Genomic DNA, 213,106 nt, shown 5'->3' with positions numbered 1-213,106 from the left:
ACTACTGGATCTGGAAGATGGACGAGCATGGCAGTGCCGAATGGCAGAAGAGCTTTGGCGGAGGTGCAAGCGATTTGCTGCAAAGCATCAAGACCACGCATGATGGCGGCTTCCTCTTGGCAGGTACCTCGAACAGTCCCAAGGGCTACCAGAAGGCCGTTGAGGGCCACGGAGGCAACGACTACTGGGTGATCAAGCTCAATGCCAAGGGCGACCAGATGTGGCAGAAGTGCTTCGGGGGCATCGGGCAGGACGATTTGCAGATGGTGGTGGTGACCAGGGATGGGGGCTACTTGCTTGCCGGTACCTCGAATTCATCCACCCCGTCCGCGGCGGCGGACACTTCCAAAGGAGGGGAATCCAATATTGGATTTAAAAAGGAAAAGACAAGGGGGAATACCGATTACTGGATCATCAAGATCGATGCCGATGGGAATGAGCAGTGGCAGAAGACCTACGGAGGCCAATATGCCGACCAGCTGCGTGATGTGGAACAGACCAAGGATGGCGGCTTTATCGTGGCGGGCTATTCCAACAGTCCTGCCTCGGGGGAAAAACTTCAAGAAAACTTCGGACAGGGGGGCGACTTCTGGATACTGAAATTGGATGACAAGGGCAATATCGAGTGGCAACAGGCCATTGGCGGTGCACATGACGACCAGCCCTACGCCATCCGCCAGACGGCCGACCTTGGCTATATGGTGGCGGGAAGCTCCAACAGCCAGACCCGTACCTCGAAGAAGGGAACCGACCTCTGGGTGGTGAAGCTCGGGGAGACGGGCGAGACGCTCTGGGAAGAGGCCTACGACATCGGCTCGGTGGATATCCTCACTTCCCTGATCGAGAACCAGGACGGCAGCTTGCTGATTGGGGCCTACAGCCCGATCTCCTCCGGTGACGAGCAAGGCAAGGAAGGGCTCAACGACTATATGGCAATCAAGATCTCGGAAAAGGGCGAGGAAATCTGGCGGAAATCCATTGGCAGCGAGGGCGAGGATATACTGCGAAAAGTGGTCATGTCCCGCGACGGCGGCTACCTGATGGCCGGTACCTCGAATCCCGAGTTCAAGGGCTTTGCCCACAGGAGGCAGCAGAAGAAAAAGGGACTGGCAGAAGGATTGAATCCCTTGGACAGCAGCCAGCAACTTGCCGGAGCACAGAAAGCACAACAGGAGTTGGACAATATGGTCAACGAAACAGCCTCACAGGCCAATGAGGCCGTTGCAGGGCAATTGAACTCGGCAACCAAGGGCATCAATGACGCCTTGGGCAACACTAACGACTCGGGCTTCAAGCTTGGGGCAAACTCACCGACAGGCAACCTGCTGAACCCTACCAACTCAGGCGGAGGCAGTGGCGGCAGCCAGGGAGGTGCAGTGCCGATGGAAAACTTGGGGCCAAAGCCGGGAGCGAAAATCTCAAGGGACAAGAAGCAGAACTATGGCGGGAAGGACTTCTGGGTGGTGAAGATCAAGGACAAGGAGAAGCCGCTGAAGGAGAAAACTAAGATCGAGGCCATCCCCAACCCCGTTATCAGCTATACGAACGTGATCGTGGGCTTTGACTTCGACACGGGCACGGCACGCCTGTATGACATAGGGGGTCGCGAGCTGCAGAAGTTCGAGATCGAGAGCCGGACGGTTCCGGTAAACCTCTCGGGGTATCCTGTTGGGGTGTATATCGTGAATATCCAGACCAACAAGGGGGAGGGAAGCGTGAAGATAATCAAGAATGACAATTAAGACAAATAGACGACAGATGAATATAAGGACTACATTTTATAGCATTGCACTGCTTGTTGCAGGAATTTCAAGCCAACAGGTTACAGGACAGGAAGTGCCAAAGGTAATACCGCCTTCGCCTGAGGCGGCCACCATCCTGCAGCATTCTCCTGTGAATGTTTCGCTTTACACGGGAACGCCTAACATATCGGTGCCGTTCCATACCATCTCGCATGGCGGTGTCGAGGTGCCTATCTCGCTGTCTTACAGTACAGATGGGATCAGGGTAAACAGTATCGCATCGCGGACAGGTATGGGATGGTCGCTCAGTTCTGGGGGGCTCATAACAAGGACTATCAACAAGTTGCCGGATGATGTTACCAATGGCTATATGAATACCACCACTAATAGCAATATTAACCAACGCTATACGATACTGCATCTTATGGGATTAGATCCTTTATGCACCGGATTTGACACCTGCCAAAACTATCATATAAGTTTTGAGACCGGGGAAGGTGCTAGGAGGGACTATGAGGCAGACACCTTCAATTTCAGCTTCCTTGGCTATTCGGGACAGTTCTATTACAACCAGCAGGAACAGGAATTCAACCAGGCACCCTTGAGCAGACTTAAGATATTGACTGTTAAGGGATCTGATAAAAAGATCATAGGTTTTATTATCACTGATGAGAATGGGGTGAAGTATTATTTTGGCGAGCCCTACAATTCGCCGGAACATCCATATCGTCTGGGAGCCCGTGAATTGGTCACTACCACAAAATCGAGATCGGTGACCTATGACGGGATCACTCAGTCGCCCGCCAACGATACCAATGGGGCGGCTAACGTATTCCAGTCGTGGATGCTGATGGACATCGTCTTCCCAACATCGAAGGAGACGGTGAAATTCTATTATTCCATGGAGAACGGCGTGAAGACCCATACCCTGATCGATGAGGAGTTTATAAAATGTGATGCTGGCGACAGTGAACGTAATATCAGTTACCTAGTAAGGGAATTTAACCAGCCATCAATTGATAGCATCATTTTTCCAAGCGGAAGGATACTGTTTGAAAGCCAGCCCTATGAGCGGCTTGACCTTCTGAATTCTCATGCCCTTAAATCCATGATCTTGCTTGACAAGGATCAGAATTTTGTAAAGAAGATGGTATTGCATACCTCTCAGCTGACCAGTGCAGATAACAATACTTATTTTTATGATTTCGGGGAAGGCAAGTACCGCCTGATGCTTGACTCGGTCACAGAGGAAGACCTCTCGGGTACTATAAAAGGTCGTTACGGATTCGAATATAACAATCCGCAGGCCCTGCCGAATCGATTTTCAAGGGCTATTGACTATTTCGGCTACTACAACGGGAAATTTTTGAATACTTCCCTCATACCCGTTACCTATGTTGACAGGCGGAATGCCTATTTCGGATATGCTGACAGGACGATTGATCCAGCCTATACCCAGATCGGCGTGCTTACCAAGGTTACCTATCCCACTGGAGGGTTTGACAGTTTTATCTGGGAGAACAATGATATCGGACGGTTTGGTGGAATTGGGGACAGCTATACCGATCATCTTGCAAAGGGGCACACAAAGCTGGAATCCGCAGACTACGCCACTAATTTTGCCAATAACAAGTTTACGAAAATTTTTACTGTTGGCCCAAACGTCAGGGGAAAGGCTTATTTTAATGTGTTCCAGATGACAGGATGCACGGGACCGAATCTCAATCAGGTTAGTTGCGATTTTACGATAACGGTTGAATCAACTGACACCAATTCGGGCTTTGTTGCACTAAATATTTTTCAGTCCGAGTTTCACCATGACCTGCCTTCTGGCGAGTATAGGATAACCGCCACGCCAAAGGGAATCTGGGTACCGCCCACACAGGTAAATGATCCCACTGCAAAAGCATTCCAGTTCTTTATTGACTGGAAATATGATGAAACCCCGGATGAACTTTTGTATTCAGGGCTGCGTATCCAAAAGATTGAGAGCCATGACAAGCTAGGCAGTCTTGCTTTTTCAAAGACTTATCAATATAAGGGATTTGTCAATGGGATTTCCAGTGGCAGCACACCCAATATGTACGATTGTCTTTTTAAATCTTATCTCTATGCAAAGGGTAGCACTTTCAGCACTTCACAGGGCATGAGGGGCATCAAGCTCTCGGGAGTAAGCCAGGCACCACTGATTTCTACCCATGGCAGCCTGGTAGGCTATGAAAATGTCACGGAACTGTTCAATGAAGGACAGCAGGGACGCAAGGAGTATACCTACAGTTATACTGACAATTATAACAGCCAGCTGCAGCTTGAACCACGGGACTATTATAGCAATATCCATATTCCAAACAACTTCCGCAATTATGTATATTGCGACTGGCTCCGGGGCAACTTGAAGAAGGTTGAGACCTATAGCCAAGACAGCAAGCTTTCTAAGTTGGAGAATACTTATGAAGCATATGGTACAAAGCCAATTGAGGATTTTGGATTGCAGGTATATAAGTTCCCTGCCGAACCCTTCGGCAATGATGGATTTTTATCTCCATTGGGTGTAAGCTGGTATTCGGCAGTAACGGAGTACCACCGACTGGTCCAGACCAAGGAAATCCATTATTTTGAGGCCAATGAGGTGAATTCTATAACGGATTATACCTATAATTCATTATCGCAACTTTCCCAGGAACGCAGTTATGACAATGGACAGCTGGATGTAAGGAAAAACTATTACTATCCGTCGGACCCTTCGATGTCATCCAAACCCTATGCCTTGGAACTGAAGGAGCAGAATAGAATTGGGACACCACTGGAGATTATTACCTCAGATGCGATTGGAGAGCTGTCCAGGCAGGAAACCGTCTACAAAGATTGGGATCCGGGTTTGGGATTGCACATCTCTCCCGAAATCATCATGGCCAGCAAAGGAGGAGCCACTTTAGACCCGCGTGTCAAATACAATGCGATGGACATCACAACCGGCAATCCATTGGAAGTACAGCAGGAAGGTGGCATGAAGATCAGCTATCTCTGGGGCTACAGCAAGACCCTTCCCATCGCCAAGATCGAGAATGCCACCAATGCGGAGATCAAGACTGCCTTGGGAGTAACGGACCTTACCTTGGTGAATGAAGCAAACCTGACAGCGATCAATAACCTTAGAACCTCACTCCCGAACGCCATGGTCACGACCTATACCTACACGCCTTTGGTAGGGGTCACCACCATCACCGACCCCAAGGGTGACAAGGTTACCTATCACTATGACAACTTCAACCGCCTGAAGCTTGTCAAGGATAAGGATGGCAAAATACTGAGCGAGAACCAATACCATTACAGAACACAAAACTAGGAAGCATGAGAAAGCTATTATATACCCTATTGCTTCTGCCTGTGATGGCAATGTCGCAAAGCACGAACCAGAACTATGTGAAGAGCGTGACCTACAAGCAGGAAACGGCTACCGCCCTTCCTGCAAGCCCTACCGCTTCACAGGCGGCAGTGAATGTCACCTACTTTGACGGCCTTGGAAGGCCGATGCAGCAGGTTGCCCACAAGCAATCGGGAACGGGAACGGATATTGTGACCCCGATTGTCTATGACAACTTTGGCAGGCAGACCCACGACTACCTTCCCTATGCCGCACAGACGGCCACCATGGCCTATGATGCAGCGGCAGTAGCCAACGTATCGGCCTTTTACAATACGACAGCCTATGAGAATACCACAAACCCCTACAGCCAGAAGCGATTGGAGGCCTCGCCACTTGGCAGGGTGCTTGAGCAGGGAGCCCCGGGAGCGGACTGGATGGTAAACCCTACAAGCGACCTTGACCATACCATCAAGTTTGACTACAAGACCAACGGGGCCAACCAAGTACGGCTGCTAAAGGCCAATTCCACTTGGAATGGGAACGCTACGAGTCCGGTTTACAATATTGCTATTGTCAACAGCGGTTACTATCCTGTAAACACGCTCTGCAGGACCATAACCAAGGATGAGAATTGGGTACCGGGTTCTTCCAACCATACCACCGAGGAATTCAAGAACAAGCAGGGACAGGTGGTGCTCAAGCGGACCTACAATGCAGGCCAGCTGCATGACACCTACTATGTGTATGACCAATTTGGCAACCTCACTTATGTACTGCCACCCTTAGCGAATGGAAGTACGACTTCAGCAGTACTGACCGGACTTTGCTACCAGTACAAATATGATTCCCGCAACCGCCTCGTGGAAAAGAAGCTTCCGGGAAAGCAATGGGAGTTCATCATCTATGACAAGCTGGATCGCGTGGTGGCAACCGGTCCTGCCAATTCACCCTTTAGCGACATCACGGCTCCGGGCTGGCTGATCACCAAGTATGACGCCTTTAACCGACCGATACTCACGGCCTGGAAACAGGCAACTGTGACCAGCATCACAAGAAATACGCTCCAGGGGATATATAACGGGGCTACCGCCACTACGATTAGCGAAATGAGAACCACAGGTACGGCGACATCCGTTGGCGGGGTTGGATTCCGATATACCAATGTTGCCGAACCCACGACGGGCTACCATATCCTGACCCTCAATTACTATGGTACGTATGACTTTACGACCCTGACGGAATGGGTTCCCTCGGCATTGCCTACCAATGTCCTTGGCCAGAGTGTCTATTATAACAGGACGGTGAAGCCAAAGGGGCTTGCCACCGGAGGCTGGGTGCGAGTCTTGGAACGAAGCAATGATTACAGGTGTGAACGTTCCTATATGCTCTATGACAGGAAGGCCCGTATGGTGATGAGCCAAAAGGTGAATCATCTGGGAGGTTACACCACAGCACTTACGCAATATGACTTTGAAGGAAAGGTCCTGCAAACCCAGACCTTGCATAAGCGATTGGCAAGCACTCCCCAGGAGTTGGTTGTAAACGACTATTATACCTATACTGACCAAGGCAGGTTGCTGGAGCACCGCCACAAGATTAATGGTGGTGCCGAGGAGCTTATCGCCAAGAACGAATATGACGCACTGGGACAGCTCAAGAACAAGAAAGTGGGTGGCCTTGCCAGTACTGCAACAGGCCTCCAGAAGCTTGACTACACCTACAACATTAGAGGCTGGCTCAAGGGCATCAACAACACGCAAAGCCTTGCCGAAAGTGGCTTGCCAACGGATCTTTTTGCCTTCAGGATTGGCTATAACGATGTGGAAGGCATCAGCACGCCCCTGTATAACGGCAACATAGGGGAAACGTATTGGAAGACACATCCCGAGAACGTGTTGCGGAAATACAGCTACGAGTATGACGATCTGAACCGATTGACCGATGCCTATTACCAGAAGCCGGGACTTGCACCCTCACAGACCTATGCCTATGACGAGTACCTTAGCTATGACAAGAACGGCAACATACTGAGCATGGACCGCAATGGCTATCTGGACAGCAATGTGGCTCCCTACCTCATTGACAAGCTGAATTACAGCTATGGACTAAATTCCAACCGATTGGATTATGTTATGGACCAGTCCAACAGCCTTGACGGTTTCAGGGATGGGCAGCATGCCGATCCTTCGAGGCCAGATTACAGCTATGACCTGAACGGCAACATGACCCAGGACTGGAACAAGGGCATCTCTGAGATTACCTACAACCATTTGAATCTTCCCACACGGATTGTCTTCAATTATGATGTGAACAGGAAAATTGACTATCTTTACAATGCCCTCGGGGCGAAGCTCAAAAAGCTGGTGGATGACAAGACGGTGACGCCCAATGCCTATCAGGAGACGCATTATCTGGACGGTTTTCAGTATGTTGGCAATGATTTGCAGTTTTTCCCGACGGCAGAGGGGTATGTGAGTGTGAGGGAAAGCATTTATAATTATGTCTATAACTATGTGGACCATCTGGGCAACATCAGGCTGAGCTATACCCGTGAAGGCAGCGTGACAAAGGTGCTTGAGGAAAACCATTACTACCCTTTTGGGATGAAGCACAGCTATAATGCCGAGATCAGGGAATGGGGATTGGACAGGGACACTGGCGAGGTGTATGCTATCGTGGAGGAGGTTGACAGGAGTAATTATCAGTATAAGTACCAAGGACAGGAGCGTCAAGACGAACTATCATTGAACTGGGACAGCTTTAAGTGGAGAAATTATGATTATGCTATTGGTAGGTTTATGAGCTTAGACCCATTAGCAGAAGATTATAGTTTTCAGTCACCATATACATTTTGTGAAAACAAGCCAATTGCATATAGGGAATTGGAAGGCTTAGAAGGGGTATTAGCAATATTTTATCATGGAGGTCCTACTGGAGGTGGCCAACCAACAACTGTAACAGATGCGGGTACTACAGGAGATTATTTTGTCAACACTCAGGCAACTGCTGGTCAGAATGGACAAGATTTTGCTGGTACTATTATAGCTCCTGGATGGACTTCTTCTTCTGGTGTTGAATCTGGAATGGATTTTTTTAATGCAAATTATCAAGATGGAGATTCAGTAATTATTTATGGATATAGCTATGGAGTTGATGTTGCTGTCGAGTTAACAGAAGCACTTAAAGCTCAAAATTGTAATGTTGAATTACTTGTCACTGTAGATGGTTCTGACGGTCCCTTAATGAATTCTACAGTTAATACTGCTATTCCAAGTAACGTAAAAAAGAATGTGAATGTTTATCAAACTGAAGATTCAGGTGCCTCAAGTTCATCTCGTTCAACGGGTTCGTCTTCTGGGGCTACCAGTAGTAGTAGCGGAAGTAATAGTAGTGGAAGCAGTAATAAAAGTAAAAGCGGAACAAGTAATTCCCCAGGGTCTAATGGTGGGCCTAATACAGCAGTAAACTCAAAGAAAACGACAGTTATTAATAACAATGTTACCGCCCCAGGAACTAATCATGCAAATATTCAAGAAAAAGCAAAACAAATAATCCAACCCGAATTAAATAGGGCTGCTGCAAATTAAAAATCATGAAAAATTTTAAATATTATTTAATTCTCTTAGCATTTAGTTTAATGTCATGTTATGAAGATATTAATGATGTAAGTATTACGGGCTTAATTACAGATAGTGTAACGAAGAAACCGCTTGAAAATGTGAAAGTATCGATTGTTTGTTGGAGATATGGCAATACACCTGATGGAAGTTATACTGGTCAAGATTCTGTAACCGTAATTACCAATAAGGAAGGAGAGTATAGCCACAACTTCAATAAGGGAGCTTTTATTGAGGTAAAAACATCTATATCAGGTTATCAAAGCAGACATGAATCCACTGATGTTACAACTAAAAGTAACATTATGGATTTAAAATTGAAAAGAAACGACAAATAAATATGATACCAAACAGTTGAAGATTTAAAAGGAACAATGGTACCTCACAAGCATAATCGTAAAGATTAAATTAGATGTAGAAGTTAAAAAGACAGCCTTAGTGCTGTCTTTTTTGGCGATAAACTTTATAATCTGAAATTATTTAATCGTTTTACGGAAAACCGTAAATAAGGGAATTGGTAAAGCATTAGATTTGTTTTGGTGCTGAATAAAGAGAGACTTTATTGAGCAACCATTAACCAATTAATATAAGTATTATGGAAACAATTCAAGCAATTAAACCTGGTCCAAAACCAAAAAAAGAAGACGGAACTCCAGACAAAAGACCCAGAGTTAATCCTCCTAACAAGGAAAAGCATCCCGATTTAAAGCCTCACAAGCATAAACCTAAAGATTAAGCTATATCTGTAAGTTTCAGACAAAGAATGACTACTTTAGTATTTTAAAATAACAAAATAAATTCATAACTATGAGCGTATATCAACTAACAATTTTAAACAAGGATGAAGTACATATCCCAGCAATAGAAAAATTCGCAGATAAATATGAAGCTGTCTATCCTCAGCCAATAGAAACTAAAGATGGAACGGTCTTCGAATTTGAATTTCCAACTAATGAGCATCTGAAAAAATTTAAAGAAGCTCTTGATGGCTTAAATCCAAAACTATTTTCAATATAGCAGTTTATATGAACTTCCAACTCCTAATTCCTTTATTAATAACTGCAATAGTCACAATGGCAGGATGGTATATTGTACATCTATTCGCTACAAAGCGTGATAGGAAAAACAAGCAAAAAGAATTAAGAATAAACTATCTTATCGAAGCGTGGAGAAAATTAGAATATGCTTCGAATAGAAAAGACGTAAATGCGGTAGAGTATGTAGAAAAGCCAATTGCAGATATACAATTATTTGGGACTAAGAAGCAAATTGAACTGGCAATAAAAATAGCCAATGAATTAGCCGAAACAAGAGGAACCAATTTAATTGAACTACTAACTGAATTGAGGCAAGATTTAAGACGAGAATTGAATTTAGAAAAGATTGATACTCCAATTAAAGTGTTTAGAGATGGCTTGCCACCATTGAGTTAGTTTAAGAAACAAACATTAATTTGATTTTATCATTCTATGACAGATTTATCAGTTCTCACGACATCAATTTTAGCATTAGTATCAGCTGGTATTGGAGGATACACATCTTATTTTTTCGCATCTAAATCAAAGAAGAGTGATGCAAAACAAGTTACGAAGGAGACCAGATACAAGGCAATAATACTTATGTGTTATGCATTGGTTAACTATGAGAAAGAAAAAACAATGCTTGTTATAAACCGACCAGATATAAATTCTATTGAAAGATTAAAGAATGAAATCCATGTGGAATTTATAAATATGTCATTGTATGCATCAGATAATGTAATTATATCTATGAAACATTTTCTAATTAAGCAAGATACAGAAACATTAAATACTTTAGCTATAGCAATGCGTAAAGATTTATATGGAATCAGAACGAGTTTAAATTCAAAACATTTTAGTTTTGATGTTTAGTTTTCCAAACCCATCTAACCCCAACGAGAAGCATTACCACCAACCCCACAACCATCTGCAAAACCGCCCCGATTAATCCGAATACAATCCCAACGTTTGGAGCTGGAGCAGTACGCATCTGATGGTTTTGCATTCCTGTCATCAGTTTTGATGTGATAAGGTCGTATTTGAGGTTGGTGCTGGCTGAATTATCGCTTGGAAAGAAGCCTTGAAATTCTTTGTTATTGCTCATGTTTATTGGTGTTTTCGGTATATAAATATAGGGAAAATACATGGTTGCAAGGTGTTTTTAAGTCTTGCAACACCCTTGACGGTAAACGACTTTTTTACCTATACCGACCAAGGCAGGTTGCTGGAACACCGCCATAAGATTAACACCCGACCAGAGGAGCTTATCGCCCGGAACGACTATGACGCATTGGGTCAGCTCATGAACAAGCGTGTTGGAGGTTTAGCTACCGGACAAGGCTTGCAGAAGGTAGATTTTACCTACAACATCCGGGGGTGGCTTAAGGGCATCAATGATCTTACGAATTTGACACAGGGCAATACAGACCCTTCCAATCCGAAAGACTTATTTGCCTTTAAGCTGAATTACAACACGGTTGACTATAGTGTTCAGGGAGCTGTAGCACCCCTTTATAACGGCAATATTTCCGAAACCTTCTGGCGAACGGGAAGTGACAACACGGTAAGGAAATACGGCTATGTGTATGACGATCTGAACAGGCTTACGGAGGCGATCTATCAGAAACCCAATTCGGTAAATCCTGAAGCTGGCGTCACCAATGCCTACAACGAAGAGATGAGCTATGATAAAAATGGGAATATCCTTACTCTGGTGCGAAGGGGCTACAGGGACGATCATGCCGGTAACAACTATATTATCGACAACCTGAATTACTTATATGACAAGGATACAAACGTATTGAGAAGGGTTGATGATGTGAGTAACAGTCTGGATGGTTTTTTGGATGGCAACAAGAACAAGCAGCAGTGGCCAACACATGAGGACTATGATTATCTCTATGATGCACATGGCAACATGACGGCTGACCTGAACAAGGATATCCAAGCCATTACCTATAATCATTTGAATCTGCCCACCAAAATTGACTTCAAGGTGTCGGCCGGGGAAAAATTTATTTCCTATCTTTACAATGCTGTGGGGCAGAAAGTGAGGAAGCTTGTCTTGAACCAGTCGCCCGATGGCGCACCACAAAATGTTGTGACGGATTATCTGGACGGTTATCAGTATGTTGATGCCAGTTTGCAGTTTTTTCCAACGGCCGAGGGTTATGTTAGGGTTTCTGGCGGCACTATTTTCAATTATGTGTATCATTATACGGATCATTTGGGTAATATCAGGCTTAGCTATACCAAGGAGGGCACTACTGTATCCCTACTGGAGGAGAACCACTATTATCCCTTTGGGATGAAGCATAGTTATAACAGCGACATACGGGACTGGGGAGTTTCTCCTGAGACGGGTGAAATTTATGCTGTTTTAGAGGAGGTTCGTCGCGGTGCTTATCAGTATAAGTACAATGGGAAGGAGTATCAAGACGAGCTATCACTGAACTGGTACGACTATGGAGCAAGGAATTATGACCCTGCAATTGGTAGGTGGATGAATATTGACCCGTTGGCGGAGAAGTATAAAAGGTGGACGCCTTATAATTATGCAATGGATAATCCTGTCAAATTCATTGACCCTGATGGTAAAAGGATAAAAATAGGTAAAAACAATTATTCATATGTTGAAACAGAGATTATGATGCTATAAAAAATGATTTTGAAAGACAAACTTATCAGGCATTGGATTTTCTTTACGCATCTAAAGCAATGGAAATTACAATCGGAGAAGGAGAAAATGCCAAGACAGTAAATGTTTTAGATGAATTAATAAATGATAAAAAAACTATTAAAATTAAAGAAGGAAAAGATAATACATACAGTTTTAAAAAAAATATATTGACTTTTAATCCATCCAAAGGAATTGCATTTTTTAAAGATGCAAATAAACCCTACAACCAAGATTCAAATGGCAAAACAGTTGCAGATTATGGAAAAAATTCTCCCGCATCAGTATTATCACATGAACTAATTCATGGTTATAATGATTTCTTTGATAAAGGCCTTTCAAAGAGGCTAAATGATTTTTCTACGAGAGGACAGATAAAAGACCCTTATGGCAGGGATTTTAGTTTTGCCAACGCTGAAGAAAAATTTACAACGACATTAGCAAATCAAGTAAATGAACATTTACAAGAAGACCAAAGAACAAATTATGCTATAATTCCCTATCCTGTAAAAGGAGTCACAACCACTGAACCTATAACACCAATTCCCCTTGAATAATGAAAAAGTCAATTTTTATTTTATTAATGGTTACAATGATATCATGTAGAAGTAATTATAAAATTCTTGTTTCTCATCCCAGCGTTGCTGATGGTGAAATTCATGGATACAATCTTGAAAATTTTTTTGAAAATAAAAAAGAAATTAAAAATGCAAAGGTCAAAGATTTTGAACTTCTGTCAAAAGAAATAAATCTAATTAAAGATAGTTTGAGCAAATGCACACCATTGCCATATTCAGGAGAAAATTTTGGAATTTATAAATATGTATTTGTAGTATCGACTGATACATTATATTCCACATCAACTTTTGAAGGATGGAGATATGGAGATAAAGTTTGTAAATATGAAAAATTTTCTCCAATACTTATAGAGCAAGTATTAAAATCATCAAATTAATAAATAATATATGAGTTTCAGAATAGCCTACCAGTATAAGTACAACGGCAAGGAGTACCAAGACGAGCTGGGGCTTAACTTTTACGACTACGGGTCAAGGAATTATGACCCAACCATTGGGAGGTGGATGAATATTGACCCGCTGGCAGAAAATTCAAGACGTTGGACACCTTATAATTATGCTTATAATAATCCAATCTATTTTGTTGACCCTGATGGAATGCAGGCGTATGACTGGAAGGATAAAAATGGTAAAGTTGTTGAAGGAGATGCTCTAAAAGACGTTAAGGTATATATTTTTCATGATAATGATTTTAGTGAACAAGCAATGATACAGTATGACGATGCTGTGAAAAAATATGGAGAAGGAGCTGTTGTTTTAAGTAATACAGGAACAACTGAAGGGTTTGCAGAAGATTGGGGTAATATGGATGGTATGCCTTCAGAAATAATAATTTCTACACATGGTAAGAATCAATCTATTAATGTTAATACTGAGACAAATGAGCAGTTTACAGCAACAGGTAATGGTAAAACAAATATTAGTGGTGCAGAAGCACCGAATATACAAGACTTACCTAAACCAAAAGCAACTTTAACCGCAACTACTTTACAGCTGAATACATGCCATTCAGCAGATGCCGTAAAAGAGGCTCATGGAGACCAGGGGTAGTTTAAAAGGCACAGGTAAACCTATCGCACAAGTTTTCTCAGAGACCTTCAACTTTAAAAATGTGAGAGGCACAGCGGGGTCGGTTAATTATAATTCTTTTTGGACTAACGGAACTATGCCCAGTGCAAGTAATTATATGCGAGCAGATCCTGAAAATGGTGTATGGATGAATTATTTTAAACCAAAACCTTTAAACTCAATTCCTAGAAAATAAGACATTATGAAAAGAAAAGCAATGTATATCTTAATTGTAATGGTTTTTACACTATTAGGTTACTTATTTTTTAATAAGAAGCATATTGAACATGAATTATTATTTAAAATTCCAAATTCTGATAATAAATTCTATCCAAACGCTTATGAATTTTTTCATTCAAAAGAGAGCCTAACTCGGTACTTCAATAGAAATGACAAAACAAGAGAATATCAAAAAACTTGTCAAAATATAGATTTTGATTTTGACAAAAATAGCTATGTGATTGTTTATCGAAAAAAAGTAAAAAAGATGTATCATAGTTACAAAACATCTTTGATTAATGACATATCTCCATCTTATTCTAAACCGAAAGATAAAACTGTAATAATTATTGAATATGATAAAGATAGTGATGAAGGGGTTTTTATATATAAAATAGAAAAAAACTCAAATTTTAGAGGATTCTATGGAGTATAAATTGAGGGTAATGTCTCAGATTAGGTGTTTTTGAAAAGCATCACTCTAACTCCTTGAAAAACAATGTATATTTTGAGATTCCAAACCAATTACAGGTGACCCAACAGGTCACCTCTTCTATTTTTGAGGTCGGATAAGGCCTAAAAATGCTTTTCTTGTATCTTAATGTATCAAAATTAGGTCATGGAAATAAAATGTAATTTTTGTAATGGTAAATGCATAAGGAATGGATTTCAAAATAATGGGAAACAACGTTATAAATGTTGTATCTGTCAAAAGCGGCAACAGTCTTGCTATGGGTACAATGCTTATAAGTCAGACCTCAACCAGAACATTATCCAATTAACCAAGGAAGGCTTGGGAATAAGGAGTACTGCAAGGGTACTAAAAATTTCGACTACCACATTGCTTAAAAGGATTGTGTCAATTGCCAAGAGCATTCAACAGCCCATTATCAGTAAGGGAAAAACCTATGAGGTTGACGAAATGTGCACCTATATCAGAAACAAGCGAAATTTTATCTGGCTCGTCTATGCCTTGGAAAAGGATTCTAAAAAAGTTGTGAGTCTTAATGTAGGAAAGCGAGCCAATAAAACGCTAAACTGTGTTTTGGAAACTTTAAAATTATCAGAAGCAAAAAAAATATTTACCGACAGGTTGAAAAATTACAGGTATCTTATAGAGGAAAAATTGCATACTGTGAAACGTTTCGGCACGAATCATATCGAAAGGAAGAATCTGACATTGTGAACGCACATCAAAAGATTGAATAGGAGGACTATATGCTTCAGCAAAAGCTTAGTGCTTTTGATTTCAGTATTGAAGATTTATTTTTGGATTTGATATTTTCTGGGAAAGTATATTCTATTGGCTCGCCAAAAGTTTTGTATACCGGAAATTAAATACTCCGAAAAAAAAGTGTAAGCAACCAGAACTTTCTCCAAAACGTCTTTATAGCATTTGATATGCAAGATTCTGTAATTTCAAATCCTTCTCTCTTTCCGCCTATCAATCTCCAAAACTTCGTACCTTTGGCGCTTTGAAAATAGCATTGAAATGATTGAAATAGGAAAATACAACACGCTTACCATATTAAGAGATACCAAAGTGGGCTTGTTTTTGGGCAATGAAGAAAAAGACCCTGAAGGTATCCATGACATACTTTTGCCCAACAAATATGTTCCGCACGATTTTAGGATTGGTGACGAACTTACTGTTTTTGTGTATCTTGACCATGAGGAGCGTCCGGTTGCTACAACTTTAGAACCTTATATTTTATTGAATGAGTTTGCACTCCTGCGTGTGAATTATACCAATCAAGTCGGTGCGTTTATGGATTGGGGAATGGAGAAGGATATCTTGGTTCCGTTTAAGGAGCAAGCACGCCCGATGGAAAAGGGAAAGCGTTATTTGGTGTATCTGTATATGGATGAAAAAACCAATCGTTTGGTGGCTTCTAGCAAGACCAATCAGTTTTTAAGCAATGAAAACCTGACGGTTGAAAGAGGCGAGGAAGTTGATCTAATTGTATCACATATTACCGAAATTGGCATCAATGTGATCATCAACGAGCAACATAAAGGGTTGTTGTATAAGGATGAGGTATATGATGATTCCATCAGAACGGGAGACCGAATGAGGGGGTATATCAAAACGATCCGCCCTGATAACAAGATTGATGTTTCGATTGAAAAAATTGGTTACGAAAGGATAGAACCTAATGCAGAAAAGATATTGAACGAGCTTCGGGCCAGCCGAGGTTTTCTTCGTTTAAACGATAACAGTCATCCAGAAGATATCAAGACCGTGCTTCAAATGAGTAAGAAGACTTTTAAGAAAGCAATTGGCGCTTTGTATAAAGACAAATTGATCGAGATTAAAGACGATGGTATTTATTTGGTGAAAGAATAAGAAAGGAAAAGTAATTTTTTTACTACATTTACCTGATAAATATATGATATGAAATATTTTTACGTTTTAGTGACTTTTCTTTTTGTCCAAACTACATTTGCTCAAGAATTTACAACCGAAAAATCTACCTTTAGTGGACAAGTAGGTTTTTTTGGGGCATGGATCAATAATGAATCACGACTTTCCAATCAGCTTACCTTAAAATCAGAAATAGGTTTTGATGCTTTTACGCGACGATATGGCGATGGAATTAGTTTCGATGCATTTGCACCCGTAATCACGGTTGAACCCCGATGGTATTATAATCTCGAAAAAAGAGGAAATAAAGGAAGAAATGTTCACAATAATGGTGGAAATTTTTTGGCTTTGACCCTGAGTTATCATCCGGATTGGTTTGTTATTACGGGACTTGAAGGAGATGTTTATATTCCGCATCAGCTTGCTATTGTCCCGAAATGGGGAATAAAAAGAAACTTTGGAAAGAGTGATTTCAATTATGAAGTAGGGGTTGGACTGGGTTATAATTTTATGTTTTTAAAACAATATGGTTATAGTGAAAATAATGGTGATGTGCTTTTGGATTTACATCTAAGGATTGGTTATACTTTCAAATCTTCGAGAACTAAACAATAAATTCTAACGCTTCTAATTGGAAGCGTTTTTTTATGGCTTTTATTTAACGTTATACATCAAAACTATTCTATACATTTGTATATACAAGTATAGTACATTTGGAACGAAAAGATTTTATAAAAACTATAATAGGAGGAGTCACTATGGCATCATTGCATCCATTTTATAATTGGACCGAAAGTTTGAAGGAGGAAGATGAAAAGCATCCGGTTTTGTTTATCGGTCACGGTTCGCCGATGAACGGAATTGAAGACAACGAGTTTTCGCAAACGTGGGCAACATTCGGGAAGGAGATTCCAAAACCGAAAGCAGTATTGGTTATTTCGGCACATTGGTTGACAAAGGGAACCCATATCACGGCTATGCCCAATCCGAAAACGATCCATGATTTTGGTGGATTTCCGCAGGCACTTTTTGACGTGCACTATCCTGCTCCAGGAAGTCCGGATTTGGCGGAAGCTACTTCAAAATTAATAACTTCTACAGATGTAGGCTTAGACCACGATTGGGGTTTGGATCACGGCACTTGGACGGTTGTAAGACACATGTATCCCAATGCTGACATCCCGGTATTGCAGTTGAGTATTGATTATGGCAAGCCTCCACAGTATCATTTTGATTTGGCAAAACAATTGAAAGCCTTGCGGAAAAAAGGCGTACTTATTATTGGTTCGGGAAATATGGTGCACAACCTCAGGATGATTGCTTGGGACAAGATGCAGGAAGCGAACTATGGTTTTGACTGGGCCATTGAGATGAATTCCATTTTCAAGGAAAAGATAGGGAATAGTGATTTCAAAGCCTTGATTGACTATGAGAAATTAGGTAGTGCAGCGAAATTGGCCATTCCAACACCGGACCATTATTATCCTTTGCTTTATGCTATGGCTTTGCAGGATTCTCAAGATGCTATTAGCTTCTTTAACGATAAGATGGTGGGAGGTTCCTTGAATATGACTTCTGTGAAATGGGGATAAAAAAAACGACAAGTTTTTGTACTTGCCGTTTTGAATTCTTATTTATGGAGCTATTATATGCCTAATTTTTTCTTTGTCTTTTTGTCCAATGCATTTTTATGAACCAAAACCGAAATCGCTTTCAATTTCATATACGGAACACTCATGTATACGTAACCGCCATTTCCATTATCAGTTCCCCAAGAATTTTTTACTTTGTAGTAAACATTTCCTTTTTGATCCTTTAGTTTTCCAACGATGTGCATCAAATGATCATCGGTAGTGTTGAAATTTTCAAATTCCTGCTGACGGAATTCCTGCGTAATTTCTTTTTCCTTTTTGATTTCGGTTAAAATAGCTTTGTTATCGGCTTCGTTTTCTGGAATGACAGCAATACCAGATTTAGGCGAAAAGGTACGTTCGCTCACATCAGCATCTAGAGCCAAAGTATAGCCCTTTTCTAAAGCATTATCTATATTTAGGATAAATTCATCCAAAGGAAGGTTATAGAAACTTCCGTTTGCAAAGTTGTCCGGAATGTCCAGAATAAATTCCTTGTAAAAAGGTTCGTGTGAGAAAGAAGAAATGGTTACATACTCCTCAAGATTCAATTTTGTCATTTCCAAGAAACTTTTCGGAGTATATTTTTTACCTTCATACGTAAATTCCGAAATATCAGCTCCCATGTGCTTGTCTAAAATATCCGAAACTTCTGTCTTCCATTTTGGATCTAATTTTTTTGAAAGATCGGCATAAGGTTTCAATACAGCTTCCAATTCTTCCACCATTTTGGAGTGATTCAGAATAGTTGCATTTCCAACCAAACCAGAGTAAGCATCTGCAGGAACAATCCCAAATTTCATGGCGCTATTGATTACGTCATGGTTCAATCCGCCTTCACCAAATTGTGCTTTTCCTTGACGCATGACGTAGTTCCATGCCTTTTTTGGATAGGTATGTCGAACGTTGTACATCTCCGATAAATCGATTTGCTTTCCGGAAGTGCGGATGATTTCGGCCTCTAGAAATGAAGTGGATGAAAAACTCCAGCAAGTTCCCGTTTGACCTTGTGAAATTACGGGTGTGGCCTCAATATCTTTAATGGTTTGGAATTCATAGTTTTGTGAATAGGCTGAAAAAGCGATTGTTAAAAGAGCAATGCTCAAGAAATTTCTTTTCATTTTATTTGTTTTTATTAAGGGGTAAAAGTATTATTTTTACGCTAAAATAAAATAAAAATGGCTACTATAGACTGGAAAACTGTTAAAGATTTTGAAGACATCACCTATAAGAAGTGCAATGGCGTTGCCAGAATTGCCTTTAATCGTCCGAATGTGCGAAATGCATTCCGCCCAAAAACCACTTCTGAATTGTATCAGGCTTTTTATGATGCACAAGAGGACACTTCAATTGGAGTAGTGCTGCTTTCTGCCGAAGGACCTTCTACCAAAGATGGCGTTTACTCTTTTTGCAGTGGAGGTGATCAAAATGCACGTGGTCATCAAGGCTATGTTGGAGAAGATGGGCAACACCGTTTGAATATCTTAGAAGTGCAACGATTGATTCGCTTTATGCCAAAAGTAGTGATTGCTGTAGTTCCAGGTTGGGCTGTTGGCGGCGGACACAGTTTGCATGTAGTTTGCGATTTGACCTTAGCCAGTAAGGAACATGCTATTTTCAAGCAAACCGATGCCGATGTAACCAGTTTTGATGGGGGTTATGGTTCGGCTTATTTAGCCAAAATGGTTGGGCAGAAAAAAGCGCGTGAGATTTTCTTTTTAGGAAGAAATTATTCTGCACAAGATGCAATGGATATGGGAATGGTGAATGCCGTGATTCCACACCATGAACTGGAAGATACTGCCTATCAATGGGCTCAAGAAATTTTAGAGAAATCGCCAACCTCAATAAAAATGCTAAAATTCGCTATGAATTTGACAGATGATGGAATGGTTGGCCAGCAAGTTTTTGCAGGAGAGGCCACTCGCTTGGCGTATATGACAGAAGAAGCAAAAGAAGGAAGGAATGCGTTTTTAGAGAAAAGAAAGCCTAATTTTGGAGAGAACAAGTGGATTCCTTGATTTAGTATTCAGTGATCAGTGATCAGTGGTCAGTGTTCAGTGATCAGTATTTGGTGATCAGTTTACAGTCACTGATAACTCACAACTCATAACTCATAACTCTAACTAATAACTCATAACTCTTGGAAAATTTTACGAATACAACCATCGATACTACACAGCTTCCAAGATTTGAGGAAGTTCAATTTTCTAAATTGCATCCTGATTATTGGAAAGTGATGCTGATTAATACAGCGATCACGTTCCTTATTTTAGGAGTTGCAATTGGTTTTGTTTTTTATTTCAATGAAGGAATTAGAGATTTTGCAGTCTATTTCGGAGTAGGTTTTGGGATTTTAGTTGGTTTGACGATAGTCTTTTCAAGGATCGGTTTCCAAAAAAGGGGTTTTGCTTTCAGGGAACATGATGTGCTTTTTCAAAGCGGAGTGATTGCTACCAAAACCATTGTAATTCCTTATAACAGAGTACAACACGTAGCGTTGCACGAAGGTTTGGTTTCGAGATATTTTGGTTTGGCAAAAGTAGAAATTTTCACAGCCGGAGGAAGCTCAAGTGATATCGAAATTCCTGGGATCGAAAAGGAACAGGCCGAAAACATCAAACAATTATTGATGGGGAAAATCCAAAAGCAATTATGATAAAAGCAGATTTCAGCCAACCGCAAAGGCAGTCCAAAGTTGGCGTATTGGTGATGTTTTTTTATACGCTTCAAAAATCGTTGAGGGCTTTATGGCCTATGCTTGTGATTTGGGTTTTCAAGTTTGATGAAGTCAACAAACTTTATCTTGCCTTTGGAACCGTTGCTGTTATTGTGCTTGTTGGTTTTGTGTCCTATCTAAAATACCTCAATTTCACCTTTTTCCTAGATGAGGAAAATCAAGAGTTCATTGTTACAGAAGGGATTTTAAACAAATCCAAAACGACTATACAGCTCAATAAAATCCAACAGGTAAACATCAATCAATCGTTGATTCAAAAGTTTGTTGGTGTCTATGCCTTGGATGTTGATACCGCTGGAAGTAGTAAAAAAGAGGGTTCTATCAAGGCTATTTCGCACGAATTGGCTTTAGAATTAAAGACAAGATTACTTGAAAACGAAGGAAAATTAATTGATACAGATTCGGAAACAGCACAATCAGCTTTAGCAGAAGCTCATCCAGAGGAACATCCTTTTATCAAGATCAGTTTTATCACCTTATTGAAAGTAGGTATAACTTCCAATTACCTCAGAAGTTTTGGTTTGTTGATCCTTTTTGTCAGTACGATTTATGAAAATATAAGTAATTTTACAGAAGGGGATGTTCTTGAAGAGCAAAGTTTGGAACATTATATTGATGGAACTTCCATTTTTAAAGGTATTTTGATGCTCGTTGCCTTTCTTTTTTTGATTGTACTCATCATTAATTTGGTGAGAGTTGTTTTCAAATATTTCGATTATAAAATTGCCAAGCAAAAAGGTTCCTTATTGCTTTCGTATGGGTTGCTGAATACAAAAAGTACCATTATCAAGCCCGAAAAGGTGCAAATAACCACTATTACGCGAAATTATTTCCAAAAGAAGATGGATATCTTGGAGATAAAAATCAAGCAAGCTACAAGTGGCGAACCAGAAGAAAAAAAATCTGCTATAGAAATTCCAGGTTGTTCGGAGACTGAACGGGATCAGATCTTAAAATTATTGTTTAAATCGATCCCCGAAAAAGGAGTGCAATTGCAGCCTAATTTTCGCAAGCTTGTTTTTTCAATATTCACAACAATAATGATACCTTTGTCACTGTATTTTGCATTTGCAAATTGGATTGAACCCCAAGCATTCGAATTCATATACCTAGTTCCGGTTTATATTGTTTTTATTGGTTTGGTATTGTATTTTGGCTTTCGAAATTACCGACTTTTTATCAGTGATAATTTCATCATCAAGCAAAGCGGAGCCTGGGATGTTGACCATGAAATCATCGAACCCATGAAAATACAAGCCATAACAACGTCACAGTTGTTTTGGCACAAGAAAGCCGACATTGGGTCGATAATTTTGCATACAGCAGGAGGAAATGTTGCCTTTCAATTGGGCGATTTTACTCGAATTAAACGTTATGTGAACCTTTGGTTATACGAAATAGAAACGTCCGATAGCAATTGGATGTAGATTTTAGAGAAAAGAATAAAGAGAAAAGAAAGATTGTATTTTACAACCTTTAAACCTTAAACTCATAAACAAATTAAAATGAGACATTGGATTGAAGCAGCAAGAGTAAGAACGTTACCACTTTCGGTATCAGGCATCATCGTTGGAAGTATGTATGCATTGGCCTATCCCACCGATAATGTCCTGACGCCAACCGAAGTATTCAACTGGCAATTGTTTGGTTTTGCCATCTTGACAACGCTTGGATTGCAAATCCTTTCCAACTTTGCCAACGATTATGGCGACGGAATCAAAGGAACAGACAATGAAGACAGGGTAGGGCCAAAACGCGCCATTCAAAGTGGAGTTATTTCGCCTCAAGCGATGAAACGAGCGATGATCATAACATCTATTTTGACATTCATTTCTGCTGTTTTATTGATTTATTTTGCTTTTGGGAAAGATCATATCCTGTATTCTGTTATTTTTCTAATCTTGGGAATTCTAGCCATTACTTCCGCAATTCGCTACACCGTTGGGAATACCGCCTATGGCTACAATGGCTATGGCGACCTGTTCGTATTTATATTTTTCGGTCTAGTAAGCACTTTAGGTGTTAATTTCCTCTATTCAAAACAAGTGGATTGGGAATTGTGTCTTCCGGCAATCGCTATCGGATTTTTAAGCGTTGGTGTTCTAAACCTAAACAACATGCGTGATGAGGAGTCCGACCGAAAATCAGGAAAAAACACCATCGTCGTAAAAATTGGTGGAGCCGCTGCCAAAAAATACCATTTCTTTTTGGTTATTTCAGCAATGCTATTGGTCTTGGCGTTTGCTGTTTATGTAGATTTTGTAAAGGATATTGAGCCTGAAAAATTAAATTTTGATACCTATTTCTTTTTGGTCATTTATTTCCCGCTTACGAGTCATTTGATTAGGGTTTATAAAAACAAGAATCCAAAACTCCTAGATCCGGAGCTAAAAAAATTAGCAATATCAACCTTTTTACTTTCTATTTTGCTATCGTTGAGTTTGATTTATCTCCTGTCAGATTTAGTTGTGAATGCTTAGAATAATAACGCTTAAAGACTTAAAAACATGAAAATTACTTTTTACGGACACGCCTCTCTCGGAATTGAAGTTGGTGGAAAAAAAATCATAGTAGATCCTTATATTTCCCCAAATCCAAAAGCTTCCCACATTGATGTCGATTCACTTGAAGCCGATTTTATCTTGCTGACACATGCACATGGCGACCACATTGCCGATGTAGAAACCATTGCACAGCGAACCAACGCCACCATCGTTTCCAATGCAGAAATCGCAGGCTATTATGAAAAGAAAGGCTTCACTACACACCCGATGAACCACGGCGGAAGCTGGGATTTCGATTTCGGAAACGTAAAATACGTAAACGCTATCCACTCAAGTTCGTTTCCCGACGGAACTTATGGCGGAAATCCAGGTGGATTTGTCATCGAAGGCGAACGAAAAAATATCTATATCGCTGGCGACACCGCCCTAACCTTCGATATGCAACTCATTCCATTAAGAACCAAGCTCGATTTGGCTATTTTCCCAATCGGAGATAATTTTACTATGAATGTCGATGATGCTATTTTGGCTTCAGATTTTGTAGAATGTGATAAAGTTCTAGGCTATCATTTCGATACCTTCGGATACATCGAAATCAACCACGAAGAAGCCATTAAAAAATTCTTCGATGTTGGAAAAGACCTGATGTTGCTCGAAATTGGTGCTTCAATCGATTTATAATGGGAGCGAAAGGTTTAGGCGTTTTTGGAATCCATTTTCCCGCTGGAGCCACTCGCTTTGCAACAGCTCTTACGGCAGTTGCAAGAGCTCAAACAATGGCACCATCGGGGCTAGATTTAAATCCATTTTCCAGACCTGACAGGTTTTCGAAACCTTCAGGTCTAAAAATAATCCACTATGATTAAAAAAGCAATATTCCTTTTTTTAGTTGTCACTACAATCCAAACGGTTTTTGCACAGCAAGACGGCTTTTGGGATAAGAATCGTGCCACAACCAAGGAAATAAACCTTGGAGCCGGAGACCGAATCGTTGTCAAAACCGAAGATTTCCCAAAAGGAACTACAGAAGTCGTTTACCGAATTACCACTCTCGACGACAATCAGCAATTGGCCGGAAGCTTGGTTTCGTTGCTAAAATCCATTCCCGATCCTTCGGGAATCAGTCAAGGTTCGGCTGGAGCAGTTTTTATAGTTTCCAAGATTTCAGGCGATGACAAATGCAAATATGCTATTTTTTCGAGTAACGAATTGGCAACAGCCTATAAAGAATCAGGAAAAGCAGACAAGGCATGTTTTGCACAAAACACACCCGTAAACAAGGATGCAAAATTACTTTCCTTAGAAAAATCAGCCTGTCTGAAAGCTAATACAAGTACTATGTTTTTCGCCTTTGAAAGCGATAACTGGCTGATGAAGCAAAAAATCGTATTAGAAGTTGTGCCTTGGGTCGATTATAAGTTAAGCAAAGGCTGGAGTCCAGAAAACCGAAAATCCATTATTGATTTGTGCAAAACCTCCAATTTAGCCCAATTGATGATCAATTCGGATGATTTTTGTGTTTGTATCTTGGATAAAATGCAAGCCAAATATAAATTCCAAGAATACCAAAAATTATTGGCTTCAGAAAAATCAAAAGCGTTCAAGGATTTTGGAGCCGAATGTTTAAGCAAGAATCCCGTAAACGAAGCGATTCATAATGGTATCAGATTGGATGCTTTCCAGCACTTTAAAAACAAACGCTATGACGAAGCCATCCGACTTTTACATGCTGGAATCATTGATAACGGAAACGCAAAAGTGATGGATTATAATGCTTTGGGAACCTATTATTTGTATTCAAAACAATTCGGAAAAGCTATAAAATACCTGAAAGAGGGTGAGAAGCTTGATGATTCAGAATTGCAAATACAGCTCAATCTAGCCCATGCTTATTTGCTCAACGGAGAATATTCGGAAGCAAAACTGATCCATAAAAAATACCAGAATCAAAATATTTCAGCCCTAATTGATTGGAAAATCCAGACAGTTCGTGATTTTGAAGACCTCAAGAAAGCAGGTTTCAAATCGAATGATTTTGAGAGGATTTTGAAATTGTTTAATGATTAATTCCATAAAAATGAAAAACAACAATCTATCTGAATTAAGCAACGAAAAACTAATAAAGAGAAGGGATTTATTCAAAGGCTTCTTAATTGGAATAGGTATTGTCTGGTTGTTTATGATTGCCTTTGTAATCTATATTTATTCGACGAAGGATACATCCAATTTTTCATTTGTTGTATTTCTCCCAATATTTATCTTACCGGTAACGTTGACTCCTTTGTTGATCAACGTCGGCTTGCTTAATAAGGAAGCAAAGTCTCGAAATTTAAAATAAGTTTAAGCTTTGTGAACTTTGTGCATTCTTCGTGTACTTTGTGTTTAAGTTCTCTCCAAATCCTAATTTCTAAACCTACTTGAAAGCAACCTACCATAAATACCTGCTCAACTTCAAAAAACCTTCAGGCACTTCAAGAGGTGTATTGACGGAAAAAGAAACCTGGTTTATCATCTTGGAACAAGACGGTAAAAAAGGAATAGGAGAGTGTGGAATTTTAAGGACCCTAAGCATTGACGACAGACCTGATTATGAAGCCAAATTACGATGGACGTGCCAGAATATCCATCTAGGAGAAAAAGCTCTTTGGGAAGCTTTAATTGAGTTTCCTTCGATTCAATTTGGTGTAGAAATGGCGTTCCAATCATTAGCAAGTGAAACCCCTTTTTTACTCTTTCCTTCGGAGTTTACCAAAACGCAGAAAAGCATCCCGATTAATGGACTTGTTTGGATGGGAGAGCCTTCGTTTATGAAGGAACAAATCGAGGAAAAACTGGCACAAGGTTTCAACTGTATCAAACTTAAAATTGGTGCGATAGATTTTGAAAAAGAACTCGCTTTATTGCGGTTTATACGGGAAAATTACGACGCAAAAACTATAGAAATCAGAGTAGATGCAAACGGCGGATTTACTTCTGATGAAGCTTTAGATAAAATAAATCAATTATCTGAATTTGAAATACATAGTATAGAGCAACCGATACAAAAAAAACGTACTGACAGGATGTCAGAGCTATGTAAAAATACTCCAATTCCTATTGCTTTAGATGAAGAACTTATTGGCGTGTTTTCATACGAAGAAAAAGAAGCTTTATTGCGGAAAATACAACCCCAATATATCATTTTAAAGCCCAGTTTGATAGGTGGTTTTCGAGGTTCAAAAGAGTGGATTTCTTTAGCAGAAAAATACAATATTGGTTGGTGGATTACCTCTGCTTTGGAGAGTAATATTGGCTTGAATGCAATTGCGCAATGGACGTTTTTACAGCAAAATCCAATGCCACAGGGTTTAGGAACGGGAGGACTTTATACCAATAATTTTGATTGTCCTTTGGTGGTTTTAGAAGGACAATTGTGGTATGATTCAAACTTACATTGGAGTTTTAATTTATAGCTACTACAGCATAAGGTCCATATGAAGTTTTCCGTCATAGAAAAGTAGCGCTATACATTGTAGTATAAGCAAAAGTTGCGTTATTAAAAGAATATAGAAAAGAATAATTCTCCAGCAAAATCCCCAAAACGTATATAGTTTTCTTGTTGCATCATAATAGGACCAAATTGGGAAGAACGGAATAAGAAAGAAAGAGATGGTTTCTAGATATCCAAAAGAGATTTTTAAATCTAAATGATTTAGAAAATCTGTAAGAAAATAAAAAACACTTATCAAAAGCATGCCCAATAGGGACATTCCACTAATAATCATATGTTGTGCAAAATTTAGTCGTAATCGTTTAAAGATTAGCATTGCATTTATTGATAAGAGCGGAACGATACTGAACAATGCTATTTTAGAAAAATTCGCGAGAAAATCACCAACATCTTCGGCTCTGTTTGGGTCTATAAAATCTTGATTGATTTTTTGTCTATAATGCAGCAATACCACATCGATGGCAATTATGAGTAATGCTAAATAAAACACATTGTAATAACGAATACGCTTTCCTTTGATATAGTCCAAGGCTGCTTGTCCAGGTCTTTTGAAAACTTCTTTTATGGTAAACAGGATGCCTTTTTCCAGATGCCAAACACCATGCAACACGTCATGCATTATAAAATGCTTGAATGTTATTGGGTGTGTGTCGGTTTTTTGACCACAATTTGAACAAAAGTTATTATCTATGGGAGAGTTGCAGTTTAGGCAGTAGTTATGTTTCATAAAATTTATTCAAAAACTAAAGTTAATAAAAACAGGAAAAATGCTACTTCTAGTAATAGCAAAATATCGAAAATAAATACTCGCCAGATTAGGTTTGATGGTTTGTAAATGGATTTGAAAGGTTTATAATAGCCAAAGCTAATGTATAAGAATAAAATAAACGGAGTGGATAGGTCAATAATTTTCGCGATTGTAGAAAAGTTTTCTAAAAAATCAATAAAAGAAAGTAATAAGCTGAATAGGGAAATAAGTATCACACCTAAAAAAATCATTCCTGAAAGTATGAAATGTTCGCTGATGTTTAATTTTTTTCTTCGAAAGAGCATATAGCTGGTCACAGCGAATAAAGGAATAAGTGCAAGAATTAAGATTTTGCTGTAATCTGTTAAAAAAGAATATTTTTCGATGTCATTATGGGCTTGGTATATTTCAGGATGATATAATAATTGGAGTTTTTCATAATAATTGGCCAAAATAAGCTGAAGACCGACTAGTATAACTATCAAATAAAACACATTATAATATTTTACTCTTTTGCCGCTTATGTAATCTAAGGCTGCTTCTCCAGGTCGTGTTAGTGCTTCTTTAATGGTAAATAGAATTCCTTTGTCAACGTGCCAAACTCCATGTAAAATATCATGAATTAAAAAATGCTTAAAATTTATCCGATGAGTATCTGTTTTTTGTCCACAATTGGAGCAATAGTTTTTTTCAACAGCTTCATTGCAATTCAAGCAGACAAGATTTTTCATAAAGCTTAACTTTTTTAGTTTTGCTAAAATAGAAAAAGGGACTCATTTTATGAAATATTTTCTTAAATTTTTAAATAGCTGTAGGTAGTTATTGAGTTTGGTTTATATTTGTTTTATTACTATATAATTTTATATGAAGAATTTTTTTTAGCAATTGTTTTTTTTAGTTTTGGAGCAAAAGCACAAACCATTAAAGCCATTTATTCGGAAAAAGAAATTATTAGTAATGACAGGCTAAATTCCATGCCGGAAGATATTAAGAAAGCAAAACTAGCAGAAATGAAGCATTGTAAATTGTTTATTTTGCAATATTCTGCAGGTATTAGTTTCTATGAAAGGGAGCCAAATTCAAAGGAATTTATTTATGAAAAAACTACTCTTGATGAAAATGGATCAGGTCTAAGTCAAATTAAAATTCATAAAAAGCATCATCCCTTTTTTTATTATAAAGAACTGGATAACAATCTGATGTTTTTTAAAATGAATAATTCCGAAATTGATTTTAATGGCAAAGACAAATTAATACCTTGGAACTGGGAAATTTCAGAAGAAACTAAAATAATTGCTGGTTACAAATGCAAGAAAGCAATTTCAAAAGCATACAATTCAGAATTCACTGCATGGTTTACAGAGGAAATTCCAGTGAATGCAGGACCTGATAGGTTTGATGGGGTGCCTGGTTTGATTTTGTATGCAACAAGTTTAGGACAGGAGTACTTACTTCAAAAAGTTGAAATTCTTGATCAAAATAGTGTAATAGCATTGCCTGAAATGAAAGCTAAAACGGTGACTTTTTTAGAAATGGCTGATATTGTAACTAAGAAATTTTCAGAAGATATGAAAGACAGTCAAATGGAAGCCTACTAAATAGACGTTTTTATATAAAAAAGCTTCCATTTACTGAAAGCCTTTTCTCAACTATTTAAAAATAATAATTTATTTTTTATTTTCCACCTCTTTCCGCATTAGCAAAACTTCATTACAAGGCGAAACTCCATTGCTTATTCCTTAAAGGTTTAGAAGGTTCTATAGAATTAAAAACGATTGCCAAGGGATATTTTCACTGCAATCAGATGCTACAAGATTTATAAGCGAGGACTTTATACCAATAATTTTGATTGTCCTTTGGAGGTTTTAGAGGGGCAATTGTGGTATCAAAATAAAGAAGAGTGGGATTTCGATTTTGAAATTCTTGACATTAAGAATTAAGCTATTTCAACTTTTAGTCCTAAATAATCGGCATACGTTTTTGCCTGATTCATTATCAATTGTGATGTTTCGTTATTAAAAGTATTGATTGGATTGATTTCTATTTTTACCGTTTCTTTTTTTATACTGCGTTTCCAAGTTCCTTCAATTTTACCATTGAGTGCAATTACGGGATTGAATATTCCATTTTTTGTAAAAGCCAATGGCTGATGTTCTAACGCAATCGAAGCGGTTCTGTCTTTGTAACTTATTAGAAATTCATCAAATGCAGGTAGTAAGTGCATGAGGACTTCTTCATCTTTATTTGAAATTGAAACCTCGTAAAACCAATATGTTTTGTCTTCAATTTGAAAAGTAGCTAATTCGGGCTTGATTGATTCTAATGCCAGTCTGGAGTTTGTAAGTGAAAGTCCAGACCACCAAGAAAAATCCTGAATTGTTGCAGGTCCGTGGCTTTTGAAATATTTGCTGGCCAATTTAGCTAAAGCCTCTTCCTTACTGATTTTGTTATTTTTAGGTTTAACTCTTTCCTCTAATAACGCATAAGTAAACTTTTTACCACGCATTTTTCCGTTGCAAACGATCCCTTCAAGTTCGGCATTCATCATGATGATTACGGGACTTATATTATTTACACTACCGGTTTTTATATCTAATTCCAGCATTATTTCTTCCCTTGTGAGATGATTGTTGCCTGATAATAATTTTTGTAGTTTTTTATTATAAGCATTCAAGGAGTCTTCAAGCCCCATTTTTACAGCCGCACTTGTTACTAATCTTTTTAGGCTTGGAGCTGTTAGTTCTAGCATCCAGTGAATGTCTTCAGCTGCTACGAAATGCCAGGTTGGTCGTAAGATATGGGTGCGAATTATTTTGCCTTCATTGATAGCGTCTTCAATGTCTTTTTCAGTTTTTTCAGTTCGAAGTCCGATGGCCCATTTTGCCATAGCATAATCTTGAGCTTGGATGGCGCCAAAGTGACTCACTAAACCTTCTGGGGTAGTAACTTCGGTATTGGTCAATTGTTGGTTTTTAAGCCGATGATTTCTGATAAATAAAAAATCCATATAATAGATCAATTAGATTAATCCTTGCAAAACACTATTCCTAATGAGCTGTGCCGTGTTTTTACAGTCTGACTTATTCAATATATTGTTCCGGTGCTTTTTTACGGTTTCGACACTTATAAATAATTTTTGAGCAATTTCATTGGTATTAAGACCATCTCCTATATGTTTTATAATGTCAATTTCCCTTCTCGAAAATTGATTTACATTCTTAATATTGCAATCAACTTCAAGATTCATATAGGAAGGTTCATCTTCTAATCCAATTAAAGAGAATTTATAGGTATTCTGATTTGTAAGATGATCGATTTGAGTATGGATGTTCAAACATTTTCCATAACCACCATTGCTATCAAGAGTAAGCATTAAGGCTTGGTGGTTGATAAGGCCATATTCACCGTTTTTTAATCTTCCACGAAGATTGTAGCATTTTTTATATTTCAGAATTTTTTCTCTGCTGACATTGTTGTAAAAATAATCTGCCGCAAATGCTTCGGCTTTTCGAGTGAAATCAATATCATCAGGATGGATGGCCTCCAAAACATCTTGAAATGTAACCGTTTCAGGATCAAACCCATGCACTTCTGTAATACCAGGACTGATATGTGACAACGACATGTCATAAAAATCAATCACATAATAATAAAATGGGCCAGTACTAATAATAGAATTAGTAAGATTGTCGAATGTAATTCGTGGTAACTCTGTGTTTTCAATGCCTTTATTCTGTGTTTCAAGCCAGACACTTTGCAGTTTTTGTAATTCAGAATTCATAAGTAGGGGTTTGCAACTCTAAAAATAATTAATAGCTGTGTCAAAACCAAATTAACTTTATGCTCCTTATAGATTTTAATTTCTTGGTTTTGCTGAAATAGAAAAAGGCTTCCATGTTCTGAAAGCCTTCTCTTACAATATCTAAAATGATCTATTTTTTATTCTCTACCCATTTTCTAGCATTCACAAAAGCTTCGTGCCAAGGAGAAACTTCATCATTTCTGCCTTCTGGATAATTCGCCCAGTTCCATTGGAAAGTCGAACGCTCAATGTGTGGCATCATTGCTAAATGTCTTCCTGTTTTATCACACATCATGGCAATGTTGAAGAAAGAACCATTTGGGTTAGCTGGATAATTTTCATAACCGTATTTTCCAACCACATTGTATTTATCTTCCGTGTATGGCAAGTCGAATTTTCCTTCTCCATGCGAAATCCAAACCCCTAAAGTACTTCCCGCCAAAGTGTTTAGCATCACCGAATTATTTTCCTGAATGGTTACCGAAGTAAAACCACTTTCGTGTTTATGCGAATCATTATGTCTTAATTTTCCATGCACTTCATGCTCCGGATTGATTAGTTCCAATTCCATAAACAATTGAGCTCCGTTGCAAATTCCAACAGATAAAGTATCTTCTCTTTTGAAGAAGTTATCCAAAGCCGTTTTTGCTTTTTCATTGTATAAAAACGCTCCAGCCCAACCTTTTGCAGATCCCAAAACATCTGAGTTAGAGAAACCTCCAACCGCTCCGATGAACTGAATGTCTTCTAAAGTTTCACGGCCTGAAATCAAATCGGTCATGTGGACATCTTTTACATCAAAACCTGCCAAATACATTGCATTTGCCATTTCTCGCTCTGAATTACTTCCTTTTTCACGGATAATTGCTGCTTTTGGTCTTGGCTTAGAAAAATCAATTTCTGGTTTTTTTCCTGTAAAATGAGTTGGGAATGTAAATTGCAAAGGTTGGTTTTTGAAATTATCAAAACGCTCCTTAGCTTTCAATTCGCCTGATTGTTTTCGGTCTAATAAATACGAAGTCTTGTACCAAGTATCTCTAGCTTCTGCTACATTAATTGAAAGATTTTGGTCTCCGTTTTTAATCGTAACAGTAGTTCCTTCTTTTACTTTTCCGATGTTGAAGAATGCTACCTTATTTTCATTCAAAATCGTTTCTACCGAAGCATCTGCTTGGAAAACAATTCCGATATTTTCTGAAAATAATACTTTTATAGTGTCGCTTTCGCTTAATGAACTTAGATCGTAATCAGCAGCCAAATTCACATCTGCAAAACACATTTCCAATAAAGTCGTAACTAAACCACCACTTCCGATGTCATGTCCGGCTTGGATTTTTTCGGCCTTAATCAAATCTTGAACTACGTTGAAAGCGGTCTTGAAATTCGCAGCGTTTTTAATCGTTGGAACTTCATTTCCAATCTTATTCAAAACCTGTGCAAAAGACGAACCTCCTAATTTGAAACCATCTTCAGAAAGGTTGATATAATAAATGTTTCCGCCATTTTTCTTCAAAACGGGTTCAACAACTTTTTGAATATCAGTACAATTTCCACCTGCAGAAATAATCACCGTTCCAGGAGCAATTACGTCTCCATCAGGATATTTCTGTTTCATCGAAAGCGAATCTTTTCCGGTCGGAATGTTGATTCCCAATTCAATAGCAAAGTCAGAACAGCCTTGAACTGCTTCATACAAACGAGCGTCTTCACCTTCATTTTTGCAAGCCCACATCCAATTGGCCGAAAGCGAAATACCTTTTAAACCGTCTTTAATTGGAGCCCAAATAATGTTCGACAATGATTCTGCAATCGCAGTTCGGCTTCCAGCAGCAGGATCAATCAAAGAAGCAATAGGCGAGTGGCCAACCGTTGTGGCAACACCTTCTTTTCCTAAATAATCCAACGCCATCACACCCACATTGTTCAAAGGCAATTGCAAAGGACCAGCACATTGTTGTTTGGCAACCTTTCCGCCAACACAACGGTCAACTTTATTCGTCAACCAGTCTTTACAAGCCACAGCTTCCAATTGCAATACTTGATCAAGATAACTTTTGAAGTTTTCTTGAGTATAGTCTAAATCTGTATATTTTCTGTCAATTGTTGTATCAGTCATCACGACTTTTGGAGAACTTCCAAACATATCTTCCAAGGCAAAATCCATCGGCTTTGCACCAGTCGTTTTGGATTCAAAAGTAAAACGGTGGTTTCCGGTCACATCACCAACTTGGTACATTGGCGAACGTTCGCGATCAGCAATTTTCTGTAACGTTTCGATATCTTTTTGCCCGATTACCAATCCCATTCTTTCTTGAGATTCGTTTCCGATGATTTCCTTTGCAGAAAGCGTTGGATCACCCACAGGTAATTTATCCAAATCAATCAAACCGCCCGTTTCTTCCACCAATTCTGAAAGACAGTTCAAATGTCCACCAGCACCGTGATCGTGAATCGAAACAATCGGATTTTCGTCGCTTTCCACCAATCCACGGATGGCATTTGCAGCACGTTTTTGCATCTCAGGGTTTGAACGCTGAATGGCATTCAACTCAATTCCAGAACTGAAAGCACCGGTATCTGCCGAAGAAACCGCAGCACCACCCATTCCGATTCTATAATTTTCTCCACCTAAAATAACTACTTTGTCACCAACTTTTGGTTCCTGTTTGATGGCTTGGCTTTCTTTCCCGTAGCCAATTCCACCAGCAAGCATGATTACTTTATCAAAGCCTAATTTTCGAGCATCTTCTTCATGTTCGAAAGTCAAAACCGAACCTGTAATCAAAGGCTGACCGAATTTATTTCCGAAATCAGAAGCTCCGTTTGAAGCCTTGATCAAAATATCCATAGGTGTTTGGTACAACCATTTTCTTTCGTTCATAGCATCTTCCCAAGGACGATTTTCTTCCAAACGAGAATAGGAAGTCATATAAACCGCAGTTCCTGCCAATGGCAATGAACCTTGTCCACCCGCCAAACGGTCACGGATTTCTCCACCCGAACCTGTCGCAGCTCCATTGAAAGGCTCTACAGTTGTTGGGAAGTTATGGGTTTCCGCTTTAAGCGAAATAACCGAGTCAAAATCTTTAGTTTCGTAAAAATCAGGCTTGTCAGCCGATTTTGGTGCAAATTGCTGCACTCTAGGACCCTTTACAAAAGCTACGTTATCTTTATAAGCCGAAACAATATCGTTCGGATTTTCAGAAGAAGTCTTCTTGATTAACTTGAATAGGGAAGACGGTTTTTCTTCGCCATCAATTACGAAAGTTCCGTTGAAAATCTTGTGACGGCAGTGTTCTGAATTTACTTGGGAGAATCCAAAAACTTCAGAATCCGTTAGTTTTCTGCCTAATTTTGTTGACAGATTATCCAAATATTCTACTTCTTCTTGGCTTAAAGCCAAACCTTCTTTTGAATTGAAAGCAGCAATGTTTTCAATTTCAAGAATCGGTTCCGGTTGAATATTTATGGTATAAATTTCTTGGTTCAATTCGGCATATTTCTGCGAAAGCATCGGATCAAAATCAGCGAAAGCTTCGTTTACTTTTTGAAATTCTTCAATCCTGATGATGCCTTCAATACCCATATTTTGAGTAATTTCAACAGCATTTGTACTCCAAGGCGTAATCATTGCAGCACGAGGACCAACAAAAAAATCCGCTAGCACGGATTTTTCTATTTTATGTGTGTTGCCAAAAAGCCAGTTTAATTTTGAGATGTTTTCAGCCGAAAGTTCTCCCGAAACATCGGGACTGGTTTGAACTGCAAAAACCGTATTGGTTTGGTTTCCGAAGAAATGAATCATTGTGTGTAGTTATTGTGTTGTGTGTGCAAAATTAGTTTAAAAAACTGCAATTTGCAAAGCAATAAAATAAAGATTTTAATTGGTTTTCAACATAAAAAAACCGCCAAAAAATGGCGGTCTGATTATGATTATAGTTTATAAATTACTTTTTTCGTTTTGAAAGGATTTCCATTGACTTGAATTCTTTTCCATTAGCAACGTCAAACATTTCCATTTTTTGGTTATCGTTGTCGATATAAGTAATGATTTCCTTGATTTGTTTTTCCTTTTTGGTAACTGGGTCTACCATAGTTCCGGTGAAAGTTAAGGTTTTAGAAGCTTCATCATATTTTCCTTTGCTTACCATCATTCCGGTTCCCATATTGTCTATCCAAGTTGAGATAAATTCTTCTTTTGCATTATCATACGCCACGGTACCTTTTCCTTCAAATGGCATTCCCATCATATCTCCTGTGTAGTTTGCTTCTTGGTATTTGCCTCCTAAAATCATCTTGTAGGTTGCAACAGCTGTAGATTTCATTGGTTCTGGACTGTCTGGCGACCAGAAAGTCATTTCGGCATTCCAAGTTCCGTTATCTTTTGCTAGCATTTCGTGAGCTTTTGACGGCGTCATGTAGGCTTCCCAAGCTTTGGCAACTGTCGCTGAATCAGGTTTTGGTGCTTCTGGAGTTTCAGGTGATCCTACAACTACGGTGTCAGTTTTGTCTGTTGTAACATCCACTTTTACTGTTTCTTTGCAAGAGGAAAATGCTACTAAGAGAGCTCCCAAATAAAGGTAATTTGTTTTCATAATTTATAGTTTTGATTGATTATTTGCTATAAAATTAAGAATTGTTTAGGTATAATAAATGATTTGTATTAAATAAATTTATTCTTCAGAAAAAATCGTGGCGTTATAGGCTCCGATATCAGAAGGATTTTCTCTTGAATTTCCTAGAATATCGTTTGCAAAAATACCAGTTGAAAAATTAAAATTGGCAGCATCCTTTGCAGCAGAATCATCCCCAATCATTAGCTGATTTTTTTCAGTATTAAAAAAATCAGGTTTGAATTCGCTTGAATTTCGTGCAATCAAATTATTGATATAATGAAGTCCATCCTCAAATTGATATAACGGACTATTTATTAATTCTTGATTTCCAGCTTTGTCGAATTTAATCAAACAATGATCAAACTTAAATTCAAATGGTTCCGATTCATCTTCATTGATTGAAAGCTGACGGCTATTGGAACCATAAATAATACAATTGTTAAAATTTGCTGCCGTTAAAGGTAAAGCTTCGGATTCATTATTAGCATTAAGAACAAAATTGCTCAACAAAACCGAAACATGGCTCGAAGTGGAACGTTCATTATTGATAGTGCAATGCGTGAAATTATAGTTGCCTCCCAAGATACAAGCCAAACTGGCAATCCCTCTCGAATTTGAGTTGATGACCATATTAAAGGCATCAATCTTGGCATGTTGGGCTAGAATTCCGTAGGCAGCTGAATTGTAAATTTTGGTATTACTAATTTGCATAGGGTTTTCGAAATTGTTTACAACCAACATCCCTACTAGGGCATTTTTAATTGTGAGATGGTTGATGGTGTGGTTTTTACTTCCCTCTTGGAAATAAACCGTAGCCCATTGCCCTGGAAAATCGGCAAAACCAGGTTCAAGACGATCTCCTTCAAAGATCACTTCGTTTTCTAATGCATCGGTTGTAGATGGAGCTCCGTTTACATTTAATGTTCCGCCTTCTTGCACAATTATGCCAGAATCGGCATGGAAATGAATTCTTGCACCAGGATTTACGGTCAAGGTCTTGTTTTCTGGAACGGTTGCAAAACCATACACCACATAGGGTTTGTCGTTGCCCCAAACATATTCGTTGCCGTTTTTGGGATGATTTTCTTCCAGCAATCGGCCTAAAACTCGGGTAACCTCTCCATTTTCATCCAGACCATATTCAATGGAGTCATAAATGCCATTTTCCCGATTAGGATAAATAAAATAGGCATCTTGAATCAAGGTCACGAGCTCAACTTTTTGCTGTTTGGTTCCTGCATCAAATAAAATCTGGTCAGTATAGAGAAAATCGGCTGGATTAGTATCCGTGATTTCGGCAGTAGTTTCGATAAAGATGTAGAGGCTGTCCTTTGCCAGAAGTTCTACATTATTGAATTTTTTATTGTTGTTGCCTGTCATTCCGTCAACAGTCATACGGTATTTTGAGTTTTCGCCTTTTGCAAATTCAATTGTTGGGATTTTGATGTCCTTGTCGCTTTTATTGTAAACCATCAAGGTATAGGTGCTGGATCCAATATTGGTAAAAACGGTATCAAGGTAAACGGTATCTTTTGAAAAGCCCAAACCTCCGTTGCTGGTTTCAAAGTCGAAATCGTTTCGGCAAGAAGTTAGGGAAACTACTATTCCTATGAAAAGGATAAAAATGGAATTACGCATTTTGGTTGAATTTTGGTAAAAATAGTAAAAATGTCCTTAGCCACGAATTCTCGAATTTATTTATTTTTAGTGATATGAATCTGTGGCGGGATTTTCTTTATAACGCATGAAAACCGAAATACTGATTTTAGAAAAAGGATTTATTTTGAAACTACTGGTTCCAATGGCGAAGCTAGCCCCGATAGTAATGGAAAGCTCCAGTTGTCCCGTTGTTCGGGACAGCTGGACTTGGAATGGATAGCGGGATTAGCTCTTAAAAAAGAAAGCAGTTCGTAAATTATGGTTATTTTTGCAGTAAAATTTTATAAAAATGGATTTTGATAAGGATAGAATACTGAATTTGTGTCGCAATTTTTCAAAAAACACGCTGATGCAAACTTTGGAAATTGAATATATTGATGCTGGAGTAGATTTTCTGGTAGCGAAAATGCCTGTAAATCCTAATGTTCATCAGCCAATGGGATTGCTTCATGGTGGAGCTTCGGTGGCTTTGGCAGAAAGTGTTGGGAGTGCTGCTTCGATGTTGTATATCAATTCTGAGAAGCAGGAAGTTCGGGGAATTGAGATTTCGGCCAATCATTTGAAAAGCAAAAGAAACGGAATTGTATATGGGACGGCAAGAATTGTGCACAAGGGGAGAAGCATTCATTTGTGGGAAATCAGGATTACGGATGAAAATGACAATCTGATTTCACTTTGCAAATTGACCAATATGATTTTGCCAAAACGTAATGCAAATGATTGATTTTTTGAATTTTGCAAAACAACATTTCGAGAAAAAACTGCCTTTTGTGCTTTTTTCCAAACCAAATCAGGTCAAGGTTGTAGGACTTTTTCAAGAGAGCGACGAATTGTATTTTGCTCAAAATTTTGAAGAGTCGGGTTTTGTTTTTGCTTCTTTTGATGGAAATAGGCAGATATTGATTCCTGAAAATCAATCGGAAATTAAGATTGCAGATTTTGTTTTTGAAGAAAATAATTCAAATAATTACCCTGTTTTAGAGAATGAGAAAGGGAAAGAAGCATTTGAAAACTTGGTTCAAAAAGGAATTGATGCGATTGAAAACGGAACTTTTCAAAAGGTTGTCTTGTCTCGAAAAGAAATTGTAACAGTTGAAAATCTAGATTTTGCAGTTATTTTTGAAAGATTGTTGCAAACCTATCCGACAGCTTTTAAATACTGCTGGTTTCATCCGGAAGTAGGAATGTGGATTGGGGCAACACCTGAACAATTGCTAAAAGCGGATGGCTTGAAAATCAACACGGTTGCATTGGCAGGAACTCAAAGAGTTGAGGAAAACAAGGAAGTAATTTGGGGCGAAAAGGAAATAGAAGAACAAAAGTTTGTGACCGATTTTATAGTGGATAGTTTAAAAGATATTACATCTGAATTATCAATTTCTGAACCTTATACTTTGAAAGCTGGAACTATTCTTCATATTAAAACCGATATCGAAGCGGTATTAAAACCTGAAAATAATTTAGAGAAAGTGTTATCGATTTTGCATCCTACACCTGCTGTGTGTGGTTTACCAAAAGTTATTTCCCGAGGTTTTATTTTGGAAAATGAAGGATATGATAGGGGATTTTATTCGGGTTTTTTAGGTGAATTGAATAGGGATTTTGCAACTAACGAAAACAAGTCGGATTTGTTTGTGAATTTGAGATGCATGCAAGTCAAGGAAAACGAAGCACATTTATATATTGGTTGTGGTGTAACGAAAGACAGTATTCCTGAAAAAGAATATATTGAAACGGTCAATAAAGCAGTAACAATGATGAGGATTTTAGATCCGATTTAAAAATATAAGTATATGAAATTAGATATTTTAGCTTTCGGGGCTCATCCGGACGATGTAGAATTGGGTTGTGGGGGAACATTGGCGAAGGAAATTAGTCTTGGAAAGAAAGTAGGTATTATCGATTTGACACGTGGAGAACTGGGAACTCGTGGTTCGGCTGAAATTAGGGATAAAGAGGCTAGTGATGCCGCCAAGATTCTTGGAGTTGCAGTTAGAGAAAATTTAAGAATGCGTGACGGTTTTTTTCAAAATGATGAAGAGCATCAGTTGGAAATCATCAAGATGATTCGAAAATATAGACCTGAAATAGTGTTGTGCAATGCCGTTGACGATCGACATATTGACCATGCAAAAGGAAGTAAATTAGTTTCAGATGCTTGTTTTTTATCAGGTTTACGAAGAATTGAAACTGCATTCGATGGAGAAAATCAAGAGGCTTGGCGACCAAAATTGGTGTATCATTACATTCAATGGAAAAATATCGAACCTGATTTTGTGGTTGATATTTCGGGTTTTATCGACCAAAAAATTGATTCCATTATGGCATACGATTCTCAATTTTATAACCCCGATACTAAGGAACCAACCACACCAATCGCGACAAAAAACTTCCTCGACAGCCTTCATTATCGTGCTCAAGACCTCGGTAGATTGATAGGAACGGATTATGGTGAAGGTTTTACTGTAGAAAGATATTTGGCAGTCAATAGTTTAGGAGATTTGATATAATTTTTTTAAATTTTTATTTGCAGTAATCAAGATTTGCTGTATATTTGCACTCGTTAAACAAATGGTGGTTGTAGCTCAGCTGGTTAGAGCATCGGTTTGTGGTGCCGAGGGTCGCCGGTTCGAACCCGGTCATCCACCCTTAATTAAAAAGCTTCAGAGAAATCTGGAGCTTTTTTTGTTAGTAGAACTTCCTTAACGAAAACATAAATACCGTTCCATTTCGGATTTAAATTTCTAAATTAGATAAAAAAAAGTTATGGGACAGCAAGTTTTTATTGGCAGTGAAATCTCCTTCAAATCGTTGAGGGATTATGTTTTTGTTCATAAATTGGAAAAAGGGGATACAATCGCAATCCATCCTCAAAATTATGAAGGGATTTTGGAGGAAATTAAAAACTCCGAAGAACCGATTGATATTCCAATCAATGTATTTGGAATCTTACTTGTAAAAGATACAACGGATACTGTAGAATTTGGAAAGATTGAGATTATAAAGAATGAACCTCTTCAATAATAATCAACAAAAAAGCTCTGAATTTCAGAGCTTTTTTAGTTATTTGTTCCAAAGTTTGACTTTTTCTAGAAATTTCGATTGCTGATCTATAAATACATTATGAGAACAATCTTCAAGATAAAATAAATTATTTTCCCCAATTATGCCTTGCAGATCGGTTACTTGCTTTTCTGAAAAAAGTCCATCTTCCATTCCATACAATCCGTAAATCGGAATTTTTTTAGATTTCAGATTTTTTACATTTTCGGTCAAGTCGATAGTGGTGTACTTTTCATTATTTGCAAAGCCTTGTGGAGCTTCAATTGTCATTTTTGAAGCTAATTTGGCATCAGGATTTTTCAGGAATTCGGCATAGATAGCTTTTGCTTCATCTGTTCGCTTTTTCGGACTATAAAAACCATTTTGCATAGCATGAGCAAAACAATACGAAGCATATTGCATTGTGGAGGGATCCATGTTTTCGAGCATTGAAATATAATTCAAACTCACTTTGTCCTCTTTCTCTTCATAGATCTTTTTTGATCTTGATATAATGTTTTTAAAAGCTTCTTGAAGTGAAACTGGTGCTCCAACCAAAATGATGTTTTTTACTTTTGTTGGATTCTTTTCAGCATATAATGTTGCCAGAATTCCGCCGAAGCTATGACCAATCAACGAAATTTTTTTGATTTTATATTTTTCGAGGATAGCATCGATGTCCGAAAAAGATTCTTCAAAAGTAAAATTTGCTTTCACATCTGCCGATCTTCCTTCGCCACGACGGTCATAAACAAGGACAAAAAAACCTTGATCAGCCAGTTTTTGAGCAGTTGTAATTTCAAAAGCTGCCGAATTATAACCAGGACCTCCGTGTAGAAAAAGAATCGGAGTTCCTTTTTCCGTACCATACTGTTTTACATACAATTCCTGCCCAAAAAATGTGGTAGTGAAAAACAGTAAAAAAAGTAAAGCTATTTTTTTCATGTTCTTATTTTCCATCTTTATCAACAACCGGTCTGTTTTCTCTGTTTGCCAATTCCCAAGCGGTTACAAAAGCGAGTTGAGCTCTTTTCGCTAAAGCATCATATTCAATTTTTTCAGGTTCATCGCTTTCTTTATGATAATCTGCATGGACACCATTAAAATAAAAGATTGATGGAATTCCTTTTTTTGCAAAATTATAATGATCGGAACGGTAATAGAAGCGGTTCGGGTCATTCAAATCGTTGTATCTGTAATCCAAATCCAGGTTTACATATTTTTTATTCGCTTCTTCGTTGATATTATGCAAATCAGTCGAAAGTCGATCCGAACCAATAACATACACATAGTTATTGGTGTTTTTATGATCATCGTCACGACGTCCAATCATATCGATGTTGATATCGGCAATCGTATTTTCTATTGGAAATAGAGGATTGTCAGAGTAGTAGCGTGAACCGTGCAAACCGTGTTCTTCTCCGGTAACATGAAGGAAAAGGATAGAACGTTTTGGTCCAAAACCATCTTTCTTGGCTTGCATAAAAGCTTGAGCAATTTCCAGTAAGGCAACAGTTCCTGAACCATCATCATCTGCACCGTTATATACTTCGCCGTTTTTCATCCCAACGTGATCATAATGTGCCGAAATTACCAATATTTCTTCGGGTTTTTCACTTCCTTCAATAAAAGCCCAGATGTTTTCAGAATCATTCAGTTTCGGACTGAAACCTCTTGACATATATTCCGAAGGTACTTTTTGGTAAAATCCATCCGCTTTTTTTGGATGGGAAATATTGTTTTTCTTGTATTCGCCAATCAGGTATTTCCCAGCATTTTTTTGACCATCGCTTCCTGTGTTTCTTCCTTCCATTTCATCCGAAGCTACAATAAACAAATGTTTTTTTAACTCTTCGGCAGTGATGGTTTTCATGTATTTTGCAACATCGACTTTAGAATAATCGGGTTTTTGTGCAATGATTTCCGAGCTTTTACAGGAAAGAAAGAGAAAGGTCAAACAAAGAATAAGAATTTTTTTCATAGTTGTTTTTGAGCTTTTAATGAATATTGATAAAGGTATAAACGGCAAAAAAAGTTAATAATAGCGATATAAAAAAGGCATTGATAAAAAATAATATTGTCCCTTTTAGAACTGATTTTCGTCGGCTACAGCCATAAAAGCGATGATGGGCCGGAAAGAAATAATAAAATGCCCAAACAAATCCTATAAAATGCATAATTCCTGATAGAACATTAACTATTATGTTTTCACCAAAGGCATATAATAGAAGGTCAACCAATGTTAGAATAAGATAAGTGATGAGAAGAAAAGAAAAATAGTGTAATGTAAAAATACCATGGTCAAAGTAATACCACTTTTTTTTGCTGTGAAACAGCCATAAAAAGAAGGCAAAAATTGGCATATAAATAAATAAAACTTTTGGAAAATTGTGAATAAATGATTCTTTGAATTTTTCTTCTAACTCATTTGGAGAATTGTTTTCTAATACATGCAATGATTTTTTCAAAGTTTCATGAATAAATTCAGGCATCTTTTCTTCTTCGGGAGTATAAGCTTGAGAAGAATCTAATGCTTTTAAATCCTTATACATGTTCATGTTTTTAAAATTCAAAGTATCAAGAGATGCTTTGATATCTTGATTGTTTTCTCCCTTTAGTTGAACAGGACCATTCTCTAGCTCTATGTCTGGTGCAAGAGATAGGGTTAAGAAAGTGGCAAAACTGATAAAGATATACAAACGAACAGGTGCCAAATAGGACATCCTTTTCCCTGAAAGATATTCCTTGGTTAACGAAGCTGGCTTTAGAATTAAATTTCGGATGGTTTTCCAAAAGGAATTTTCATAATGTGTCAGATCTTCGAAGAAATGAACAAACAGATGATGAAACGTTTTTCGAGTATCGATATTTTCCTGACCACAGTTGGGGCAGAAGCGATGTTCGACAACGTGATTGCAATTCAGGCAGGTTTTATCTACTCTAACGTGACCATGTCCCATAAAAAAACAATTTAATTTCTAAGTTTTGGGTGTACTAACAATGAATTGTTAAAACTAACAAAAAAAGAGAAACTAAATTGAATTTTGCAGCTTAATTTTAAAATTTATTCAAGCACTTCCTGCAAAAATAAAAGTAAATGTTGCCAAGAACGTTTATCAGCTTTTTCATTATAAGCTACACCTTTCGATTTATCGTTTCCAGCACTTCTTTCAGTAAAAGCATGAACCGCATCAGCATAATAAATCATTTGCCAATCGGCTTTTCCATCGCGCATTTCGGTTTGGAAAGCATCGATGTCTTTTTGCGGAACAAAGAAATCATCGGCTCCATGCAAAACCAAAACTTTTGGTTGCAAGATGTTATTGAATCGTCCAGCTTCTTTACCCAAACCACCATGAAATGAAACACCAGCTTTTATATTCATATTGGCACGAACGGCTTCCAAGGCTCCTGTTCCTCCAAAACAGTATCCAATGACCACGATATTGTTAGCATTGGCTCCAGCCTTAATCAATTGTTGTAGTGCCAATTGAATTCTTTTTTGATAATCCTTATAATTCTTCTTATAAAATCCCGATTTTTCACCAGCTTCTTTGGCATCTTTTGGATAATTTCCTTCGCCATAAATATCTGCAACGAATGCATAATAACCAAGTTTAGAAAGATTTTGAGCCACTTCTTTAGAATGATCGTCAATTCCTTTCCAAGCAGGAAGTACTAAAACGCCAGGTTTGGATTTCATACTTTTCTCAGGAGCGATTGCAAAGCCATTCAGTTTTTGCTCACCATCTGTATAAGAAACCGCTTTTAGCTGTGCATTTCCAATCATTGTAAGCATTAAAACCATTATTGAAAGTTTGTTTTTCATAAATTTAAAATGTAGGGGTTTATACAAATATCGTTCAAAATTCTAATAAAAAAGCAGGGTTTGATACAATTATGCACCAGAACCCTGCTTTAATCACCAACCTTTGTAACTATCGCGATTGTAACTCGTGTTTACCTTCCTTGATTTCTTCCACCATTTTCTTGTTGAAAGCGGGAAGATCATCAGGAGTTCGGCTGGTTACTAATCCGTTATCTACTACAACTTCTTCGTTTGTCCAAACAGCTCCGGCATTGAGCAAATCTTTTTTGATAGATGAAAACGAGGTTACGTTTCTTCCCTCTAGAACTTCTGCATCAACCAGAATTTGTGGTCCGTGGCAAATTGCTGCAACCGGTTTGTTTTCGCTAAAGAAATCCTTCACAAAAGAAACTGCTTTTTCATCTCTTCTCAACTGATCAGGATTGATCACGCCACCAGGTAAAACCAAAGCGTTGTAGTCTTTTGAAGAAACCTCATCCAAAGTATAATTTACTTCAAATTCATCACTCCAATTTCCGTCTTTCCAGCCTTTGATTGTTCCGCTTTTTAGACTCACAATGTCGGCTGTCCAACCTTGTTGTTCTAAAAAATCTTTTGGCGATTTCAATTCGCTTTCTTCAAATCCGTTTGTGGCTAAAATTGCAATTCTCTTTTTCATAATAAAGTTTTTTAATTTGTATTAATTTGATTTATATAAAATTACAACTTGCTTAATGCTTTGATATATAAAGCGATACTAATATTATCATAATGTTTGTTAATCAAAAAAGGGTAAAATAGAGATTTTATATTTTTTAAGATGAATGCTATAACATATTGGAACATGAGAGAACTAATTTTGAAACAACCCCTAAAAATTAGTATCATGATACAACAAATCCCAGATTTACCCATCAATATGGTTGGTTTTAGAGCTTTGGGTGAAGTAACGAAGGAAGATTTCGAAATTGTTAAAACCAAAGTTGCTGAAACGGTCCAAAGAACAGGAAAACTCAACTACCTTTTATATCTACACAGCTCTCCTTCGGATTTCACCATTGGAGCTTGGTTGCAAGATGCTTTGTTGGGAATTCAAAATTTAACGAAGTGGAATCGAGCATCCATTATCTCTGATTCTGAAACAGTAGATAATTTCACTACCATTTTCAGCAAAGTGATGCCAGGAGAATTTAAGGTGTTCCCAAAAGCTGAATATGACCTTGCAGTAGATTGGACATCAGAAAAAATTGATTTAGAATAAAGAATAATAATAAAAAATAAAAAAAGCTATGAGTGATTTAAAGAATTTAACCAATGAGAAAGCGGTTGCAAAATTGAAAAAATTGGCCGAAGCCAGTAGGATTTGTATGTTTTGTACTGATTTGAACCACACACCTTTTTCAACCCGACCGATGAGTGTTCAGGAAGTTGATGAAATGGGAAATTTGTGGTTTTTGAGTTCTGCAGATAGTAACAAGAACTTCGAAATTCGCCAGGATGAGTCGGTTCAGTTACTTTTCTCTAATGTTTCGGATTCGGAATATTTGAGTGTGTATGGAAAAGCATTTATCTATAAAGATAAAACCACAATTGAGGACAAGTGGAGTCCATTGGCGAAAGCCTGGTTTACAGAAGGAAAAGATGACCCGAACTTGACTGTTTTGAGAGTACAACCTGAATTTGTATATTATTGGGATACCAAAAATGGAAAGATGGTCTCGATGTTAAAAATTGCTGCTGGAGCGATTATAGGCAAAACGATGGATGATGGAGTAGAAGGAAAGTTATCTGTTTAAAATTTTTAGACTTACGTCAAAAGGCTCTCATATTTGGGAGTCTTTTTTATGCCAAAATAGAAATTAGCTATTTCATTTTAAAAATAAAAAGTACATTTACGTAGTGTATAAAATAAAAAAGAGGTCTCACTATAAGTAAGACCTCTCCATTTACTAAAACAAAAAAAACAAACCTATGAAAAAGGTTTTAAGTTTAAAAGAAAGAATTTTTAATTCTAACTTAGTTGTTTTTGCCTTAAGTAACTAACCTTTAATTTTTTTATTCTTTTGTACTTTTAGTACATTATAAAGGTACAAAATTTAGTGATTGCAAATCAATTTTATTTTTGTAATTAACTGATTTTTAACTTCTTAAAAATTTAATTATTAATTTATATGATGAAAAAAAAACAAAATTACGCGAATCATATTCGATTTTATCCAGCTCATCATTTTGTGTTTTATCCCTTGGCAACACTGCTTTTGGTTAGCAGTATTACGTTTATATTTTTAAAAGAAGATAAATTGCTTTGGAGTTTTATTTCGGTACTGATTGCTTTGATTATTTGGGTGAGTTTCATGCTGAGGCAACATTATGCCTTGATTTTACAAAACAGAATCATCCGTTTGGAGATGCGTTACCGTTACTTTGTGTTGACTAATCAGCGATTTGAATTAATTGAACATAAATTGCGCGACAGCCAGATTTTTGCCCTCCGATTTGCTTCCGACGATGAATTGCCAAGTTTGGTCAAAAAGACATTGGAAGGGAATCTATCGAGCAGAAGAATTAAAAAAAGTATAGTGAACTGGATTCCAGATCATCATAGAGTTTAATCCTATAATTGAAAAAGGTGTATCCGATTCAAGAAAATGAATGATATTCCGTTTGAACATTTAGGAGAATTAAAGATAAAAAATACAGTTCAAAAATGGATTGAAACCTATGAAAAGCGCTTAAGAATAATTATTTGAAGTAAATCTTGAAAGTAGAACCTTCTTTTAGAGTGCTATCGACAGTAATATTTCCTCCCATTGCATCAATTTGATTTTTGGTAATAAAAAGTCCCATTCCTTTGGCATCGGGATTATTATGGAAGGTTTTATACATCCCAAAAAGCTTGTGACTGTTTTTTTGCATGTCGATTCCCAATCCATTATCTTCAATTTCGAGCACGGTCTTGTTGTTTTCGACATAGCTACGGATGTTGATGAAGGAGTCTTTTTCTGGATCGCTATAGCGAATGGCGTTCGAGATACAATTGATCAAAATGTTTTCGAGATAGGCAGGATTATACATGATTATTGTTCCTTTCTCTACATGGCAATTGACGGTTATGCTTCTGAGTTCGATTTCATGGGATAAATCATGAAGTGTCTTGTCAATGTATTTTCTTAAATCCAGAGGCTCGATATTTAGATTGATACTGGTTTGAATATTCACCACTTCATTCAAATTGTGCATGGTTTCATTTAATGATTCGGATACTGAACCAAGCAAAGGGATCAATTCCTGTAATTCTTTTTCGCTTTCGGCATCCTTAATCAAATTAGATAATGATTGCAAATTGCTGGTATGCGAGCGAAGATTGTGTGAAATGATATAGGAAAAATTAAGCAAACGCTTGTTTTGTTCTGTTACTAGCGAGAAGGATTTGTTCAATTCGATTTCTATATCTTTACTTTGCGTAATATCAATCATGATACCTCTCAGGTTTACCGAACCGTCATTTTCTATTACTACATTGACAATATCCCGAAGCCATACAATCCGTCCATCTTTTGCAATCATGCGGTATTCAAAATCATGCTGCTTGAGTTGTGCCGTTTGACTAGAGCAAAAATCAACTGTCCATTCGCGATCCTCAGGATGGATGTGATCGATCCAAAAATTCGGACTTTCCATCCATTCTTCGACAGTATAGCCTAGTATGCTCTCTAATTTTTTACTGATAAAACTGAACTTGAAAGTTGCAGCATCACATTCCCATACAATTCCATCGATTGTATTGATAAGGGATTCTATTCTCTTTTGGGAAGCAAGAATCATTTTTTGTGAAGCCTTCCTTTCTGTAATATCTTCAGTCGAGATAATAACACGTTCTAAGTTGTCTTTATATTCTTTGATGATGTTCCAAGTCATTGCAATATTTTTGCTTTTGCCGTTAGGAAAATTAATTTTGCCTTCAATCTTTCCCTTTTGTTGCTTTTGAGTGACTCCTATTAAAATTGCACGTATTGCTTGAAAGGTTCCAGCTTTTATAATGGCAGGGAAATTTGCAACTAGTTCCTCCTTGCTTGAGGCATTGTGCAGTATGAGGCATTCGTTATTGACATTTATGATTTTTATCAAGGCAATACATTCATCAACAATGTCCGGATTGTTCTTTAAGAATGTTTCGACAGTGGATCGATCTTTTCCCATCAAGCCTAAGCTTTCCAAATAATTTTTCACATCCGATAAATCTTCCTCCCATAAAGCAATTGGAGAATCATCAAAAAGACTACGGTATTCTTCCTCACTTTTTTTAATAGTTTCCTCGGCTTTTTTAGTAGATGTGATATCTTCTATAACAGAAATAACAGTTTTAGGAGCTTCACCCTCAATCCAAAGCGGAGAAATAGTAACCCGAGCCCAAACGATATGTCCATCGGCATGGATATACCTTTTTTGGGCAACAATTTTCTTTATTTTCCCATCCACTAGCTGCTTGAGCATTCTCAGGGTTTCAGGCAAATCCTCAGGATGGGTAATGGTCTTGAAATTTTTATTTTTTATTTCTTGGGCTGTATAGCCAAAAATTTTGCAGTATTGTTCGTTAACCTCTATATAATCGTTCGTAATAAAATTGATTTTGGCTATACCAACAGCAGCTTGGTTGAAAATAGTTTGATAACGTGTTTCACTTTTGATTAATTTTCTTTGTTGCTTTCGCGCCAATGTCAATAATTCCGAAGGTTTTTTGAGCAGTAGCCCAATCGTTATGGCTAATAAGGTACTTAGTGCCAAACATAAAATAAAGAGTGGCAATAATGCTACATATAGATAATCGTCATTCTTACTGATCAAATAAATTTTCCAATCTCCGTCTGGGAACGACACTTCACTAAAATGTTTGTTAGAGAAGTCTTCTTTGTTTGGAAGAAAAAATTCCTCTTTTTTAGTATTGGGATTGACCTTCCCAAATTGAAAATAAAATTTTGAAGAATCAATTTCGTTAACTCCCGCATTTTCAAGTAGAGTGTCAAATTTGATAACTACTGCCGAGAATCCCCATAATTTATCTTTAAGATAGATAGGATACCTGCCCACGATGCCCATGTCTCCTTGCCTTAGAGGGAAAGGTCCTGCAAAATACATATCATTTAGGGTTATCGATTTCTGGAGTTCTTCCTGCAAATTTGGATTGCTATACACATCATAGTTCAAGGCTTCTTCATTTCCTTTCAAGGGATAAATATATTTTATCACGCCATCAGGAACGAGCTGAACCGCACTAATTTGAGGATTAGAAGCTACAATTTGTGCCGCAACCTTTTCAAAGTTTTCCACTTCTCCGTGATGGTTGAGGGTCATAGCTAAAGTTAGTGTACTGGTATAGCTAGCCTTTAGCGTTTGCTCTATGTTTTTATGAACGCCTTGGACAATGCCATACATTTCCCGTTCGTGGTTCCTATGACTTACCTCGTAGCGTAAGGTAATAACGAAGTAGGAAATAATAAGACACAAACAAAAGACCAGATAGCTCGTTCTTTTGGGCTTCTTGATCAACCAGTTAATAATATTGGTCCATTTTTTTTGTAAGTTCATCTTAGAGTTGGGGTAACAAAGATAGCAATAAAGGTAGCTTTTTTATTTTGCAAAAAATATACACTATGCAATAATTCTGATAATTTATAATAGATATTTATAATTTTGATAGTACTTTTAGCCTAAATAATGCAAATCATCATCTATTAAATGGATATTTATCATATTGTTGGGTATTGTTTAGCGGTACTGGTCGGAATTTCTTTAGGACTCATAGGAAGCGGAGGTTCCATCCTTTCTGTTCCTATATTGGTTTATATCATGGCGGTAAATCCCATACTTGCAACGGCCTATTCCTTGTTTATTGTAGGTTTTTCGGCACTTGTTGGAGGGATCAAAAAAGCCATCAACAACGAAGTAGATTTTAAAACGGTTGCCATTTTTGGAATTCCCTCCATCGTGGCTGTTTTTCTAACGCGAAGCTATTTGGTTCCCAATATTCCAGAAACACTCTTCACCATTGGTAGTTTCGAACTTACCAAACCTATTGCTATAATGGTGCTATTTGCCATTGTTATGATCATGGCAGCTTTAAAAATGATGCAAAATAATATGGAGGAGATGGAGGAAGGTGTCACCATCAAAAATAGATTTTTAAAAATTGTTCTTCAAGGTTTGATCATTGGTGTTGTGGCAGGAACCGTTGGAGCAGGAGGAGGTTTCTTGATCATTCCTGCCTTGGTCTTGCTCGTGAGAATGCCTATGAAAATAGCCATTGGTACTTCGTTGTTTGTCGTTGCTTTACAATCTCTTATTGGTTTTGCAGGCGATCTCGTGCATACAACTGCAATGGATTGGAACTTGCTTGTGCTTTTCACCCTTTGCTCCGTGATAGGAATATTTATCGGCACCTACCTCTCCAAAAAAATCTCTGGCGACACACTCAAAGTGGGCTTTGGATGGTTTGTCTTGGCAATGGGGGTTTATATTATTATCAAGGAGTTGTTTTTGAATCAGTAAATAGCAGTTGTATTTTTTTCGTGTAAACACGCTATAAAATAGTCCTACTCCTGAACTTGCCAAATGCCTGTAATCCTTTTTTCAAATTATCCTTATAATCCTGTTGGACGGAACCACTCCAACCAATTCTTGTCAATTTTGTTTTTAATGATATAATTTTTCGAGCCCTCAACACGAGAGTTTACTTTTGTCAAGTCCTTTAGGTTTATGGTATCGTTTACTTCAATTTTGTATTCTTTTGGAAAGTATAGATAACCCTTGCTGAAGGTTAACCAAGTTTCATTTTCAAATAGGATATATTCTTTTTCGTTTGAATAGCGATTAAGTCCTAAAGCTAAAAAAACCGTTATTAGTTCTTCTGCTTCTTTATTGGATATACTAAGGTGTTTTGCAATTGCTTCTAGTTTTTTTGAAGTCTCGATGGTTTTCTCTTTCTTGCCAATCCAATTTTCATCAAAAGAAAAACTTTTGTTATTCATCTCTAAAGAAAGATGTTTTTTTCCAATGACATTGATTTTAAAGTTTTCCAAACCGATGCTATCCGCCTTTGCAATCCATTCCTTAGTCAAATCAAGTTGTAGAGGCCTGTGGATGTTTTCTTTTGTTTGATTCACATATAGCCACATGTTTTCTTGTTCGCTGAAATACGTTGATGGAGTAGTACAGCTGCAAAAAAATAGAAGAAGGAGAATGGTTTTCTTCACGGTTTTGGTTTTAATGGGGTAACGTTCCCTTGTTACAAGAGGTTTGGGATTAAAAATGCGTAATCTTTCGGATTTGCCAAATCTTCCCAAGTACAAGACCATTTTTAAATTAAGCCAATTGCCCAAATCTCTTATAACAAGTGTTGGCGGTTCGGTTTTTTATATTCTGATTTTTACTTTTTCAAATTCGCCATTTTTATTTTCTTTCCATTGATTTTCGCCAACTAAATAAAAATGATTTTTTTCTTTTACAATTCTGTTTTCAAAATTCCTGTTTTCAGAAATAAATCCTTTGGTTTTTGCAATTTCTTTCCATTTTCCATTTTTGAATGTCCAAACATAAATGTTATTCCACCAACCTTCATTTGTTCTAGAAAAAATAATTATTTCATTTCCTTTGTCATTATCCAAATCTTCAGTTTTCATTATAACGAGACCTAAACTTTGGTCAAAACTGATTTCGGGAATATTTTTAGAAAAAGTAACATTTATTGAACAATTTTTTCTCCCGCATTCAATTTCGTTCGTTTCCAAGTTTCGTTTTAGAGATATAAAAGCTGTATCGTTTATTTTGTCATTATTTACGTCTCCAATGAAGAATTTTTTATTTTCAGTTTCAGTTGTTTTAGAAATATTTTCTGTATTCTCTATCTTCTCAATTACATTGTTTTTATTCTCGTTTTTAAAAACCTTCTTAATTGATAATCCAAGCAAGATTGACAAGATAATTATTCCGCCAAATATGAATTGAAGTTTTTTACTCATTTATTATTTTATTGCCATTTTCTGTTCTGCTAAACTGACCACCAACTTGTGTATATCCGCTACTCGGTAGCGACTATACACCCAAAATTGGGTAGATTGCTGCTACTCAGTAGCCTATTCTCATCAAATGTAATGATTATTAATAATCTTGCAAATCATCAAACATAACTTTTAGTTGAGGTATAGTTTACAAAATCAAAACATTTTAAAAACACCAACAAATAATTTTCACTGCTATTTTTATGCAAAAAAAAATAGTAGGTTCTGTTAATTTAAACCAAAAGAGATGTTGGCTTATTAAGGGAAATTAGACCTCCCTTATTTTTACCCCACAAAAAAACCGGCTGATTAGACCGGTTTTTTTATACTATTATTTCTTTTTGGCAGCTTCCCTTTCTTTTTGGGCTTTCTCTCTTTCTTTTTTTGCTTCTGCTCGATATTTTTCGGCCTCTGCTCTTTCTTTATCACGTTGGCCTCTCGCTTCTTCGCGTTCCTTCATGGCTTCCTCACGTGCTTTCATGGCTTCCCCGCGTTCCTTTTGCATATCGGCTCGAACCTCTTGTTGTACTTGTCGGGTAAACTCCTGCATTTGCTTTTCAAATACTTTCATCTTCTCTTCAAATGCTTTCATCTCTTTGTCAAATTGCTGCATTCCCTTGTCAAATTCTTCTGTATCGGGTTGCATAGCATCTATCTTCTCTGCATATTCTTCTATTTCCTTCTCCCATTTCTTCATTTCAATAGAACCCATCTTGGCTTCATATTTTTTCATTTGCTCTTCAAACTTTGCCCAAGCCTTTTTGTTACTTTCCGATTGTGGTTCGTTTGGAGGCGTTGGAGGTGTTGGAAAATCGGGTGGTGTCGGAGGCGTTGGATAATTAGGAACCGCTGGTGGTGCTGGTGGTGTTGGTGGATTTGGTGGTGTAATATCATCATTATCGGTATAATAAGAAGCAACCGCTATATCATCTGCTTCTACAACCACAGCTTCACCATCTTCTGTTTGTCCATGAAGCACAGCTCTAGCCGTATTGGCTTCTCCAAAAACAAGCAGTTCTTTGCCATCAGAGTCATTATACTTCAGGATAGTAAAGCTTGCAATAGGATTAGTTCCAGAAACCTGATAAACTCCCTTGTTATCATCATTCCCTTTCGATTCTATCACTGCTTTAAGCGAAATGATTTCACCATTCTTGTTGCGTTTTACTTTGGAGAACTTTAGCGTTGTATTGTGTTCTTCTTTAAATAAGGTTTCCAATTCTTTTAGCTCGGCATCCGTAGTCTTGGCTGTAACTTCTTTTCTGATTGTAGTGGAAGTTGAATGTGATACTATCTCACTTTTCTTTTCCTGTGCCACAACTTTCACTTGAAATTGCCACATGAATACTGCCAAAGCAGGAACGATGATGGCATACTTCCAGGAGTTCCACCTTTTTGATTGATTTTTGTTTAACATAACGATTCGTTTTTTGATTAATGATTGAAAAAAATGATTACTGATGGCAACACAACTCTCGTGTGTTGTTATTTTTAAAAGCGTAAACTGATACGCCTTCTTGTCGGATATGTTTTTAAAAGCATCACTGTCGGCTATAAATTCCAAGTTCTGGACAATGGCTTTTTTATAGAACCAAACAAACGGATTCCACCAAAAGGCGATACAAAATAGACGTGCGATTAAAACGTCTATGGTATGGTTTTGGGAACAGTGCACTTTTTCGTGTTCCAATATGTTTTGCATTTCCACCTCGCTATAGAGTTCAGGATTATAGACGATATAATTAAAATAGGAGAAAGGAGCGATGTTTTCCTTTACATTCACAAACTTGTAGTCTTCCTGTTGGTGGATTTGCTTTCCTTTCAGCACCTTTTTCAGGGCATAGAAGTCTAGGGCAAATTTTACCAACAATGCCAATATCCCAATTCCATAAATGGCAAGCGTCACCCAGAACCAGTCTATTTCAAAATTTTTTTCGGGAGCTATTGTCGCTACAGCTACCGCTTCGGCTGGTGCAGGTTGCCCTTCATAGCCAACTGCTGGAGCCGAAACCACCACTGGTGCAGGGTCAATCCAAACGGTTTTTTTAAAAGTAACCACAGGTAAAACAACTGAAATAACTAACCCAAATAGTAAGAACCATCGGTTACTTTTAAAAAAAGTTTCTTTTCTAAGCAGAAGATAATAGGCTGTGAGGAACAAAAAGATCAATAGTCCAGCCTTGATGAAATAGATGAATATTGGCTCCATAATATTATTTTTTTTGTTCGACCATGTCTAGAATTTCCCTCAATTCATCGGCAGAAATTTTTTCTTCCTTAGCAAAAAAGGATACCATATTCTTATACGAGCTATTAAAATAGTTATCAATTGCCGTGTTCATAAACTTCTTTCTGTAGTCTTCCTTCTTCACGATAGGATAGTATTGGTGGGTGTTCCCAAAGGCATTGTGGGAAACAAAACCTTTCTCTTCCAAGTTCCTGATGATGGTGGAGAGGGTGTTATAATGAGGTTGTTCCTCCGTGATTTCTGCCATAACTTCTTTTACGAATGCTTTTTCGAGCTTCCATAAAATGTGCATGATTTCTTCTTCCTTGTTGGTTAACTTTTGCATAGTTGTATAATTTGAAACAAATATACAACTACTTTTTTAGTTATGCAACTATAAAAATAGTTAATTAACGAAAAATTTAGTTTTTGTCTTTATATTATGCTAGATTCATCTAAAGCATTCGCCGCGAATTACACGAATCTCCACAAAATTATTTCCTGAAAATTCGTGTGATTCGTGGCGGAAAATTTTCTGTAAAGCTTGTGAAATATAGGAATCTAAATGTTTTACTTTGATTTTAGTCGTTCTTCTTTTAATAGTTTTTGCAGATAAAAGCAACAAAGAACGGCTGTAGCACCTAAACTTCCCATAAAGATCCAGTTGTCGGTATAGCTGTAACGATCGATAATTTCCATTCCAATTTTTGAACTTCCGATATGAGCCAGACTAAAACTCATCGTAAAAAAACCCATATATCGGCCTTCATGACCTTTTGGAGCTCTGCTCAAGGCAAATGAATTAGAGAACGGAAAAATAAAAATTTCACCAAACGTCATCAAAATCATACTGATGACTAAAACACCAACCCATGCATTCATTAATAATACTACAAAACTGAACATCATCATCAAAGAACCCCAAAGGATTAATTTGATCTTATTGATATTGTTTCTTTCGAAGATACTAACCAATGGCATTTCTAAAAAGAAAATTAGTAGGCCGTTCATGGTCATCAATAATCCCGTTTGAAACTCCGTGAGGCCATACATATCATTGTGATAGAGTGGGAGTGTGGTGAAGATCTGGAAGAAAATCATGGCAGTGGCAAAACTTACAAAGAGGAAAATCCAGAATATTCGGTCATGAAAAACAGAAGTGACCACAACAGCTTCTTGCTGTTCGCTTTCGGGAAATACCGGTTTTTTCTTTTCTTTTACCAGCATGGCAAAAATTAAAATTGCTGTAATACAAGAAGTACCATCCACCCAAAACAATCCTTGGTAACCGATTCCCATGATAATCAATCCGCCAAGAGCCGGTCCTGCAGCGAAACCAAGATTAACCGCGAGTCGGACTAAAGTGAAGGCTCTGGCTCTATTTTCGGGTTTTGCATAAGTGCCAAGCGAAACAAACATTGCCGGACGAAACATATCGGCAATGGTCATGATCGCAAACATCCCGATACATAATCCCCAGAACGAGGTGATGAATTGAATAGTAAAAAACAGTAAGCCACTGGTAAATAAACTAAAAACCATGATTTTGTAGAAGCCTATCTTGTCAGATAATTTTCCGCCAAGCCATGAACCCAGCATCGAACCTAGTCCGAAACACACCATGATCCATCCCACCTGACTCAAGGAGAAATTCAAATCTTCCTTTAGGTATTTGGACAAAAACGGCAAGACCATCGTTCCTGCACGATTGATAAAGGTGATGATGGTCAAGATCCAGATTTCTCTCGAAAATCCTCTAAAATTGTTGATGTAACGGTTAAAACCAGCTTGAAGCATTTGATTGTGATATATAAATGTGCAGTTGCTACAAAGTTCTTAAAAAACTCTTTTTGAACGGCAATCCATCCGTTATAATTTTATTATTTTTACAAAAAATATTTTCTATGCGAATCTTCCTTAAATGCTTACTTCTTTTTGTGGTCCCGATGGCTTTTGGACAAGATAAATTCGACCCCTCTTCGGTTGAAGCTTTCCAGAACGAGATGAACACATCCTTTGCTACTACCGGAAAATCACCGTTGATGGAAGAGGATCGAAAGGTATTCAAATCGCTTGATTTTTTTCCGATAGAAGAAAAATTTGCTGTAGTAGCGACTTTTATAAAATCAAAAAAACAGAAGTCTTTTGAAATGAAAACCACTACCGATAGAAAGCCGTTGTATGTAAAGTATGGCGAATTGCATTTTGAGATAGACGGAAAACCATTTAAGCTAGATGTGTTCAAGAATTTGGATTTATCCAAAAAGAAAGGTTACAAGGACTATCTGTTTTTGCCTTTCTCCGATTTGACATCAGGAAAGGAGAGCTATATAGGTGGAAGGTATATTGACATGCGAATTCCAAAAGGCGATAAGGTATTGATTGATTTCAACAAGGCTTACAATCCTTATTGTGCCTATAATCCAGAATATTCGTGCCCGATTGTTCCGCTTCAAAATGATTTGATGATCGAAATAAAGGCAGGTGTGAAAAAATTCCACGATTGATGCACTATTTCAACCTTCATACCCATCATTTCACAAAGGACGAAGAGGTTTTGGAATTGGTGAATCAATATCCAAAACAGTTTGACGCAACACTTCCTTGTTTTTCCATTGGGATTCATCCCTGGTATATTAAGGAAGAAGATGTAGCCGAAGAGTTGAAGATTATGGAAGAAAAAATCCAACTTCCAAATTGTCTGGCAATTGGAGAATGTGGTCTGGACAAGCGAATTGATATCCCGATGGAACTGCAAGTTGAGGTATTCGAAAAACAAATGGCTTTAGCCAAAAAGTATAAAATGCCAGTGGTATTGCATTGTGTAGCGGCATTCCAGGAGTTGATTCAAATCAAAAAAAGATTAAAAATAAACGTTCCGATGATTATCCACGGATTTTCGAAGAACGAACAATTGGCAAAACAACTTTTAGACAATGGGTTTTATATTTCGTTTGGAAAGTATTTAATACAGAACCCTGAATTGGAAGAAGTATTTAAAAGTATTCCGAAAGACCGCTTTTTTCTGGAAACCGATACCATTGAAAAAAGCATCAAGAGCGTCTATGAATTGGCGGCAAAATATAAAAATATAACTTCGGAAGAAGTACAAAATAGCATCAAACAAAATTTTAATATCGTTTTTAAAAATGGCAGAATGGACTGAAAGAGCCGAACTTTTATTTAAAGAAGAAGGCTTGAATAAATTGAAAAATGCAAATGTATTGATTGTAGGACTTGGAGGAGTAGGCTCTTTTGCAGCCGAATTCATCACGCGAGCTGGTGTTGGAAAAATGACAATCGTGGATGGTGATGTGGTGGATATAACCAATATTAACCGTCAGTTACCTGCCTTGCATTCTACAGTGGGAATGCCAAAAATTGATGTAGTTGGAGATCGTTTAATGGACATCAACCCTGAACTGCAATTGACAACAATCAAGGAATTCCTTTCTCCAGAAAGGGCTTTTGAGATTGTTTCGGATGAATTTGACTATGTGATGGATTGTATTGACAGCGTGACGCCAAAATTCAATCTTATTGTGGGGGCCAAACGTAAGAAGGTGAAAATTATCAGTTGCATGGGAGCCGGAGGAAAAATGGAAGCTTCGAAGGTGAAGGTTGATGACATCAGCAATACGAAAAGCTGTTTCTTGGCAAGAGTCATCAGAAAACGCTTGAAAGAAGTGAAAATTGATAAAGGCGTGAAAGTAGTGTATTCAACAGAAATTCAGGACGAATCAAGCCTAAAAACCACTGACGGGAAGAACTTCAAGAAATCTTTTTATGGAACAAATAGCTATATGCCTGGACTTTTCGGGCTTTATGCAGCCGAAACTGTGATCAGGCATCTGCTGAACAAGGAATAAATGATTTGTTGTTTTCTAAAAGAGTTAGAATAATTTATAAATAAAATAATGCCAATAAGCCCGAGATATGTCGGGCTTTTTTGTTGTTTCAATGTTAAGATTATACATCAAAATGATATTTTAGTACAACTTTGAAACTGCATATTTGATAACTTTACAAAAATGTATTTTATAAATTATGCAATTCTCAAAAAAACCGATTTTATTCCTTTTACTGCTTGTTCCTTTCTTTTCTTTTTCTCAGATAAAAGATACTGATAGTCAATTTTATAAGGTTCAAGGGAGGATAGAAAAAACAACTAATAATGCCATTGTATTGATCGGTTCAGCTTCGTCAGTAACGTTTCATTTTTCTGGAAAATCGTGCACAATTTCACTTCAATCAAAAAACGAATATGGTCATCACGCTTATGTTTCCATTGAGTTGGATGGAAAATATAAGGGAAGAATTCGTGTAGAAAAAGAGATGAAGGATTTTCAAGTAAAGGCTACTTCGGGTAAAAAGCATACGCTGAAAATCTTCAAGGCAACAGAAGCTTCAACAGGTGGAGTTCTCTTCAATGGGACAACGGCAAAGCTTCTTCCAACATCAGTAAAAGAAAAGAAAAAGATAGAATTCATAGGCAATTCCATCACATGCGGAATGGGTGCTGATGTAATTGAAATTCCGTGTGGACAAGGCGAATGGTTTGACCAGCACAATGCTTATATAGCGTATGGACCTGTTCTTTCTCGAAATCTGGATGTAGATTTCCAATTGAGTTCCGTTTCCGGAATGGGAATGTATCGAAATTGGAACGATGAGACCGAACCCGTAATGCCAAATGTCTATGAAAATTTATATTTGAATAATGATGCATCAAAACCTTACAATTTCGATTTCAAACCTGATATCATAAGTATCGCTTTGGGAACGAATGATTTTTCTGAAGGAGACGGAACAAAAGAGAGGCAGCCTTTCAACGCTGATAAATTTGTTTCAAGTTATGTAAGTTTTCTGAAAATGCTTTACAAGCATCATCCCGATGTGCAGATTGTTGTGGTAAACAGCCCAATGGTAAATGGCGAAAGGGACAAAATTTTCACAGATTGTCTAGAGAAAATAAAAGATTCGTTTAAGAATAAAAAATACAAGCCCATCCAGATTTTCAAATTTACAGCCGTAACACCACATGGTTGCACTTCGCATCCTGATGCCGAAGATCATAAAATCATGGCCTCACAATATGAACCGTTCCTGAAAGAATTGCTCAAATAATGCTTTAATTTTTTAATGGTTCAAAACAATGAAAAAGTATATTTTATTATTTTTTATAGCCACCAATCTCGCATCGGCTAACGTTGTGCTTCCCAATATCTTTTCGGATAATATGGTATTGCAACGAAATTCTGAAGTGAAAATATGGGGTTGGGGAAGTCCAAAAGAGGAAATTACGATCTTCACAAGTTGGGACAATAAGGAATATAAAACCACGCCAGATAACGAAGCCAACTGGAATCTGATGCTCAAAACTCCAGAAGCTGGTGGACCATTTGAAATCATTATAAAAGGCTATAATCAAATCATCTTAAAGAACATATTAATTGGCGAAGTCTGGCTTTGTTCCGGTCAATCCAATATGGAAATGAACGCTTCGTGGGGAATAACAAATGGCGAAGAGGAAATAAAATTAGCAAGCCATCCCAACATCCGTTTCTTTAGTATTCCAAAATTAACTTCAACAACATCACAGGACAATATTCCTGCAAATTGGGAACAATGCACGCCCGAAACGATGCAATATTTCAGTGCCGTGGCCTATTTTTTTGCCCTTCATTTGCAAGATGATTTAAAAAATGTGCCAATTGGTCTCATTAATTCGTCGTGGGGAGGAACGCCAGCCGAAATCTGGATTCCTGAGGCAACTATAAAAAACAACAGCGAACTGACTGCATCTGCTAGTAAATTAAGTACTACCGAATATGGACCAAATTTACCCGGACGTGCCTTCAACGCGATGATCCATCCTTTGACAAACTTTAAAATTGCCGGAACAATTTGGTACCAAGGCGAAAGTAATGTTGGTGCTCAAAACTATGAGAAAACCCTTTCCTCACTCATCACATCTTGGCGTGAAAAATGGAATCAGGATTTCCCGTTCTATTTTGTCCAAATTGCTCCTTATCAATATGGCGAGGATCATTTTGAAGGAGTTAAAATTCAAAATGCACAACGAAAAACCTTGCAGCTGGTTCAAAATACTGGAATGGCCTCGACTTCTGATATTTCTACAACGGATGATATTCATCCGAAGGATAAAAAGTCGGTAGGGAATCGCTTGGCAGAAATCGCCCTGAAAAAGCATTATAAAACCCGAAATACCATTGCCGAAGGGCCACTTTATCAAGATATCGAAATCAAGAGAAACACCATTTCCATCACATTCGAAAACGCCGATGGATTGCATTTCAAAAACAAAAGATCAACACTTTTTGAAGTGGCAGGAACCGATAATATTTTCCATCCCGCCGAAGCCAAGATTAAAAATAATAGAATAGAAGTCACATCAAAATTTGTAAAAGAGCCAAAAAAGGTAAGATTTGCTTGGAAAAACACGGCACAATCGGATGTGTTTAATAGTGCCAACCTTCCTGCTTCGGCTTTTATAAGCGATACTAACTGAAAATAGCAACCCTTCGTTCCAACTCATACGATATGAAAAACAAAAGAACAATCATAGCAGGGATTTTTTCCCTTTTTACCATCCTAACAATGAATGCACAAAACAAAGCCCATCTCGACAAGAAGAAACCCATCGAAGAACGCATCAGCCTTTTGATGAAGGAAATGACTTTGGAAGAAAAAGTCGGACAAATGAATCAATACAACGGTTTTTGGGATGTTACAGGTCCAGCTCCAAAAGGGGGAAGTGCCGAATTGAAATACGAACATCTTCGCAAAGGATGGGTAGGCTCGATGCTGACGGTTCGTGGTGTGAAGGAAGTTCGCTCCGTACAAAAGATAGCTGTTGAGGAAACACGTCTAGGGATTCCGCTCATTATCGGTTTTGATGTGATTCATGGTTATAAGACCTTGAGTCCGATTCCATTGGCAGAAGCGGCAAGTTGGGATTTGGAAGCCATCAAAAAATCGGCACAAATAGCTGCTGATGAGGCTTCGGCTTCTGGAATCAACTGGACATTTGGTCCGAATATGGATATTTCCAGAGATGCAAGATGGGGAAGGGTGATGGAAGGAGCTGGAGAAGATCCATATCTAGGAAGCAAGGTTGCTGTAGCTAGGGTCAAAGGTTTTCAAGGCAATTTATCGGATAATAACACTATTGCAGCTTGTGCCAAACATTTTGCAGCCTATGGTTTTGCAGAAGCAGGATTGGATTATAACACGGTTGACATCAGTAATTCTACACTTTACAATACGGTTTTACCACCGTTCAAGGCGGCATCGGAAGCAGGAGTCCGAACGATGATGAATTCTTTCAATATATTGAATGGCGTTCCGGCTACGGGAAATAGTTTCTTGCAACGGGACATCTTAAAAGGAAAATGGAACTTCAAGGGATTTGTGATTTCCGATTGGGCTTCGGTTCGAGAAATGATCACACACGGTTTTGCCAAAGACGGTGCTGAAGCTGCCTTGAAAGCCATTCAGGCAGGTTCAGACATGGATATGGAATCACATATTTATGTGGCTGAATTGGTAAAATTGGTCAACGATAAAAAAGTAGATGTCGCTCTTGTGGATGATGCTGTGAGAAGAATCCTTCGTGTGAAATTTGAATTGGGACTGTTTGATGATCCCTACAAATATTGCGATGAAAAACGCGAGAAGGCTACAATCGGAAACAAGGCCAATAATGATGGCGTTTTGGATATGGCCAAGAAATCAATCGTCTTATTAAAGAATGAAAATAACGTACTTCCGTTAAAGAAAACCGGGCAGAAAATTGCCCTTATTGGGTCTTTGGCAAACGACAAGACCAGTCCGCTTGGAAGCTGGAGAATTGCTTCGGATGACAACACTGCCGTTTCGGTTTTAGAAGGAATGCAACAATACAAAGGCAACCAGCTTCAATATGAAAAAGGGACTGAACTTACGATAGGAAAAACAACTTTTGTGGACGAATTGGTTTTCAATACAACCGATACATCAGGTTTTGAAGCTGCTAAAAAAGTAGCTGCAAATGCAGATGTGGTAGTGATGGTTTTGGGCGAACATGGTTTCCAGAGTGGAGAAGGACGAAGCAGAACCAACCTTGATTTGCCAGGAAACCAACAAGAATTATTGGAAGAAATTTATAAAGTAAACAAGAATATTGTTCTGGTTTTAAACAACGGACGACCATTGGCTTTGCCTTGGGCTGCAGAACATATTCCTGCAATCGTTGAAGCTTGGCAGTTGGGAACTCAAACCGGGAACGCCGTAGCTCAAATTTTGTATGGTGATTACAACCCGAGTGGAAAATTGCCAATGTCATTTCCTAGAAATGTAGGTCAATGTCCGATTTATTATAACCATTTCAGTACAGGAAGACCGATAGATAGTGATAAAAATGTTTTTTGGTCGCATTATTCAGATGTGGAGAAAACACCATTGTTTCCGTTTGGACATGGATTGAGCTATACGACTTTTGGTTATAAGAATCTAAAAATAGACAAGCAAGATCCATCCAAAGGCGAAACGGTAAAAGTTTCGGTTGAGGTGACTAATACAGGGAATTTGGACGGAAAAGAAGTGGTTCAGCTTTATATTAGAGATGTCACTGCAAGCCTTTCTAGACCCGTAAAAGAATTAAAAGGTTTTGAATTGGTAACGTTGAAGAAAGGCGAAACCAAAACCATCACATTCAATTTGACCGATGCTGAACTTGGATTTTATAACAACAATGGAGACTATTTAGTAGAGCCAGGGAAGTTCAAAATATTCGTAGGGACCAATTCAGATGAGGTTTTGGAAACGGAGTTTGAGTTGAAATAAAGAATAGAAGATTTTTAAAATAGTTTAGTTAGCTTTTCGAGTTTTTGTGAAAAGAAGGCTGTTTGATTAAGTTCAGATGGCCTTTTTTAATTTGAATCCTCCAATCGAAAAGGGATGCTTTTTATTAATATTTTGAAAATTTAGTTTTTGAAGTGAGTTCCTGCTAGTATTTCCTCAGTCCGTCTGTATTGTGTTTTAGTCTTGTCTTTATTTTTAGTACTTCATACCAAATTACAGCCACAAAACCAATAGCGATGAAGACAAGCAATTGCAAGACAGTAAGTTTTTCAAATTCAAAGAAGGTTGTCAATGGAGGTATAGAAAGTAATAATGCTGTAATGAAAATGGTGATGGCAATAATGAGCAAAACCATATTGTTTTTATACCTCAATGTAGTTAAGATTGAATAGTAAAAAGAACGGTTTACAAGCGTCAGTATTATATTAGCGGTAATTAGAACGATGAATACAGCAGTTCGTGTATGTGCTTCATCAAATCCTTGGTAAACGGAATATTGGTAGGCAAAAAGCGTTCCTGCCGTAATGACCAATCCCTGTATGACGCTTGTAGTCAGTTCTTTCCAACTGAAAAAAGTAGTGGTAAAAGGTCGTGGTTTTTGATGCATGGTATTTTTTTCCATTGGTTCATTTTCAAAAATAATGGAGCAGGTTGGCCCCATTATCAATTCTAAAAAAATGATGTGTACGGGTGAAAGTATATTCGGATAAATCCAGCCCAATGCCAATGGTATAAATACGGTGAGGATTATCGGGATGTGAATGGATATGATATATTGAATGGCTTTTTTCAAGTTGGTATAAATTTTTCTGCCAGTGGCGATGGCCTCCACCATTTTTGACAAATCATCTTCTACTAATATCAGTGAGGCTGCCTGTTTGGCAATTTCAGTTCCTTTCTTTCCCATTGCAATACCAATGTGTGCTGCTTTTAAAGCTGGTCCGTCATTTACACCATCGCCTGTCATGGCTACAATTTGTTTTTGTTCTTTCAGGGCAGTGATTATTCTTAGCTTGGCTTCGGGAAACATTCGGGTAAAAATATTGGTTTCCATTACTTTTTCCTGTAGCTCTTCATCCGATAATCCCATTAGTTCATCTCCTGTCAAACTACGTTCAAATCCTTTGAAGCCTATTTGTTTTGCAATAGCCGTGGTGGTAGCTGCGTTATCTCCTGTAATTATTTTAACCTCAATTCCTGCCTTGTAAAAGTGATTTAAAACGGCTTCGATATTCTTTTTTGGCGGATCATAAAAGGCAACTATTCCTTTAAATATAAATTGAAGTTCCTGTTGTGTTGCTGGATAATCAGTACCTTTAAAATCACTTTGCCCAACACCTAATACCCTGTAACCTTCATTGGTTATGCTTTGAATGGCTTTTTCAATTTGCTGTCTTTCTTCTTTAGATAAGTTGCAAACATTCATCAATGCTTCGGGTGCTCCTTTGGCAGCTATAATTCTTTGATCTGCCTGATTGGTTTCAAAAATATGCGTCATCATGGGTGGCTTACCGGCTAATGGATATTCGTGAATTAATTTGAAATGGGGTCTTTCGTCTATCTCATATAAAGTGCTATATGCCTTATGCAATGCTATTTCCATTGGGTCAAATGGAATAGGTTCGCTCGCCCACATGGCTATTTCTATCAATGCTTTTTCCTCCTCATTGGCTTCATCAGGATGAACGATCCTTTTCGAGGCCAACGAAAATACTTTTGCCAAACTCATTTTATTCTCGGTGATTGTTCCGGTTTTGTCGGTGCAAATTACCGTTGCAGCCCCTAAGGTTTCCACTGTTTTCATTTGCTTGACCACAATGCCCATTTTCATCAAGCGCCATGCACCAATGGCCATAAACGTAGCAAATGCCATCGGGATTTCCTCAGGCAAAATGCTCATTGCCAAGGTAAGTGCCTTGAGCAAGCTGTCTACTAAATCACGGGAACTAAAATAATTGATCCCCCAAACCAATACAAAAACGAATGTCCCAAAAACCACTAGCTTTTTTACAAAATTGCTTATCTGTAGTTCCAAAGGTGTTTTTTCTTCCTTAATGGCTTCCAAGCTTTTACCAATTTTCCCCAGCTTGGTTTCATTGCCAATAGCCGTGATTGTAACAATGGCTAGTCCACTTGCAACAGTTGTACCTTTGTAAATAAAATGATCCGTTGCAGATTTGTCTTTAAATACAGGAAGAGATTCCCCTGTGAGAATTGATTCGTCTACCGAAAAATCATTCGAATGAACAATCCTGCCATCGGCTGTAATAGATGTTCCTTCTTCTACAATCAAACTATCGCCAATTACTAAATCTTCGGTTTTTATTTCCTCTGTCCTGCCATTTCTAATTACTTTGCAATCGGGTTGTGTAAAATTTTTAAGTTTTTGCAAAGCGTTACGGCTTCTTGATTCTTGAAACAACGAAATTATAGACACAATAATGATAGCAGCTAAAAGAAATAGGCCATCACCTAATTTTCCACTTACAAAATAAATGAGTGCCGCCACTAACAATAGCAAAATCATTGGCTCCTTTGCCAGACTTTTTAGAGCATCTAGAACAGTATTTTCTTGCTTGTAGTGTAGGGTGTTTTGTCCAAATTTTTGCCTTGCAACAATAACCTGTTCCTTTGTCAGACCTTTTATGTTGAAATTATTTTCCGGCATTGTCAACGATAGTTTTAGTACTGGGCGATGTGTTTTTGGATTACAGCTAACAGTTTGGACTTTAGATTAGTTGTTGTGGAGTTCGAGGTTGTTATTTTCTGTTAAAGGTAAAAAATCTTGAGAGACGTGAACGTGAATTTATTACAAAATTCGCAATCTTGCCAAACGCTTGTTAGTAGCAGGCATAATTATAAATTGGAATTGTTTTTTATTCTTTCAATTGATTCAGCTGTAAAATAAACATAATAGACTTCGTTTGAAATCAGATCAAATCTCTCAATCATAATTTCAGGTGATAATACAACACCAGTTACAATTCGGTTTTTTTTATCAGTAATTTTGAAATTTTTGCCATGTGAGGGTAAGCTTACTAATGAAATAGCAGTAACTATTCCGTCAAATATTTCATAACATTTTTTTCCGTTATGTAATTTGTCAACTAGCTTTTTCTTAAAATTTCCCTCGACAGAGAAGCCGTTTATTTTAAAGTTATTCACCATGTGTAAGTGTAGGATTTTGTTCATCCCAAAGTTTATGTAGATTAATTTGAGTACTTTCTTTTTTAACGAAATACATTAATTCTTTCATAATATTAGATGGAATTGGTTTTCCTTTTGATTCAAGAAGATTTCCTTTGAAATCAAATTTTGTAAATACTTTATCTGACTTGTTATCAAAATGAAAGTGCTTTTTACCGTTTATTAAATGGTCATTTGAATACACATTAAATTTATAACCATATTTTAATTTCCATTCGGAGACTTGCTGAAATTCTTCGTATCGAATTCCTTTTTCTATTTCTTCGTGAGTTAAATTTCCTTTAATGATTTGAGTTAGCAAATCATCAAATATTAACTCTATTGTTTTTACAGTTTCTCGAATGTAGAGCGCGATTGTCTTTCCTGTATTGGTACCAGTATAAGAATTACCAACTTTTTGAAAATCTAATTTTTCCAAAATAAATTTCATAGGATTAGATCCACTTTCTTCTGTTGTAGCGAATAAATTTTCTCTACCGAAACTAGAAATTAGTTGACGACTAATTTCTTTTCCTAGACCTTTACCTCGAATTTCGGGATGGTCTATTACATACAAGTATCCAAGTTCATAATTGTAAAATGATTTTAATTCTGAAACTTTCGCTTTATCAAATGGAGTTTTATAAACTTGTTTAATTGCTCCAATACCAAATAATTGATTGTTATATTTAGCAAAACACAGTAAATAGCATCCTTTAATTTTATCAATGGAAGGATTTACAATTTGATTTTGTTCTATCAGTAATTTCAAAAAACTTTCTAACTCTTTAGTTGAAAAATTAATTGGTTTGTCTGTTGTAATTTCAATCATCATTTAGATTATTTTCCGGCTGGTTGGAAATGCTTACTACTAACTTTCCGCGGATTCGCGACAGTTGCGATACCAGCGAACGAATTATTTTCTGTTAAAGATAAATGTTTTTCGTGAACACGTAAAAATAAAAACCAGCAATTGCGCGAAACCGCTGTTACCAGTAGTGTGGCTGCCAATATTAATCAAAATATGAAATCAATCCTTTTTCGGCTTCAATTTCATTAAATGATAAATAGCTTCTTTTTAGCTTAACTATTTTAAACCAATGATTACTTAATGAAATAATTAAAAGTGTTTTGTTATGCTGATATATAATTACGCTACCTTTTTTAATAAAATTATTTCCAAAATTTTCTAATATTTGTTTTTGTGTAAATGATAAAATGTTAGCCTTTCCTAGATCACTGTCTCTTGAATCTGATGATAATTGAATAAAAATTTCCGAGGATTCCATATATTCTCCAACTTCTTTTCCGCGTTTGAATGTAGTTATTCTAGGTCCATGTTCACCGAAGCCTGGAAAGAAAAAATAAGAATAATAAAAACCGTTATAATTAGGTTTAAAAAGATATTTGTTTGAGTTTCCACCACCACTATTTGATTTTTGAAGTTTCAGTTTTTTGAATTCTTGTAAATCTAATGGTTTTTCCAGTAGATTTTTTAATTGGTCTGTATTAGCCTTGGTTTGATTCCATTTTAGATTATCTGGAAGAGATTCTAAAATCTTGTCTTGAGCTTGTAAATTAGTAAAACAAAAAAGAATGAATATTTTAAAAATTTGTTCTTTCATTTTATATAAGTGAATTTGAGCAGGGTTTCGCCACATTACTTGTAACTTATGTATACACGCTACTAAATAACGCCAATAGACCCAAAATAAGGTAGATTGTCGCTACTAAGTAGCGTATTTTTCAAATAGAATTAAATAAGTTAAACTTACAAATCTTCAACTCCCCCGAATCTCTTTCGCATCAAGTTGATTAATAGATTGTTAATTCATCTTCAAATATATCAAAATAAATCCCTCCCCAACTAGGGGAAACCCTATTTCTTGAACACAAAGCTAAAGAAGTTGCAGGGCTAGAAAATACGGTTTTCCGTAAATCCATCAAATAATTCCAATATAGTTAGTTTGTGGCGTCAAAACAACGAGTGGGGAAAGTTTTGTTGTGGTAGAGTGTGTCTAAATATTGACAATTATTATTAGCTATGTAGTGTAGGTAGAAACAAGGTAAGCTTCCATCTTTAAAAAATTAAAACGTGTTTTGGGGTATAAGATCTAATTCCTTGTCAATTAGAGGCTGGTCAGCAATGACAAGACTCAACGAAACGGTGACACGACCCAACGAAACGATGGCAAGACTCAACGAAACGGTGACACGAGTCAACGAAAAGGTGGCAAATATCAACGAAAAGGTGGCAAGTAGTAACGAAAAGATTACACGACCCAAAGAAACGATAGCACAACCCAAAGGAAGTGTGACACGAACCAAAGGAAGCGTGGCAGGTATCAACAGGGAGGTGGAACGAACCAAAGAAGAGGAGGAACGAGGCAAATGTCATTAAATTAAGGGATTTTTGATTGAAGATGAACAATCGTTAATCAAAAATCTGCCATCAAGCTCCGCTGTGGTTTCGGGAGCTTGGCTTTTCAAAAACAGTGCTTCGAAAGAACTTCCCCTATTCAAAAAAAAAAACAGCCCCGAAATCCGAAGCTGTTCTATGAAAATCTGTTATTGGGCTGTAGCAAGTTATTTAAGCTTGCTGTTGAATTCCTTGATGAGTTTTAAAGTGCTGGTGTCTTCGGAGAAAACCGTGTTCAAGCCTTGTGGTTCCTGTGGAGGATCGGCTGTAAAGGCGTCGCCGGCATTCCATTTTCCGGTTTTGTTTACTGCTTTTCCTTCACCACCAAACCCCCAGAAGTTAACACCTGCCAAGGCTTCCTTGTTGCTATGGCTTTCTGCAAGTCGGGTAAAAAACGAGGCATAAAAAGCGTTTCGGCTTTCAACCGAAGCATCAGGAAGAAGCCCTTCGTGGGTTCTTGGCAATCCAAATTCCTCAATAACGATTGGTCGGTTCATCTTTTGTGCAAGGGCAATGTGCTCGTCCATATATTTTCGGGCATTGGTCAAGGCAACTTGCAAAGTCGCTTTTTCATCTTCGGCCTTGAACCAGCCCCAGTTTTTAGGCCAGATGTGCATCGTGAGGTAATCGATGTTTTTATTTTGATGGGTTCTTTCAAAAGTAGCCAAGTCATCGTTTGAGCCTGCTTTTCCTTCAGAACCGGTCGAGATCAAGTGGTTTTTATCCAAAGCATCAATGAGGTTTACAACCTTGTTGAGCCAATCCGTAAAGGCTTTTTCATTTTCTTTTGTAAAAACCCTTGGCTCATTGGCTACTTGCCAAGCCATAATTGCAGGGTCTTCAGTATATTTTTTCTTTGAGTAGGCATTTTTTCTCCCCAAAATAAACCTGATATGGTTTTCAAAAGCTGTCTTGCAGGGTTCACATTCGTGGAATTTTCTGGTATATTCCATGAATTGAGGCCAAGTATTTCCTTTCAAGTTCGGATTCGGAATCACACCTTTTCCGTTCCATTCCAAGTATTGCGACATACCGCCCGACCATTCCCAGTTGTTGTTGAGGTACAAAACGGCATACATGTTTCGTTTTCCCATTTCTGACATAAAGAAATCCAGTCCGTCCAACAAGGCCTCGTCATATTTTCCCTGAGCTGTTTGAAGAGCAGGAGTAACGGTGTAATCGTAGGTTCCCCCTTCGGCACCGACCAAAACTCTTAAATTGTCGATTCCGTTGGCTTTCATCAAATCGAGTTCACGAACCAGCCTTTCTCGATCGCCATATTTTTCAGAACCCAGCAAGGCGCCATACCAATAATTGGCGCCAACATAGGAATACGGTTTTCCGTCTTTGATGAATTGAGTGCCTTTTACGGTAATCAAGGATTGTTTTTGGGCACTGCATGAAATCATAGAAAAACAAGAAAGAGCTACTAATAAGGTTGAAATTTTCTTCATAATTATTGAGGTAATTGGTACATATTGGGTAAGGTGTTGAGAAGCGTTGCTTTTGGCTTGCTGGCAAAGCTAGTAAAATCGGAGGCATTGGAAGTTGATGGTGTTGGAACATAATAGCCGTCGTTATTGTTGTTCCAGAACATCACAAAGGCAACTTCTACTTCATTTGCCGTAAGGGAATGGTATAAATATGTAGAAAACCAATTTGTGATAGGCAAATTGGATGCTGTCACGCGGTATCCGGTTTCGGTCAAGGCGGCAATTTTTACTTTGGCTTTCGCCAAATCTGAAACGATTTTTAGTTTTGCATTTGCCCTGTCAGAACCTGCCTGGCCTTGATTGTCGAAATCGCCATAGTTGTCCATCCCGATCACATCTACATAGTCATCACCTGGATAACGGCTCAAGAAGTTGGTAGAAGTGGTATAGGAATTATCTGGTGCAAAAGCATATAAAATGTTGTGGATGCCTTTGGTATTCTTCAAATAATCGACTGTAAATCGGAACGCTGTTTTGTACTCGTCGGGCGAACAAAAATTAGCTCCCCACCAAAACCAGTTGCCATCAAATTCATGAAAAGGGCGAAAGATAACGGGGATAAGCTTTCCGTTGTTGTCTTTTAGATTCCCAACAACTTCTGCCACTTTATCTAATTTCAATTTGAACCACTGGTGGTTTTCTCCACCCGGCAAGATACTTTTAAAGGCCGTTGCTTTTTCATCGGCAGTCATGTCATCGGTATAAAAAGTTTCTTCGTTGTAAGGTTCTCTCAAATGCCACGAAAAAATGTTAATCATGCCTTTGCTGTAGGCTTCCTTCACATCATCGGTAATAATCACTTCTTGTTGATGAAACCAATTGCTTGCTTCGCCATTATTGTTTTTATCGGTAATGAACATAAAGTCAGACCCCAAAAGGGCAGGGTCGTGACCGGTTGTTTTTTTAATATCGGAATCGCCAGAAATATCATTATAAAAACTATTGAAGGCATCCTGTTGTCCGATTGCAAATTTGGTCTTGGACATTTTTTTTAGGTTGTAGAAAAGTGCCACCGTTTCGGCAGTTGCGTTTTCATCTACCATAAAAGTAGCTGTATTTTCTTTGGTGAGAATCTCCTCTTCGACTGGATTTGTTATGGGGCCGGTGTTGGTTTGTTTATCATCACTTGACGAACAATTTGCCATGAAGAAGGCAAGGCAAATCGAGGCTATGTTACAGGAGATCTTTTTCATAGTATTTTAAGTTGCAGTGTATTCAGAAACGAATACAAAAAATTAATCGGCTATACGTTTCATGACTTCCATGCAAGCCCTTCCGTTATGGTAAGGACATTTCCAGAAACCGGCAAAATCCTTTTCCATCTTAGAATAATCGGCATTCACACCCCAAAACCATTCGCCATTTTCGTGGTCGATAAGGTGTTTCTTAGTGAATTCCCAGTTTGCAATAGCCGTGTCGAGATAGGATTCATCTCCGGTTATCTGCCAAGCATTTACAAAGCCAATGAGCAATTCGGCTTGAGGCCACCAATGTTTTTCGGCTATCATTTGATTAGTATGAGGGTCGAATTCATACCATAGACCGCCATCCTTGTCAAGGCCTTCTCTGGTAACATCCGTCATTTGGATGGCGTGTTGCTTATACTTTTCAATCAGATTTTCATCTCCTGTGATTTCAGTACATTGCAACAGCAACCAAGCCGCTTCAATGTCATGACCGTATGAAATTACATCTGGTTTTTCGATCCAATTTTCATCGAAGAAAAGTCTCAAATGCCCAGTTTCGGTATTGATGAAATGTTGGTCAATGGTTTCCAATAGTTCCACGATGGTTTTGCGTAAAGTTTCATCTTTCCAAACCTTATACAGATTCGCATAGGCTTCAACGATATGCAGATGCGTGTTCATCGTTTTCTTTTCATTGGCATCCTTGTCGCTAAGGCGTAAATCTTCAATAGGTTGCCAATCACGTGTAAAAGCTTCGAAATAACCTTTTTTTATGGGGTCATAACTGTACTCTTCTATTTTCTTATACAGATTGATGGCAATTTCTAATGCTTTTTTATCTTTAGAAATGGCATAATATTCCGTCATTCCATAGATTACAAAAGCAATGGCGTAGATTTGATTTTTGGTTTCCTTGGGAGAACCGTCGGCATTCAAACTCCAAAAGATGCCGCCGTTTTCCGGGTCATAAAAATGTTCTGCGAGATAATCAAAAGCTCTTTTGGCAGTATTGAAAAACTCCTCGTGATCTTCTACCTGATAAGCGGCAGAAAACGTCCAAAGGATTCGTGCATTTAGCACCGAACCCTTTTCGGATTCATAGTTCTTTTGATTATTGAAATCAATCTGACCCACAAATCCGCCCTGTTTTACATCATACGAAGTATTGATCCAATAGGATAGAATATTGTGAAGCCCGATTTTGACTTCTTGCTTAAATGCAATGGCTTTGGCTGGCGTTGACATGTATTTTAGGTATTAAAGTTGCTTGTTTTTTTCAACTTGATTGATAATTGTATGGACAGATCCGGCAGAAGTAAAAGTATCTTGTGGAGTATTCATTACATAATCAATCAATTTATCTACTGAAGAAACAGCCACATGCATTCTGGTATCGGAAGAGGCATAATAGATGAAAACCGTTCCGTCTTCGTCTTCGATCCATCCGTTGGTGAACAACACATTTGATACATCGCCCACTCTTTCCTCATTTTCAGGAGCCAAAAAGTGTCCAGCTGGAACGTGAGTTACTTTTGCAATATCATGCAAATCAGTCATGAACATATAGCAGGTATAACGCAATCCAGCAGCAGTATTTCGAACCCCGTGTGCCAAATGCAACCAACCTTTTTCAGTTTTGATTGGGGCAGGACCTAGTCCGTTTTTCAATTCATAGATTGTATGATACACTTTTCCGAAGATGATTTTCTCGTCGTTCACAACAGGATTATTCATGTCGTCGATATAACCAAGGCCAATTCCGCCTCCGTTTCCTACATCGATAAATCCATCCTGAGGACGCGTGTAAAGGGCATATTTTCCGTTAACGAATTCCGGATGCAAGACTACATTTCGTTGTTGTCCTGTATTCGAAATCAAATCAGGCAATCGTTCCCAGTTGATTAAATCTTTGGTTCTCACGATTCCGGCATTGGCAATAGCCGAACTCGTATCGCCTTTTGGTGCTTTTGGATCTTTTCTTTCGGTACAGAAAATACCGTAAATCCAACCGTCTTCGTGCTGTACCAAACGCATGTCGTACACATTTGTATCAGGTTCTTCGGTTTGAGGAATCACGCAGGGTTTTTCCCAGAATTTGAAATTATCAACTCCGTTTGGACTTTCTGCAATGGCAAAAAATGATTTCCTGTCGACACCTTCCACGCGAACGGCAAGTATGTATTTTCCGTTCCATTTCATCGCTCCGGCATTGAATGCAGCATTGATACCGATGCGTTCCTGAAGAAACGGATTTGTTTTTTCATTAAAATCAAAACGCCATTCCAGCGGAGTATGAGAAGCTGTCACGACTGGATTAGTGTAACGTTCATAAATTCCATTTCCGGCTACAGGCTGAGGTTGATTTTTTTGCTCGATCAAAAGTTGATGTTCTTTCTCAAGTGCATTTTTTCTTTCTAGAAATACTGATGTCATTTGTATAGTCGTCATAAAGTGTAAGTTCTAATCGGGTATTAATTCGTTACGTTTCTTTTATTTTCAAGGTCTTGTTCGATGGTTTGCAGTTTTTCTTCGGTCAACGGATAAAAAAGGATGAATACTACCGAAACTACTGCCGCAATTGCCGGAAGTATGCTGAGCATCATGGTGATTCCGTTTTGGGTAATAGCGTTTTGTTCAACATTGGCTTGGAAACCATAATAGCCCAAAAGCCATCCCGTTGCAGCACCACCAATGGTCCATCCTAATTTTTGGGACATTGATGAAGCAGAGAATACCAATCCGGTTGCTCTTCGGCCTTGTTTCCATTCTGAATAATCGGCACTATCGGCATACATCGACCAGATGAGTGGGAAAATACATCCCGCACAAATACTGATCAATACTTGGAACAACATGATCAAAAGGACATCTTCTTTTCCGAAGAAATAAAAGATTATGCTCAAGATCGCTGCCATTGCCATTGCTCCAAAAAAGGTGTTCTTTTTTCCTATTCTGTTAGCAATTGGAGTGGCGATGATGACTCCGATGATATTGGCAGCCTGACCCAAAACCAAATAAATGGAAGTTGGCGTCATGGCAAAATTTTCTCCGAAGAGGTTGAAACTATAGTTTGCAGCACTGCTTACATAATATTTAAAATAATAAACGGCAGCACCATCACGGATTGAGTTGAAAATTAAGGCACCAACTCCGGCACCCAATAAAATCCACCACGGTTTGTTTTTCCAAAGGTCGTTCAAGTCTTCCTTCAGGTTTGATTTTTCATCCGCAATTGGTTTTACTCTTTCTTTGGTAAGCCAGAAGCAACCCCAGAAAAAAGCTGTGGTGATGATTCCGAATACGATAATAGTATAGAACCATCCTTCTTTTGAATTCAAGCTTCCGCCAAAGTATAAAACCAAAGGCTCCAACAACCACAAGGCCAACAAGCTTCCGCCAAAGGCAAAAACCATACGGTAGGAGGAAAGGGTTGTTCTTTCTTTTCGGTCGGAAGACATTACGCCAAGAAGCGAAGCATAAGGAACGTTGATCAAGGAATAGACCATCATCATCAACGAATAGGTAATATAAGCATAGATGATTTTTCCTTTTTCATCAAAATCAGGTGTATAAAAAGTGAGAACACCAATTACGGCAAAGGGTATGGCCACCCAGAACAAGTATGGTCTGAACTTTCCCCATTTGGTTCGGGTTCTGTCGGCAATAATCCCTACGATGGGGTCAAAACAGGAATCCCAAATGCGGGTTATCAGAAACATGGTTCCTACAACGGCTGGAGCCAACCCGAATACATCGGTATAGAAAAACATCAGGTACATACTGAATATTTTCCAGAACATTGAGGAGGCGGCATCTCCCAGTCCGTAGCCTGCTTTTTCTTTCCAGCTGATTTTTTCTTGCATGCGATTTTGGTTTTATGTTGGTTTTTGGGTTGGTTTATTTTTTATACGGTTTTTCCTTTGCAACGTCTTTTTCGAAAAGGATCTTATCAAGATTGTAAAAATCTACAAAATCTTTTGAGGACAGATGCCCTTGATAAGGAGCATAATAATGCATTTTTGGAGGGTTCATCCATTCGTTCCAGCCGTGATTCCGCCAAACTAATACATAGGAAATTTTATAATCTCCCATGGCTTTCATTAAGGTATCCGTCCACCATTTGGAGTAAGGGATTTGCTCGTATCCTGTTTCGGCGAAAGCCATAATCTTGTTTTGCTCTTTTGCCACTTGATCCATAATACCGAATTGTTTCTGACAATCTTCAACAAATGCATTGCTGGTTTGAGGATCGTCATATTGGTATTTGTCGAAGCTTAGTACATCGGCATAATCACTTCCTGGATAATATTCCAGAAACTCTTCCTTTGATTTAAAATCGGCAGTATTGTACACATAAATCAAGTTATGCACTCCTTTTTCTTGGAAATAATTCAAAGTAAATTTCCAAAGGGAAGTGAATTCCTCTGGCGTTCCGTTGTTCTTGCACCACCAGAACCAGTTTCCTGTAAGTTCGTGATAAGGACGGTAAAGGATTGGAATTGCCTTTCCTTTTTCATCTTTTAAAGAAAGCAAAAAAGTAACGGCTTCGTCCAGCCATAACTTGTATTTTTCATGACTCACACCTCCAGGCAAAGCCGAAGCGATTGATTTGGGAGTGGTATCCCATGAATCCTTGTCGTTCAAGGGGTTATTAATGTGCCAACTGATAGTGTTGATACCGCCACGGTTGTGGGTTTCTTTTATGAATTGACGCATCTTGTCGAAAGAAACGCCATCAATGTTTTTTGGAGATTTTTTTTCCAATCCGCCAATGTCCCAGCCATAAACTGCGGGATAATCTCCAGCAACATCTTTCACGTCGCTTCTACCTTCTTCGTATTTCCAGTTTACACCATAAGCCAAATCGTCCTGATGACCGAACATTATGCCATTGTTGGCTAATTTTATCAGGTTCTGGTAGAGGATCTTAGTTTCGGGTGTTGCATTTTTATCAGCAAGTTTCACTTCTTTTTGAGAGATTTGGGCTTTGGAAGAACACGAGATGCCAATGAAGGCATATATACAAAGGAAAAGGATGTTTTTTTGCATGAAATTATTTTGGATTTGTGAAGCTAATTTAAAACTAAAAAAGCAGTATATGAGATGATTGTGATAAAGAAAAAATGATTTTTTTGCAATTATTTTTTATCAATATTTAAATATTAGATGTTTTAAAAAAGATTAATGTTTATTCTAAATATTATTTTTGAGAATTCGATAATTCCATATTTCAAAGATAATTCGATGTCTATCTTTGAATTAATATTATTTTATCAATTATATATCATATTATTGCAACAAAAATATAGTAATGAGCAATCTTAAAAATTTTTATAGAGAAATAGCTCCGCTTTCTTCGGGAGACAGTTTTTTAGTTTTTGATAGGATCAAGGATAGTTTTGATTTTCCAGTGCATTATCATCCTGAATTTGAGATCAATTTTATCCTCAATGGAAAAGGAGTAAAAAGGGTTGTAGGCGATAATATAGAAGAGATTGATGATGTAGAGCTTGTACTTGTCGGACCTAACTTGTATCATGGATGGGAATTGAATAAATGTACAAGCAAGCAAATTCATGAGATCACAATTCAGTTTCATAATGATTTGTTTCATGATTCGCTGTTGTCAAGAAGAATCATGACACCTATAAAAGACATGTTCAATAGGTCGATACACGGTATTTTATTTTCAAAGAAAATTGCACAGGAATTGACTCCAAGACTGGTGAAGATTTCCAAACTAGACGGAATGGATTATTTCTTGGAAATTACTTCGATCTTATATGATTTGGCCAATTCCAGAAACCAAAGATTACTCTCCACTTTTACCGTAGATTACGATACTTTTGATGATTATGACAAGATGAAACTTGTTTATGAGTATGTACAGAAGAACTTTTCTGAAAAAATAACATTAGATGATGTATCGAATGTAGCAAGCATGAGTAGTATTTCCTTCAATAGATTTATCAAAAAGCGTACAGGAAAGACTTTTGTTAATTATTTGAACGATATCCGAATTGGATATGCCGCCAGATGGTTGGTAGAGAAAGATTTGAGCATTTCTGAGATCGCTTTCAAGTCAGGATTCAATAATATCGCCAATTTCAACCGCAACTTCAAGACAATCAAAAAATGTACTCCCAGCGAATATAGAGAAGATTTTTCGGGCTTGAAAAGAATCCTATAATCTTTTTTTAAAATTTTAATTTTTAGGACAATAGCTCCCGAAATCGTTATAATAACTTTGGATTTCGAAATAAATAATTTCTATTATCGCAATTATTGCCGTTATAATTTAAAGATAGTTAAATTATATAGGTGCATTATTGTATAATTCTAATACGCAATCGATATAAAGTAAAAATATTATCATTAAATGATATAATACTATTAATTTGATGTTATCGTGTGTTATAGATTTGTTAAATATAAATCATAGCTCAACTCAAACTTCAAAAACTACTGATTTGTATGTAAAAGAATTAACTAACTTTTATTTAACTAACCATTATTATGAAAAAATTATTGTTTCATGTACTTCATTGGAAAGTCGGGCAGCGTTCGGTTCCGTTGATGTTGTTTTTATTACTGTGTAGTAATATTATTTTTGCTCAAACACGGGTTGAAGGTGTTGTTTCCGATGCTAACGGATTGACGCTTCCGGGAGTTACCGTTTCGGTTGTTGGCGGACAGAATGTTGTTACTACAAATCTTGATGGAGTTTACAGCATTGACGCTCCATCAAACGGGACACTTTCTTTTAGTTTTATTGGATTTACCTCTCAAAATTTAGCAATAAATGGTAAAACAAAGCTAAATGTAGTGATGAAGGAAAATGTTGAGGATTTGAATGAGGTTGTTGTTATTGGATATGGAACTCAGAAGAAAGGTGATGTTAATGGTGCTGTTTCTTCTGTTAAGGCAAAGGACATTGAAAATTTAAAGCAGGTAAATATTGACCAAATGTTGCAAGGAAAAGCAGCAGGAGTTTCGGTAACCAATAACTCAGGACAGCCAGGGGGTGCAGCCTCTATTAGGGTTAGAGGAACTACCTCTATTTCTGGTACAAACGAGCCTCTCTATATCATTGATGGCTTGCCTATTTCTGGAGATGCGACAAGTATAGCAACCAGTGGAAGGCCAATTTCAGGCAATGATTTTTCTACAAGCGGAGGTGCTGGAAATAATGCAGTAAATCCCTTGTCGATGATTAATCCGAATGATGTTGAGTCAATCGATATATTGAAAGATGCTTCTGCGACAGCTATTTATGGATCTCGTGGAGCAAATGGTGTAATTATCATTACCACAAAATCTGGAAAAAAAGGAACAGGAAAAATAAGCTACGAAGGTTTTACATCTGTGCAATCTATTACAAACAAGTTGGATGTAATGAATTTGCAACAATATGCTCAAAATAAAAATGAATTGGCAACACTTTATGGAGCTGAGCCAAGACCTGAGTTTGCACATCCAGAACTTTTAGGTAAGGGTACAAACTGGCAGGACGAGGTTTATAGAACAGCTATTGCAAAAAGCCATCAAATATCTTTTTCGGGGGGTAAGGATGCTACGAACTATTATATATCGGGAGGATTTTTAGACCAGCAAGGAACTTTGTTAGGATCGGGTTATAAGCGATATACGATGAGGGTGAACCTTGATTCAAAAGTTAAAGATTGGTTGAAAGTAGGGACTAATATGGGAACGGGTATAACTAATGAAACACTTACAATTAACCAAAGTTTTTCGGGTTTAATCAGCAATACATTATTACAATCACCAGATATTCCTGTTAGAAATATCGACGGTTCATTTGCAGGACCAAACGACACTTCTCAAAATGTAACTTATTTTAATCCAGTTGCCGAAGCTTTATCAAAGGATAACAAGTTGGTTCGTAAAAACTTCTTCGGGAATGTTTATGCAGAAGCTACTTTATTCGATGGATTGAAGTATAGGCTGGAATTGGGAGCTAATACAGAATTTTCAGAGCACACACAATTCACACCAACCTACAAATGGGGAGTTCAAGAAAATATCATTTCACTTTTGAATGAAAGAAGACAGAATTGGTATTCTACAAACGTAAAAAACTTACTGACTTACGACAAGACTATCGGGAAACACCATTTTACTGTATTGGCAGGCCAAGAAGCGAATGACAGCCATTGGGAAGGAGTTATTGCATCGGGAAGTAATTTTCAAACCAATACTATATATGGATTGAATTTAGCGGATCCAGACAGTTATGTGGTAGATAGTTACAAAGGAAGTCAAGCACTTTTCTCTGTCTTTGGTCGTTTGATTTATGATTTTGACAATAAATATAGCATAACTGCTTCCTATCGTGGAGATCAATCTTCAAAATTTGACCAAGTAACCGATAAACAGTGGGGTTATTTTCCTTCCGCAGCAATTTCTTGGAAATTGTCTAGTGAGAGCTTCATGGAAAATACTCGTAAATACATCGATAACATTAAATTTAGAATTGGATATGGGGAAACGGGTAACCAACAAATCCCTAACAATAAATATTCAGCAATGCTAAATCAACAAAATTCAGGTTTAGGCACGGGATTTTTAGTTTCTAATATTCCAAATCCTGATTTAACTTGGGAGTCTATGCAACAAACGAATTTAGGTTTGGATTTTACAGTATTGGACTCAAGATTAGGAGCTAGTTTTGATTTTTACAATAAAACATCAAAAGATTTCTTATTCCTTGTGCCATTACCTTTATACCTAACAGGTGGAGGGTATCAATATGGAGGAATTGATGCACCTTGGTCTAATTTAGGTGAAATGGAAAACAAAGGTGTGGATGTAACATTGACCTATACCACAAAAGGAAACAGAGATTTTTCATGGAATTCAACTTTAGTTGTTTCGCATTATAAAAATAAGTTAGTATCCATTCAGGATGGTCTTCCGTTAATTCAATCTGTGAATGCGAATGGTTATCAGTCTGTTGACGTTACCAACACTTTAGTTGGAAATCCTATTGGAATGTTCTACGGATATATTACAGAAGGAATTTTTAATGATTTAGACGCCTTAAATGCAGCACCACTTCAATTCGGACAAACTGTTGGAACAGCTCCTGGTCAGACCTATCTTGGAGATGTTAGATACAAGGATGTTAATGGAGATGGAGAAGTAAACCAAGATGATAAAACATTTATTGGAAATCCTCATCCCGATTTCACTTTTGGATTTACAAATAATTTTAAATACAAAAACTTTGATTTATCAATATTTCTTCAAGGTTCTTATGGTAATGATGTAATGAATCTAACTAGAAGAAGCGGTACATCAAATGCTTCCTTGTTTCAAAATCAATTAGTTGAGGCTATGAATTATTGGACTCCTGATAATACAGATACAAATATACCAAGACCAATTGGGGCAGATAATAATACCAATTTATTGATTTCAGACCGTTATGTAGAAGATGGATCTTATTTGAGAATTCAAAACCTGACGCTAGGATACAATCTGCCGGCCGATCTAATTTCAAAAATTAAAATGTCGAGAGTAAGAGTTTATGGAAGCGTACAGAACCTGTATACATTTACTGATTATTCTGGATATGATCCTGAAATAGGTTCTTTCAATCAAAGCCCACTTTTATCAGGCATTGATAACGGAAGATATCCTTCACCAAGAACGTTTGCTTTTGGAGTTAACTTAGAATTTTAAAAAAAAAATATACAATGAAAAGATTTTCAAGCTTATATAAATTTTTGAGCATAGCAACGTTAGTTTTTGCTTTTAGCTCATGCGATGATGACTTTACAAACCGTCCTCCAGAAGATGGAGTTAGTTTAGATGCCTATTATTCCACTAACGCACAAGTTGAATCAGCAACAAATGGAATGTACAGTAGAACATGGTTTCAATTTGGGAATAAATTTTTCTGGGCTGTATCCGAAGTTGGTTCTGGAAATATGTACACAGGATCTTCAGATGTTAGTGCAATGCGAAATTTTTCCTTAAACGGAAGTGATAACGAATTAATTAATGGTTGGAGCTCACTGTGGGCTAATGTGGCACAAGCCAATGCAATCATTAATTTTCTAGAGCAAAGGGTAGGTCCTTCTGTTGATCCGGCAGTTTTAAATAATGTGATCGGAGAAGCCTATTTTATGAGAGCAACGGCCTACTTTTACCTGGTTAGACTTTGGGGACCTGTACCAATTATAGAAAATAATTTAGATCACGTAGGTAAGCCAGCTATCAATACCAATAATATTGAAGACATCTATACCTTCATAGAAATGGACTACAAGGCTGCAATGGAAAGATTAAATGCCAAAACCAGAACAGCAAACTATATGCTAAACGGGAGAGTTTCTAAAGGTTCAGCAACGGCAATGCTTGCAAAAGTATATTTGTATAAAAAGGATTATGTGAATGCTAGGTTGATGGCCGAAGAGGTAATCAATAGTGGTGAGTTCAAACTTTTAGGTGGTGCTGAATTGCCAAGTAAATCTTTTGGAGATTTATTTACCTATGCCAATAACAACAACGAGGAGTCCATATTTGCAATTCAATGGAAAGGTGATGGAAATTATGGCTCTGCAAACAATTCAAACACACAGTTTGGAATCAGTACAGCCGATGTTTCTACTTCAAATGTTACTTATGGAGGTGTTTTTGCTCCAGCCCAAGAAATTAAAACATTATATGGAACAGGGGATGTTAGAAGAAAAGAAACCATTATGTTGCCTGGGGACGAATATCCAAACGTAAAAATAAAATCAGGAGCAACATTAGTAGTTCCTTCCGAAGATCAAATTGGAGGTCAAGGTGCAGGTGCTGCAATAAAAAAATATTGTATAGGTGTAGTGAATGGTAGCACTACAGGACCTGTAGATGAATGGGGTATGATGGATAATAATACTTATATAATGCGGTATGCGGAGCTATTATTGATTCATGCAGAAGCAGTTTTAGCTGGAGGGTCAAGCACTTCAGATGCAGCAGCTTTGACATCAATCAATGCTGTCCGAAACCGAGCAGGATTAGCAAATCTAACAAGTATAACTTTTGATGATATCTTTTTAGAAAGAAGAAAAGAATTATGTTTTGAAGGCGACTTCTGGTTTGAATTAGGAAGAATGCCAAGAGCTCAAGCTATAGCAATCATGGCTGCTCAAAATAGAGGTAACAAAGATTTTGCTGAGTTTTATACTCCAGAAGAAAAAGATTTCTTTTTGCCTTATCCAGATATTGATGTTGCAAGAAATCCTCTTTTATTGCAACCTCCAGTACCTTATACTTTTGATTAATTTAAAATATTTATTAAAATGAAAAATTTAAACAGCAATTGGATTAAGAGTATATTCATACTATTAATAGCAATATTTTCACTGGCATCTTGCAGTAGTGACAATGATAGCAATTCTTCAACAGTACCAGTGATTGAGAGTGTTACAACAACAACAGATGAAGATGGTAATCCTTCAGCCTTAGAGCCTATAACGGTTGGTTATGCTGATAATATGTATATCATTAGAGGTAAGGGGCTTGCAACGGTTCAAAAAATCTACTTTAATGATTATGATACCTATTTCAACCCTGTTCTTGTTACAGATACAGAAATTTTCGTTGTAATAAACAGAAATACACCTTATGCAGATGCTTCTGATCAGTTGAAAGTTGTAACCAAAAAAGGAACTGCAATTTTCGATTTTGTTGTAGCACCTCCAGCTCCAGGAATGCATAGTTTTAATCCAATCAATGCTGCTGACGGACAAGAGATTACAATTTATGGCTCTTTCTTCTTGGATCCAATTGTTGAGGTTGGAGGAGTTGAAGCGGTTATTGTATCTAGTACGTTAACCGAAATCAAAGCAATCTTGCCAGCAGGTTCTCAGTATAAAAATGTTTCAGTAACAACAATTTCAGGAACAGTACTTTATGGAACAGCGGTTGGGACAGCAATTTTTGATGACGTTTTTTACAGTCCTTGGGGAATACCAGATTGGAACAATCACGAGTATATCACAGATGGAACCAAGTCTAACCAAGGATTAGTTTTCATCAAAAAAGCAATGGACGGATGGGGTAATATCCAAGGAGAATGGGCTTGGGATGATCAACTTTCAAGTTACACTGGAATTAAATTTGCAGTTAGATCTGATGCTCCAGGAAAATTAAAGCTTGTTTTCAATGGTGCTTGGGATGGACCAGGTGTAGATGGAAGAATTTTTGAGACTACAACAGAATGGAAAGAAATTAGCTTTACTTGGGAACAATTAGGAAACCCAGCGGCACTTCAAAATATTTCTTTTCAAGAATTTTCTGGAAATGCAAACGTTTATTATTTTGATAACATAACCTACACCGTAGATTAAACTTAGAGTTTGTTTTAGTTAGTTTAGATTCCAGAACCCTGATTTTTCAGGGTTCTTTTTATATTTAAAATATGAAAAAAAACATTTACACCCTTTTAGTCCTTGCCATTTCCTTTTTTGCAACCGCACAAGGAAATGTCTATCAGCAAGAAACAGGAAAATTCAAAGGCCTAGCCAATACGCCACCAATGGGTTGGAACAGTTGGAACACCTTTGAAACCCATATCGATGAAAAACTCGTTAAAGAAACTGCCGATATCATGGTCGCTTCCGGAATGGCAGCTGCAGGATACAACTACATCGTCTTAGACGACGGTTGGATGACACGCGAGCGTGATAAGGACGGAAACCTAGTTCCAGATCCTATAAAATTTCCAAGCGGAATGAAAGCCCTTATCGAGTATGTCCATTCAAAAGGATTAAAATTCGGATTATACAATTGTGCAGGAACCAAAACCTGTGCAGGATATCCAGGAACACGAGGCTACGAATACCAAGATGCTCGTTTTTATGCAAGCTTGAACATCGATTTCCTAAAATACGACTGGTGCAACACCCAAGGAATTACCGCCAAAGAAGCCTACACTACAATGAGCAACGCCTTGAAAACTGCAGGAAAACCAATCGTTTTCAGCCTTTGCGAATGGGGCGACAACCAGCCTTGGGAATGGGGCGAACCAATCGGAAACCTCTGGAGAGTTTCGGGCGACATCTATCCGTGTTTTGATTGTGAACACAAGCATCCCGAAAATTGGTCGTCCTGGGGCGTCATGAAAATCGTAGAAATGCGAAAAGACATCCGAAAATATTCAGGACCCGACCATTGGAACGATTTCGACATGCTAGAAGTAGGAAACGGAATGACCTTTGCCGAAGACAAGTCGCACTACACCATGTGGTCCATGCTAGCCTCGCCACTAATTGCAGGAAACGACTTCCGCAAGATGACCAAGGAAACCTTAAGTATTCTCACCAATAAAGAAATAATCGCCATCAATCAGGATAAATTAGGCATCCAAGCCTTCCGATATTCATCCGAAGACGGAATCGAAACTTGGGTAAAACCACTCTCAGATGGCAATTGGGCAATAACGTTCCTAAACAGGAGTGACGTCACCAAGAAAATCAACTTCGATTTCAAGAAACACATCATCAAGGATGCCGATTTCAACCTCGAAGCCAATTTCGAAAAGCAAACCTTTAAAATCAAAGACCTCTGGAAAAACAAGGAACTTGGCACAACAAAAAAAGCCTTCACAACAGAAATCGGTTCACACGATGTTGTGGTGCTAAAGCTTTCAAAATAATTAGAAGCGAAACGTTTGGGCATTTTGGGAATCCATATTCCTGCTGGATGCAATATCTTTTGTTCTGAACCCCAGAACAAAAGGATATTTGCAACCATCAGGGCTAGAAAGAATCTTTCAGTCCCGAAGCCTCTGGATTGGAAACCTTCCAAGCTACACGAAAACTGATGATAAACAAAGCATAAAAACATGAAAATAAAATTCACCTTACTACTGCTACTTTTTGCCTTAGCATCAAATGCACAATTCGTCGAAGAGCACGGACAATTAAAAGTTGTCGGAACACAACTGGTCGATCAAAATGGAGAAGCGATTTCCCTTCGAGGTGTCAGTTTCGGTTGGCACAATTGGTGGCCAAGATTCTACAATAAGGAAACTGTAAAATGGCTGCATAACGATTGGAATGCTAACGTTCTCAGAGCTGCAATGGGAGTTGACGCCGATGATAATTGCTATCTGAAGGATCCAAAAGATTCCAAAGCAAAACTAGAAGCTGTTGTTAATGCAGCCATAAAAGAAGATATCTATGTCATCATCGATTGGCACAGCCACAACATCCATCTGGAAGAAGCAAAAGCTTTTTTTGACGAGATATCCAAGAAATACGGGAAATATCCAAACATAATCTATGAAATCTTCAACGAACCGGAAAAGCAATCATGGGAAGAAGTAAAGGCTTATTCAGAGGAAATTATAACCATAATCCGCAAAAACGATCCTGATAATATCATCCTTGTAGGTTCTCCAAGTTGGGATCAGGATGTGCATCTGGCTGCAAAAGATCCCATAAAAGGTTATGAAAACCTAATGTACACCTTGCATTTTTATGCCGCAACCCACGAAAAATGGTTGCGTGACCGAGCCGATCAGGCCTTTGCTGACGGACTCCCGATTTTTGTTTCAGAATCAGCAGGAACAGAAGCCACAGGCGACGGCAAATTGGATTTAAAAGCCTGGCAGGAATACATCGACTGGATGGAATCCAAGAAATTGAGCTGGATTACGTGGTCAGTAGCCGACAAGGACGAATCATGCTCTTTTCTATTTCCATCAGCATCATCAAAAGGAAAATGGAAACCAGAAGACCTCAAAGAATCCGGAAAACAAACAAGAGAGCATTTAAGAAAGTGGAAGAAGTAATGAGTAAGCTAAATGAGCATTGTCTTATTTGACACAGAAAAGGCACAAAGTATAAAATAAAAATCCTTAAACTCCTGATATAAGTGTGTTTAAGGATTTTTTTGTGACCTCGACTGGATTCAAACCAGTAACCTTCTGAGCCGTAATCAGATGCGCTATTCAGTTGCGCCACGAGGCCTTTAATTCGGGTGCAAATATAAGGAAATATGCGTAACTTGCAAATCAAATCCACTATAAAAATAAAAAAAATGACATTAACCGATTACATCCGTGATATACAGGATTTTCCAAAACCAGGAATCAACTTTAAAGATATTACACCTTTGCTGAATGATCCAGAAGCACGGAAAGAATGTTTGCAACTGTTAGTGAAGAGTTTAGGCGATCAAAAGATCGATAAAGTAGTAGGAGTGGAGAGCCGTGGTTTTTTCTTTGGGATGCTTTTGGCACAAGAATTAAACGTTGGTTTTGTTCCGGTTCGAAAACCAAAAAAATTACCATTTTCAGTACTATCGGCTTCCTATGAATTAGAATATGGTTCCGATACACTAGAAATTCATACAGATGCCATCCAAAAAGGCGAAAAAATTCTCATTCATGATGATGTTCTGGCAACTGGCGGAACAGCAAAAGCGGTAGCAGAATTGGTAGAAAAACTAGGTGGCGAAATCGTGCAGTTCAATTTCCTGATGGAATTGTCCTTTCTAAAAGGAAGAAATAAAATCAGCCAATACGAAACATACTCGCCATTGGTCTATTAATTCAAAGCATTTTTGGTTACATAATATTTCCAGCCAATAATGGCCATTTGCCATTTCTTTGCCTTGGCGATATCCAATCCCTGCTTGGTAAAACTTGGAAGAAGAAGCTTGTTTAGTTTTGCTAAGATTTTAAACATAAGATTTGGTTTTTGGGTACAAACAAATATAAAAAATAATTGCAGGTCAATAGCCTGCAATTATCTTAATATTAACGTTGGTTTTTTCTATTTGATTCTAATCTCAAACATCTTATCCCAATTTTTACCAGTAACAAAAAAAGTCTTCGTTTTTGCGTTATAAGCAATTCCGTTCAAGACATCAACGTCAGGATGTTGCAGCACTTTCACTTTCAAATCTTTCAAATCCAAGATGGCTTCAACAGCTCCCGTTTTAGGATCTATAACAGCAATTGCATCTTTTAGATACACATTTCCATAGATTTTTCCGTCCACCCATTCCAGTTCATTTACATTCTTCACTTTTGCCGAACCAGTATAGATGTTGATGTTATCAACCTCCTTCAAAGTTTCAGGATCCAAAATCCAAATCTTCTCGCTTCCGTCCGATTGGTAAAGGTTTGTTCCATCATTCGTCAATCCCCAACCTTCCATCTGGCGGAAATATTTAAACGTTTTTTCCCTTTTCAAATTATCAGCATTATACACAAAACCCGTCATTTCTTTGTAGGTCAACTGATAGACTTTATTGTTTAAAACCGTAATTCCTTCCCCAAACATATTATTTTCCAAATCAACCTGCTTGTAAATCTTTCCAGTTTTGTAATCTGTTTTTCTAATACTCGAAACCCCTCTGATTCCTGTAGAATTTCCAGCACCATTTCCCGTACTTTCAAAAAGCGTATCACGGTAAAATTCCAAACCTTGGGTATAGGCTTTCATGTCGTGCGGAAAAATATTCACAATTTCATACGTCAATAATTTCGGCTGAATCCCCGAAACCAGTTCCACTCTCGTTTCAGTTTCCTGATGTTCACCCTCAAAATAAACCAAAGCCTTTAGGTTCTTGTAACCCAATTTTTCGGCCGACAAATCAAATGCAATACATTCAGCTCCTTTTTTAGAACCAATATTTTTGTTGTTTACATAATAGATAATACTGTCGATTTTTTTGTTTTCGGCATTCAAAATCCCCATATCAATCGACTCGCCTGGCTTATATTGCTCCTGAAGTTTCGCTCCATCGAAGCTAAAAAATTTTGTATCGGAATTTTTTGAACATTGACAACTGATCATCGCCGTTCCTAATAAAATGATTGAGAGTAAGTTATGACTTTTCATGATTAATTTTAAATTTTTGCACGATACAAACATAATGAATATCCGCTTTTAGGCTTGCAAAAATACAAAAAGATTGTATATTTGCACCGGCAAGTCCTACACGACCAGCTCCTGCAGACTCCCCCAGGGTGGGAACACAGCAAGGGTACGTGGTTGAGCGGTGCGATGTAGGTAGCTTGCCATTTTTTTTAATCTTCCCGATGTGGAGGATTTTTTTTTTTGGAGCAAATCGAAGGATTTTTTTTAAACCATGTTCCCGCTGGAGCCACTCGCTTTGCAACAGCTCTTACGGCAGTTGCAAGAGCTCAGACAATGGCACCATCGGGGCTATTCAGAATCAAAAGGCATTCTTTTAACTTTTGGGACCAATATTGTCTATAAAAGCTTCAAGTTCCAAAGCATCAAAGTTTCAAAGCAAAATCTTGATGGACCTTAATTTTTTAATGGTTCAAATTATTCAATAAATTTTTCAAATTAAAAAATCCAAAACACTAAATTTGGAAACAATTTCGAAATATCGAAAAACCCAAACAAAATGTCCAAAGTAATACTCATAACGGGAGGATCCTCCGGAATCGGAAAATCAATAGGCGAATTCCTGCACCACAAAGGTTTCATCGTTTATGGCACCAGCCGAAATCCCGAAAAAATAATCAATTCCGTATTTCCATTAGTAATATTAGATGTTAGAAATACAGAAAGTATTCAAACTGCAGTCGCCAAAATCATCCAAGTTTCAGGACGATTGGACGTGGTTATCAACAATGCAGGAGTAGGCATCACCGGACCTTTGGAAGAAATTCCAACCTCCGAAATCAAGAACAACTTCGAAACCAATTTCTTCGGACCAATAGAAGTGATGAAAGCAGTTTTGCCACAAATGCGTTCGCAAAAATCTGGACTGATAATTAATATTACCTCAATTGCAGGTTATATGGGTTTGCCTTATAGAAGTGTTTATTCGGCTTCAAAAGGAGCTTTAGAGCTCATAACCGAAGCTTTAAGAATGGAAGTGAAGTCTATGGGAATTCACATCACCAATGTAGCTCCGGGAGATTTTGCCACCAATATTGCTTCAGGACGTTTTCACGCACCACTGATTCCAGGTTCTGATTATGCGATTCCTTACGGAAATACCCTCAAAATGATGGATGAGCATGTAGATTCAGGAAGTAACCCAAACGAGATGGCCGAAGCGGTTTATAAGATCATCCAAAGTCCAAATCCAAAAGTACATTATAAGGTTGGCGTTTTTATGCAAAAATTCTCAATTGTATTAAAGCGAATCTTGCCTGATAAAGTGTATGAAAAAATGTTGATGAATCATTATAAGTTATGAAAGAAATAATTCAACCCATTATAGGAATTCTTGTTGTCGTTTTTGTTTGGTATGTATTCCGTTCAATAGCTAAAACTTTTAGCAAGATCAATGTAATCGAAGAAAATCAAGAAGATATTACTGATTTACTTAGAGAAATAAAAGAAGAGTTAAAAGAATTAAACAAAAACAATTCTGAAAAGAAATTATAAATTGTAATTTTGCAGCGGTTTTAAAATAGCCACAAAGACTCAAAAGCTCAAAGCTTTGAATTTTTAACTTAGCGACTTCGTGACTTTGTGGAAAGAAAAGAAAAAAGAAACACACAATTAAATCTATACATATGAAATTTTTTATTGACACAGCGAATTTAGCTCAAATTGAAGAAGCACAAGCATTAGGTGTTTTGGACGGTGTAACTACAAATCCATCCTTGATGGCAAAAGAAGGAATCACTGGAAAAAACAATATCTTGAAGCATTATGTTGACATTTGCAACCTTGTTGACGGAGATGTAAGTGCTGAAGTTAACGCTGTTGACTACGAAGGAATGATCAAGGAAGGTGAGGAATTAGCCGACTTGCACGATCAAATCGTTGTGAAATTGCCTTTGACAAAAGAGGGAATCATGGCTTGTAAATATTTTTCTGATAAAGGAATCAAGACAAACGTAACGTTGGTGTTCTCTGCAGGGCAAGCTTTATTGGCTGCAAAAGCTGGAGCTACTTATGTTTCTCCGTTTATTGGTCGTTTGGATGATGTTTCTACGGATGGTTTGGCTTTGATCGAAGATATCCGTTTGATTTTTGATAACTACGGTTATGAAACTGAAATTTTAGCAGCTTCTGTTCGTCATACGATGCACATTATCAACTGTGCAAAAATTGGTGCAGATGTTATCACAGGACCACTTTCTGCAATTGCTGGTTTGTTGAAACACCCTTTGACAGACATCGGATTGGCTCAATTTATTGCTGATTTCGAAAAAGGAAATAAGTAATCAGTTGGTCAGTGTTCAGTTTTGAATGTTGAGCATATAAAATACTTATAAAATAAAAGGCGATTTTCAATTTAGAAAATCGCCTTTTTTATATCATAATCCCGAAATTTGACCACTAACCACTACCTCAAATACTGCTCAAATTTAGAATCAAAAAGGTTCACGAAGGCATTATCAATATTTCCTTTAGCATCAAGAAGAATGGTTCTGTGGATTTTGTTTACTACCCATTTTTCTTTCAAATCCTCAAAATTTTCAGCTCTATATTCTTTGATTCCCGAGAATTTGTAGTTGCTAAGCAAGGTTTTCCACTTCTCTTGATTTTCATCTACACAAATTGCTACAAAATCATAATCAGGATATTTTTTTTGAATTTCCAAGATTCTTTTGTGGGAAGCTGTTAGATGTGACTCCAAGCTTTTTGTCCAGAAAAAAACCACTGTCTTCTTTTTAATAATTGAGTGAACCGATTGAACTTTTCCATCTAAATCAATTAAATTGGCATCTGGCAATGGATTTCCAGTTTTTAAGGATTGAATGGCGTTTCCAATTTTTACAATCTCATTGTGCTGATCTTTATCAGTAGATAAAGCGTGATATTTATCCAAGAACTTCTTGTTGTTTACAATATTTTGATCTTCCAATAAATAGGTGAAAGCAATATTATTCAGAACGATATTCTTGATTTTTTCATTTTTGAAAAGCGTATCGGCAATATTCAATTTTTTAATGTTGATTTCAAGTGCTTTATCCAACTCAGAAACTGTAGTAAACTCCTTGTCGGTAGCCACATTGTTCATCATATTGGAAAGATATCTTACGAAAGGAGAGAAATTTGTAAAATCGGCATTGTTGAAATCTACATTATTTCTAAAATCATAATATTCTTTAGGAAGTTTGTCATCAATATTTTCACCAGTTCGCATCTGATGCACAATTGGATAAATTTCTTTTTTGGAATAATGGAAAAAATCAAGTGAAGCTTTGGCATATTTATCAAAATCCTCACTCCATTTTAATTCTTCCTTTTTCTTTAGGTAAAAAGCTTCCTTGGACTGATAGGAAGAATTGATGTTTTGAGTAAATTTTTGTAAATCATAGTCAAAAACATCAAAGAGCGTGTTCTTGTCATCCTCATTTTTAAGATACAACTCCATTAAAAAATTATTCTTTTCTTCACCTCTTCCACAAAAAATAATTGATTCATCAAAATCTTGAGAATTGATACGAACCATAAGGCTATCATTCTTGTCAAAGTAAACATATTGATATTCAGGTTCATGCTTGAAGGAATATAAGCCTGGAGCCAACGAGTCGAATGTCTTGAAAAAAGTATTGTCTTCGTTTAAAGGAATGGTGTCAATTACTTCTGAATCTTTGCAAAAAAGCACATATCTATTGGTAGGATTCGAAACCTCTCCACCAAAATAAGCAGTGAAATTATCGTCCTTAAATTTTTTGTCGCATGAACAAAGAACAAAAACCAGTGAAAATGATAAAAGTAATCTAACGTTTAAGTTATGCATTGTAGAATGTTATGGTGAAACAAAAATATTTAGTTGGAAGTGATTTTACTGTTAATGCATAGTTAAATAAGGATTTCAACTCGTTTATATAGATTGTTTTAAAATAATTTGGTGTATTTCAAAATACTTACCAGATAACTTCCACCCCAGAACTCAGTCTGCAATTCTAAACTATTTTTCATACTTTTGCAAAACTTTTTAAAAAATACAATCAATGTTAACAGTTAATAATTTATCAGTTCAGTTTGGCAAGAGGATTTTGTTCGATGAAGTAAATACCACCTTTACACACGGTAATATTTATGGAGTGATTGGAGCCAACGGTGCTGGAAAATCTACTTTTCTAAAAATCATTTCAGGAGAAATGGACCCAACTTCGGGACATATTCATCTTGAACCAGGAAAACGTATGTCGGTTTTAAACCAAAACCACAATATGTTTGATGAACATACAGTTCTCGAAACGGTAATGATGGGAAACAAAGTCCTTTATGCCGTTAAAAAAGAAATGGACGAGCTTTATTTGGATTATACTGATGAAAATGCGGATAGAATTGGAGAGTTGCAAGTGCAATTTGAAGAAATGAACGGTTGGAATGCCGATTCTGATGCCGCTTCTTTGCTTTCGAGTTTAGGAATTTCTGAAGACAATCATTATACTTTAATGGCTGATATCGAAGGAAAACTTAAAGTTCGTGTACTTTTGGCACAAGCTCTTTTTGGAAACCCTGATTTGCTAATTATGGATGAGCCTACCAACGATTTGGATTTTGAAACTATCGCTTGGTTAGAAAATTTCTTGGCCAATTATGAAAACACGGTAATTGTTGTTTCGCATGACCGTCACTTCCTTGATGCGGTTTGTACACACATCTCGGATATCGATTTTGGAAAGATAAACCATTATTCTGGAAACTATACATTCTGGTATGAGTCTAGCCAATTGGCAGCCAAACAAAGAGCTCAACAAAACAAAAAAGCAGAGGAAAAGAAACAGGAATTGGAAGAATTTATCCGTCGTTTTAGTGCGAATGTTGCCAAATCCAAACAGGCAACTTCTCGTAAAAAAATGATCAGCAAGTTGAATATTTCCGAAATAAAGCCTTCAAGCCGTCGTTATCCTGCGATTATTTTTGATCAGGATAGGGAAGCCGGAGACCAAATTTTGAATGTGGTGAACCTGAGTGCTTCGGTAGACGGAGATTTACTTTTCAAAGGTGTGGATTTAAACATGGCCAAAGGCGATAAAATTGTTTTATTTTCTAAAGATTCACGTGCCACAACAGCTTTTTATGAAATCCTAAACGGATTGCAAGAACCAGATTCAGGAACTTTTGAGTGGGGAATTACCACAAATCAGGCCTATTTGCCAGTTGAAAACCATTCGTTTTTCGAGAATGATTATTCGCTTGTAGACTGGTTGCGTCAATGGGTGAAAACCGAAGAAGAAAGAGACGAAGTTTATGTTCGTGGTTTCCTTGGAAAGATGATTTTCTCAGGAGAAGAAGCCTTGAAAACTAGCCGTGTTTTATCTGGAGGAGAAAAAGTGCGTTGTATGTTATCAAGAATGATGATGCAAAGAGCAAACGTTTTGATGATTGATGAACCAACGAATCACTTGGATTTGGAGTCGATTACAGCTTTCAATAATTCATTGAAAAACTTCAAAGGATCGGTAATTTTTACAACTCATGATCATGAGTTTGCCCAAACCGTTGGTAATCGAGTAATTGAGCTAACGCCAAATGGTGCAATCGATCGCTACATGACTTTCGACGATTATCTTGATGATGAAAAAGTGCAGGAATTGAGAAAGAAGATGTATAATCTTTAAACGTTCTCAAGTTTTATAAAAAAATCCCGTTTCGTTTTAAAACATGAGACGGGATTTTTTGTATTGTTATTTTTTAAATCGGCTGATAACCCAAATGATAACTGCCAAGATTGCAATTACAATAAAGATACCAACTCCTACACCGAGATTAAAAATACCTTCGACCACTTCACAGCTTGTAAATGTTAGCAAAACCATCAATAGTAAGCTTATTCTAAAAATATAATTTTTCATGATTTCGAGGTTTTAGTTGTTTGTTTACAAATATCCAAAATCATAAAAAAAATATATTACGGAATTATCCTATAGTTGTATGAATATTCAATGTTTAAAAAGCTTTTCATGGTTAAAAGAGGATAAAGGGGAATAAAGGGGGTGTTTAAGACAAAAAATAAATATATTTGTTTAATAGGATTTAAATATAAAATTTATGAAAATAGGTATTTTATTATCGCAAGAGCATCGTTTACTGAGTGTTGCAGCAATTCAAGATTTGTTTGAAACCGTAAACCGATTTTATGTTGAAGATGGCAAAGCACCTTTTTTCGAAATAAATTTGGTACACAATGATCAAAAGCAATCCTATTTATATTCTGATTATAACCTCAAGCAAGCTGATGCTGAAACGTTGTATGATATTATTCTAATTCCAGCATTCAAAGACAATAAAATAGTGGATGGCTTACAAAAAAATCGAAGTTGGATTCCGTGGCTTACCCAGCAATACAAGCAAGGTGCAGCTTTGGCTAGCTTTTGCACAGGTGCTTTTTTGTTAGCCTCGACAGGTTTGCTTGACAATAAACCAGCCACAACTCATATTAATGCTAAAATGGCCTTTTCAACTGCTTTTCCAGAAGTTTTATTGGAGTCGGATGCCGTAGTTACTGAGGAAGACAACCTTTACACGAGTGGAGGTGCTACCAATACCTTCCATCTTTTGATGCGATTGGTAGAAAATTATTGCAGCCGAAAAATAGCGGTTCGAACCGCAAAAGTGTTCTCGATTGATATGGATCGGAAAAAGCAAACCTATTTTGGAACTTTCTTGCCAATAGAAAATCACGGTGATGATATTGTGAAAAAAACGCAGGACAAAATAAAAACACATTATAAGGAAGCCATCACGATCGAAGAAATTGTTACTGGAATTCCCGCTAGCCGAAGAAACCTTGTGAGAAGATTTAAATTAGTAACTGGAGTAACACCAATAGAATACCTGCAAAAAACCCGAATTGAAGCCGCTAAAAACTTGCTCGAAAATTCCCGTCAAAATATCATGGAAGTAATGCTGGAATCAGGTTATAATGATTTGAAATCCTTTAGAACTTTGTTTAAAAAAAATGTTGGCATGACACCAACTGCCTATCGCGAAAAATTTAGTGCATAGTTTTTGAATCCAATCGATTTAATTTTTGAAAATAATCCTTACTTTTACATCGCAAACAACACAGCATTATGAGTCAAAAAATATTGCTCACTTCAAAGGAAGTCAATATCATCCTTCATCGTTTGGCTTGTCAGTTAATTGAGAAACACTTAGATTTTTCGGATACAATTCTAGTTGGCATTCAACCTCGAGGCACTTTTCTTGCCGAAAGATTGAAACAACTTTTAGAAAACGAATATAAAGTCAGCAAAATCAATATCGGTTATCTGGATATCACTTTTTTTAGAGATGATTTCCGTAGAACCGAAAAGCCACTCGAAGCCAATAAAACCAAAATCGATTTCCTTGTAGAAGGCAAAAAAGTCATTTTTATTGATGATGTCTTATATACAGGAAGAAGTATCCGTTCGGCATTGACCGCGATTCAATCTTTTGGACGACCTTCAGAAATTGAACTTTTAGTCTTGATTGATAGACGTTTTAGTCGTCATTTACCTATCCAACCTGACTATCGTGGACGTCAAGTAGATGCCATCAATAACGAAAAGGTAAAAGTGAGCTGGATTGAAAATGATGGAGAAGACGGTGTTTATCTCATCACAAATTAATTACACAACAATACAACATAAACAGAATGAGTGAATTAAGTGTAAATCATTTATTAGGAATAAAATATATCAACAAAAAAGATATTGACCTTATTTTTGAAACTGCCGATCATTTCAAAGAAGTAATCAATCGTCCAATAAAAAAAGTACCTTCATTAAGGGATGTTACGATAGCCAATATATTTTTTGAAAACAGTACTAGAACAAAACTTTCGTTTGAATTGGCACAAAAACGCCTCTCGGCAGATGTCATCAGTTTTTCGGCAGCACAATCATCCGTTAAAAAAGGAGAGACATTGATTGATACAGTCAATAACATTCTTTCGATGAAAGTAGATATGGTAGTCATGCGACATTCAAATCCTGGAGCCGCTTATTTTCTATCCAAAAATGTAAAGGCAAGTATCATTAATGCTGGCGATGGAGCTCATGAACATCCAACACAAGGACTTTTGGACAGCTTTACCATCAGGGAACGTTTAGGCGAAGTAGCTGGAAAAAAAGTAGTAATCGTGGGCGATATTTTGCACTCAAGAGTAGCACTTTCAAATATTTATGCTCTGAAAATGCAAGGTGCAAAAGTAAAAGTGTGTGGGCCAAAAACCTTGATTCCTAGATATATAGAATCTTTGGGGGTTACGGTCGAGCCAAATTTAATCAAAGCCTTAGAATGGTGTGATGTAGCCAATATGTTACGTGTTCAAAATGAAAGAATGGATGTGAATTATTTTCCTTCAACAAGGGAATATGCTCAACAATATGGCGTTGACAAGGCCTTGCTCGATTCTTTGGACAAGGAAATTGTAATCATGCATCCAGGTCCCATAAACCGTGGTGTCGAAATTTCATCAGACGTTGCAGATTCTGGTCAATCAGTGATTTTGAACCAAGTCGAAAACGGAGTTGCAATTAGAATGGCTGTTATTTATCTTCTAGCTTCCAAAATTAAATAAAGTAAAACTTTGTATCTTTGTTTTGAGCAATTTTATAATCCAAGAAACATGAAAGTAGAAACCAAAGGACATACCACCACCATTAAAGATACTCAAGGCGATTTGACATGCTTTCTAATGAAGCTAACTCACGAGTTCAAGACATTCGAAAAGCACAATCTTATTGTAGATATATCTAAATACAATAACCTGAATATCAAAGATATAAAAACTTTTTCTGCATTATCCACCACTCACAAAAAAGCTAAAAAATCCTTTGTAATTGTTGCAAACGAAATCGATTTTAATGAAGTTCCTGCAAAGATGACCGTGGTTCCAACAATTCTAGAAGCACACGACATCATCGAAATGGAAGAAATCGAAAGAGATTTGGGGTTTTAGAATCTAAAATCAGCAATCTAAAATCTAAAATCCCTAAATGAACCTCACAATACTTGGCTGTTATGCCGCAACTCCTCGAACGTTTACTAATCCAACTTCGCAAGTTTTAGAAATCAAAAACCGACTTTTTCTTATTGATTGTGGCGAAGGGACTCAGGTGCAATTGCGAAAAAATAAAGTCAAGTTTTCAAAAATCAATCACATTTTTATTTCCCATCTTCATGGCGATCATTTTTTTGGATTGGTAGGTTTGGTTTCCACTTTTACACTCCTTAATCGAACTGCCGATTTGCACATTTACGGTCCAAAAGGCATCAAGGAAATCATCACTTTGCAGTTAAAATTATCCAATTCTTGGACTGGATACAACCTGTATTTCCACGAATTGACTTCAACCGAAAGCGAAATAATTTTCGAAGACGAGAAAGTAATCGTCAAAACAATACCTCTAAAACACAGAGTTTATACCAACGGTTTTTTATTCCAGGAAAAAACAGGCGATCGAAAATTAGATATGAATGCCGTTTTAAATTACAATATTGAAACCTGCTATTATCAAAAAATCAAGAATGGAAATGACATTGAGATGCAAGACGGAAGTATAATTCCAAATGAAAAACTAACTCTTGATCCTCTACCACCAAAGAGTTATGCCTTTTGTTCGGATACAATTTATGACGAAAGTATCCTTCCAATAATTGAAAACGCCGACATACTTTACCACGAATCAACCTTCTTGGAAACAGAAGCACATCTTTCGGAAAAAACAATGCATACTACGGCAAAACAAGCCGCTACAATTGCATTGAAAGCCAATGTAAAACAGCTGATAATGGGCCATTATTCCACCCGTTATGCCTCAATCGAGCTTTTCAAGCAAGAAGCCGAAACCATATTTCCAAACGTCCTGTTATCCGACGATGGAAAAACATTTGAATTTTAAAAATTAGGAGCGAAACTCGGTCTTGTATTTGAAATCCATTTTCCTGCTGGATGCAATATCTTTTGTTCCTCCCGAAGCCTCGGGACCGGAACAAAAGGATATTTGCAACCATCAGGGCTAGTTAAAAAACCTTTTTAATTTCAAAAATCTCAGTACCTTAGCGATTCAGAAATTACCCAACAATTTTGTTATGGAAGACCTAAGCAACTACAGAAGATCCTATGAAAAAAGTGAACTCACAGAAGATAATCTTCCAGAAGATCCCATAAAGTTATTCCATAAATGGTTCCATGAGGTAGATTTTGGCTCGACCGAAGAAGTCAATGCTATGACAGTTTCCACCTTTGGATTAGATGGTTATCCAAAATCGCGAGTTGTTTTGCTCAAGCGATTTACATACGAAGGATTTATTTTCTACACCAATTATAATTCTGAAAAAGGAAAAGCAATCGCCAATAACCCCAATATTTGTTTGTCTTTTTTTTGGCATTCTTTTGAAAGACAGGTTATTATAAAAGGAAAAGCCGAAAAAATTCCAGAAAATCTTTCCGACGGATATTTCGAAAGTCGTCCCGACGGAAGTAAGCTCGGAGCCATCGTTTCCAATCAAAGTGAAGTAATTCCGTCAAGAGAATCATTGGAACAAAAACTGCAACAGCTGGAAAAAGAGTTTGAAGGAAAAGAAATTCCACGTCCGGATTATTGGGGAGGTTATATCGTAAAACCAGTAGAAGTTGAATTCTGGCAAGGACGACCAAATCGATTGCACGATCGAATTCGTTATCAATTGCAAGAAGATTTTTCTTGGAAAATGGATCGACTTTCTCCATAATACCCAAGTATTTTAATTTGCAGTAAATTCTACATTCCATTTCTTTAAATTAAAGATTTGAATTAGGGGTTAATGTTCAAAGACACCTATAATTGTTTCCCAATTTGCATCTACATTTAAAAATAATTCATAAATTTAGAATTGTGTTTTAACTAATCTCGCTACAAATGAAAAACCTAATCATAGTTAGACATGCCAAATCCAGTTGGTATGCACCCGTGAACGACAAAGATCGTTCATTGGCAAAAAGAGGAATAAAGGATGCTCATTTGGTTTCGACTGAGATTGCACAATATTTGCCTAAAACATTTATAATTTGGAGTAGCACTGCAAAAAGAGCTTCGGAAACGGCTATGATTTTTACTCAAAATTTGTCATGTCCAGTGGAAAGTATCGTTTTCAAGGAGGAATTATATACTTTTGAATGCAGAGAGCTTGAAAAAATCGTAAAATCATGCAATGATAGTTATGATTGTGTTATTCTTTTCGGTCACAATGAAGCAATAACCGATTTTGTTAATAAATTTGGAGACGTTTTTATAGAAAATGTCCCCACTTCAGGTTTTGTGTCTATAAATTTTGATACAAATTCATGGGAGAATATTGATAAAGGCGAGATTAAGAAGATGGTTTTTCCTAGAGATTTAAAATAATAATGGTAGAAAATAGATATACAGACCGAGAAAAAAGTTGGCTTTCATTTAATGCAAGAGTACTTCAAGAAGCAGGAGATTCAACCGTTCCGTTGTTAGACAGGCTTCGTTTTTTAGGAATTTTTTCCAATAATCTTGATGAGTTTTTCAGAGTTCGTTTTGCTGCAATCCGAAGATTAAGTCTTGCAGGATTGTCAGGCGAAAAGGTTTTGGGCGGAATTTCGGCAGAGAAATTATTGAAGGAAATTACCGAAATCGTGATCCAGCAACAATCTGAAAGTTTGAGAACCCTTAGCATTATTGAAAAAGAGCTAGAGTCTGAAAATATCTTTATCATCAACGAAAAAGAAATTTCTAAAGAGCAGGAAAATTTTATAAAGGATTTTTTCATTCAAAAAGTAAGTCCCGCTTTGGTAACCATCATCCTTAACGATTTGGCTGAATTCCCAATTTTAAAGGATACATCAGGTTATCTTGCAGTAAAATTGGTCATGAAACCCAAAACAAAATCTTCTATTTTAGGTTTGGTCAAGCCAAAATCCGAAGTGCATTATGCTGTTATTGAAATTCCAAAAACCATCAACCGTTTTGTTGTCCTTCCTACTAATAATGAAAAGCAATACATCATTCTTTTGGATGATGTGATTCGTTATAATTTGAGCCATATCTTCAATATTTTTGATTATGAAAGTATTGAGGCACACATGATTAAGATTACTAGAGATGCCCAGCTGGAGATTGATAGCGATTTGAGTAAGAGTATGCTCGAAAAAATCGCAACCAGTGTAAAAGATCGAAGAATTGGAGAACCAGTTCGGTTTGTCTATGATCAATCGATTGGGAAGGACACCTTGAAATTTTTCCTTTCCAAAATGAGTATCGATTCAACCGATAGTATTATTCCTGGAGGAAGATACCACAATCGTCGCGATTATATGGATTTTCCAAACCTCGGACGTTATGATTTGTTGTACCAAGCTAATGTTCCTTTGCCAGTCGAAGGTTTGAGTTTGGAAGGAAGTATTTTGGAAAAAATTCGTCAAAAAGATTATTTGGTCAATGCTCCATATCAGTCTTTTTCCTATATCGTAAAATTTTTGCGTGAAGCTGCACTTGATCCAAAAGTTACGGCTATAAAAATCACTTTGTATCGTTTGGCAAAAAATTCTCAAATTGTAAGCTCACTTATAAATGCTGCCAAAAACGGTAAAAAAGTAACCGTACAAATTGAGTTGCAAGCTCGTTTTGACGAAGCGAGTAATATTTCCTATTCCGAACAAATGCAGATGGAAGGTATCGATTTGATTTTTGGAATAAAGGGATTGAAAGTGCATAGCAAGATTTGTTTGGTAGAACGGATGGAAGAAGGAAAAATTCATCGATACGGAATTATTTCTACCGGAAATTTCAATGAATCTACAGCAAAAGTCTATACCGATGTAACGCTTTTTACAAGTCATCAGCAAATTTTGAAAGATGTTTCGAAGATTTTCGATTTCTTCAATATCAATTACAGATTGCATCGTTACAAACATTTAATTGTTTCGCCACATTATACAAGGTCAAAATTTTACCGTCTAATTGACCGTGAAATTATGAATGCACATCTCGGTAAGGTGGCTTACATTAGATTGAAAATGAATAGTTTATCTGATTTTAAAATGATCAATAAATTATATGATGCAAGTCGGGCTGGAGTAAAAATCCAATTGCAAATTCGTGGAATTTGTTCGTTGATTCCGGGTGTTAAAGGAATGAGTGAAAATATAGAAGCCATTAGTATTGTTGATAATTATCTGGAACATTCCAGAGTATATATTTTTAGTAACGCTGGTGATCCAGAAGTTTACATTTCCTCGGCCGATTTCATGACCCGAAATCTAGATGGAAGAGTAGAGGTGACCTGCCCAATTTATGATAAAGGGATCAAAAAAGAATTGATGGACAACTTCAATATTGGATGGAAAGGAAATGTAAAAGCCCGACTTCATTCAGAAAAATTAGATAACAAATATAGGGTTCGGGGTCAAAATCCAATGTTTAGAGCACAAGTTGAAACCTATAATTATTATAGAGATAAACTTGAGGTGATTACCGAAAAAATATAAGGAAAATTACAATTCTACCCCAAATTTTTACCTCATACTATGATTAAAATAAAAAAATATGCAGCAATCGATATCGGTTCAAATGCGATGCGATTGCTGATTGCCAATATTGTTGAAGAAGAAGGAAAGGAAACACAGTTTAGCAAAAGTTCTTTGGTTCGTGTTCCGATACGTTTGGGTCAGGATGCCTTTACGGTTGGAGAAATTACAGAGGAAAACATCGAAAGAATGATTGATGCTATGAAAGCATTCAAACTTTTGATGAAAGTGCACAAAGTCGAAAAATATATGGCTTGTGCTACTTCCGCAATGCGAGAAGCCTACAATGGTAAAGAGGTTGTAGAAATGATCAAGAAAAAAGCGGATATTAAGATTGAAATTATTGATGGTAAAAAAGAAGCAGCCATAATTGCTTCAACAGATTTGCATTATCTCTTGAAAACCGAACAAACGTATCTTTATGTGGATGTTGGTGGAGGAAGCACAGAGTTTTCTCTTTTTTCAAACGGAAAAATGGTGGTTTCAAAATCATTCAAGATCGGAACTGTTAGATTGTTGAACAATATGGTCAGTGATATTGTGTGGCAGGAAATCGAAAAATGGATCAAGGCTAATACGGAAGAATATGAACAAGTTACCTTGATTGGTTCGGGAGGAAATATAAATAAACTCTTCAAAATGTCAGGGAAATTACAGGAAAAACCACTATCTTATATGTATCTGAATTCACAATTTGCAGCTTTAAGTGCTTTAACTTATGACCAAAGGATTTCAGAATTAGGTCTTAATGCCGATAGAGCTGATGTAATTGTTCCGGCAACAAAAATCTATCTAAATGCCATGAAATGGAGTGGAGCCAGAAACATCTATGTTCCTAAAATTGGACTGTCGGATGGTATTGTAAAAGCTTTGTACTACGGGAAGATTTAATAAAGGCTGATAGTTTAAAAACCACTAAGAAATTAAGAAAGTTAAGTCTAGAAGCTTAATGAAACTTAATTTCTTAATGGTTCTTTTTTTATCAAATATCTAAATCAAACGTTTTTCTCAATAATTCCAAGTTTGGATTCATTTCGTTCAATCTATTAAAGCGGTCTTGGGGTGTAAATGCCCGACGACTATCCATTTCTTCATTGACAATAATCTCAATCATGATATCGTGATTATGCAATTTACCGCGTAAATAACCAAGCAATTCAAATTTCTCACTTTCAAAATCGATTCTCGAACCTTCATTTGGAAGTTCGTGAATGATAGTTGTTCCTTGCAATTTAGGATCATTTACCAACAATAATGCTTCCATTATTTTTCGGCCTTTGTCGCCTAAACGTTGAGCATATTTGTTCCATTGCAAAAGCATATCCGTTTCGGTAAAAGCTTCAGTAGGCAAATGAACGGTATCTCGAATCGTTGCTTTTTGACTTTGCTCCAATTCTCTTTTGGCACGAATGCTCGATAAGGAAAGTGCCGAAACTTTAGTTCCAGGAGTTATAGGAGTTTCAATTTTTGGAGTTTCTGCAACTGTTTCAGCAGGAATTGGTACTGTAATTACTTCAGCTTCTTCTTCATCAATAGGAACTGTTGTTGGAACACTGATAAGTTCAGGAGCTTCAACAGCAATTTCTAAAACTCTTCCAAAAAAATGATGGGGTGGAATTATATATCCGTCAACTTTTTTTTTTCTCCATCAAAAGTGATAGAGGCCAGTTGCATCAGGCAAAGTTCAACCAAAAGACGTTGATTCTGACTCACTTTATATTTCAAATCACAATCATTTGCAATTTCAATTCCTTTCATCAAAAACTCTTGCGAAGCTTTTTTTGATTGTTCAAAATATAATTTCTGAGCCTGTTCGCCAGCTTCCAATAAAGTCAAAGTTGAAGGGGTTTTGGAAACCAACAAATCCCTGAAATGCGAAGCCAAACCCGAAACAAAATGATGCCCGTCAAAACCTTTCGAAAGGATTTCATTATAAGCCATTAAAACATCTGGAATTTTATTTTCCAAAAGTAAATCCGTCACGTTTACATACGTTTCATAATCCAAAACGTTCAAGTTCTCCGTAACAGCTTGACGTGTAAGGTTTTTACCCGAAAAACTAACCACTCTATCAAAAATAGACAAAGCATCACGCATCGCACCATCAGCCTTTTGGGCAATTATATGCAAAGCATCGTCTTCAAAAGTAATTCCTTGATTAGTAGCAACTTCTGCTAGATGTTCTTTGGCATCTTTAACGGTAATTCTTTTAAAATCAAAAATTTGGCAACGCGAAAGAATCGTTGGAATAATTTTATGCTTTTCGGTCGTAGCCAAAATAAAAATAGCATGTTTCGGCGGTTCTTCCAATGTCTTCAAAAAAGCATTAAAAGCAGCCGTTGACAACATATGCACCTCGTCAATGATATACACTTTATACTGACCTGTTTGTGGCGGTATACGAACTTGATCAATCAGATTTCGAATATCATCAACCGAGTTATTCGAAGCCGCATCTAGCTCAAAAACATTAAAAGCAAAATCCTCATTCGGGTCGTCATAACCAGGTTGGTTGATTTTTCGTGCCAAGATTCTCGCACAAGTCGTCTTTCCAACACCTCTCGGACCCGTAAACAATAGGGCAGAGGCCAAATGATTCGTTTCTATGGCGTTCAATAAAGTGTTCGTAATCGCCTGTTGCCCCACCACATCTTTAAATGTTTGAGGACGGTATTTTCGGGCCGATACGACGAACTGTTCCATAGAAAATTTTGAAAAGCAAATATAGGTTTAGAATATCCAAAAACCAAATTCCAAAACACAATTAGTACAGCTTCGGCTAAAGTTTTTTCAGGAACTATTTCCCGCCAATGTTCCAAGCTTTTTCAAAAGCAGCTATTTTTCTAAACAAAAAAGCAGCTTCCGCTGGTCGCTCTTTTTTGTCAAGAAAAATTAGCCGTTTTTTTCAAAAGGCTTTCCACGAATGTCGGGGTTAGCTTCGCCACATGAAACAGAGGCAAATAGTAAAAAGTAGTGTGTATTTTCAATCTTTTAGAAAAAACTAGCCTAAAACTTCAGCAATTTTCTCACTTTCCAAAAGTCGGACTAATGCTTCTTCTTCTGGATTTAAGTTATTGTTTTTGATGTTTTTTTCAACCTTATAATTATTGATTGTCCCATTTTCGTAAGTAGCAATCACTGTCGGATGAACATAATATTTCTTGCAAACCGTTCTCGTGTTTCCTAATTTTGAAGCCACCAAATCCAAGACTTCTACAATTTTTCGCTTGCATTCGGTTTGGGTTTCAAACTCACCTATTTCTTGAAAGGCAAACAAAGCCGTCACGCTTCCAGCCCAAACCCTGAAATCTTTTGCAGTAAAATCTTCTTGGGTAATTTCTTTTAAATAACTGTTGATATCACCAGAACCAACAGTATAATGTTTTCCGTCATCATCATAATATTGAAACAAATCCTGACCCGGAATCTCTTTACACTTCCGAACCAAATTTACCAGCTTCCTGCTTTGCAATTGGATTTTATGGTTGACCCCTTTTTTTCCCTTGAATTCAAAGGAAATAGAAGTTTTTTCAAATTTCACATGCTTGTCACGCAAAGTGGTCAAGCCAAAGGAACCGTATAATTTTTTATAAGCATCATTTCCAATTCGGATGTTGGTCATTTCAATAAGTTTGACTACCAATGCTACCACTTTTTCATAAGGGAGCCCTTTCCGGTTTAAATCTTTATCAACTTGTTCACGAATCAATGGCAAAGCATTTGCAAAACGTCTCAATCTGTAAAATTTTGATTGATTGCGAATTTTGTTCCAATTGGTATGATAGCGGTATTGCTTTCGGCCTTTTGCATCAATTCCTGTAACTTGCAAATGCCCATTTTCATAAGGACAAATCCAAACATTCTCCCAAGCTGGCGGGATTACGAGTTTTTTTATACGTTCTAAAACTTCTTTATTTCTAACCTTTTTTCGATTTTCATCTGTGTAAACGAAATCCTCATTTACCTTTCTTCGATAATAGCCTTTATCAAAATTGGCAGCATATCTCAAGCCAACTGCTTTCGCAGTTACTTTGGGATTGCTGCCAATTTTTTCAAGTTTTGCTTGTAAGCGGTTCATTATTTGTTTTCTTCTTGTCTTCCACGAATAAACATCTCGTTCAAGGCAATTGCAGCACTGTTTTCTGTAAAGGCCGACAAACCTGCAACGAAAATTCCTTTCTCTCCACTGCTTGAACTGATTCCGAAAACGGTTGCTTCATCACCTGGATCACTTTCGCCTTCATAACGGTAAACATGTTCTATAGTAAAGTCATCAGGACTGTTGATAATTTTATCTTCCTGAATATTAAAATCTACGGTAAAGCCTTTTTTTTCTAATTCTTCCAATGCCTTAGAAACGGTGGCATAATGATACATTTGATTTTCCATGATACTTACATTTTAGTTTGTATTTAATATAATAAAAGTACAATGCTACACTAGGAAAAGCGTTACAGGATTTGCAATCAAAGTTATAATATTAAGTTCCGTCTTTGGTTTAATAGTTGTAGCTTTGCAACCGCAGACCGCCTTATCGTCCCGGTTTTATATTGGGGAGGAAAGTCCGGACACCACAGAGTAGCATAGCGGGTAACACCCGTCGGTTCCGATTTATCGGAGTTAGGACAAGTGCAACAGAAAGTATGTACAGGTAATGCTGTAGTGAAACCAGGTAAACTCTATGCGGTGAAATTTCAAGTATATCGGCATTTAAGGATTACTCGTCCGTTGCCGAAGGGTAGAAAGATAGAGCCAATGAGTAATTATTGGCCTAGATAAATGATAAGGTATCGTCTTGTTTTTCGGAACTTGATGAGAACAGAATCCGGCTTATAGGTCTGCTTTTTTTAGTTGCTTAGTAACTAAGTTTCTAAGTTACTCAATTTAAACTCCAACCCAACATTCCGAATACTTTCAATTTTTATAGCAGAATCTTCGCTGAAATATTTTCGCAATCGGCTAATAAAAACATCCATGCTTCTTCCAGAAAAAAAGTCGTCATTTCCCCAAACGGCATTCAATATTTCTTCTCTTTTTAATAATTGATTTTTATTCTGATAGAAAAACAACACCAGAGAAGCTTCTTTTTCAGTAAGTTGTTGGGTTTTATTTTCGGATTTTAGTTCAAGGCGTTTCGTGTCAAAAATATATTTTCCGATACTAATTTCTTCAGAAACTGAAGCTGTAGCAGTATTTTTTTCGGATCTTTTCAAGATATTATTCAGCCTTAAAACCAATTCATCAGCTTCAAAGGGTTTAATGATGTAATCGTCAGCACCTAATTTTAGCCCTTTGATTTTGTCTTCTTTCAATTGTCGTGCAGTTAGAAAAACAAAAGGGATTTCTGGATTGATCTTGATGATTTTTTCAGCCAAGGTAAAACCGTCAATCTTAGGCATCATCACATCAAAAACACAAATATTGAAGGTTTCTTTTTGGAATAATTTCAATGCTTGTTCACCATCTTCCGCACAAAAAACAGTGTAATCGTAGATTTCAAGGTATTGTTTTAAAACACTTGCAAAATCAGCATCGTCTTCGGCTAGGAGTATTTTTTTCATTTTAAGAATAATTTTGTTTAATCGTCAAACATCTAAAATCTAAATTCTTAAATCTGAAATCTAAAATTGAAAGTCGCACCTTTTCCCAATTCACTTACCACATTTATATTTCCCTGATGTGCTTTTATAATCTGATCCACATAATAAAGTCCCAAACCTAAACCTTTCGCATTGTGAAGATTGCCTTGTTCTACACGGTAAAATTTATCAAATAAAAGCGAATGTTTGCCTTTTGGAATCCCAATTCCATCGTCTTGAATCCCAATAGTAAACTGATTGTTTTCTAAAGAAGTAGTTATTGTAATATTCTGGCAACCATATTTTACCGCGTTTTCCAAAACGTTTGTGATGGCGGTTGTCAAATGAAATTTATCCAAGTTCAGATTGATTTTATTGGTATCAAAATCAGTCAGAATTGCCACATTCGGATAGGCAATCTGAAAATCATCTACAATCGAATGTAAGAAATTCGGCATTGCCACTTTTTCTTTTTGCAGTTCAATTTCTTCATAACCCAAAGAGTTGGTCATCACTTGGTCAATCAAATTTTGTAATCGGTTATTTTGACGATTAATCGTACTTAAAACATTTTCATACACTTTATCATTTTCTCGAACTTCTTTTCGCTCCAAAATTTTAGTCGAAACCGAAAGCGTTGTCAAAGGCGTTTTCAATTCGTGGGTGATATTATTGATAAAATCGGTTTTGATATCGCTCATTTTTTTCTGTTTGATTAAGGCTCTGATTGCAATCACAAAAAGCGTTATCAATGTCAGAATCGAGAAAACAGCAAATACAAAAATCATCGTCATTCGTTTGAGAATAATGGTTTCCCAGTTATTAACCGAAACATATAAAGTGTCTTCCGTCAGTAATTTATAATCCGCATTCAATGATGTTCCGCTAGTAGTTCCCACATAATTCCGAACCAAAAAAGCATCGTCCAATGAAGCCAAATTCCCATACATTTTATTTTCGATAAAAGGCTTTTCAGCAAAAATAGTATCGGCTTCGGTATTGTTATAAATGACAAATTTGTCTAAAACTATAGCAAAATCTAATTCAAGATTTGGGATTTCCCTTTCAAACTCCTGCTGTAATTTCTTGGTCAGTTCAGCCTTGAAACTATTTTGTAAAATAGATTGCTTGATTTGGTTTCTTCGTTCTGGATCTAGTAAATAGCTTTCTGCCAATTCCTTATACAGCAAGTCTTTCTTATAAAAAATAGTAGAATCAATATCACTGTAATCGTTGGTAATTTTCGCAATTTTATCCTTAATTTCTCCTCTAAATTGCTCTACTTTATAGTCGTAGGTAGTCTTTACCAAATAGTACTGCATTGCCGAAAGAGCAATCAAAACAACCGCTGAAAACGCTATAAGTAAATTTATTTTCTGTTTCATTTTTAAGGAAATACAAGTCAAAAATAAAGCTTTTATTAGAAAAATAAGACATTAACCCAGCATTAACCTACGATTAACTTTCGCTCTGAATTTTTAGAAGCAAATTTGTACTGAGTTTCAATCATCATTAAATCAAAAATCAGCAATCAATAATCTAAAATCAACAATCCTTATGTTTCTAGTTTCAAAAACTTTTGCCTATTCTCAAAAAATCCCTGAAGATTTTGGCTACCGACATCTAAAATTCAAATACCAAAATGATCCTGTTGATATCATTGTCATTTCCAAACCTGGCGAAGAAAAAATAGCCAAACCGCTATTCCTTTTTTGTCAAGGAAGCCTCCCTCAACCCGTTGTGAAATACGACGAAAAAGGACTTTACGGCACATTGCCTTTCGATGAAACGCCTTTTCTTGATGACTATCATATCGTCATCATAGGAAAACCTTTTATTCCCATAATTTCAAATGTAAACAAGCTCGGAGAAAATTATGTCTATTTGAAAGATGCAGAAAAAAAGCTTCCACCAAAAGGCTACATTGAACGAAATTATCTTGATTATTATGTTTTTAGAAACAATTCCATCCTAAAACAATTATTTAAGGAAAGATGGGTGAGGACCTCAAAATTGTTAGTTGCCGGACATTCTGAAGGAAGTACTATTGCAGTAAAAATGGCTTCTATCAACAAAAAAGTAACGCATCTGATTTATTCAGCTGGAAATCCTTATGGCAGGATTATGAACATACTATCGCAAAGTCGAAGTTTTGACAATGACACCTTAAACGAAGGCAACAACACAATTGAATACTGGAAGAAAGTCGTTGAAAACCCCAACGAAATCAATCCTTCAAACGGAGATTCAAACAAAACAACCTACAGTTTTTCTCTTCCGCAGAAAGACAACTTGATGGGTTTAAAAATTCCAGTTCTAGTGACGTATGGCACAAAAGATTGGTCGGCTTCCTTTAATGATTTGTTTCAAATTGAAGCTATCCGGGAACGAAAACAAAATCTATCCTTCAAAAGTTATCTGAATTTAGAGCACAATTATTTTCCCATCACTAAAAATGGAACTGTAAATCAAGACCTCTATAATTGGGATAAAATAGCTTCGGATTGGTTGGATTGGTTAGAAGAAACTAAAAAGTAAGTTTTTCTAACATCAAAATAATTAGTGAAAAATTTGTGTAATTCGTGTCAGATTTACCCCTCATCACTATCAAAATCATCGCCAACTTCTTCACCACCATCAGAGTTCATCTCAAAAAAACTAAAAAAAGAGCCTCCATAACTCTTCTGGAACGAAAAGTTAATCAAATGTTCCATCTTGGTATATTTCGAGTGTTCAATCACCATCATTCCATCTTCCTGAAGCAATTCTTTCTCGAAAACAGTTGTAACAATTTTCTCAAAAGACTCTTGGTCTAAGCCATACGGCGGATCCGCAAAAATAATATCATAGGAAGTGTTGTTCTTTTCCAAGAATTTAAACACGTCACTTTTTATCGAAGCAATATTGAAGTCAAACTCCTGAGCAATCTGTTTGATGAATTTAATACAACCAAAATCACCATCAACAGCCGTGATATTGTCACTGCCTCGTGAAGCAAACTCAAAGCTGATGTTTCCCGTTCCGGCAAATAAATCCAGCACTTTCAATTCGCTAAAATTAAAATAATTATTCAAAACATTGAACAAAGCTTCCTTGCTCATGTCCGTCGTCGGACGAACCGGCAATCCTTTTGGCGGAGAAATTCTTCTTCCTTTATATTTACCCGAAATGATTCTCACGATTGAAATAGTATAAAATGCTTCAAATTAGCAGCAGTTGAAAACGAATTGTTTTTTTGTACATCCGACACATCCATCAAACTCACGTGTCGCACATATTTGTAGGCCATCTTAAAAAGGCTACTTTCTTCAGTAATATTCCCCAAAAGCTGAAGCTTAAAATGCTCGGGATTCAAATTCAGTTGTTCGGCAGTAAAAAGCAAGTAATAAATAAAATCAGCTTCTGTCGCATATTCAAACGAATTAAACAAGATCAGTTTTTGATTTTGAACCACAATAATTTCAAATTTTTCCGTCCCAAAATGCACAAACACCTGTTTTTCTTCCACGTTTTTCGATTTTTCCAGCAATTTGCTTACCAAAATACTGTTCACATGCTTATAATCAAAACTCTCAAATTGGTCCAGCAAATAATTGTTGATGTTCACATAAGGCACATACACATTGTGCATTTCCTGATTTGCAATCGCATCAAACGTAAAGAAATCCGTCTCAAAAACCTTCGTGTTATACTGCAAATAACTCCCTAAAAACTGCTCGTCAAACAAAGCCGTTGGCACAAACGAATTCAAGTTATTATTGTGCAACACTACTACTTCATCATATATTTTCGTTAATTCCTGATGATCCAAAAACGCCTTCCAATAATGCTCTTCCACTTTGGCCGAATTCGGAAAAACTTTAAAATCAACCTCCTTAAACAACAAAACCGAGTGATACAAAGTGTCCACCACAGCAAAACAAAATCCATTCAAAGATACCTGAAGGATCAGTTTTTTATATTTTTTTTCCGTTATGTTTGTGTTAACCGTCATTGAATTTTACTGCTGTTGGCAAACTTACAATTTTTTTAAACGACAGTAATTTTTAGGAGCAAAAACTTCGGGCATCTTTTCAACATCGTCCCGCCTTCCTTCCAAATCTTTTCTTTTTTTAAAGGAAAAAAAGAAAAGGATTTTCCCTCCAGTCGGGGCTAAATGAAATGGCTTTTTCCCTTTTTAATCTTTCTGACCAATATTGCCGAAAAAAACATAGCCAAAAATTTAACCACAGATTCCACAGATTTTTAAAACCAATCCAATAAAAATCCGTTTAATCCTTTTAATCTGTGGCAAAAAAAGTTTCAATACGTTGCGAGAAAGAAATCCAAAATCTATAAGACCAGAGCAAAACTAAGGACAAAGTAATCTGTGAAAATCTGTGCAATCTGTGTTCAAAATCCCTTAACTTTGCCCTAAAGACATTCCAATGATTTCTGCCCAATTCTACAAAATATTAAGTCAAAGTTTTCCATTCAGCCCAACCTATAAGCAGGACATTTTCTTCCAGCAAATCGCAGAATTCATCACAAACGAAAACCAAGACGACCTTTTTGTCCTAAAAGGCTATGCCGGAACCGGGAAAACCACCGTCATTTCAACCATCGTCAACAATCTGGTTGAAGTCAAAAAAAAATATGTTTTATTAGCACCAACAGGTCGTGCTGCAAAAGTAATCGCCAATTATTCCAACAAGCCGGCCTTTACCATCCATAAAAAAATATATTTTCCAAAAAAAGGAGTAGGAGGAGGCGTCACCTTCACGATGCAACAAAACAAACACAAAAATACCATCTTTATTGTCGATGAATCTTCCATGATTTCCGATTCTGATTCAGGTGATAAGATGTATGAAAACGGTTCGTTGCTCGACGATTTGATTTTTTATGTCTATACCGGACAGAATTGCAAGCTGATTTTGCTTGGCGATACGGCCCAGCTTCCACCTGTGAATATGGAGGTTTCACCAGCCCTCAACACCGATTCGCTCGGAATGAATTATGACAAGGAAATAAAGTCAATCGAATTGGACGAAGTGATGCGTCAGGAAGAAAAATCGGGAATTCTCTTTAATGCAACCGAGCTTCGGGATCTATTAAAGGACGATTTATACGATACTTTTCAGTTTAAGTTAAAAGGTTTTAAAGATATTGTTCGGCTGACGGACGGCTATGATATTCAGGATGCCATCAATTCGGCTTACAGTAATTATAGTATAGAAGACACGGCTTTTATTGTTCGTTCGAATAAAAGGGCAAACCAATACAACCAACAAATCCGCACCCGAATTCTCGACAAGGAAAGCGAATTATCAACGGGCGATTTCCTGATGGTCGTAAAAAATAATTACTTTTGGCTTAAGGAAACCGATGAGGCGGGGTTTATTGCCAACGGCGATATCATCGAGGTTTTGGAAATGTTCGGTATCATGGAACTCTACGGATTCAAATTTGCAAAAGTCAAAATCCGAATGGTTGATTATCCGAACCAAATTTCGTTTGAAACCATTCTTTTATTGGACACCATTACAAGCGAATCGCCATCATTAACTTACGAAGAATCCAACCGATTGTACCAGGAAGTGATGAAGGATTATGAAAACGAAACCACTAAGTATAAAAGGTTCCAAAAGGTAAAGGAAAATGAATTTTTCAATGCCTTGCAGGTCAAGTTTTCATATGCCATTACTTGCCACAAATCGCAAGGAGGCCAATGGAATACCGTTTTTATAGAACAGCCGTATTTGCCAGATGGCATCAACAGAGATTATGTAAGATGGTTGTACACCGCCATCACCAGAGCAAAAGATAAATTATATTTGATAGGATTTAAGGAGGAGTATTTTATTGACAATTAATTAAAATAACTCAGCAACTTAGACACTCAGTAACTCAGCAACTAAAAAATGAAAACAATAGCCGTCATACCAGCCCGATACGCCTCAACAAGATTTCCAGCAAAATTAATGCAGGAACTTGGAGGCAAAACCGTTATTTTAAGAACCTACGAAGCAACCGTTGCCACAGCATTATTCAATGACGTTTTTGTAGTAACCGACTCCGATTTGATTTACAACGAAATCATTTCAAACGGCGGAAAAGCCATCATGAGCATCAAGGAACACGAATCAGGAAGCGACCGGATTGCCGAAGCCGTCGCCGATATTGATGCAGACATCGTAGTAAATGTGCAAGGCGATGAACCTTTTACAGAAAAAGGTCCGTTGGAACAAGTACTCTACGTTTTTAGAAACGACCCCGATAAAAAAATAGATTTGGCTTCATTAATGCGTGAAATCACAAATGAAGAGGATATCAATAATCCCAACAATGTGAAAGTTGTGGTAGATCAAAATGACTTTGCGTTATATTTCTCCCGTTCTGTAATTCCTTATCCAAGAGAGAAAAATGTTGGCGTTCGTTATTTCCAACACATCGGGATTTATGCCTTCCGCAAGCAAGCCATTATGGATTTCTACAGCCTTCCAATGAAATCTCTGGAAGCATCCGAAAAACTAGAACAATTACGCTATCTGGAATTCGGAAAACGTATCAAAATGGTGGAAACTAATCACGTCAGCATCGGAATTGATACTTTTGAAGATTTAGAAAAGGCGAGGAAAATGTTGTAAAAATAATTAAACCATTAAGGTATTAAGTTTCATTAAGTGCAAGCCTTAATTTTTCTTAATACCTTAATGGTTCAAAAACTTAACTCCTTAATGTTAAAAAATTAAGCCACTTCAAAGCCTGCCAATTGCAAATTTTCATCTGCAATTTCAACCTTCTTCACAACATCCAACAACACAAAAGACTTTTCAAAGCTTTCATCAAAGTGAATGTTTCTCAAATTTTCCAAAGAAATAGTTCCAGTTATATAACCTGATTCTTGGTTCAGATAGGATTCATCAATATTTAAAAACTGTCCTTTCAAAACCACAGCATCTTTAACGGAATGTCTTAAAAACACTTTCAAATTCACATCATTCGATAAGCTCAAATCTTCCTGTTGTGCAATTTTTTTGTATTCATATTGATAATCATAACTCAAGGCCGAAATATCACTCAAAACTGCAGAAGCAGTAGGATGAGCTCCAGCACCTTTGCCTACAAAAAACTGTTCGTCGGCAAAACTCGTCTTCGTAATCACACCATTAAAAACATCATCCACATTAAACAATCGATCCTCTGAATCCACAAATTTCGGAATCACAAAAGCAGAAATTGTTCCATCTGCATTCTTAAATGCTTGGGCTACCAATTTAATTTTCAAACTTTTTTCTCGTGCATATTTCAACTCCAAACTACCAATAGAATTAATGCCGATATTCAGCAAATCATCAGGTTTTGCAATATATCCGAAAGAATGTGCCAACAAAATCAGCAATTTATATTTTGCATCAAAACCACCTGTATCCAAAATCGGGTTGCTTTCGGCAAAGCCTTTATCTTGAGCCTCTTTCAATGCCTCTTCATACGACAAATTATCCTTGAAGGTCTTGGTCAAAATATAATTTGTCGACCCATTCACAATTCCCTGAATCGATTCCAAAAGGTCATTGTCATAATATTCCTCAAGGTTTCTGATAATCGGAATACTGGCACAACAAGCCGCTTCATACAACAAAGGAACCTGATGTTCACGTTGCAATTCGAGCAATTCCTCAAAATGTTCCGCAATCATTTTCTTATTGGCTGAAACCACCGCTTTTCCGCTTTTCAAAGCACGCGTCACAATTTCATAAGCCGCTTCCGCATCATCAATCAGCTCTACGATTACATTTATTTCAGGATCATTAAAGATATCTTCTTTGTTGAAAGTAAAATTTTCAGCACTAATTTCACGCTTCTTGTCTTTATCTTTCACACAAATATTCTTGATGTTGGCCTTTAAACCAGGCGTTTTTTGCAACACCTCATACAATCCAAAACCTACACATCCAAACCCAAACAATCCTATATTTAATTTTTTTCTTGACATTTTATATTTTTTTTGAACACAGATTTCACAGATTTTCACAGATTTGAGTCCTAAATGAGGCGTTTTTGTCTTTAAATTTTGATAAAATACCACTATTTTAATCTGTGAAAATCTGTGAAATCTGTGTTTATATTATTTAATTCAACGACGAAGCAGTTTCTACATTTACCTTAACTGCATTTTCAATTGCCTGTTTCAAATCAGCTATCAAATCATCAGCATCTTCCAAGCCAACAGAAAGACGAATCAAACTATCTGTAACACCAGACTGGTATCTTTTTTCAACCGGAATCGATTTATGGGTCATTTCGCAAGGCAGACAACACAAGCTTTTCACGCCACCCAAACTTTCAGCCAGCTTGAATAATTTAGTTCCCGAAATAATTCTTGAAGCCAATTCTTTGTCATCAATTACTAAATCGAAAGTGACAACACCACCAAAATATTTCTGTTGGCTTTTTGCAATTTCATGGTTCGGATGACTTTTCAAACCAGGATAAAAAACATTCTTGATTAGTTTTTGAGTTGTTAGGAACTCAGCAACTTTCTGAGCATTTTCAGCGTGTTGCTTGATTCTCAAACTCAAAGTTTCGATTCCTCGGATCACCAACCAGCTGTCGAATGGCCCAAGTATGGCACCAGAAGCATTTTGGATAAATTTGATTTTCGCTCCTAATTCTTCCGTAGCAGTAATCACCAAACCAGCAATCAAATCGCTGTGTCCAGAGATATATTTTGTAGCACTGTGAACAATCAAATCAGCTCCATATTCAATTGGTTTTTGGGCAATTGGCGAAGCAAAAGTATTATCAACACAGAACAAAACGTTGTGTTCTTTTGCAATTTTACCAATCGCTCTCAAATCGGCAATTTTCAAAGTCGGGTTGGTTGGTGATTCAATCCAAATTAAAGCAGTCTTGTCTGAAATCGCATTGGCAACATTTTGAGCATCTGTCGCATCAACGTATTTAATGCTGATTCCGAATTTCTCATAAATGTGAGTGAATAGGCGGAAAGCACCACCATAAATATCATCAACGGCAATGATTTCATCGCCAGCTTTCAATAATTTTACAACCGCATCGATGGCTGCCAAACCGCTAGAAAAAGCATAACCATTTGTTCCGTTTTCTAATTTAGCAGCCAAATCCTCCAAGACTTTTCTCGTCGGATTGTTGCTTCTTGCGTAATCGAAACCTTTGTGAACCCCTGGTTCGTCTTGTACGAAAGTTGAAGTTTGGTAAATTGGCACCGAGATTGAACCGGTTAATTCGTCTACTGGAATGTAATTCAGGATTTGTGTTTGCTCTTGCATCTTTAAAATTTTTAATGTTTATAAATATTTTTTTGTTGATTAAAAAAAACATTCAAAACCAGATATCAGAGGAGCATAAACAAAAAATGCTCTTCCGATAAGTCAGAAGAGCATATAATATTTTGAGGTATTATAAACAATTTCTAAGCTTATCTTTCCTTGCCAATGGCAAAGGTTGAAGGTAGCACCTTAAACACAAAAGTGATCAGGTTGCTAAGACGTCATCGGGTCAATTCCCTCGGTCTTTCTGGATAAGAATAATTTTTTAAAGAACTTGAGTGCAAATTTAGAGCATAAAAATTTATAATTCCAAATAAAATTTTATTTATTTTTTAAATAATTGTTTATCAATGGTTTGTATGTGTTTTTTATCGTTGCTTTTAAATCGTTTCTTTTAAATAAGTGGTAAATTGAAATCGAAAAGTAGTTCAAAATTCCGATAACAATTCGTAAATTTGAAACTTAATGCGTCTTTTTTTACAATGTTATGAAAAAATTTCTACTATTTATTTTTCTACAGATTAGCTTTTTTTCCTTTGGACAAATTGAAGATGCGTGGGTTTTTTTTACTGATAAACCCGATGCAACTTTTTACTTAGAAAATCCATTGGAAATGTTGTCACAAAGATCCTTGGATAGAAGAGTTTTGCAAAACATTGCATTGGATGAAAAAGATGTTCCAATTGCTATTTCATACATCAACCAAGTCACAAATTCAGTTGGGATTACTGTAAAAGCAAAATCAAAATGGATGAATGCCTTGCATATTCGCGGTACAATTTCTGACATTCAAAACCTTGAAAATTTAGCATTTGTGAGTCATGTTGATTTTGCAAATAAGAGTCTCAATAATGGGAATTTAGAGCGAAGTGCCAATCAGCAACGACCAAGGAATGTTGATAAAAATCTCGAAGCTTTAGTGACTTTCGGCTACGGAACTTCAAATAATCAGATTGAAATGCTCAACGGACATCTGCTTCACGAACAGGATTTTACTGGAACAGGAAAGATAATTGCCGTGATGGATACTGGTTTTATTGGAGTTGATGCAGCAAGTCCTTTCCAGCGTTTGCAAGACAATAATCTTATTTTAGGAGGTTATGATTTTGTGAATTCAAGCACCAATTTTTATGGAGGAGGTTCACATGGAACGATGGTACTTTCTACAATGGGAGGCTATGTTGAAGATCAGTTGGTTGGAACTGCACCAGATGCACACTATTATCTTTTTATCACCGAAGATATCAATGCTGAAAATCCAGTTGAGGAATCTTTTTGGGTGGAAGCTGCCGAAATGGCGGATAGTTTGGGAGTTGATATCATCAATACTTCACTAGGTTATTTTGGCTATGACAATCCAGATTATAGCTATACGTATGATGACATGAACGGCACAACTTCGTTTATTTCCAGAGGTGCTGAAATTGCATTTTCGAGAGGAATGATTTGCGTTACTTCGGCTGGAAATTCTGGAAATACAGCTAATCCTTATATTTCAGTTCCCGCTGATGCCGAACATACTCTGGCAATTGGAGCCGTTATGCCCGACGAAACGTATGCTACTTTCAGTTCAATTGGACCTTCATTTGATGGAAGAATCAAGCCTGATGTTATGGCTCAAGGCCAAAATGCCGTTGTTTCAGATGTTTCGGGTGCGATTGTAACCGCGAGTGGAACTTCTTTTTCTGGTCCAATTACAGCCGGAATGGTATCTTGTTTGTGGCAAGCTTTGCCAGATAAAACCAACGAAGAAATCATACAATTAATAAAAGAATCTGCGAATTTATTTTCAACTCCAAATGCTCAATTTGGATATGGAATTCCGGATTTTAATTTGATTGTTCAGAATGCTTTAGGAACAGATTTATTAACTGAAAATAAATTTATTGTATATCCAAATCCTGTTGAAAATGTTTTGAATATTTCTGCTGATAAAGATTTTAAAACTGGAAAAATCTCTATTTACAATAACCTCGGGCAACTTGTTTTGGAAAAAATAATCAACAATTCTACCCTTAATTTTTCTTTAGAAAACCTTACTTCTGGCGTTTATTTTTATGAAATAGTTACTGGAGATGTTTCTCAAAAAGGTAAACTTCTTAAGCAATAAAATTTCTATTTTAGCAAAAAGTTTAAAAACACAAAAGACGATCCCATTTAGCCCCGTCCCGAAGCTTCGGGAGGAAGGGAAAAACCTTTTTTGTTCTTTCTTTAAGAACAAAAAAGTTTTGGAAGGAAAAGCGGGAAAATGGATTGAAGATAAAACCCAAGCGATTCGCTCTAAAAATAAACAATAGTATAAATGAACAAAATCACACAATTATTTAATATAAAATATCCAATTATTCAAGGCGGAATGATTTGGAACAGCGGTTATAAATTAGCAAGTGCTGTTAGTAATGCAGGCGGTTTAGGCTTGATTGGTGCGGGTTCGATGTATCCTGATGTTTTGAGAGAACACATTCAGAAGTGCAAAAAAGCAACCGATAAACCTTTCGGTGTAAACGTTCCGATGCTGTATCCGAATATCGAAGAAATCATGAATATTATCGTGGAAGAAGGCGTGAAAATCGTCTTCACTTCGGCTGGAAATCCAAAAACGTGGACGGCTTTTTTAAAGGAAAAAGGAATTACAGTGGTGCATGTCGTGAGTAGTTCAAAGTTTGCCTTGAAAGCTCAAGAAGCAGGTGTAGATGCAGTCGTGGCCGAAGGTTTTGAAGCTGGAGGACATAACGGAAGGGAAGAATCTACAACGCTTACATTGATTCCGATGGTTCGTGAAAAAATACAAATTCCGTTGATTGCAGCTGGCGGAATTGCAACTGGAAAAGCAATGTTAGCCACAATGATTCTGGGTGCTGATGGTGTTCAAGTTGGAAGCCGTTTTGCGGCATCATTTGAAAGTTCGGCTCATGATAATTTCAAGCAGACGATTGTAGATTTGGAAGAGGGTGGAACCCAAGTGACTTTGAAAGAATTGGCTCCAGTTCGATTAATCAAAAATAAATTTTATCAGGACGTTCAGGATTTATATGCAAAAGGACCTTCTGTTGAAGATTTGAAAACATTATTAGGAAGAGCTCGTGCGAAACGCGGCATGTTTGAAGGTGATTTGGTGGAAGGCGAACTCGAAATCGGACAGGTTTCAGGTCTGATTCACGAAATAAAATCAGTGAAGGATATTATTGATGATATGATTTCGGAGTTTGAAGAGGCAAAGAAAATGATGGTTACATTTTAATATTTTAAACACGAAGCCCACAAAGTTTAAAAAGCACAAAGTTCACAAAGCTAAAACTTAAATAGCCTTGTGAACTTCGTGAAAACTTGGTGAACTTAAAACTATTCGTGTCCCAAATTATAAATCTCCATAATGTCTTTCAACACATGATCGAAATCAATTTTCAAGTCGATCAGTTTTCCATAATGGATATCAAAAACCCATCCATGTACTTTTAGATTCCGGTCTTTATAAGCTTTTTGAACGGCAGCTGTTTTGATTAAATTAACGCATTGTTCCTGAACATTCAATTCTACCAAACGATTATAGCGTTGATTTTCATCTTCAATTGCATTCAATTCTTTTTTGTGCAAACGATAAACGTCACGAATATTTCGTAGCCAAGGATTCAAAATACCCAAATCTTTGGCTTCCATAGCCGCTTTTACACCTCCACAAAAATAATGTCCACATACTACAACATGGTTCACTTTTAAATGTTCTACGGCATAATTCAAAACCGACATCACATTCAAATCAATACTAATTACCATATTGGCAATATTTCGATGAACGAAAACTTCGCCCGGTTGAACTCCCATCAAATCTTCGGCAGTAACACGACTGTCCGAACATCCAATATAAAGAATTTCAGGACTTTGGCCTTTAGATAAGTCTGTAAAATAATCTGGATTTACCGCTAGTTTATTGGCAATCCAACTTTCATTGTTTTCAAAAACTTTTTCTATTTTCATATTTTTTTATTTACATTAAAATTTTATTTACGGGTGCAAGGGCAGGAGGTAAATCGGTTTCGTCAAGCATATCCCTCATGTCAATTTCAATCGTTCGGCTCATGGCTGTTATGGGAACATCGTTTGCACTTCCTTCAAAAGGATTTTCGGTGCTTTCGCCAACTCGTTCCATACTCGTGAAAACCCATGAAACCACAATACTGAAAGGGATTGTGAGCCAAACATACAAATCTCCGAGTTTCTGAAATTCATTCAGCATTCCGAACGGAACTAAAATTACAAAAAGCCATACAAAAAATAAATTTATACTGGCAAATTGTCTAGGATAGGGAAAGTTTTTGATACGTTCGCATTTTCCTTGATGTTCATACAGCTCCGAAATTTTATCGGTAATTTGTAAATATTTAAAAAGATCAATCTTGCTTTCGGTCTGTAATTCTTTTAATCTTTTTGATTGCAAAGCCAATAGTTGAGTCGCCCTATTTTTTTTGGAAAGGATATATTCACGTTCTCCTTCCGATACATATTTTTTCAATTCCTCTTCTAGTTTTGCCGTTTTTTCTTCGGTAAAATAATGCTTGCTGTATTCTTTATTGTAGCTTTTTTCCATGTTTTCCCACGATCTCGGCTCTCTTAATTGAAAACGCAAAGCTGTTAACCAGGCAAAATGACGGTACATTATTTCTTGTGTTGCTTTTTGATCATCATCAATAAAATCCCTAACCATCAATCCGAGAGATCTACTGGTGTTTACAATTCCGCCCCAAATTTGTCGAGCTTCCCAAAGCCTGTTGTAGGTTTGCGTGTTTTTGAAACCCACAATAAAAGCAGCTGCAGTCCCTATCAATGCAATTGGAAACCAAGGGATTGCTATAAACTTCAAATCGAAAACTTGGTAAAGAATTGTTGGAATTGTAGCAATTGTAATCAATTTATAAATATCATCACGTGTCCATAAAATGAACTCCTTTAAACTATATTTTCTTCCTGAATGCATGATTATTCTTTTTTTGAGGGTACGTTCGATGTGTATTTGCTAATCATAATCCCGACTAAAACCACGGAATAAAACTGTCCTGCAATACCTAAAATGGAGGTTGCTAATTTGGCAAAATGATTTGCCGGTGTAATATCGCCAAAGCCTATACTTGTTACTGTTATGCTACAAAAATAAACTATATCTAGATAGATTGTTGTAAAAGATGTGGTGTCAATTCCCTTAAATGGGTTTTGTGTAGCATAATAAATAGCTTGCATCGAAAATATTCCGATTTCAATCAAAAGCAAATAGCCACAAGCCGAAGCCGAAACGATATCCGAGTTGATATAGCTGGGTTTCAGCAAGTATTTTAAAACCTCAATAAATATAAAACTATAGAAAGCAATATGGGTGATATTGATGATTTGCATCAACAGTTCAGTAGGTTTAAAAAAAATAATCGAAATAGGCAGGAATATCACCAAGGCAAGAAGTATATTCTTAACAATCAGGTGCAGTGTTGATTTGCCCGAAAATATCCCAATACTGCATATTCCCAATATAAACATGTTTGCTGGCCATATAATATTGGCATAAAAATCAAGATCATAAAGCAAAACCGCTATAAAAAGGTGAAGCAGTAAAGCAATCAGTAAGAATTCATATTTTCTTTTATGCAGTATTGTCATCTAGCGATTATCGTTTTGGATTTATGCACTCAAAAATATATCATTTTAGGCTAAATAAAAAAAAAGACTGCCCTTTTAGAGACAGTCTATTTTTTAGGAACGAAATTCATTAAAATTTATTTTCCACTTCAGCAGCCTGAAGCATCAAATAATGCAAGTCGGTATTTTTAATAAAAGGCTTCAGAAGCTCACTCCCTGGGCCAAACATTGCCAACTCTACATAATCTGCCGAGTGGTCCATACTAATCCAACCCACAGAATTGGTTTTCTGTTGCATTTCGGCGAAAGCCTTAAAAGGTAGTTTCTTGTAGTTATATAAGCCACCTTCTTCCTTGTGCAAACCATCATAATAGCTCAAAACTGTTTTTGCATCTTCTTCATTTACAGTAGCCCCATTTGCAAATTCAATAATTTCACGCACTTGAGCAACGGTAGAAGTGGGGTGAATTTCATTCAAAAGCCATTCGTTCGTATGCTTGTATTTTTGGATAGAATCAAAATTTGTATTGGCATATTTCCCATAAATAACCCCAGGATTCGCATTACCGTGGTCGGTTGTAATGATAACGAGTGTATTTTTATCTTTTTCCGCAAAATCAATCGCCACTTTCACGGCCTCGTCAAAGGCAACTTGATCATAAATCAAACCACCAATGTCATTCGCATGAGCTGCCCAGTCTACTTTTCCGCCTTCTACCTGAAGTACAAAACCATCCTTATGGCTTTTCATCCTGTCGATGGCTTTCTGCGTCATTTCAGCCAAAGTAGGAATCGTTTCCTGTAATTTCGCATCATTATTTCGATCAATCGAATAAGGAAGCCCATCTTCATAAAAAACACCCAAAACAGGTTTGTCGTTCGAAGCATTCATCATTTCAGAGCGGTTTCTCGCTACCTGATAACCTTTTGCCTTGAAAGCAGCAAACATATCTTTTTTGTCCTTTCTAAATTCAGGAGAAAAATAATTTAAACCGCCACCCATCATAATATCAAAACCCAAATCCAGGTACATTTCGGCAATATCATCCTGACTGTTACGGCTTTTCGTACTCACGCAAAATCCCGCAGGAGTAGCATGTGTTATCGGAACCGTCGTCACACAGCCCGCCATTTTACCTGTTTTTTTAAACTTTTGCCAAATCGGTAAGTTCATTTCACCATTCGGACCAACATTCAAAGAACCATTGTTCACCCTAAAGCCACCACCCCAAGACGAACTTGCAGCAGCCGAATCCGTCACGATAGAACTCGCCGAAGCCGTGTCCATCAAAGCTCTCGAAACCTTGTTATCTTTATATAATTGCAACCAGTTAGAACCTTTTCCAGTCTTGCGGTTCAAGTATAAATCTGCCATATTCAGCGTCCCGGTACTCATCCCATCACTCACCAAAATGATGATATTTTTTGCTTTCTTGTTCTTATCTAGCGTTTCAACAACACCATTTTTTGCCGTCAAATCAAACGGATTCAAAATCGCAGTTCCAAGCGTAAATAACGATCCGTTTCTAAAAAACTTCCTTCTATCCATTTCAATTTGTTTAAGATTCCAAAGATAAAAAACAAACCGGCAACCTATATTATTTTTATGTTATTTCAGCTTGATTAGGAGGAGCGAATCGGTAGGGCATTTTCATCCCGAAGCTTCGGGACATGTTCCTGCTGGTGCAACTCGCTTTGCAACAGCTCTTACGGCAGTTGCAAGAGCTCAAATCCCGAAGCTTCGGGACACCATCAGGGCTAGATGGAATCCAGTAGCACTGTGGAAACTTTTACAATTATTGTCTGCTATGCAAAATCTTCAAAAACTTTCGAGTGTCTATATCTTATACATCCAAAACACTATTTTATACATTCTAAACAGTTATTTATACATTCCAAACAGTAGTTAGTATATTATAAATACAATATTCTACATTCAAAACAATTAATTTTATATTCTAAACAGTTCTTTATACATTCCAAACAATATTTTATACATTCAGAATAAACTTTACTACATCCTAGATCATTTTAGGCCAAATAATTTTCATTGTAAGGCCTTCCAGCTACATTTTCAAAGTTTCATGATTTAAATTGAAGTAATTAATGATAACTTGTTAGAATTGTGCCTGTGATTTCAAGCCATAAAAAAATCCAATAAAATTAATTATTGGATTTAGTCCGACAGATTCCTAAGCCTGTCTATAAACAATCTAAAATTTCGGTTGTAAAGAAGTGCCCAAAACTATACTTCTAAAGCAACCGGAATTTCAAATGGTATTTGGTTTTTAAGTATGTCATCAAATGTTTCACGTTGTCTAATCAAAACACCTTTGCCGTTTATCCACAATACTTCGGCAGGTTTCAATCGGGAATTATAGTTGGATGCCATCGAAAAGCAATAAGCTCCAGCATTTCTAAAGGCCAAGATGTCGCCTTCTTTAATCTCGGCAATTTTTCTATTATTAGCAAAAGTGTCGGTTTCACATATATAACCAACCACGGTATAAAAACGTTCCTTTCCTTTCGGGTTCGAAACATTTTCAATGTGGTGCTGAGACCCATAAAACATTGGTCGGATCAAGTGGTTAAAACCACTGTCAATTCCAGCAAAAACAGTAGAGGTAGTTTGTTTTACTACATTCACTTTTGCCAAGAAAAAACCAGCTTCGCTTACCAAAAATTTTCCTGGTTCGAAGGCAAGTGTCAATTCGCGACCATATTCTTTTGCAAAAGCATTGAATCTTTTGGAAAGTTTTTTTCCAAGTTCTTCGATATCCGTTTCAATATCGTCTTTTTTGTAAGGTACTTTAAAACCGCTTCCAAAGTCAAGGAAATCAAGCTCCTTGAAGTTTTTTGCAGCATCAAAAAGTATTTCTGCAGCATAAAGAAACACGCCAATATCTAGAATATCAGAACCGGTATGCATGTGTAAGCCATTGATGTGCATTCCAGTATTTTCCACAATTCTTAAAATATGTGGCATCTGGTGGATCGAAATTCCAAACTTACTGTCGATATGACCCACCGATATATTCGAGTTTCCTCCCGCCATTACATGCGGATTAATTCGGATACAAACTGGAACAGTGGGGTGTTTTGCACCAAAATGTTCTAAAACAGATAAGTTATCGATATTGATTTGAACGCCTAATTCGGCTACAGCCTCAAGCTCTTCAAATGATACACCATTTGGTGTATAAATAATACGATCTGGAGTAAAACCAGCATGCAATCCAAGTTGTACTTCTTGAATAGAAACGGTATCTAATCCTGAACCAATTTGTTTTAAAAGCTGCAAAATGGCAATATTAGACAATGCCTTTACTGCATAATTGATGCGAAGGCTTTCTACTTTTGCAAAAGCATCTGTTAAACGGATATATTGATTTTGAATTTTTTCGGCATCATATACATACAGAGGACTACCGAATTCTTCTGCTAATTGAACTAATTCTTTTGGGCTCATTGACTTAATTTTTTGCAAATCTATCACAGTTTAAGTCAGAAACCAAAAACCAGAACCATGATTAACAAAAAACAACAATAAGTTAAATATATAACTTATTGTTGTTTGAAAGAAACAGTAATTAACTTTGGATGAAATTTGAGTTAGTTGTAGAAAGTTAATCGGTTTCGAATGCTATTAATATTTAGGTCTTTTAGTCTGGTACAATAATTTTATAAAAATGATAATTGATACCATCAGCAATGTTTTCGTTGATGTCCATTTCATTTCCATAAAAAGAAAGACAGCCAAATTCTGCAGTTTGAATGGTAATATTTTGAGGGCAACTGGCTATGTTTTCATTATCAGCAATTGTATAAGGATAGGTTCCTGAAGGAAATCCCGATTGCAAATTCTCGTCTGTACTATTATTGACAACGGTAACGGTATTATTGGTATTGAAGGTCCAGATAATTTCATTCTCTACAAATTGATGGTTGATACCTGCAATTGTACCAGTCGTATTGACTAATGTCCAAAGTCCGATTATGGTACTTTTTTCTGTATTAACATCATCGTCAGAACATCCAGAAATAAAAAGTAGTGTAATAAAACTGATTAGAATTTTGTATTTCATCTGGTCTAAATTTTATGTTCTTAAAAATTAGATGCATAATAATTAAAAAGGTTGCTTCTATTTAGCACGAGTTTAGCCCCGATAGAAGCGGCATCCTTTTGCTCCTTTCTTTAAGGAGCAAAAGATAGAGCGGATAGCGGGAAATAGCTCCTAATAAAAAGCACAAATTCTTTTTTCTATTAGAGGATTTTAGTTATTTTTGTGGCACTTTAAAAAAGTCAAATACTTCATTATGGATATACACGAATACCAAGGAAAAGAAATATTAGCCAGTTATGGTGTAAAAGTTCAACGTGGTTATGTTGCAAACAACCCACAAGAAGCGGTTGCTGCTGCAAAACAATTGACTGCTGAAACCGGAACGGGATGGCATGTTATCAAAGCTCAAGTTCACGCAGGTGGAAGAGGAAAAGGTGGTGGTGTGAAGCTTGCCAAAAACTTGCAACAAGTTGAGGAATTAGCAGAACAAATCATCGGGATGCAGTTGATCACGCCTCAAACTTCTGCCGAAGGTAAAAAAGTACACAAGGTTTTAGTTGCTGAAGATGTTTACTATCCAGGTGAAAGTGAAACTTCTGAATTCTATATGTCAGTTTTATTGAATAGAGGAAAAGGTCGTAACATGATCATGTATTCTACTGAAGGTGGAATGGATATCGAGGAAGTTGCAGAGCACACACCTCATTTGATTTTTACTGAAGAAATTGATCCTAACGTTGGTTTGCAAGCTTTTCAAGCAAGAAGAATTGCCTTTAACTTAGGACTTTCTGGAAATGCTTTCAAAGAAATGGTTCAGTTCGTTGATGCTTTATACAAAGCGTATATCGGTTCTGATTCTTCTATGTTTGAAATCAATCCAGTTTTGAAAACTTCTGACAACAAAATTATCGCGGTTGATGCTAAAGTAAATTTAGATGACAACGCTTTATACAGACACCCAAAATTAGCTGAATACAGAGACATTCGTGAAGAAAACGCAATCGAAGTAGAAGCGAAAGCGGCAGGTTTGAACTATGTAGATCTTGATGGAACTGTAGGTTGTATGGTAAACGGTGCCGGTCTTGCAATGGCAACAATGGACTTGATTAAGTATGCAGGTTTCGAGCCAGCTAACTTCTTGGACGTTGGAGGAACTGCAGATGCTAAACGTGTGGAATTGGCTTTCAGAATCATCTTGAAAGATCCAAACGTAAAAGCAATCTTGATTAACATTTTTGGAGGAATCGTTCGTTGTGACCGTGTTGCCCAAGGTGTTATTGATGCTTATAAAAACATGGGTGACAGTATTACTGTGCCAATCATCGTTCGTTTGCAAGGAACAAATGCTGAACTTGCAAAAGAAATGATTGACAATTCTGGAATGCCGATTTTATCAGCAGTTCAATTCCAAGAAGCTGCTGACCAAGTGAAAGCTGCTTTAAATAAATAAGAGTAAAACGTATTAGTTATAGTGTTCAAATTATTTCTAGTACCTTGATTATAAAAAAATCCCAAGTGAAAGCTTGGGATTTTTTGTTTATTATCGAGAAGGATTATTATTTTTCAAGAAATGTATTAAGTATGGAAGCCATGAATTTATAACCTTCCAAATTTGGATGAACACCATCCGGACCATATTCTTTTTTCAATCCATCTTCTTCATCTTTCATCGGTGTATGATAATCTACAAAAGGAATGTTATTCGCTTTTGCATAATCTTTAATCATCTGGTTTAAGGCAATGACTTTTTCTGCGGGTTTTGTTCCTGGATTCCAATAGAAATTATTGGCTGGCAAAACCGAACAGAGAATAACTTGTATGTTATTGGCTTTAGCCAATTCAGCCATCGAAATGATATTATTCAGAATCATTTCCAAAGTAGAAGGTCCAGTATTTCCTGCAATATCATTAATTCCTGCAAGAATAACCACAGTTTTTGGCTTCAAGTTGATGACATCTGCACGAAAACGCAACAGCATTTGTGGTGTTGTTTGTCCGCCAATCCCTCTATTGATGTATGGCTTTCCAGCAAAAAAATCAGGATCATGCGTGAGCCAACCTTCAGTGATGGAATTTCCCATAAAAACTACTCGGTTTTCATTTGAAACAGATTGAAGCTTTTCATTTTCTTGAGCATAACGATTGAGGTTGGGCCAATCTTGAGCAATGGCATTTTTACCCATAAACAAAGAAAAAATTAGGATGATAAGAGCGATTGATTTTTTCATACTAAACCAATTCAAAAGTTATTTCTTGGAAGTTATTCTCTTAATTTCATTCAACAACAACGGAAAAGCAGGTTCAGCCATTCCGTGGTTATAGCCATCAAGTTCTAAAAGTTTGGTTTCCTTATGTCCAACAACTTTCATCATTCGCATCATGTAGGCATTCTCTTCATATCTTCCCAACATTTCAAGTTCCCGATCTCCCGTAATTAAAAGCAGGGGTGGAGCATCGGCTCGAACGTGAAAAAGCGGTGCAAATTCATCAATCGTTGGCTGGGTTTCCGGAATGTTTTCTTCCTGTCGGATATTGAAATGTGTGATCGTCTGTCCACTAAACGGAATCAATCCAGCAATAGCATTGGCATCAATATTATTTTTGGCAAGCCATTTTTTATCCAAGCCTACCATCATCGCCAAATATCCTCCGGCTGAATGTCCCGAAACAAAAATCTTGGAACGATTGCCGCCATATTTTTCAATATTGGCGAAAGCCCAAGCTACAGCGGCTGCAGCATCTTCGATGTATTTAGGAGATTTTATTTTGGGACTTAATCGGTAATTCACACCAATAACAGCAATTCCTTTTTTGGTCAAAGCTTCTGGAATTTCCTTTTCACCCTGTGTCAATCCGCCACCGTGAAACCAAATAACGGTTGGGAAATCTTTAGTGTTTTCAGGATAATAGAGGTCAAGGACACATCTTTCCTTCAAATACGCATCACTTTTCTGGATAGCTTCACTGTAATAGTGAATATTTTCCTGAGTCTGATATTTTATTTCTTGTGCTTTCGCTGATAAGGAAAAAGCAACAAGAAACACTATAAATACTATTTTTTTCATTTCGAATAAGAATTAAGATCTGCCTATTTCTTACCATTTTTGTATTGCACTTTCTCCACAACCTGAACCTTTGGAGCTGGTTTTTTCTCTCTTGATTTAGGGTTTGAAGCTGGTTTTTTCTTTGTAAAAGTTTTTGGAGCACCTGTTGATTTTGGCTTGTCAGATGAAAGTCGTGCTTTTACTTCGTCTCTGTTTTTATTGATGACATCCATTGCATTTTTAGGCTCTTCCTTGGTTCCTCTCAAGTGAATGATCAATCCGTTCAAGAAATTACGTAAAACTTGATCGCCACATTCCATAAAATTAGGGTGATCTTGAGCTCTGAAAAGCGCATTCAATTCTGGTTTTTCCATACGGAAATCAACCAATGCAAGGATTTCTATGATTTGTTCGTCGCGTAGTTGAAGTGCCACACGAAGCTTTTTAAAAACGTCATTATTGTTCATAAGATAATTGTATTTGAAGTTTATGTTTTATAATCAACAACATAAACCATTAAAAAAGCCAAAGATAAGCGTTTTTGAAACCTTCCCGCCATAATTTTTCATTATGTTGACCGTCTTCTATGATCACGGTCTTGTTCAAATTCAAGCAATAGCAACGGTTTCGGTCCAATAAGGTTTCCATTTTCTTTAAATCGGGAACCATATCGTCGCTTTCCTTATCGCCACATAAGAAATAAATTTTGGCATTAACCTTATCGGATTTCTCCATATACGAATAAATTTTGTCCGAAAACCAAAAGGAAGGCGAGAAGACACCTGCTTTTCCAAACACTTTCGGGTATTTCAAAACGGCATAGAAAGAAATCAATCCGCCAAGTGAACTGCCGAAAATTGCAGTATTCTTGGCTTTGGTTTTCGTCCTGTAGGTTTTGTCGATATGCGGTTTTAGAGTATTTACAATAAATTCCAAATAAGCATCACCCTTTCCGCCACCGTATTTTTCATTCGTAAAAGGCGTGAGTTCTTCCAAACGCTTGTCATTTCCATGTTCAATTCCTACCACGATTACCTGTGCTTTTAGGCTGTCCAGCGTTTCATCCACTTCCCATTCTCCTGCAAAGGATGTTTTCTTGTCAAATAAATTCTGGGCATCGTGCATGTAGATTACAGGATATTTTTTGTCTGAGGTTTGATAATCTTCGGGCAGATACAGCCATATTTTCTTTTGGGTCTGAAGTTCAGGTGCTTCGATCACGAAAGTAGAAACATTCTTGGAAAGCGTACTTTCTTGAGCATTCAGTTTTAAGGTAACGAGCAAAATAATAATCGAAAAAACCAGCAGTCGTATCATGAAGATTTTGTGTTTTGATATAAAAAGAATATTTTAGCTAAAAATAACAAATTCATGAATACCCATCAGGAAAAATTAAGTTTATTGGCCGAAATGATTGCTTTTTCCATTGTGGATGGTCGTTTGCACGAAAGGGAATACCAATTTTTATATCTCGTGGCGTGTGAACTCAAGATTGAAAAAGCCGAATTCAACGATTTGTTCCATAAGGAACTTCCAACAAATGTCATCAAATCTGAAATTCAACGCATCCAGCAATTCTACCGATTGGCTTTATTGATGCACATTGATGGTGAACTGCATGAAAAAGAAGAAATCGCGATCAAGGAAATGGCGATTAATATGGGATTGAATCCTGCTGCAACAAAGCGTGTGTTAGACTTGATTAAGTGTTCTCCAAACAGAATTATCAATCCAAAGGCATTGTTTGATGCTTTCAAGGAGCAGCATAATTAGGTTTCTAAATCTTTTCGAGGTTTTCCCTTGTCAATTCGCTTTTTGCATCACCTGTATTTAAGGTGGTTTTGGGTTCAAAAAGCATCACCGAAACTTCCTCTTCCGCAACAGGTTTATGCTCAACACCTCTTGGAACGATTATAAATTCATTTGGTTTTAGTTCTACAACCTTATCCCTAAATTCTATTTTCAGAGTCCCACTTATAACCAGAAACATTTCATCCTCCTTATCGTGCTTGTGCCAAACAAACTCACCTTTCAATTTTACAATTTTCACGTGTTGATTGTTGAGTTCCCCAATGATTCTCGGATTCCAATAATCATCAAACAGCGATAATTTTTCCTCAATTTTTATTTTTTCGATGGACATGGTTGGAGGTGTTTGTGGTTAAATTAATTTTATTATTTACATTTATTCAATATCCAGATAAAAATCAACTGTTTGTTTTTATGTTCATATCCGTAAAAATATCTGTGTTTCAATTAGTTTATTCGTCAAGCAAAAACTCAACGGGTCTGTTGAGTTTTTCGTAAGTCAGAAAACATTTATTTGCCAAGTCTATATTTGTTCCTACTACTTTCATTGAGTAACCATAAAGGCTTCCATATTCAGATTTTTTGTTGTCGTCCCACTCATAAATCTTACCGTCGACATCTATATTTGTTATTCCTTTATCCAAGATGTCTTGCCATTCAACCCTATTAGTAAGTTCGTCTATGGAATCATAAACTAAAATTTCTTTCGGATCACTATAATTATCTATGCAAAATATCATATCTGTTTTATAATTAGTAACGTTTTATCGTTACAAGTAGCTGAAAGCTTCATTTAAGCGTTGAAATTCCAATTTATTATAGTTATTACAGAACGTTTTTTTTGAAATGTCTGTCAATCTTTTTTCTGTCATAGTCAAGTATCCAGTTATTATGCTTTTTATAGATAGGTCTTAATATTTCTTTGTCAGCTGCGATAATATCCAGTCCCCTGTCGTCATACATATGAAAGATGAGTTTCTTGTCTATGTTTATAAAGTAAACTTCTTTCGCCGTATAAAAACTGTTTTGCTCAAGCCTTGGTTGTCTTGCCCCAAAATCTGTATGTCCAATTGCCGTGAGGATGTTTTTATGGTTTATTCTGTCAGGCGTTAATTTAATAATGGCAATGTTTCTTATGTCAAATTTATCTCCAGGTTCGTAAAGGCGATGTTCTTTTGAAAAGCTAACCTCATTCTTAGAAAGATTGTCGATTTGCTTAAATGTAAAGTTTGAAAATCTGATTTTTCTTCGTTTGTATTTGTAGTCTATAAAAACTAAAAACACTTGGTCAGAATTATCAAATGCAGTTTGGAAAATTGTTGAAGCTCGTCTTGCAACCTCCTCAAAATATTCGTCTGTATCAGTTTCGCCCATTTGTAAGTCAAAACGTATTCCGAAGTCCCAACTATAGAATAAAGGTTTTCTTAGTCTTAACCCTTTGAAATTGTCGTTTAAAAATTTCCTATATTCTTGTTTTGTTGTCTGCAATTTGTAGTCTTTTTGAATAATGTATAACGTGCCGCGGCTTTGCGCAGTAGCGACAAGTTAGCAAAAAATGTAATAAGAAATATTGAAGTTCAGAGTATTTTCCAAGAAAGACAAATTAGCTATTGCGCAAAACCGTTGTTATATGCCGTTTTATTCGCTCCAATTTTCAAGCTTCCCTTCTACAGTATAAAAGATTTCAAATTCAATTCTCTGTTTATATGGTTTTCCATTCCATTTTATAATATCAAACTGTAAATCTTTTGTCTGTTCGAATATTTTTTTAATGCACTTTTTATGCACTTTTTCGAATTGTTTAATTTCATTCTCATTATCTCCAAATGGGACAAAACTAATATTGTCAATTTTACCTTTATCGTTAATATTAATCCAGTATTTATCGTCACATTCACAATCTGAAAGTTTTTTCCAAGCAAGGTCTTTTATTTTACTGAAAATAGTATCAGTTATTAACTTTCGATTGTCTTCGAGCCTAGAGATTCCATTAGGCATTTTTATATAATTTTCTATTAAACTTCGATTTTTCAGTTCTCCTTTTTCAAATTCAAAAAGTTCTTCTTTCAAATAGGTTCTACTGAAAATTCCGTCCCATTTCAGTTGTTTGTCTTTGCCAACAGCAAAATATGACGAAAACCAATCAGCAAACACTTTTCCATTTTCGTATTTATTGCCAAATGTTTCCTTTAGTATGTTTTCTGATTGCAGATTGTCTTTGAATCCTGTTAGGAATAGTTTACTGTTTTCAAGTTTCCAATAAGCTTGATATCCTCGCCACAAGTTGAAAGATGCGTTGTATTCGTTATGAATTTCTAAATTTCTAAACAATTCCTTCTGTTTAAAGGAATCAAGTTTGTTTAGCGGTAAAAAGTAAATTGAAAGCGTGTCTTTTCCAACGATTAGATAATCGGGAAATTGTGGACTTGCTTTCAGATTCTGAAAACAAAATAGAAAAAATATTGTCGTTAGAAGCAGTTTCATAAAATGGCATATAACGTTTCGCCGCTTTGCGTCTGTTGCGAGCTTCGGAACTGCGTATTTTCTGCTAAGATAAGATTTCTTGCGAAAGAAAAACAGCCGTTTTGCACATATTTCGCAATAGCGCAAAACGGCTGTTATAGGCTGCCCTTCTTGTCTGTTTATTTCATTTTGTTGAACATATATCGGCTTATTTTCCATTGTTCATTTGTTTTTTGAAGAACAAATAGTTCTCTGTTTTCTTCTGCAACAGTTTTTCCGTTAGCGTGAATTAAGGTAGTGCCTTTAGAAGTTGTCCGAGCAAAAGCATAGTCGCCATTTACCACTATTTCGTCAATGTAAAATTTAATGTTCAACTGAATTTGAGAAAACACAAACTCATAAGAACCTTTAATTTGTTCTTGTCCGATTGCTGAAGGTGCATTTGAAGGCATAAATACACCATCGTTTGTATAAAGTGGCAACACTTTGGTTACGTCTGATGCGTTTAAGGCATCACGATAAGAGAAAAGTAATTTTTCAATTGCAGTTTTTTCTGTTGATTGTTCCATGTTGTTTTCTGTTGAATTGTTTGATTGATTTTTTGTTTCGTTTTGACAAGATGCTATCGCTGTCAGCAACATTGCGGAAATTATTAAATGTTTCATTTTGTTATTTTAAGAGTGGGAAACTTTGCTTTTTGCTTCGGAAAGTGTTACTGTTTTACCCAATGCTCCAAATTCGTGTAGGTCACCAAACACTTCTATTTTGATAGATTGGTCTATGCCACCAACATTGAAGGGTGCAAAACCACTGCTTGTGATAAGCTCTTCAATTTGCGAGTTGCTGTTGGTGCTGTCAGAAGCATAGAAAAGAACTTTTTTGTCAGGTTCATTGAAAGCAGAATTTAAAAGTGAACCAACACCTAAGGTTCCAAAAGCCTTAATTAGTTTAGCATTTTTAGGAATTAAATCAGATAGAATTTTTCCAGCAGATTCACTCTCTCCAATAATTTTTTTGAAGCCACCATTTCCATCTGGAGCAATAGGGTTTGATACATCTACAATTACCTTTCCGTCCAATTCTTTTGAAAAGGTTTTAAAAAAATCTTTTAAGGCATTAAAATAAATTGCAGGAATAATAACATCTGCATCTCTTATTGCATCTGCAATGTTTTTGGTGATTGCAAGATTGCCTAATTGTCCTGCTAATGCTTCTGTTTTTTCATTGTCTCTTGAGGCAAGAATTACGGAATGATTTCCTTTTACAAGATTTGTTGCAATGGCTTTACCAATGTTGCCAAGTCCAATTACTGCTACTGTTGTTTTTGAAGTATTCATATCTATTGTATTGAATTTGTTTTATGTCAAAATTGACAATACAAAGATGAGATGAAAGAATAGCCTGCACCTATAAACTGGTTTAAGAAATAGTCTTAATGTAGATTAAGAGTAATTTTATTTGACTGCTCTCTCGTTCCTGATTTTACTTAGAAATTCTGGAGTAATTCCAAGATAAGATGCGATTTGTGTATTGGGCAATCGGTTCGCAAGATTTGGATATTGCTCCAAGAAACTTTCATACCGTTCGTATGCTGTTGTGCTGAAAGTTTGAAGAAGTCGATTTTGAAGTTCAATATATTTGTCTTCAATGATTACTCGGAAGTTCCTGTCAAACTTTGGATAATTGGTGTATAAATACCAAAGGTCGCCTTTAGATATTTGAAGTATAACAGAAGGTTCAACTGCCTCAATAAACAATTTGGAAGGTCGCTCTTTGTGTAAGCTGTCAATGTCTGTAATCCAGTCGTCCTCGGCAGTAAATAGAAGGTTGTGTTCTTTGCCAGAATTGTCTACTCCATAAGTTTTAAAACAACCTTCAACAACGTAACTAAAATACTTGCAAGTGTCGTCCTCTTGTAGAATGTATTGTTTACGTTTTATTTTACGCTCCGTCAAACGACTTGTCAATGCTTCTTTCTCCTTGTCGTCCAAGGGTAGATATTTGTCAAAATGCTTGATTATATTTTCCATTTGTTACTCTATCGTTGTCGTCTGGTAGGGTTGCCTATAACTCGTTTATATCCGAAATAAACATTCACCAATCACCCTAAAAAAGGTTGTATAGGCGAATGTTTCTTTCATTTTTGTTATAATCAAATGTATCGTTTTTTTTTATAAATTATCAAATTGGCTTTCAATTTCATACATTAATTTTCACTTGAAGCTCCGAAAGAGTTTCTGACGCTCCGCCAAAGCTTCTTGGAGCTCCGCCAAGATTTCTGAGGTTCCGAAAGAGTTTCTGGAGCTCCGCCAAAGCTTCTTGGAGCTCCGCCAAGATTTCTGAGGTTCCGAAACAGTTTCTGACGCTCCGAAAAAGCTTCTTTGAGTTCCGCCACAATTTCTGAAGCTCCGAAAACACTTTCCAATGCTCCGAAAGAGTTTCCCAATATCCCCAAACAAAAAAACAGCCCCGAAACACGAAGCTGTTCTATAGAAGTTCTCATTTTTACCTATCCGAAAAGAAGGAGTGTTGATGTCAAGAATAAAAAATAGCAATAAACAATAAAAAATAGAGAAGAAACTAGGCCAGTTGTTCCTGCAATTTCTTAATCTCATCCCGCAATTTCGCAGCATGGATAAAATCCAATTCCTTTGCCGCCTTTTCCATCGATTTACGTTTCTCCCGAATCATCTTCTCGATATCGCCTTTCGCCATATAAGTAGTATCAGGTTCGGCAGCCATCATCGGAGTGTTGCCCAATTCATAATCCACTAGAGGATTTTTCGTAAAAGCACTTTCAATCTTCTTGTTCAAGGCCTGAGGCGTTATATTATATTGGGTATTGTAGTTGATTTGTTTGGTTCGGCGGTAATTGGTTTCATCAATTGTTTTTTGCATACTGTCGGTAATCTTGTCGGCATACATGATGGCTTTCCCGTTCAGGTTTCTTGCCGCACGGCCAATGGTTTGCGTAAGCGATCGGTTACTTCTCAAGAAACCTTCCTTATCGGCATCCAAAATAGCAACCAGCGAAACTTCGGGTAAATCCAAACCTTCACGGAGTAAATTCACCCCAATCAACACGTCAAAAATACCTTTTCGCAAATCCTGCATGATCTCAATTCGCTCCAAAGTATCCACTTCTGAGTGAATATAACGGCAACGAATGCCTACTTTTGTCAAGTATTTTGCCAATTCCTCCGCCATTCTTTTGGTTAGGGTGGTCACCAAAACCCGTTCGTCTATTTCAGCACGAACTTGTATTTCTTCAATCAAATCATCAATCTGGTTCAAGCTTGGCCGGATCTCGATTAATGGATCAATAAGTCCCGTCGGGCGGATGATTTGCTCCACATAAACACCATCGGTTTTCTGCAATTCATAATCAGCCGGAGTCGCCGAAACATATATTACTTGATTCTGCATCCCTTCAAATTCTTCAAAACGCAAAGGACGGTTGTCCATAGCAGCCGGTAATCTGAAACCATATTCCACCAAGTTTTCCTTTCGGGAACGGTCGCCACCAAACATGGCATGCACTTGCGAAAGCGTCACGTGGCTTTCATCCACCACCATCAGATAATCTTTTGGAAAATAATCCAACAAACAGAAAGGTCGCGTTCCTGGAAGCCTTCCGTCAAGGTAGCGGGAATAGTTCTCAATACCAGAACAATAACCCAATTCCCGAATCATTTCCAAATCGAAATTGGTCCGCTCTTCCAAACGTTTGGCTTCAAGATGTTTCCCAATTTCCTTGAAATAATCGACTTGTTTCACCAAATCCTGCTGTATTTCCCAAATCGCCCCTTGCAAAACATCAGGTGAAGTCACGAACATATTGGCTGGATAAATATTGAGCTTATTGTATTTTTCTAAAACCAAAGAAGTCTTGGCATCAAAGGCTTCAATCTCCTCAATTTCATCTCCAAAGAAATGAATCCTGAAAGGTTCATCGCCATAACTCGGAAAAACTTCTACAGTATCACCTTTAATCCTAAAAGTTCCCGGAGTAAACTCGGCTTCGGTTCGGGAATATAAACTTTGCACCAACTGATGCAAAAGTTTGGTTCTCGAAATCACTTGATCTTTTTGTATAGAAATTACATTTTTCTGAAACTCAACAGGATTTCCAATACCATATAAACAGGAAACCGAAGCTACCACCAACACATCACGACGCCCAGAAAGCAGGGAAGAAGTGGTGCTCAATCGCATTTTCTCCAACTCTTCATTGATGGAAAGATCCTTTTCTATGAAAACTCCCGTAACCGGCATGAAAGCCTCAGGCTGGTAATAATCATAGTAGGAAACAAAATATTCCACGGCGTTGTCTGGAAAAAACTGCTTGAATTCTGAATATAATTGTGCGGCAAGTGTTTTATTATGTGCCAAAACCAAAGTTGGACGTTGCACTTTTTCAATCACATTGGCAACCGTAAACGTTTTTCCAGAACCTGTAACACCAAGTAACGTCTGGAATTTTTCGCCATCGACTAAACCTTGGGCTAGTTTTTCAATGGCTTGTGGTTGGTCGCCTTTGGGTTGATAATCGGATACTATTTGGAATTTCATTTGGGGTACTATAAAAATTAAAAGAAACTTTTTGGGTTTCTACTAGTGTGTCGAATTCGAATTATAAAAATAGATGTGTCAGTTACTTTATATGAGATTCGATAAGAATAAATTTCAAAAGCTCTATAATCATGAGAATTAGGCAGTCTCATTTCGTCTATCTCATATATTTCCCATCTGCTTTTTAAAATTGTAACCGAATCCATTATTCGATCAATTACCTTATCAGCGATTGAAAAGCTTTTTGATTCTTCTAATATATAAAAATAGATGTCTTGGAGTTGTTCTAGAGCAGTTTCTGTCCAAACTATCTCTTTTTCCATAAAGCAACTTTTTCTTTGACTTCTTCGTGAGAATAGGTTTTTCCATTCTCAATATCTTCTTCCGCTTTTAAGAGGTCAAAATTATATTGTTTATATTCATTTTTTTCAGCCTCAGAAGTTTTATGGTCTAAAATAGTATTCAAAGCTTCTAAAAAAGAATTGTCATCTATTTCAGAAATTTTAGAAATTAATATCTTTTTAAGTTCGATGGTATTCATAATAAAAGATGTTTAATCAAAAATACAAAAAAAGAATTATGGATAGCGTTTATAAAACCTTAAAACTTCCAGCTTTTCAATTGTTTTTCTGATTGAAAAGTCCAAGCGACAATACGGCTCGTCTTTTGGCCTTGAGCCATTTCAATCGTTTTGATTGTGGCTACATTCACTTTTGCCAAAGCTCTGTAAACACTTGCCAAATGGGATTTTTTAGCAACCAAAGTAGTAAACCACAACACTTGCATCGGATACTTTGCACTTTCATAAATCATTTGGGTGATAAAGGCAAGTTCGCCTCCTTCACACCATAGTTCAGCATTTTGACCACCAAAGTTTAAAACTGGTTTGCTGGTTTTGGTGTTCTCCAAATTATTGATTTTCCGAATTGTTCCTTTATTCGCTTCTTCTTCTGAACTGTGAAATGGCGGATTGCAAAGCGTGAAGGCAAATTTATCTTCGGGCTGAATGATATCTTTAAAAATATAACGAGAATTCAATTGCTGTTGCAAACTAATCGCGTCTTGAAGTTTTGGGTTTTCGTCGATGATTTTGATGCAATTATCAATGGCTTTTTCGTCGATATCGGTTGCGACAAAACTCCATCCATAAGCCGAATGTCCGATTATTGGGTAAATGCAATTTGCACCAACACCTATATCCAGTCCAAAAACTGTATCGCCTTGAGGGATAATTTCATTATTATATTCAGCCAGTAAATCGGCCAAGTAATGAATATAATCAGCTCTTCCGGGAATAGGAGGACAGAGGTAATTTTTTGGAATATCCCAGTTTTGAATACCGTATTCGCTTATCAAGATAGCGTTATTCAAAGCTTTTACAGCTTCTGGATTGCTAAAATCTACGCTTTCAATATTGAATTCATTAACGAATACAAATGGTTGCAATGCAGGAGAAGCCTGTATCAGTTGGGCAAAATCATATCTAAAACGGTGTGGGTTTCTTGGATGTAATGCGGTTTTTTCGGGTGTGATTGTTGGTTTCATCGTGCTCATTTTCAGGACAAAGATACACTTTCCTTATTTCCCACACGAATTTCTCGAATTTACACGAAATATACTTCTTTGAAGCTCATAATTGATGATAATTTGTGCAATTCGTGTTTAATTTTTTTGGTATGTCGGTCTTAATTTAAGAATCTAAAAGGTTGTTTATTTTTGCATATTGTAGCAACATCATGGTTTTGGCATCTTTGATTTCTCCAGTCGAAATCATATCAAAAGCTTTTTCAAAAGCGATTTCTAGAACCTCTATATTTTCCTGCTCTTCATCCAGTCCGCCACCTTCGTTGATTTTCATTTCTTTGGAATATTCGGCAACAAAAAAATGTACGATTTCAGTTACCGAACCCGGTGACATATAGGCTTCGAAAATCTTTTTTACATCGGCAATCTTATAGCCCGTTTCCTCTTCAGTTTCCCTTTTGATGCAATCTTCGGCATTGTCCTTGTCCAAAAGTCCAGCACACGCTTCAATCAGCATCCCACTTTCATTACCATTCAAATACGTTGGCAAGCGAAATTGTCTGGTCAGGATTACATTCTTAGAATCTTTATTGTAAAGTAAAATAGTGGCACCATTTCCACGGTCATAGGCCTCACGCATTTGCGTTTCAGTTGAGCCGTCTTTTTTTTGATATTCGTAAGTGATCTTTTTAAGGACATACCAATTCTTGGATAATACTTCTGTATTGGTAATCGTGATTTTAGGATTCGTCATTTTTAGATTGAATTATAAAGGTTGATTTGAAAAACGGGAATTTTTCAATTTCAGTATGCAAAATAAAGCCTTTTGAAATTTAAATGGTTACTTTTATGTAAATATAATTCACTTCTTATGACCTCAAATCGAAGTAAAAAAAGATTCAGGAAACGCTATGTTGCCTTAAGTATTTTTATGGTTTATCTTGTTATGTGTCAGTCATGCATGAAAATGAGGATGTCTCCGAATAAAACAAAATCTTTTTTTGAAAAGGCAAAAACTAATTTTATTAGTGAGAAGTTTTCAATTTCTGAACACGATATCCATTATATTCAAACTGGTGAGAACGACAAACCTACTTTAGTTTTTATACACGGTTCGCCTGGAAGTTGGGATGCTTTCAAGGAATATTTAAAGGATTCGCTATTGCTAAAAAAGTACCGCATGATTGCCATTGACCGACCGGGTTTTGGTTATAGTAATTTCGGTCAAGCCGAAGATTTACAGACGCAATCAAAACGGATTAATGCATTTTTGAAAACGAAAGATAACAAGCAACCTGTTATTCTGATTGGACATTCGATGGGTGGGCCTGTTATTACAGAAATGACAACATTAGCTCCCGATAAGTATAAAACCCTTGTAATTATTGCTGGTTCAATTGATCCTGATGCTGAAAAGCCTGAAAATTGGAGAAAAGTGATTAAGACAAAACCTATTCGCTATTTGATTCCTGGAGCAATGCGACCTGCAAACGATGAATTATGGCTCTTGAAACAAGATTTGAAAGATTTGAAGCCGTTGCTAAAAAACATCAAATCTGAAATTTTAATCATTCATGGTACAAAAGATCAACTGGTTCCTTATAGCAATGTAGGTTTTATCCAAAAGGAATTTGTGAATGCAAAAAGTATGGATTTGATTTCAATCAAGGATGCGAACCACTTTATTCCGTGGACTCATTTTGAAACAATCAGAGATGCATTATTGAATATAAAATTAGAATAGATCGATACATTCCATCATCAACAAATCGCCTTTATCGTGGCTGATGGTTACAATTCCGTCTTTAGCGACAGCATTGCTACTTCCTGTTCTGTAGCCAATGGTTAGGGTATCATCTTTTAATGGATAGACCAGATTTTCTGAATGTATGCCCGAAACTTCGCCAACAGGAATCAAGGAAATATTAGTACTAGCTGTATACCATTTCTGAAAATTTCGTGGCAATTGAAATATTTTGGAATAATCATCAAGGATCACAATCTTGATTAAATCTTTGAATCGAACGATATTCGTAAGATTGGTTATCGTATGATCAGCTCGTCTTCCCGTTGCCCAAACTACATTTACGGCTGGAATTTTTCGCTCAATCAGATAATCAAGAGCTTTTTCTAGATCAGTTTTATTTTGGTCGGGTGTATGAACGATTTCTATCGGATATTGTAATTCTTCATATTTCTTGGTGTCAAAACCCCTATCAAAATCCCCTAAAAGCACATCCACTTTGATGTCCAGTTCGATCACTCTCTCGATAGCAGAATCAAGAACAATTACTAAGGGCGACCACTCTAACAATTGACCTAATAGTTCGGAACTGCAGGAAGCTCCATTTGCAATAATTAACGCGGGTTCTTGGTCGTCGCGAACAATGTGGTGTGAAGACATTTGATTTTTGATTTTAGAGTTCTGTCCCGAAGTTTCGGAATTATATTTCAGATTTGCCTGTAAAGATAAATAAACTTTATTGTTGTATGATTCTGATTTAGCCCGGATGGCAATGGAAAACAAAATCCTGTAATAAATTTAGTTTTGTTATCCTGCAAGAGCGACCAGAGGTCCCGAAGCTTCGGGACCTTGCGGGATTTACAAAACTTTTTATTGCAGGATTTTTTTGTAATGGACAGCCGGAATAGCTTCAGAAAATTAGCGAAGCAAAGAAAAATGTCCTTTCATTTCGCTTCCGTCTATAAAATTAGCCTTGTACCAATAATCGGTTGCAGGAAGTGGATTTCCGTTTAAGGTTCCGTCCCAGCTAGAATTTCTTTCGTCCAAATAAATAATCAATGCTCCATGACGGTCGAAAATGGCAATCTTCACTTTAGGAACCATTGAATTTCCTTCGATTTGGTAAGTATCGTTGTAGCCATCGCCATTTGGTGTAAAGAATTTTGGAAGTATAATCAAGTCGAATTTTTCAAAATCCCTTCCGCATCTGTTTCTAACATAAGCTGTTCTCACGCCACCTGTAACACCATAAAAAATATTAGAATCTTGATAATTCAGATCGTCCAAAGCATATTCATAATCTCCTGTAGTGGAAGTCAGGATGGTCACGGTTCTATGATCAATTATGATTTCTTCAATGACAGGAATTAAGGTTTCAGTTACGGTAACTGTTCGAATGCTTGAACATCCCACATTGTTTGTAACGGTTACGGTGTATGTTCCTGGGGTTGTTACGCGAATATCTTTAGTAGTTTCACCCGTGCTCCAAAGGTAATCTACATTGTCGATTTCAGCACTGATAGTTACAGAGAATCCTTCGCAAAAGGTTGCAGAACCATCTGTTACAACTGGTGCTTCACGGATGCTGAAACTTACTGCAGTTCTAGTGTCGCTTATGCAAGTAGCATTGGGTACGAACGCTTCGGCATAATAAGTTCCTTCGTTAGTTGGGGTGAAAGTAGTACTATTGGCTTGCACCAAATTCCCGCCTGTTGGAGCATCAAACCAATTTACTTGTTCGCCTGTTGCTGCTGTAACGGACAAAGCAGGGATTGGTTCGCCATCACAAATATCGGCATCGCCGTTGCTTGTTGGAGCAACTGGTTTTGGGACTACAGTTACGGTAAAAACTTCGGAAACAGTGAAGCAAAAAGGGTTGGATAAATTTGCAACGTCTTCGGCTACTTTTACTCTGAAAAATTTAGATTCAGAAATATTTGGTACATAATTTTGGGTTGTTTCGCCTACAATATCTGTCCAAATGGTATTATCTGTACTTTCTTGCCATTGAAAAACATTTAGGTTGGTTCCTTCGGAAAATACATTCAAATTAATACTAGTTGGCAATTGGTCTTCACAAGTTGTAAAAGTTGTAGCATTATCGGGTCCGGTTGCAATTACAGTGAAATCACCACAAGAGCGAAACATAATATCATCAATTGCTAAATCATTTCCGCAGCCGCCAACACCGTTATTTTTCATGACTAAAACTACAGAAGTTTGACCAGCCAAAGTAGTAAAAGTCAATCCGAATTGTTCCCAAATGGCAGATGGTGTTCCGTTAATATCTCCAGTACTTCCTGATTCTAGAAGTGTAGTTTCGGTTGCATCCCAAATTTCAAAAGTAACATTGATTGGAATTCCCGTTCCCGGACAAGCTCCCGTTGAAGCCGAGTTATAGATATTCATCAACCAAGCGGTGAATTCAAATGTAGTATTAACGCATAGTCCTGTTACGGTTCTTTTATAGAATTCTCCCGAAGTAAAACTAGCATTAACAATCAATGATTTTCCATTGGTATCACCTACGGTATGATCTTGAGAATTGTGCCAAGAAGGATTCAAGTTAATTTGGGATGATAGGGTATAATCACCATCATTGGGAGTTCCCGAAACATAATTATAAGACGTTGTTCCAGCAGGTAATTGAGGTCCAAAAGTAGTTCCGCTACCAAAATTTTCGGTAAAAATAGGCAATCCTTTACTTCCTAAACAAAATCCTAACTGACCATAGCTGATTGTACTGGTCAATATTAAAAATAAAAAAGCAACTAATCCTTTCGAGGTTTTTCTCATATAATTTATTATAACAGCTAAAGAGCAAAAAGACGACCCTAAAAGCCGTCTTTTTTTAAATATTTATTTTTAATTACCGAATTACAGTAATTTAGCTAAAGCATTATTTAATGTTTCACTAGGTCGCATTGCCTTGTCAGTCAATTTGAAATCCGGTTTGTAATAACCTCCAATTTCTTGGTGTTTTCCTTGTGAACCAATTAATTCTTCGTTGATTTTTGCTTCGTTTTCCGTCAATTCTTTTGCAATTTCAGTAAAAGTAGCTTTCAATTCTGCATCTTTATCTTGAGCAGCTAATGCTTGAGCCCAATATAGGGCAAGATAAAAATGAGAACCTCTATTGTCAATCTGGCCTACTTTTCTAGCAGGAGATTTATCAGTTTCCAAGAATTTCTCGTTTGCAGCATCCAAAGTTTCAGATAAAACCAAAGCTTTAGAATTATTCAACGATTGACCCAAATGCTCCAAAGAAACACCCAAAGCCAAGAATTCTCCTAGTGAATCCCAACGTAAGTAACCTTCTTCAATAAATTGCTCCACGTGTTTTGGTGCTGAACCACCAGCTCCGGTTTCAAACAATCCACCACCGTTCATCAACGGAACGATAGAAAGCATTTTTGCAGAAGTTCCTAATTCTAGAATAGGGAAGAGGTCGGTTAGATAATCACGCAAAACGTTTCCAGTTACCGAGATAGTATCTTTTCCGTCTTTGATTCTTTCTAAAGAAAAATTTGTTGCTGCTACGGGATTTAAGATTCTGATATCCAAACCAGTTGTATCATGGTCTTTTAAGTAAAGGTTTACTTTTTCGATCAACTGTCTGTCGTGTGCTCTATTTTCATCCAACCAGAAAACAGCTGGAGTATCAGACAATCTTGCTCTATTCACAGCCAGTTTTACCCAGTCTTGAATTGGAGCGTCTTTTACCTGACACATTCTGAAAATATCGCCTTTTTCTACTTTTTGTTCTGTAAGTACTTCATCTTTAGAATTGGTTACTTTTACAGTTCCATCAGCATCCATCTGGAAAGTCTTGTCGTGCGAACCATATTCTTCAGCAGCCTGAGCCATCAAACCAACGTTTGGAACACTTCCCATCGTTTTTGGGTCGAAAGCACCGTGTTTTTTACAGAAATCAATAGTTGCTACATAAACTCCGGCATACGAACGGTCTGGAATGATTGCTTTTGTATCCTGACCTTTTCCTTCCTTGTTCCACATTTGTCCCGAAGTACGAATCATAGCAGGCATAGAAGCATCTACAATTACATCCGATGGAACATGAAGATTCGTGATTCCTTTATCAGAATTTACCATTGCCAAAGCTGGAGCATTCGCATAAACATCATTTATTGCAGCTTCAACTTCAGCTTGTTTTTCGTGTCCTGCAATTTTTGCATATACATCGCCAAAACCATTTTTAGTGTTTATACCCAATTCTGCGAAAAGCGTTGCATATTTTTCAAAAACTGGAGCAAAGAAAACGTCCACGATTGCACCAAAGATAATCGGGTCAGAAACCTTCATCATTGTAGCTTTCAAGTGAACTGAAAATAAAACACCTTGTGCTTTTGCATCTTCAATTTCTTTTGCGATAAACGATTTTAATGCTTTCACGCTCAAAACCGCACTGTCAATAATTTCTCCAGCTTTCAACGGAGAAGTATCTTTTAATAATTTTGTAGTTCCGTCGTTTCCAACGAATTCGATTTTGAAAGTATCAGCATCTTTAACCGTTACAGATTTTTCACTTCCGTAGAAATCGCCTTCACTCATAGAAGCCACGTGCGTCTTAGAGTCTGCACTCCAAGCCCCCATAGAATGTGGGTGTTTTCTAGCATAGTTTTTCACCGCTTTAGGAGCTCTTCTGTCAGAGTTTCCTTCACGTAAAACAGGATTTACAGCCGATCCTAAAACCTTAGCATATTTAGCCTTGATGGCTTTTTCTTCGTCTGTTTGCGGGTTTTCTGGCAATTCAGGTAAGTTGTAACCCAATTTTTGCAATTCCTTGATTACCTCTTTCAATTGAGGTACAGAGGCTGAAATATTTGGCAATTTGATGATATTCGCCTCGGGAGTTGTCGCCAATTCGCCAAGTTCTAGTAAGTCGTTTTTAATTCTTTGGTTTTCGTTCAAAAATTCTGGGAAGTTGGCGATAACTCTTCCCGCCAACGAAATGTCTCTGGTTTCCACAGCAATTCCCGCAGGAGCCGTGAAGGATTGAACAATAGGAAGGAAAGAATGAGTGGCTAACATTGGAGCTTCGTCCGTGATGGTGTAAAAAATCTTTGCTTTATTTGACATTGTATAAAAGTTTGTTTGCTATTTTGTAAGGGCTACAAATATAATAAAACGAGTGCGAAATTCAGAATTGAACCCTCACGAAAACGATTGATTTGCGAATATGGCAATTTATGGTTCAATAAATGACAAATCAGCAATTTAGACTGTAATTTAATGTCGTATTTTATTTTTTAGGAGCGAAAGTTTAGGGCAGAGAATAATCCATGTTCCCGCCATCCTTCCAAATCTTTTTTATTTTTGGCAGCAAAAAATAAAAAAGGATTTTCCCTCATGTCGGGGCTAGAAAGCCACTCATTTTCCTCAAGCGTCTGGAAAATGATTGGCTTTTTAGCCCTGATGGTTGCAACTATCCTTTTGTTCTGGTCCCGAAGCTTCGGGATGAACAAAAGATAATGCATCCAGCAGGAACATGTCCCGAAGCTTCGGGATGAAAAAGCCCGAACGATTCGCTCCCGAAACTTCGGGATAAAATTGTAAAGCAAAAAAAAAATCCCGACTCAATGAATCGGGATTTTTATAAGAAACAGACAATTGATTATCTTCTTTTGTCTTTAATTTTTGCTTTTTTACCAGTAAGTTCTCTGAAGTAGAAAATTCTAGCTCTACGAACTGCACCTTTTTTGTTGATTTCAACTTTCTGTAAAGCTGGCAAGTTAACTGGGAAGATACGCTCTACACCAACTGCTCCAGACATTTTACGGATAGTAAAAGTTTCTGTATTTCCAGAACCTCTTCTTTGGATTACAACTCCTTTGAAGAACTGTGTTCTAGTTTTTTCACCCTCTTTAATTTCGTAGTAAACTGTGATAGTGTCTCCAGCTCCGAATACAGGGAAATCTTTTCTTGTTACGAATTCGTCTTGAACGAATTTCATTAAATCTGCCATTTTATTTCTAATTTATGGTTTAAATCAAATCAACATTCACGGTTTTCGCCAGAGGTTGATCCAATGAGGGTGCAAAATTAATTAAAAATTTCAATTAACAATGCTTAGCAGGCTTTTTTTTGATGGATTATTTATCCTCGCGTACTTTTAATAAATTCTCCTTTTTTATCGAAAACAATGATTCTCATTTGATTGTCGATGTAGATTCCGAGTTCAATTGTTGTCTCATCTTTAGCTCTGGTTACCATTATAGCCTCTGTAATTGATCTGTTGGTATAATTTTTTTTCATGTACTCTATCGCTTTTTCTGGAATTTCAGATGCTTCAATTGTTGCTGCAAAGGCAATCAACTGGCCATCACGATCATAAATTGCCGATGAGTAGCGGTTATCAAATATAAATCTCCCTTCATAGACCAATTGTTCATTATAACGGCCTTGATATTGAGAAAACCAAATGGGATCATTGTTGGGAAACTTAGCCTCAAAAGATTGCTGCACAATGAATGGAATGTTTTTTTCAGGTTTTTTTTGAACCAAATCCTGAGCAGATAAATTTGTGAATTGAAAAAGGAGTAAAAATAATAGAGGTTTGATAAGATTTTTCATGATTTAATTTTTTATATAAAGTTAATAATCATGCAAACCAATTGAAAATGAATCCACTAACTTTAAGAAAAAATTAAACTATTATTCTTCTAACAAATCAGGTCTTCTGTTTTTTGTGTGTTCATAGGCTTTTTCTTCTCTCCATTTGTCGATTTTGGCAAAATGCCCACTGGTTAACACTTCTGGAACTTTCCATCCTTTATATTCAGCGGGACGAGTGTAAATTGGACCTGAAAGTAGATTATCTTGGAAACTATCGGTCAATGCTGAAGTTTCATCGCTCAAAACCCCTGGAATCAAACGAATCAAGGCATCCGATAAAACCAAAGCTCCCAATTCGCCACCACTCAAGACATAATCGCCAATGGAGATTTCCTTAGTAATAAAGTGGTCACGAACGCGTTGATCTACACCTTTATAGTGTCCACACAAAATGATGATGTTTTCATACATCGACATGGTGTTGGCCATTTTTTGGTTCAACGTTTCGCCATCTGGTGTCATGTAGATGATTTCGTCGTAGGTTCTTTCGCTTTTCAGTTTTGTGATGCAATCGTCGATAGGTTGCACCATCATGACCATTCCAGCTCCTCCGCCAAATTGATAGTCATCAACACTTTTTTGCTTGTTTGTAGTATAATCACGCAAATTATGGAAATGGACTTCCACCAAACCTTTGTCGATGGCACGTTTCATAATAGATGCCTCAAACGGACTTCGTAATAACTCGGGTAGGATGGTGATGATGTCGATTCTCATAATTTATTTTGAAAGGGGCAAAGATACGAAGTTTCGGAACTGAAAGAAAGTTTACTTTTTGATGTTTTTTTTTAGACACGAATTCCACGAATTTTCACAAATCAATTCGTGAAAATTTGTGGAATTTGTGTCTGTTTTTTTTTTGCAAACAGCTATTTTTATGGATTAGTTGACCATAATGAAGCGGATTTCAACATGGCTCTTCTAGGTAATTGCAAACTGGCAACAATCAGTTCGGCAAAATCTTCGGGTTGCAAAACGGAATCTTCAGAATCTTTTTTGGCAATTCCCAATTCGATTGACATATCCGAAGCAATCGTACTTGGTGTTAAAGTAGAAACACGGATATTATTTTTTCGGACTTCTTTCATCAAGGCTTCCGAAAGTCCTATTACGGCAAACTTTGAAGCTGAATAAGCAGAAGTTCCGGCGTTTCCTGTAAGCCCGGCAGTTGACGAAACATTGATGATGTCGCCTTGATTTTTAGCAATTAAGTGAGGCAGCACTTCTTTTGTGACATAATACATTCCCATCACGTTAGTTTGCATGATGTCGTTCCATTTTTCAGGGCTCATTTCCATAAAGGTTCCAAAAGCCGCGATTCCGGCATTGTTTACCAAAATATCAACGGTTCCGAATGTCTTTATAATATTTTGAACAGCAGTTTGAACTTCTTGATGATTGCCCACGTCAAATTTTTCATAAATGGCGTCAACACCAAGAGCTTTTAGCTCAGCAACCGTGTCAATTAAGTTCTGTTCATTTCTTCCTGTGATGGCTACGTCAATTCCTTCTTTTGCGAAAGCGATTGCCGTTGCTTTACCCAAACCTTTTCCACCACCTGTTATAATTGCTTTTTTACCTTTTAAGTTTTCCATTTTAATTTTTATTTTGAAATGCAAATTTAAGGCTATCGGATGTTTTAAGGTTTAGCTTTAAATGAAATTTATGAATTTACTTACGTTAAATTATTGTTGAATAGAATCCCCATAAAAAATTAGATGATTATTTTTGCAAAATGAATTTATCTAACACCAAAGTGCTGTTTATGGCAGCCTGTACTGGACTAATCGTTGCCAATTTATATTATTGCCAACCTTTAATCGTACTGATTGCTCAAGAGTTTAAAATCACCGAAACAAATGCTGGAACAATTGCCTACCTGACTCAAGCTGGTTATGCAATCGGTTTGTTTTTCATGGTGCCATTGGGTGATAAAATCGAACGAAAAAAGCAAATTTTAATTACCACTTTTGCCTCAATTATTGCCTTGATCATTGCAGCAACGGCAAAAAGTTTTTTAATCTTAGAAATAGCCTCCTTTTTAATTGGAGCAACTTCAATCGTTCCACAACTCATTTTGCCATTGGCAGCTTCGTTAAGCCAACCCGAAAAGCGAGGAAAAGTGGTTGGAACTATCATGAGTGGATTATTGGTTGGAATTTTATTATCCCGAACTTTAAGCGGTTTTATTGGAGAAATTTGGGGATGGCGTTCGATGTTTTGGATTGCGGCTGGAATTTGCTTGCTGTTGTTTTTTGTCATTCAAAAGCAGTTTCCTTACAATAAACCTGACTTTCAAGGGTCTTATGGAAAGTTAATACAATCTCTTTTTACACTGATAAAAACACAACCTCTTTTGCGAGAAGCAACTTTGATTAATATGTTTTGTTTTGCTCAATTTGGAGCGTTCTGGACCACAATGGTTTTGTTGCTTTCAGAGGAACCTTTTGAGTTCAATACCGCCACAATAGGACTTTTTGGAATCATTGGTGCTTCTGGAGCTTTGGCAGCACCCTTGGTTGGAAAACTTGGCGACAAAGGCAATTCAAGGGTAGCCGTTGGATATGGCTGTTTACTGATGTTAATGAGTTTCATCGTTTTTTATTTTTCAGCATCCAGTGTCATCGGCATCATCGTTGGAATCGTTTTGATTGATATAGGACTGCAAGGGGTTCATATTTCCAATCAAACGCGGGTCTATTCGATACTTCCAGAAGCCAGAAACAGGATGAATACAGTTTATATGTCGTTTAGTTTTCTGGGAACGGCTTTAGGTTCAGCCTATGGATTGTTGCTTTGGAAAATAGGCGAGTGGCAAGCGGTTACTTTAGGCTGTATGCTTTTGGCGGCTTTTGCCTTGATTGTTTATGCAGCGACTTATCAATCGAAATCTAAAAAGCTAAAGGCTGAATCAGTAAAAAATTAATTCGTAAATTTGCACTTCAATTTTTAAAAAACAAACAATGGAAAACGGAATATATGCTAAATTCAATACTCCAAAAGGGTCGATTTTAGTAAAACTTACACACGATTTGACTCCAGGAACTGTAGGTAACTTTGTAGCTTTGGCTGAAGGAAACCTTGAAAATAAAGCAAAACCACAAGGAACTCCTTATTATAACGGATTGAATTTTCACCGAGTTATTCCTGATTTTATGATTCAAGGAGGTTGTCCTCTTGGAACTGGAACTGGAGATCCAGGTTATAAATTTGATGACGAATTTCACCCAACATTAAAGCACAACCGACCAGGTGTTTTGTCAATGGCAAACTCTGGACCTGGAACGAATGGCTCTCAGTTTTTCATCACGCATATTCCAACAGATTGGTTGGACAACAAACATACAGTTTTTGGTCATGTTGTAGAAGGACAGGATGTTGTGGATAGTGTTGCACAAGGTGATGCTTTAGAAAGTGTTGAAATCGTGAGAGTTGGTGCAGAAGCTGAAAAATGGAATGCTGTTGAAGCTTTCAGAACTTTTGAAGGTTCTCGTGCAAAACGTGAAGCTGCCGAAAGAGAGGCTGCCGAAGCGAAAATGGAAGAATTGGCTGCTGGTTTTGATAAAACGGAAAGTGGATTGCGTTATAAGATGATCCAAAAAGGAAATGGTAAAAAAGCAGAAAATGGTAAAACGGTTTCTGTTCATTATTCAGGTCAGTTGGAAAACGGAAAAGTGTTTGATTCATCTTATACCAGAAAAAAACCAATCGAGTTTCCTTTAGGAAGAGGCAATGTTATTGAAGGATGGGATGAAGGAATCGCTTTGTTGCAAGTGGGCGACAAGGCCCGTTTCGTGATTCCATCTCATTTAGGATATGGTTCTCGTGGAGCTGGTGGCGTTATTCCTCCAAATGCAACCTTGATTTTTGATGTTGAATTGATGGACGTTAAATAGTTCGAGTGTAGAGTTAAGAGCATTTGAATCTAAGTATAACTCTAAAATCTAAAATACTAATCCCAATGATAGTTTATCGTTGGGATTTTTTATATTTACACACATCAAAAAATCAAAAATGAAATCAAAAATCACATTATTGGCTTTTACATTCGTATTCATTTACTCTTGCAAGGCTAAAAAAGAAGCAACAACCACAACTGCAGTTGGATCAGTTAAAGTTGTTGAAACCCTTTCACCTGTTGAACAAAGTACTGAAACTGTAGCATTGGCTTCAGGTTATGATGGTAAGAATTTGTATGAAAACAATTGTGCCAAATGCCATAAATTATACAAAGCCGAAGATTTCCAGAAAGAAGAATGGGTGCCAATTTTAAAAGATATGCAGAAGAAAGCTAGAATTAGGGATGCCGAAACATTGGCAATTTTTAATTATTTGACAGAAAATAAATAATTTTACTTCTACGATCATTTGGAATAATTCTTGAAATGTAGTTTTACGATCCAAAATGAATCAAAAACTAATTAAGGAAACATAATGCGATATACCATAATTTTATTTTTTCTAACCCTTTTCTCTGCAAGAGCACAACAGCATTGTGGTTATGATTTTTCGTCCTATATCGTGATGCACATCCACGAAGATGGAAAATCGGAGAATATTTCAAACTTGAAAGTTACTTTGGTTGATAGTTTAGGAAACGACGTAATCAATGTAAACAACAAATATAGTTGGAACAAAAGCGGTCAGATTATGAAATTCTATGAAAATTATAGGATTGATGATGCAGGAAAAAAAATCGAAAATACTCCCGAAAATCAAAAAGCAAGATGGTTTTTTCCTTTTGCAAAAGATACTTATCTTCTTTCTGTAACCAATGATTTTCCTGCAGATCAAATGAGGGTTAAAATTGAAGATGTTTCGGAGAACCCTCAATACGAAACCGAGATTATTCAGCTTTATGCCTTTAATATGTATGTTTTATGTACTACCCAAGTACAACAAAAGGCCCAACAATTTGGGCCTCGTGCTAATAAACCAGTAAATGTGGTTTTAAAGAAAAAATAATTTATTCGATTCTAAATCCGTCAGGAATTACTACACCTTTCTTGATTACAATAATCCCTTCCTTGATAGTATACCATTCTGTATTGGAATCCTGCAGATGTTTTCCTCCATTAAGATAAACATCGTTTCCAATTCGGCAATTTTTATCAACGATGGTATTGTTGATGTAACAACGCTTTCCAATTCCGATATTAGTAATGTGTTCCTGATGATTATGGCTAATTTCTTCCAAGTTTTGATAGAAATCATTACCCATTAAATAAGAATTTTTTATTACTGAACCTTCGTCAATTCTTGAACGGATTCCAATAACCGAATGTTCGATTTTTGTTGAATTGATAATACAACCTTCTGCAACTACTGAACGATCAAAATTTGTTGCACCTGTAATTTTTGAAGGAGGCAAAACTCGAGCTCTGGTATAAATCTTACTCGAATTATCAAATAAATTAAACTTCGGAATATCATCGGTCAAGCCTAAATTTGCCTCAAAGAAGGAATCAATATTTCCAATATCGGTCCAATATCCTTCATACTGATAGCTCAATATTTTTTGATTTCCGATAGCTTGCGGAATGATTTCTTTTCCAAAATCTTTTGTATCTGGATTAGACATCAATCTCACCAATAGTTCGCGGTTGAAAATATAAATTCCCATAGAAGCTAAATAATGTTTGCCTTCGCTAGCCATTTCCTCACTCACTTCTGATGTCCAGTCTGGCAATAAATCTTTTGAAGGTTTTTCAATAAATGAAGTAATCAGACTTTCTTCGTTGGTTTTTAAAATTCCAAATTCAGGAGCTTCTTTTGCCGTAACTGGCAAAGTAGCGATGGTAATATTGGCTCCACTTTCGGTATGGGCTTTTATCATTTTGTTGAAATCCATTTGATACAATTGATCTCCGGATAGAATCAGGGCATAATCAAATTCGTGGTTCAAAAAATGTTGCATACATTGTCGAACAGCATCAGCGGTTCCTTGAAACCAAGTAGGGTTGTCAGGGGTTTGCTCTGCAGCCAAAATATCTACAAATGCAGTGCTAAAGTGACTAAAATGATAGGTGTTTTTAATGTGCTGATTCAATGAAGCCGAATTAAACTGTGTCAATACAAACATTCTCTTGATATCAGAATTGATACAATTTGAAATCGGAATATCAACCAATCTGTATTTTCCTGCAATTGGAACGGCTGGTTTTGAACGGCTTTCTGTTAATGGCGCTAATCGGGAGCCTTGACCACCTCCCAAAATAATGGCTAAAATGTTGTTGTTCATAGCTTTTTGTTTTTAGTTTTTTAGTGATTGGTAAACCTTAATATATTCTTCGGCAACTTTATCCCACGAATGATCAATTTGCAGGATTGTTTTTCTAACGGAATCAAATTTTTCTCTGTCATTAAATAAATCAATCCCTCTGGTTATGGAGTGATTTACATCAAAAACACTAGTGTTGTCGTGACAGATTCCAAAACCTCCATCGCCAATGTCCCAAACGGTGTCTTTTAATCCGCCCGTTCTTCTAACGATTGGAATGGTGCCATAACGCATGGCATACATTTGGTTTAAACCACAAGGCTCAACACGTGAAGGCATCAATAGATAATCGGCTCCAGCATAAATGATATGAGCTAATTTCTCATTATAGCCTATATAAGCATTGTAATTTCCGGGATAAAAGTATTTTAATCCATCGAGACTCTTTTCCAGTTGTTTATCTCCCGAACCTAACATTAAAATATTGATTTCTCCAGGATTTCTGCTTAAAGCGGTACTGCAAATTTCAGGCAATAAATCGGCACCTTTTTCGCCCACCAATCTTCCTATGAAAGTAAACAATGGTTTGTTGATATCCAGATTAAATTGTTCACAAATGAATTCCTTGTTCTTGTTTTTCCCTGTTTTGAAATTTTTCAAGTTATAATTCGCTACAAGCATATCATCCGTTTTTGGATTCCAAACTTCGGTGTCGATTCCGTTTAGAATGCCAACTGATTTTGGTCTTTCATATCGAAGAAGATTTTCCAATCCATTAGCATTGTTACTAATCTCGTCCAGATAACTTGGTGAAACTGTGGTTACTTTCCAAGCACATTTTATGGCTGAAGCCAAAGGATTTATAATTCCGTTCCATTCCAAGAATCCTAATTTTGATTGATGGAATTCGGGCAAATAATGCAGTTTATCTAAACCAAACCATCCTTGATACTGTCCATTGTGAATCGTTAATACGGTAGGAGTTGCCTTCAGATGATGATAGTTGAACGCATTTTGCACCAAAAAAGGAATTAATCCAGTATGATGATCGTGACAGTGCAAGATGTCAGGGTGTTGATTGGTTTCGGTTAGCCAATTTAAAAAAACAATCTGGAAAGCTGTAAAACGTTCGGTGTCATCATCATAAGAATATACATTTGGTCTGTCAAACAATTCAGGAATGGCGATCAAATATAATTCAAAACCTAATTTATTGTTCTTTTCTCGGAAAACAGTATAATTAAAATGAAACCAACCCAGTTTTAATTTCCCTTGATGAATGGTATCAAATTCATTTTCATTTGTAAATTTATTGTCATATCCAGGAACCACAACTTTAGCGTTGTGACCTAGATTGTTTTGGTATTTAGGTAAAGCCCCAACTACATCGGCTAGACCGCCAACTTTTGCAACAGGATAACATTCGGCACTTATATGATATATTTCCATCGGTAAAAATTATTTCCATTTAATATTACAGCCCAAACTTGGCTTTTGTGGTTCGGCAATGCTTCGGTTATAAATTACGGCATCGATTGCATTTCGCAAATCGCTTCCGCTTAAGGGAATTCCGTTTCCGGGTCGCGAATCATCCAATTGACCTCTGTAGAATAACTTATCTTGTGCATCAAAAAGATAAAAATCGGGTGTACAAGCGGCATCAAAAGCTCTTGCTACATCTTGGCTTTCATCATATAAATAAGGAAAATCCATCTTATTTTGAAAAGCAAATTCGGTCATCATTTCCGGACCATCTTGCGGATATTTTTCGGCATCGTTACTTGAAATTGCAATTACTCCCAAACCTTGAACACGATAATCGTTTGCAATCATTAACACTTCTTCCAAAACGTGATGCACAAACGGGCAATGATTGCAAATGAACATAACCAAAGTTCCTTTGATTCCCTTTAAATCTTCAAAAGAATAATGATAGTTGGAGTTTGTATCTTTAAGTCGAAAAGACGGTGCTAAAGTTCCTAGCGGTAACATATTTGAAGGTGTTTTTGCCATTATTTGTAGTTCATTTTCATTAATCAACGTTCCTTTTTTATAAACTTAAGATGCAGTAAACAAAATATTTAGTTTTCGATTCTAAATATAATAAAAATTATTAGAAATTTGAATCACGAATATTTAATATTAATAATAAAATAATGAATAAAATATGCAATCAGAAATAACATGGTCCGATTTTGAGAAAGTCGAAATTTTAGTTGGCACGATTACAGCCGTTAATGACTTCCCAGAGGCTAGAAAACCAGCATTTCAACTCACAATTGACTTTGGTAATGAAATAGGAATCAGGAAATCTTCGGCTCAAATTACAAAAAGATATGATAAAGAACAGTTGCTCAACCGGCAGATTGTTGCTGTTGTAAATTTTCCCAAGAAACAAATTGGCAAGTTTATGAGCGAGTGTTTAGTTCTTGGAGCAGTTGGGGATGAAGGAGATGTGGTATTGTTGAGTCCTGATTTTCGGGTGGAAAACGGTTTGAGAATTGGGTAAAAAAAAGTCTGAAAATCATTCGACTTTCAGACTTTAACTGTTTTTTTTTAATAATTAAATATCATCAAAATCAATATCTGTAAAACTGCTAACAGATGGTTCTGCAGCGTTTTGCACTTCAATTTTTTGATTATATTCATTAAAGTATTCTTTCTTGAAATCTTTTTGATGTCTTTCAGAAATCACTTCTTCGCCTTTGTGGTTCAAAACATATGAAGTCATTTCTTCTAAAATTTCAGCGAAAGCGGCAAAATCTTCTTTATATAAGTAAATCTTGTGTTTCTTGAAGTGGAACGATCCATCTTCTTCAGTGAACTTTTTACTTTCAGTAATCGTGATATAATAATCATCGGCCTTTGTAGCTCTAACATCGAAGAAATAAGTTCTTCTTCCAGCTCTTAAAACTTTAGAAAAAATTTCTTCTTTTTCTAACATATCATTTTCTCTCATAATCCTTCTATCTATTATTTGGGTGTTTTGTAGAACTCAAAAATCAGAAAAAAAAGTTAATTGACCAACATTTTATATAATTTCTTTTTCAGAAAGTTGTTTTATATATAACTCTTTGTAATATCCGTCTTGGTTTACAAGTTGATTATGAGAACCTTGTTGGATGATTTTTCCTTCTTCCAGAATGATTATCTTATCTGCATTTTTGGCTGATGAGACTCTATGGGTTACAATAATCGTGGTTTTGTTTTTGCAAAAATCCAGCAGATTATTCAAAATTGCTTCTTCAGTTTCGGTATCAACTGCCGAAAGTGAATCGTCGAGCATCAAAATCGCTGGGTCTTTGATAATGGCGCGTGCAATCGAAACCCGCTGTTTTTGTCCGCCCGAGAGTGTAATTCCTCGTTCGCCCAAAACCGTTTCATATTGCATGTTGAAATTGACGATATTTTCGTGTACAACTGCTTTTTTTGCCGCCTCTACTACTTCTTCTTCCGTAGCATCTTCTTTTCCAAATTTTATATTATTCTTGATGGAATCCGAAAAAAGGAAAGCATCCTGAGGCACTACACCGATGCTGTTTCTTAAATCAAAAAGATTTTGTTGACGTATTTCTTTTCCATCAACGGTAATTTTTCCATCCGAAACGTCATATAATCGGCTGATCAAGGAAAGAATACTTGATTTTCCTGACCCTGTTTTTCCCAAAATAGCCAAAGTTTCTCCTTTGTTAATAGTGAAATTGATATTTTTTAAGGCTTCAATATTTGTATCGTCATATGTGAAACTCACATTTTTAAATTCGATAGCTCCATGAATGATAGAATGTTCTTTGGAGTTATTCTTGATTTCAGGTTCGATTTTCAAAAATTCGTTAATTCTTTTCTGGGAAGCTTCGGCTTCTTGAACCATTGACGAAACCCATCCTAATGAGGCTACTGGCCAGGTTAGCATATTTACATACAAGATGAATTCGGCAATAATACCAATACTGTCAATACTTCCGTTGATGTACATCATTCCTCCAAAATAAATTACCACCAAGTTACTCACACCAATCAAGGCTAACATTAACGGACCAAAAAGCGAATTTGTCATGGCTAAACTCATGGCTTTCTCTTTGCTTTCTTGCGAAAGTTCTCCCATGTTTTCTTGGTATTTGGTTTCTAAGGAATAAGCTTTTATTACTCTGATTCCAGAAAAAACTTCTTGTGAGAAACTGGACAATTTGGAAAGATTTTGCTGAAATGAGGTACTTCTCTTATTGATTTCGGTACTCAATTTAAAAATGATATATGATAAAAGCGGTAATGGTAATAAGGTATATAAGGTTAATCGTGGCGAAACATTATACATATATACAATAACGATTGCAAAACGAATGAAGGTGTTAATTGTGTACATCACGGCTGGCCCTACATACATTCTCACTTTTCCAACGTCTTCGCTAATGCGGTTCATCAAGTCTCCTGTCCGGTTTTGTTTATAAAAACTTTGACTTAGATTTTCATATTGGCGGAATACTTCGTTTTTTAAATCGAATTCGACATGGCGCGACATCACAATCAATGTTTGTCGCATTAAAAAAGTTAATAATCCAGCAACAATTGTAGTTCCAACAATTAGTAATATGTTGTGGAACAAGGCTGTTTTTATAATTTCGGATTGTATAGAATCGCTTTTAGCAAATTTTTCAATTTCTTGAAACGAATCGCTAATTAATTTTGGAGTGAACAAAGAAAATATTTGAGCAGCAATTGTGGTAATTATTCCGAACAAAAAATGGTATTTATATTTGACGAAATATTTATTTAAATATTGTAATTCTTTCATTATATTAAGATAATCAAATATTTTATTGAGTAATATTAGTTAAAAATCACAATAAAATATATTTTTGGTTTTAGTGTGTAAAAAACAATTTAATTAAAGGATTGCTAAAAAAAGCCAAATCTATTGCAATGTTTTGATTAAAACTGTAAATTTGTACTGTCTTTTTGATAAAGTCATAATTCATTTAATAAATTAAGTACTATGATAACAGAAGTATTAACCCCGAAAGAACTTCACAAAATTGATCCAGTTTTTGGACAAGTATCATTTGATAATCATGAACAAATCGTTTTTTGCAATGACAAAGATACTGGTTTAAAAGCAATAATTGGTATTCATAACACAGTTTTAGGACCAGCTTTGGGTGGAACAAGAATGTGGAAATACGCAAATGAATGGGAGGCTTTAAACGACGTTTTGAGATTATCTCGCGGAATGACATATAAATCAGCAATTACAGGATTGAATCTTGGTGGGGGTAAAGCCGTCATAATTGGTGATTCTAAAATTGATAAAACTCCAGAAATGATTCGCAAATTTGGAGAATATGTGAATTCTCTAAGCGGAAAATATATTACTGCCGAAGATGTTGGAACTACGACTCAAGACATGGACAACATTAGAGAAGTAACGAAGTTTGTTACTGGTGTTTCTGTAGAAAAAGGGGGGTCTGGAAACCCTTCTCCTGTAACAGCTTATGGTGTTTATATGGGAATGAAAGCAGCTGCAAAATACCAGTTTGGTAGCGAAAGCTTGGATGGAAAGAAAATTTTGGTACAAGGAATTGGTCATGTAGGGGAAACTTTGGTTGACTTTTTAACAAAAGAAGGAGCTCAGGTTCAAATTACAGATATCAATCAAGGAAAATTAGAAGAAGTAAGCCAAAAATATGGTGCTTCTATCTATGCAGGTACTGATATTTATAGTGCAGATGTGGATATTTATTCACCTTGTGCACTTGGAGCTACTGTAAATGATGACACTATCAATAGATTAAAAGCAAGAGTTATTGCTGGAGCTGCAAACAATCAGTTGGCAAATGATGCCATTCACGGACAAATCTTGAAAGGAAAAGGGATTCTTTATGCACCGGATTTCTTGATCAATGCTGGTGGAATCATCAATGTTTATGCTGAAATTGTAGGTTATGACAGTGCAGAAGCAATGAGAAGAACCGAAAACATCTATAATACTACGTTAGAGATTTTTGCTTATGCAGAACAAAATGGTATCACAACTCAAGAAGCTGCCATGAGAATTGCTCAAAACAGAATCGATACTAGAAAAAAAGAAAACGCAACTAAATAAGGGGCATTTTCAATAATATTACTATTTTTGCAAAGCGAAAGAATTTCTTTCGCTTTGTTAATTTATAAAAGTTCTTATCCGTGTTAAACAGAAGACATATTCGTGTTAAAGTGATGCAAACAATTTATGCAATGCATCAAAGCAAGTCAGACAATCTTGAAAAAGAAGAAAAATTTCTTTTCTACAGTGTCGAAAATATTCAGGATTTATATTTGATTATGCTTTCGTCTTTGATTGAAATCAAAAAAACCGAAGAAGTTTTTTTAGACAAATCAAGTAAGAAACATTTAGTTACTCCAGAAGAACGTAACCCCAACAAAAAATTCATCAACAATCAAGTCATTGAATTGCTTTCGGAAAGTAATTCCCTTAGTATTGCACTTGAAAACAGGAAAATAAATAATTGGGAATTGGCAGATGAATACATTCAAATTTTGCTTCAGGAAATCAAAAACAGCGATTTCTATTCCAACTATATGACCAATCGCGTCAATAATTTTGAAGAAGACAAACAGTTTGTAGTAGATATTTTTACCGAAATTATTGTTCCAAACGAAAAGTTATATGAGTATCTTGAGGACAATAAATTAACTTGGATCGATGACATTCCGTTAGTGAATACAGAGATTATCAAGCAACTAAAAGCGATTAAAGAAAATAGCGAAATTAAAATCCCTAAGCTTTATAAAGATGCAGATGATAAAGATTTTGTAAAAGATTTGTTTAGAAAAACGGTTTTGAACGAAGGGGCTTTCGCTAAAGAATACATGGACAAGACTCCAAATTGGGATACTGAAAGGATAGCCGAATTGGATACCATTATCTTGAAAATGGCAATTTGCGAGTTTTTAAAATTCCCATCAATTCCTGTAAAAGTTACCATGAACGAGTATTTAGAATTGGCAAAAGAATATTCGACACCAAAAAGTAGCATCTTTATTAATGGTATTTTAGATAATTTGGTAAAAGAATTTCAAGCAGATAATAAATTAAACAAAATAGGAAGAGGTTTAATGTAAATCTAGAAAAGATGATAAAAAAAGTATTTACACTTGTAGCGTTATCAATGCTAATGGTAACTGTTTCTTGCAAAAAAGAAGAAGAAAACACCGAGAAACCAAAAAAAGAAAAAATTGAATTTTCTGCTGAAGAGCGAAAAAAAATGGCTTTTCCTGATAGTAAACCAAAAGTTATTGATCCAAATGCAAAATATGCTTCTATGGATTTTTCAGAAGCTGATTATGATTTTGGAAATATAACACAAGGCGATAAAGTACAGCACGTTTTCACCTTTACCAATAATGGGGATACAGATTTGATTATTACCGATGCAAAAAGCTCATGTGGTTGCACGGTTCCAGAGTATCCAAAAACTCCAGTGAAACCTGGTGAAAAAGCTAGTTTGACTGTTTCGTTTAATTCAACTGGAAAAAAAGGAATAACCAAGAAAACAATTCGAATTCATGCTAATACCAAAAACGAAGTAGAAACACTGTCGATTGTTGCCAATATAGCAGAAAAAAAATAAAACATAAACAAATAAGAAATACAACAATGGAAAATTATATGACTTTTTTGCCTTACGTGGCAATGATTGCGGTTTTTTACTTTTTAATGATCAGACCACAACAACAAAGAGCAAAAAAAGAAAGAGAGTTTGAATCAAGCCTTAAAGTCGGGGACAAGATTATTACTAAAAGTGGTATTCACGGAAAAATTGCAGAATTGGCCGATACAACTATCGTAATCGAAACGATGTCTGGAAAATTGAAAATGGAGCGTTCGGCTATTTCTATGGAAATGAGTGCAAAATTGAATGCTTCACCAGTTATCAAGAAATAATTTTATTTTTTTATAAAGTAAAAACGCTCCATAATGGAGCGTTTTTTATTTGTATTTATCGTTCAAACCTATCTTTTGGAAAATGAGAGGTTTTATTTTTTCAATTCGGGATAGTTTAGTTTTCTCTTGTTTTGCACTTTCAATATGCTCTAAAAATTCATTTTGCTTTGCAACAGAAAATGTAGCAAAAGCTTCAGCCAGAAGTTTGTCAGCATCTAGTTCCTTATTAAAAAGTTCAGAAACAATTGCCTTTTTCTTTTCAGGCTTTATCTCTTTACCAGCTTTAGAATTTGCAATAGCTTCTTTGATATACAATAAAATCAAACTTTCATTAATGTCTTCTTTGGAAAAAAAACGCCATTGTCTCAAGGCTTTCGTGACACCTTCATTGGCATTTACCAGAACTTTGTTTTTATCTTCTAAAAAAACTCCTTGGTAAAACCAAATTGTAAAAAAGTTCTTGAAGCCACCAATTCCTAAAACATTTTTTCCGTTTACAGTATAGGTCAATCCGCCCCATTTTATAGTTTCTACAACCTCGGTTTTAGCAATAATGGACTGAAGAAGATCTAATTCCTCAGCCCAATCATTAACTTTATCCCAAGTATGTTTTTTATCAGAATCCAAAACTATTTTTTCTTTTTCTTAGATTTTGATTTTTTGTCTGATTTATTTTTAGAATCTTTTTTTGACTTTTTCTCTATTCCACTTTCAATAGTAGTAAAATCTGTTGTAGCAGTAAGTTCAGCAATTTTCACAATCACATCAATTGCTTTTTGCATGCTTTCAACAGGAACGTATTCATATTTTCCGTGGAAATTATGTCCACCAGCGAAAATATTCGGACAAGGTAATCCCATATAAGACAATCTGCAACCGTCAGTTCCACCACGAATAGGCTTGATCAAAGGTTTGATGTCTAATTGTTTCATTGCTTTTTCAGCCAAATCAACAATATATTTTACTGGTTCCACCATTTCTTTCATGTTGTAATACTGGTCTTTTACTTCCGTAATTACAATATCTTCACCAAATTGTTTTGCAAATTTCTTATTGAATTTCTTAGTGATATTGTGAATTAATTCTTTACGTTTCAAGAACTTTTTAGCATCGTGATCACGGATGATCAACTGTAGAACTGTTTCCTCAATACTTCCATTCAAATGATGAACGTGAAAAAAACCTTCGTAACCTCTTGTTTCTTCTGGAGTTTCTCCTTTTGGCAATTCATTGATGAAATCATTGGCAATCAACATAGAGTTGATCATTTTTCCTTTTGCATAGCCAGGATGAACACTTTTTCCTTTAAAGGTGATTTTCGCTCCAGCAGCATTAAAGTTTTCATATTCCAATTCCCCAATCTGACTTCCATCCATTGTGTAAGCCCATTGAGCACCGAATTTCTTTACATCAAATAAATCAGCTCCACGACCAATTTCTTCATCTGGAGTAAAACCAACTCTGATTTTACCATGTTTGATTTGCGGATTCTGAACCAAGTATTCCATTGCCGTAACAATCTCTGTCAATCCAGCTTTATCATCTGCACCAAGCAAAGTCGTTCCATCGGTTGTAATAATGGTTTGTCCTTTATATTGCAATAAATCTTTGAAATAATTTGGAGATAAAACGATATTTTGTTCTGCATTCAAAACAATATCGCCACCATCATAGTTTTCTACGATTTGAGGTTTTACATTAAAACCTGTAAAATCTGGAGTAGTATCATAGTGTGCGACAAATCCAATCGTCGGAACTTCATGCTCAACATTACTTGCAAGTGTTCCCATTACATAACCATTTTTATCCTTGGTTACTTCGGTCAAGCCGATGGCTTTTAGCTCTTTAACCAATAAATTGGCCAAAACCAATTGCTTTTTTGTACTTGGAGTAGTGTCAGAATTCGGATCCGATTCGGTATCAATGGTAACATAGCTGAAAAAACGATCAATAATGTGTTGCATAATCTATTTTTGATGTATTAGAAATTTAAATTTTAATGAGCACAAAGATACAAATTGTTAACATTTGTCAATGTTAAGTTTACCATTAAAATCCACCAATTATGGATTGATAATTGGAGCTGCCAAGCAACTTTCCGGAATGTCAAAAGCCTCAACCAGAGCTACAGCATTCGGACGAATTTCCCAACACAATTGATTTACCATTTTTCGGATGGCTTTTGTTTTCACACCTTCCATGTAGCCATCTTCGAGAAACCAACCTTTATTTTTTTCGATTTGCGAAAGTGCATAGAGTTGACAAAGCTCGGTTAATATTGTCTTGCAATTTTCATCTTTTATGCTTTCAATTTCAGTATAAAACTGCTCTAAAGTCACTCTTTCCAAATAAGCCTGTGCCACTTCAATCATCTGATGCTGCACTACGTTGAAAGCATCATACGAATCCAAACCCTCGTCAATCAATTTTTTCAAACGCTTTGCAGCCGAATTTAAAATTTGTTTTTCACGGTATTGAAACGCATTGAGATGAAATTCCTTGTCAAGCAAATGAGCCTCATCTGTATTCCGGGTGGCAAACGGATTCTTCTGAGAAATCACGGTTTTCGCTTGATCATACACATAATTGATAATTCCAAAAGCATTCATTTCACCAAATTCTTTCCTGAATTCCGATAGTCGGTTTTTGGCCACCAATTGCATCAAAACAGTATTGTCACCTTCAAATGTGGTATAAATTTCGGTATCGTTTTTCAAGGCATCAATTCTGTTTTCCGATAAATACCCTTTTCCACCACAAGCTTCACGGCATTCCTGCAAGGTATCTCTGGTATTCCAAGTAGAGTAGGCCTTCATTCCTGCTGCAAGGGCTTCAATTTCCTGCATTTCTTCCTCTTTCTTGCCGATGAATCTTTGGGTTACATATTGCAATCCGAAGTGAATGGCATAGGCTTTCGCCAAATAAGGAAACAACCGTCGTTGATGCATTCGGTAATTCAAAATCGGAACTTCCGAACCGCCTTCTGGACCAAATTGCCTTCTTGTATCGCTGTATTTTATCGCAATTGTCAATCCTGATTTTGCAGCTGCCAAAGCCGATCTTGGAATCCCAATTCGGCCTCCAACCAATGTACCCAACATCGTGAAAAAACGTCTATTGTCACTCGGAATCGGACTCTCAAATTCTCCCTTTTCATTGATTTGAGCAAAACGATCCAGCATGTTTTCTTTCGGAATCACCACATTATGAAACTGAATGATACCATTATCAACACCATTCAGACCCATTTTTAAGTCGCAATCTTTTATAGTTATGCCTTCCAGAATATTTAAATTTTCTTCTCGTAGCGGAACAATAAAAGCATTCACGCCATAATCATGACCGTCGATTATAAGCTTTGCAAAAACCGTTGCCATCCTTCCATGATTGGCCGCGTTCCCAATATATTCTTTTTGGGCTTTTTCGTGTGGTGTATGAATCGTGAAAGTTTTAGCTGAATGGTTGTAAGTGGCTGTCGTTTCAATCCCTTTTACATTAGAGCCATGGTGGGTTTCCGTCATGGCAAAACAACCAGGAAGATCAAGTGTCCCGATGTCCTTCAGGTATTTTTCGTAATGTTTTTCCGTTCCCAATGATTGGATGCTCATGCCCCAAAGTCCAAATTGAACGCCAAATTTAATCACCAAGCTCAAATCGTGGTAACTCAACGTTTCCATTATCGCAAAATAATCGGCAATGTTTTCGCCTCCTCCATATCTTTCAGGATACGCCATATTGCCAAGGTTTTCTTTTGCCAATATCTTGCACCATTCTAAAACTTTTTCTCTGTAAACAAAAATATCCGTCGAAGTTTCATACTCAAATTCAGGTCTCGAAATAACTTCTTTCACCTTATTAATAATGGGGGCCTGTTCTCCATCAAGAATTGAAGTCAGTGTGGCAACATTAAATTCAACCACATTTCCATATTCAGAAGTAATGGTAGTGTGACTTTCTTTAAAAGTATTAATGACCTCTTCACTCAAAATTCCAAGATTGTTTTCCAATTCTTCAAATTGAGGCTTGAAGGAAATAACTTCAGCATCTTCATTTGATAAAGCAACAACCAAATCAAAAAGGATGATGGTTTTAGGAGAAGATGCAATTTGCCTTTCGATTATTTTTTTCCATTCTGATAATTCCGAACGTGATGGAGGCGAAGCGAGATTGATCTTGGACAAAAGAAAATTTTTATCTTCGGCTTTAAGCCAATTTCTGGAAGATATGAAAAGATGTAAGGTATCGAATTCTTTCTTGGTCAGGATGTCATCGGCCCAAGCCAAATATAAATAGGGAAGAAAGATAGTAAAGTTTGAATTGTTCATTTTGGGAAGCATTTTAGTGTTCCCTAAAAATAAGAAATTGCGAACCAAATCACGATAAAGAATTGTTAATTAAAACAAGTTACTTCTTCTTCGATTGATAGTATCGAAGCGATTGCAATGCATTTTCCTGAATTTTTCGTTGCATAAAACCTGTCCAACCCAGAAGGTAACCCGGCAACCCTAAAGCCTGTTTCGACCATTTCCATATATCAAAATCATCCGTATGCTTGATGATTAGGCCATCCTTAAAAACAAAGGAAGCCCGAATCACATTGACAACTTTCCGATTAGTTTTGCTAAAGGTATAAGTTGCCACCCATTTCGCAGTACCCGAAAGTTCATTAGCTTCCACATCCGAGAATTCGATTTTGATAGCACCTTTGCCTTTTTCGATCAGCATTTCCCACATGTCAATTACGTCCGGTCCTTCTAATTTCCCAAAAGCCGGATCTTGAAATTGAATTTCTTTGTGATAACAACTTGCCATCGTCTTTGCGTTTCCTTCTGCAAATCCGGCATAAAACTCTTCAATCAGGTGTTGGGTTGTGTTCATAATTTGAATTTAAAGTGAGTTTAGGGCTGCTTTCGTATTATAGGTTTTCAAATCTTCGGCAATCCCCAAAACCTCAATTGTAGATTTTTTATTGATTGCTGTAAAATGTCCGGTTTTGCTGCTGTATAAATCCTGATTTCCCTTAATTTGAAAACGGATATTCGAAATTTGAATTATTTTCAGTTTGTTCATTTCACTTGCAGTTAAGAAATAATAGGCAATGGTTTGCTTTTCTTTCATTTCGCGAATGCCTTTATCGGTGCAAATAATATACGAACCATCTTCCAAAGTAAGGTAAACATTGTCACCAATATAGAAATTTTCATCGGAAACATTGATGCCTATTTTTAGTATTCCGCCTTTTTCGGTTTTAGCAATTTGGGCATTTAAAATTCCGGAATAGGTATAAGACGGACATAAAAATTCCCAATTGCTTGTTGCAGGATATTCCTTCCCGTCTTTTGTAATCATTTTTTCTTGGGCTATAGCCAAAAAGGGAATCGTTAAAAATAAAATCAGAAGGGTTTGTACAAATGAAGATCTATGCATTTTTGTTTTTTATTTGAATTCGTCTGTCCAATCGGTTGATTTTATGGCAGAAACTTTGTTTTCATTATTGATGGTCACTCTCAATTCTTTGGTAACGAAATCCCTTTGATATTCTGCTTTATAGCGAAAAATATAGCTATCGTCTAGTGTATTATGAATTACTTGAGCTAACTTGATGTCCTTGAATTCGCCATATTTTATTCTGAATTTTCTGCAAGTGGCAGTCAATCGTTCCAATGTGGTGTTTTTGATAACCGACTCCGTTGCTTCACTTTTACTGAAAGGCTTGAATTTAGAGGTATTACATGTCATCAAAACACGTTTTCCTAATTCATAAGCTTTACTTTTTTTAGTTTTATCAACCGTGTTGGCATCTACAACGGCAATTGTAGGTTTTTCGGCTACTTTGCTTTTTGATTTACAAGCGTTTAATGCAAAAGTAAACAGGATTAAAAGTAAGATTGCTTTTCTCATAGTTCATTTATTTTTAAAAGTAGATTAGGGTCGGGACAATTTTGAAGGTAACTATCCAAATCATTTTGGCTCGAAACTCCGGGATAATCTCCAAAGTAATCTCCCATATCTTCAATGATTTGAAAGTGCAAATGTGGAGCATAATCTCCGTTTACAGATGCATCTCCTAGGGTTCCAATTGGTTCTCCAGATTTAAATTCGGTTCCAATTTTGAGAGTTTCTATGCTTTCAATCGATAAATGGCCATATAAAGTATGAAAATTTATATCGTCAATCTCATGCTTCAAGATGATAGTGGGACCATAATTTCCAAGACCTACATTATAATCAAAACTGTGGACGGTTCCGTCAAGTGGTGCCAAAACAGGAGTTCCTTCCTTGATCCATAGATCCATTCCGATATGGATATTTCGTTCTTCCAAATCCAGTTCATTAAAGATGGAACTTCTTTTATAGAGATTTCGAAATTCCTTATAACCGCCAAAAGCTACTTTTGCATTCTTTTGTTTCAAATAAGTATTGATGTATTCTTCGTATTCGTCTGCATTTTTCAAAACCAATAAATCAGTGTTTGAAATCGATAAATCCAATGGTTGATAAAGTTGATAGGGAATTGAAGCATCAATTACTTTGCTATTTTTTTGAGCTTTTAAAATAGTTTCTAATGGGGTCATTTTGGTTTGGATTTATTTTTCAGTTTAAATTTAAAATAAAAAATGCCAACATAAAAAATTTATGTTGGCATTATAACGTTTCATTAAGAAACTAATTACTTTTTGATTTCGATTTTAGAATCTTCACCCGAAACTTTAACGGTTGTTTTTTTGTCACCATCCTTGCTTGAAACATCAAGACCATCTTTATCTATTGAAACAGATGTTCCATCTTCTTCTTCCTCAACTTCAGGTGCTGCAGGAACGGGTGGTGGAGCAGGAGCTGCTATAGGTTCTGGTGGAGGTGGTGGAGCTACAGGAGTATCTTTTTTACAAGATATAATAGTCATGATAGACATCATTCCTAAAACGAACAGTACTTTTTTCATATATTTTGGTTTTGATTAATACAAATTGAACTCTAAATATACGTTTTTTATTGTATAGTTTACGCTTTCGTAGCTCTTATGATTTTCAGAAAAAAAAATCCCAACCGTTTAAAGATTGGGATTTCACTATTCTATTAATATAAACTCGGATATTTATCTGGTTTTGCCTCACTTATAATGGCATATACTTTTTCGAAAATATCTTCGGCCGAAGGCTTAGAGAAATAATCGCCATCTGTTCCATAAGCAGGACGATGGGCTTTTGCAGCCAATGTTTCAGGTTTACTGTCTAAATATTTATAAGCGTTTTGAACGTCCACAATTTGTTGCAAGATATAAGCAGAAGCTCCTCCTGGAACATCTTCATCAATCACTAGCAAACGGTTTGTTTTGGCTACACTTTTCACGATATCATGGTTGATATCAAACGGCAATAGCGATTGAACGTCAATAATTTCGGCATTGATTCCAACTTCTTGCAATTCTTTTGCAGCTTGTTCAATCAAACGTAAGGTTGAACCATAAGAAACAATTGTGATGTCTGTTCCTTCTTTTATTGTTTCTACAACTCCTATTGGTGTTTTAAATTCTCCCAGATTGGTTGGCATTTTTTCCTTCAAACGATAACCGTTTAAACATTCTACCACCAAAGCTGGTTCATCCGTTTCTAATAAAGTATTATAAAAACCAGCGGCTTTTGTCATATTTCTAGGAACCAAAACATGAATTCCACGAATCGCATTGATGATCATTCCCATCGGAGAACCTGAATGCCAGATACCTTCCAGACGGTGTCCACGGGTTCTGATGATTAGCGGAGCCTTTTGTTTTCCGCGTGTTCTGTATTGCAAAGTAGCCAAATCATCACTCATAATTTGAATCGCATAAAGCAAATAATCCAAATATTGAATTTCGGCAATCGGTCGTAAACCTCTCATTGCCATCCCGATTCCTTGACCTAAAATGGTCGCTTCACGAATTCCTGCATCGGCAACACGAAGTTCTCCGTATTTTTCCTGCATTCCTTCGAGACCTTGGTTTACATCACCAATATTTCCGGCATCTTCACCAAAAATCAATGACTCTGGATATTTATTGAAAATAGCATCAAAGTTGTCACGTAAAATCAAACGGGCATCGGCATCTTCGGCAGATTCGTCATAAGTTGGCAACACTTCTTTCACAGAAAAAACATTTTCTTCCGATTGAGAAAACAAATGCGAACTGAATTTTGGTTGAATTTTTTCGGTATAATTTACGATCCAATCAGCCAATTCTTTTCTTGAGCTTTCGTTTACAATACGACGTAAAACTTTACGAGCTGTAATCAAAATTTCTTTTCTAATGGGCTCTTTTATACCTTTTAATTCGGTAGTATGTTTGTTGATGAAATCCTTTTTGTCGCTAGTTTCAGCAATTTTATCCAATAAGGCAATCAATTCTTTTTGTTCATTTTTTGTTGGAGAAACAAAAGCTTCCCAGGCTGCTTTTTTACCATCTAGCACTTCTTTCTTGCTGGCATTTTCCATTTCGTCCAATTCTTCTGGAGATGCAATATTCAAAGCAATCATCCATAATTTCATCTGACGAACACAATCAAAATCGCTTTCCCAAGCCAATCGTTCTGCATTTTTATAACGCTCGTGAGAACCAGAAGTAGAGTGTCCTTGGGGTTGTGTCAATTCATTCACGTGAATCAAAACTGGAACGTGTTCTTCTCTTGCAATTTGAGCAGCTTTTTGATAAGCATCAACCAAGGCAGGATAATCCCAACCTTTCACACGAATGATTTCATAACCATTTCCGTTCTCGTCACGTTGAAAACCTTTCAAGATTTCAGAGATGTTTTCCTTTGTAGTCTGATGTCTCGCGTGAACTGAAATTCCATATTCATCATCCCAAACACTCATTACCATCGGAACTTGCAAAACTCCAGCAGCATTGATGGTTTCAAAAAATAATCCTTCGGAAGTACTGGCGTTACCAATTGTTCCCCAGGCGATTTCATTTCCGTTGATCGAAAAATTTGTTTTATTATGAATTCCCGTAACGTTTCTGTAGATTTTTGAAGCTTGAGCCAAGCCTAACAAACGTGGCATTTGTCCAGCCGTTGGCGAAATATCGGCACTTGAATTTTTTTGCAACGTCAGGTTTTTCCATGAACCATCTTCGTTCAAACTATGGGTTGCAAAATGACCACCCATTTGGCGTCCAGCCGACATTGGATCATGTTCAATATCGGTATGACCGTATAATCCGGCGAAGAATTGTTGAATATTCATCTCGCCAATCGCCATCATAAAAGTCTGATCCCTGTAATATCCCGAACGAAAATCGCCGTTCTTGAAAGCCTTTGCCATAGCGAGTTGTGGCACTTCTTTCCCGTCACCGAAAATACCAAATTTGGCCTTTCCGGTTAATACTTCACGTCTCCCAAGAAGACTACATTCTCTACTGGTTATGGCAATTTTATAGTCGTTTAAAACTTCGGTTTTAAAATCTTCAAACGAAATTTCTTTCTGGGTTTGTGGGTTTGTCATAATGGTCTTCTTAAGGATTCTCAAGCAAATTTAATTAAAAGTATCGATTTATCATAATAGCATGAAGAAAATATAATTTGATTATTGTCAATGAATTACTTCTATACGATTGGTTTTTTGAATAATATGCAATGAATGTTCTGTTTATATGATAAAAATAAATCAATTGAGGTTTGTTACTTGTTGAATTATCACAAATTTATTTTGTTATAAAAACATGCTAGCAAAAAATGAGTAATCCTAATTTGTCTAAATAAAATAAATTTATCCAACCAAGCAAACCACTTCATGCCTAACTGGAAAATTAACCGAATTCGCAATAAAACAAAGCTCATTTGCCTTTTTATGCAATGCATTGGCCAACTCAATTTGAGATGCATCGGTAATCGTTACAACTGGATGTAATGTTACTTCTGTAAAACGTCCGCCATCGCCTTCGGTAATCATGGTTCCAGTGGCATTGTCTTCATAATCAACTACCGTGATTCCTGCTTTTACGCAAACATGAAAATAGGACATCATGTGGCAAGCCGAAAGTGAGGCAACCAATAAATCTTCGGGATTGTGCTTGGTTTTGTCGCCGTGAAAAGTAGGATCGGCTGAACCTTCCAGAGTTGGTTTTCCATCAATCAAAACGATATGATTTCTATCATAAGCTCGGTAAGAGGACGTTCCTGTTCCTTTGTTTCCAGTCCATTTGACGGTTAGTTTGTAGTGGTGTTGCATTTGTTTGTTTTTTTGTTTTTTGCCACAGATTAAAGGATTTTCACAGATTACATTAAAGCTTTTTTAGAAATCATTTCTAATCCTTCAATCTGAGGCAAACTTTTTATAAGTTTCAAATATAAACTTTTTACAAATCCATTTTGATCTTTTTCAGTATCAAATAGCTAAACTGCTTACTATTTTCTACTTTTGCCAAACAACAACTCAACAACAATGTACAAACTAATACTTCGTCCGATACTTTTTTGGTTTGATCCAGAAAAAGTGCATTATTTTACCTTTTCATTAATTCGAACACTATCAAAAATCCCAGGGTTCACATCACTTTTCAAATCTTTATATGAAGTAAACGACAAGCGTTTGGAAACAGAAGTTTTTGGTTTGAAGTTTAAAAACCCTGTTGGATTGGCAGCTGGTTTTGACAAGGATGCTAAATTATACAAGGAGCTTTCAAATTTTGGTTTCGGATTTATCGAAATCGGGACGCTTACGCCAAAAGGACAAGAGGGAAATCCTAAGAAACGTCTTTTTCGTTTGAAAGAAGATCAGGCAATCGTGAACCGAATGGGTTTTAACAACGGGGGTGTTAAAGAAGCGGTTGAACGATTGAAACAAAATAATGGTGTTTTGATCGGTGGAAACATCGGAAAAAATAAAGTAACGCCAAATGAAGATGCTGTCAAGGATTATGAAATTTGTTTTGATGCCTTGTATGATTTTGTGGATTATTTTGTAGTGAATGTGAGTTCTCCAAACACGCCAAATCTTCGCGCTTTGCAGGATAAAGAACCTTTGACGCAATTGCTTCAAACCTTACAGGATAAAAATTTGGCTCGACCAAAACAAAAACCAATTCTGCTTAAAATTGCTCCAGATTTGACTGATGAACAACTTTTGGATATTATCGATATTGTAAATCAAACGAAAATAGCGGGTGTAATTGCAACCAATACAACTATTTCTAGAGAAGGTTTAAAGTCAATAAACCGAATCGAAATGGGCGGACTTTCAGGGAAACCTTTGACGAAACGTTCAACAGAAGTCATTAGATTTTTATCTGAAAAAAGCAATAAATCGTTTCCAATCATTGGGGTTGGAGGAATCCATACTGCCGATGATGCTATCGAAAAATTAGAGGCAGGAGCGAGTTTGGTGCAACTTTATACTGGTTTTATTTATGAAGGGCCAGCTTTGGTAAAAGCCATTAATCAGAAGATTTTGAAGTCTAGATTTTAAGCTTTCAGGAATGTTCAATTAAAAGAGAAATCGATTTCGTAGATTTTATTTCTTTATCTATCTTTGAAAAATGGAAGCAATTAAGATCATAGAATGTCCTCGTGATGCCATGCAAGGTATAAAGGCATTTATCCCTACCGAAAAAAAAGTGGCTTACATTCAATCTTTGTTAAGGGTTGGGTTTGATACACTGGACTTTGGAAGTTTTGTTTCGCCAAAAGCCATTCCGCAAATGCAAGATACTGCCGAAGTTTTGGCACAACTGGATTTGTCACAAACAAAGAGTAAATTATTAGCTATTATCGCCAATACTCAAGGTGCATCTATTGCTTCCCAGCATAAAGAAATAAAATATTTAGGATACCCATTTTCTATTTCAGAAAATTTTCAGATGCGAAATACGCATAAAACTATTGCCGAATCATTGGTTACCTTACAGGAAATCCTCAATATTGCCGATGCAACAAACAAAGAAGTCGTTGCCTATCTTTCGATGGGTTTTGGAAATCCTTATGGCGATCCGTGGAATGTAGAAATAGTAGGCGAGTGGACTGAAAAATTATCAAATATGGGAGTGAAAATTCTTTCGCTTTCGGATACTGTTGGAAGTTCTACACCTGATGTTATTGACTATTTGTTTTCGAATTTGATTCCGAAATATCCAGAGATTGAATTCGGAGCCCATTTACATACAACTCCAGAAAAATGGTTTGAAAAAGTAGATGCCGCATATAAAGCCGGCTGCCGAAGATTTGATGGTGCTATTCAAGGTTTTGGAGGTTGTCCGATGGCAAAAGATGACCTGACTGGAAACATGCCTACCGAAAAATTACTTTCTTATTTTACTACTCAAAAGGAAAACACCAACACCAGTCCGATGAGTTTTGAAAGTGCCTATAATGAAGCGACCAAATTATTTGGAGCATTTCATTAAATCCGATTCTTCGTAAGTACTGCTTTTTATTTTCAATAAAAATCATAGTTATTCGTAATTTTTTGCATTAAAATCATTTGTTTTTGATATTGACTTTATTTATTGGTATCAAAGCGGTTTTTTGCTACAAGTAATGAATTTTTTTATACTTTTACTTTACGAAAACTCCATCAAAATATGCTCCAAAAAAACATTTTACTTTTCTTGTTTTTTTTTATTTTACAAAATGCTAATGCTTTACAATCAGATGATTATGAGGAAAAAGTGCCTGTTGTTGAGAAAAAAATAGATCAGCTACTGGAAAAAGCAGATAGAGTTAAATATGACGACAATGAGCTAAATCTTGAACTGATTCAGCAAGCAGAAGTACTCGCTTTGCAAAATAAAAGAGAGAAAAAGCTGGGTGAAATCTATACGGCTTATGGTGTTTCTTACTACGTAAACGGTTCATACGACCTCTCCCTTCAAAAGCATATTAAAGCACTAAGTATTCATGAAAAGTATGATAATCAAATATTTATAGCTAAATCGTTGAATGGAATTGGACTCGTGCAAATGGGCTTGAATCAAAATCATGAAGCCATCAAAACATTTGAAAAATGTGCTGCAATGAACCAAAAAATAAAAAATTTTGTTGCAGTTGGTCGAAATCATTTCAATATCAGTATTGCTGAAATTGAGCTGAAAAATTACAAAGAAGCATTAAAGATGCTCAGGAAAACACTCAAAATAACAGTCAAGAGCGAAGATGTAGATACGGAACACATGGTATATAGCAGGCTGGGAGAGGTGCATCTTTTTCTCAATGAAATAGATTCTTCCTTACACTACTATGAAAAATTGTTCAACCATCCAAAAGAACTAAGCAAATGGGAAAAGGCATATTCTTATGCTGGAGTAGCTAAGACATATCTTGCAAAATCAGATTGGCAACAAGCTGAAAGATATGCTTTGGAATCTTATAAATATTCAAAAGAAATAGAGGCAAAATGGGATATAGAACGAAGTACCCACATCTTATCTGATATATATGCTTCAAAAAAAGACATGATCAATGCCTACAAATATTTGGCTATTCATAAAAAATATAACGACAGTTTGTATGATGAAGAAAAAATACGGGAAATCAATTATCTGCAATTAAAAAGGAAAGAAGCGGAAAATCTGCAATTAAGTAGTGAAAAAGAAGCTTCTTTACAAAAAGAAAAGACTAATCGAATAATTGCCTATTCATTTGGTTTACTGGTGCTTTTTCTATTAGGAATATTATTTTTATTGATGAAGAATATAAAACTGAAAGATAAATTTAATGCCGAACTCACTCAAAAAAATAATGATATCGAAGGCCAACGTGCTATTATTGCATCTCAAAATGAAATTTTAGAAGGACTCAACAAATCCAAGAACCATCTGTTTTCGATTTTATCTCATGATTTAAAATCACCAATCAATTCTATTTTTCAGGTTTTAGAATTGCAGAAGCAAGGTCATTTGACTCAAGATATTCAAGAAGAAATTTTCGAGCAATTGCTAAAGCAAGTCGAAGGAACCTCAATGATGCTTAATAATTTATTGCATTGGGCCAATACTCAAATGGATGGAACTGTTGTAAATTTTGAAAATATCAATCTTACAGATGTTGTCAACACCTCCATAGATTCATTTTATATGGAAGCCTTCAAGAAGAAGATTACCATCCATAATCCCGCCGAGAATCAAAGTTATTTTATTTATGCGGATTTGGGACAAGTGAGGATAATTGTTCAGAATGTTTTGGCGAATGCCATAAAATTTACACCTGTAGAAGGAAGGGTAGAAGTTTTTTATACAGAAGATGAGCAGTATCAGCACCTTCATATTATTGATTTTGGTTTGGGAATGTCAAAAAATATTGTGGATGAAATTGTGAATTATGATAAAAGAATGTCTTCTGAAATGGGTACAGCCATGGAAAAAGGTACTGGCTTAGGGCTTTTATTGGTGAAACAATTCCTGATCAATAACAAAGGAAAGATGCATTTGAAAAGCGAAGAGGGAAAAGGAACCGAGTTTGTGATTTCATTTTTAAAGACAAAATAAATTCGTTGTAACTGCATATTATTTATTGAACTATATTTTGTATATTTGCACGCAATTTAACTACAACTACAAATTGCAATGATTGCACACAACTCAAAGATTATCGGTGAAGGTTTAACTTACGATGATGTACTCCTAGTTCCAAATTATTCGAATGTACTTCCTCGCGAAGTAAGTATTCAATCAAAATTTTCAAGAAATATTACGTTAAATGTTCCAATTGTATCTGCAGCTATGGATACAGTGACCGAAAGTGCTATGGCAATCGCTATGGCTCAAGAAGGCGGAATTGGTGTTTTGCATAAAAATATGACTATCGAGCAACAAGCTGGAAAGGTTAGAAAAGTAAAAAGAGCAGAGTCGGGAATGATTATCGATCCTGTGACTTTACCTTTGAGTTCGACTGTTGCTGATGCTAAAAATGCAATGAAAGAATTCGGTATTGGAGGTATTCCAATTGTGGATGAAAATAAAAAATTGAAAGGTATCGTTACCAATCGTGACTTGCGTTTCGAGAAAAACAATGCAAGACCTATCAGTGAAGTGATGACTTCAGAAAACCTTGTTACGGTTGCTGAAGGAACTTCTTTAGAACAAGCAGAAGTGGTTTTGCAAGGTCATAAAATCGAAAAACTGCCTGTTGTTAATTCCGACAATACTTTGGTCGGATTGATTACTTTCAGAGATATTACTAAACTCACTCAAAAACCTATTGCTAACAAAGATGTTTACGGACGTTTAAGAGTTGCAGCTGCAATTGGTGTTACCGGTGATGCTGTTCAAAGGGCTGAAGCACTTGTAAATGCTGGTGTTGATGCCATCATTATTGATACGGCTCACGGTCATACCGAAGGTGTTGTGAATGTTTTGAAAGAAGTAAAAAGCAAATTTCCTCAAATTGATGTTATCGTTGGAAACATTGCGACTCCAGAAGCGGCTAAATATTTGGTAGAAAATGGTGCTGATGGTGTAAAAGTAGGAATCGGACCTGGTTCTATCTGTACAACTCGAATTGTTGCAGGGGTTGGTTTCCCTCAGTTTTCAGCAGTTTTAGAAGTTGCAGCAGCCATAAAAGGGACTGGAGTTCCAGTAATTGCAGATGGTGGAATTCGATATACAGGTGATATTCCAAAAGCGATTGCAGCTGGAGCTGATTGCGTGATGTTAGGGTCTTTATTGGCTGGAACAAAAGAATCTCCGGGTGAAACTATCATTTTTGAAGGTAGAAAATTCAAATCTTACAGAGGTATGGGGTCTGTTGAAGCCATGCAGGAAGGTTCGAAAGACCGTTATTTCCAAGATGTTGAAGACGATGTGAAAAAATTAGTTCCAGAAGGTATTGTGGGTCGTGTTCCTTACAAAGGAGAATTGAATGAAAGTATGCAACAATTCATCGGCGGACTTCGTGCGGGAATGGGGTATTGTGGTTCAAAAGACATTCCAACTTTACAAGAAACGGGTCGTTTTGTTAGAATTACGTCAAGCGGAATTACAGAAAGTCATCCGCATAATGTGACAATTACGAAAGAAGCTCCAAATTATTCGAGATAATTTCTAGTTTTTTAGATAAAATAAAAAGGCATAAGTTTTAAATTCTTATGCCTTTTTTGATGCTATTTTCGGAAGAAATCTGTAATCAGTTTTTTACTTCCTACGATCCAAACGATGTCATTTTTTTCTAAAACCATGTGTGATTCGGGATTCAGCAAACGTTTACCATTTCGCTCAATACCTACAACCAAACCATGTGTTTTTTCTCTAATTTGAGATTCGCGGATGCTTTTTCCGATGAACTCATCATTGTTCATTTCCAGTTGTTTCAACACAATGTCTTTTTCGGTTATACTGGTGTTAACTTCAATTTCGTGTCGATCAAGATACTCCTTAAAATCTTCAACCTGTTTATCGGTTCCGATGACGCAGACTTCATCCCCTGGAAATAAACGCTCGTTCCTGCTTGGAATATCAATCATGATTTCACCACGTTTGATAAAAGCGATATTGATTCCCATCGTTTCTCTAATTTGCAATTCCTCAAGTGTTTTTCCAGCAATATTTGATTCTTTTGCAATATCAAAAGTCGTCATGTGTCCGTCCCAAGGCGTTAAATCACTTCGGCTTCGGCTGGCTTTGATGATTTCTCGAGCATTTAGATTTTTGATAAAATGACTTTCGATTTTATGGTATTGCTTGTTGAGTTTCTTCGGAAATAATATATATACAACTACGGCAATAATCAAGGCAATTAAAGCTACTCCAGGAGAGAAAAAGGTGTTTAAAAGAAAACCTAAGTAAAATATCGTCAAAAGCATTCTCAATAAAATCATCATGATGATGGTACCACGGTATTTTCGTTCCATCATCAAGGCTTCTACTTCTTTAACGGCAACCCGACGGAGTGACAAAGCATAAAAGAAAGGCGATAGTATAAATAAGGTTATCAATGCCGCTAATCCGTTTCCGAATCTTGAATTTTCTACCAGTGGCAAGATGTATTCAGATGATAATAAAATTACGGCAACTATAATCACTGAATGTATTACAACTTGTGTAAGATAAGCCTGAAGTACAATTTGCCAATTACTGGCCGATTTTATCGCTTGAGAATTTGAGCTATAACGTTCGATTTTCTTGATCCATTTCTTGGGTAGTTTTCGTTCCAGAAAATTAGAAAAAGGAACCGCAAATTTCACCATAAAAGGCGTGGTAAAAGTTGTTACGGCTGAAACAGCTACAACAATAGGATACAGAAAGTCACTTGTTACATTAAGCGTCATTCCCAAAGTAGCTATGATAAAGGAGAATTCTCCAATTTGCGACAAGCTCATTCCGGTTTGTATGGATTGCTTTAAAGGTTGGCCAGAAAGCAAAGCCCCAGTAGTTGAACTGATAGATTGCCCTAAAATAGTTACCAAGGTCAAAACCATTACTGGAAAGGCATATTCTACCAAGGTGTCAGGATTGATCAACATACCAACCGATACGAAAAAAACCGCACCAAATAAATCTTTAACAGGTTTTACTAAATGTTCAATATGTTCAGCCTGAGTAGTTTCGGCTATAATAGAACCCATAATAAAAGCTCCCAAAGCCGGTGAAAAACCAACATTCGAAGCCAATATCACCATCATCAAACACAAGGCGATGGAAATAATTAGCATCATTTCGTCGGTCAATAAATTCTTGGCTCTTTTTAATAACGTTGGAATAAAAAAGATACCACCCACAAACCAGAGCGTCAAGAAGAATATTAATTTCAAGACAGAAAGCAATAATTCTGTTCCTGAAAACTGCTGGCTAACAGCTATTGTAGAAAGTAAAACCATCATTAAAATGGCTACAATATCTTGTACAATCAAAGATCCAATTACTATTCCAGCAAATTTTTGGGTTTTTACGCCAAGTTCATCAAAAGTTTTGAGGATAATTGTTGTGGATGATATGGAGAGAATTACTCCAAGAAAAATACTGTCCATTTTTTCCCAGCCCATCCATTGGCCGGCAAAATACCCGAGGATCGTCATTGTTATAATCTGAGTGACGGCGGTTATTGAGGCGGTTCCACCCACTTTCATCAGTTTTTTAAAACTAAATTCGAGTCCCAAACTGAATAGGAGGAATATGATTCCAATTTCGGCCCAAACTTCTACACTGGCCTTATCGGTTACAGTAGGGAAAAAGTCAAAATTATTTCCCGCTAGGAATCCTGCAATCAAGTAACCCAAAACTAAAGGCTGCTTGATTTTTTTAAATAACAATACGGCAATTCCACCAGTCATTAGGATCAATCCCAAGTCACTGATGAGAGGTTTTAAATGATGGGTAGTTTCGGCTACTAGGCTCATAAATAAGTTAAATTGTTTTTGGGTTTTTGAATTGTTGTAAGATAACGAAATAATCTCAAATTTTAAAAATTCAATCAAGGTGAAACCATTAAATTTAGGAAAATTTTATAAAAAAATCCCGTCTCATTTAGCACGAGACGGGATTTATATATTTTCCAAAAGCTTATGGATTTAGATACCCAAATAATTACTTGGTGAAATTCTCAACAATTCTTCCTTGATTTCTTCCGATACTTCAAGTGTTGCAATAAAAGTATGAATCGCTTCTTTATCAATTGTAGTATTTGTTCTTGTCAATCCTTTCAAGGCTTCATACGGATTTGGATAAGCTTCTCTTCTCAGAATAGTTTGAATAGCTTCGGCAACAACAGCCCAGTTTTTCTCTAAATCTTCGGCAAATTTATCAGCATTTAAAAGCAATTTGTTCAAACCTTTCAAAGTAGCTTCAAAAGCGATCAAAGTATGTCCCATCGGAACACCAATATTTCTCAAAACCGTGCTATCCGTCAAATCGCGTTGCAATCTTGACAAAGGCAATTTAGCCGATAAATGTTCGAAAATCGCATTTGCAATTCCTAGATTTCCTTCAGAATTTTCAAAGTCAATCGGATTCACTTTATGTGGCATAGCCGATGAACCAATTTCTCCCGCCTTGATTTTTTGCTTGAAGTAATCCATCGAAACATACGTCCAAATATCTCGGTCTAAATCAATTATGATCGTATTTATTCTTTTCAAGGCATCAAAAAATGAAGCAAAATGATCATAATGCTCAATTTGTGTTGTCGGGAAAGAATGATGCAAACCAAGATTTTCCTCTACAAATTTATTTCCGAATTTTCTCCAGTCAATTTGAGGATACGCCACATGATGTGCATTGTAATTTCCAGTCGCACCACCAAATTTAGCAGCAAACGGAATATTGAAAAGAAAACGCATTTGCTCTTCCAAACGCTCTACAAAAACGCCAATTTCTTTGCCCAAACGAGTAGGAGAGGCCGGCTGTCCGTGAGTTCGAGCCAACATTGGAACATCTTTCCATTCCACGCTTAATTCCTTCAATTTGGCTACCAATTCAATCAATAATTTCAAATAAACCTCTTGAAAAGCTTCCTTTGTCGAAAGTGGAATCGCTGTATTGTTTATATCCTGAGAAGTTAATCCAAAATGGATAAACTCTTTATATTCCGATAAACCTAAGTTGTCAAAAGCCGTTTTGATAAAATATTCAACTGCTTTGACATCATGGTTTGTAGTTTTTTCAATATCTTTAATTGCTTGAGCGTCAGCTGTAGAGAAATTTTTATAAATGTCACGCAAGCTGTCAAACAAGTTCTGATTAACATTTGCCAATTGAGGCAAAGGCACTTCGCACAAAGCAATAAAATACTCAATTTCCACCAAAACGCGGTATTTAATCAACGCTTCTTCCGAAAAATACTGCGAAAGCGAAACGGTCTTACTTCTATATCTACCATCAATTGGCGATACGGCATTCAATTCATTTAAAATAGTCATTGTCGTTGTGTTTTGAAGTTCGCAAATATAAGGCTTTACAGGCAATTTTGAAAAGGAAAATCTTTTAAAAAGTGCATTCTTTTTTCAGGAGCCAATCCCGCTATCCGTTCCCAATCTTTTCTTTTTTTAAAGAAAAAAAAGAAAAGGATTTCCACTACTATCGGGGCTAGCTTTGCTGTCGGAGTCAGTAGTTTTAGAATAAATCTTTTTTTTTATTTTTTATTCTTTCGGCTTTAAAGAATTAAACCATTAAGATATTAAGTTTCATTAAGTATTAGCAAAGAAATCTTAATGAACCTTAATATCTTAATGGTTCAAAAAAACAAAAGTCTTTCTTTCAAAAGCCTCATTCCCTCCGAAGCCACATTAGCAAAAACCTCCAACGGATTTCTCAAATTCGGAATCGAAATTGGTTTTGGATCAATATAAAAAATCGGAACATTTGAATCTACATAGTCAATCAATCCTGCAGCGGGATAAACCTGCAACGAAGTTCCAATAACAACAAAAAAATCAGCTTCTAACGTAATTTTTACCGCTTCTTCCAAAGCGGGAACATCTTCGCCAAACCAAACAATATGTGGTCTCAACTGAAAGCCATTGTCGTCAAAATGGGTCGGAAATAAATCATCTTTCCAATCCAATACATAGTTGTAATCATTTGTACTTCTTACTTTTAATAATTCCCCATGAAGATGCAAAACATTCGAACTTCCCGCACGTTCGTGCAAATCATCAACGTTTTGTGTAATCACATAAACATCAAAATCAGTTTCAAGTTCAGCCAATATTTTGTGGGCCAAATTTGGTTCAACGGTTTGCAATTGTTTTCTTCTTTGGTTGTAAAAATCTAAAACCAATTCAGGATTTTTTTTCCAACCTTCGGGAGTAGCAACATCCATCACATTATGCCCTTCCCAAAGTCCGTCAGAATCACGAAAGGTTTTGATACCACTTTCGGCACTGATTCCGGCACCAGATAAAACAACTAGTTTCTTTTTCATCAGAATAAATTAAACTCAAATTTACTCAAAATAGTTTTCATACATTGGATTAAAGATTTAAAAAAGCATCCACAGATTCACGGATTTATTCTTAAAAAAATAATTTTTCAAAATCTGTGAATCTGTGGCAACAACTCTTTTTTATACCAACTTTGTCAGTTTTAATTTTAGTATTTTTGCAAAAATAATATTTTCATGATCGATACCGACTATCTCAACTATCTTGAACAATTCTTAACCGATAACAGAAAAGAAAAGTTTCTAAAAGTACTTCAAAATCGCACCAATCATTTCACCGTTGCCATTGAAGATGTTTTTCAGTTACACAATACAAGTGCTGTGATGCGAAGCTGTGAGGTTTTTGGAGTGCAACAACTCAATGTTGTCGAGGAAAAATTCGGGAAGAGTATTGATAAGGAAATTGCCATGGGAGCCCAAAAATGGGTAGATGTCAATCGTTATGAAAGCATCTCAAATTGTGTGGCAAGTTTGAAAAATAAAGGATATCAAATCATTGCCACAACACCACACGAAAATGATTGTTTGCTGGATGATTTTGACATTTCAAAACCATCAGCATTTTTTTTCGGAACAGAGCGAGATGGATTATCTGAAGAAGTGATGAAAAACGCAGATGGTTTCTTGAAAATTCCCATGGTTGGTTTTACCGAGAGTTTGAATATATCGGTTTCGGCAGCGATAATTCTACAAAATGTGATGAATAGATTGCGTCATTCAGATGTAAATTGGCATCTTTCAGAGGAAGAAATGCTGGAAAAAAGAATTCAATGGGCTAGAAGCTCAATAAAAGATATCAAGAGGATTGAAGCGAGATATTTTAGTGAGAATAAAACGGTTTAGAATAAAATTTCGCTTTGCATAGTGACATTCGTAATATCTTGAGAATTCAAAGTATAGCGGTATAGACCATTTTCTCCAATGGCATATAATTCATCTCCTTGAATAATAACATCAAAGCATTGCTTAGAAATTGCTTTTACTAAAACAGGTTCAGATGGATCTTCAATATCAAATATTTTTATTTCATCGTCACATACTATGAGGTAATTATGATATAATCCTAAACCTTTTGGTGCAACTAGATTTCTTCTATGAACTAAAAGTGGAGCATTAGGATTTGTTGTGTCATAAACCTCAAGAATATTGATCGTATTGCCACAATTATTATTTGAATGCAATGTTACAAAAGAGTGAGTTTCATTTGCAACTACAGGATCACAAGCCGTAAAGTGTTGTACAGCAGATAGCATCACGGGGTTTTCTGGATTTGTAAGACTGTAAATATACATACCACTTCTTGAACCGATATACAGATTTTCTCCAAACGAAAATAAAGTCTCAATATCAAAGCCTACATTGATAGTATTTACTTTAGATGGTTGAGAGGTGTCTATCAATGAAAAAACATTCAGATTAGCATTATCTACAGTATAAAGGTAATTTCCTTTTAATGCAAAAATCGCTAATGATCCTCCTTTTCCATCTCCATTATTTATTGCCTCGCTTGATCCATCATTTGAGCAACTTATAATTATAAAAAAAAGTACAATAAATTTTAATAATTTCATTTTCTTTTAATTTAAAGGAGTCCAGTCTATTACGATCATATTTTCATTAACATTTGCTTCAAAACCTTGAGGAGACAGTTTTGGCGGGAAGACATTCCTGTTTCTATTCGATACTGTGATAGAATTATTGGTTTGATTATAGGATAATGTCACCAGATCAACAGCTTGATTGATGTAAATAATATTATTTCGAATTGCCAAGTCAGTAGCACCGGGTATTTGGATAAATCCAATTTTTACAGGGTCTTGAGGATTGGAATAATTGTATACATGAAAACCTTTGTTTACTTCGTTTATAAACATAAAATTATCTTTAATGTATATTTTTCCAGATTGAATTACATCTTGGGGAGGAAGAGCTTCTACAGCATCTTCTAACTCTGTTCTCGAAATAACCACAGCGGTGTAATTATTTGAGATCGGCTCAACAAAATTATCATCATCTTGGCCAAAACCCCAACAACTGTTTAAAAGAAGTGTAAGTATGAAAAGTGAAAGTAATATAAGCAGTTTTTTCATTTCCAGAAGTTTATTGTAAATGTAATGCTTTTTGTGAAGTAATTTTATTTTCTCTTCAAAATCTTATATTCTTCATAGCAAGCACTAATTGCATCCAAAATTTGCAAGTCATTAGCGGTTTTTACAAAAGATTCTGAGTAGTTGCATCGAGCCAAGATTTCGGCGATTTCATCTTTGGTAACACCTAAAAGAGCTGAAATGGTTTCACGATCAAACTTGGTCTCCAAAAGATTTTTAACCGTATCGTCTTTTTTCATTTCCTTCAAACGCTTTAATTCCTTTGGTTTTTTCCCGAAGAAATTATAGAGCATATCTGCTGGATTGAAGATGGAACCTAAAACTCTCCCAAAAGCATTTGGTGAATATTCCCCTGCTTCATAGCCTTCAGAAAGGCCAGAAATGCTATAACGGTAGTTTTCTTTAGTTGGAATTAATTTGGCATCAATTTCAAGATAACCTGTCAAAACATAAGGTCGAATTACAACTTCTTCCAAGGCATAAGCCCGTTCTGTAAGCTGGATAGTTGTAGTTTTATTTTTGATCCAGTCATTGGTAACTTTAACCTTTATGGATTTATATCCTAAAAGGGAAATATGCAGCGTGTCATTGGCATTAGCCATCATTTCAAATCTTCCTTTATCATCTGTTATTTCACCTTTTACGGTATTAACGTTGATAATGTTAACATTTTCTAAAGGTTTATTTGAGGTGTCATCTTTTATGATTCCAGAAATAACACTGAGTCCTTCTTGAGCAGATAGGGCATTTGAAAGGATAATAAAAAAGAAAACTGCAAAATATCTCATGTCGTGTTTTAAGACCCTAAAAGTAATAAAACAGTCGAAGATATTTTGCAGTTTGTTTATAATTATAAGAAAATTAACTAAAAAAAATTAGTCTTTTCTTGGTCTTCTTGGTCTTGGGCTGTCGCCAAAGCTTTCAGAACGTCTTGGAGTTCTGTCAGATCCTTCTCTTCTTGGAGCTCTATCTGAAAAACCTTCCTTTCTTGGAGCCGAATTTCTTCCGCCGAAACCACCTTCTCTTGGAGCAGAATTTCTATCGCTTCTGAAGCCACCTTCGCGTCTTGGAGCAAAACTTCCTTCTCTTCTAGATCCGCCAGAATTTCTTCCGCCGCCAAAACCGCCAGAATTTCTACCATTATGGTCGCGTCTTCCGCCACCATCATTTTTAGAAATTTCAACATTGATACGACGTCCTTCTAATTGAACATTGTTCAAGATTTCCATTACTTTATCAGTATGTTCTGGGTCTGTATTAAAGAAAGAGAAACCTTCTTTTACATCTACTTTATAGACATCGTCACGACCTAGATCAAGTGTTTCTTTCAAGAAATCTTTCAAAGACATCCAATCGAAATTATCACGTGAACCAATGTTTACAAAATAACGAACTGCACTACCATTGCTTTCTCTTGGTTCTCTTTCGTCACGGCTAGAACCGGCTGATTGAGAAGACAAATCTCTAGTTTTCTTGTAATAATTAATGAATCTGTTGAATTCAACCGAAACCATTTTCTTGATTACTTCTTCTTTCGTCAAATCTTTCATTACTTCGAAAATAGCAGGAAGATAAGTGTCGATGTCGTGATCAACCTCTACATCTTTTATCTTGTTTGCCAGGTGAAGTAATTGTATTTCACAGATTTCAATTCCAGAAGGGATTGATTTTTCTTCGAATTTTTGCTTGATGATTCTTTCGATAGAAGAAATCTTGCGCAATTCGCTTTTCGTCACAATTACGATAGAAGTTCCAAGTTTACCAGCACGTCCTGTACGACCCGAACGGTGGTTGTAAGTTTCAATCTCATCAGGAAGTTGATAGTTTACAACGTGTGTTACGTTATCAACGTCGATTCCACGAGCAGCAACGTCTGTAGCAACAAGCATTTGGATTTGTCTTCCACGGAACGATTTCATTACTGAATCTCGCTGTGCTTGTGATAAATCTCCGTGCAAAGCTGCAGCACTGTATCCGTCTTCGATCAATTTTTCAGCGACCTGTTGTGTGTCTCTTTTTGTACGACAAAAAACAACAGAAAAAATGTCTGGATTAGCATCAGCCAATCTTTTCAAAGCTTCATAACGGTCACGAGCGTTAACTAAATAAAATTCGTGGGAAACTGTTGCAGAACCAGAGTTTTTGGTTCCAACAGTAATTTCTAATGGATCGTGCATGAATTGTTTTGCAATTCTAGCAACCTCTTGCGGCATGGTAGCCGAGAATAACCAAGTGCTTTTTTCGTCTGGAGATGTAGACAGGATGTTTACAATGTCTTCATAGAACCCCATGTTCAACATTTCATCTGCCTCATCTAATACACAGTAATTGATTTGTGATATGTTCACCAAACCTCTGTTGATCATGTCCTGCATTCTACCTGGAGTTGCCACGATAATTTGTGCACCTCTTTTAATGTCTCTTGCCTGTTCTGTGATACTTGCACCACCATAGACTGCTACTACGTTGATACCTTTTTCGTATTTAGAGTAGTTTTTGATCTCGTTAGTAATCTGCAAACAAAGTTCGCGTGTTGGAGATAAAATTAATGCTTGTGTATTCCTGTTGTTGGCATCAATTTTCTGAATTAGCGGAAAACCAAAAGCTGCCGTTTTCCCTGTCCCTGTCTGAGCCAACGCCACCATATCTGTGTCTTTTTCCAATAATAGGGGAATCGCTTTCTCCTGTACTTCGGTCGGATTCTCAAATCCTAGATCTAAAATCGCCTTCAGTAACGATTCACTCAATCCTAATTGTTCAAATTTATTCATATAGTATTTTAAAATATTTTGCAAAAGTACAGCTAATATTTGTGATTAACTAATGTGAATTTGAGATTTGATGTTTTATTATAGATTGATAATCAGAATTTTAGATTTAGGTTTTAGGATTTCAGATTTAGGATTTTGAAAAAAGACGTCTCGATTTTGTAGAATCAGGATAAAAAAAGTGCTTTTTTAAATAGTATGTAAAAACGAAATTAATTCCTTAACGGCTTTGGCTCTGTGACTTATAGCAGATTTTTCTTCTAATGAAATTTCGGCAAATGTTTTGTCAAAACCATCAGGCTGGAAGATGGGATCATATCCAAAACCATTAGACCCTTTTTTATGATCTGTGATTGTACCGTTTGCTATTCCTTTAAAAAGGTATTGTTGAGCATCAAGATTTAATGCGATAACGGTTTTAAAATTAGCCTTCCGATTTTTTTCAGCCGATAATTGAGTTAATAGCTTATTGATATTATCGTCGTCATTTTTTTGATCTCCGGCATATCGTGCAGAAAAAACACCAGGAGCTCCATCTAGTGCATCAACTTCTAAACCGCTATCATCGGCAAAGCAATTATAGCCGTATTTTTCCGTGACATGATTTGCCTTTAAAATGGCATTACCTTCAATAGTATCAGCAGTTTCAGGAATGTCTTCAAAACAGCCAATTTCTTCCAGGCTCAAAATTTTGATTGTGTCTGGAAGAATGCTTTGAATTTCAATGATTTTATTTTTATTGTTGGAGGCGAAGACAAGTTGCATCATTAGGTACTATTTTGTTTTTAGTCCGTAAAGATAAGGAGTTTGCGAATTTAGCTTGACCCCAATTATAAATTTTTTTAAAATCTATATACTATGTTATGCTTCGTCTTTTGTAGCTTTTATCAGTCCTATCCCAGATATAAAAAATAGCAAGCCGAGAATGCCATAAATTACCAGGCTTTTTATATCTCTGGTTTCTCCACTTGTGTTAGAAAATACAACTGCGGCATAAATAAGACTTACAATTCCGAGAATAGTAAGCAGGGTTCCAAATATTCTTTTAACATTCATGATTATTTTGTTTTAGAATGTAAAATTGCAACAAAACGTAACAGATTTAATTATAGTATTCAGTTTTTAGATTGTATAATTTAAGGTTGATGTCAATAAAATTATGTAGTAAAAATCCGTTACTATACTATTATTTCTTATACCTAATTGTAGTTGCTTTTCATCCCTAGAAAACACACTTACATCACAAATTTAACCTAACCATATCACATTCAGATTTATAATTGATTATTTTTTATTTACATTTACACTAATATTTCAAAGCTTATTTATCCCCTTTTAAGCATTTAAAAATATTTTTTTTTTATGGAATCTATTACCCTAGCCATAATTCTTTTACTAGTAATAGTATTAGTATATATTTTCTTTTTTCGTAAAAGCAAGGAAGCGAGAGAGAAAAAAAGTTATTATTTGAAACGTTTTCTTAGAAATAAGGAACAATCCTTAAAACATATTCATCAGGTCGAAGCTTTGGCTATTGAAAATAATTGTTGGGACAAAAAAACTTTTACAGATAAAGACGTCACATTTCGAGATTATTTGGAATTACTAAAGAATAAATATGATAAAGATTACTCCGAAATTTCTTATCAGGTATTAAAAAGAAACAAGCTTACGCAAAGCCAGAAACAGGAATATACCAAAAAGTTGATCGAACAAAGTGAAGATTTATATTTAATGGAAGTCGATTTGGCTACCTTAAATAAAAATTGGAGGACTACTGTAACTTCTTAAGTTATTTTTCTTTCGAAAACAAAACTGATTCTGCAATATAAGCAAGTATAATTCCAAAACTGTAGGCTAAAATATCACTCCACAAAAAGCCTTGACCCAAAACATATCGTCCAAAAAAGGTATTGCGTAAGGCTGCCATCCAATTTGCATTATAAAGTTGCAAAAGTTCAATGCTATAACAAATTATCAATGCTATAATTGCCGATTTTGTTTTAGGTAAGGAAATATACAGAAATCGGATTCCAAAATAAATCATTACAGCATAGAGCAAATCACCAACAAAAAGAGGGATAACCTCAATTTTTCTTGAAAAAAGCCCTAATGCAATGACTATAAAAACAATGATGAGATGGGAAAACCTGTTTTGTTGCATGCGATTCTAACTAAATCGTAATCGAACAAAAACATGTTTGATATTTCTTTTATCTGATTCGCGTTCGTCTATTTCTAAAATATCTGTAAGCGATTTTAGCATTGGAGTTAGTTTTTGAAAGCCATAATTTCGAGGATCGAATTCGGGTTTTTTCTTAACAATTAAATTTCCAACATCACCTAGGAAGGCCCAGCCGTCATCATCTGCAATATCTTCAATTGTCGATTCTATCAATTCTATTGTTGGCTCGTCAATCTTGTTAAGTGGTTTTGGAGTTACCTTTTCAGTAATCTTGGTATTTACTTTCTCGACAACTTTCTTGTTTTCAGTTTCAATTGTTTTCTTTGGTGTTTTTTTCTTGACAGCTCCATCCAATACTTCGATAAAAATAAATCGGTCACAAGCACTTATGAAAGGTTTTGGTGTTTTTTGTTCACCTATTCCAATGACTTTCATGCCGGATTCACGTAGTCTAATTGCCAATCGAGTAAAGTCGCTGTCGCTAGAAACAATACAAAAACCGTCCAGTTTTCCGGAATACAATAAATCCATAGCATCAATAATGAGGGCTGAATCGGAGGAATTTTTTCCCATCGTGTAGCTGTATTGCTGGATAGGAGTGATGGCGTGTTCTAATAATACATTTTTCCAACCATTAGCATTAGGTCGTGTCCAATCAGCATAAATTCTCTTGGTTGTTGGGGTACCAAATTTTGCAATTTCTTCCATCATTCCTTTTACATTGCTGTACGGAACGTTATCGGCATCAATCAATACGGCTAATTTGAGTTCTTTGGTGATTTGTGACATTTCCTAAATTTAAGTTGGATAAAAGTAAGTAAAAAAAACAACCTCCAAAAATTATTTAGAGCCAACCGTTTTGAAAAGTCTTAGTAATGAGTTCCGAAATATTATTAGTTGATGATTTTTTCAATAGATTTTTCCGATGTCCATCAACAGTAAATTTGCTGATGCAGAGTGTTCTAGCAATTTCGGCACTGCTTTTGCCTTCGCTGATGAGTTTCAGTATTTGTTTTTCACGTTTTGTAAAAACTTCTTTTGAGGGTTTGAAAATCGTATTAATTTCTACATCAAAATAGGATGGTTCTCCATCAAAACCAATAAAAGAAAGGGTTGAGCCATTGTTTTGTTTTAAATGCGAAATATCGGTATGAACTCCTAAAACCCTAATTACGGCACCATTTTCATCGCTTTGAATCGTCACAACTTGTTGTAATATCCGGATATAAGTTCCATCAATTTTCTTGATTCTGTAGTCATATCTTACCTTGTATTTAAGGACTTTATCAGGTGGTAAATTGGTGAAGAATTTCGTGACCGTATTTTCAAAGTTGATAAAATATACCAAATCATCAGGATGAATATTCTCTAACAAAAAATCAATTTTAAACTCTTCTGGTTGATAACCCAAAACGTTGGATATGTTTTCATTCACATATTCCATTTGCTGTTTGCTACAATTGAATATGTAGTGATAATAATCTCCTACTTGAAAAATATTGAGTAGCTTTTTATGTACTTCCAGCTCGAAATTAGGATTGAGGTCGATGCCATTCTTGGCAATTTGGCTCCAAATTTTTTTTGCCGTATCAAAAACAATAATTTCTGAATTTGGGGTACTCCTCATAATTGAAATAGGTTAGGGTAAAAAATAGTTCATTTAGGAATTGAATTGAATGTTTTTTTTATGATTCAAAAATAGCTACTTATAGGTGTGTAATAAAATACCTAATAGTAGGTATTTTTTTGTTTTTTGAAATTGATGAAATTTGTGGTATTAATTTTAAACTTTATGAACAAAATAGTATCATTTGTACTGCTGCTTTCAGGAGTAGTTACAGCACAAAATTGGATTAATGTAGGACAGCCATTTATATTTACCAATGATGTAGAAGGAGGAAATTTTCAACTTAAAGTAGCTGGTGACAATTTATTTATCGGTAATTTAAGTAACTCAACAAGTCCTTATAGCTCTATTTTATATACCTACTCATCAGAAATTTGGCAAGACAATAGTCCTACACTGTATCCCAACGGGATTGCAAAGCAATATATACAAACAGATTCCAATAATCATTTAATTCAAGCCGTACAGACAGTAGTTGATGGTGAACATGTAATAGTCTTGAAGCGATATGATGGAAATTCTTGGTATTCTGCAACATCAATCGCAATGCCAAATCAATTTTGGAGGTTCCAAGGTTTTGGAATCGATGCTTCAAATAACTACTACTTAGCTTTTTCTAGTGAATATTCTGGAGGAGTTAAGGTCTATAAATTTCAATCAGGTTTAAATACTTGGTCGGAGTTAGGTCATGTCTTAATAAATGGAACAAATGCCTCGGCAGTTCAGTTTGGTGTAAATTCGCTAGGAGAAGTTCTGGTTTTATCTATTGGAAACAGTAATTATAATTTAGAAGTTGCAAAATATTCTACTACTATTGATAACTGGGAAATTCTTGGCTCAACTAATTTGGTTAACGGAACAAATTTATTTAACAGCATCACTTCAAACATTACTTTTGATAACAGTGGTTTGCCTGTTTTTTCCGTAATTACTTTTGAAGGCTCATTTTTTTCGGGAGAACGATATTTAAAAACGTTCCAATATGTTGGTGGAGTATGGCAAATAGTGGGTTCAGAACAACTCACATTTCAATATCCAAATGAAAATGTTGCTGATATCAATTTGCTTTCTGTTGAGGATGAGCTTTTTGTAAGCTATTATAGAAGTATAGGGGGTGTTGGAAGTTTTATTGAAGTTAAAAAATATGACGGCAATAATTGGAGTTATGTAGGTCAAAATGGAAATGATATTGCAGAAGCATCTAGTAATATAAACACAACATCATCTTTGGCAAAAGATTCTGATTCTAATGTATATATTGTTTATCGGGGTACAGTGTTAGGAGAAAATCCCAACCAATACAAGTTTAATGTTAAAAAATTTGATCCCGAAGCATTAGTAATAGAAAAATATTCAATTGAAGAAATCAAAATCTATCCAAACCCAGTTTCAGACAAACTTCTCATCGAAATGGAAAATTTAGTTTCATTAACTTTGGTTGATTTATCAGGAAAACAATTCATTCAACAAGATGAAAAAACTCTTGATGTGTCGAATTTAGCATCAGGAGTTTATATTGTCAATTTGGTTGATAGTAATGGAAATAAATATAGTAAGAAAGTTGTAAAAAAATAATATCTTCCAAGTAAAACATAGTGCAAATCGATATTGAAAATTATCAACCCTCGGTTTGCACTATTGTTTGTGATATGTCAAAAATACAGCATCAATTTGATGAACTTTTGCATCATAAAATAAATTTCCCAATCCCATCCCATAATTATTTTAAAATCCTTATTTTTGCCACGTTTTTTAACACACAGAAAATCATGGTAAAAGATTTATTCGAAAGAATCCAAAACAATAAAGGTCCATTAGGAAAATGGGCTTCACAAGCCGAAGGTTATTATGTTTTTCCTAAACTTGAAGGAGAACTTGGACCAAGAATGCAATTTCACGGAAAAGATATTCTAAACTGGAGTTTGAACGATTATTTAGGATTAGCAAACCATCCTGAAGTTCGAAAAGCAGATGCTGATGCGGCAATCCAATACGGTGCAGCTTATCCAATGGGAGCCAGAATGATGTCGGGACATACTACTATTCACGAACAACTAGAAAATGAATTGGCAGCTTTTGTGATGAAAGAATCGGCTTATTTGTTGAATTTCGGTTACCAAGGAATCATGTCAACTATTGATGCATTGGTTACAAAAAATGATATTATCGTGTATGATGTTGATGCACACGCTTGCATTATTGATGGTGTTCGTTTGCACATGGGTAAACGTTTTACCTATAAGCACAATGATTTAGAAAGTATGGAAAAAAACCTGCAACGTGCTACGAAAATGGCAACAGAAACAGGTGGTGGAATTCTTTTTATTACCGAAGGTGTTTTCGGAATGCGTGGTCAGCAAGGAAAATTGAAAGAAATTGTAGCCATGAAGGAAAAATACAATTTCCGTCTTTTGGTTGATGATGCACATGGTTTTGGAACACTTGGAAAAACAGGTGCTGGAGCAGGTGAGGAGCAAGGTTGTCAAGATGGAATTGATGTTTATTTCTCGACTTTTGCTAAATCAATGGCTAGTATCGGAGCTTTTATAGCTGCAGATAAAGATATTATCGATTATTTGAAATATAATCTTCGTTCTCAAATGTTTGCAAAATCATTACCAATGATTCAAACTGTCGGAGCTTTGAAGCGTTTGGAATTATTGAGAAATCATCCAGAATTAAAAGATAAGCTGTGGGAAAATGTAAATGCATTGCAAAGCGGATTAAAATCTAGAGGATTTAATATTGGAGATACAAATACTTGTGTAACACCAGTTTATTTAGAAGGAAGTATTCCGGAAGCAATGGTGATGGTAAATGATTTGAGAGAAAATTATGGTATTTTCCTTTCAATTGTGGTATATCCTGTAATTCCTAAAGGTATTATCCTATTGAGAATGATTCCTACTTCTTCTCATACATTGGCTGATATTGATGAAACGCTTTCAGCATTTGAAGCTATCCGAGAAAAATTAGAAAACGGAACTTATAAAAAGATTGCCGAGGCCACAACGGTTGACGTATCTTAATTTTAGGATCTAAAAAATAAAACTAGAACAAAATCCATTAACATGTGTTGATGGATTTTTTTTTGAATGAGAAAACCCTTTTTAATTTAAAAGAACATAAAGAATAGTTTCGTACTTTTATATTTCAAACCCCAATGCATTAAACAATGAAAAAATCAATTATAGGAAGTCTTATTTTTTTTGCTACATTAATTTCGTGCAAGAATGATCCAAAGGAAGAAGTTGTGGTTCCAACCGTTCAAGAAGAAATGGAAATCGAAGAAGAAGCTGTTAAGGAATGTTATGCAGTGGCTTTAAAGCAAGATACAATTTCGTTAACCATTTCTGTAAAAGACAGCAGCCTTGAATCAGGCGAATTGCAATATAATTTCTTCGAAAAAGATAAGAATCAAGGAACGCTTGTTGGAAACTTCAAAGGTGATACACTTTTTGCCGATTATACTTTTATGTCCGAAGGAAAATCTTCTGTTAGAGAAGTGGTATTTCTTAAAAAAGGAAATATTTTTATTGAAGGATATGGTGATGTGGAAGAAAAAGACGGTAAGACCGTTTTCAAGGACAAGAAAAAGCTCTTTTTCGACAGTAAAATTGTGTTGTCAAAAGTAGATTGTAAATAGAAAAAAGCCCTTTGAGGCTTTTTTTTTAATCTATGATTTTCTTGATAACCCTTAATTTGTGGGTATGACGGTTGATATCGGCATTAAAAATCCCAAGATGGTCCAATCGGTCAATTCTCACTTTTCCACTTGCATGAATGATATAATTTTCATCCATAATGATGCCAACGTGAATGATTCGTCCTTCTTCGTTATCAAAAAAAGCTAAATCTCCTGGCTCACTTTCTTCAATAAAACTTAACGCTTCGCCTTGTGTTGCTTGTTGTGAAGCGTCTCGCAAAAGCTTATATCCATTCAGTTTGTAAACCATCTGTGTGAAGCCCGAACAATCAATCCCAAAAGGTGTTTTTCCACCCCATAAATAGGGAGCGTTCATGTACATAAAAGCGGTGTTTATCAAATTTGATTTTGGTTTGATACCACTTATTTTCATACCTTCGAAATCAAAATTTTCCTTATTGATTTCAGTATGATTTAGAAATGATAAAGAAGAGCCAAGTGGAATTGGCATCAACAGATTATTTGGAGCAGAAACATATTCTACCAAATCTGAATTCAGAATGATTGCATCTGTAGAAAGCTGGTTGTATTCAGCCTCGGAAATAGGTTGGTATTGTTTTGTGTCAATCCAGCCTTCATATTCATCAAACTGAAGTTTTACTTTTGTCCATTGCTTCTCTTGTTCCAATACTATAAAATGTTCTCCAAATAACACTTGGGAAACAATTTCGCTTCGATCGCTTGGTTCAAATCTCAATGGGATGTTGGCCAGATTACAAATTCCGAACATTCAGTTTGCTTTAAATTATAAATGATGAATCTTAAATTTTAAAAATGAAAAATAATCATTTAAAATCTAAAATTCATCATTCAAAGATATAAAAAATTTTATGCTCTTTCGATCACAATTGCAGAAGCACCACCACCACCATTACAGATAGCTGCAGCACCAATTTTGGCATTGTTTTGTTCCAATACATTAAGAAGTGTTACAATGATTCTAACTCCTGAACATCCAAGAGGATGGCCCAAGGAAACAGCCCCACCATTAACGTTTACTTTGTCGTTATCAAGACCTAAAATTTTTGCATTTGCTAATCCAACAACAGCGAATGCTTCGTTGAATTCAAAAAAGTCAACATCGCTAATTGCAAGTCCAGCCTTGTCTAAAGCTTTTGGTAAAGCCTTTGCAGGAGATGTGGTGAACCATTTTGGCTCTTGAGCAGCATCAGCATAACTTTTGATATATGCCAAAGGTTTTAAACCTAAAGCCAATGCTTTTTCTTCACTCATCAAAACTACAGCAGCAGCTCCATCATTAATTGTTGATGCATTTGCAGCGGTAACAGTTCCGTCTTTTGTGAAAACTGGATTCAAAGCAGGAATCTTATCTAATTTCACATTAGTGTATTCCTCATCTTTTGTAACCATAATTGGGTCGCCTTTTCTTTGCGGAACAGCAACCGGAACAACTTCATTGTCAAATTTTCCAGCATGCCAAGCTTTGGCAGAACGCTCATACGATTGAATTGCAAAATTATCCTGTTCTTCTCTTGAGATTTTATATTCAGTTGCACATAAATCTGCACAAACTCCCATGGCATTATTGTCGTAAGCATCAGTAAGACCATCTTTTTGCATACCGTCAACCATTGAAGCTGGACCAAATTTGTAGCCATTTCTAAGGTGTACATAATGTGGTATCAAACTCATGTTTTCCATTCCGCCTGCAACTATAATCTCAGCATCTCCAGCCATAATAGCTTGAGCACCTTGCATAACGGCTTTCATTCCAGAAGCACAAACTTTATTTATAGTTGTTGCAATAACAGTATTTGGCAAACCCGCCAAAAGAGCCGCTTGTCTTGCAGGAGCTTGTCCAACACCTGCCTGAACAACATTGCCCATTAAAACTTCATCAACTGAATTTGGGTCTAAATTTATTTTTTCCAAAGCACCTTTTATTGCTACAGCACCTAATTGTGGTGCGGTAACAGTAGATAAAGCACCCATAAAACTTCCGATCGGCGTTCTTACAGCCGAAACGATTACAACTTTTTTATTCATAACACGTTGATTGTTTATTTAAGTTGCGAATTTAATCAATTTTTTAGTATTTATGAACCTGTAATTATATTTACTTCAAAAAAAACCTGTCTTTTAAAGTAAATATAAATTTTAAGATAATGTTATTATAAAAAGTAAGAGACTTAATTATCAACAGCAATTCTTATTGGATTTTCTTCAAAATAAGACAAAAATTATCTCTTAAGAAAAATCATATAAAATATTATAAATAGTATTCGATTGATTGTGAGGTGTTTTTAAAGAGAATGAAAAAAAAGTATAAAAAAAACGTTTTTTTTGTTGTAGAATATAGAATGATACCCTACATTTGCAACCGCTTAAAAGATATACGTTCATTGAGCATTGGAGAGTTGCCTGAGTGGCCGAAAGGACATGTTTGCTAAACATGCGTATGGGAAACTGTACCAAGGGTTCGAATCCCTTACTCTCCGCTTTTTTGCACCTCGGGGTGTAGCGTAGCCCGGTTATCGCGCCTGCTTTGGGAGCAGGAGGCCGCAGGTTCGAATCCTGCCACCCCGACAAAATAAACTTTTTCCATTTAAGTTTTAAAAGATAAATGGAGGCATAGCTCAGCTGGATAGAGCACCTGCCTTCTAAGCAGGCGGTCGAAGGTTCGAATCCTTCTGCCTTCACAAGAAACCTTCTCGTAATGAGAAGGTTTTTTTGTTTCACACTAATAGAATATCATGAGCTTCTTCTATATCCTCTATTCAAAATTAATAAATCAATATTATATTGGTCATACTTCTGAAACATTAGAGGAAAGGCTACGAAAATATTTGTCAAATCATTCTGGATTCACAGGAAAAGCAAAAGATCGGATTGTGATTTATTTTGAAGAGTTTAAAACAAAATCACAAGCCTATAATCGAGAATTGGAAGTTAAGAAATGGAAAAGTAGAGTAAAAGTTGAAAAATTGATAAATAGTACAAAGTAAATAGATTATTAAGTAGGGCATCCGATTTCCAATCGGGACGGTCGAAGGTTCGAATCCTTCTGCCTTCACAAGAAACCTTCTCGTAATGAGAAGGTTTTTTTGTTTTTAAAATTTTTAAAGCAAAAAAAAACTACTGTATTTCAGTAGTTTTTATCAGCTTATTTCTTATCAATATAAGTTTTGTTCCCTTTGGAATTGATATAGTATCGACCTCCTTTTGGACCAGTATATACTTTTTTGCCTTTATAGCTTCCAGTTACTTTGTCTTTTGTTTTTAAATTTGCTTTCTTCTCAGTAGCGGTTTCATTAACAATTTTGACTTCTTTCTTTACGGCTTGACTCTTGGCTTTTGTTTCCTTTTTGGCTTGAGTAGCTGTTTTTGAAGCTTCAACTTTAATTTCTTTTTTTGCAGTTTTAGCTTCTTTTTTAATTGCTGTACTTTCCTGTTTTGCTTTTGATTTTACTTTTGTTACTTCTTGGGCATTTAGAAATCCCGAAATAAATAGCGTCAGACAAATTACTAATAACTTTTTCATAATTTTTTAATTTAATTGTTTTGTAAAAACTAATTTAGTGAAATAATCAATACGATTCCATAATTTTAGGATATCGTATAAATAGTTAAATTCTATGAAATTTTTATGTGTGATGATCCTTGCTATAGTTTCGGCAACTTGTAGAGAAAATAGGAGAAATGATGGATTAATCAATAGTAATGATCTTGTAAAAGAGGATAAAACAGCTATAATTCCTTTGGAAAAGGAGGATGACAAGATTATACTTGTAGATTCAACTTTTGTTAATTTAAAGGATTACAGCCAGGATTTTGTATATGATATGAAATATGCAACTGAGGATAATTTTCTTGAAGCAAAAGTATATGAATGTGCAGAATGCTATTTACGACTTAAAACAGTGAAGGCATTAATAGAAGCCAATAAAAGTTTTATGCAGCAAGGCTACAGGATTAAATTATTGGATTGCTATAGGCCATTAGATATCCAAAAAAGGATGTGGGAGATCGTCTCTAATCCAAAATATGTGGCAGATCCTTCAAAAGGTTCTATACACAATAGAGGAGGAGCGGTTGATATTACCTTGGTCGATTTGGAAGGAAACGAATTAGATATGGGAACTAAGTTCGACTATTTCGGTGAAGAAGCCAGTCACAATTACACTAATTTGGATAAAAAAGTAATCCAAAACCGTAAAACGCTTAGAGAAACCATGCAAAAGCACCATTTCAAGATTTTCGATTCAGAGTGGTGGCATTACAATCTCAGCAATGCATCAACGTTTAAATTGTCTAATTTTAAATGGGAATGTAAGTGATTATTCTACACAGTGAATATAATCCATGAAATAATTCTCGGGAAAAAAACTTTCTTTCATACTTTCTGAAACCAATTCTTTTTTAAGGACATAATCTTGCATCTCACCTGAATATTTGATTCGCATCATCGTTACTGGCGATGCTTTTAAATCTTCAAACGAACCCTTCAAGAACATAAAATCTCCCGTTAGAATTCGTGTATTTTTATTTTCTGCTTCAACACGAATCATTGTTCCGCAAGTTTCATTGTCAGTGTGAACCAATGAAACAATTTTGCCATTAAGCAATTGAAGGTATATTTTTGAACTTGAATCAAAGCAACTCGCTTTAATAAAATCAGTGCTTTTATGGGCAATTTGAGCTTGAAGATAAGGTGTTCCGTCTGCATTTACAAGCGAAAAGAAAATATAACTGGAGTTTCCTCCAAAAATGCGTTCGTACATCAAATATTCTTTGGTGGATTTATAAGTTCCGATAGAATCCGTGACATTTGAACTATAATCACATTTTTTTTGGGCGAAAGCCGAAAATTGGAACAATATAAAAAGGGTAAAAAGTAATGATCTCATTATTGATTTATTTTGGTGCAAATTAAAACTATTTTATTATTATGTATGTCGGTCGTAAAAAAACAATACTGATTTCCACCATCTTTTATTTTCCATTTTTTACGAATGGCTTCAACACTTTCTGGAAAATTTCTCGTGGTAACGTTACTTTTTTTATTTTCAAGAAATACTTTCATGTCCGATTTGGTATAAGAAATAACCCTATCAATTTCAAAAATTCTGCCTGGAAATTCAATTAGAGTTTCTGAAGTATAAAGATGCGAGTGTTGATGAAGTTTGTCAATTTGGTAATGAGTGCTAATCTGATCAAAACCGCCTGATTTCATGATGGCACTATTGGGTTCGTAAATATATTTTTTAGGCAAGCCGAAAACCGAAATTGCAACTTTATCCAAAACAAAATCAAAAACTTCAGTTTTCTTAGATAGATTGGTCGTTTTGATCGTGATTTCTCCACTGTAGCCCTGATGAATTTCCCATAATAATTCCTTTACTTCATTTTCAACGGCAACAACATGTATCGTTTTTACATTTTTTAATTCTGATAAACCAGCCGAAATATCCAGAATAGGTGCTGTTTTGATTAAAATTCTTGAAGAAAATGAAAAATAAACGTCTAGTAATTCAGGAACATTTGGCAAACAATCTTTCAACATGAAAACTTTTCCTTTCGCCTCGTTTCTTCTGGAAGGATCAATATATATCCAGTCAAATTTAGTGTTCAACTTTTGTAAGATATCCAAACTATCTCCAGAAAAGCACTCAATGTTATCAGCTTTTAAGCATTGAAAATTATGCTTAACTATTTCAGAAAGTTCGCTGTTGATTTCACAATGAACAACCTTTGCTATTTTTTTTGAAAAATAATAATCATCCACACCAAAACCACCCGTCAAGTCAATAAGGCTTTCACCTGAAATTAAAGCCGATTTGTGCAAAGCGGTTCTTTCAGAAGAAGTTTGCTCGACAGAAATTTTCGAAGGATAAATGATGTTTTCTGTACTAAACCAGGTTGGAAGCTTGTCTTTGGCTTTTGTTTTTGCAGCAATTTGGTTCAAAATTTCCGTCCAATCAACATCAAGAAACTTATTTTTCTGTAATGCTAATTTAGAAATATCGGCTCCAACTTGACTGTCTATAAAGTCTTGAATTTCAGTATTTAGTAAGGGGGAAATCAATTTAAATGTTTTTGGTAAAGAGCTTGATCACTTTGTTTTCTGGAAAAAATTCCTTTGCCACAACTTTTAAGATGGTGTAGATTGGAACTGCTAGAATCATTCCTAAAATCCCCGACATAAATCCTGCAATTAATATCACCAAGAAAATTTCAAGTGGATGCGAATTTACACTATTGGAGAAAATCAAAGGCTGCGAAACGTTATTATCAATGACTTGAACAATCCAGAAACCAATCAAAACATAAATAGTTAACGGTAAAATTTCCGACTGAAAATCACTTCCTAAGTTGCTAATCATCGTTAAAACTGCTGCCAAAACTGAAGCTATCAGAGGACCGATGTAAGGAATGATATTTAAAACAGCACATAAAAAGGCAATAATCAGGGCATTGTCAATTCCGAAAATTAGAAGTACAATCAGGTATAAAATGAAAACGATAAATAATTGTAGTAATAAACCAATAAAATAGCGTGATAATAATTCGTTTATTTTGTCTAATGAATTCAAAATTTTATCTTCTTGACTGTCGGGTAGTATTTTTTTAGCTCCAACAATAAACATCACACGGTCTTTCAAAAAGAAAAAAGTAATGAACAAAACGGAAGCAAGTCCCATTCCGAAACTGCTAATAGTTCCTAGAAGTGAATTCAAAAAATTAGGTATAAAATTGAAATTGACCTTCGAAGAAATATTGGCTTCCTTCAACATTTGGGCAGAATCGATGTTGTGGCTATCTAAAAAAGTGGTGATCTGATCTGTAAGTTGGGTTATGTTTTTTTCAATTTCAGCGGTGTTTAATAGCGATAGACTTTGGCTTTGAGCCGAAATCAAGGGAACGAACATCATGATAAAACCAGCGATAATCAAAACAAAAATAAATAGAGTGGCAATGGTTCCAAAAAGATTATTAAACTTTAATCGTCTCTTGAAAAAGTTTAAAATTGGATTCCCAATCAACGTAAGTATTAGAGCTACAACTAAATAGATAATCACTACTTGAATTTGGAATAAAAAATATAATATCAAACCCACAATCACGATTGTAGCGAGAGCTCTTAAAATACCGTCGGAAATTGCTTTTGATGTCATCATAAATCGATTAATGATTAAAAATGTAATGCATGATATTAGCTCCCATTTTCAAGGCTTTTTGTCGCACCTCAGCTGGATCGTTATTGACTTCAGGATCTTCCCAACCGTCTCCCAAATCGGTTTCATAAGTATATAAAAGCACCAATCTATTCTCTATAAAAATACCAAAAGCTTGAGGTCTTTTTCCATCATGTTCATGAATCTTTGGAATTCCTGCAGGAAAAGAATACGGTTTTTGAAAAATAGTATGATTGGCTGGAATTTCAACCAAATCATTATTTGGAAATACTTTTTTAATCTCTTTTCGGACGTATTGATCCAAACCATAGTTGTCATCAATATGCAAAAAACCGCCAGAAACCATATAATTCCGAAGGTTGGTTACATCATTTTCATTAAAAACCACATTTCCATGGCCCGTCAAATGCACATAAGGATACGAAAGCAAATCAGGGCTTCCAGGTTCTACAGTTGCTGGTTTTTGTTTGATTTTGGTATTTATGTTTTGATTGCAAAATTTAATCAGATTTGGTAACGATGTTGGATTTGCATACCAATCGCCACCTCCGCTATATTTTAAAAGTGCAATTTCCTGCGAAAAACCAAAAGTGGAAGCCAAGAAAAATACTACTACAATTATTTTTTTCATTTTTTGAAATTATTCATTAACGAAAGCTACTGAATGACAAGCCACAATTGCCGCGGTTTCAGTTCGAAGTCTCGTGTTTCCCAAAGATACAGGAATGTAATTATTTTCTATTGCCATTTTTATTTCTTTCTCAGAAAAATCGCCCTCAGGTCCAATTAGCATCGTAATATTTTCCTTCGGTTTCAAAACATCTTTCAATGATTTTTTATCGGTTTCTTCACAATGTGCAATCAAATTTAAACCTTCATTTTTGATTTTCATAAAATCCTTAAAAGAGATTGGATCGTTTAATTTTGGAAGATAATATTGCAAAGATTGCTTCATTGCCGATTGTATGATCTTGTCGAAACGATCGGTTTTAATAAATTTTCGTTCAGAGTGATCACAAATAATTGGTGTAATTTCGGAAATGCCCATTTCGGTTGCTTTTTCCAAAAACCATTCATAACGGTCGTTCATTTTTGTTGGAGCAACTGCCAAATGCAAATGATACTTCAGAGGTTCGCTTTTCTCCGAAGACACTATTTTTACCGAACATTTTGTGTCCATTGCAATGATGATTTCGGTTTTAAATAGAAAACCTAAACCATTGGTAACAAATAAAATATCACCTTGTTTTTTACGCATTACTTTTACAATATGCTTGCTTTCTTCTTTATCAAAAATAAAACCTTCAGTAGTTGCTGTAATTGTTGGATTATAAAATAATTGCATAGTTTTTTAGAATTGAATTCTTGCTTTAGAAACTACCGTAGCGTCTTCGAAAGTTTCGGCTAGGAATTTTTGATACCCTACAATTCCAATCATTGCAGCATTATCGGTTGTATATTCAAATTTTGGAACAAAGGTTTTCCATCCATATTTTTTTTCGGCTTCTTTCAAAGTGGTTCTAATTCCTGAATTTGCCGAAACACCTCCGCCAATTGCAATTTGCTTGATTCCTGTTTCCTTTACAGCCAATTTTAGCTTGTCCATCAAGATTTCAATGATGGTATGCTGGATTGATGCACAAATATCGTTTATGTTTTGGGCAATAAAATCAGGATTTTCGGCCACTTTTTTCTGTATGAAATATAAGATAGCCGTTTTCAACCCCGAGAAGCTAAAATCAAGTCCAGGGACTTTTGGTTTGGTGAAGGCAAATGCTTTAGGGTTTCCTAGTTGAGCCTTTTTATCGACCAAAGGACCTCCAGGGTAAGGCAATCCGAGAATTTTTGCACTCTTGTCAAATGCTTCTCCAACTGCGTCATCAGTAGTTTCTCCGATAATTTCCATGTCAAAAAAACCGTTTACTTTCACGATTTGGGTATGTCCTCCAGAAATAGTCAAGGCCAGAAAAGGAAATGTTGGCTTGTCAAATCCTTCTTCATTGATAAAATGTGCCAAAATATGGGCATGCATGTGGTTTACAGCAATTAACGGAATATTCAAAGCCAGCGACAATGATTTTGCAAATGAACTTCCTACTAGAAGTGATCCCATCAATCCTGGACCTTGCGTGAAAGCAATTGCCGAAAGTTCTTCTTTTTTTACATTGGCTTTTTTTAGTGCGGCATCAATTACAGGAACAATATTTTGTTGGTGAGCTCTTGAGGCAAGTTCGGGCACAACACCACCAAATTCATTATGAATCAGCTGGTTTGCCACAACATTCGAAAGTACTTTATCGTCTTTTAAAACGGCTGCAGCAGTATCGTCACACGAACTTTCAATTGCTAATATAAAAACAGGCTTTTGAGTCATAATAAAGGGCACGAATTTTGAGTTATATTTGACAATTAGACGTAAAAAATCTTTATTTTTACATCGATTACAAAAATAGAGATTTTTATCGAAGCTTCTCTATTTCCCTACTCAAAATAAAATTTTTGGAAAAAGCAACAAAGGTATCACGATTTAGAAGGATCAAGAAAATAGTATTTCGAGTTTTACTCGGATTGATACTATTTTTGTTGCTTTCAGGTATCTTACTTTCATTGCCTGTTGTTCAAACAAAAATTGGTGATTATGTGACCAATATGCTAAATGAAGATTTTGGTACCGATATAGACATTGAGCAGGTTACAGTCTCTATTTTTGGTGGTGTTAAATTAAAGTCGGTCATGATTAAAGATCATCATCAGGATACTTTGATTTATGCTAACAGGATAAAAACCAATATTTTGGATATCAGCAAAGCCATTGATGGTGACTTGCTGTTTGGGGATATTCGTTTGGACGGATTAGTTTTTAATCTAAAAAACTATAAAGACGAAGATGATACGAATCTTGATCGTTTTATTGCTCTTTTTGACGACGGAAAACCATCAACATCCAAAAAGAGATTTTTGCTTCAAGCAAAAAATGCCTACTTCACGAACAGCCGTTTTATGGTCATCGATGAGAATCTGGAAATACCAGTTAGTGTCGATTTTACCAAACTGAATACTTCTTTAAATAATTTTAAAATTTATGGACCGGATGTAACGGCAAAAATCAATAAGATGTCGTTTAAGGACCATCGAGGCTTGTTTGTTGAGAATTTGAGTTCGAAATTTAGTTATTCTAAAACCAGTATTGTTCTGGAAGAATTGGATTTGACTACCAAAAATTCTTTCTTCAAAGGAAATGTAGTCCTGAAATATGATAGAAAAGATTTTGCCGATTTTAATAACAGAGTTGTTTTTGATGTAAATATCGACGAATCTTCTTTGGCTACCAATGATATTCGTTATTTCTATGCCGAATTAGGAAAAAACCAGAAATTCGATTTGAAAGCCAAGCTCAATGGAACTTTAAACGATATTACGTTTAAAAACCTAAAACTAATTGATGAGAAAAATTCGCAAATCATTGGAAATGTAAACTTCAAGAATCTTCTAGGAAAAGGAGATCAGGAGTTCTATATGAAAGGCGATTTTTATAAGGTGAGTTCCAATTATGAAGATTTGGTTACTTTATTGCCCAATGTTTTGGGTAAAAAATTACCAACATCACTTCGCAACATTGGTCAGTTCACATTGGTAGGTTCGGCAGAAATTACTAAAAAAACCATCACGACCGATTTTTTCATGTCAACCAAGATCGGGAATATCAAATCTGATTTGGCCATGACCGAAATTGACAACATCGATAACGCTTCTTATGTTGGAAATATTGAGTTGGATAATTTCAATATTGGGAACTTTTTAGGAATAAAAGATATTGGGAAAGTGAGTTTGGATTTGGCTATTGATGGTAAGGGGTTTACAAAGAAATACCTGAATACTTTGGTTAGCGGAACGGTTTCTAAATTATATTACAACAAATACACTTATACCAATATCAAGCTCGAAGGTAATTTTAAAACGCCTATTTTTAAAGGAAAAGTCAATGTCAATGATCCTAATTTATTTATGGATTTTGATGGCTTGGTGGATTTGAGCAAGAAAGATTTACGTTATGATTTTCATACTAAAATTGATTATGCCGATTTGAAGAAACTGAATTTCATGAAAGATTCGATTTCTGTTTTCAAAGGTGATATCGAGATGAATATTTCGGGTAACAATATTGATAATCTAGCCGGGACTGTGAAAATTTCTCAAACGGCTTATCAAAATGAGAAAGACAATTATATTTTTGATGATTTTACTTTAGGATCGACTTTTGATGCAAATCGTGAGCGAACTATAACCATCAACTCGCCTGATATTATTGAAGGAAGACTAGTTGGAAAATTCAAATTCGATCAATTACAAAAAATGATTGAAAATGCCGCCGGAAGTTTATATGCAAATTACGAGCCTAATAAAGTTACGAAAGGTCAGTATCTAAAATTCAATTTTAGTATCTATAATAAGATTATAGAAATCTTTTTTCCAGGAATTGAAGTTGGTAAAAATACATTTGTTAGAGGAAGTATCAATTCGGACAAGGATGAATTTAAACTTGTTTTTAATTCTCCGGGAATAATTGCTTTTGATAATTATTTTGATAAAATTAAAATTGACATCGATAATAAAAATCCACTCTACAATGCTTATATTGAGATGGATACAATCCGAACGAAATACTATAAATTTTCTGAATTTAGTTTTATAAATGTGACTTCTAGAGATACATTGTTTGCCAGAACTGAATTTAAAGGAGGAAAAAAAGCTGAAGATTTCTATAACCTGAATTTTTATCACACTATAGATAAGGAAAACAATAGCGTTGTCGGTCTAAAAAAATCTGAAATGCAGTTTAAAGATTATTTATGGTTTTTGAATGAAGATGAAACGGATGATAACAAGGTTGTCTTTGATAAGAAGTTCAAAAATTTTGCGATTGAGAATTTTGTTATGACCCATGAGAATCAAAAGATTGAATTGATGGGGAAACTTCGAGATTCGACTTTTAAAGATTTGCAACTGAACTTTGAAAATGTAAATCTTGGAAAAATTATTCCCGATATTGACAGTCTAGATGTAGCAGGAAATTTGAATGGAAAAATTGATTTTAAACAAAACAACAACGTTTATAAACCAACTGCTTCTGTTCAAGTTGATAGTTTGCATGTAAATGATATCGAATTAGGAAATTTATATGTTGATATTGCAGGAAACGATTCTTTCAGCAAGTTTACAATTGATTCGAGTCTGGAAAATAAAAATGTCGAATCATTTTTAGCCGAAGGCAGTTTTGTAATCGAAAACAAGCAAACGGTTATGGATTTAGATTTGCGTTTTGATCAGTTTAATTTGGCGGCATTGAGTCCGCTGGGAGGAACTGTAATTTCGAATATTCGGGGATTTGTTTCAGGAACTTCTAATATTTCTGGAAGTGTAAAAAATCCTGAAGTCAACGGACGATTATTTCTCGATAAGGCAGGTTTAAGAATTCCGTATCTTAATGTTGATTATGGTTTCAAGGAAAGTTCCATAATCGATTTGGCTGAAAATCAATTTATCTTTCAAAATGCCACCTTGGAGGATACCAAACATAATACTCACGGGAGAATAAATGGAGTCATCAAGCATAAGAATTTTTCGAAATGGAATTTAGATCTAACGATCGACAGTGATCGATTGTTGGCATTAGATACCAAAGATTCCGAAGATGCGGCCTATTATGGAACAGCTTTTATTGACGGAACAGCAAAACTTTCAGGGCCAACCGATGCTCTTTTTATTGAAGTTATTGCAGAATCTAAAAGTGGAACTGAAATTAAAATCCCAATTAATAATGCCGAATCTGTTGGGAATAAAAGTTTCATGCACTTTTTGACGCCCGAAGAAAAATATAATCTTCAAAAGGGAATTATCGGTCAGGTTAGGGATTATAAAGGATTGGAATTAAAATTTGAATTGGATGTTACTCCAGAAGCTGAAATCGAAGTGATTTTAGATCGAGAAACTGGACACGGTATGAAAGCCAGAGGAAACGGGACACTTTTGTTAGAGATCAATACACTCGGAAAATTCAATATGATTGGAGATTATCAAGTATATGAAGGGTCGTATAATTTCCGCTATAGAGGATTGATTGACAAGCGTTTGGATGTGAAAAAATTCAGTACCATTGTTTGGGAAGGTGACCCTATGAGAGCTCGATTGAATCTCGAAGCGGTTTATAAAACTACTGCAAATCCTTCAGTTTTGTTGGACAATCCATCCGTTAATCGAAAAGTTCCTGTTGAAGTTGGAATCGGAATTACTGGAAGTTTGAGCAGTCCAGAGCCGGATTTCAGTATAAATTTTCCCACGATAAGTTCAGTATTGAAATCAGAAATTCAAACCAAGCTGAATGATAAAGACATTCGTCAAACGCAAGCCTTGACATTGTTGAGTACGGGTGGATTTTTAAGTCAGGATGGTGTAAATCAAAGTGCAATTGCAACAAATCTTTTTGAAACGGCCGGCGGTATATTTGATGATATTTTCCAAAATCCAGATGATAAAGTAAAGGTAGGTCTTGATATTGTTTCGGCTGATAGAACTCCAGGAAATGAAGCCGATGGATCCGTAGGTTTGACGGTTTCAACTCAAGTAAATGAACGTATCACTGTAAACGGAAAAGTGGGTGTTCCAGTTGGAGGAATCAACGAATCTGCAATTGTTGGTAATGTAGAAGTGCAGTACAGGGTGAATGAAGATGGAAGTTTGAACCTTCGCGTTTTTAATCGTGAAAATGACATCAATTATATAGGAGAAGGAATTGGCTATACTCAAGGAGTCGGTATTACTTATGAAGTCGATTTTGACACCTTTAAAGAATTAGTCAATAAAATTTTCAAGAACCATCAATTAGATAAAGTGAAAATTGAAGAAGATCTTCCGCCCGATTCTGAGATTGCTCCAGAGTATATGAATTTTCCAGAAAAGAAAAAGAAAACGGAACCAAAAAATAACGCTGAAGCGATTCCTTCAAAAGAAGACTGATAATTCCATAATTCTATATTTGACGAAATTTTGATTCTGAATCCTAATTAATCGTAATTTTTACTACATTTTTTCAGCATAAACCTACTGAAATCAAAAACTTATTAACGAAAACGTTTGAAATGTTAGTACTTTATTAAATTATTAATAACGTACCATCTTAAGTTGCGGATGTTTGTTAAATTAGCATTTTAATATTAAAAAAATGTCGAAAACAATAAAAAAAATCGGGGTTCTAACTTCTGGTGGTGACTCTCCTGGAATGAATGCTGCAATACGTTCTGTTGTAAGAACTTGTGCATTTCACGGGATTGAATGTATCGGAATTTATAGAGGGTATCAAGGAATGATTGAAGGTGACTTCAAAGAAATGGGACCACGTTCAGTAAATAATATTGTAAACAAAGGAGGAACTATTTTAAAATCAGCTCGTTCAAAAGAATTCATGACTGCCGAAGGACGAAAAAAAGCACATGAAAACCTTTTAAAAGCTGGTGTTGATGCTTTGGTTGTTATAGGTGGTGATGGTAGTTTTACTGGTGCTGAAGTTTTCAATAACGAATACAATTACCCAGTAATGGGAATTCCTGGAACTATCGATAATGATATTTTCGGAACAAGCCATACTTTAGGATATGATACCGCTTTGAACACGGTTGTAGAATGTATCGATAAGATTCGTGATACTGCAAGTTCACACAACCGTCTTTTCTTCGTGGAAGTTATGGGTCGTGATGCTGGACATATCGCTTTAAATGCAGGAATTGGGGCTGGAGCCGAAGAAATTTTGATTCCGGAAGAAGATTTAGGTTTGGACAGATTATTAGAATCACTTCAAAAAAGTAAGGCATCAGGAAAATCTTCCAGTATAGTTGTGGTTGCCGAAGGTGATAAAATGGGCAAGAACGTTTTTGAATTAAAAGATTATATCGAACAGCATTTGCCAGAATATGACATCCGTGTTTCGGTTTTGGGACACATGCAAAGAGGTGGAGCACCATCTTGCTTCGATAGAGTTTTAGCAAGTAGGTTAGGAGTAAAAGCAGTTGAATCAATATTGGAAGGAAAATCAAATTTTATGGTTGGAATTCTTCAAGATGTCGTGACGTTAACACCTTTGGAACAAGCTATCAAAGGACACTACCCAATTGATAGAGAATTATTGAGAGTATCAGACATAATGTCAACATAAGTATTTAAGGTTGAATGTTTAAAAGTGAGGAAATTTAAACAACGAAGCTTTAGCAATAAACAAACAAATTAAATAATTGGCTTTAAGCCTAAAGAAACAACAAAATGTCAAAAGTAAAATTAGGAATTAACGGTTTCGGAAGAATCGGTAGAATTGTTTTTAGAGAAACGTTCAACAGAGATAACGTAGAAGTTGTAGCCATCAATGATTTATTAGATGTAGACCATTTAGCTTATTTATTAAAGTATGATTCAGTTCATGGTCGTTTCAATGGAACAGTTGAAGTTAAAGAAGGAAAATTGTATGTAAACGGAAAAAATATCCGTATCACTGCCGAAAGAAATCCAGCAGATTTAAAATGGAACGAGGTTGATGTTGATGTAGTTGCAGAATGTACTGGAATCTTCACGACTATCGAAACTGCAAATGAACACATCAAAGGTGGTGCAAAAAAAGTAATCATTTCAGCTCCATCTGCAGATGCTCCAATGTTTGTAATGGGAGTGAACCACGAGTCAGCAAAAGCTACAGATCTAGTAGTTTCTAACGCATCATGCACAACAAACTGTTTGGCTCCATTAGCAAAAGTAATTCACGATAATTTCGAAATTGTAGAAGGTTTGATGACAACAGTTCACGCTACAACATCAACACAAATGACAGCCGATGGTCCCTCGAAAAAAGACTGGAGAGGTGGTCGTGCTGCAAGTGTAAACATCATTCCATCCTCAACTGGAGCTGCAAAAGCAGTTGGAAAAGTAATCCCAGCCTTGAACGGAAAACTAACAGGAATGTCATTCAGAGTTCCAACAGTTGACGTTTCGGTTGTAGATTTGACTGTAAAAGTGGCCCAAGAAACTTCTTATGAAGAAATTATGGCAGTCTTGAAAAAAGCTTCTGAAACAGATATGAAAGGAATTATTGGATATACTGAGGATGCTGTAGTATCGCAAGATTTTATTTCAGATACAAGAACTTCAATCGTTGATGCAACTGCGGGAATCGGATTAAATTCTACGTTCTTCAAAATCGTATCTTGGTATGATAACGAATACGGATATTCAAGCAAATTAATTGATTTATCAGTTCACATTGCAGGTTTAAAATAATTTATATATTTACAAAATCCCGTTGGTGCTATATTGACGGGATTTTTTTTATTTAGGAGCGAATCGCTTGGGCATTTTTGGAATCCATGTTCCCGCTTTCCGTTCCAATCTTTTCTTTTTTTAAAGAAAAAAAAGAAAAGGATTTCCTCTTCAAACACGAAAGTGTTCACCGAACTCTTATGTAAATAAGAGTAATGTGAGGTAATCGGGGCTAAATAATAAACTAAAGTTACCAAAACAAATTAAAGCTTCCCACTAACAAGTTTTAATATAATTCGTAATTTTTAATTGAAACTAACTAACCAAATT

Annotated in this window: 205 protein-coding genes, 5 tRNA genes, 2 other RNA genes, 3 pseudogenes and 1 riboswitch; of the genes and pseudogenes, 102 read left to right on the top strand and 113 right to left on the bottom strand. The window is 36.3% G+C overall.

The window, feature by feature from the left end:
* The first annotated feature begins 17 nt into the window (after window positions 1–17).
* The 3 genes and pseudogenes from G508_RS0113260 to G508_RS20610 all read left to right on the top strand — a co-directional run.
* Complete coding sequence (locus G508_RS0113260; RefSeq protein ID WP_051197622.1) at window positions 18–1,742, top strand: T9SS type A sorting domain-containing protein; 1,725 nt, start codon at window positions 18–20, stop codon at window positions 1,740–1,742.
* A gap of 16 nt (window positions 1,743–1,758) precedes the next feature.
* A complete protein-coding gene (locus G508_RS0113255) occupies window positions 1,759–5,088 on the top strand; it encodes an RHS repeat domain-containing protein (protein WP_026705780.1) in 3,330 nt (1,109 codons plus the stop codon).
* 5 nt (window positions 5,089–5,093) lie between these two features.
* Window positions 5,094–5,567, top strand: a pseudogene (locus G508_RS20610) (DUF6443 domain-containing protein); the annotation flags it as partial.
* 54 nt (window positions 5,568–5,621) lie between these two features.
* Here the strand turns inward: G508_RS20610 and G508_RS20250 are convergent.
* On the bottom strand, window positions 5,622–5,837 hold the full coding sequence (locus tag G508_RS20250) for a hypothetical protein (RefSeq protein WP_169628038.1): 216 nt from the start codon (window positions 5,835–5,837) through the stop codon (window positions 5,622–5,624).
* A gap of 378 nt (window positions 5,838–6,215) precedes the next feature.
* Between G508_RS20250 and G508_RS0113250 the strand changes: the two genes are divergently transcribed.
* The 6 genes from G508_RS0113250 to G508_RS0113225 all read left to right on the top strand — a co-directional run bounded on the left by G508_RS0113250 (window position 6,216) and on the right by G508_RS0113225 (window position 10,618).
* A complete protein-coding gene (locus tag G508_RS0113250) occupies window positions 6,216–8,696 on the top strand; it encodes an RHS repeat domain-containing protein (RefSeq protein WP_169628037.1) in 2,481 nt (826 codons plus the stop codon).
* Window positions 8,697–8,746: 50 nt separating this feature from the next.
* Window positions 8,747–9,064, top strand: coding sequence for a hypothetical protein (locus tag G508_RS0113245; RefSeq protein ID WP_026705778.1), 318 nt, complete (start codon window positions 8,747–8,749; stop codon window positions 9,062–9,064).
* 257 nt (window positions 9,065–9,321) lie between these two features.
* Complete coding sequence (locus tag G508_RS20245; protein WP_169628036.1) at window positions 9,322–9,462, top strand: hypothetical protein; 141 nt, start codon at window positions 9,322–9,324, stop codon at window positions 9,460–9,462.
* A gap of 71 nt (window positions 9,463–9,533) precedes the next feature.
* Window positions 9,534–9,743 (top strand): hypothetical protein, encoded by a 210-nt coding sequence (locus tag G508_RS0113235; protein WP_026705777.1) that lies wholly within the window; start codon window positions 9,534–9,536, stop codon window positions 9,741–9,743.
* An 8-nt stretch (window positions 9,744–9,751) separates the two neighbouring features.
* Complete coding sequence (locus G508_RS18995) at window positions 9,752–10,159, top strand: hypothetical protein (RefSeq protein WP_051197620.1); 408 nt, start codon at window positions 9,752–9,754, stop codon at window positions 10,157–10,159.
* A gap of 36 nt (window positions 10,160–10,195) precedes the next feature.
* Complete coding sequence (locus tag G508_RS0113225) at window positions 10,196–10,618, top strand: hypothetical protein (RefSeq protein WP_026705776.1); 423 nt, start codon at window positions 10,196–10,198, stop codon at window positions 10,616–10,618.
* Here the strand turns inward: G508_RS0113225 and G508_RS0113220 are convergent.
* Window positions 10,602–10,850 carry a hypothetical protein gene (locus G508_RS0113220; protein ID WP_026705775.1) on the bottom strand — a complete coding sequence of 83 codons (249 nt, stop codon included), beginning with the start codon at window positions 10,848–10,850 and terminating at the stop codon, window positions 10,602–10,604. The two genes, G508_RS0113225 and G508_RS0113220, sit on opposite strands and share 17 nt — an antisense overlap.
* Window positions 10,851–10,901: 51 nt before the next feature.
* On the opposite strand from G508_RS0113220, the gene G508_RS0113215 reads away from it, so the two are divergent.
* From G508_RS0113215 to ygiD, 9 genes and pseudogenes are all read left to right on the top strand, one after another.
* Complete coding sequence (locus G508_RS0113215; RefSeq protein WP_026705774.1) at window positions 10,902–12,404, top strand: RHS repeat domain-containing protein; 1,503 nt, start codon at window positions 10,902–10,904, stop codon at window positions 12,402–12,404.
* Window positions 12,401–12,979, top strand: a complete 579-nt coding sequence (locus G508_RS0113210) for a M91 family zinc metallopeptidase (RefSeq protein WP_407918634.1) — start codon at window positions 12,401–12,403, stop codon at window positions 12,977–12,979. Before G508_RS0113215 ends, G508_RS0113210 begins: the two co-directional genes overlap by 4 nt.
* Complete coding sequence (locus G508_RS0113205) at window positions 12,979–13,377, top strand: hypothetical protein (RefSeq protein WP_026705772.1); 399 nt, start codon at window positions 12,979–12,981, stop codon at window positions 13,375–13,377. The genes G508_RS0113210 and G508_RS0113205 overlap by 1 nt, the downstream gene beginning before the upstream one ends.
* 25 nt (window positions 13,378–13,402) lie before the next feature.
* Window positions 13,403–13,603 (top strand): annotated as a pseudogene (locus G508_RS20605) (RHS repeat-associated core domain-containing protein); the annotation flags it as partial.
* 667 nt (window positions 13,604–14,270) lie between these two features.
* Window positions 14,271–14,723, top strand: a complete 453-nt coding sequence (locus G508_RS0113195; protein WP_026705770.1) for a hypothetical protein — start codon at window positions 14,271–14,273, stop codon at window positions 14,721–14,723.
* A gap of 183 nt (window positions 14,724–14,906) precedes the next feature.
* Window positions 14,907–15,566, top strand: a pseudogene (locus G508_RS18990) (IS1 family transposase).
* Window positions 15,567–15,779: 213 nt separating this feature from the next.
* Complete coding sequence (locus G508_RS0113185) at window positions 15,780–16,634, top strand: CvfB family protein (RefSeq protein ID WP_026705769.1); 855 nt, start codon at window positions 15,780–15,782, stop codon at window positions 16,632–16,634.
* A gap of 48 nt (window positions 16,635–16,682) precedes the next feature.
* On the top strand, window positions 16,683–17,267 hold the full coding sequence (locus G508_RS18985; protein ID WP_035694714.1) for a hypothetical protein: 585 nt from the start codon (window positions 16,683–16,685) through the stop codon (window positions 17,265–17,267).
* A 143-nt stretch (window positions 17,268–17,410) separates the two neighbouring features.
* Window positions 17,411–18,244, top strand: a complete 834-nt coding sequence (ygiD, locus tag G508_RS0113175; protein WP_051197628.1) for a 4,5-DOPA-extradiol-dioxygenase — start codon at window positions 17,411–17,413, stop codon at window positions 18,242–18,244.
* A gap of 53 nt (window positions 18,245–18,297) precedes the next feature.
* Here the strand turns inward: ygiD and G508_RS0113170 are convergent, their stop codons facing one another.
* Window positions 18,298–19,404 carry a C1 family peptidase gene (locus tag G508_RS0113170; protein WP_026705767.1) on the bottom strand — a complete coding sequence of 369 codons (1,107 nt, stop codon included), beginning with the start codon at window positions 19,402–19,404 and terminating at the stop codon, window positions 18,298–18,300.
* Between the two features lie 57 nt (window positions 19,405–19,461).
* On the opposite strand from G508_RS0113170, the gene G508_RS0113165 reads away from it, so the two are divergent.
* The 8 genes from G508_RS0113165 (at window position 19,462) to G508_RS0113125 (ending at window position 26,979) form a co-directional block, all read left to right on the top strand.
* Window positions 19,462–20,304: a 1,4-dihydroxy-2-naphthoyl-CoA synthase gene (locus G508_RS0113165; RefSeq protein WP_211223390.1), complete on the top strand. Its 843-nt coding sequence runs from the start codon at window positions 19,462–19,464 to the stop codon at window positions 20,302–20,304.
* Between the two features lie 122 nt (window positions 20,305–20,426).
* Window positions 20,427–20,942 (top strand): PH domain-containing protein, encoded by a 516-nt coding sequence (locus G508_RS0113160; protein ID WP_026705765.1) that lies wholly within the window; start codon window positions 20,427–20,429, stop codon window positions 20,940–20,942.
* Complete coding sequence (locus G508_RS0113155; protein ID WP_084625981.1) at window positions 20,939–22,450, top strand: PH domain-containing protein; 1,512 nt, start codon at window positions 20,939–20,941, stop codon at window positions 22,448–22,450. The genes G508_RS0113160 and G508_RS0113155 overlap by 4 nt, the downstream gene beginning before the upstream one ends.
* A gap of 78 nt (window positions 22,451–22,528) precedes the next feature.
* Window positions 22,529–23,503 carry a 1,4-dihydroxy-2-naphthoate octaprenyltransferase gene (menA, locus tag G508_RS0113150; protein WP_026705763.1) on the top strand — a complete coding sequence of 325 codons (975 nt, stop codon included), beginning with the start codon at window positions 22,529–22,531 and terminating at the stop codon, window positions 23,501–23,503.
* Between the two features lie 27 nt (window positions 23,504–23,530).
* On the top strand, window positions 23,531–24,208 hold the full coding sequence (locus tag G508_RS0113145; RefSeq protein WP_026705762.1) for a metal-dependent hydrolase: 678 nt from the start codon (window positions 23,531–23,533) through the stop codon (window positions 24,206–24,208).
* Complete coding sequence (locus tag G508_RS0113140) at window positions 24,208–24,393, top strand: hypothetical protein (RefSeq protein WP_026705761.1); 186 nt, start codon at window positions 24,208–24,210, stop codon at window positions 24,391–24,393. The genes G508_RS0113145 and G508_RS0113140 overlap by 1 nt, the downstream gene beginning before the upstream one ends.
* Window positions 24,386–25,594 (top strand): tetratricopeptide repeat protein, encoded by a 1,209-nt coding sequence (locus tag G508_RS0113135; protein ID WP_026705760.1) that lies wholly within the window; start codon window positions 24,386–24,388, stop codon window positions 25,592–25,594. Before G508_RS0113140 ends, G508_RS0113135 begins: the two co-directional genes overlap by 8 nt.
* Before the next feature lie 350 nt (window positions 25,595–25,944).
* Window positions 25,945–26,979, top strand: a complete 1,035-nt coding sequence (locus tag G508_RS0113125; protein ID WP_026705758.1) for an o-succinylbenzoate synthase — start codon at window positions 25,945–25,947, stop codon at window positions 26,977–26,979.
* Window positions 26,980–26,982: 3 nt separating this feature from the next.
* Here the strand turns inward: G508_RS0113125 and G508_RS19605 are convergent, their stop codons facing one another.
* Window positions 26,983–27,636: a DUF3667 domain-containing protein gene (locus G508_RS19605; RefSeq protein ID WP_051197616.1), complete on the bottom strand. Its 654-nt coding sequence runs from the start codon at window positions 27,634–27,636 to the stop codon at window positions 26,983–26,985.
* 113 nt (window positions 27,637–27,749) lie between these two features.
* A complete protein-coding gene (locus G508_RS19600) occupies window positions 27,750–28,496 on the bottom strand; it encodes a DUF3667 domain-containing protein (RefSeq protein ID WP_051197615.1) in 747 nt (248 codons plus the stop codon).
* A gap of 108 nt (window positions 28,497–28,604) precedes the next feature.
* Here G508_RS19600 and G508_RS19595 point away from each other — a divergent pair, with 108 nt between their 5' ends.
* A complete protein-coding gene (locus G508_RS19595; RefSeq protein WP_026705757.1) occupies window positions 28,605–29,363 on the top strand; it encodes a GLPGLI family protein in 759 nt (252 codons plus the stop codon).
* Window positions 29,364–29,701: 338 nt separating this feature from the next.
* Here the strand turns inward: G508_RS19595 and G508_RS0113100 are convergent, their stop codons facing one another.
* From G508_RS0113100 to G508_RS0113080, 5 genes are all read right to left on the bottom strand, one after another.
* A complete protein-coding gene (locus tag G508_RS0113100; RefSeq protein WP_026705756.1) occupies window positions 29,702–30,772 on the bottom strand; it encodes a winged helix DNA-binding domain-containing protein in 1,071 nt (356 codons plus the stop codon).
* 12 nt (window positions 30,773–30,784) lie between these two features.
* Complete coding sequence (locus G508_RS0113095) at window positions 30,785–31,546, bottom strand: LuxR C-terminal-related transcriptional regulator (RefSeq protein ID WP_026705755.1); 762 nt, start codon at window positions 31,544–31,546, stop codon at window positions 30,785–30,787.
* A gap of 151 nt (window positions 31,547–31,697) precedes the next feature.
* On the bottom strand, window positions 31,698–35,372 hold the full coding sequence (gene purL, locus G508_RS0113090) for a phosphoribosylformylglycinamidine synthase (protein ID WP_026705754.1): 3,675 nt from the start codon (window positions 35,370–35,372) through the stop codon (window positions 31,698–31,700).
* Between the two features lie 142 nt (window positions 35,373–35,514).
* Window positions 35,515–36,162, bottom strand: a complete 648-nt coding sequence (locus tag G508_RS0113085; protein WP_026705753.1) for a DUF1579 domain-containing protein — start codon at window positions 36,160–36,162, stop codon at window positions 35,515–35,517.
* 78 nt (window positions 36,163–36,240) lie between these two features.
* Complete coding sequence (locus tag G508_RS0113080; RefSeq protein WP_026705752.1) at window positions 36,241–37,821, bottom strand: hypothetical protein; 1,581 nt, start codon at window positions 37,819–37,821, stop codon at window positions 36,241–36,243.
* A 106-nt stretch (window positions 37,822–37,927) separates the two neighbouring features.
* Between G508_RS0113080 and G508_RS20505 the strand changes: the two genes are divergently transcribed.
* The 6 genes from G508_RS20505 to G508_RS0113055 all read left to right on the top strand — a co-directional run bounded on the left by G508_RS20505 (window position 37,928) and on the right by G508_RS0113055 (window position 40,866).
* Window positions 37,928–38,062 (top strand): hypothetical protein, encoded by a 135-nt coding sequence (locus G508_RS20505; RefSeq protein ID WP_281170232.1) that lies wholly within the window; start codon window positions 37,928–37,930, stop codon window positions 38,060–38,062.
* A gap of 69 nt (window positions 38,063–38,131) precedes the next feature.
* On the top strand, window positions 38,132–38,566 hold the full coding sequence (locus G508_RS0113075; protein WP_026705751.1) for a PaaI family thioesterase: 435 nt from the start codon (window positions 38,132–38,134) through the stop codon (window positions 38,564–38,566).
* Window positions 38,559–39,623: an isochorismate synthase gene (locus G508_RS0113070; protein WP_026705750.1), complete on the top strand. Its 1,065-nt coding sequence runs from the start codon at window positions 38,559–38,561 to the stop codon at window positions 39,621–39,623. The genes G508_RS0113075 and G508_RS0113070 overlap by 8 nt, the downstream gene beginning before the upstream one ends.
* A gap of 12 nt (window positions 39,624–39,635) precedes the next feature.
* Window positions 39,636–40,352: a bacillithiol biosynthesis deacetylase BshB1 gene (gene bshB1 / locus G508_RS0113065; protein WP_026705749.1), complete on the top strand. Its 717-nt coding sequence runs from the start codon at window positions 39,636–39,638 to the stop codon at window positions 40,350–40,352.
* 64 nt (window positions 40,353–40,416) lie between these two features.
* A tRNA-His gene (locus tag G508_RS0113060) sits at window positions 40,417–40,490 on the top strand.
* A gap of 118 nt (window positions 40,491–40,608) precedes the next feature.
* Entirely contained in the window at window positions 40,609–40,866 is a 258-nt protein-coding gene (locus tag G508_RS0113055; protein ID WP_026705748.1) for a hypothetical protein, read from the top strand.
* 39 nt (window positions 40,867–40,905) lie between these two features.
* Here G508_RS0113055 and G508_RS0113050 read toward each other — a convergent pair whose 3' ends face one another.
* From G508_RS0113050 to G508_RS0113030, 5 genes are all read right to left on the bottom strand, one after another.
* Window positions 40,906–41,829 (bottom strand): alpha/beta hydrolase, encoded by a 924-nt coding sequence (locus G508_RS0113050; protein ID WP_026705747.1) that lies wholly within the window; start codon window positions 41,827–41,829, stop codon window positions 40,906–40,908.
* 4 nt (window positions 41,830–41,833) lie between these two features.
* The gene (locus G508_RS0113045; protein WP_026705746.1) at window positions 41,834–42,865 is read right to left on the bottom strand and encodes a M28 family metallopeptidase; all 1,032 of its coding nucleotides are present in this window, start codon (window positions 42,863–42,865) and stop codon (window positions 41,834–41,836) included.
* A 16-nt stretch (window positions 42,866–42,881) separates the two neighbouring features.
* Complete coding sequence (locus G508_RS0113040; RefSeq protein WP_026705745.1) at window positions 42,882–43,844, bottom strand: DUF3667 domain-containing protein; 963 nt, start codon at window positions 43,842–43,844, stop codon at window positions 42,882–42,884.
* Window positions 43,845–43,948: 104 nt separating this feature from the next.
* Entirely contained in the window at window positions 43,949–44,713 is a 765-nt protein-coding gene (locus G508_RS0113035) for a dienelactone hydrolase family protein (protein ID WP_026705744.1), read from the bottom strand.
* Between the two features lie 109 nt (window positions 44,714–44,822).
* Entirely contained in the window at window positions 44,823–45,371 is a 549-nt protein-coding gene (locus tag G508_RS0113030; protein WP_026705743.1) for a type 1 glutamine amidotransferase domain-containing protein, read from the bottom strand.
* Window positions 45,372–45,578: 207 nt separating this feature from the next.
* On the opposite strand from G508_RS0113030, the gene G508_RS0113025 reads away from it, so the two are divergent.
* From G508_RS0113025 to G508_RS0113015, 3 genes are all read left to right on the top strand, one after another.
* The gene (locus tag G508_RS0113025) at window positions 45,579–45,953 is read left to right on the top strand and encodes a SpoIIAA family protein (protein ID WP_026705742.1); all 375 of its coding nucleotides are present in this window, start codon (window positions 45,579–45,581) and stop codon (window positions 45,951–45,953) included.
* Window positions 45,954–45,981: 28 nt separating this feature from the next.
* Window positions 45,982–46,488: a pyridoxamine 5'-phosphate oxidase family protein gene (locus G508_RS0113020; RefSeq protein ID WP_026705741.1), complete on the top strand. Its 507-nt coding sequence runs from the start codon at window positions 45,982–45,984 to the stop codon at window positions 46,486–46,488.
* Window positions 46,489–46,863: 375 nt separating this feature from the next.
* Complete coding sequence (locus G508_RS0113015) at window positions 46,864–47,304, top strand: DUF6526 family protein (RefSeq protein WP_245569870.1); 441 nt, start codon at window positions 46,864–46,866, stop codon at window positions 47,302–47,304.
* 130 nt (window positions 47,305–47,434) lie between these two features.
* Here the strand turns inward: G508_RS0113015 and G508_RS0113005 are convergent, their stop codons facing one another.
* Window positions 47,435–50,278, bottom strand: a complete 2,844-nt coding sequence (locus G508_RS0113005) for a PAS domain S-box protein (protein WP_084625978.1) — start codon at window positions 50,276–50,278, stop codon at window positions 47,435–47,437.
* A 150-nt stretch (window positions 50,279–50,428) separates the two neighbouring features.
* Between G508_RS0113005 and G508_RS0113000 the strand changes: the two genes are divergently transcribed.
* Window positions 50,429–51,238, top strand: a complete 810-nt coding sequence (locus tag G508_RS0113000) for a sulfite exporter TauE/SafE family protein (protein WP_026705738.1) — start codon at window positions 50,429–50,431, stop codon at window positions 51,236–51,238.
* A 92-nt stretch (window positions 51,239–51,330) separates the two neighbouring features.
* Here G508_RS0113000 and G508_RS0112995 read toward each other — a convergent pair whose 3' ends face one another.
* The 5 genes from G508_RS0112995 to G508_RS0112975 form a co-directional block, all read right to left on the bottom strand.
* A complete protein-coding gene (locus tag G508_RS0112995) occupies window positions 51,331–52,044 on the bottom strand; it encodes a hypothetical protein (RefSeq protein ID WP_026705737.1) in 714 nt (237 codons plus the stop codon).
* A gap of 57 nt (window positions 52,045–52,101) precedes the next feature.
* Window positions 52,102–52,707: a hypothetical protein gene (locus G508_RS0112990; protein ID WP_026705736.1), complete on the bottom strand. Its 606-nt coding sequence runs from the start codon at window positions 52,705–52,707 to the stop codon at window positions 52,102–52,104.
* Window positions 52,708–53,077: 370 nt separating this feature from the next.
* Window positions 53,078–54,955, bottom strand: coding sequence for a M56 family metallopeptidase (locus tag G508_RS0112985; protein WP_026705735.1), 1,878 nt, complete (start codon window positions 54,953–54,955; stop codon window positions 53,078–53,080).
* Window positions 54,956–54,959: 4 nt separating this feature from the next.
* Window positions 54,960–55,319 carry a BlaI/MecI/CopY family transcriptional regulator gene (locus G508_RS0112980; protein WP_026705734.1) on the bottom strand — a complete coding sequence of 120 codons (360 nt, stop codon included), beginning with the start codon at window positions 55,317–55,319 and terminating at the stop codon, window positions 54,960–54,962.
* A gap of 224 nt (window positions 55,320–55,543) precedes the next feature.
* A complete protein-coding gene (locus G508_RS0112975) occupies window positions 55,544–56,770 on the bottom strand; it encodes an MDR family MFS transporter (protein WP_026705733.1) in 1,227 nt (408 codons plus the stop codon).
* 107 nt (window positions 56,771–56,877) lie between these two features.
* Here G508_RS0112975 and G508_RS0112970 point away from each other — a divergent pair, with 107 nt between their 5' ends.
* From G508_RS0112970 to bglX, 6 genes are all read left to right on the top strand, one after another.
* Window positions 56,878–57,480, top strand: a complete 603-nt coding sequence (locus G508_RS0112970) for a DUF1684 domain-containing protein (protein ID WP_026705732.1) — start codon at window positions 56,878–56,880, stop codon at window positions 57,478–57,480.
* Window positions 57,480–58,139 (top strand): TatD family hydrolase, encoded by a 660-nt coding sequence (locus G508_RS0112965; RefSeq protein ID WP_026705731.1) that lies wholly within the window; start codon window positions 57,480–57,482, stop codon window positions 58,137–58,139. Before G508_RS0112970 ends, G508_RS0112965 begins: the two co-directional genes overlap by 1 nt.
* Complete coding sequence (locus G508_RS0112960) at window positions 58,123–58,842, top strand: tRNA threonylcarbamoyladenosine dehydratase (RefSeq protein ID WP_026705730.1); 720 nt, start codon at window positions 58,123–58,125, stop codon at window positions 58,840–58,842. The genes G508_RS0112965 and G508_RS0112960 overlap by 17 nt, the downstream gene beginning before the upstream one ends.
* Before the next feature lie 178 nt (window positions 58,843–59,020).
* Window positions 59,021–60,100: an SGNH/GDSL hydrolase family protein gene (locus tag G508_RS0112955; protein ID WP_026705729.1), complete on the top strand. Its 1,080-nt coding sequence runs from the start codon at window positions 59,021–59,023 to the stop codon at window positions 60,098–60,100.
* Window positions 60,101–60,128: 28 nt separating this feature from the next.
* Window positions 60,129–61,505, top strand: a complete 1,377-nt coding sequence (locus G508_RS0112950; RefSeq protein WP_026705728.1) for a sialate O-acetylesterase — start codon at window positions 60,129–60,131, stop codon at window positions 61,503–61,505.
* 32 nt (window positions 61,506–61,537) lie between these two features.
* Window positions 61,538–63,820 carry a beta-glucosidase BglX gene (bglX, locus tag G508_RS0112945; protein ID WP_026705727.1) on the top strand — a complete coding sequence of 761 codons (2,283 nt, stop codon included), beginning with the start codon at window positions 61,538–61,540 and terminating at the stop codon, window positions 63,818–63,820.
* A 163-nt stretch (window positions 63,821–63,983) separates the two neighbouring features.
* Here the strand turns inward: bglX and G508_RS0112940 are convergent, their stop codons facing one another.
* From G508_RS0112940 to G508_RS0112925, 4 genes are all read right to left on the bottom strand, one after another.
* The gene (locus G508_RS0112940; RefSeq protein ID WP_026705726.1) at window positions 63,984–66,506 is read right to left on the bottom strand and encodes a cation-translocating P-type ATPase; all 2,523 of its coding nucleotides are present in this window, start codon (window positions 66,504–66,506) and stop codon (window positions 63,984–63,986) included.
* 188 nt (window positions 66,507–66,694) lie between these two features.
* Window positions 66,695–67,030 carry a hypothetical protein gene (locus G508_RS0112935; RefSeq protein ID WP_157486015.1) on the bottom strand — a complete coding sequence of 112 codons (336 nt, stop codon included), beginning with the start codon at window positions 67,028–67,030 and terminating at the stop codon, window positions 66,695–66,697.
* Window positions 66,996–67,859 carry a GNAT family N-acetyltransferase gene (locus tag G508_RS0112930; protein ID WP_026705724.1) on the bottom strand — a complete coding sequence of 288 codons (864 nt, stop codon included), beginning with the start codon at window positions 67,857–67,859 and terminating at the stop codon, window positions 66,996–66,998. The genes G508_RS0112935 and G508_RS0112930 overlap by 35 nt, the downstream gene beginning before the upstream one ends.
* A gap of 178 nt (window positions 67,860–68,037) precedes the next feature.
* Entirely contained in the window at window positions 68,038–68,649 is a 612-nt protein-coding gene (locus G508_RS0112925) for a hypothetical protein (protein WP_157486013.1), read from the bottom strand.
* Window positions 68,650–69,119: 470 nt separating this feature from the next.
* Between G508_RS0112925 and G508_RS0112920 the strand changes: the two genes are divergently transcribed.
* Complete coding sequence (locus G508_RS0112920; protein ID WP_157486012.1) at window positions 69,120–69,425, top strand: hypothetical protein; 306 nt, start codon at window positions 69,120–69,122, stop codon at window positions 69,423–69,425.
* A gap of 185 nt (window positions 69,426–69,610) precedes the next feature.
* Here G508_RS0112920 and G508_RS0112910 read toward each other — a convergent pair whose 3' ends face one another.
* The 6 genes from G508_RS0112910 to G508_RS0112885 are packed head-to-tail and all read right to left on the bottom strand — an operon-like array spanning window position 69,611 to window position 77,172.
* Window positions 69,611–70,897 carry a glycoside hydrolase 5 family protein gene (locus G508_RS0112910; protein ID WP_026705721.1) on the bottom strand — a complete coding sequence of 429 codons (1,287 nt, stop codon included), beginning with the start codon at window positions 70,895–70,897 and terminating at the stop codon, window positions 69,611–69,613.
* A gap of 2 nt (window positions 70,898–70,899) precedes the next feature.
* A complete protein-coding gene (locus G508_RS0112905) occupies window positions 70,900–72,129 on the bottom strand; it encodes a glycoside hydrolase family 26 protein (RefSeq protein ID WP_026705720.1) in 1,230 nt (409 codons plus the stop codon).
* Between the two features lie 42 nt (window positions 72,130–72,171).
* On the bottom strand, window positions 72,172–73,368 hold the full coding sequence (locus tag G508_RS0112900) for an AGE family epimerase/isomerase (RefSeq protein ID WP_026705719.1): 1,197 nt from the start codon (window positions 73,366–73,368) through the stop codon (window positions 72,172–72,174).
* Window positions 73,369–73,380: 12 nt separating this feature from the next.
* Window positions 73,381–74,571 (bottom strand): glycoside hydrolase family 130 protein, encoded by a 1,191-nt coding sequence (locus G508_RS0112895; protein WP_084625977.1) that lies wholly within the window; start codon window positions 74,569–74,571, stop codon window positions 73,381–73,383.
* Between the two features lie 23 nt (window positions 74,572–74,594).
* Window positions 74,595–75,986 carry an MFS transporter gene (locus tag G508_RS0112890; RefSeq protein ID WP_026705717.1) on the bottom strand — a complete coding sequence of 464 codons (1,392 nt, stop codon included), beginning with the start codon at window positions 75,984–75,986 and terminating at the stop codon, window positions 74,595–74,597.
* 34 nt (window positions 75,987–76,020) lie between these two features.
* Window positions 76,021–77,172 carry a glycoside hydrolase family 26 protein gene (locus G508_RS0112885; protein ID WP_051197613.1) on the bottom strand — a complete coding sequence of 384 codons (1,152 nt, stop codon included), beginning with the start codon at window positions 77,170–77,172 and terminating at the stop codon, window positions 76,021–76,023.
* Between the two features lie 262 nt (window positions 77,173–77,434).
* On the opposite strand from G508_RS0112885, the gene G508_RS0112880 reads away from it, so the two are divergent.
* From G508_RS0112880 to G508_RS0112855, 6 genes are all read left to right on the top strand, one after another.
* Window positions 77,435–78,313, top strand: coding sequence for a helix-turn-helix domain-containing protein (locus G508_RS0112880; protein ID WP_026705715.1), 879 nt, complete (start codon window positions 77,435–77,437; stop codon window positions 78,311–78,313).
* Window positions 78,314–78,639: 326 nt separating this feature from the next.
* The gene (locus G508_RS0112875) at window positions 78,640–81,828 is read left to right on the top strand and encodes a SusC/RagA family TonB-linked outer membrane protein (protein ID WP_026705714.1); all 3,189 of its coding nucleotides are present in this window, start codon (window positions 78,640–78,642) and stop codon (window positions 81,826–81,828) included.
* Window positions 81,829–81,842: 14 nt separating this feature from the next.
* On the top strand, window positions 81,843–83,420 hold the full coding sequence (locus G508_RS0112870; protein WP_026705713.1) for a RagB/SusD family nutrient uptake outer membrane protein: 1,578 nt from the start codon (window positions 81,843–81,845) through the stop codon (window positions 83,418–83,420).
* A gap of 18 nt (window positions 83,421–83,438) precedes the next feature.
* On the top strand, window positions 83,439–84,488 hold the full coding sequence (locus G508_RS18965; protein ID WP_051197611.1) for an IPT/TIG domain-containing protein: 1,050 nt from the start codon (window positions 83,439–83,441) through the stop codon (window positions 84,486–84,488).
* A 71-nt stretch (window positions 84,489–84,559) separates the two neighbouring features.
* Window positions 84,560–85,795, top strand: coding sequence for a glycoside hydrolase family 27 protein (locus G508_RS0112860; RefSeq protein WP_026705712.1), 1,236 nt, complete (start codon window positions 84,560–84,562; stop codon window positions 85,793–85,795).
* A 189-nt stretch (window positions 85,796–85,984) separates the two neighbouring features.
* A complete protein-coding gene (locus tag G508_RS0112855; RefSeq protein WP_026705711.1) occupies window positions 85,985–86,935 on the top strand; it encodes a glycoside hydrolase family 5 protein in 951 nt (316 codons plus the stop codon).
* Window positions 86,936–87,039: 104 nt separating this feature from the next.
* On the opposite strand, the gene G508_RS0112850 is transcribed toward G508_RS0112855, so the two are convergent.
* A tRNA-Arg gene (locus tag G508_RS0112850) sits at window positions 87,040–87,113 on the bottom strand.
* Window positions 87,114–87,183: 70 nt separating this feature from the next.
* Between G508_RS0112850 and G508_RS0112845 the strand changes: the two genes are divergently transcribed.
* Window positions 87,184–87,696 (top strand): adenine phosphoribosyltransferase, encoded by a 513-nt coding sequence (locus G508_RS0112845; protein WP_026705710.1) that lies wholly within the window; start codon window positions 87,184–87,186, stop codon window positions 87,694–87,696.
* On the opposite strand, the gene G508_RS0112840 is transcribed toward G508_RS0112845, so the two are convergent.
* Both G508_RS0112840 and G508_RS0112835 read right to left on the bottom strand, forming a co-directional pair.
* Complete coding sequence (locus G508_RS0112840; RefSeq protein WP_026705709.1) at window positions 87,693–87,833, bottom strand: hypothetical protein; 141 nt, start codon at window positions 87,831–87,833, stop codon at window positions 87,693–87,695. The two genes, G508_RS0112845 and G508_RS0112840, sit on opposite strands and share 4 nt — an antisense overlap.
* Before the next feature lie 87 nt (window positions 87,834–87,920).
* Window positions 87,921–88,994 (bottom strand): glutaminyl-peptide cyclotransferase, encoded by a 1,074-nt coding sequence (locus tag G508_RS0112835; protein ID WP_026705708.1) that lies wholly within the window; start codon window positions 88,992–88,994, stop codon window positions 87,921–87,923.
* 87 nt (window positions 88,995–89,081) lie between these two features.
* On the opposite strand from G508_RS0112835, the gene ffs reads away from it, so the two are divergent.
* From ffs to fsa, 4 genes are all read left to right on the top strand, one after another.
* Window positions 89,082–89,179, top strand: an RNA gene (ffs, locus tag G508_RS19860) — signal recognition particle sRNA small type.
* Between the two features lie 350 nt (window positions 89,180–89,529).
* The gene (locus tag G508_RS0112825; RefSeq protein ID WP_026705706.1) at window positions 89,530–90,333 is read left to right on the top strand and encodes an SDR family oxidoreductase; all 804 of its coding nucleotides are present in this window, start codon (window positions 89,530–89,532) and stop codon (window positions 90,331–90,333) included.
* Window positions 90,330–90,524 carry a hypothetical protein gene (locus G508_RS0112820; protein ID WP_026705705.1) on the top strand — a complete coding sequence of 65 codons (195 nt, stop codon included), beginning with the start codon at window positions 90,330–90,332 and terminating at the stop codon, window positions 90,522–90,524. Before G508_RS0112825 ends, G508_RS0112820 begins: the two co-directional genes overlap by 4 nt.
* A gap of 131 nt (window positions 90,525–90,655) precedes the next feature.
* Window positions 90,656–91,312 (top strand): fructose-6-phosphate aldolase, encoded by a 657-nt coding sequence (gene fsa, locus G508_RS0112815; protein WP_026705704.1) that lies wholly within the window; start codon window positions 90,656–90,658, stop codon window positions 91,310–91,312.
* A 122-nt stretch (window positions 91,313–91,434) separates the two neighbouring features.
* Here the strand turns inward: fsa and G508_RS0112810 are convergent, their stop codons facing one another.
* Window positions 91,435–92,838 (bottom strand): TlpA family protein disulfide reductase, encoded by a 1,404-nt coding sequence (locus tag G508_RS0112810; RefSeq protein ID WP_026705703.1) that lies wholly within the window; start codon window positions 92,836–92,838, stop codon window positions 91,435–91,437.
* A 214-nt stretch (window positions 92,839–93,052) separates the two neighbouring features.
* Between G508_RS0112810 and G508_RS0112805 the strand changes: the two genes are divergently transcribed.
* Window positions 93,053–94,672 carry an ABC-F family ATP-binding cassette domain-containing protein gene (locus tag G508_RS0112805; protein WP_026705702.1) on the top strand — a complete coding sequence of 540 codons (1,620 nt, stop codon included), beginning with the start codon at window positions 93,053–93,055 and terminating at the stop codon, window positions 94,670–94,672.
* Between the two features lie 66 nt (window positions 94,673–94,738).
* Here G508_RS0112805 and G508_RS20240 read toward each other — a convergent pair whose 3' ends face one another.
* Window positions 94,739–94,906, bottom strand: coding sequence for a hypothetical protein (locus G508_RS20240; RefSeq protein ID WP_169628035.1), 168 nt, complete (start codon window positions 94,904–94,906; stop codon window positions 94,739–94,741).
* Between the two features lie 196 nt (window positions 94,907–95,102).
* Between G508_RS20240 and G508_RS0112795 the strand changes: the two genes are divergently transcribed.
* The 9 genes from G508_RS0112795 (at window position 95,103) to G508_RS0112755 (ending at window position 103,467) form a co-directional block, all read left to right on the top strand.
* Window positions 95,103–96,059 carry a GlxA family transcriptional regulator gene (locus tag G508_RS0112795; protein WP_026705701.1) on the top strand — a complete coding sequence of 319 codons (957 nt, stop codon included), beginning with the start codon at window positions 95,103–95,105 and terminating at the stop codon, window positions 96,057–96,059.
* Between the two features lie 68 nt (window positions 96,060–96,127).
* Complete coding sequence (pyrR, locus tag G508_RS0112790) at window positions 96,128–96,667, top strand: bifunctional pyr operon transcriptional regulator/uracil phosphoribosyltransferase PyrR (protein WP_026705700.1); 540 nt, start codon at window positions 96,128–96,130, stop codon at window positions 96,665–96,667.
* 26 nt (window positions 96,668–96,693) lie between these two features.
* Window positions 96,694–97,620: an aspartate carbamoyltransferase catalytic subunit gene (locus G508_RS0112785; protein ID WP_026705699.1), complete on the top strand. Its 927-nt coding sequence runs from the start codon at window positions 96,694–96,696 to the stop codon at window positions 97,618–97,620.
* Between the two features lie 48 nt (window positions 97,621–97,668).
* The gene (locus G508_RS0112780) at window positions 97,669–98,001 is read left to right on the top strand and encodes a hypothetical protein (protein ID WP_026705698.1); all 333 of its coding nucleotides are present in this window, start codon (window positions 97,669–97,671) and stop codon (window positions 97,999–98,001) included.
* Between the two features lie 37 nt (window positions 98,002–98,038).
* Window positions 98,039–98,944 (top strand): ribonuclease Z, encoded by a 906-nt coding sequence (locus tag G508_RS0112775; RefSeq protein ID WP_026705697.1) that lies wholly within the window; start codon window positions 98,039–98,041, stop codon window positions 98,942–98,944.
* A gap of 190 nt (window positions 98,945–99,134) precedes the next feature.
* Complete coding sequence (gene pdxH / locus G508_RS0112770) at window positions 99,135–99,776, top strand: pyridoxamine 5'-phosphate oxidase (RefSeq protein ID WP_026705696.1); 642 nt, start codon at window positions 99,135–99,137, stop codon at window positions 99,774–99,776.
* A 167-nt stretch (window positions 99,777–99,943) separates the two neighbouring features.
* Complete coding sequence (locus tag G508_RS0112765; protein ID WP_026705695.1) at window positions 99,944–100,429, top strand: SixA phosphatase family protein; 486 nt, start codon at window positions 99,944–99,946, stop codon at window positions 100,427–100,429.
* A 2-nt stretch (window positions 100,430–100,431) separates the two neighbouring features.
* Complete coding sequence (gene ppk1, locus G508_RS0112760) at window positions 100,432–102,537, top strand: polyphosphate kinase 1 (RefSeq protein WP_026705694.1); 2,106 nt, start codon at window positions 100,432–100,434, stop codon at window positions 102,535–102,537.
* Window positions 102,538–102,576: 39 nt separating this feature from the next.
* Window positions 102,577–103,467 (top strand): Ppx/GppA phosphatase family protein, encoded by an 891-nt coding sequence (locus tag G508_RS0112755; protein WP_026705693.1) that lies wholly within the window; start codon window positions 102,577–102,579, stop codon window positions 103,465–103,467.
* Between the two features lie 91 nt (window positions 103,468–103,558).
* Here the strand turns inward: G508_RS0112755 and G508_RS0112750 are convergent, their stop codons facing one another.
* On the bottom strand, window positions 103,559–103,969 hold the full coding sequence (locus tag G508_RS0112750) for a hypothetical protein (protein ID WP_026705692.1): 411 nt from the start codon (window positions 103,967–103,969) through the stop codon (window positions 103,559–103,561).
* Window positions 103,970–103,985: 16 nt separating this feature from the next.
* Between G508_RS0112750 and G508_RS0112745 the strand changes: the two genes are divergently transcribed.
* Window positions 103,986–104,183: a hypothetical protein gene (locus G508_RS0112745; protein WP_026705691.1), complete on the top strand. Its 198-nt coding sequence runs from the start codon at window positions 103,986–103,988 to the stop codon at window positions 104,181–104,183.
* A gap of 10 nt (window positions 104,184–104,193) precedes the next feature.
* On the opposite strand, the gene dnaX is transcribed toward G508_RS0112745, so the two are convergent.
* From dnaX to G508_RS0112725, 3 genes are all read right to left on the bottom strand, one after another.
* Entirely contained in the window at window positions 104,194–105,279 is a 1,086-nt protein-coding gene (gene dnaX / locus G508_RS0112740) for a DNA polymerase III subunit gamma/tau (RefSeq protein WP_026705690.1), read from the bottom strand.
* A 298-nt stretch (window positions 105,280–105,577) separates the two neighbouring features.
* Window positions 105,578–106,654, bottom strand: a complete 1,077-nt coding sequence (locus G508_RS0112730; protein WP_026705689.1) for a DNA topoisomerase IB — start codon at window positions 106,652–106,654, stop codon at window positions 105,578–105,580.
* Window positions 106,654–106,965 (bottom strand): hypothetical protein, encoded by a 312-nt coding sequence (locus tag G508_RS0112725; protein ID WP_026705688.1) that lies wholly within the window; start codon window positions 106,963–106,965, stop codon window positions 106,654–106,656. The genes G508_RS0112730 and G508_RS0112725 overlap by 1 nt, the downstream gene beginning before the upstream one ends.
* Window positions 106,966–107,094: 129 nt before the next feature.
* Between G508_RS0112725 and rnpB the strand changes: the two genes are divergently transcribed.
* Window positions 107,095–107,425: RNase P RNA component class A (rnpB, locus tag G508_RS19610), an RNA gene on the top strand.
* Window positions 107,426–107,438: 13 nt separating this feature from the next.
* Here the strand turns inward: rnpB and G508_RS0112720 are convergent.
* Together G508_RS0112720 and G508_RS0112715 are read right to left on the bottom strand one after the other, a co-directional pair.
* Window positions 107,439–108,137 carry a response regulator transcription factor gene (locus G508_RS0112720; protein ID WP_026705687.1) on the bottom strand — a complete coding sequence of 233 codons (699 nt, stop codon included), beginning with the start codon at window positions 108,135–108,137 and terminating at the stop codon, window positions 107,439–107,441.
* A gap of 47 nt (window positions 108,138–108,184) precedes the next feature.
* The gene (locus tag G508_RS0112715) at window positions 108,185–109,540 is read right to left on the bottom strand and encodes a sensor histidine kinase (protein WP_026705686.1); all 1,356 of its coding nucleotides are present in this window, start codon (window positions 109,538–109,540) and stop codon (window positions 108,185–108,187) included.
* A gap of 172 nt (window positions 109,541–109,712) precedes the next feature.
* Here G508_RS0112715 and G508_RS18960 point away from each other — a divergent pair, with 172 nt between their 5' ends.
* Window positions 109,713–110,693 (top strand): hypothetical protein, encoded by a 981-nt coding sequence (locus G508_RS18960; RefSeq protein ID WP_051197609.1) that lies wholly within the window; start codon window positions 109,713–109,715, stop codon window positions 110,691–110,693.
* A 53-nt stretch (window positions 110,694–110,746) separates the two neighbouring features.
* Here the strand turns inward: G508_RS18960 and rsmD are convergent, their stop codons facing one another.
* Window positions 110,747–111,334 (bottom strand): 16S rRNA (guanine(966)-N(2))-methyltransferase RsmD, encoded by a 588-nt coding sequence (gene rsmD / locus G508_RS0112705; RefSeq protein WP_026705685.1) that lies wholly within the window; start codon window positions 111,332–111,334, stop codon window positions 110,747–110,749.
* Window positions 111,331–112,149: a DUF3822 family protein gene (locus G508_RS0112700; protein WP_026705684.1), complete on the bottom strand. Its 819-nt coding sequence runs from the start codon at window positions 112,147–112,149 to the stop codon at window positions 111,331–111,333. The genes rsmD and G508_RS0112700 overlap by 4 nt, the downstream gene beginning before the upstream one ends.
* A 433-nt stretch (window positions 112,150–112,582) precedes the next feature.
* Between G508_RS0112700 and G508_RS0112690 the strand changes: the two genes are divergently transcribed.
* Together G508_RS0112690 and kdsB are read left to right on the top strand one after the other, a co-directional pair.
* Entirely contained in the window at window positions 112,583–114,010 is a 1,428-nt protein-coding gene (locus G508_RS0112690; RefSeq protein WP_026705683.1) for an ATP-dependent DNA helicase, read from the top strand.
* 48 nt (window positions 114,011–114,058) lie between these two features.
* Entirely contained in the window at window positions 114,059–114,784 is a 726-nt protein-coding gene (gene kdsB / locus G508_RS0112685) for a 3-deoxy-manno-octulosonate cytidylyltransferase (RefSeq protein ID WP_026705682.1), read from the top strand.
* Between the two features lie 101 nt (window positions 114,785–114,885).
* On the opposite strand, the gene G508_RS0112680 is transcribed toward kdsB, so the two are convergent.
* Together G508_RS0112680 and G508_RS18955 are read right to left on the bottom strand one after the other, a co-directional pair.
* A complete protein-coding gene (locus G508_RS0112680) occupies window positions 114,886–116,133 on the bottom strand; it encodes a homoserine dehydrogenase (RefSeq protein ID WP_026705681.1) in 1,248 nt (415 codons plus the stop codon).
* 136 nt (window positions 116,134–116,269) lie between these two features.
* The gene (locus G508_RS18955) at window positions 116,270–117,448 is read right to left on the bottom strand and encodes a trans-sulfuration enzyme family protein (RefSeq protein WP_035694706.1); all 1,179 of its coding nucleotides are present in this window, start codon (window positions 117,446–117,448) and stop codon (window positions 116,270–116,272) included.
* Window positions 117,449–117,594: 146 nt separating this feature from the next.
* Window positions 117,595–117,706, bottom strand: a riboswitch (SAM riboswitch).
* 229 nt (window positions 117,707–117,935) lie between these two features.
* Here G508_RS18955 and G508_RS0112670 point away from each other — a divergent pair.
* Window positions 117,936–119,558, top strand: a complete 1,623-nt coding sequence (locus G508_RS0112670) for a S8 family serine peptidase (RefSeq protein ID WP_026705680.1) — start codon at window positions 117,936–117,938, stop codon at window positions 119,556–119,558.
* A gap of 192 nt (window positions 119,559–119,750) precedes the next feature.
* Window positions 119,751–120,689: an NAD(P)H-dependent flavin oxidoreductase gene (locus tag G508_RS0112660; protein WP_026705678.1), complete on the top strand. Its 939-nt coding sequence runs from the start codon at window positions 119,751–119,753 to the stop codon at window positions 120,687–120,689.
* 101 nt (window positions 120,690–120,790) lie between these two features.
* On the opposite strand, the gene G508_RS0112655 is transcribed toward G508_RS0112660, so the two are convergent.
* The 4 genes from G508_RS0112655 to G508_RS0112640 form a co-directional block, all read right to left on the bottom strand.
* Complete coding sequence (locus tag G508_RS0112655; protein ID WP_026705677.1) at window positions 120,791–121,423, bottom strand: carbonic anhydrase; 633 nt, start codon at window positions 121,421–121,423, stop codon at window positions 120,791–120,793.
* 10 nt (window positions 121,424–121,433) lie between these two features.
* Entirely contained in the window at window positions 121,434–122,420 is a 987-nt protein-coding gene (locus G508_RS0112650) for a bestrophin family protein (RefSeq protein WP_026705676.1), read from the bottom strand.
* 2 nt (window positions 122,421–122,422) lie between these two features.
* Window positions 122,423–123,091, bottom strand: a complete 669-nt coding sequence (locus G508_RS0112645) for a potassium channel family protein (RefSeq protein WP_026705675.1) — start codon at window positions 123,089–123,091, stop codon at window positions 122,423–122,425.
* A gap of 109 nt (window positions 123,092–123,200) precedes the next feature.
* On the bottom strand, window positions 123,201–124,619 hold the full coding sequence (locus G508_RS0112640) for an alkaline phosphatase (protein WP_026705674.1): 1,419 nt from the start codon (window positions 124,617–124,619) through the stop codon (window positions 123,201–123,203).
* Window positions 124,620–124,689: 70 nt separating this feature from the next.
* Between G508_RS0112640 and G508_RS0112635 the strand changes: the two genes are divergently transcribed.
* Window positions 124,690–124,980: a hypothetical protein gene (locus tag G508_RS0112635; RefSeq protein WP_026705673.1), complete on the top strand. Its 291-nt coding sequence runs from the start codon at window positions 124,690–124,692 to the stop codon at window positions 124,978–124,980.
* A 335-nt stretch (window positions 124,981–125,315) separates the two neighbouring features.
* On the opposite strand, the gene lysA is transcribed toward G508_RS0112635, so the two are convergent.
* Together lysA and G508_RS0112625 are read right to left on the bottom strand one after the other, a co-directional pair.
* Window positions 125,316–126,539, bottom strand: a complete 1,224-nt coding sequence (lysA, locus tag G508_RS0112630) for a diaminopimelate decarboxylase (RefSeq protein WP_026705672.1) — start codon at window positions 126,537–126,539, stop codon at window positions 125,316–125,318.
* Window positions 126,540–126,732: 193 nt separating this feature from the next.
* Window positions 126,733–127,155 (bottom strand): hypothetical protein, encoded by a 423-nt coding sequence (locus tag G508_RS0112625; protein ID WP_026705671.1) that lies wholly within the window; start codon window positions 127,153–127,155, stop codon window positions 126,733–126,735.
* Between the two features lie 232 nt (window positions 127,156–127,387).
* On the opposite strand from G508_RS0112625, the gene sucC reads away from it, so the two are divergent.
* Window positions 127,388–128,584, top strand: coding sequence for an ADP-forming succinate--CoA ligase subunit beta (sucC, locus tag G508_RS0112620; protein ID WP_026705670.1), 1,197 nt, complete (start codon window positions 127,388–127,390; stop codon window positions 128,582–128,584).
* A 106-nt stretch (window positions 128,585–128,690) separates the two neighbouring features.
* Here the strand turns inward: sucC and G508_RS0112615 are convergent, their stop codons facing one another.
* Genes G508_RS0112615 through G508_RS0112600 form a run of 4 tightly spaced genes read right to left on the bottom strand, consistent with a single transcriptional unit; the run spans window position 128,691 to window position 131,495 of the window.
* The gene (locus G508_RS0112615) at window positions 128,691–129,362 is read right to left on the bottom strand and encodes an SGNH/GDSL hydrolase family protein (protein ID WP_245569869.1); all 672 of its coding nucleotides are present in this window, start codon (window positions 129,360–129,362) and stop codon (window positions 128,691–128,693) included.
* An 18-nt stretch (window positions 129,363–129,380) separates the two neighbouring features.
* Complete coding sequence (locus tag G508_RS0112610; protein ID WP_026705668.1) at window positions 129,381–130,199, bottom strand: alpha/beta hydrolase; 819 nt, start codon at window positions 130,197–130,199, stop codon at window positions 129,381–129,383.
* 23 nt (window positions 130,200–130,222) lie between these two features.
* A complete protein-coding gene (locus tag G508_RS0112605) occupies window positions 130,223–130,645 on the bottom strand; it encodes a DUF1456 family protein (RefSeq protein ID WP_026705667.1) in 423 nt (140 codons plus the stop codon).
* 49 nt (window positions 130,646–130,694) lie between these two features.
* Window positions 130,695–131,495, bottom strand: coding sequence for an alpha/beta hydrolase (locus tag G508_RS0112600; RefSeq protein WP_026705666.1), 801 nt, complete (start codon window positions 131,493–131,495; stop codon window positions 130,695–130,697).
* A gap of 54 nt (window positions 131,496–131,549) precedes the next feature.
* Here G508_RS0112600 and G508_RS0112595 point away from each other — a divergent pair, with 54 nt between their 5' ends.
* Window positions 131,550–131,951, top strand: coding sequence for a hypothetical protein (locus tag G508_RS0112595; protein ID WP_026705665.1), 402 nt, complete (start codon window positions 131,550–131,552; stop codon window positions 131,949–131,951).
* Window positions 131,952–131,955: 4 nt separating this feature from the next.
* On the opposite strand, the gene G508_RS0112590 is transcribed toward G508_RS0112595, so the two are convergent.
* The 13 genes from G508_RS0112590 to nudK form a co-directional block, all read right to left on the bottom strand.
* A complete protein-coding gene (locus G508_RS0112590; RefSeq protein WP_051197607.1) occupies window positions 131,956–132,321 on the bottom strand; it encodes a cupin domain-containing protein in 366 nt (121 codons plus the stop codon).
* A 118-nt stretch (window positions 132,322–132,439) separates the two neighbouring features.
* Entirely contained in the window at window positions 132,440–132,727 is a 288-nt protein-coding gene (locus tag G508_RS0112585; RefSeq protein ID WP_026705663.1) for a hypothetical protein, read from the bottom strand.
* 85 nt (window positions 132,728–132,812) lie between these two features.
* Window positions 132,813–133,475, bottom strand: a complete 663-nt coding sequence (locus G508_RS0112580; RefSeq protein ID WP_157486010.1) for a DUF3885 domain-containing protein — start codon at window positions 133,473–133,475, stop codon at window positions 132,813–132,815.
* Between the two features lie 150 nt (window positions 133,476–133,625).
* Complete coding sequence (locus tag G508_RS0112575) at window positions 133,626–134,471, bottom strand: hypothetical protein (RefSeq protein WP_157486009.1); 846 nt, start codon at window positions 134,469–134,471, stop codon at window positions 133,626–133,628.
* A 158-nt stretch (window positions 134,472–134,629) separates the two neighbouring features.
* Entirely contained in the window at window positions 134,630–135,115 is a 486-nt protein-coding gene (locus G508_RS0112570) for a YybH family protein (protein WP_084625975.1), read from the bottom strand.
* A 9-nt stretch (window positions 135,116–135,124) separates the two neighbouring features.
* The gene (locus tag G508_RS0112565; protein WP_026705659.1) at window positions 135,125–135,787 is read right to left on the bottom strand and encodes an NADPH-dependent F420 reductase; all 663 of its coding nucleotides are present in this window, start codon (window positions 135,785–135,787) and stop codon (window positions 135,125–135,127) included.
* A gap of 117 nt (window positions 135,788–135,904) precedes the next feature.
* Entirely contained in the window at window positions 135,905–136,480 is a 576-nt protein-coding gene (locus G508_RS0112560) for a Crp/Fnr family transcriptional regulator (protein ID WP_026705658.1), read from the bottom strand.
* Window positions 136,481–136,656: 176 nt separating this feature from the next.
* Window positions 136,657–136,953 (bottom strand): hypothetical protein, encoded by a 297-nt coding sequence (locus G508_RS0112555; protein WP_026705657.1) that lies wholly within the window; start codon window positions 136,951–136,953, stop codon window positions 136,657–136,659.
* 77 nt (window positions 136,954–137,030) lie between these two features.
* Window positions 137,031–139,022, bottom strand: a complete 1,992-nt coding sequence (uvrB, locus tag G508_RS0112550) for an excinuclease ABC subunit UvrB (protein WP_026705656.1) — start codon at window positions 139,020–139,022, stop codon at window positions 137,031–137,033.
* Between the two features lie 17 nt (window positions 139,023–139,039).
* Window positions 139,040–139,345, bottom strand: a complete 306-nt coding sequence (locus G508_RS0112545) for a type II toxin-antitoxin system RelE/ParE family toxin (protein WP_026705655.1) — start codon at window positions 139,343–139,345, stop codon at window positions 139,040–139,042.
* Window positions 139,330–139,563 (bottom strand): hypothetical protein, encoded by a 234-nt coding sequence (locus G508_RS0112540; RefSeq protein WP_026705654.1) that lies wholly within the window; start codon window positions 139,561–139,563, stop codon window positions 139,330–139,332. Before G508_RS0112540 ends, G508_RS0112545 begins: the two co-directional genes overlap by 16 nt.
* Window positions 139,564–139,622: 59 nt before the next feature.
* Window positions 139,623–140,567, bottom strand: coding sequence for a 23S rRNA (adenine(1618)-N(6))-methyltransferase RlmF (gene rlmF, locus G508_RS0112535; protein WP_026705653.1), 945 nt, complete (start codon window positions 140,565–140,567; stop codon window positions 139,623–139,625).
* 145 nt (window positions 140,568–140,712) lie between these two features.
* A complete protein-coding gene (gene nudK / locus G508_RS0112530) occupies window positions 140,713–141,300 on the bottom strand; it encodes a GDP-mannose pyrophosphatase NudK (protein WP_026705652.1) in 588 nt (195 codons plus the stop codon).
* Between the two features lie 219 nt (window positions 141,301–141,519).
* Here nudK and G508_RS0112525 point away from each other — a divergent pair, with 219 nt between their 5' ends.
* Window positions 141,520–142,290: an alpha/beta fold hydrolase gene (locus G508_RS0112525; protein ID WP_169628034.1), complete on the top strand. Its 771-nt coding sequence runs from the start codon at window positions 141,520–141,522 to the stop codon at window positions 142,288–142,290.
* Here G508_RS0112525 and G508_RS0112520 read toward each other — a convergent pair.
* The 8 genes from G508_RS0112520 to G508_RS0112485 form a co-directional block, all read right to left on the bottom strand.
* On the bottom strand, window positions 142,282–142,950 hold the full coding sequence (locus G508_RS0112520; RefSeq protein WP_026705650.1) for a thiamine diphosphokinase: 669 nt from the start codon (window positions 142,948–142,950) through the stop codon (window positions 142,282–142,284). The two genes, G508_RS0112525 and G508_RS0112520, sit on opposite strands and share 9 nt — an antisense overlap.
* Before the next feature lie 258 nt (window positions 142,951–143,208).
* Window positions 143,209–145,086 (bottom strand): T9SS type B sorting domain-containing protein, encoded by a 1,878-nt coding sequence (locus tag G508_RS0112515; protein ID WP_035694701.1) that lies wholly within the window; start codon window positions 145,084–145,086, stop codon window positions 143,209–143,211.
* Window positions 145,087–145,167: 81 nt separating this feature from the next.
* Entirely contained in the window at window positions 145,168–147,390 is a 2,223-nt protein-coding gene (locus G508_RS0112510; protein WP_026705648.1) for an NADP-dependent isocitrate dehydrogenase, read from the bottom strand.
* Window positions 147,391–147,717: 327 nt separating this feature from the next.
* Entirely contained in the window at window positions 147,718–147,891 is a 174-nt protein-coding gene (locus G508_RS20125) for a hypothetical protein (protein ID WP_157486008.1), read from the bottom strand.
* Between the two features lie 34 nt (window positions 147,892–147,925).
* Window positions 147,926–148,276 carry a 50S ribosomal protein L19 gene (gene rplS, locus G508_RS0112500; RefSeq protein WP_026705646.1) on the bottom strand — a complete coding sequence of 117 codons (351 nt, stop codon included), beginning with the start codon at window positions 148,274–148,276 and terminating at the stop codon, window positions 147,926–147,928.
* A gap of 131 nt (window positions 148,277–148,407) precedes the next feature.
* The gene (locus tag G508_RS0112495) at window positions 148,408–148,884 is read right to left on the bottom strand and encodes a hypothetical protein (RefSeq protein WP_026705645.1); all 477 of its coding nucleotides are present in this window, start codon (window positions 148,882–148,884) and stop codon (window positions 148,408–148,410) included.
* Between the two features lie 81 nt (window positions 148,885–148,965).
* Window positions 148,966–149,643, bottom strand: a complete 678-nt coding sequence (trmD, locus tag G508_RS0112490) for a tRNA (guanosine(37)-N1)-methyltransferase TrmD (protein WP_026705644.1) — start codon at window positions 149,641–149,643, stop codon at window positions 148,966–148,968.
* Between the two features lie 158 nt (window positions 149,644–149,801).
* The gene (locus tag G508_RS0112485) at window positions 149,802–150,521 is read right to left on the bottom strand and encodes a 3-ketoacyl-ACP reductase (RefSeq protein ID WP_026705643.1); all 720 of its coding nucleotides are present in this window, start codon (window positions 150,519–150,521) and stop codon (window positions 149,802–149,804) included.
* A gap of 140 nt (window positions 150,522–150,661) precedes the next feature.
* Between G508_RS0112485 and G508_RS0112480 the strand changes: the two genes are divergently transcribed.
* The 4 genes from G508_RS0112480 (at window position 150,662) to G508_RS0112465 (ending at window position 153,891) form a co-directional block, all read left to right on the top strand.
* Window positions 150,662–151,852 (top strand): MFS transporter, encoded by a 1,191-nt coding sequence (locus G508_RS0112480; protein ID WP_026705642.1) that lies wholly within the window; start codon window positions 150,662–150,664, stop codon window positions 151,850–151,852.
* Between the two features lie 37 nt (window positions 151,853–151,889).
* Window positions 151,890–152,822 (top strand): peptidylprolyl isomerase, encoded by a 933-nt coding sequence (locus G508_RS0112475; RefSeq protein ID WP_026705641.1) that lies wholly within the window; start codon window positions 151,890–151,892, stop codon window positions 152,820–152,822.
* Window positions 152,823–152,940: 118 nt separating this feature from the next.
* Entirely contained in the window at window positions 152,941–153,276 is a 336-nt protein-coding gene (locus tag G508_RS0112470) for a hypothetical protein (RefSeq protein ID WP_026705640.1), read from the top strand.
* A gap of 84 nt (window positions 153,277–153,360) precedes the next feature.
* Window positions 153,361–153,891, top strand: coding sequence for a hypothetical protein (locus G508_RS0112465; protein WP_157486007.1), 531 nt, complete (start codon window positions 153,361–153,363; stop codon window positions 153,889–153,891).
* A 1-nt stretch (window position 153,892) separates the two neighbouring features.
* On the opposite strand, the gene G508_RS0112460 is transcribed toward G508_RS0112465, so the two are convergent.
* From G508_RS0112460 to G508_RS0112450, 3 genes are read right to left on the bottom strand one after another with little or no spacing between them, the layout of a single operon-like run.
* Window positions 153,893–155,167: a glucose-1-phosphate adenylyltransferase gene (locus G508_RS0112460; protein ID WP_026705638.1), complete on the bottom strand. Its 1,275-nt coding sequence runs from the start codon at window positions 155,165–155,167 to the stop codon at window positions 153,893–153,895.
* 12 nt (window positions 155,168–155,179) lie between these two features.
* Window positions 155,180–156,595 (bottom strand): glycogen synthase, encoded by a 1,416-nt coding sequence (locus G508_RS0112455; protein ID WP_026705637.1) that lies wholly within the window; start codon window positions 156,593–156,595, stop codon window positions 155,180–155,182.
* 9 nt (window positions 156,596–156,604) lie between these two features.
* Window positions 156,605–157,159, bottom strand: coding sequence for a thioredoxin family protein (locus G508_RS0112450; RefSeq protein WP_026705636.1), 555 nt, complete (start codon window positions 157,157–157,159; stop codon window positions 156,605–156,607).
* A gap of 154 nt (window positions 157,160–157,313) precedes the next feature.
* On the opposite strand from G508_RS0112450, the gene G508_RS0112445 reads away from it, so the two are divergent.
* Complete coding sequence (locus G508_RS0112445; protein ID WP_026705635.1) at window positions 157,314–157,655, top strand: tRNA-binding protein; 342 nt, start codon at window positions 157,314–157,316, stop codon at window positions 157,653–157,655.
* A gap of 54 nt (window positions 157,656–157,709) precedes the next feature.
* Here G508_RS0112445 and G508_RS0112440 read toward each other — a convergent pair whose 3' ends face one another.
* Together G508_RS0112440 and G508_RS0112435 are read right to left on the bottom strand one after the other, a co-directional pair.
* Window positions 157,710–158,105 carry a PUR family DNA/RNA-binding protein gene (locus tag G508_RS0112440; RefSeq protein WP_026705634.1) on the bottom strand — a complete coding sequence of 132 codons (396 nt, stop codon included), beginning with the start codon at window positions 158,103–158,105 and terminating at the stop codon, window positions 157,710–157,712.
* Window positions 158,106–158,177: 72 nt separating this feature from the next.
* Window positions 158,178–159,938, bottom strand: a complete 1,761-nt coding sequence (locus tag G508_RS0112435; protein ID WP_026705633.1) for an ABC transporter ATP-binding protein — start codon at window positions 159,936–159,938, stop codon at window positions 158,178–158,180.
* Between the two features lie 201 nt (window positions 159,939–160,139).
* Here G508_RS0112435 and G508_RS0112430 point away from each other — a divergent pair, with 201 nt between their 5' ends.
* The 4 genes from G508_RS0112430 (at window position 160,140) to yajC (ending at window position 163,088) form a co-directional block, all read left to right on the top strand.
* A complete protein-coding gene (locus tag G508_RS0112430; RefSeq protein ID WP_026705632.1) occupies window positions 160,140–161,246 on the top strand; it encodes a Glu/Leu/Phe/Val family dehydrogenase in 1,107 nt (368 codons plus the stop codon).
* 113 nt (window positions 161,247–161,359) lie between these two features.
* Window positions 161,360–162,265 (top strand): transcription antitermination factor NusB, encoded by a 906-nt coding sequence (nusB, locus tag G508_RS0112425; RefSeq protein ID WP_026705631.1) that lies wholly within the window; start codon window positions 161,360–161,362, stop codon window positions 162,263–162,265.
* A gap of 11 nt (window positions 162,266–162,276) precedes the next feature.
* Window positions 162,277–162,774: a DUF1573 domain-containing protein gene (locus G508_RS0112420; protein WP_026705630.1), complete on the top strand. Its 498-nt coding sequence runs from the start codon at window positions 162,277–162,279 to the stop codon at window positions 162,772–162,774.
* Window positions 162,775–162,800: 26 nt separating this feature from the next.
* Complete coding sequence (yajC, locus tag G508_RS0112415) at window positions 162,801–163,088, top strand: preprotein translocase subunit YajC (RefSeq protein WP_026705629.1); 288 nt, start codon at window positions 162,801–162,803, stop codon at window positions 163,086–163,088.
* Window positions 163,089–163,133: 45 nt separating this feature from the next.
* Here the strand turns inward: yajC and G508_RS0112410 are convergent, their stop codons facing one another.
* From G508_RS0112410 to G508_RS0112365, 10 genes are all read right to left on the bottom strand, one after another.
* Window positions 163,134–163,715, bottom strand: coding sequence for a DUF1801 domain-containing protein (locus G508_RS0112410; protein WP_035694698.1), 582 nt, complete (start codon window positions 163,713–163,715; stop codon window positions 163,134–163,136).
* A 2-nt stretch (window positions 163,716–163,717) separates the two neighbouring features.
* Complete coding sequence (gene pepT, locus G508_RS18950; RefSeq protein WP_051197598.1) at window positions 163,718–165,052, bottom strand: peptidase T; 1,335 nt, start codon at window positions 165,050–165,052, stop codon at window positions 163,718–163,720.
* A 99-nt stretch (window positions 165,053–165,151) separates the two neighbouring features.
* Window positions 165,152–167,413, bottom strand: a complete 2,262-nt coding sequence (locus G508_RS0112400) for an acyl-CoA dehydrogenase family protein (protein WP_035694733.1) — start codon at window positions 167,411–167,413, stop codon at window positions 165,152–165,154.
* A 79-nt stretch (window positions 167,414–167,492) separates the two neighbouring features.
* On the bottom strand, window positions 167,493–167,966 hold the full coding sequence (locus G508_RS0112395; RefSeq protein ID WP_035694695.1) for a nuclear transport factor 2 family protein: 474 nt from the start codon (window positions 167,964–167,966) through the stop codon (window positions 167,493–167,495).
* Window positions 167,967–167,975: 9 nt separating this feature from the next.
* Complete coding sequence (locus G508_RS18945; RefSeq protein ID WP_051197595.1) at window positions 167,976–168,515, bottom strand: hypothetical protein; 540 nt, start codon at window positions 168,513–168,515, stop codon at window positions 167,976–167,978.
* Window positions 168,516–168,524: 9 nt separating this feature from the next.
* Window positions 168,525–168,989 carry a hypothetical protein gene (locus tag G508_RS0112385; protein ID WP_026705625.1) on the bottom strand — a complete coding sequence of 155 codons (465 nt, stop codon included), beginning with the start codon at window positions 168,987–168,989 and terminating at the stop codon, window positions 168,525–168,527.
* A complete protein-coding gene (locus G508_RS0112380) occupies window positions 168,986–169,663 on the bottom strand; it encodes a peptidoglycan DD-metalloendopeptidase family protein (RefSeq protein WP_026705624.1) in 678 nt (225 codons plus the stop codon). Before G508_RS0112380 ends, G508_RS0112385 begins: the two co-directional genes overlap by 4 nt.
* A 95-nt stretch (window positions 169,664–169,758) precedes the next feature.
* On the bottom strand, window positions 169,759–170,031 hold the full coding sequence (locus G508_RS0112375) for a hypothetical protein (RefSeq protein WP_026705623.1): 273 nt from the start codon (window positions 170,029–170,031) through the stop codon (window positions 169,759–169,761).
* A 134-nt stretch (window positions 170,032–170,165) separates the two neighbouring features.
* A complete protein-coding gene (locus tag G508_RS0112370; protein ID WP_026705622.1) occupies window positions 170,166–172,571 on the bottom strand; it encodes an alpha-ketoacid dehydrogenase subunit alpha/beta in 2,406 nt (801 codons plus the stop codon).
* A gap of 264 nt (window positions 172,572–172,835) precedes the next feature.
* Window positions 172,836–173,297, bottom strand: coding sequence for an OsmC family protein (locus tag G508_RS0112365; protein ID WP_026705621.1), 462 nt, complete (start codon window positions 173,295–173,297; stop codon window positions 172,836–172,838).
* Between the two features lie 213 nt (window positions 173,298–173,510).
* On the opposite strand from G508_RS0112365, the gene G508_RS0112360 reads away from it, so the two are divergent.
* From G508_RS0112360 to guaB, 4 genes are all read left to right on the top strand, one after another.
* Window positions 173,511–174,533, top strand: coding sequence for a quinone-dependent dihydroorotate dehydrogenase (locus G508_RS0112360; protein ID WP_026705620.1), 1,023 nt, complete (start codon window positions 173,511–173,513; stop codon window positions 174,531–174,533).
* 70 nt (window positions 174,534–174,603) lie between these two features.
* Window positions 174,604–175,467: a hydroxymethylglutaryl-CoA lyase gene (locus G508_RS0112355; protein WP_026705619.1), complete on the top strand. Its 864-nt coding sequence runs from the start codon at window positions 174,604–174,606 to the stop codon at window positions 175,465–175,467.
* A gap of 177 nt (window positions 175,468–175,644) precedes the next feature.
* Complete coding sequence (locus G508_RS0112350; protein ID WP_026705618.1) at window positions 175,645–177,546, top strand: tetratricopeptide repeat-containing sensor histidine kinase; 1,902 nt, start codon at window positions 175,645–175,647, stop codon at window positions 177,544–177,546.
* Between the two features lie 78 nt (window positions 177,547–177,624).
* The gene (gene guaB / locus G508_RS0112345) at window positions 177,625–179,097 is read left to right on the top strand and encodes an IMP dehydrogenase (protein WP_026705617.1); all 1,473 of its coding nucleotides are present in this window, start codon (window positions 177,625–177,627) and stop codon (window positions 179,095–179,097) included.
* Between the two features lie 62 nt (window positions 179,098–179,159).
* On the opposite strand, the gene G508_RS0112340 is transcribed toward guaB, so the two are convergent.
* The 3 genes from G508_RS0112340 to G508_RS0112330 all read right to left on the bottom strand — a co-directional run bounded on the left by G508_RS0112340 (window position 179,160) and on the right by G508_RS0112330 (window position 183,913).
* Entirely contained in the window at window positions 179,160–181,391 is a 2,232-nt protein-coding gene (locus G508_RS0112340; protein ID WP_026705616.1) for a cation:proton antiporter domain-containing protein, read from the bottom strand.
* Window positions 181,392–181,562: 171 nt separating this feature from the next.
* Entirely contained in the window at window positions 181,563–182,909 is a 1,347-nt protein-coding gene (gene purB, locus G508_RS0112335) for an adenylosuccinate lyase (protein ID WP_026705615.1), read from the bottom strand.
* A gap of 314 nt (window positions 182,910–183,223) precedes the next feature.
* Window positions 183,224–183,913: an SIR2 family NAD-dependent protein deacylase gene (locus G508_RS0112330; protein ID WP_035694692.1), complete on the bottom strand. Its 690-nt coding sequence runs from the start codon at window positions 183,911–183,913 to the stop codon at window positions 183,224–183,226.
* A 195-nt stretch (window positions 183,914–184,108) separates the two neighbouring features.
* Here G508_RS0112330 and G508_RS0112325 point away from each other — a divergent pair, with 195 nt between their 5' ends.
* Entirely contained in the window at window positions 184,109–184,774 is a 666-nt protein-coding gene (locus tag G508_RS0112325) for a TrmH family RNA methyltransferase (protein ID WP_026705613.1), read from the top strand.
* Here the strand turns inward: G508_RS0112325 and G508_RS0112320 are convergent.
* The 6 genes from G508_RS0112320 to G508_RS0112295 form a co-directional block, all read right to left on the bottom strand.
* On the bottom strand, window positions 184,771–185,502 hold the full coding sequence (locus tag G508_RS0112320) for an LVIVD repeat-containing protein (RefSeq protein ID WP_026705612.1): 732 nt from the start codon (window positions 185,500–185,502) through the stop codon (window positions 184,771–184,773). The genes G508_RS0112325 and G508_RS0112320 overlap by 4 nt on opposite strands.
* A gap of 6 nt (window positions 185,503–185,508) precedes the next feature.
* A complete protein-coding gene (locus G508_RS0112315) occupies window positions 185,509–186,021 on the bottom strand; it encodes a hypothetical protein (RefSeq protein ID WP_026705611.1) in 513 nt (170 codons plus the stop codon).
* 44 nt (window positions 186,022–186,065) lie between these two features.
* Window positions 186,066–186,827: a carboxypeptidase-like regulatory domain-containing protein gene (locus G508_RS0112310; RefSeq protein ID WP_026705610.1), complete on the bottom strand. Its 762-nt coding sequence runs from the start codon at window positions 186,825–186,827 to the stop codon at window positions 186,066–186,068.
* A gap of 87 nt (window positions 186,828–186,914) precedes the next feature.
* Window positions 186,915–188,810 carry a DEAD/DEAH box helicase gene (locus G508_RS0112305; protein ID WP_026705609.1) on the bottom strand — a complete coding sequence of 632 codons (1,896 nt, stop codon included), beginning with the start codon at window positions 188,808–188,810 and terminating at the stop codon, window positions 186,915–186,917.
* A gap of 186 nt (window positions 188,811–188,996) precedes the next feature.
* A complete protein-coding gene (locus tag G508_RS0112300; RefSeq protein ID WP_026705608.1) occupies window positions 188,997–189,572 on the bottom strand; it encodes a non-canonical purine NTP diphosphatase in 576 nt (191 codons plus the stop codon).
* Window positions 189,573–189,668: 96 nt separating this feature from the next.
* Window positions 189,669–189,863 carry a hypothetical protein gene (locus G508_RS0112295; RefSeq protein ID WP_026705607.1) on the bottom strand — a complete coding sequence of 65 codons (195 nt, stop codon included), beginning with the start codon at window positions 189,861–189,863 and terminating at the stop codon, window positions 189,669–189,671.
* Window positions 189,864–190,169: 306 nt separating this feature from the next.
* Between G508_RS0112295 and G508_RS0112290 the strand changes: the two genes are divergently transcribed.
* Window positions 190,170–190,598 carry a hypothetical protein gene (locus G508_RS0112290; RefSeq protein ID WP_026705606.1) on the top strand — a complete coding sequence of 143 codons (429 nt, stop codon included), beginning with the start codon at window positions 190,170–190,172 and terminating at the stop codon, window positions 190,596–190,598.
* A 1-nt stretch (window position 190,599) separates the two neighbouring features.
* On the opposite strand, the gene G508_RS0112285 is transcribed toward G508_RS0112290, so the two are convergent.
* The 3 genes from G508_RS0112285 to G508_RS0112275 are packed head-to-tail and all read right to left on the bottom strand — an operon-like array spanning window position 190,600 to window position 192,619.
* Window positions 190,600–190,971: a ribosomal maturation YjgA family protein gene (locus G508_RS0112285; protein ID WP_026705605.1), complete on the bottom strand. Its 372-nt coding sequence runs from the start codon at window positions 190,969–190,971 to the stop codon at window positions 190,600–190,602.
* Window positions 190,972–190,977: 6 nt separating this feature from the next.
* Window positions 190,978–191,781, bottom strand: a complete 804-nt coding sequence (locus G508_RS0112280; RefSeq protein ID WP_026705604.1) for an NYN domain-containing protein — start codon at window positions 191,779–191,781, stop codon at window positions 190,978–190,980.
* A 55-nt stretch (window positions 191,782–191,836) separates the two neighbouring features.
* Window positions 191,837–192,619, bottom strand: a complete 783-nt coding sequence (locus G508_RS0112275; protein ID WP_051197594.1) for a LuxR C-terminal-related transcriptional regulator — start codon at window positions 192,617–192,619, stop codon at window positions 191,837–191,839.
* Window positions 192,620–192,784: 165 nt separating this feature from the next.
* On the opposite strand from G508_RS0112275, the gene G508_RS0112270 reads away from it, so the two are divergent.
* From G508_RS0112270 to G508_RS0112260, 3 genes are all read left to right on the top strand, one after another.
* Window positions 192,785–194,194, top strand: coding sequence for a T9SS type A sorting domain-containing protein (locus tag G508_RS0112270; RefSeq protein WP_026705602.1), 1,410 nt, complete (start codon window positions 192,785–192,787; stop codon window positions 194,192–194,194).
* A gap of 194 nt (window positions 194,195–194,388) precedes the next feature.
* The gene (locus G508_RS0112265; RefSeq protein WP_026705601.1) at window positions 194,389–195,648 is read left to right on the top strand and encodes an aminotransferase class I/II-fold pyridoxal phosphate-dependent enzyme; all 1,260 of its coding nucleotides are present in this window, start codon (window positions 194,389–194,391) and stop codon (window positions 195,646–195,648) included.
* Window positions 195,649–195,794: 146 nt separating this feature from the next.
* Window positions 195,795–196,265 (top strand): hypothetical protein, encoded by a 471-nt coding sequence (locus G508_RS0112260; protein ID WP_026705600.1) that lies wholly within the window; start codon window positions 195,795–195,797, stop codon window positions 196,263–196,265.
* 25 nt (window positions 196,266–196,290) lie between these two features.
* Here G508_RS0112260 and G508_RS0112255 read toward each other — a convergent pair whose 3' ends face one another.
* Together G508_RS0112255 and G508_RS0112250 are read right to left on the bottom strand one after the other, a co-directional pair.
* Entirely contained in the window at window positions 196,291–197,055 is a 765-nt protein-coding gene (locus tag G508_RS0112255) for a C40 family peptidase (RefSeq protein ID WP_026705599.1), read from the bottom strand.
* A gap of 98 nt (window positions 197,056–197,153) precedes the next feature.
* Window positions 197,154–198,332, bottom strand: coding sequence for an acetyl-CoA C-acyltransferase (locus G508_RS0112250; protein WP_026705598.1), 1,179 nt, complete (start codon window positions 198,330–198,332; stop codon window positions 197,154–197,156).
* A gap of 365 nt (window positions 198,333–198,697) precedes the next feature.
* On the opposite strand from G508_RS0112250, the gene G508_RS0112245 reads away from it, so the two are divergent.
* The 4 genes from G508_RS0112245 (at window position 198,698) to G508_RS0112230 (ending at window position 199,291) form a co-directional block, all read left to right on the top strand.
* Window positions 198,698–198,784, top strand: a tRNA-Ser gene (locus G508_RS0112245).
* Between the two features lie 13 nt (window positions 198,785–198,797).
* Window positions 198,798–198,872, top strand: a tRNA-Pro gene (locus G508_RS0112240).
* A 39-nt stretch (window positions 198,873–198,911) separates the two neighbouring features.
* A tRNA-Arg gene (locus tag G508_RS0112235) sits at window positions 198,912–198,985 on the top strand.
* Between the two features lie 54 nt (window positions 198,986–199,039).
* Window positions 199,040–199,291: a GIY-YIG nuclease family protein gene (locus G508_RS0112230; protein ID WP_026705597.1), complete on the top strand. Its 252-nt coding sequence runs from the start codon at window positions 199,040–199,042 to the stop codon at window positions 199,289–199,291.
* Between the two features lie 158 nt (window positions 199,292–199,449).
* Here the strand turns inward: G508_RS0112230 and G508_RS0112225 are convergent, their stop codons facing one another.
* Window positions 199,450–199,827: a hypothetical protein gene (locus G508_RS0112225; RefSeq protein ID WP_026705596.1), complete on the bottom strand. Its 378-nt coding sequence runs from the start codon at window positions 199,825–199,827 to the stop codon at window positions 199,450–199,452.
* Between the two features lie 94 nt (window positions 199,828–199,921).
* Here G508_RS0112225 and G508_RS0112220 point away from each other — a divergent pair, with 94 nt between their 5' ends.
* The gene (locus tag G508_RS0112220; protein WP_026705595.1) at window positions 199,922–200,623 is read left to right on the top strand and encodes a M15 family metallopeptidase; all 702 of its coding nucleotides are present in this window, start codon (window positions 199,922–199,924) and stop codon (window positions 200,621–200,623) included.
* Here the strand turns inward: G508_RS0112220 and G508_RS0112215 are convergent, their stop codons facing one another.
* From G508_RS0112215 to tsaD, 6 genes are read right to left on the bottom strand one after another with little or no spacing between them, the layout of a single operon-like run.
* Window positions 200,624–201,193 (bottom strand): hypothetical protein, encoded by a 570-nt coding sequence (locus G508_RS0112215; protein ID WP_026705594.1) that lies wholly within the window; start codon window positions 201,191–201,193, stop codon window positions 200,624–200,626. It lies immediately after the preceding gene.
* Window positions 201,193–202,371 carry a THUMP-like domain-containing protein gene (locus tag G508_RS0112210; RefSeq protein WP_026705593.1) on the bottom strand — a complete coding sequence of 393 codons (1,179 nt, stop codon included), beginning with the start codon at window positions 202,369–202,371 and terminating at the stop codon, window positions 201,193–201,195. The genes G508_RS0112215 and G508_RS0112210 overlap by 1 nt, the downstream gene beginning before the upstream one ends.
* Window position 202,372: 1 nt before the next feature.
* Window positions 202,373–203,464 (bottom strand): AI-2E family transporter, encoded by a 1,092-nt coding sequence (locus G508_RS0112205; RefSeq protein WP_026705592.1) that lies wholly within the window; start codon window positions 203,462–203,464, stop codon window positions 202,373–202,375.
* Window positions 203,465–203,471: 7 nt separating this feature from the next.
* Window positions 203,472–204,113, bottom strand: coding sequence for a DUF4159 domain-containing protein (locus G508_RS0112200; RefSeq protein ID WP_026705591.1), 642 nt, complete (start codon window positions 204,111–204,113; stop codon window positions 203,472–203,474).
* A 9-nt stretch (window positions 204,114–204,122) separates the two neighbouring features.
* Complete coding sequence (locus G508_RS0112195) at window positions 204,123–204,827, bottom strand: 16S rRNA (uracil(1498)-N(3))-methyltransferase (RefSeq protein WP_026705590.1); 705 nt, start codon at window positions 204,825–204,827, stop codon at window positions 204,123–204,125.
* A gap of 6 nt (window positions 204,828–204,833) precedes the next feature.
* Window positions 204,834–205,856: a tRNA (adenosine(37)-N6)-threonylcarbamoyltransferase complex transferase subunit TsaD gene (tsaD, locus tag G508_RS0112190; RefSeq protein WP_026705589.1), complete on the bottom strand. Its 1,023-nt coding sequence runs from the start codon at window positions 205,854–205,856 to the stop codon at window positions 204,834–204,836.
* A 125-nt stretch (window positions 205,857–205,981) separates the two neighbouring features.
* Here tsaD and G508_RS0112185 point away from each other — a divergent pair, with 125 nt between their 5' ends.
* The 3 genes from G508_RS0112185 (at window position 205,982) to gap (ending at window position 212,797) form a co-directional block, all read left to right on the top strand.
* The gene (locus G508_RS0112185) at window positions 205,982–210,496 is read left to right on the top strand and encodes a translocation/assembly module TamB domain-containing protein (RefSeq protein WP_245569868.1); all 4,515 of its coding nucleotides are present in this window, start codon (window positions 205,982–205,984) and stop codon (window positions 210,494–210,496) included.
* A gap of 205 nt (window positions 210,497–210,701) precedes the next feature.
* On the top strand, window positions 210,702–211,688 hold the full coding sequence (pfkA, locus tag G508_RS0112180; protein WP_026705587.1) for a 6-phosphofructokinase: 987 nt from the start codon (window positions 210,702–210,704) through the stop codon (window positions 211,686–211,688).
* Window positions 211,689–211,792: 104 nt separating this feature from the next.
* Complete coding sequence (gene gap, locus G508_RS0112175) at window positions 211,793–212,797, top strand: type I glyceraldehyde-3-phosphate dehydrogenase (protein ID WP_026705586.1); 1,005 nt, start codon at window positions 211,793–211,795, stop codon at window positions 212,795–212,797.
* Window positions 212,798–213,106 lie beyond the last annotated feature (309 nt).

Origin of the sequence: Flavobacterium soli DSM 19725 (assembly GCF_000422705.1) — a bacterium.
In the GTDB taxonomy this organism is placed as follows: domain Bacteria; phylum Bacteroidota; class Bacteroidia; order Flavobacteriales; family Flavobacteriaceae; genus Flavobacterium; species Flavobacterium soli.
Note: the sequence above shows the minus strand (reverse complement) of the source record. Positions and strands in the feature narration are given on the sequence as shown.

Bases quoted from the DNA above. Each gene is read 5' to 3' on its own strand.
- G508_RS0113220 (WP_026705775.1), bottom strand. From the start codon at position 10,850: ATGAGCAATAACAAAGAATTTCAAGGCTTCTTTCCAAGCGATAATTCA.
- G508_RS0113055 (WP_026705748.1), top strand. From the start codon at position 40,609: ATGGGACAGCAAGTTTTTATTGGCAGTGAAATCTCCTTCAAATCGTTG.
- G508_RS0112805 (WP_026705702.1), top strand. From the start codon at position 93,053: ATGTTAACAGTTAATAATTTATCAGTTCAGTTTGGCAAGAGGATTTTG.
- G508_RS0112645 (WP_026705675.1), bottom strand. From the start codon at position 123,091: ATGACAATACTGCATAAAAGAAAATATGAATTCTTACTGATTGCTTTA.
- G508_RS0112220 (WP_026705595.1), top strand. From the start codon at position 199,922: ATGAAATTTTTATGTGTGATGATCCTTGCTATAGTTTCGGCAACTTGT.
- G508_RS0112570 (WP_084625975.1), bottom strand. From the start codon at position 135,115: ATGAAACATTTAATAATTTCCGCAATGTTGCTGACAGCGATAGCATCT.
- nudK (WP_026705652.1), bottom strand. From the start codon at position 141,300: ATGACGAATCCTAAAATCACGATTACCAATACAGAAGTATTATCCAAG.
- G508_RS0112455 (WP_026705637.1), bottom strand. From the start codon at position 156,595: ATGGAAATATATCATATAAGTGCCGAATGTTATCCTGTTGCAAAAGTT.
- G508_RS0112565 (WP_026705659.1), bottom strand. From the start codon at position 135,787: ATGAATACTTCAAAAACAACAGTAGCAGTAATTGGACTTGGCAACATT.
- G508_RS0112195 (WP_026705590.1), bottom strand. From the start codon at position 204,827: ATGCAATTATTTTATAATCCAACAATTACAGCAACTACTGAAGGTTTT.
- G508_RS0112380 (WP_026705624.1), bottom strand. From the start codon at position 169,663: ATGACCCCATTAGAAACTATTTTAAAAGCTCAAAAAAATAGCAAAGTA.
- G508_RS0113185 (WP_026705769.1), top strand. From the start codon at position 15,780: ATGATTGAAATAGGAAAATACAACACGCTTACCATATTAAGAGATACC.
- G508_RS0112555 (WP_026705657.1), bottom strand. From the start codon at position 136,953: ATGAGAACTTCTATAGAACAGCTTCGTGTTTCGGGGCTGTTTTTTTGT.
- G508_RS0113195 (WP_026705770.1), top strand. From the start codon at position 14,271: ATGAAAAGAAAAGCAATGTATATCTTAATTGTAATGGTTTTTACACTA.
- G508_RS18960 (WP_051197609.1), top strand. From the start codon at position 109,713: ATGTTTCTAGTTTCAAAAACTTTTGCCTATTCTCAAAAAATCCCTGAA.
- G508_RS0112385 (WP_026705625.1), bottom strand. From the start codon at position 168,989: ATGAGAAAAGCAATCTTACTTTTAATCCTGTTTACTTTTGCATTAAAC.
- G508_RS0112960 (WP_026705730.1), top strand. From the start codon at position 58,123: ATGGCAGAATGGACTGAAAGAGCCGAACTTTTATTTAAAGAAGAAGGC.
- ppk1 (WP_026705694.1), top strand. From the start codon at position 100,432: ATGGTAGAAAATAGATATACAGACCGAGAAAAAAGTTGGCTTTCATTT.
- purB (WP_026705615.1), bottom strand. From the start codon at position 182,909: ATGACTATTTTAAATGAATTGAATGCCGTATCGCCAATTGATGGTAGA.
- G508_RS0112970 (WP_026705732.1), top strand. From the start codon at position 56,878: ATGCGAATCTTCCTTAAATGCTTACTTCTTTTTGTGGTCCCGATGGCT.
- G508_RS19600 (WP_051197615.1), bottom strand. From the start codon at position 28,496: ATGAAAAATCTTGTCTGCTTGAATTGCAATGAAGCTGTTGAAAAAAAC.
- G508_RS0112610 (WP_026705668.1), bottom strand. From the start codon at position 130,199: ATGAAAAAAATAGTATTTATAGTGTTTCTTGTTGCTTTTTCCTTATCA.
- G508_RS0112545 (WP_026705655.1), bottom strand. From the start codon at position 139,345: ATGGAAAAAGAGATAGTTTGGACAGAAACTGCTCTAGAACAACTCCAA.
- G508_RS0112855 (WP_026705711.1), top strand. From the start codon at position 85,985: ATGAAAATAAAATTCACCTTACTACTGCTACTTTTTGCCTTAGCATCA.
- G508_RS0113100 (WP_026705756.1), bottom strand. From the start codon at position 30,772: ATGGATTTTTTATTTATCAGAAATCATCGGCTTAAAAACCAACAATTG.
- G508_RS0112495 (WP_026705645.1), bottom strand. From the start codon at position 148,884: ATGAAAAATCTTATCAAACCTCTATTATTTTTACTCCTTTTTCAATTC.
- G508_RS0112585 (WP_026705663.1), bottom strand. From the start codon at position 132,727: ATGATATTTTGCATAGATAATTATAGTGATCCGAAAGAAATTTTAGTT.
- G508_RS0112625 (WP_026705671.1), bottom strand. From the start codon at position 127,155: ATGAAATACAAAATTCTAATCAGTTTTATTACACTACTTTTTATTTCT.
- nusB (WP_026705631.1), top strand. From the start codon at position 161,360: ATGCAAACAATTTATGCAATGCATCAAAGCAAGTCAGACAATCTTGAA.
- G508_RS0112885 (WP_051197613.1), bottom strand. From the start codon at position 77,172: ATGCAAAAAAACATCCTTTTCCTTTGTATATATGCCTTCATTGGCATC.
- G508_RS0112400 (WP_035694733.1), bottom strand. From the start codon at position 167,413: ATGAACAATTCAAACTTTACTATCTTTCTTCCCTATTTATATTTGGCT.
- G508_RS0112895 (WP_084625977.1), bottom strand. From the start codon at position 74,571: ATGACGACTATACAAATGACATCAGTATTTCTAGAAAGAAAAAATGCA.
- G508_RS0112435 (WP_026705633.1), bottom strand. From the start codon at position 159,938: ATGAAAGAATTACAATATTTAAATAAATATTTCGTCAAATATAAATAC.
- G508_RS20250 (WP_169628038.1), bottom strand. From the start codon at position 5,837: ATGCAGCTGGCCTGCATTGTAGGTCCGCTTGAGCACCACCTGTCCCTG.
- G508_RS0112870 (WP_026705713.1), top strand. From the start codon at position 81,843: ATGAAAAGATTTTCAAGCTTATATAAATTTTTGAGCATAGCAACGTTA.
- G508_RS0112965 (WP_026705731.1), top strand. From the start codon at position 57,480: ATGCACTATTTCAACCTTCATACCCATCATTTCACAAAGGACGAAGAG.
- G508_RS0113015 (WP_245569870.1), top strand. From the start codon at position 46,864: ATGATGAAAAAAAAACAAAATTACGCGAATCATATTCGATTTTATCCA.
- G508_RS0113035 (WP_026705744.1), bottom strand. From the start codon at position 44,713: ATGAAAAACAAACTTTCAATAATGGTTTTAATGCTTACAATGATTGGA.
- G508_RS0113005 (WP_084625978.1), bottom strand. From the start codon at position 50,278: ATGAACTTACAAAAAAAATGGACCAATATTATTAACTGGTTGATCAAG.
- G508_RS0112875 (WP_026705714.1), top strand. From the start codon at position 78,640: ATGAAAAAATTATTGTTTCATGTACTTCATTGGAAAGTCGGGCAGCGT.
- G508_RS0112845 (WP_026705710.1), top strand. From the start codon at position 87,184: ATGACATTAACCGATTACATCCGTGATATACAGGATTTTCCAAAACCA.
- ygiD (WP_051197628.1), top strand. From the start codon at position 17,411: ATGGCATCATTGCATCCATTTTATAATTGGACCGAAAGTTTGAAGGAG.
- G508_RS0112940 (WP_026705726.1), bottom strand. From the start codon at position 66,506: ATGCCGGAAAATAATTTCAACATAAAAGGTCTGACAAAGGAACAGGTT.
- G508_RS0112310 (WP_026705610.1), bottom strand. From the start codon at position 186,827: ATGAGATATTTTGCAGTTTTCTTTTTTATTATCCTTTCAAATGCCCTA.
- G508_RS0113255 (WP_026705780.1), top strand. From the start codon at position 1,759: ATGAATATAAGGACTACATTTTATAGCATTGCACTGCTTGTTGCAGGA.
- G508_RS0112480 (WP_026705642.1), top strand. From the start codon at position 150,662: ATGAATTTATCTAACACCAAAGTGCTGTTTATGGCAGCCTGTACTGGA.
- G508_RS0112465 (WP_157486007.1), top strand. From the start codon at position 153,361: ATGCGATATACCATAATTTTATTTTTTCTAACCCTTTTCTCTGCAAGA.
- G508_RS0112995 (WP_026705737.1), bottom strand. From the start codon at position 52,044: ATGGTCTTGTACTTGGGAAGATTTGGCAAATCCGAAAGATTACGCATT.
- G508_RS0112700 (WP_026705684.1), bottom strand. From the start codon at position 112,149: ATGACGGTTAACACAAACATAACGGAAAAAAAATATAAAAAACTGATC.
- G508_RS0112205 (WP_026705592.1), bottom strand. From the start codon at position 203,464: ATGATGACATCAAAAGCAATTTCCGACGGTATTTTAAGAGCTCTCGCT.
- G508_RS0112900 (WP_026705719.1), bottom strand. From the start codon at position 73,368: ATGTCAACGCCAGCCAAAGCCATTGCATTTAAGCAAGAAGTCAAAATC.
- G508_RS0112475 (WP_026705641.1), top strand. From the start codon at position 151,890: ATGGAAAACGGAATATATGCTAAATTCAATACTCCAAAAGGGTCGATT.
- lysA (WP_026705672.1), bottom strand. From the start codon at position 126,539: ATGAGCCCAAAAGAATTAGTTCAATTAGCAGAAGAATTCGGTAGTCCT.
- G508_RS0112950 (WP_026705728.1), top strand. From the start codon at position 60,129: ATGAAAAAGTATATTTTATTATTTTTTATAGCCACCAATCTCGCATCG.
- G508_RS0113040 (WP_026705745.1), bottom strand. From the start codon at position 43,844: ATGGGACATGGTCACGTTAGAGTAGATAAAACCTGCCTGAATTGCAAT.
- G508_RS0112910 (WP_026705721.1), bottom strand. From the start codon at position 70,897: ATGAAGAAAATTTCAACCTTATTAGTAGCTCTTTCTTGTTTTTCTATG.
- G508_RS18965 (WP_051197611.1), top strand. From the start codon at position 83,439: ATGAAAAATTTAAACAGCAATTGGATTAAGAGTATATTCATACTATTA.
- G508_RS0112295 (WP_026705607.1), bottom strand. From the start codon at position 189,863: ATGAATGTTAAAAGAATATTTGGAACCCTGCTTACTATTCTCGGAATT.
- G508_RS0113145 (WP_026705762.1), top strand. From the start codon at position 23,531: ATGAAAATTACTTTTTACGGACACGCCTCTCTCGGAATTGAAGTTGGT.
- G508_RS0112925 (WP_157486013.1), bottom strand. From the start codon at position 68,649: ATGAAAGAACAAATTTTTAAAATATTCATTCTTTTTTGTTTTACTAAT.
- pyrR (WP_026705700.1), top strand. From the start codon at position 96,128: ATGAGTCAAAAAATATTGCTCACTTCAAAGGAAGTCAATATCATCCTT.
- G508_RS0112300 (WP_026705608.1), bottom strand. From the start codon at position 189,572: ATGCAACTTGTCTTCGCCTCCAACAATAAAAATAAAATCATTGAAATT.
- G508_RS0112560 (WP_026705658.1), bottom strand. From the start codon at position 136,480: ATGGAAAATATAATCAAGCATTTTGACAAATATCTACCCTTGGACGAC.
- G508_RS0112200 (WP_026705591.1), bottom strand. From the start codon at position 204,113: ATGAAAAAAATAATTGTAGTAGTATTTTTCTTGGCTTCCACTTTTGGT.
- G508_RS19605 (WP_051197616.1), bottom strand. From the start codon at position 27,636: ATGCATGACGTGTTGCATGGTGTTTGGCATCTGGAAAAAGGCATCCTG.
- G508_RS0112375 (WP_026705623.1), bottom strand. From the start codon at position 170,031: ATGAAAAAAGTACTGTTCGTTTTAGGAATGATGTCTATCATGACTATT.
- G508_RS0112980 (WP_026705734.1), bottom strand. From the start codon at position 55,319: ATGCAAAAGTTAACCAACAAGGAAGAAGAAATCATGCACATTTTATGG.
- G508_RS0112350 (WP_026705618.1), top strand. From the start codon at position 175,645: ATGCTCCAAAAAAACATTTTACTTTTCTTGTTTTTTTTTATTTTACAA.
- G508_RS0112525 (WP_169628034.1), top strand. From the start codon at position 141,520: ATGTCTCCGAATAAAACAAAATCTTTTTTTGAAAAGGCAAAAACTAAT.
- G508_RS0112820 (WP_026705705.1), top strand. From the start codon at position 90,330: ATGAAAGAAATAATTCAACCCATTATAGGAATTCTTGTTGTCGTTTTT.
- G508_RS0112265 (WP_026705601.1), top strand. From the start codon at position 194,389: ATGGTAAAAGATTTATTCGAAAGAATCCAAAACAATAAAGGTCCATTA.
- G508_RS0112250 (WP_026705598.1), bottom strand. From the start codon at position 198,332: ATGAATAAAAAAGTTGTAATCGTTTCGGCTGTAAGAACGCCGATCGGA.
- G508_RS0112520 (WP_026705650.1), bottom strand. From the start codon at position 142,950: ATGTCTTCACACCACATTGTTCGCGACGACCAAGAACCCGCGTTAATT.
- G508_RS0112890 (WP_026705717.1), bottom strand. From the start codon at position 75,986: ATGCAAGAAAAAATCAGCTGGAAAGAAAAAGCAGGCTACGGACTGGGA.
- G508_RS0112395 (WP_035694695.1), bottom strand. From the start codon at position 167,966: ATGAACACAACCCAACACCTGATTGAAGAGTTTTATGCCGGATTTGCA.
- G508_RS0112285 (WP_026705605.1), bottom strand. From the start codon at position 190,971: ATGCAACAAAACAGGTTTTCCCATCTCATCATTGTTTTTATAGTCATT.
- G508_RS0112305 (WP_026705609.1), bottom strand. From the start codon at position 188,810: ATGAATAAATTTGAACAATTAGGATTGAGTGAATCGTTACTGAAGGCG.
- G508_RS0112575 (WP_157486009.1), bottom strand. From the start codon at position 134,471: ATGAAACTGCTTCTAACGACAATATTTTTTCTATTTTGTTTTCAGAAT.
- G508_RS0113025 (WP_026705742.1), top strand. From the start codon at position 45,579: ATGATACAACAAATCCCAGATTTACCCATCAATATGGTTGGTTTTAGA.
- G508_RS0112255 (WP_026705599.1), bottom strand. From the start codon at position 197,055: ATGTTCGGAATTTGTAATCTGGCCAACATCCCATTGAGATTTGAACCA.
- bshB1 (WP_026705749.1), top strand. From the start codon at position 39,636: ATGAAATTAGATATTTTAGCTTTCGGGGCTCATCCGGACGATGTAGAA.
- G508_RS18945 (WP_051197595.1), bottom strand. From the start codon at position 168,515: ATGCATAGATCTTCATTTGTACAAACCCTTCTGATTTTATTTTTAACG.
- fsa (WP_026705704.1), top strand. From the start codon at position 90,656: ATGAAATTTTTTATTGACACAGCGAATTTAGCTCAAATTGAAGAAGCA.
- G508_RS0112860 (WP_026705712.1), top strand. From the start codon at position 84,560: ATGAAAAAAAACATTTACACCCTTTTAGTCCTTGCCATTTCCTTTTTT.
- G508_RS0112270 (WP_026705602.1), top strand. From the start codon at position 192,785: ATGAACAAAATAGTATCATTTGTACTGCTGCTTTCAGGAGTAGTTACA.
- G508_RS0112765 (WP_026705695.1), top strand. From the start codon at position 99,944: ATGAAAAACCTAATCATAGTTAGACATGCCAAATCCAGTTGGTATGCA.
- G508_RS0112595 (WP_026705665.1), top strand. From the start codon at position 131,550: ATGAATACCCATCAGGAAAAATTAAGTTTATTGGCCGAAATGATTGCT.
- G508_RS20240 (WP_169628035.1), bottom strand. From the start codon at position 94,906: ATGAAAAATTATATTTTTAGAATAAGCTTACTATTGATGGTTTTGCTA.
- G508_RS0113170 (WP_026705767.1), bottom strand. From the start codon at position 19,404: ATGAAAAGAAATTTCTTGAGCATTGCTCTTTTAACAATCGCTTTTTCA.
- G508_RS0112315 (WP_026705611.1), bottom strand. From the start codon at position 186,021: ATGAAAAAACTGCTTATATTACTTTCACTTTTCATACTTACACTTCTT.
- pepT (WP_051197598.1), bottom strand. From the start codon at position 165,052: ATGCAACACATTATTGATCGTTTTTTCAGCTATGTTACCATTGATACC.
- G508_RS0112930 (WP_026705724.1), bottom strand. From the start codon at position 67,859: ATGATGATTGAAATTACAACAGACAAACCAATTAATTTTTCAACTAAA.
- G508_RS0113085 (WP_026705753.1), bottom strand. From the start codon at position 36,162: ATGAAAACAAATTACCTTTATTTGGGAGCTCTCTTAGTAGCATTTTCC.
- G508_RS0112360 (WP_026705620.1), top strand. From the start codon at position 173,511: ATGTACAAACTAATACTTCGTCCGATACTTTTTTGGTTTGATCCAGAA.
- dnaX (WP_026705690.1), bottom strand. From the start codon at position 105,279: ATGGAACAGTTCGTCGTATCGGCCCGAAAATACCGTCCTCAAACATTT.
- bglX (WP_026705727.1), top strand. From the start codon at position 61,538: ATGAAAAACAAAAGAACAATCATAGCAGGGATTTTTTCCCTTTTTACC.
- G508_RS0112485 (WP_026705643.1), bottom strand. From the start codon at position 150,521: ATGGAAAACTTAAAAGGTAAAAAAGCAATTATAACAGGTGGTGGAAAA.
- G508_RS0112445 (WP_026705635.1), top strand. From the start codon at position 157,314: ATGCAATCAGAAATAACATGGTCCGATTTTGAGAAAGTCGAAATTTTA.
- rlmF (WP_026705653.1), bottom strand. From the start codon at position 140,567: ATGAAACCAACAATCACACCCGAAAAAACCGCATTACATCCAAGAAAC.
- G508_RS0113045 (WP_026705746.1), bottom strand. From the start codon at position 42,865: ATGAAAAAAATTCTTATTCTTTGTTTGACCTTTCTCTTTCTTTCCTGT.
- G508_RS0112755 (WP_026705693.1), top strand. From the start codon at position 102,577: ATGATTAAAATAAAAAAATATGCAGCAATCGATATCGGTTCAAATGCG.
- G508_RS0112260 (WP_026705600.1), top strand. From the start codon at position 195,795: ATGAAAAAATCAATTATAGGAAGTCTTATTTTTTTTGCTACATTAATT.
- G508_RS0113140 (WP_026705761.1), top strand. From the start codon at position 24,208: ATGGGAGCGAAAGGTTTAGGCGTTTTTGGAATCCATTTTCCCGCTGGA.
- G508_RS0112225 (WP_026705596.1), bottom strand. From the start codon at position 199,827: ATGAAAAAGTTATTAGTAATTTGTCTGACGCTATTTATTTCGGGATTT.
- G508_RS0112290 (WP_026705606.1), top strand. From the start codon at position 190,170: ATGGAATCTATTACCCTAGCCATAATTCTTTTACTAGTAATAGTATTA.
- G508_RS0113095 (WP_026705755.1), bottom strand. From the start codon at position 31,546: ATGAATTCTGAATTACAAAAACTGCAAAGTGTCTGGCTTGAAACACAG.
- G508_RS0113000 (WP_026705738.1), top strand. From the start codon at position 50,429: ATGGATATTTATCATATTGTTGGGTATTGTTTAGCGGTACTGGTCGGA.
- G508_RS0112725 (WP_026705688.1), bottom strand. From the start codon at position 106,965: ATGGAAAATCAAATGTATCATTATGCCACCGTTTCTAAGGCATTGGAA.
- G508_RS0112720 (WP_026705687.1), bottom strand. From the start codon at position 108,137: ATGAAAAAAATACTCCTAGCCGAAGACGATGCTGATTTTGCAAGTGTT.
- rplS (WP_026705646.1), bottom strand. From the start codon at position 148,276: ATGGCAGATTTAATGAAATTCGTTCAAGACGAATTCGTAACAAGAAAA.
- G508_RS18955 (WP_035694706.1), bottom strand. From the start codon at position 117,448: ATGCAAGAGCAAACACAAATCCTGAATTACATTCCAGTAGACGAATTA.
- G508_RS0112615 (WP_245569869.1), bottom strand. From the start codon at position 129,362: ATGAAAAAATCAATCGCTCTTATCATCCTAATTTTTTCTTTGTTTATG.
- G508_RS0112730 (WP_026705689.1), bottom strand. From the start codon at position 106,654: ATGAACCGCTTACAAGCAAAACTTGAAAAAATTGGCAGCAATCCCAAA.
- G508_RS0112840 (WP_026705709.1), bottom strand. From the start codon at position 87,833: ATGTTTAAAATCTTAGCAAAACTAAACAAGCTTCTTCTTCCAAGTTTT.
- G508_RS0112215 (WP_026705594.1), bottom strand. From the start codon at position 201,193: ATGAGATCATTACTTTTTACCCTTTTTATATTGTTCCAATTTTCGGCT.
- yajC (WP_026705629.1), top strand. From the start codon at position 162,801: ATGGAAAATTATATGACTTTTTTGCCTTACGTGGCAATGATTGCGGTT.
- G508_RS0112650 (WP_026705676.1), bottom strand. From the start codon at position 122,420: ATGCATTCAGGAAGAAAATATAGTTTAAAGGAGTTCATTTTATGGACA.
- G508_RS0112660 (WP_026705678.1), top strand. From the start codon at position 119,751: ATGAACAAAATCACACAATTATTTAATATAAAATATCCAATTATTCAA.
- G508_RS0113155 (WP_084625981.1), top strand. From the start codon at position 20,939: ATGATAAAAGCAGATTTCAGCCAACCGCAAAGGCAGTCCAAAGTTGGC.
- G508_RS0112420 (WP_026705630.1), top strand. From the start codon at position 162,277: ATGATAAAAAAAGTATTTACACTTGTAGCGTTATCAATGCTAATGGTA.
- pdxH (WP_026705696.1), top strand. From the start codon at position 99,135: ATGGAAGACCTAAGCAACTACAGAAGATCCTATGAAAAAAGTGAACTC.
- G508_RS0112440 (WP_026705634.1), bottom strand. From the start codon at position 158,105: ATGAGAGAAAATGATATGTTAGAAAAAGAAGAAATTTTTTCTAAAGTT.
- sucC (WP_026705670.1), top strand. From the start codon at position 127,388: ATGGATATACACGAATACCAAGGAAAAGAAATATTAGCCAGTTATGGT.
- G508_RS0112450 (WP_026705636.1), bottom strand. From the start codon at position 157,159: ATGGCAAAAACACCTTCAAATATGTTACCGCTAGGAACTTTAGCACCG.
- G508_RS0112275 (WP_051197594.1), bottom strand. From the start codon at position 192,619: ATGAGGAGTACCCCAAATTCAGAAATTATTGTTTTTGATACGGCAAAA.
- G508_RS0112715 (WP_026705686.1), bottom strand. From the start codon at position 109,540: ATGAAACAGAAAATAAATTTACTTATAGCGTTTTCAGCGGTTGTTTTG.
- G508_RS0113250 (WP_169628037.1), top strand. From the start codon at position 6,216: ATGAGAACCACAGGTACGGCGACATCCGTTGGCGGGGTTGGATTCCGA.
- G508_RS0112780 (WP_026705698.1), top strand. From the start codon at position 97,669: ATGAAAGTAGAAACCAAAGGACATACCACCACCATTAAAGATACTCAA.
- G508_RS0112470 (WP_026705640.1), top strand. From the start codon at position 152,941: ATGAAATCAAAAATCACATTATTGGCTTTTACATTCGTATTCATTTAC.
- uvrB (WP_026705656.1), bottom strand. From the start codon at position 139,022: ATGAAATTCCAAATAGTATCCGATTATCAACCCAAAGGCGACCAACCA.
- G508_RS0112810 (WP_026705703.1), bottom strand. From the start codon at position 92,838: ATGCATAACTTAAACGTTAGATTACTTTTATCATTTTCACTGGTTTTT.
- G508_RS0113225 (WP_026705776.1), top strand. From the start codon at position 10,196: ATGACAGATTTATCAGTTCTCACGACATCAATTTTAGCATTAGTATCA.
- trmD (WP_026705644.1), bottom strand. From the start codon at position 149,643: ATGAGAATCGACATCATCACCATCCTACCCGAGTTATTACGAAGTCCG.
- G508_RS0112680 (WP_026705681.1), bottom strand. From the start codon at position 116,133: ATGTCAAGAAAAAAATTAAATATAGGATTGTTTGGGTTTGGATGTGTA.
- kdsB (WP_026705682.1), top strand. From the start codon at position 114,059: ATGAAAACAATAGCCGTCATACCAGCCCGATACGCCTCAACAAGATTT.
- G508_RS0112515 (WP_035694701.1), bottom strand. From the start codon at position 145,086: ATGAGAAAAACCTCGAAAGGATTAGTTGCTTTTTTATTTTTAATATTG.
- G508_RS0113235 (WP_026705777.1), top strand. From the start codon at position 9,534: ATGAGCGTATATCAACTAACAATTTTAAACAAGGATGAAGTACATATC.
- G508_RS0112655 (WP_026705677.1), bottom strand. From the start codon at position 121,423: ATGAAAATAGAAAAAGTTTTTGAAAACAATGAAAGTTGGATTGCCAAT.
- G508_RS0112370 (WP_026705622.1), bottom strand. From the start codon at position 172,571: ATGACAAACCCACAAACCCAGAAAGAAATTTCGTTTGAAGATTTTAAA.
- menA (WP_026705763.1), top strand. From the start codon at position 22,529: ATGAGACATTGGATTGAAGCAGCAAGAGTAAGAACGTTACCACTTTCG.
- G508_RS0112990 (WP_026705736.1), bottom strand. From the start codon at position 52,707: ATGAGTAAAAAACTTCAATTCATATTTGGCGGAATAATTATCTTGTCA.
- G508_RS0112640 (WP_026705674.1), bottom strand. From the start codon at position 124,619: ATGGATAGAAGGAAGTTTTTTAGAAACGGATCGTTATTTACGCTTGGA.
- G508_RS0113050 (WP_026705747.1), bottom strand. From the start codon at position 41,829: ATGAAAAAAATAGCTTTACTTTTTTTACTGTTTTTCACTACCACATTT.
- tsaD (WP_026705589.1), bottom strand. From the start codon at position 205,856: ATGACTCAAAAGCCTGTTTTTATATTAGCAATTGAAAGTTCGTGTGAC.
- G508_RS18985 (WP_035694714.1), top strand. From the start codon at position 16,683: ATGAAATATTTTTACGTTTTAGTGACTTTTCTTTTTGTCCAAACTACA.
- G508_RS0112605 (WP_026705667.1), bottom strand. From the start codon at position 130,645: ATGAACAATAATGACGTTTTTAAAAAGCTTCGTGTGGCACTTCAACTA.
- G508_RS0112330 (WP_035694692.1), bottom strand. From the start codon at position 183,913: ATGAAAAAGAAACTAGTTGTTTTATCTGGTGCCGGAATCAGTGCCGAA.
- G508_RS0113135 (WP_026705760.1), top strand. From the start codon at position 24,386: ATGATTAAAAAAGCAATATTCCTTTTTTTAGTTGTCACTACAATCCAA.
- G508_RS0113080 (WP_026705752.1), bottom strand. From the start codon at position 37,821: ATGCGTAATTCCATTTTTATCCTTTTCATAGGAATAGTAGTTTCCCTA.
- G508_RS0112935 (WP_157486015.1), bottom strand. From the start codon at position 67,030: ATGAACAAAATCCTACACTTACACATGGTGAATAACTTTAAAATAAAC.
- G508_RS0112835 (WP_026705708.1), bottom strand. From the start codon at position 88,994: ATGAAAAGTCATAACTTACTCTCAATCATTTTATTAGGAACGGCGATG.
- G508_RS0112795 (WP_026705701.1), top strand. From the start codon at position 95,103: ATGAAAATAGGTATTTTATTATCGCAAGAGCATCGTTTACTGAGTGTT.
- G508_RS0112430 (WP_026705632.1), top strand. From the start codon at position 160,140: ATGATAACAGAAGTATTAACCCCGAAAGAACTTCACAAAATTGATCCA.
- gap (WP_026705586.1), top strand. From the start codon at position 211,793: ATGTCAAAAGTAAAATTAGGAATTAACGGTTTCGGAAGAATCGGTAGA.
- G508_RS0113165 (WP_211223390.1), top strand. From the start codon at position 19,462: ATGGCTACTATAGACTGGAAAACTGTTAAAGATTTTGAAGACATCACC.
- pfkA (WP_026705587.1), top strand. From the start codon at position 210,702: ATGTCGAAAACAATAAAAAAAATCGGGGTTCTAACTTCTGGTGGTGAC.
- G508_RS0112340 (WP_026705616.1), bottom strand. From the start codon at position 181,391: ATGAGCCTAGTAGCCGAAACTACCCATCATTTAAAACCTCTCATCAGT.
- purL (WP_026705754.1), bottom strand. From the start codon at position 35,372: ATGATTCATTTCTTCGGAAACCAAACCAATACGGTTTTTGCAGTTCAA.
- G508_RS0112690 (WP_026705683.1), top strand. From the start codon at position 112,583: ATGATTTCTGCCCAATTCTACAAAATATTAAGTCAAAGTTTTCCATTC.
- G508_RS0112825 (WP_026705706.1), top strand. From the start codon at position 89,530: ATGTCCAAAGTAATACTCATAACGGGAGGATCCTCCGGAATCGGAAAA.
- G508_RS0112320 (WP_026705612.1), bottom strand. From the start codon at position 185,502: ATGAAATTATTAAAATTTATTGTACTTTTTTTTATAATTATAAGTTGC.
- G508_RS0112905 (WP_026705720.1), bottom strand. From the start codon at position 72,129: ATGAAAAAGATCTCCTGTAACATAGCCTCGATTTGCCTTGCCTTCTTC.
- G508_RS0112355 (WP_026705619.1), top strand. From the start codon at position 174,604: ATGGAAGCAATTAAGATCATAGAATGTCCTCGTGATGCCATGCAAGGT.
- G508_RS0112460 (WP_026705638.1), bottom strand. From the start codon at position 155,167: ATGAACAACAACATTTTAGCCATTATTTTGGGAGGTGGTCAAGGCTCC.
- G508_RS0113030 (WP_026705743.1), bottom strand. From the start codon at position 45,371: ATGAAAAAGAGAATTGCAATTTTAGCCACAAACGGATTTGAAGAAAGC.
- G508_RS0112775 (WP_026705697.1), top strand. From the start codon at position 98,039: ATGAACCTCACAATACTTGGCTGTTATGCCGCAACTCCTCGAACGTTT.
- G508_RS0113245 (WP_026705778.1), top strand. From the start codon at position 8,747: ATGTCATGTTATGAAGATATTAATGATGTAAGTATTACGGGCTTAATT.
- G508_RS0112510 (WP_026705648.1), bottom strand. From the start codon at position 147,390: ATGTCAAATAAAGCAAAGATTTTTTACACCATCACGGACGAAGCTCCA.
- G508_RS20505 (WP_281170232.1), top strand. From the start codon at position 37,928: ATGAAAACCGAAATACTGATTTTAGAAAAAGGATTTATTTTGAAACTA.
- guaB (WP_026705617.1), top strand. From the start codon at position 177,625: ATGATTGCACACAACTCAAAGATTATCGGTGAAGGTTTAACTTACGAT.
- G508_RS0112670 (WP_026705680.1), top strand. From the start codon at position 117,936: ATGAAAAAATTTCTACTATTTATTTTTCTACAGATTAGCTTTTTTTCC.
- G508_RS0113205 (WP_026705772.1), top strand. From the start codon at position 12,979: ATGAAAAAGTCAATTTTTATTTTATTAATGGTTACAATGATATCATGT.
- G508_RS20245 (WP_169628036.1), top strand. From the start codon at position 9,322: ATGGAAACAATTCAAGCAATTAAACCTGGTCCAAAACCAAAAAAAGAA.
- G508_RS0112600 (WP_026705666.1), bottom strand. From the start codon at position 131,495: ATGATACGACTGCTGGTTTTTTCGATTATTATTTTGCTCGTTACCTTA.
- G508_RS0113070 (WP_026705750.1), top strand. From the start codon at position 38,559: ATGATTGATTTTTTGAATTTTGCAAAACAACATTTCGAGAAAAAACTG.
- G508_RS0112975 (WP_026705733.1), bottom strand. From the start codon at position 56,770: ATGCTTCAAGCTGGTTTTAACCGTTACATCAACAATTTTAGAGGATTT.
- G508_RS0112540 (WP_026705654.1), bottom strand. From the start codon at position 139,563: ATGAATACCATCGAACTTAAAAAGATATTAATTTCTAAAATTTCTGAA.
- G508_RS0112365 (WP_026705621.1), bottom strand. From the start codon at position 173,297: ATGCAACACCACTACAAACTAACCGTCAAATGGACTGGAAACAAAGGA.
- G508_RS0112745 (WP_026705691.1), top strand. From the start codon at position 103,986: ATGCTCGATAAGGAAAGTGCCGAAACTTTAGTTCCAGGAGTTATAGGA.
- G508_RS0113020 (WP_026705741.1), top strand. From the start codon at position 45,982: ATGAGTGATTTAAAGAATTTAACCAATGAGAAAGCGGTTGCAAAATTG.
- G508_RS0112230 (WP_026705597.1), top strand. From the start codon at position 199,040: ATGAGCTTCTTCTATATCCTCTATTCAAAATTAATAAATCAATATTAT.
- G508_RS0112985 (WP_026705735.1), bottom strand. From the start codon at position 54,955: ATGGAGCCAATATTCATCTATTTCATCAAGGCTGGACTATTGATCTTT.
- G508_RS0112325 (WP_026705613.1), top strand. From the start codon at position 184,109: ATGATCGATACCGACTATCTCAACTATCTTGAACAATTCTTAACCGAT.
- G508_RS0112880 (WP_026705715.1), top strand. From the start codon at position 77,435: ATGAGCAATCTTAAAAATTTTTATAGAGAAATAGCTCCGCTTTCTTCG.
- G508_RS0112785 (WP_026705699.1), top strand. From the start codon at position 96,694: ATGAGTGAATTAAGTGTAAATCATTTATTAGGAATAAAATATATCAAC.
- G508_RS0112590 (WP_051197607.1), bottom strand. From the start codon at position 132,321: ATGTCCATCGAAAAAATAAAAATTGAGGAAAAATTATCGCTGTTTGAT.
- G508_RS0113260 (WP_051197622.1), top strand. From the start codon at position 18: ATGGACGAGCATGGCAGTGCCGAATGGCAGAAGAGCTTTGGCGGAGGT.
- G508_RS0113075 (WP_026705751.1), top strand. From the start codon at position 38,132: ATGGATTTTGATAAGGATAGAATACTGAATTTGTGTCGCAATTTTTCA.
- G508_RS18995 (WP_051197620.1), top strand. From the start codon at position 9,752: ATGAACTTCCAACTCCTAATTCCTTTATTAATAACTGCAATAGTCACA.
- G508_RS0112280 (WP_026705604.1), bottom strand. From the start codon at position 191,781: ATGTCACAAATCACCAAAGAACTCAAATTAGCCGTATTGATTGATGCC.
- G508_RS0112955 (WP_026705729.1), top strand. From the start codon at position 59,021: ATGCAATTCTCAAAAAAACCGATTTTATTCCTTTTACTGCTTGTTCCT.